The sequence below is a fragment of the Bacillus sp. EB106-02-03-XG38 genome (assembly GCF_058792175.1).
This window is the reverse complement of the sequence record NZ_JBYTED010000006.1, coordinates 57,672-288,357: the sequence shown is the minus strand read 5'-3', so window position 1 is coordinate 288,357 and position 230,686 is coordinate 57,672. Positions and strand designations below refer to the sequence as shown.

General features: G+C 36.2%; 216 protein-coding genes, 2 pseudogenes, 1 riboswitch and 1 other annotated feature (2 of these 220 only partly in view). Of the genes and pseudogenes, 25 read left to right on the top strand and 193 right to left on the bottom strand.

What is annotated here, in order from left to right:
- Positions 1–588 carry the 3' portion of a chitinase gene (locus AC3WTI_RS24195; protein WP_087958677.1) on the top strand. 495 nt of this gene lie to the left of the window's left edge, so 588 of the gene's 1,083 nt are visible here — the last part of the coding sequence; the start codon falls outside the window, past its left edge; it ends in the stop codon at positions 586–588.
- 120 nt (positions 589–708) lie between these two features.
- Here AC3WTI_RS24195 and AC3WTI_RS24190 read toward each other — a convergent pair whose 3' ends face one another.
- Positions 709–1,602: a metallophosphoesterase gene (locus tag AC3WTI_RS24190; RefSeq protein ID WP_087958676.1), complete on the bottom strand. Its 894-nt coding sequence runs from the start codon at positions 1,600–1,602 to the stop codon at positions 709–711.
- Between the two features lie 195 nt (positions 1,603–1,797).
- On the opposite strand from AC3WTI_RS24190, the gene AC3WTI_RS24185 reads away from it, so the two are divergent.
- Together AC3WTI_RS24185 and AC3WTI_RS24180 are read left to right on the top strand one after the other, a co-directional pair.
- Complete coding sequence (locus AC3WTI_RS24185) at positions 1,798–2,613, top strand: formate/nitrite transporter family protein (protein ID WP_087958675.1); 816 nt, start codon at positions 1,798–1,800, stop codon at positions 2,611–2,613.
- A 141-nt stretch (positions 2,614–2,754) separates the two neighbouring features.
- Positions 2,755–3,027, top strand: a complete 273-nt coding sequence (locus AC3WTI_RS24180; protein ID WP_001043904.1) for an HU family DNA-binding protein — start codon at positions 2,755–2,757, stop codon at positions 3,025–3,027.
- 20 nt (positions 3,028–3,047) lie between these two features.
- Here AC3WTI_RS24180 and AC3WTI_RS24175 read toward each other — a convergent pair whose 3' ends face one another.
- From AC3WTI_RS24175 to AC3WTI_RS24120, 12 genes and pseudogenes are all read right to left on the bottom strand, one after another.
- Positions 3,048–3,527: a GNAT family N-acetyltransferase gene (locus AC3WTI_RS24175; protein ID WP_097840559.1), complete on the bottom strand. Its 480-nt coding sequence runs from the start codon at positions 3,525–3,527 to the stop codon at positions 3,048–3,050.
- A 246-nt stretch (positions 3,528–3,773) separates the two neighbouring features.
- Positions 3,774–5,322 (bottom strand): annotated as a pseudogene (locus tag AC3WTI_RS24170) (IS200/IS605 family accessory protein TnpB-related protein).
- A gap of 265 nt (positions 5,323–5,587) precedes the next feature.
- Complete coding sequence (locus tag AC3WTI_RS24165; protein ID WP_097840511.1) at positions 5,588–8,008, bottom strand: heavy metal translocating P-type ATPase; 2,421 nt, start codon at positions 8,006–8,008, stop codon at positions 5,588–5,590.
- Positions 8,009–8,103: 95 nt separating this feature from the next.
- Positions 8,104–8,310: a copper chaperone CopZ gene (copZ, locus tag AC3WTI_RS24160; RefSeq protein WP_002014669.1), complete on the bottom strand. Its 207-nt coding sequence runs from the start codon at positions 8,308–8,310 to the stop codon at positions 8,104–8,106.
- A gap of 354 nt (positions 8,311–8,664) precedes the next feature.
- Complete coding sequence (locus AC3WTI_RS24155; protein ID WP_000349636.1) at positions 8,665–8,967, bottom strand: metal-sensing transcriptional repressor; 303 nt, start codon at positions 8,965–8,967, stop codon at positions 8,665–8,667.
- Between the two features lie 292 nt (positions 8,968–9,259).
- Positions 9,260–9,487: a hypothetical protein gene (locus tag AC3WTI_RS24150; protein ID WP_000849106.1), complete on the bottom strand. Its 228-nt coding sequence runs from the start codon at positions 9,485–9,487 to the stop codon at positions 9,260–9,262.
- 277 nt (positions 9,488–9,764) lie between these two features.
- Complete coding sequence (locus AC3WTI_RS24145; RefSeq protein WP_087958672.1) at positions 9,765–10,583, bottom strand: alpha/beta hydrolase; 819 nt, start codon at positions 10,581–10,583, stop codon at positions 9,765–9,767.
- 14 nt (positions 10,584–10,597) lie between these two features.
- Entirely contained in the window at positions 10,598–11,419 is an 822-nt protein-coding gene (locus AC3WTI_RS24140) for an ABC transporter ATP-binding protein (protein ID WP_046956533.1), read from the bottom strand.
- Positions 11,420–11,433: 14 nt separating this feature from the next.
- Complete coding sequence (locus tag AC3WTI_RS24135; RefSeq protein ID WP_087958671.1) at positions 11,434–12,456, bottom strand: FecCD family ABC transporter permease; 1,023 nt, start codon at positions 12,454–12,456, stop codon at positions 11,434–11,436.
- Positions 12,449–13,456, bottom strand: coding sequence for a FecCD family ABC transporter permease (locus AC3WTI_RS24130; RefSeq protein ID WP_087958670.1), 1,008 nt, complete (start codon positions 13,454–13,456; stop codon positions 12,449–12,451). The genes AC3WTI_RS24135 and AC3WTI_RS24130 overlap by 8 nt, the downstream gene beginning before the upstream one ends.
- 27 nt (positions 13,457–13,483) lie before the next feature.
- Positions 13,484–14,449: an iron-hydroxamate ABC transporter substrate-binding protein gene (locus AC3WTI_RS24125; protein ID WP_097840512.1), complete on the bottom strand. Its 966-nt coding sequence runs from the start codon at positions 14,447–14,449 to the stop codon at positions 13,484–13,486.
- A gap of 298 nt (positions 14,450–14,747) precedes the next feature.
- Positions 14,748–15,506, bottom strand: a complete 759-nt coding sequence (locus AC3WTI_RS24120; RefSeq protein ID WP_087958669.1) for an exodeoxyribonuclease III — start codon at positions 15,504–15,506, stop codon at positions 14,748–14,750.
- 154 nt (positions 15,507–15,660) lie between these two features.
- On the opposite strand from AC3WTI_RS24120, the gene AC3WTI_RS24115 reads away from it, so the two are divergent.
- The 3 genes from AC3WTI_RS24115 to AC3WTI_RS24105 are packed head-to-tail and all read left to right on the top strand — an operon-like array spanning position 15,661 to position 17,676.
- Positions 15,661–16,257 (top strand): bifunctional transcriptional activator/DNA repair enzyme AdaA, encoded by a 597-nt coding sequence (locus AC3WTI_RS24115; protein WP_097840513.1) that lies wholly within the window; start codon positions 15,661–15,663, stop codon positions 16,255–16,257.
- Positions 16,238–16,768 (top strand): methylated-DNA--[protein]-cysteine S-methyltransferase, encoded by a 531-nt coding sequence (locus AC3WTI_RS24110; RefSeq protein WP_087958667.1) that lies wholly within the window; start codon positions 16,238–16,240, stop codon positions 16,766–16,768. The genes AC3WTI_RS24115 and AC3WTI_RS24110 overlap by 20 nt, the downstream gene beginning before the upstream one ends.
- Positions 16,765–17,676 carry a DNA-3-methyladenine glycosylase family protein gene (locus AC3WTI_RS24105; RefSeq protein WP_087958666.1) on the top strand — a complete coding sequence of 304 codons (912 nt, stop codon included), beginning with the start codon at positions 16,765–16,767 and terminating at the stop codon, positions 17,674–17,676. The genes AC3WTI_RS24110 and AC3WTI_RS24105 overlap by 4 nt, the downstream gene beginning before the upstream one ends.
- 37 nt (positions 17,677–17,713) lie before the next feature.
- On the opposite strand, the gene pepT is transcribed toward AC3WTI_RS24105, so the two are convergent.
- The gene (gene pepT, locus AC3WTI_RS24100) at positions 17,714–18,946 is read right to left on the bottom strand and encodes a peptidase T (RefSeq protein WP_097840515.1); all 1,233 of its coding nucleotides are present in this window, start codon (positions 18,944–18,946) and stop codon (positions 17,714–17,716) included.
- A 192-nt stretch (positions 18,947–19,138) separates the two neighbouring features.
- Here pepT and AC3WTI_RS24095 point away from each other — a divergent pair, with 192 nt between their 5' ends.
- Positions 19,139–19,777 (top strand): YczE/YyaS/YitT family protein, encoded by a 639-nt coding sequence (locus AC3WTI_RS24095; RefSeq protein WP_492304467.1) that lies wholly within the window; start codon positions 19,139–19,141, stop codon positions 19,775–19,777.
- A 91-nt stretch (positions 19,778–19,868) separates the two neighbouring features.
- Here the strand turns inward: AC3WTI_RS24095 and AC3WTI_RS24090 are convergent, their stop codons facing one another.
- From AC3WTI_RS24090 to AC3WTI_RS24075, 4 genes and pseudogenes are all read right to left on the bottom strand, one after another.
- Positions 19,869–20,186 (bottom strand): hypothetical protein, encoded by a 318-nt coding sequence (locus AC3WTI_RS24090; RefSeq protein WP_087958663.1) that lies wholly within the window; start codon positions 20,184–20,186, stop codon positions 19,869–19,871.
- A 225-nt stretch (positions 20,187–20,411) separates the two neighbouring features.
- Positions 20,412–21,022 (bottom strand): annotated as a pseudogene (locus AC3WTI_RS24085) (histidine phosphatase family protein).
- A 30-nt stretch (positions 21,023–21,052) separates the two neighbouring features.
- Complete coding sequence (locus AC3WTI_RS24080) at positions 21,053–21,868, bottom strand: alpha/beta fold hydrolase (protein WP_097840516.1); 816 nt, start codon at positions 21,866–21,868, stop codon at positions 21,053–21,055.
- Positions 21,869–22,077: 209 nt separating this feature from the next.
- Positions 22,078–22,467, bottom strand: coding sequence for a VOC family protein (locus AC3WTI_RS24075; protein ID WP_097840517.1), 390 nt, complete (start codon positions 22,465–22,467; stop codon positions 22,078–22,080).
- Positions 22,468–22,889: 422 nt separating this feature from the next.
- On the opposite strand from AC3WTI_RS24075, the gene AC3WTI_RS24070 reads away from it, so the two are divergent.
- Entirely contained in the window at positions 22,890–25,610 is a 2,721-nt protein-coding gene (locus AC3WTI_RS24070; RefSeq protein ID WP_142286751.1) for a sensor domain-containing phosphodiesterase, read from the top strand.
- A gap of 100 nt (positions 25,611–25,710) precedes the next feature.
- Here AC3WTI_RS24070 and murG (AC3WTI_RS24065) read toward each other — a convergent pair whose 3' ends face one another.
- From murG (AC3WTI_RS24065) to AC3WTI_RS24050, 4 genes are read right to left on the bottom strand one after another with little or no spacing between them, the layout of a single operon-like run.
- Entirely contained in the window at positions 25,711–26,775 is a 1,065-nt protein-coding gene (murG, locus tag AC3WTI_RS24065; RefSeq protein ID WP_253621638.1) for an undecaprenyldiphospho-muramoylpentapeptide beta-N-acetylglucosaminyltransferase, read from the bottom strand.
- Positions 26,776–26,823: 48 nt separating this feature from the next.
- Complete coding sequence (locus AC3WTI_RS24060; RefSeq protein WP_097840519.1) at positions 26,824–27,144, bottom strand: DUF6572 domain-containing protein; 321 nt, start codon at positions 27,142–27,144, stop codon at positions 26,824–26,826.
- A gap of 25 nt (positions 27,145–27,169) precedes the next feature.
- Positions 27,170–28,081 carry an SDR family oxidoreductase gene (locus AC3WTI_RS24055; protein ID WP_097840520.1) on the bottom strand — a complete coding sequence of 304 codons (912 nt, stop codon included), beginning with the start codon at positions 28,079–28,081 and terminating at the stop codon, positions 27,170–27,172.
- The gene (locus tag AC3WTI_RS24050) at positions 28,078–29,064 is read right to left on the bottom strand and encodes a UDP-N-acetylglucosamine 4,6-dehydratase family protein (protein WP_087958655.1); all 987 of its coding nucleotides are present in this window, start codon (positions 29,062–29,064) and stop codon (positions 28,078–28,080) included. The genes AC3WTI_RS24055 and AC3WTI_RS24050 overlap by 4 nt, the downstream gene beginning before the upstream one ends.
- Before the next feature lie 310 nt (positions 29,065–29,374).
- Here AC3WTI_RS24050 and AC3WTI_RS24045 point away from each other — a divergent pair, with 310 nt between their 5' ends.
- Together AC3WTI_RS24045 and AC3WTI_RS24040 are read left to right on the top strand one after the other, a co-directional pair.
- Positions 29,375–30,553 (top strand): DUF2515 domain-containing protein, encoded by a 1,179-nt coding sequence (locus AC3WTI_RS24045; protein ID WP_087958654.1) that lies wholly within the window; start codon positions 29,375–29,377, stop codon positions 30,551–30,553.
- Positions 30,459–30,929, top strand: a complete 471-nt coding sequence (locus AC3WTI_RS24040; protein ID WP_097840521.1) for a CBO0543 family protein — start codon at positions 30,459–30,461, stop codon at positions 30,927–30,929. Before AC3WTI_RS24045 ends, AC3WTI_RS24040 begins: the two co-directional genes overlap by 95 nt.
- A 22-nt stretch (positions 30,930–30,951) precedes the next feature.
- On the opposite strand, the gene AC3WTI_RS24035 is transcribed toward AC3WTI_RS24040, so the two are convergent.
- The 10 genes from AC3WTI_RS24035 to AC3WTI_RS23990 all read right to left on the bottom strand — a co-directional run bounded on the left by AC3WTI_RS24035 (position 30,952) and on the right by AC3WTI_RS23990 (position 40,450).
- On the bottom strand, positions 30,952–31,377 hold the full coding sequence (locus tag AC3WTI_RS24035) for a YfmQ family protein (protein ID WP_097840522.1): 426 nt from the start codon (positions 31,375–31,377) through the stop codon (positions 30,952–30,954).
- A gap of 21 nt (positions 31,378–31,398) precedes the next feature.
- The gene (locus AC3WTI_RS24030) at positions 31,399–32,070 is read right to left on the bottom strand and encodes an LrgB family protein (protein ID WP_087958651.1); all 672 of its coding nucleotides are present in this window, start codon (positions 32,068–32,070) and stop codon (positions 31,399–31,401) included.
- Between the two features lie 23 nt (positions 32,071–32,093).
- Entirely contained in the window at positions 32,094–32,450 is a 357-nt protein-coding gene (locus AC3WTI_RS24025; protein ID WP_087958650.1) for a CidA/LrgA family holin-like protein, read from the bottom strand.
- A 33-nt stretch (positions 32,451–32,483) separates the two neighbouring features.
- Positions 32,484–33,917 (bottom strand): MocR-like pyridoxine biosynthesis transcription factor PdxR, encoded by a 1,434-nt coding sequence (gene pdxR / locus AC3WTI_RS24020; protein WP_097840523.1) that lies wholly within the window; start codon positions 33,915–33,917, stop codon positions 32,484–32,486.
- Between the two features lie 59 nt (positions 33,918–33,976).
- Positions 33,977–34,657, bottom strand: coding sequence for a bacillithiol biosynthesis deacetylase BshB2 (gene bshB2 / locus AC3WTI_RS24015; protein WP_097840560.1), 681 nt, complete (start codon positions 34,655–34,657; stop codon positions 33,977–33,979).
- 43 nt (positions 34,658–34,700) lie between these two features.
- Positions 34,701–34,892, bottom strand: a complete 192-nt coding sequence (locus AC3WTI_RS24010) for a hypothetical protein (RefSeq protein ID WP_000006467.1) — start codon at positions 34,890–34,892, stop codon at positions 34,701–34,703.
- Between the two features lie 213 nt (positions 34,893–35,105).
- A complete protein-coding gene (locus AC3WTI_RS24005) occupies positions 35,106–35,813 on the bottom strand; it encodes a GntR family transcriptional regulator (protein ID WP_048530422.1) in 708 nt (235 codons plus the stop codon).
- A 30-nt stretch (positions 35,814–35,843) separates the two neighbouring features.
- Positions 35,844–37,253, bottom strand: a complete 1,410-nt coding sequence (locus AC3WTI_RS24000) for a glycoside hydrolase family 1 protein (RefSeq protein ID WP_048530424.1) — start codon at positions 37,251–37,253, stop codon at positions 35,844–35,846.
- Between the two features lie 191 nt (positions 37,254–37,444).
- Entirely contained in the window at positions 37,445–38,431 is a 987-nt protein-coding gene (locus tag AC3WTI_RS23995; protein ID WP_087958648.1) for a phosphatidylinositol-specific phospholipase C, read from the bottom strand.
- A gap of 177 nt (positions 38,432–38,608) precedes the next feature.
- A complete protein-coding gene (locus tag AC3WTI_RS23990) occupies positions 38,609–40,450 on the bottom strand; it encodes a S8 family peptidase (protein ID WP_097840524.1) in 1,842 nt (613 codons plus the stop codon).
- 290 nt (positions 40,451–40,740) lie between these two features.
- Here AC3WTI_RS23990 and AC3WTI_RS23985 point away from each other — a divergent pair, with 290 nt between their 5' ends.
- From AC3WTI_RS23985 to AC3WTI_RS23975, 3 genes are all read left to right on the top strand, one after another.
- Positions 40,741–41,538, top strand: a complete 798-nt coding sequence (locus AC3WTI_RS23985) for a cell wall hydrolase (RefSeq protein WP_087958646.1) — start codon at positions 40,741–40,743, stop codon at positions 41,536–41,538.
- A 255-nt stretch (positions 41,539–41,793) separates the two neighbouring features.
- A complete protein-coding gene (locus AC3WTI_RS23980) occupies positions 41,794–43,131 on the top strand; it encodes an NAD(P)/FAD-dependent oxidoreductase (protein ID WP_087958645.1) in 1,338 nt (445 codons plus the stop codon).
- A 397-nt stretch (positions 43,132–43,528) separates the two neighbouring features.
- Positions 43,529–45,448, top strand: coding sequence for an LTA synthase family protein (locus AC3WTI_RS23975; protein ID WP_087958644.1), 1,920 nt, complete (start codon positions 43,529–43,531; stop codon positions 45,446–45,448).
- Positions 45,449–45,546: 98 nt separating this feature from the next.
- Here AC3WTI_RS23975 and AC3WTI_RS23970 read toward each other — a convergent pair whose 3' ends face one another.
- The gene (locus tag AC3WTI_RS23970; RefSeq protein ID WP_142286750.1) at positions 45,547–48,360 is read right to left on the bottom strand and encodes a dynamin family protein; all 2,814 of its coding nucleotides are present in this window, start codon (positions 48,358–48,360) and stop codon (positions 45,547–45,549) included.
- A 453-nt stretch (positions 48,361–48,813) separates the two neighbouring features.
- Between AC3WTI_RS23970 and AC3WTI_RS23965 the strand changes: the two genes are divergently transcribed.
- Positions 48,814–48,999, top strand: a complete 186-nt coding sequence (locus AC3WTI_RS23965; protein ID WP_000461128.1) for a hypothetical protein — start codon at positions 48,814–48,816, stop codon at positions 48,997–48,999.
- A gap of 347 nt (positions 49,000–49,346) precedes the next feature.
- Here AC3WTI_RS23965 and AC3WTI_RS23960 read toward each other — a convergent pair whose 3' ends face one another.
- From AC3WTI_RS23960 to AC3WTI_RS23520, 89 genes are all read right to left on the bottom strand, one after another.
- The gene (locus AC3WTI_RS23960) at positions 49,347–50,333 is read right to left on the bottom strand and encodes a choloylglycine hydrolase family protein (protein WP_087958642.1); all 987 of its coding nucleotides are present in this window, start codon (positions 50,331–50,333) and stop codon (positions 49,347–49,349) included.
- A gap of 245 nt (positions 50,334–50,578) precedes the next feature.
- The gene (gene mutL, locus AC3WTI_RS23955) at positions 50,579–52,522 is read right to left on the bottom strand and encodes a DNA mismatch repair endonuclease MutL (RefSeq protein ID WP_087958641.1); all 1,944 of its coding nucleotides are present in this window, start codon (positions 52,520–52,522) and stop codon (positions 50,579–50,581) included.
- 8 nt (positions 52,523–52,530) lie between these two features.
- Complete coding sequence (mutS, locus tag AC3WTI_RS23950) at positions 52,531–55,209, bottom strand: DNA mismatch repair protein MutS (RefSeq protein ID WP_087958640.1); 2,679 nt, start codon at positions 55,207–55,209, stop codon at positions 52,531–52,533.
- A gap of 181 nt (positions 55,210–55,390) precedes the next feature.
- A complete protein-coding gene (gene cotE / locus AC3WTI_RS23945; RefSeq protein ID WP_001288800.1) occupies positions 55,391–55,933 on the bottom strand; it encodes an outer spore coat protein CotE in 543 nt (180 codons plus the stop codon).
- 125 nt (positions 55,934–56,058) lie between these two features.
- A complete protein-coding gene (locus tag AC3WTI_RS23940) occupies positions 56,059–56,490 on the bottom strand; it encodes a YlbF/YmcA family competence regulator (protein WP_060631942.1) in 432 nt (143 codons plus the stop codon).
- A gap of 3 nt (positions 56,491–56,493) precedes the next feature.
- A complete protein-coding gene (gene miaB, locus AC3WTI_RS23935; protein WP_087958639.1) occupies positions 56,494–58,023 on the bottom strand; it encodes a tRNA (N6-isopentenyl adenosine(37)-C2)-methylthiotransferase MiaB in 1,530 nt (509 codons plus the stop codon).
- A gap of 418 nt (positions 58,024–58,441) precedes the next feature.
- A complete protein-coding gene (locus tag AC3WTI_RS23930) occupies positions 58,442–59,308 on the bottom strand; it encodes a 2-oxoacid:ferredoxin oxidoreductase subunit beta (protein WP_000190157.1) in 867 nt (288 codons plus the stop codon).
- Positions 59,295–61,052 carry a 2-oxoacid:acceptor oxidoreductase subunit alpha gene (locus tag AC3WTI_RS23925; RefSeq protein ID WP_087958638.1) on the bottom strand — a complete coding sequence of 586 codons (1,758 nt, stop codon included), beginning with the start codon at positions 61,050–61,052 and terminating at the stop codon, positions 59,295–59,297. Before AC3WTI_RS23925 ends, AC3WTI_RS23930 begins: the two co-directional genes overlap by 14 nt.
- A 226-nt stretch (positions 61,053–61,278) precedes the next feature.
- Positions 61,279–62,238: a dipeptidase gene (locus tag AC3WTI_RS23920; RefSeq protein ID WP_142286749.1), complete on the bottom strand. Its 960-nt coding sequence runs from the start codon at positions 62,236–62,238 to the stop codon at positions 61,279–61,281.
- A 22-nt stretch (positions 62,239–62,260) separates the two neighbouring features.
- Positions 62,261–62,521, bottom strand: a complete 261-nt coding sequence (gene spoVS, locus AC3WTI_RS23915; protein WP_000404341.1) for a stage V sporulation protein SpoVS — start codon at positions 62,519–62,521, stop codon at positions 62,261–62,263.
- A gap of 149 nt (positions 62,522–62,670) precedes the next feature.
- On the bottom strand, positions 62,671–63,465 hold the full coding sequence (locus AC3WTI_RS23910) for a TIGR00282 family metallophosphoesterase (RefSeq protein ID WP_048530450.1): 795 nt from the start codon (positions 63,463–63,465) through the stop codon (positions 62,671–62,673).
- Positions 63,466–63,629: 164 nt separating this feature from the next.
- The gene (gene rny / locus AC3WTI_RS23905; protein ID WP_000099355.1) at positions 63,630–65,195 is read right to left on the bottom strand and encodes a ribonuclease Y; all 1,566 of its coding nucleotides are present in this window, start codon (positions 65,193–65,195) and stop codon (positions 63,630–63,632) included.
- Between the two features lie 481 nt (positions 65,196–65,676).
- Positions 65,677–66,708, bottom strand: coding sequence for a recombinase RecA (gene recA / locus AC3WTI_RS23900; protein ID WP_087958636.1), 1,032 nt, complete (start codon positions 66,706–66,708; stop codon positions 65,677–65,679).
- A 143-nt stretch (positions 66,709–66,851) separates the two neighbouring features.
- Positions 66,852–68,090, bottom strand: coding sequence for a competence/damage-inducible protein CinA (gene cinA, locus AC3WTI_RS23895; RefSeq protein ID WP_087958635.1), 1,239 nt, complete (start codon positions 68,088–68,090; stop codon positions 66,852–66,854).
- A gap of 20 nt (positions 68,091–68,110) precedes the next feature.
- A complete protein-coding gene (gene pgsA / locus AC3WTI_RS23890) occupies positions 68,111–68,689 on the bottom strand; it encodes a CDP-diacylglycerol--glycerol-3-phosphate 3-phosphatidyltransferase (RefSeq protein ID WP_001052973.1) in 579 nt (192 codons plus the stop codon).
- Between the two features lie 63 nt (positions 68,690–68,752).
- Positions 68,753–69,664, bottom strand: coding sequence for a helix-turn-helix domain-containing protein (locus AC3WTI_RS23885; protein WP_087958634.1), 912 nt, complete (start codon positions 69,662–69,664; stop codon positions 68,753–68,755).
- A 21-nt stretch (positions 69,665–69,685) separates the two neighbouring features.
- A complete protein-coding gene (locus AC3WTI_RS23880) occupies positions 69,686–70,471 on the bottom strand; it encodes a DUF3388 domain-containing protein (protein WP_000574107.1) in 786 nt (261 codons plus the stop codon).
- A gap of 139 nt (positions 70,472–70,610) precedes the next feature.
- Positions 70,611–70,859, bottom strand: coding sequence for a DUF3243 domain-containing protein (locus tag AC3WTI_RS23875; protein ID WP_000114448.1), 249 nt, complete (start codon positions 70,857–70,859; stop codon positions 70,611–70,613).
- A 75-nt stretch (positions 70,860–70,934) separates the two neighbouring features.
- Positions 70,935–71,648 carry an elongation factor P 5-aminopentanone reductase gene (gene ymfI / locus AC3WTI_RS23870; RefSeq protein ID WP_087958633.1) on the bottom strand — a complete coding sequence of 238 codons (714 nt, stop codon included), beginning with the start codon at positions 71,646–71,648 and terminating at the stop codon, positions 70,935–70,937.
- A 103-nt stretch (positions 71,649–71,751) separates the two neighbouring features.
- Positions 71,752–73,038, bottom strand: a complete 1,287-nt coding sequence (gene yfmH / locus AC3WTI_RS23865; RefSeq protein WP_087958632.1) for an EF-P 5-aminopentanol modification-associated protein YfmH — start codon at positions 73,036–73,038, stop codon at positions 71,752–71,754.
- Positions 73,039–74,313: an EF-P 5-aminopentanol modification-associated protein YfmF gene (gene yfmF, locus AC3WTI_RS23860; RefSeq protein ID WP_087958631.1), complete on the bottom strand. Its 1,275-nt coding sequence runs from the start codon at positions 74,311–74,313 to the stop codon at positions 73,039–73,041. It lies immediately after the preceding gene.
- 198 nt (positions 74,314–74,511) lie between these two features.
- Entirely contained in the window at positions 74,512–75,471 is a 960-nt protein-coding gene (locus AC3WTI_RS23855; protein WP_000008843.1) for an ABC transporter permease, read from the bottom strand.
- The gene (locus AC3WTI_RS23850; RefSeq protein ID WP_087958630.1) at positions 75,472–76,530 is read right to left on the bottom strand and encodes an ABC transporter permease; all 1,059 of its coding nucleotides are present in this window, start codon (positions 76,528–76,530) and stop codon (positions 75,472–75,474) included.
- Complete coding sequence (locus tag AC3WTI_RS23845; RefSeq protein WP_097840525.1) at positions 76,523–78,055, bottom strand: ABC transporter ATP-binding protein; 1,533 nt, start codon at positions 78,053–78,055, stop codon at positions 76,523–76,525. The genes AC3WTI_RS23850 and AC3WTI_RS23845 overlap by 8 nt, the downstream gene beginning before the upstream one ends.
- 108 nt (positions 78,056–78,163) lie before the next feature.
- The gene (locus AC3WTI_RS23840) at positions 78,164–79,231 is read right to left on the bottom strand and encodes a BMP family lipoprotein (RefSeq protein WP_087958629.1); all 1,068 of its coding nucleotides are present in this window, start codon (positions 79,229–79,231) and stop codon (positions 78,164–78,166) included.
- A gap of 90 nt (positions 79,232–79,321) precedes the next feature.
- Positions 79,322–80,047 carry a GntR family transcriptional regulator gene (locus tag AC3WTI_RS23835; RefSeq protein ID WP_000114176.1) on the bottom strand — a complete coding sequence of 242 codons (726 nt, stop codon included), beginning with the start codon at positions 80,045–80,047 and terminating at the stop codon, positions 79,322–79,324.
- A gap of 232 nt (positions 80,048–80,279) precedes the next feature.
- Positions 80,280–80,381: riboswitch (purine riboswitch) on the bottom strand.
- 203 nt (positions 80,382–80,584) lie between these two features.
- Positions 80,585–82,966 carry a DNA translocase FtsK gene (locus AC3WTI_RS23830; protein ID WP_087958627.1) on the bottom strand — a complete coding sequence of 794 codons (2,382 nt, stop codon included), beginning with the start codon at positions 82,964–82,966 and terminating at the stop codon, positions 80,585–80,587.
- 210 nt (positions 82,967–83,176) lie between these two features.
- Positions 83,177–83,380, bottom strand: coding sequence for a YlzJ-like family protein (locus tag AC3WTI_RS23825; protein ID WP_087958626.1), 204 nt, complete (start codon positions 83,378–83,380; stop codon positions 83,177–83,179).
- Positions 83,377–84,126, bottom strand: a complete 750-nt coding sequence (gene tepA / locus AC3WTI_RS23820; protein WP_087958625.1) for a translocation-enhancing protein TepA — start codon at positions 84,124–84,126, stop codon at positions 83,377–83,379. Before tepA ends, AC3WTI_RS23825 begins: the two co-directional genes overlap by 4 nt.
- A gap of 104 nt (positions 84,127–84,230) precedes the next feature.
- Positions 84,231–85,901, bottom strand: a complete 1,671-nt coding sequence (locus AC3WTI_RS23815) for a ribonuclease J (RefSeq protein WP_000823086.1) — start codon at positions 85,899–85,901, stop codon at positions 84,231–84,233.
- A 686-nt stretch (positions 85,902–86,587) separates the two neighbouring features.
- Positions 86,588–87,466 carry a 4-hydroxy-tetrahydrodipicolinate synthase gene (gene dapA / locus AC3WTI_RS23810; RefSeq protein WP_000564777.1) on the bottom strand — a complete coding sequence of 293 codons (879 nt, stop codon included), beginning with the start codon at positions 87,464–87,466 and terminating at the stop codon, positions 86,588–86,590.
- An 11-nt stretch (positions 87,467–87,477) separates the two neighbouring features.
- A complete protein-coding gene (gene dapG, locus AC3WTI_RS23805) occupies positions 87,478–88,710 on the bottom strand; it encodes an aspartate kinase (RefSeq protein ID WP_087958624.1) in 1,233 nt (410 codons plus the stop codon).
- A 23-nt stretch (positions 88,711–88,733) separates the two neighbouring features.
- Complete coding sequence (gene asd, locus AC3WTI_RS23800; protein WP_061678191.1) at positions 88,734–89,780, bottom strand: aspartate-semialdehyde dehydrogenase; 1,047 nt, start codon at positions 89,778–89,780, stop codon at positions 88,734–88,736.
- A gap of 150 nt (positions 89,781–89,930) precedes the next feature.
- Positions 89,931–90,530: a dipicolinate synthase subunit B gene (gene dpaB, locus AC3WTI_RS23795; RefSeq protein WP_001049480.1), complete on the bottom strand. Its 600-nt coding sequence runs from the start codon at positions 90,528–90,530 to the stop codon at positions 89,931–89,933.
- On the bottom strand, positions 90,527–91,429 hold the full coding sequence (gene dpaA, locus AC3WTI_RS23790; protein ID WP_087958623.1) for a dipicolinic acid synthetase subunit A: 903 nt from the start codon (positions 91,427–91,429) through the stop codon (positions 90,527–90,529). Before dpaA ends, dpaB begins: the two co-directional genes overlap by 4 nt.
- A 232-nt stretch (positions 91,430–91,661) precedes the next feature.
- Complete coding sequence (locus tag AC3WTI_RS23785) at positions 91,662–91,907, bottom strand: YlmC/YmxH family sporulation protein (RefSeq protein ID WP_087958622.1); 246 nt, start codon at positions 91,905–91,907, stop codon at positions 91,662–91,664.
- A 130-nt stretch (positions 91,908–92,037) separates the two neighbouring features.
- Positions 92,038–93,279: a M16 family metallopeptidase gene (locus tag AC3WTI_RS23780; protein ID WP_000592989.1), complete on the bottom strand. Its 1,242-nt coding sequence runs from the start codon at positions 93,277–93,279 to the stop codon at positions 92,038–92,040.
- Positions 93,280–93,365: 86 nt separating this feature from the next.
- A complete protein-coding gene (locus AC3WTI_RS23775; RefSeq protein WP_087958621.1) occupies positions 93,366–94,265 on the bottom strand; it encodes a polysaccharide deacetylase family protein in 900 nt (299 codons plus the stop codon).
- Positions 94,266–94,416: 151 nt separating this feature from the next.
- A complete protein-coding gene (pnp, locus tag AC3WTI_RS23770) occupies positions 94,417–96,555 on the bottom strand; it encodes a polyribonucleotide nucleotidyltransferase (protein ID WP_048530482.1) in 2,139 nt (712 codons plus the stop codon).
- A gap of 160 nt (positions 96,556–96,715) precedes the next feature.
- Positions 96,716–96,985, bottom strand: coding sequence for a 30S ribosomal protein S15 (gene rpsO, locus AC3WTI_RS23765; RefSeq protein WP_001229392.1), 270 nt, complete (start codon positions 96,983–96,985; stop codon positions 96,716–96,718).
- Positions 96,986–97,085: 100 nt separating this feature from the next.
- Positions 97,086–98,057, bottom strand: coding sequence for a bifunctional riboflavin kinase/FAD synthetase (gene ribF / locus AC3WTI_RS23760; protein ID WP_087958620.1), 972 nt, complete (start codon positions 98,055–98,057; stop codon positions 97,086–97,088).
- Positions 98,058–98,100: 43 nt separating this feature from the next.
- Complete coding sequence (gene truB, locus AC3WTI_RS23755; protein ID WP_087958619.1) at positions 98,101–99,024, bottom strand: tRNA pseudouridine(55) synthase TruB; 924 nt, start codon at positions 99,022–99,024, stop codon at positions 98,101–98,103.
- An 85-nt stretch (positions 99,025–99,109) separates the two neighbouring features.
- Positions 99,110–99,466: a 30S ribosome-binding factor RbfA gene (gene rbfA, locus AC3WTI_RS23750; RefSeq protein ID WP_000776444.1), complete on the bottom strand. Its 357-nt coding sequence runs from the start codon at positions 99,464–99,466 to the stop codon at positions 99,110–99,112.
- A 15-nt stretch (positions 99,467–99,481) separates the two neighbouring features.
- Entirely contained in the window at positions 99,482–99,763 is a 282-nt protein-coding gene (locus AC3WTI_RS23745; RefSeq protein WP_071758788.1) for a DUF503 domain-containing protein, read from the bottom strand.
- Positions 99,760–101,820 (bottom strand): translation initiation factor IF-2, encoded by a 2,061-nt coding sequence (gene infB / locus AC3WTI_RS23740; protein WP_087958618.1) that lies wholly within the window; start codon positions 101,818–101,820, stop codon positions 99,760–99,762. The genes AC3WTI_RS23745 and infB overlap by 4 nt, the downstream gene beginning before the upstream one ends.
- 6 nt (positions 101,821–101,826) lie before the next feature.
- Positions 101,827–102,138 carry a YlxQ family RNA-binding protein gene (locus AC3WTI_RS23735; protein ID WP_001286518.1) on the bottom strand — a complete coding sequence of 104 codons (312 nt, stop codon included), beginning with the start codon at positions 102,136–102,138 and terminating at the stop codon, positions 101,827–101,829.
- Positions 102,139–102,411: an RNase P modulator RnpM gene (gene rnpM / locus AC3WTI_RS23730; RefSeq protein ID WP_000071128.1), complete on the bottom strand. Its 273-nt coding sequence runs from the start codon at positions 102,409–102,411 to the stop codon at positions 102,139–102,141.
- Between the two features lie 11 nt (positions 102,412–102,422).
- Positions 102,423–103,529: a transcription termination factor NusA gene (gene nusA, locus AC3WTI_RS23725; protein ID WP_000102596.1), complete on the bottom strand. Its 1,107-nt coding sequence runs from the start codon at positions 103,527–103,529 to the stop codon at positions 102,423–102,425.
- A 17-nt stretch (positions 103,530–103,546) separates the two neighbouring features.
- On the bottom strand, positions 103,547–104,017 hold the full coding sequence (rimP, locus tag AC3WTI_RS23720) for a ribosome maturation factor RimP (RefSeq protein ID WP_000359097.1): 471 nt from the start codon (positions 104,015–104,017) through the stop codon (positions 103,547–103,549).
- A 332-nt stretch (positions 104,018–104,349) separates the two neighbouring features.
- Positions 104,350–108,651: a PolC-type DNA polymerase III gene (locus AC3WTI_RS23715; protein ID WP_097840526.1), complete on the bottom strand. Its 4,302-nt coding sequence runs from the start codon at positions 108,649–108,651 to the stop codon at positions 104,350–104,352.
- Positions 108,652–108,775: 124 nt separating this feature from the next.
- Complete coding sequence (locus tag AC3WTI_RS23710; RefSeq protein ID WP_087958616.1) at positions 108,776–110,476, bottom strand: proline--tRNA ligase; 1,701 nt, start codon at positions 110,474–110,476, stop codon at positions 108,776–108,778.
- A gap of 109 nt (positions 110,477–110,585) precedes the next feature.
- The gene (rseP, locus tag AC3WTI_RS23705) at positions 110,586–111,842 is read right to left on the bottom strand and encodes an RIP metalloprotease RseP (protein WP_142305796.1); all 1,257 of its coding nucleotides are present in this window, start codon (positions 111,840–111,842) and stop codon (positions 110,586–110,588) included.
- A 16-nt stretch (positions 111,843–111,858) separates the two neighbouring features.
- Positions 111,859–113,001: a 1-deoxy-D-xylulose-5-phosphate reductoisomerase gene (dxr, locus tag AC3WTI_RS23700; RefSeq protein WP_097840528.1), complete on the bottom strand. Its 1,143-nt coding sequence runs from the start codon at positions 112,999–113,001 to the stop codon at positions 111,859–111,861.
- 23 nt (positions 113,002–113,024) lie between these two features.
- On the bottom strand, positions 113,025–113,816 hold the full coding sequence (gene cdsA / locus AC3WTI_RS23695; RefSeq protein ID WP_087958613.1) for a phosphatidate cytidylyltransferase: 792 nt from the start codon (positions 113,814–113,816) through the stop codon (positions 113,025–113,027).
- A 17-nt stretch (positions 113,817–113,833) separates the two neighbouring features.
- Positions 113,834–114,610 (bottom strand): undecaprenyl pyrophosphate synthase, encoded by a 777-nt coding sequence (gene uppS / locus AC3WTI_RS23690; RefSeq protein WP_097840529.1) that lies wholly within the window; start codon positions 114,608–114,610, stop codon positions 113,834–113,836.
- Positions 114,611–114,695: 85 nt separating this feature from the next.
- The gene (gene frr / locus AC3WTI_RS23685) at positions 114,696–115,253 is read right to left on the bottom strand and encodes a ribosome recycling factor (RefSeq protein ID WP_000531501.1); all 558 of its coding nucleotides are present in this window, start codon (positions 115,251–115,253) and stop codon (positions 114,696–114,698) included.
- A 2-nt stretch (positions 115,254–115,255) separates the two neighbouring features.
- Positions 115,256–115,978 (bottom strand): UMP kinase, encoded by a 723-nt coding sequence (gene pyrH / locus AC3WTI_RS23680; protein ID WP_000042663.1) that lies wholly within the window; start codon positions 115,976–115,978, stop codon positions 115,256–115,258.
- Between the two features lie 66 nt (positions 115,979–116,044).
- Positions 116,045–116,932 (bottom strand): translation elongation factor Ts, encoded by an 888-nt coding sequence (gene tsf / locus AC3WTI_RS23675; RefSeq protein ID WP_002194822.1) that lies wholly within the window; start codon positions 116,930–116,932, stop codon positions 116,045–116,047.
- Positions 116,933–117,035: 103 nt separating this feature from the next.
- Positions 117,036–117,737: a 30S ribosomal protein S2 gene (gene rpsB, locus AC3WTI_RS23670; protein ID WP_000111485.1), complete on the bottom strand. Its 702-nt coding sequence runs from the start codon at positions 117,735–117,737 to the stop codon at positions 117,036–117,038.
- Between the two features lie 350 nt (positions 117,738–118,087).
- Complete coding sequence (gene codY / locus AC3WTI_RS23665) at positions 118,088–118,867, bottom strand: GTP-sensing pleiotropic transcriptional regulator CodY (protein ID WP_000421288.1); 780 nt, start codon at positions 118,865–118,867, stop codon at positions 118,088–118,090.
- A gap of 77 nt (positions 118,868–118,944) precedes the next feature.
- Complete coding sequence (gene hslU / locus AC3WTI_RS23660) at positions 118,945–120,336, bottom strand: ATP-dependent protease ATPase subunit HslU (protein ID WP_087958611.1); 1,392 nt, start codon at positions 120,334–120,336, stop codon at positions 118,945–118,947.
- A 22-nt stretch (positions 120,337–120,358) separates the two neighbouring features.
- Positions 120,359–120,901 (bottom strand): ATP-dependent protease proteolytic subunit HslV, encoded by a 543-nt coding sequence (gene hslV, locus AC3WTI_RS23655; RefSeq protein ID WP_000526271.1) that lies wholly within the window; start codon positions 120,899–120,901, stop codon positions 120,359–120,361.
- A gap of 42 nt (positions 120,902–120,943) precedes the next feature.
- The gene (gene xerC / locus AC3WTI_RS23650) at positions 120,944–121,843 is read right to left on the bottom strand and encodes a tyrosine recombinase XerC (protein ID WP_029439591.1); all 900 of its coding nucleotides are present in this window, start codon (positions 121,841–121,843) and stop codon (positions 120,944–120,946) included.
- A 65-nt stretch (positions 121,844–121,908) separates the two neighbouring features.
- Positions 121,909–123,213 (bottom strand): FADH(2)-oxidizing methylenetetrahydrofolate--tRNA-(uracil(54)-C(5))-methyltransferase TrmFO, encoded by a 1,305-nt coding sequence (gene trmFO / locus AC3WTI_RS23645; RefSeq protein ID WP_071716250.1) that lies wholly within the window; start codon positions 123,211–123,213, stop codon positions 121,909–121,911.
- A 50-nt stretch (positions 123,214–123,263) separates the two neighbouring features.
- The gene (topA, locus tag AC3WTI_RS23640; RefSeq protein ID WP_097840530.1) at positions 123,264–125,342 is read right to left on the bottom strand and encodes a type I DNA topoisomerase; all 2,079 of its coding nucleotides are present in this window, start codon (positions 125,340–125,342) and stop codon (positions 123,264–123,266) included.
- Between the two features lie 144 nt (positions 125,343–125,486).
- Positions 125,487–126,356, bottom strand: coding sequence for a DNA-processing protein DprA (dprA, locus tag AC3WTI_RS23635; RefSeq protein ID WP_087958610.1), 870 nt, complete (start codon positions 126,354–126,356; stop codon positions 125,487–125,489).
- An 87-nt stretch (positions 126,357–126,443) separates the two neighbouring features.
- Positions 126,444–127,346 (bottom strand): succinate--CoA ligase subunit alpha, encoded by a 903-nt coding sequence (gene sucD / locus AC3WTI_RS23630; protein WP_000115178.1) that lies wholly within the window; start codon positions 127,344–127,346, stop codon positions 126,444–126,446.
- A gap of 19 nt (positions 127,347–127,365) precedes the next feature.
- On the bottom strand, positions 127,366–128,526 hold the full coding sequence (gene sucC / locus AC3WTI_RS23625) for an ADP-forming succinate--CoA ligase subunit beta (protein WP_001020785.1): 1,161 nt from the start codon (positions 128,524–128,526) through the stop codon (positions 127,366–127,368).
- A gap of 194 nt (positions 128,527–128,720) precedes the next feature.
- Positions 128,721–129,494: a ribonuclease HII gene (gene rnhB, locus AC3WTI_RS23620; RefSeq protein WP_087958609.1), complete on the bottom strand. Its 774-nt coding sequence runs from the start codon at positions 129,492–129,494 to the stop codon at positions 128,721–128,723.
- 52 nt (positions 129,495–129,546) lie between these two features.
- Positions 129,547–130,437 carry a ribosome biogenesis GTPase YlqF gene (gene ylqF / locus AC3WTI_RS23615; RefSeq protein ID WP_016086602.1) on the bottom strand — a complete coding sequence of 297 codons (891 nt, stop codon included), beginning with the start codon at positions 130,435–130,437 and terminating at the stop codon, positions 129,547–129,549.
- A 20-nt stretch (positions 130,438–130,457) separates the two neighbouring features.
- A complete protein-coding gene (gene lepB / locus AC3WTI_RS23610; protein ID WP_048530509.1) occupies positions 130,458–131,009 on the bottom strand; it encodes a signal peptidase I in 552 nt (183 codons plus the stop codon).
- Positions 131,010–131,112: 103 nt separating this feature from the next.
- Positions 131,113–131,457, bottom strand: a complete 345-nt coding sequence (gene rplS / locus AC3WTI_RS23605) for a 50S ribosomal protein L19 (protein WP_001186516.1) — start codon at positions 131,455–131,457, stop codon at positions 131,113–131,115.
- Between the two features lie 146 nt (positions 131,458–131,603).
- Positions 131,604–132,338 carry a tRNA (guanosine(37)-N1)-methyltransferase TrmD gene (trmD, locus tag AC3WTI_RS23600; RefSeq protein WP_087958607.1) on the bottom strand — a complete coding sequence of 245 codons (735 nt, stop codon included), beginning with the start codon at positions 132,336–132,338 and terminating at the stop codon, positions 131,604–131,606.
- Positions 132,338–132,853 carry a ribosome maturation factor RimM gene (gene rimM, locus AC3WTI_RS23595; protein ID WP_087958606.1) on the bottom strand — a complete coding sequence of 172 codons (516 nt, stop codon included), beginning with the start codon at positions 132,851–132,853 and terminating at the stop codon, positions 132,338–132,340. The genes trmD and rimM overlap by 1 nt, the downstream gene beginning before the upstream one ends.
- A 120-nt stretch (positions 132,854–132,973) precedes the next feature.
- The gene (locus tag AC3WTI_RS23590; protein WP_087958605.1) at positions 132,974–133,201 is read right to left on the bottom strand and encodes a KH domain-containing protein; all 228 of its coding nucleotides are present in this window, start codon (positions 133,199–133,201) and stop codon (positions 132,974–132,976) included.
- Between the two features lie 14 nt (positions 133,202–133,215).
- Positions 133,216–133,488: a 30S ribosomal protein S16 gene (gene rpsP, locus AC3WTI_RS23585; RefSeq protein WP_000268750.1), complete on the bottom strand. Its 273-nt coding sequence runs from the start codon at positions 133,486–133,488 to the stop codon at positions 133,216–133,218.
- A gap of 100 nt (positions 133,489–133,588) precedes the next feature.
- A complete protein-coding gene (gene ffh / locus AC3WTI_RS23580; protein ID WP_087958604.1) occupies positions 133,589–134,938 on the bottom strand; it encodes a signal recognition particle protein in 1,350 nt (449 codons plus the stop codon).
- A gap of 12 nt (positions 134,939–134,950) precedes the next feature.
- Positions 134,951–135,283 (bottom strand): putative DNA-binding protein, encoded by a 333-nt coding sequence (locus tag AC3WTI_RS23575; protein WP_000891064.1) that lies wholly within the window; start codon positions 135,281–135,283, stop codon positions 134,951–134,953.
- A gap of 133 nt (positions 135,284–135,416) precedes the next feature.
- A complete protein-coding gene (ftsY, locus tag AC3WTI_RS23570) occupies positions 135,417–136,406 on the bottom strand; it encodes a signal recognition particle-docking protein FtsY (RefSeq protein WP_087958603.1) in 990 nt (329 codons plus the stop codon).
- A 15-nt stretch (positions 136,407–136,421) separates the two neighbouring features.
- Entirely contained in the window at positions 136,422–139,991 is a 3,570-nt protein-coding gene (smc, locus tag AC3WTI_RS23565) for a chromosome segregation protein SMC (RefSeq protein ID WP_097840531.1), read from the bottom strand.
- Positions 139,992–140,138: 147 nt separating this feature from the next.
- Positions 140,139–140,876: a ribonuclease III gene (gene rncS / locus AC3WTI_RS23560; RefSeq protein WP_001146867.1), complete on the bottom strand. Its 738-nt coding sequence runs from the start codon at positions 140,874–140,876 to the stop codon at positions 140,139–140,141.
- A 58-nt stretch (positions 140,877–140,934) separates the two neighbouring features.
- The gene (acpP, locus tag AC3WTI_RS23555; protein ID WP_000786062.1) at positions 140,935–141,168 is read right to left on the bottom strand and encodes an acyl carrier protein; all 234 of its coding nucleotides are present in this window, start codon (positions 141,166–141,168) and stop codon (positions 140,935–140,937) included.
- Between the two features lie 69 nt (positions 141,169–141,237).
- A complete protein-coding gene (fabG, locus tag AC3WTI_RS23550) occupies positions 141,238–141,978 on the bottom strand; it encodes a 3-oxoacyl-[acyl-carrier-protein] reductase (protein ID WP_087958601.1) in 741 nt (246 codons plus the stop codon).
- Entirely contained in the window at positions 141,978–142,922 is a 945-nt protein-coding gene (gene fabD, locus AC3WTI_RS23545; RefSeq protein ID WP_087958600.1) for an ACP S-malonyltransferase, read from the bottom strand. Before fabD ends, fabG begins: the two co-directional genes overlap by 1 nt.
- A 14-nt stretch (positions 142,923–142,936) precedes the next feature.
- Positions 142,937–143,929 carry a phosphate acyltransferase PlsX gene (gene plsX / locus AC3WTI_RS23540; RefSeq protein ID WP_000684108.1) on the bottom strand — a complete coding sequence of 331 codons (993 nt, stop codon included), beginning with the start codon at positions 143,927–143,929 and terminating at the stop codon, positions 142,937–142,939.
- The gene (gene fapR / locus AC3WTI_RS23535) at positions 143,926–144,519 is read right to left on the bottom strand and encodes a transcription factor FapR (protein WP_097840532.1); all 594 of its coding nucleotides are present in this window, start codon (positions 144,517–144,519) and stop codon (positions 143,926–143,928) included. The genes plsX and fapR overlap by 4 nt, the downstream gene beginning before the upstream one ends.
- 88 nt (positions 144,520–144,607) lie before the next feature.
- Positions 144,608–146,656 (bottom strand): ATP-dependent DNA helicase RecG, encoded by a 2,049-nt coding sequence (gene recG / locus AC3WTI_RS23530; protein WP_097840533.1) that lies wholly within the window; start codon positions 146,654–146,656, stop codon positions 144,608–144,610.
- 289 nt (positions 146,657–146,945) lie between these two features.
- Positions 146,946–148,622: a DAK2 domain-containing protein gene (locus AC3WTI_RS23525; protein WP_087958597.1), complete on the bottom strand. Its 1,677-nt coding sequence runs from the start codon at positions 148,620–148,622 to the stop codon at positions 146,946–146,948.
- Between the two features lie 22 nt (positions 148,623–148,644).
- Positions 148,645–149,007: an Asp23/Gls24 family envelope stress response protein gene (locus AC3WTI_RS23520; RefSeq protein WP_000021109.1), complete on the bottom strand. Its 363-nt coding sequence runs from the start codon at positions 149,005–149,007 to the stop codon at positions 148,645–148,647.
- A gap of 376 nt (positions 149,008–149,383) precedes the next feature.
- Here AC3WTI_RS23520 and rpmB point away from each other — a divergent pair, with 376 nt between their 5' ends.
- Positions 149,384–149,572, top strand: a complete 189-nt coding sequence (gene rpmB, locus AC3WTI_RS23515) for a 50S ribosomal protein L28 (protein ID WP_000124776.1) — start codon at positions 149,384–149,386, stop codon at positions 149,570–149,572.
- A 73-nt stretch (positions 149,573–149,645) separates the two neighbouring features.
- Here the strand turns inward: rpmB and spoVM are convergent, their stop codons facing one another.
- The 17 genes from spoVM to AC3WTI_RS23430 form a co-directional block, all read right to left on the bottom strand.
- On the bottom strand, positions 149,646–149,726 hold the full coding sequence (gene spoVM, locus AC3WTI_RS23510) for a stage V sporulation protein SpoVM (protein WP_001213599.1): 81 nt from the start codon (positions 149,724–149,726) through the stop codon (positions 149,646–149,648).
- A 66-nt stretch (positions 149,727–149,792) separates the two neighbouring features.
- Positions 149,793–150,473: a thiamine diphosphokinase gene (locus AC3WTI_RS23505; RefSeq protein WP_142305797.1), complete on the bottom strand. Its 681-nt coding sequence runs from the start codon at positions 150,471–150,473 to the stop codon at positions 149,793–149,795.
- A 99-nt stretch (positions 150,474–150,572) separates the two neighbouring features.
- Positions 150,573–151,217, bottom strand: coding sequence for a ribulose-phosphate 3-epimerase (gene rpe / locus AC3WTI_RS23500; protein ID WP_087958595.1), 645 nt, complete (start codon positions 151,215–151,217; stop codon positions 150,573–150,575).
- A 2-nt stretch (positions 151,218–151,219) separates the two neighbouring features.
- On the bottom strand, positions 151,220–152,101 hold the full coding sequence (gene rsgA / locus AC3WTI_RS23495; RefSeq protein WP_097840535.1) for a ribosome small subunit-dependent GTPase A: 882 nt from the start codon (positions 152,099–152,101) through the stop codon (positions 151,220–151,222).
- A gap of 268 nt (positions 152,102–152,369) precedes the next feature.
- Positions 152,370–154,343 (bottom strand): serine/threonine protein kinase PrkC, encoded by a 1,974-nt coding sequence (gene prkC / locus AC3WTI_RS23490; protein WP_097840536.1) that lies wholly within the window; start codon positions 154,341–154,343, stop codon positions 152,370–152,372.
- An 8-nt stretch (positions 154,344–154,351) separates the two neighbouring features.
- Positions 154,352–155,104, bottom strand: coding sequence for a Stp1/IreP family PP2C-type Ser/Thr phosphatase (locus AC3WTI_RS23485; protein WP_087958592.1), 753 nt, complete (start codon positions 155,102–155,104; stop codon positions 154,352–154,354).
- A 4-nt stretch (positions 155,105–155,108) separates the two neighbouring features.
- Positions 155,109–156,197 carry a dual-specificity RNA methyltransferase RlmN gene (gene rlmN / locus AC3WTI_RS23480; protein ID WP_001978968.1) on the bottom strand — a complete coding sequence of 363 codons (1,089 nt, stop codon included), beginning with the start codon at positions 156,195–156,197 and terminating at the stop codon, positions 155,109–155,111.
- Between the two features lie 4 nt (positions 156,198–156,201).
- On the bottom strand, positions 156,202–157,536 hold the full coding sequence (gene rsmB, locus AC3WTI_RS23475) for a 16S rRNA (cytosine(967)-C(5))-methyltransferase RsmB (protein ID WP_087958591.1): 1,335 nt from the start codon (positions 157,534–157,536) through the stop codon (positions 156,202–156,204).
- Positions 157,533–158,477 carry a methionyl-tRNA formyltransferase gene (fmt, locus tag AC3WTI_RS23470; RefSeq protein ID WP_000598791.1) on the bottom strand — a complete coding sequence of 315 codons (945 nt, stop codon included), beginning with the start codon at positions 158,475–158,477 and terminating at the stop codon, positions 157,533–157,535. Before fmt ends, rsmB begins: the two co-directional genes overlap by 4 nt.
- A 23-nt stretch (positions 158,478–158,500) precedes the next feature.
- Positions 158,501–158,974 carry a peptide deformylase gene (def, locus tag AC3WTI_RS23465; protein ID WP_087958589.1) on the bottom strand — a complete coding sequence of 158 codons (474 nt, stop codon included), beginning with the start codon at positions 158,972–158,974 and terminating at the stop codon, positions 158,501–158,503.
- 11 nt (positions 158,975–158,985) lie between these two features.
- Positions 158,986–161,391 (bottom strand): primosomal protein N', encoded by a 2,406-nt coding sequence (gene priA / locus AC3WTI_RS23460; protein ID WP_098903921.1) that lies wholly within the window; start codon positions 161,389–161,391, stop codon positions 158,986–158,988.
- Complete coding sequence (coaBC, locus tag AC3WTI_RS23455) at positions 161,388–162,593, bottom strand: bifunctional phosphopantothenoylcysteine decarboxylase/phosphopantothenate--cysteine ligase CoaBC (protein ID WP_097840538.1); 1,206 nt, start codon at positions 162,591–162,593, stop codon at positions 161,388–161,390. Before coaBC ends, priA begins: the two co-directional genes overlap by 4 nt.
- 172 nt (positions 162,594–162,765) lie before the next feature.
- Complete coding sequence (gene rpoZ / locus AC3WTI_RS23450; protein WP_087958586.1) at positions 162,766–162,978, bottom strand: DNA-directed RNA polymerase subunit omega; 213 nt, start codon at positions 162,976–162,978, stop codon at positions 162,766–162,768.
- A gap of 2 nt (positions 162,979–162,980) precedes the next feature.
- Positions 162,981–163,598, bottom strand: coding sequence for a guanylate kinase (gene gmk / locus AC3WTI_RS23445; RefSeq protein ID WP_001257740.1), 618 nt, complete (start codon positions 163,596–163,598; stop codon positions 162,981–162,983).
- Positions 163,599–163,611: 13 nt separating this feature from the next.
- Positions 163,612–163,875, bottom strand: coding sequence for an extracellular matrix/biofilm regulator RemA (gene remA, locus AC3WTI_RS23440; protein WP_001251456.1), 264 nt, complete (start codon positions 163,873–163,875; stop codon positions 163,612–163,614).
- A gap of 67 nt (positions 163,876–163,942) precedes the next feature.
- Positions 163,943–164,818: a YicC/YloC family endoribonuclease gene (locus AC3WTI_RS23435; protein ID WP_087958585.1), complete on the bottom strand. Its 876-nt coding sequence runs from the start codon at positions 164,816–164,818 to the stop codon at positions 163,943–163,945.
- A gap of 99 nt (positions 164,819–164,917) precedes the next feature.
- Complete coding sequence (locus AC3WTI_RS23430; protein WP_087958584.1) at positions 164,918–167,641, bottom strand: calcium-translocating P-type ATPase, SERCA-type; 2,724 nt, start codon at positions 167,639–167,641, stop codon at positions 164,918–164,920.
- A 104-nt stretch (positions 167,642–167,745) separates the two neighbouring features.
- Between AC3WTI_RS23430 and AC3WTI_RS23425 the strand changes: the two genes are divergently transcribed.
- From AC3WTI_RS23425 to AC3WTI_RS23415, 3 genes are all read left to right on the top strand, one after another.
- The gene (locus tag AC3WTI_RS23425) at positions 167,746–169,455 is read left to right on the top strand and encodes an Rqc2 family fibronectin-binding protein (RefSeq protein WP_097840539.1); all 1,710 of its coding nucleotides are present in this window, start codon (positions 167,746–167,748) and stop codon (positions 169,453–169,455) included.
- A 266-nt stretch (positions 169,456–169,721) separates the two neighbouring features.
- Positions 169,722–170,792 (top strand): M24 family metallopeptidase, encoded by a 1,071-nt coding sequence (locus tag AC3WTI_RS23420; RefSeq protein ID WP_087958582.1) that lies wholly within the window; start codon positions 169,722–169,724, stop codon positions 170,790–170,792.
- Between the two features lie 83 nt (positions 170,793–170,875).
- Positions 170,876–171,400 (top strand): DinB family protein, encoded by a 525-nt coding sequence (locus AC3WTI_RS23415; protein ID WP_087958581.1) that lies wholly within the window; start codon positions 170,876–170,878, stop codon positions 171,398–171,400.
- Positions 171,401–171,489: 89 nt separating this feature from the next.
- On the opposite strand, the gene AC3WTI_RS23410 is transcribed toward AC3WTI_RS23415, so the two are convergent.
- The gene (locus AC3WTI_RS23410; protein WP_097840540.1) at positions 171,490–171,801 is read right to left on the bottom strand and encodes a YoqO family protein; all 312 of its coding nucleotides are present in this window, start codon (positions 171,799–171,801) and stop codon (positions 171,490–171,492) included.
- 15 nt (positions 171,802–171,816) lie between these two features.
- Positions 171,817–172,182, bottom strand: a complete 366-nt coding sequence (locus tag AC3WTI_RS23405) for a YoqO family protein (protein ID WP_097840541.1) — start codon at positions 172,180–172,182, stop codon at positions 171,817–171,819.
- 166 nt (positions 172,183–172,348) lie between these two features.
- Between AC3WTI_RS23405 and AC3WTI_RS23400 the strand changes: the two genes are divergently transcribed.
- Both AC3WTI_RS23400 and AC3WTI_RS23395 read left to right on the top strand, forming a co-directional pair.
- A complete protein-coding gene (locus AC3WTI_RS23400) occupies positions 172,349–173,734 on the top strand; it encodes a hypothetical protein (protein ID WP_097840542.1) in 1,386 nt (461 codons plus the stop codon).
- Between the two features lie 165 nt (positions 173,735–173,899).
- A complete protein-coding gene (locus AC3WTI_RS23395; protein WP_001003944.1) occupies positions 173,900–174,154 on the top strand; it encodes a YbeF family protein in 255 nt (84 codons plus the stop codon).
- 113 nt (positions 174,155–174,267) lie between these two features.
- Here AC3WTI_RS23395 and pyrE read toward each other — a convergent pair whose 3' ends face one another.
- The 39 genes from pyrE to panE all read right to left on the bottom strand — a co-directional run bounded on the left by pyrE (position 174,268) and on the right by panE (position 217,972).
- A complete protein-coding gene (gene pyrE, locus AC3WTI_RS23390) occupies positions 174,268–174,900 on the bottom strand; it encodes an orotate phosphoribosyltransferase (RefSeq protein WP_000711449.1) in 633 nt (210 codons plus the stop codon).
- Positions 174,897–175,613 (bottom strand): orotidine-5'-phosphate decarboxylase, encoded by a 717-nt coding sequence (gene pyrF / locus AC3WTI_RS23385; RefSeq protein ID WP_000083496.1) that lies wholly within the window; start codon positions 175,611–175,613, stop codon positions 174,897–174,899. Before pyrF ends, pyrE begins: the two co-directional genes overlap by 4 nt.
- Positions 175,598–176,527, bottom strand: a complete 930-nt coding sequence (gene pyrD, locus AC3WTI_RS23380; RefSeq protein ID WP_001081057.1) for a dihydroorotate oxidase B catalytic subunit — start codon at positions 176,525–176,527, stop codon at positions 175,598–175,600. The genes pyrF and pyrD overlap by 16 nt, the downstream gene beginning before the upstream one ends.
- Positions 176,524–177,303 carry a dihydroorotate oxidase B electron transfer subunit gene (gene pyrK, locus AC3WTI_RS23375; RefSeq protein ID WP_000983353.1) on the bottom strand — a complete coding sequence of 260 codons (780 nt, stop codon included), beginning with the start codon at positions 177,301–177,303 and terminating at the stop codon, positions 176,524–176,526. The genes pyrD and pyrK overlap by 4 nt, the downstream gene beginning before the upstream one ends.
- The gene (gene carB, locus AC3WTI_RS23370) at positions 177,300–180,518 is read right to left on the bottom strand and encodes a carbamoyl-phosphate synthase large subunit (RefSeq protein WP_087958577.1); all 3,219 of its coding nucleotides are present in this window, start codon (positions 180,516–180,518) and stop codon (positions 177,300–177,302) included. Before carB ends, pyrK begins: the two co-directional genes overlap by 4 nt.
- Positions 180,503–181,600, bottom strand: a complete 1,098-nt coding sequence (locus AC3WTI_RS23365) for a carbamoyl phosphate synthase small subunit (RefSeq protein ID WP_000828668.1) — start codon at positions 181,598–181,600, stop codon at positions 180,503–180,505. Before AC3WTI_RS23365 ends, carB begins: the two co-directional genes overlap by 16 nt.
- Entirely contained in the window at positions 181,597–182,883 is a 1,287-nt protein-coding gene (gene pyrC / locus AC3WTI_RS23360; RefSeq protein ID WP_087958576.1) for a dihydroorotase, read from the bottom strand. The genes AC3WTI_RS23365 and pyrC overlap by 4 nt, the downstream gene beginning before the upstream one ends.
- Positions 182,867–183,781, bottom strand: coding sequence for an aspartate carbamoyltransferase (pyrB, locus tag AC3WTI_RS23355; RefSeq protein WP_087958575.1), 915 nt, complete (start codon positions 183,779–183,781; stop codon positions 182,867–182,869). Before pyrB ends, pyrC begins: the two co-directional genes overlap by 17 nt.
- Positions 183,782–183,929: 148 nt before the next feature.
- Positions 183,930–185,213 (bottom strand): uracil permease, encoded by a 1,284-nt coding sequence (gene uraA, locus AC3WTI_RS23350; RefSeq protein WP_142286745.1) that lies wholly within the window; start codon positions 185,211–185,213, stop codon positions 183,930–183,932.
- A 146-nt stretch (positions 185,214–185,359) separates the two neighbouring features.
- A complete protein-coding gene (gene pyrR, locus AC3WTI_RS23345) occupies positions 185,360–185,902 on the bottom strand; it encodes a bifunctional pyrimidine operon transcriptional regulator/uracil phosphoribosyltransferase (protein ID WP_087958573.1) in 543 nt (180 codons plus the stop codon).
- Between the two features lie 202 nt (positions 185,903–186,104).
- On the bottom strand, positions 186,105–187,013 hold the full coding sequence (locus tag AC3WTI_RS23340; RefSeq protein ID WP_042514722.1) for an RluA family pseudouridine synthase: 909 nt from the start codon (positions 187,011–187,013) through the stop codon (positions 186,105–186,107).
- 4 nt (positions 187,014–187,017) lie between these two features.
- On the bottom strand, positions 187,018–187,476 hold the full coding sequence (lspA, locus tag AC3WTI_RS23335; protein ID WP_001980603.1) for a lipoprotein signal peptidase LspA: 459 nt from the start codon (positions 187,474–187,476) through the stop codon (positions 187,018–187,020).
- A gap of 124 nt (positions 187,477–187,600) precedes the next feature.
- A complete protein-coding gene (locus AC3WTI_RS23330) occupies positions 187,601–187,930 on the bottom strand; it encodes a TraR/DksA C4-type zinc finger protein (RefSeq protein WP_097840543.1) in 330 nt (109 codons plus the stop codon).
- Positions 187,931–188,086: 156 nt separating this feature from the next.
- A complete protein-coding gene (gene ileS2, locus AC3WTI_RS23325) occupies positions 188,087–190,852 on the bottom strand; it encodes an isoleucine--tRNA ligase (protein WP_087958572.1) in 2,766 nt (921 codons plus the stop codon).
- 71 nt (positions 190,853–190,923) lie between these two features.
- Positions 190,924–191,148 (bottom strand) — a binding site (T-box leader).
- A gap of 51 nt (positions 191,149–191,199) precedes the next feature.
- Positions 191,200–191,706, bottom strand: a complete 507-nt coding sequence (gene divIVA / locus AC3WTI_RS23320; RefSeq protein WP_001131611.1) for a septum site-determining protein DivIVA — start codon at positions 191,704–191,706, stop codon at positions 191,200–191,202.
- An 89-nt stretch (positions 191,707–191,795) separates the two neighbouring features.
- Entirely contained in the window at positions 191,796–192,563 is a 768-nt protein-coding gene (locus tag AC3WTI_RS23315) for a YlmH family RNA-binding protein (RefSeq protein ID WP_087958571.1), read from the bottom strand.
- A gap of 15 nt (positions 192,564–192,578) precedes the next feature.
- On the bottom strand, positions 192,579–192,842 hold the full coding sequence (locus AC3WTI_RS23310; protein WP_000259081.1) for a YggT family protein: 264 nt from the start codon (positions 192,840–192,842) through the stop codon (positions 192,579–192,581).
- A 6-nt stretch (positions 192,843–192,848) separates the two neighbouring features.
- Positions 192,849–193,319 carry a cell division protein SepF gene (locus AC3WTI_RS23305; RefSeq protein WP_000119136.1) on the bottom strand — a complete coding sequence of 157 codons (471 nt, stop codon included), beginning with the start codon at positions 193,317–193,319 and terminating at the stop codon, positions 192,849–192,851.
- Positions 193,320–193,338: 19 nt separating this feature from the next.
- Complete coding sequence (locus AC3WTI_RS23300; protein WP_087958570.1) at positions 193,339–194,013, bottom strand: YggS family pyridoxal phosphate-dependent enzyme; 675 nt, start codon at positions 194,011–194,013, stop codon at positions 193,339–193,341.
- Positions 194,010–194,828, bottom strand: coding sequence for a peptidoglycan editing factor PgeF (gene pgeF / locus AC3WTI_RS23295; protein WP_097840544.1), 819 nt, complete (start codon positions 194,826–194,828; stop codon positions 194,010–194,012). The genes AC3WTI_RS23300 and pgeF overlap by 4 nt, the downstream gene beginning before the upstream one ends.
- Positions 194,829–194,949: 121 nt before the next feature.
- On the bottom strand, positions 194,950–195,234 hold the full coding sequence (locus AC3WTI_RS23290; protein ID WP_087958568.1) for a YlmC/YmxH family sporulation protein: 285 nt from the start codon (positions 195,232–195,234) through the stop codon (positions 194,950–194,952).
- Positions 195,235–195,400: 166 nt separating this feature from the next.
- On the bottom strand, positions 195,401–196,180 hold the full coding sequence (sigG, locus tag AC3WTI_RS23285) for an RNA polymerase sporulation sigma factor SigG (protein WP_000197753.1): 780 nt from the start codon (positions 196,178–196,180) through the stop codon (positions 195,401–195,403).
- 157 nt (positions 196,181–196,337) lie between these two features.
- Positions 196,338–197,057, bottom strand: a complete 720-nt coding sequence (gene sigE / locus AC3WTI_RS23280; protein WP_000976948.1) for an RNA polymerase sporulation sigma factor SigE — start codon at positions 197,055–197,057, stop codon at positions 196,338–196,340.
- Between the two features lie 19 nt (positions 197,058–197,076).
- Positions 197,077–197,994, bottom strand: coding sequence for a sigma-E processing peptidase SpoIIGA (gene spoIIGA, locus AC3WTI_RS23275; RefSeq protein WP_048530602.1), 918 nt, complete (start codon positions 197,992–197,994; stop codon positions 197,077–197,079).
- Between the two features lie 413 nt (positions 197,995–198,407).
- The gene (gene ftsZ, locus AC3WTI_RS23270) at positions 198,408–199,562 is read right to left on the bottom strand and encodes a cell division protein FtsZ (RefSeq protein WP_000888987.1); all 1,155 of its coding nucleotides are present in this window, start codon (positions 199,560–199,562) and stop codon (positions 198,408–198,410) included.
- Positions 199,563–199,601: 39 nt separating this feature from the next.
- On the bottom strand, positions 199,602–200,909 hold the full coding sequence (gene ftsA / locus AC3WTI_RS23265) for a cell division protein FtsA (RefSeq protein ID WP_087958567.1): 1,308 nt from the start codon (positions 200,907–200,909) through the stop codon (positions 199,602–199,604).
- 400 nt (positions 200,910–201,309) lie between these two features.
- On the bottom strand, positions 201,310–202,080 hold the full coding sequence (gene divIB / locus AC3WTI_RS23260) for a cell division protein DivIB (RefSeq protein ID WP_000798231.1): 771 nt from the start codon (positions 202,078–202,080) through the stop codon (positions 201,310–201,312).
- Positions 202,081–202,178: 98 nt separating this feature from the next.
- Entirely contained in the window at positions 202,179–203,084 is a 906-nt protein-coding gene (gene murB, locus AC3WTI_RS23255) for a UDP-N-acetylmuramate dehydrogenase (RefSeq protein WP_087958566.1), read from the bottom strand.
- Positions 203,085–203,145: 61 nt separating this feature from the next.
- The gene (gene murG, locus AC3WTI_RS23250) at positions 203,146–204,240 is read right to left on the bottom strand and encodes an undecaprenyldiphospho-muramoylpentapeptide beta-N-acetylglucosaminyltransferase (RefSeq protein WP_087959020.1); all 1,095 of its coding nucleotides are present in this window, start codon (positions 204,238–204,240) and stop codon (positions 203,146–203,148) included.
- Between the two features lie 105 nt (positions 204,241–204,345).
- Positions 204,346–205,437 carry a stage V sporulation protein E gene (gene spoVE, locus AC3WTI_RS23245; RefSeq protein ID WP_048530607.1) on the bottom strand — a complete coding sequence of 364 codons (1,092 nt, stop codon included), beginning with the start codon at positions 205,435–205,437 and terminating at the stop codon, positions 204,346–204,348.
- A 90-nt stretch (positions 205,438–205,527) separates the two neighbouring features.
- Positions 205,528–206,880, bottom strand: coding sequence for a UDP-N-acetylmuramoyl-L-alanine--D-glutamate ligase (murD, locus tag AC3WTI_RS23240; RefSeq protein ID WP_097840546.1), 1,353 nt, complete (start codon positions 206,878–206,880; stop codon positions 205,528–205,530).
- Entirely contained in the window at positions 206,881–207,855 is a 975-nt protein-coding gene (gene mraY, locus AC3WTI_RS23235) for a phospho-N-acetylmuramoyl-pentapeptide-transferase (protein WP_062923009.1), read from the bottom strand.
- A 22-nt stretch (positions 207,856–207,877) separates the two neighbouring features.
- Positions 207,878–209,353, bottom strand: a complete 1,476-nt coding sequence (gene murE, locus AC3WTI_RS23230) for a UDP-N-acetylmuramoyl-L-alanyl-D-glutamate--2,6-diaminopimelate ligase (RefSeq protein WP_087958564.1) — start codon at positions 209,351–209,353, stop codon at positions 207,878–207,880.
- Between the two features lie 207 nt (positions 209,354–209,560).
- The gene (locus AC3WTI_RS23225; protein WP_048530613.1) at positions 209,561–211,477 is read right to left on the bottom strand and encodes a stage V sporulation protein D; all 1,917 of its coding nucleotides are present in this window, start codon (positions 211,475–211,477) and stop codon (positions 209,561–209,563) included.
- 54 nt (positions 211,478–211,531) lie between these two features.
- Positions 211,532–213,691 (bottom strand): penicillin-binding protein, encoded by a 2,160-nt coding sequence (locus AC3WTI_RS23220; protein WP_087958563.1) that lies wholly within the window; start codon positions 213,689–213,691, stop codon positions 211,532–211,534.
- 21 nt (positions 213,692–213,712) lie between these two features.
- Positions 213,713–214,075, bottom strand: a complete 363-nt coding sequence (ftsL, locus tag AC3WTI_RS23215) for a cell division protein FtsL (RefSeq protein WP_000067082.1) — start codon at positions 214,073–214,075, stop codon at positions 213,713–213,715.
- 15 nt (positions 214,076–214,090) lie between these two features.
- Positions 214,091–215,023 (bottom strand): 16S rRNA (cytosine(1402)-N(4))-methyltransferase RsmH, encoded by a 933-nt coding sequence (gene rsmH / locus AC3WTI_RS23210; RefSeq protein ID WP_087958562.1) that lies wholly within the window; start codon positions 215,021–215,023, stop codon positions 214,091–214,093.
- 368 nt (positions 215,024–215,391) lie between these two features.
- The gene (gene bshC / locus AC3WTI_RS23205) at positions 215,392–217,008 is read right to left on the bottom strand and encodes a bacillithiol biosynthesis cysteine-adding enzyme BshC (RefSeq protein WP_097840547.1); all 1,617 of its coding nucleotides are present in this window, start codon (positions 217,006–217,008) and stop codon (positions 215,392–215,394) included.
- 79 nt (positions 217,009–217,087) lie between these two features.
- Positions 217,088–217,972, bottom strand: a complete 885-nt coding sequence (gene panE / locus AC3WTI_RS23200) for a 2-dehydropantoate 2-reductase (RefSeq protein WP_179191992.1) — start codon at positions 217,970–217,972, stop codon at positions 217,088–217,090.
- 302 nt (positions 217,973–218,274) lie between these two features.
- Between panE and AC3WTI_RS23195 the strand changes: the two genes are divergently transcribed.
- Positions 218,275–218,748, top strand: a complete 474-nt coding sequence (locus AC3WTI_RS23195; RefSeq protein ID WP_048563207.1) for an N-acetyltransferase — start codon at positions 218,275–218,277, stop codon at positions 218,746–218,748.
- 34 nt (positions 218,749–218,782) lie between these two features.
- Here the strand turns inward: AC3WTI_RS23195 and AC3WTI_RS23190 are convergent, their stop codons facing one another.
- The 3 genes from AC3WTI_RS23190 to AC3WTI_RS23180 all read right to left on the bottom strand — a co-directional run bounded on the left by AC3WTI_RS23190 (position 218,783) and on the right by AC3WTI_RS23180 (position 220,154).
- The gene (locus AC3WTI_RS23190; protein ID WP_087958559.1) at positions 218,783–219,289 is read right to left on the bottom strand and encodes an RsfA family transcriptional regulator; all 507 of its coding nucleotides are present in this window, start codon (positions 219,287–219,289) and stop codon (positions 218,783–218,785) included.
- A 128-nt stretch (positions 219,290–219,417) separates the two neighbouring features.
- The gene (gene rpmF, locus AC3WTI_RS23185) at positions 219,418–219,591 is read right to left on the bottom strand and encodes a 50S ribosomal protein L32 (protein ID WP_001984764.1); all 174 of its coding nucleotides are present in this window, start codon (positions 219,589–219,591) and stop codon (positions 219,418–219,420) included.
- Positions 219,592–219,653: 62 nt separating this feature from the next.
- Entirely contained in the window at positions 219,654–220,154 is a 501-nt protein-coding gene (locus tag AC3WTI_RS23180) for a YceD family protein (protein WP_000872144.1), read from the bottom strand.
- A 153-nt stretch (positions 220,155–220,307) separates the two neighbouring features.
- Here AC3WTI_RS23180 and AC3WTI_RS23175 point away from each other — a divergent pair, with 153 nt between their 5' ends.
- Positions 220,308–221,549 carry a nucleotidyltransferase gene (locus AC3WTI_RS23175; RefSeq protein WP_179191993.1) on the top strand — a complete coding sequence of 414 codons (1,242 nt, stop codon included), beginning with the start codon at positions 220,308–220,310 and terminating at the stop codon, positions 221,547–221,549.
- A 25-nt stretch (positions 221,550–221,574) separates the two neighbouring features.
- Here AC3WTI_RS23175 and AC3WTI_RS23170 read toward each other — a convergent pair whose 3' ends face one another.
- Together AC3WTI_RS23170 and AC3WTI_RS23165 are read right to left on the bottom strand one after the other, a co-directional pair.
- Complete coding sequence (locus tag AC3WTI_RS23170) at positions 221,575–222,600, bottom strand: SepM family pheromone-processing serine protease (RefSeq protein WP_048530626.1); 1,026 nt, start codon at positions 222,598–222,600, stop codon at positions 221,575–221,577.
- Positions 222,593–223,384: a patatin-like phospholipase family protein gene (locus tag AC3WTI_RS23165; RefSeq protein ID WP_087988162.1), complete on the bottom strand. Its 792-nt coding sequence runs from the start codon at positions 223,382–223,384 to the stop codon at positions 222,593–222,595. Before AC3WTI_RS23165 ends, AC3WTI_RS23170 begins: the two co-directional genes overlap by 8 nt.
- 113 nt (positions 223,385–223,497) lie before the next feature.
- Between AC3WTI_RS23165 and ylbJ the strand changes: the two genes are divergently transcribed.
- Entirely contained in the window at positions 223,498–224,724 is a 1,227-nt protein-coding gene (gene ylbJ / locus AC3WTI_RS23160; RefSeq protein ID WP_087958556.1) for a sporulation integral membrane protein YlbJ, read from the top strand.
- Here ylbJ and coaD read toward each other — a convergent pair.
- Together coaD and rsmD are read right to left on the bottom strand one after the other, a co-directional pair.
- The gene (gene coaD, locus AC3WTI_RS23155; protein WP_087958555.1) at positions 224,716–225,207 is read right to left on the bottom strand and encodes a pantetheine-phosphate adenylyltransferase; all 492 of its coding nucleotides are present in this window, start codon (positions 225,205–225,207) and stop codon (positions 224,716–224,718) included. The two genes, ylbJ and coaD, sit on opposite strands and share 9 nt — an antisense overlap.
- Positions 225,204–225,770, bottom strand: coding sequence for a 16S rRNA (guanine(966)-N(2))-methyltransferase RsmD (rsmD, locus tag AC3WTI_RS23150; protein WP_087958554.1), 567 nt, complete (start codon positions 225,768–225,770; stop codon positions 225,204–225,206). Before rsmD ends, coaD begins: the two co-directional genes overlap by 4 nt.
- A gap of 502 nt (positions 225,771–226,272) precedes the next feature.
- Between rsmD and AC3WTI_RS23145 the strand changes: the two genes are divergently transcribed.
- A complete protein-coding gene (locus AC3WTI_RS23145; RefSeq protein ID WP_000616013.1) occupies positions 226,273–226,662 on the top strand; it encodes a DUF7147 family protein in 390 nt (129 codons plus the stop codon).
- 55 nt (positions 226,663–226,717) lie between these two features.
- Here the strand turns inward: AC3WTI_RS23145 and AC3WTI_RS23140 are convergent, their stop codons facing one another.
- The 6 genes from AC3WTI_RS23140 to AC3WTI_RS23115 form a co-directional block, all read right to left on the bottom strand.
- Positions 226,718–226,984 (bottom strand): YlbG family protein, encoded by a 267-nt coding sequence (locus AC3WTI_RS23140; protein ID WP_002080814.1) that lies wholly within the window; start codon positions 226,982–226,984, stop codon positions 226,718–226,720.
- A gap of 126 nt (positions 226,985–227,110) precedes the next feature.
- A complete protein-coding gene (locus AC3WTI_RS23135) occupies positions 227,111–227,560 on the bottom strand; it encodes a YlbF/YmcA family competence regulator (RefSeq protein WP_048530637.1) in 450 nt (149 codons plus the stop codon).
- A gap of 115 nt (positions 227,561–227,675) precedes the next feature.
- Positions 227,676–228,248: a histidine phosphatase family protein gene (locus tag AC3WTI_RS23130; RefSeq protein ID WP_071758840.1), complete on the bottom strand. Its 573-nt coding sequence runs from the start codon at positions 228,246–228,248 to the stop codon at positions 227,676–227,678.
- A gap of 82 nt (positions 228,249–228,330) precedes the next feature.
- Entirely contained in the window at positions 228,331–228,576 is a 246-nt protein-coding gene (locus AC3WTI_RS23125) for a YlbE-like family protein (RefSeq protein ID WP_001200991.1), read from the bottom strand.
- A gap of 11 nt (positions 228,577–228,587) precedes the next feature.
- A complete protein-coding gene (locus AC3WTI_RS23120; protein ID WP_087958553.1) occupies positions 228,588–229,037 on the bottom strand; it encodes a YlbD family protein in 450 nt (149 codons plus the stop codon).
- Between the two features lie 174 nt (positions 229,038–229,211).
- Positions 229,212–230,246, bottom strand: a complete 1,035-nt coding sequence (locus AC3WTI_RS23115; RefSeq protein WP_048530641.1) for a CAP domain-containing protein — start codon at positions 230,244–230,246, stop codon at positions 229,212–229,214.
- A gap of 207 nt (positions 230,247–230,453) precedes the next feature.
- Here AC3WTI_RS23115 and AC3WTI_RS23110 point away from each other — a divergent pair, with 207 nt between their 5' ends.
- Positions 230,454–230,686: the 5' portion of a YugN family protein gene (locus tag AC3WTI_RS23110; RefSeq protein ID WP_087958552.1), read on the top strand. It continues 133 nt past the right edge of the window; 233 of the gene's 366 nt are visible here — the first part of the coding sequence; it begins with the start codon at positions 230,454–230,456; its stop codon lies beyond the right edge, outside the window.

Genomic DNA, 230,686 nt, shown 5'->3' with positions numbered 1-230,686 from the left:
GTAAATCTTATTTCAGCTATTCGGACAATCTCAGATCATTATGGTCCAGATTTTCTATTAAGCATGGCTCCTGAAACAGCTTATGTTCAAGGCGGTTATAGTGCATATGGAAGCATATGGGGTGCATATTTACCAATTATTTACGGAGTGAAAGACAAACTAACATACATTCACGTTCAACACTACAACGCTGGTAGCGGAATTGGAATGGACGGTAATAACTACAGTCAAGGTACAGCAGACTACGAGGTCGCTATGGCAGATATGCTCTTACATGGTTTTCCTGTAGGTGGTAATGCAAATAACATTTTCCCAGCTCTTCGTTCGGATCAAGTCATGATTGGACTTCCTGCAGCACCAGCGGCCGCTCCAAGTGGCGGATATATTTCTCCAACTGAAATGAAAAAAGCTTTAGATTATATCATTAAAGGAATTCCTTTTGGAGGAAAGTATAAGCTTTCAAATCAGAGTGGCTACCCTGCATTCCGCGGCCTAATGTCTTGGTCTATTAATTGGGATGCAAAAAACAACTTTGAATTCTCTAATAACTATAGAACATATTTTGATGCGATTCCTTTGCAAAAATAATAAAAAACAACAGTGGGTTATTTAACCTATTGTTGTTTTTTATTCAGAGTGGTGGGAACCCCTAACGGCTTTCCAGCACTCTCACTTTCTTTGAAAGCCTTCCTCCTAATCTAAAGTAGTCTAATTACTATTTTGCTTCAATACAAATACTGAAAGTTCAGGTACACTCCAAAATCTAACAGGCATTCGGGTTGTCCCAATACCACGATTTACGTATAAATGTAACAGCTTATTCTTCCCCTCTAATTCATACATACCTTCCACATAGCTATCCGCTAATTTTGTAGTAATTAATGGACCTATAAAAGGAATTTGAACTTGTCCTCCGTGACTATGTCCTGATAATTGAAAATCAACTGGGTAACGAGCTACTTTGTCTACAACATCCGGCTCATGTACTAAGAGCATATTGAAATCTTGTTGTCTTATATGTTTTAAAGTCGAATCTATTTGTGGCTTCCCTAATAAAAAATCATCCAAACCTGATATTGTAATATACTTGCCGTTTTCCGCTTTAATTTTCTGCACTTCATTTACCAACACAGAGAAACCAGCTTCCTCCATATATTTTTTATAAAATAAACTACCTCCCCCGCCCCTATCATGATTCCCAAACACTGCAAATTTCCCTAAGGGGGCATGTATTTTCTGTAACATACCTTTCGCTTCTTCTCTTTCTGCCTTATACGATCCAAACTTATCTATTAAATCCCCTGTAAAAACTACTATATCTGGATGCAACGCATTCATTTTCTCCACCAAATTTTCTAGTTGTTTCAGTGTAAATTCTGGCCCTAAATGTACATCTGAGAATTGTAATATCTTTTTATTATTAAACTCTTTAGGAATTGTAGATGCTTCTATTTCATTCCACGTAACTGTTACTAGTTTTCGTTCAATTTCTGTCGCATAGAAATACAAACTTATTGAAATCATTACTATACTTATAAAACTGATTATGAATATTTTTATGATTGATGTTTTTTGTTCTTTTTTTACATGATGCGTATTCATGTTCTCACCTCTAGAAGTACTTTAAAGCCTTATTGTTACATTAATGTGACAACATGAACAATGTTAGTTATATCCAATTCCACTCTACTCACTTTGACAAATTTATACAGAAGTCATAACATATTTTTATAATACATAGATTCTTAAAAATGTTCTTTCTATTTATTCTATCATTTTATTAAGGAGAGGTTATTCATGTCTGTATTTACACCAGAAGAAATTTCGGAGCTTGCTGCGAATTCCGGAAGAAAAAAAGCTTATTTATCATTACTCCCTATGCTAATTCTCGGTTTTTTTGGTGGTGCTTTCATAGCATTAGGGTATTTACTCGATATCCATGTTATCGGAACAATGCCAAAGTCTTGGGGATCATTTACTAGTTTTCTAGGCGCTGCTGTATTCCCTATCGGTCTTATACTCGTTATTCTTGCAGGTGGTGAATTAGTAACTGGCAATATGATGACTGTTTCAATGGCGTGGCTTCACAAGAAAATCGATTTATTTCACTTCATTCGAAATTTAGTAATTGTTACGTTTAGCAACTTCATAGGTGCTATATTCGTGGCTTATTTTTTCGGTCATATCGTCGGATTAACAGAGGGCACTTTTTTAGCGAAAACAGTTGCTATTGCGCAAGCTAAACTTCAAGACACACCACTACAAGCCTTCATTTCTGCAATCGGATGTAATTGGCTCGTTTGTTTAGCTGTTTGGCTTAGTATGGGAAGTAAAGAATTTATCGGAAAGATTATCGGCATTTGGTTCCCAGTTATGACTTTTGTTGCGATTGGATTTCAGCATGTTGTAGCCAATATGTTTGTCATCCCAGCTGCAATTTTTGCTGGTCATTTAACTTGGATTGAATATTTTCCAAACTTCATTTTTGTTTTCTTTGGAAACTTAGTAGGAGGTATGTTATTTGTAGCATTACCTTATTTCATATCTTATAATAAAAAACTACCCTCCAATAAAGAGCAAACCGAATTAAAGAAAAGATCTGTATCCGCTTAAATGAACTGTCTATATAGTGACTCTAAAAAATATTACAAATTTCATTTTTTTTACGAATATATGTACGTACACTTGTTCTCGAATGTTTTATACGTTATAATAACAACTTAAATAGCATTATTTACATATGAGGTGAAAAACATGAACAAAACAGAATTAATTAAAAACGTAGCACAAAACGCTGAGATTTCTCAAAAAGAAGCTACTGTAGTTGTACAAACTGTAGTAGAATCAATCACTAACACTTTAGCTGCTGGTGAAAAAGTACAACTTATCGGATTCGGTACATTCGAAGTTCGCGAAAGAGCTGCTCGTACAGGCCGTAACCCACAAACTGGTGAAGAAATGCAAATCGCAGCTTCTAAAGTACCTGCTTTCAAAGCTGGTAAAGAACTTAAAGAAGCTGTAAAATAATGAAAAAATAGCCTTCTCGTTTATGAGAGGGCTATTTTTTTCATTACATAATTAGTAAAAATCTGACCGTTATGCTGTTTCTTTTGTTCCTTTATGCAAATAAAACCGTTACTTTCAAAGAAAGGTTTTGCTGTAATACTCGCTTCTGTATATATCTCCTTATGTCCCAAGTTCACTGCTTCTTTTTCTAACTTCTGTAGTATGTATGACGCTATCCTTTTCCCTTGATAATCTTTATGCGTAAATAGACGATCTACGTAATGCTCATCATTATAATCACCAAATCCCACTATCACACCGTTATAATCCGCTACATAACTAATATTCTTCTCTAAAGAATGTAACCAACTTTCTCTATCTAGTCGCTCTGGTGCCCATGCCTGTAGCTGTAACACGTTATAATCTTTTGCATTAATTGTATGAACTGTTTCATAGAACAACTGTAATACTTGTTCTAAATCCTCTTTATGGAATGTTCTAATGATCGTGTCTTTTAACATATATGAACCTGGTTTAAAATTCTTATAAAAATCTATAAATTGTTGGCGAACCAAGTCAAATGCCAACTACAGAAAAGGAATCTCACCTTTTTCCTGTCCGTAAGGGTTGTGACCTTTTCATCCACCTATTGTGAAAGAATGACGGCAGGTTCCTGTTAGGAACGATCTGTCCTTGCATACTACCATTCATCCAAGTCAGTAGTATGCAAGAGGTTATAAGAAATAAACCAGTACCCCCCTTCTCATTTAAATTTTAAATACGAATTGTTGATTGCTCATATAAACAGTTTTATGAAGAATGCTCCACAATTTCCAATTGTGATATTCTTTCCACGTTTGAATTGTTTGTAACCATTTTTTATATACTTTTTTCGTATTCTTTTTACTTTCTTCCATGGAAGCAACAAGAATACGCAGTTTTGTTATAATTTGGTTTTTTAATAATAATATAATCTCTTTTGGTAATTGTTCTTGCAATTCTAATCCACGTCTTGCGATCGTGAATGCGGCTGCTTCATGAACGCTAATACCGAAATTTTTACTGTATTTTAATTTTCCAATCACACTTGTATAAGCGGAGTTTACTGTTTTAACAGAAAATCCGTTACGAAGAGACATACGAATTAAACTGTTCAACATCTTTTTATACGTAAATTGATGGAAATTACGATTACTGTATTTATCAGTATCATGAGATTGTTGAAACTTTAAATCTTCTAAAACAATTCCACCTACATTGTTTGCCAATAACCATGTTTTAATTTGTTGTACAATTTGTCCAATTATCGTTGTGCGTTTGTTTGTTGAAAGCGTATTCATATTGTGTAGATAAAAAATTTTTGACCCTTTAAAATTACCTTGTTTTGTACATAAACTAACTGCAATGCGGTCCGGATTTACATCAATTCCTGCAATTACATCTGATTGTGGTATTTCCTTGAAATCTAGTACACGACCTATTTCTGTTTCATCAAACGTAATATTCAAATAAAATTCATTTTGTTTACGAATGATTTCTACACTATATTTTTGATGCTCTATAATCGGTTTTCCTTTTGAATTTACACCGATTTGCTTTCCCATAACGACATTTGTGATTTGATGATAAAAATGATATGGAATGATAATCGGAACTTTGATTCGTGGTTTTTTTGTTTTTCCATTTGTTCGTCCTAATGGATTTGCAATTTCTAACCATCCTTGCCCACAGTCATCAACTGTAATGCGCATGTTCAAATTCCCTTTTTTGCTTTTATCTCCACGAGAATATAATTGTCGTGTCCGCAAATCTTTCCATTCTTGATTGGATATCTTGTTTTTCATTCTTTCATAGAAATTTTTCCGCCCACCAAAAATAATAGGAGGTAATGTTTTATTTTTAATATGTTTTGCATACATTTCAATTTTTTGTTCTAATTTTTGTTTTCGTTTTTTTAAGCCAATTAAACAAGTTTCTAATGCAACTTGTTTAGGTCTTTTTTTGCCGCGTTCATAATCATCTATTTTTTGTAACGTCTTTTCTAACTTTTTTTTGATTGTTTTCTAGGTAAACAGGAAGAAGTTCTTTTTGAGAGAAAAGGATCGTTTGCGCTTGTAAAATCGCATCTTCACAAAAACGTTTATTTAACAAATATTTAGGTTGTAGTTTTTTTATCAATTCTTTCTCGTTTTCGCCCTCAATCAAACGATTAAAACTATATCGTTTTGCACTTTCGAACGTACGGATCAAAGTAATTAAATCTTCCGTTTGTTCTTTTGTAATAGAATTGATTTTACAAGTACGTGTTGTTTTCATCCTCCCCCCCCCTTTTCATCACCTGAAAATATTATATGTTGAATTCTGTAAAATATAAAACCTGTAATTGTAAATTTTGATAGTTTTTATAGATTCTTATTTACTGTTATTACCTCCTTACGAAACTATCATTTAACTTTTTTACCATCTAGTATTCAATATTTCTGCTTTATTATATCTTTTTTCTTTCTATATAAACAAAAAACAATACTTATTTCAAAGTATTGTTTTTGTTTAAAAGCCTATGCAATTACTCTATAGATTTTTATTTTTTTAATTTCACTCTTTGCAGTCGTAATGCATTTAATACAACGGATACAGAACTAAATGCCATCGCGGCTCCAGCAACCCAAGGTGCTAAGAAACCAAACGCTGCAATCGGGATGCCTAATCCATTATAAGCTAGTGCCCAGAATAAGTTTTGCTTAATATTTCTTATCGTCATCTTACTCATAAAGATTGCATCAGCAATACTATTCAAATCACCACGGATTAACGTAATATCTGCCGCTTCCATCGCTACATCCGTTCCGGTTCCAATTGCCATACCGATATCCGCCGTAGCCAGTGCAGGAGCATCATTTATTCCATCTCCAACCATTGCTACTTTTTTACCTTGCGCTTGCAGTTTTTTCACTTCTTCTGCTTTTCCTTCTGGTAATACTTCTGCAATTACGTGATCAATACCAACTTGCTTAGCGATTGCCTGAGCAGTTTGTGTATTATCTCCTGTAATCATAACAACGTCTAGACCCATTTTCTTAAGTCTTGCGATAGCTGCTTTTGAAGTATCTTTTACAGTATCCGCAACGGCAACTATTCCAGCATACTCCTTATCTATCGCTATTAACATTGCTGTTTTTCCTTCTCGTTCTAGCTCTTCCATCGATTTAGAAACTTCTTCAATATCAATATCGAATTTCTTCATTAATCGACGTGTACCAATTAATAATTGTTTCCCTTCTACGACTGATTCGATACCGAATCCTGGAATCGCTTCAAACGTTTCTGAACTTGGGATATCAATTTTCTTTTCTTTAATTCCTTCTACAATCGCTTCTGCAAGTGGATGTTCAGAATTTTTTTCTGCCGCACCTACTAAACGTAGTATTTCTTCTTCACGGAATCCATCTGCTACAATTACATCTGTTAACACCGGCTTCCCGTTTGTCACAGTACCTGTTTTATCTAAAATAACTGTATTTAATCGATGCGTTGCTTCTAAATGCTCCCCGCCCTTAAATAAAATACCATACTCTGCTGATCTTCCTGATCCCGCCATAATAGATGTAGGCGTTGCAAGACCTAATGCACATGGACAAGCGATAACAAGTACGGCTATCATTTTTTCAAGTGCTCCGCCAAAATCACCAGGTGTAACAAATAGCATCCACACTGCAAATGTGATAATTGCAATCACAACGACAACCGGCACGAAAATACCTGAAATTTGATCTGCTACCCTTTGAATAGGAGCTTTTGAACCTTGAGCCTCTTCTACTACTTTAATAATTTGAGCTAATGCAGTATCTCTTCCTACCTTAGTTGCTTTCACTTTTAAAAATCCATTTTTATTCATTGTAGAACCGATTACTACATCCCCAATTGTTTTATCAACTGGAATACTTTCACCTGTTAACATCGATTCATCTATCGCTGACTTTCCTTGTACAATTTCTCCATCTACTGGGATTTTTTCACCAGGCTTTACATAAACGATATCACCAGCTACCACTTCTTCAATTAAAATTTTTATTTCTGTTCCATCTCGTACAATAGTAGCGGTTTTCGCCTGTAATCCCATTAATTTTTTAATTGCTTCTGACGAGCGTCCTTTTGCTTTCGCTTCAAATAATTTACCTAAAATAATTAATGTAATAAGTACTGCACTCGTTTCAAAATACAAGTCTGTCATATGTTCCGAAGAACCAATCGACCTAATACTTAAATACACACTGTAGAAATACGCTGCAGACGTTCCAAGTGCCACGAGAACATCCATATTAGCGCTTTTATTTCGTAACGCTTTATAAGCACCAACATAAAACTGCCCACCAATGATAAACTGAACTGGCGTTGCAAGAGCGAGTTGTACCCAAGGGTTCATAAGCATATCAGGTAAATAAATAAACGATGTAAATGAGAAATGACTTACCATTGCCCAAAGTAACGGGAATGATAAAATAAACGAAATGATAAATTTCTTCTTTTGTCGCTCAATTTCTTGTAAACGATGATCCGATGATCCATCTTGTTCATCTGATTTCACTTCTAATTTATATCCTAATTTCGTAATTGCACTCTTCATTTCATTTACATTAATTTCATCAGGATTAAAATCTACTGTAGCTGACTCCAAAGCAAAATTTACTGTCGCTCCATTCACACCTTCTAACTTATTTAAACGCTTTTCCACTCTATTGGCACATGCTGCGCATGTCATCCCTGAAACAGTAAACTCAGCTTTATCACTGACAATTACATACCCTAACGATTCAATTTTTTGCTTAAACTGTTGCGGATTTGTTTTTTGGGGGTCATACATTATTTTTGTTTTTTCAAGTGCAAAATTTACATTTGCATCATGAACACCTTCTACTTTTTTTAGACCTTTTTCAATTCTATTTGCACATGCGGCACATGTCATTCCTGATATTTGAAGATTGGCCTCTTTTTGTTCATTCATGTCTCTCACCTCTATATACCCTTATGAGGTATAATTATTAGCAAAATAAATCGTACTTCCTATAAAGTACGATTTATTTCCATATCTAAAAATAATTATTGAACATCGTATCCTTGATCTTCAATTACAGCAACGATATCTTTTAGTGTTACAGCAGACGAGTCGATCGTAACTTCAACAGTTCCTTCTGCTAATTGAACCTTCACTTGTTCAACACCGTTTAGTTCTTTCACACTGCTTTCAATAGAATTTACACAATGTCCACAAGACATACCTTCAACTTTTAATGTTAACTGTTCCATTTAAAATCCTCCTCTTGTTTTTTCATTGTTTGTTAACTACAAATACATCTTACCATACCCCCCTAAGGTAATCAATGGTTTTGTATCATGATTTTTCAATTATTTTCTAAAAGTTTATTTTACACACACTTTTTCACATCAATACCCCGAAATCCTATATAAAGTGAAACTTTAATCAGTGGGGATTTTCTTCATCCCCCACTGATTATTAGCCTTCACCAATCGGACTTTTATGGGCAGTTGATCCCCACCTAACTTCTTTGCTTTCGCTGCATTTTAAGGTGGGGTCTTACTGCCCATTAAAGTCGGATAAAGGTAAACAAAAAAACAAGCCAGTGACACACTAGCTTGTTTTTACGCTTTTGAAAAACGTTCAAATACTGTCATTAATTCTTCAATTGCTTCGTCACCATTGCCATCTTTAATAGCACCTGAAACACAATGACTCGTATGGTTTTTTAATACACCCATTCCTACTTTTTTCATCGCTGCATTAATCGCTGAAATTTGCACTAAAATATCCACGCAATAACGATCATTTTCAATCATATTTTGAATACCGCGGACCTGTCCTTCAATTCTCTTTAATCTATTTATAATTTGTTCTTTTTCTTTTTCTGATCTATGTGTTACCGCTTCATGCTCTTTATGATCCATATTATCACCTTCTTAAAGTTTCTCTTCATCCAATAAAACAATTGCTTTTACGAGTATACCAATTATAGCATTAATTATCTATGTATGATACCCCATATGAGTATATTTCCGCCCTATGCTTATTCTTAACAATTTATTAGATTCCCAGCCTCAATTTTCATGATACCCTTTCCTTTTTTCAAAAAAACAATAATAAGCGGAGATTGTCCACCCCCACTTATTATTCATCCAAAAATACAAAAGTCTCAATTTATACACGTATAAATTGAGACTTTTTTCTTCCTATATATAATTACTGCTGATCACATACTTTTGTATCATTCACTACTGAAGTTCCTTCAACAGTTACCGTATGAAAACAGTCATTTACACGAACTGTCACAACATTATCTTGCCGATCAATAACGTGATATTCATTAAAATTTTTATTCAGAGCACTGCGAATTTGTTCTCCTTCATAAATTGGAATGCCATGTGATAAAACCCAAATAAGCCCAGCGATAGCAAGAATAGTTTTCATACGATCTACCTCCTTGAAAATATAGTGAACTTTTAATCCATGCTTTTGCAGCTCTACGAATCATGCTTGGAATGAACTAAGCCTTTTTGGAAATAAGTTCATTTCGTCTATTTTATGTTTATGCTAATTGTGACCGAATTGTGACAACTTTTTGTCTCTTTAGACGAAAAGTTGAAACAAAACTTTCAAAAAGGACAATTCTACTTGCACAAACAAAAGGCTATGGAGAATTTCCCCATAGCCTTTCGTTTTCATTTGATTAGACAATCAATTCAATTTATACGTGACTAATAAATCTTAATCCTTTACTTAAAGAAGTCGGCACAACTGATGCATGATTCTCTCCTTCAGCTTCATAAAACGTAAATCTAAACTGATTGTGTTTTACTTGGAGAAGGCGCTCTGACAATTCGGTTGCCCCTACAACCATATGCTCTCGTTCTAGTGATCCAACTGTAAGAAATACTCCTGTTTCAAAATTAGCACTGTTTAATTCATTTATAAGATTCTCTTCTTTTTCAAGCACAGATTGGTTATTCCACCAAATAGATGGACTACTAATAAAATAATTTTGAAAGGCATTTACGTTTGTAAATAGTATATGTAAAGCAAATAAACCACCTAGCGAATGCCCAAATAACGTTTGTTTTCCTTTATCAACTTCAAAATCATTTTCAATTTGAGGCTTCAGTTCTTCTTCTATAAAAGTAAAGAAGTTATGTGCTCCTCCTGTTTTAGGCCATGGTTTACCGTCTGGTTTTAAAGGAGCATCTTTTGACATTACGCTAGGCGTAAAATCATAGCATCTTTCCTCTCCTGAAAATGCCCCGTCAATACGATAACCAATACCTACTATAATGGCTGGTGAAACACCAGTTTTTTCTGCTCTAACTGATTGTATTTTAACCGCTTCATGGAATGTTTGAAAAAAGGCATTGCCATCTAATATGTATATAACAGGATATCCTGACTCTGGTGCTGGCTGCTTCGGCTTTGAAATATGAATTTGATATTCCTTACCTTCTAATTTTGAATACATGTTCCACTGCTCTGTATTAGATGTTATAATCTGCTGTTTTTCAATAGTAGTATTCATCTTATCCCCCCTCCTTAACTCGTTACATATATTTCTACTTTCTCTTCTTGAAGTGCAACGCTATCGTAGCCAAAACAAACTGGAGACCCATTATACGGATCAATCATGACACGTGCATCAATATGAAATACTTCTTTTAACACTTCATTTGTAATGATTTCTTCTGGGCTACCCGTTGTAACGATTTCCCCTTCCTTCATTGCAATAATCTCATCTGAAAACCTTGCTGCATGGTTAATATCGTGTAGTACCATTACGACCGTACAATTATGTTCTTTATTTAACTTCTCCACAATTTGTAATACATCTAATTGATGAGACATATCAAGATATGTCGTTGGTTCATCTAGTAGTAACACTTCTGTCTCTTGCGCTAAAGCCATTGCTAGCCATACCTTTTGTCTTTGCCCACCAGATAGATTTGCTATTTGTCTCGTTCGAAATTCAGAAGTTTTTGTAATATCTAATGCCCAATCAATCATCTCTTTATCTTTTGAAGTTAACTTATTTACGTTATTTCGATGTGGATAGCGTCCATAAGAAATTAATTCTTCTACTTTAAGCTCTCCTGGCGCAATTGGAGTTTGCGGTAGTAAAGCTAACTGCTTCGCAATTTCTTTCGTTGGAATTGTATTTAAATCCTGTCCTTGTAAATATACTTTACCGCTCTTTTGCTTTAAAATTCTTCCCATTGTTTTTAACAATGTCGATTTACCGCACCCGTTTGGTCCTATAATTGTCGTTACTTTTCCTTCTTGTATTTCCACATTTAAATCGCGAAACACTGTAAGCTTTTCATAGCTCGTTTCTAAATTTTTTGCACTTAAAATACTCACTTTTATTCCTCCTCTTACGCTTTCGCCTTATAAAGTAAATATAAGAAATACGGTACACCGACAATAGAAATAACGATTCCAACTGGTAACTCTACAGGTGTGAAAACTGTTTTTGCAATAAAATCTGAAACAATTACAAGGAACATTCCAATTACCCCGCACGTAGGAATAATATGCTTATGCTGAATACCGACAAGTCTTTTCGCTATATGCGGTGCCATTAGTCCAATGAAACCGATACTTCCTGAAACTGCAACACAAGCGCTCACAAGTCCGATACTACTTAGTAGTAAAATAGATTTCTCTCTTTCTACTGAAACTCCTAAACTTGTAATACTCGTTTCTTCCAATTGAAATAAATCTAATAAATAAGCTTTCTTTTGTATAAGCGGAATTAATATGATAAGCCACGGCAACATTGCAATAATATACTTCCAGTTTGCATTATATATACTTCCTGACACCCAAACTGCAGCCATCTCGAAATCAGTTGACTTCATTTTGAGTGATAGGTACATAGAAAATGCCCCAAATCCTGATCCAATCGCAATCCCTGTTAATAAAAGACGCTGTGAATCTAACTTACCGTTTTTCCAAGAAAACAGATAAATGATAATAGCTGCACCTAATCCGCCGACTAAACCAAACATTGGCATCATCATAATAGACATCCAGTCTGTGCTCTTTAATTGTCCTTGAAAGAAAAACATAAAGATGACGATTGCTGTTCCTGCTCCGGCATTTACTCCTAAAATACCTGGGTCTGCCAGTCCATTTCTCGTAATCCCTTGAATTACAGCACCTGCAACGCCTAGACCTAATCCTACTAATCCAGCAATTACAATGCGTGGAAGACGAAACTCAAAAATAACTAAATCATGATCTGGTACTGGATCTATTCTAAAGAGTGTTTTAAATACATCTGTAATCGTAATATCAAACGTACCATTCGTTAAACTAATATAAATAGCACATAGTATTAAAAATATAATAATCCCCATCGTCATTCCGAAACGTTGACTTGGACTTTTAAGCATGTCTCTCTCCTCCTCTTGTACGGATTAAATAAAGGAAGAAAGGAATTCCAATTAAGGAGGTAACGACTCCAATTGGTGTTTCAAATGGATAGTTTACAAATCTACTCAAAACGTCACATAATGCTAAGAAAACTCCACCAATAACGCCTGCACATGGCAATATCCACTTATAATCTACCCCAATTATAAATCGAGTAATGTGTGGGATAATTAAACCTACAAAACCAACTTTCCCTACTAAAGCAACTGCCGTTCCTGTTAAGAAAATAACTGATAAAATAGACATCGCTTTAACTAGTTTTGTACGCTGCCCTAAATTAATAGAAACTTCTTCGCCTAAAGAGAGAATGGTAATAGATTTTGATATTAACAATGCTAAAATTATTCCAATTATTCCAAACGGTATCGTGATTTTAATGATATTAGGGTCCACTTGGTCTAACTTTGCATTGAACCAAAAACTAACATTTTGAGAAATTTGGAAATACGAAGCCATCGCGGCCGATACACTGCTTAAAAATGTTCCAATAACTGTTCCGATAATCGCTAACCTAACTGGTGATAAGCCATTTTGAAGGAGCGAACCAAAACCAAATACGATACCGGCTCCTAGTGCAGAGCCAATCATTGAACATACAACCATACCAATTGATGACATTCCCGGAAGAAAAATCATACAAAGTGTAATAACAAAAGCTGCCCCATCCGTCACACCCATAATAGAAGGGGATGCAAGATAGTTTCTTGTCATCCCCTGCATAAGTGCTCCTGATATGGCTAGAAATGCTCCGACTAAAAGAGCTGCAACTACCCTTGGTAAACGTGAAGTAATAATAATATTATGATTTACATCACTTGAATCAAAATGAAATAATGCGTTCCACACTGTTTCAGCATCAATACTTTTGGCCCCATACAAAATAGAAAGTATAACTGTAAATAAGATGAGTATGGGTGCTATACATAATATAGTCACTGGTACTGCATTTGTTTTCTGCATATCATTCAACGCACCTTACTTATTGTATTATTTAGATAAATTTTTCACTGCTTCTTTTAAGAATGCTGTTTTACTCCAAGCAGTACCACCTTGTGCCATTGGGTCTACAACGTTTACAAATACTTTCTTTTCCTTCGCAGCATTCATACTTTGCCAAATTGGATTACTTTCAATTTCTTCTAATACTTTCGGATTTTTATTTTCAGTTGTCTCATATTGTAAGAAAATATAATCTGGGTTAAGTTCAGCAAGTTTTTCAAATGAAATTTTCTCTTGTGCTTTTACAGTTTTCAATTGTTCTGGAGCAGTTAGCCCAAGATCTTTATAAATTACAGGGTTGAAGTATACTCCTTCTGGATATAGGAATAATTCGTTTGCTCTTAGTCTAATAACAAGTACTTTTTTATCTTTTAACTTATCTCCTAGTTTTGCTTTTGCCTTTTCAGCGTCTGAATTGTAATCTTTAATAATTTTTTCTGCTTTATCTTTTTTACCAGTTAATTCTCCCATTAACTTTAAGTTATCTTCCCAATTTGTTGAAACGTGTGATACCGGGAATGTAGGAGCTACTTTCGTAAACTTTTCAGCTGTTTCTGCTGGGAATTTCGTACTTGATGTAATAACATCTGGTTTCAATTGAAGTAATGTTTCGAAATTTGGTTGCATTTTCTCACCAACAGATTTCGCACCTTCTAAATCTTTTTCAAGATACTTCGGTAATTTACCACCTACAGTAATGGCACCTACTGGTTTAATTCCAAGTACTGCCGCATCTTCCATTGACTCTAAACTAGCTGTTGCAATTTTATCTACTTTTGCTGGTACTGTATATTCTTTACCTAAATATGTAATTTTTCTTTTTTCGTCTATTTTCGTTTCTGTAGCTTTTGTCTGTTGCTTTTGCTCTCCTGAAGTCTTATCCGTACTATTACATGCTGCTAGTCCTACACTTAAAACTGTAACCATCCCTAATGTAAATAACTTCTTATTCATCTTTATATATCTCCTCTCGAATTTTCAAACAATATTCTTAATAAAATTTAACTATATGAAACTTGTCTTACATATATATTTCATTAGATTAATAATTCTATCCAGAACTCATTCTCGTTCACTTCCCCTAAGCTATAATTCTTTTACACCTCATCCTTTGATAACCTTTTTCATTGATAATGATTATCGTTACTAAGTATATATTTAATACGAAATAATTTCAAGAATGATTTGAAAAATTTTAACAAACTGAATCAAAAAAGAAGTACCTCCTATTATCAGGGAGATACTTCTTTTTTTAGAAATTTATATGTAATTCAACTGGGCAATGGTCTGATCCCATCACTTCACTATTAATTTTCGCCTCTGTTATTTTTTCTTTTATTCTTTCAGAAACAACAAAATAATCTAAACGCCATCCAATATTTTTTGCTCTCGCTCCCATACGATACGACCACCACGAATATGCACCTTCCTGATCAGGATACAGATAACGATATGTATCAACAAATCCTTCTTCTAAAATACGTGTGAATTTCTCTCGTTCCTCATCAGAGAATCCAGGGTTTTTACGATTACTTTTTGGATTTTTTAAATCGATTTCTTTATGAGCAACATTTAAATCTCCGCAAAAAACAACTGGCTTTTTTTCATCTAATTGCTTAATATAAGCCCTGAAATCATCTTCCCATTTCATTCTGTAATCTAATCGTTCTAATCCACGTTTTGAGTTTGGCGTATATAACGTGATCATATAAAAATCTTCGAATTCTAAAGTGATAACTCGTCCTTCTTGATCATGCTCTTCCATACCTAAACCGTATGTAACAGAAAGCGGTTCTTTTTTCGTGAAAATAGCTGTTCCTGAATAACCTTTTTTCATGGCATAATTCCAGTATGTATAATATCCCTCTGGATTTAAATCAATTTGTCCATCTTGTAATTTAATCTCTTGTAGACAAAATATATCAGCACTTGATTCCTCAAGATATTCTAAAAATCCACCTTTTGCGATAACAGCTCGCAAGCCATTTACATTCCATGAAATTAACTTCACTTATAGCCCTCCTCTTGATGTTTATTTCCAAATTTCATGCTATCACAAAATAGAAAAACAATCATATTTTCACCTTTGTAATCTTGCTCTTACATTTGTGAATACATACATACGCACTTTATTCAGGTTATACTAATTTCAGAGGTGATGTTCTTTGCACAATAAAGGAATTACGTTAACAAATGAGCATTGGCAAGCAATTATTCAGAATGATTCTTCCTATGATAGCAAATTCTTTTATGCCGTGAAATCAACCAGAATCTTTTGTAGACCGTCATGCAAATCAAGAATACCGAATAGAAACAATGTACGAATTTTTCATCATGCAGAGCAAGCATTAAGTGAAAACTTTCGCCCGTGCAAACGTTGTAAGCCAAATGGACTAACTTTACCTAATGAAGAGTGGGTAAAACAAATTAAAGATTATATTGAAAAACACTTCAATGAATTATTAACTCTCGACATACTTGCGGAAATGTGCCATGGTAGCCCCTTTCATTTACAACGCACTTTCAAAAAAACGATGGGAATAAGTCCAATAGAATATATACAACAGTTCAGGATTGTTAAAGCGACAGAACACCTTTTACAAACAAATCAATCCATTAAAGAAATTAGTACTGCTATCGGGCTAGAAAACCCCGAGTATTTTGCAACTTTATTTAAAAAGAAAACCGGATTTACTCCTACTGAGTATCGAAAAAAGAACGAAATGAAAGAGGGATACAATAATGAATTCCTGCAACAATAAATTTATGTATTGGACGCTACTTACACATAAGAATTGGCATTTTCATATCGCTGCAACTGAAAATGGACTATGTTTCATCGGCTCGCAAGACGACAACTTTGAAGAATTAAATATATGGGCTAGAAAAAAATTGCCACAACATATATTGATCTGTAATCCCGATTATCTACAAGCATATAAGAAAGAAATTATCGAGTATTTAGAGAGCAAGCGAGAGACTTTTACATTCTCTATCGATGCTTACGGTACTGACTTTCAATTAACTGTTTGGAATGCGGTACGTGAAATTCCTTATGGGAAGACATATTCTTATTCAGATATTGCTGAAACAATACAAAAACCTACTGCTGTGCGTGCCGTTGCTACCGCTATTGCTGCCAACCCTCTTCTCATTACAATTCCTTGCCATCGTGTTATAGGGAAGAATGGGAAACTAACCGGATTTAGAGGTGGATTAGAAATGAAAAAAGAGTTGCTTACATTAGAAAATTCGCAGGTAGAATGCATATGACAGCAAAATATACTAGCACATTAACTTTAGCAGTTCCAACAGAATTTAGTTTCCAAGAAAATGTACGCTATCTATCACGCTCTAACAATGAATGTATGTTTCACATTGAAAATAACAAAATTTACAAAGTTATCCCTGTTCAAGATGTAAATCCTTTAGTTGAAATTAGTATGAATACGGATGGATATATTCAAATACGTTTTTTAGAAGAATTATATACATCTAAAGAATCGATACACGAAGCTGTAGCTAACTATGTGATAGAGTGGTTTGATTTAACTACTAATTTAGCTCCCTTTTATACATTAGCTAAACATGATGCACTTCTTCAAAGAACAGTTGAACAATATTATGGCCTTCGTACTTTAGGTATTCCAGACTTATTTGAAGCACTTTCCTGGGGAATTATCGGCCAGCAAATTAACCTCACATATGCTTATACACTAAAAAGACGATTAGTCGAACACTACGGAAATTATGTAGAGTGGAATGATAGAAAACATTGGATATTCCCTTCTCCTGAAACGATTGCCAATTTACATGTAGAAGATCTCAAAAATTTAAAAATGACGACTAGAAAATGTGAATATTTAATCGGTATTGCAAAGCTTATTACAGAAGGAAAACTATCAAAAGAATCTTTACTGCAAATACAAGACGTGAAACAAGCTGAAAAAAGATTAACTGCTATACATGGTATAGGACCTTGGACTGCCAACTATGTTTTAATGCGCTGTTTACGATTTCCTTCCGCTTTTCCAATTGACGATGTTGGTTTGCACAATGCAATTAAATATGTAACAAGTTCCGAAAGTAAACCGACTAAACAGGAAATAAAAGATTTTGCGACAAATTGGACCAACTGGGAGTCTTACGCAACTTTTTATTTGTGGCGATTATTATACTAAAAAACCAAGTAGTACATTTGCACTACTTGGTTCTTTTTTAAGCTTGTTCTTCAAATCGTCTTGCAATCTCTATAATAACTTGAACAGCTTTTTCCATAACATCAACCGAAACATACTCAAATTTACCGTGATAGTTTTCACCACCTGTGAAAATATTCGGCGTTGGTAATCCCATATACGATAATTGTGATCCATCTGTTCCACCACGAATCGGATGAATGTTTGGTTCGATATTTAAACTTTTCATCGCTTCATATGCAATATCAACAATTTCTCTCACTGGTTCGATTTTTTCAAGCATGTTATAGTATTGATCATTCATTTCTAAAACGACTGCATCTTGTCCATACTTCTCTTGCATTTGCTTCACAATATTTTCAACGTTATGTTTGCGTGCTTCAAAATTTTCACGATCAAAATCTCGAATAATATAATACGCTTTATTTTGCTCAACATCACCATTTAATGAAAGTAAATGATAGAATCCTTCATAGCCCTCAGTATATTCCGGTGCCTCTTCTACTGGTAAATAGCTATTAAACTCCATCGCAAGTTTAGTTGCGTTACGCATTTTATTTTTCGCTGTTCCAGGATGCGTATTCGTTCCGTTAAACATTAATTTAGCGCCTGCAGCATTAAAACTTTCATACTCTAAACCACCTAATGGGCCTCCATCCATCGTATATGCACATGATGCACCAAATGCTTCTACATCAAAATGCGCTGGTCCACGACCAATTTCTTCATCCGGCGTAAATGCCACTCTAATTTTCCCGTGCTTAATTTGCGGATTATGTATTAAATAGTTCATTGCAACCATAATTTCTGTAAGACCAGCCTTATCATCTGCTCCTAAAAGTGTCGTACCATCCGTTGTAATAATCGTATGTCCTTTATATGATGGTAATTCTGGAAACTGTTCTGGCGTTAATACAACATTTAGCTCTTCATTTAACGTAATCGCATTGCCATCAAAATTTTCATGAATTTGTGGTTTTACGTTTTTCCCTGTGAAGTCTGTTGCCGTATCTAAATGTGCTAAAAAGCCGATTACAGGAACATCCTTATCCGTATTAGCAGGAAGTGTTGCCATTACATAACCGTTATCATCCATCGTTACTTCTGTTAACCCAATTTCTTTTAGCTCTTCCACTAATAACTTACCAAATTCAATTTGTCCAGGTGTTGTTGGTACTGTATGACTTTCTTCATTTGATTGCGTATCAATTTTTACATATCTCGTAAATCTTTCAATAAGTTCTTGTTTCAAACTCGCTCACTCCCTTTTATATTTCTTTCTCTATTATAATCCTTCAAACGAAATATTTTAACTTTTTTGACTGCGAATATATATTTCATTTGTATTTTTAAAATTTTAAATAACAGATAAAAAGTCGTAATATTTGTACATTAAAACTCTTACATGTAATATACATAATTATATAATATGGGAGGTTTTTAGATGAGGCTAACTCTCTTTCGCTATTTTCTTTTTTTCTTAGGATTAATTTTTTTCGGCCTTGGAAATGCTCTTGCAGTCAAAGTTAAATTTCTCGGTTTACATCCTTGGGAAGTTTTAAACATGGCTCTCTACCAACGGTTTGGATGGACCATTGGTACGTGGAGTGTTATATGTGGCCTATGTCTCGTTCTCATTTCTTTATTAGTAGATCGAAAGTATATAAATGTGGGTACATTTTTAAACGCACTACTTATCGGTCCCATTATGGACTTTTTCTTACAATCAAATATTCTTCCAAACGCTAGTAATTATTTATGGATAAACTTACTCATTTTATTTGCTGGTATTACAATTACAGGGATTGGGGGAGGAATGTACGTTGCGGCTGGGATTGGTGCTGGGCCTCGCGATGGATTCATGCTTACTATTTCCGACAAAACAGGACTGTCTATTAGCCGTGCGCGTATCATTGTAGAATGCGTTGTACTAATTATTGGATTTATGCTAGGAGGTCCTGTTTTCATCGTAACTTTTCTGTATACCTTTATTCAAAGTCCAATCTTTCAGCAATCATTTAAGATGTTTCAAACACTTTTACTTACTTTACATAGCAAAAAGAAAATTGGCGAACATATTTAAAGTACGGTTTAATACAAATCAATTCACCCTATTTACGATTCTCACCGCAAATAGGGTGTTTCTTTTTCATCTCACAATTTAAGAATATATACTACTCATTCACAATAAAAGTATATACATCGTCATAAATACAACCATTTACCCTAATAACATACTTTCCTGGTTTACTAAAAGTAACTGTATATTTATTTAGCTGAATTGCTTCTTTATCTCCAGAAAGAACATCAATGCTTCTGCCACTTAATACATATAATTCATTTAGATTCATCGATACATCAATTGTATTGAAATTCTCCTCTTTCACTTGCTGCGCTTCCGCAGCACTTACACTTGGTTCTAAAAACAGTAGTCCACTTAATCCAATCGTCCCCGCTAAAGCAACTCCCGCAAACTTTTTAATCTTTTTCATTACAATGACCTCCTTATAGATTTAGAGTAAAGGTAATGTCCCCCTTACACCACAAAGCCTATATGTAATAAAATGAAAAGTAAACGGGGACCGTAAGACAAAATTCTACATCTTTTTTGTCAATTGAATAGAAATCCAACGTTTGGAGTTTTGTCACATTTAAAATTGTTTCCTTAAACCAACTTCTAATCATATTATTCAGAAACTGAATAATTACTTATTGATTTAAGATTCTAAAAATAGTTGATAAAGGTTCTTTCTCTCTCCTATCCATAATCTTTCTACATTCATGAATTGCTCATCTTTAAATTCCAACTTATATATGTCAGGCTTTGATGTATGCATTAAAAATTCAAAACCATATTGTTTATCGAAATAGTTCATCATTAATGTCATGACAAGCCCATGTGTACCAACTACAATTTTTTGCCCCCGAAAATCCATTAATATTTCCTTTAATACTTTTACTACTCTCCTCTGACAATCGGCATATGACTCTCCTTCCGTTAGTGTAAAATCCTGATTTACGAACATCTTCTTTACAAGTGGATATACCTCTTTATCTGATATAATCTGATCCTCATTTGAAAACATACACTCTTTGAGATTTTCATATATACTACTATTTCTTTTTCATAGAAATCAGCTGCTTTTTCTATCGTTAACACAGCCCTCTTATACGGACTTGAAATGAAAGTATCGATTCCCTCTGTTTTTAATATGTCAGTTACTCTATGAGCATCTAAACTTCCCTTCTCAGTTAATCCACGCGTTCTTTCATTTCCTTCTAATTTTGGTGATTCCCCATGTCTAACCATATAGATATATGTACTCATAATTCCTCCTTGAAAATATTCATTCGTCTTTTATATACTTTGTTGATTTGTTCGTCTAATCCACTCGCCTACTAAACTCTCGAATACTTCAGGTTGTTCAATTTGTAAATTATGTCCTGCCATATCTAACACCGCTAATGTCGCTCTTGGATAATCATCAATAATTTCTATAATATCTTGATAACCTACCGATATATCTTGTCTGCCGGCTAATAAAAGAACGGGTTTCTTGTATTTCTTATGATGAAAATTCATAGTAAGAGAGTAATTCTGTTGCAACCTTTCAATAAATTCATAATTAGCAATATCTAGTCCCGGCTTAATCTCCTCTTTAAATCTCGTATATGTATATTCATTCGCGACTACTGCTAACTCGCAAAACTCTTCTCTATCAGTGGAAGTTAGTGTATTTAAAAACTCTTTATCTTGTACAATTACCTGTTTATTCGGGCAAGACCTTTTTTCTTGCTCCGCTACAACAACAGGACATACTAATAGTAATCCATTAACTCTTTCAAACAGCTTTGTGAGTATACCTCTAGCTAAATATCCACCATAGGACTCCCCTACTAATAAAAAGTTTTTAGTTGGAATGATTTCTTCAATACATGCAATTAACAGTTCTAACATATGATCTGAACCATTTATCCAATCTGGAGCATTCGATTTTCCCATTCCAGGTAAATCAATATATATTCTTTGGTGACCTTTATGTTTTTGAAATACTGATTCCATGCATCTCTTCATTAACCTATGATCAGGTGCACAGCCATGTATAATAATGACTGGCTTTCCTTCGCCAATGATTTCATAATATATTTCTGCATCCTTAATCCGGCATATCATAAAAAAAGCCCCCTAGTGTTCTCTTCATCTTTACAGACACTCCTCTCAAACCAATAGGAATATACGTTCTTATTTTATGATTTTTCGGAACATAATTTCAAATTTTATTTTTCAGATTATAAACAAAAGAGCTTTCCATGAGTGTATCCCCTCAAAAGAAAGCCCTCATACATATTTCCTCCTACTTGAACTTCAAGCATCATTACATATTATTCCTCTAATTTCATCAACACAATTCTCCAGCCATCTGGATCCTCTATCGTTATCCCCTTGTCTTTCCAGTATGGGTTTTCGGGTTTAACCTCATCATATCCCAATGCATGTAGCCTTTTACTCACCTTTTTCATTTCACTATCTTCAACCATATAAAATACGAGTAAATTATCTTTTGTCGGAGCTGGACAAGGACTCCCATCTATATGTCTTGTAAATTCTAAATGATACTCTTCCTCTGGGAGTCCAAACATGACCCCATCATAGCCTTCATGATTGTAGAATTCACTTATACGTTTTAAGCCTAATCCTTTTTCATAGAATTCTATAACCTTTTCAAATCGGTCAGTTGGACGTGCTATTCGAAACTTTACCCAATTCTTCATGCTCTTCCTCCCATACTAAAAATTTTATACATGCTTACGTATTATTGTATATACGCAACATCTTTTTGAAATCCCTCATTAGTATGAGAATAAATACATACAAAAGTTTAGTTCATACTTTATAACAAAAACATTTTATATAAAATTGAATGTATTATCTTTATGCAATTATGCATTTTTACTTGCGAACTATTAAAAAACCTATAGAATTCAAAAGATGACTAAATATACAATTCCAATTTAAAATCTTGATGAACTACACATTATTAAAAACAATACTTTTTTAATTTTAAGAAGTATTGTACTTTTCAACACTTTCCTTATAAACATGATTTTTATAAGGAAATCTGATACAATTCTTAAATAATATTATTATGTATAGATATTACGAATAAAGTGCATAATTAAAGAAGGTGATTTTATTGAAATTAAATAAAAATTTACAACTATGTATATTAATTGCGACATTGATATGCTATTCCATCTATTTTATATTTTTTTATCTGTTCCCTACTCATTTTTCAAATTCGGATGTACGCTTCGCTTCACTTATCGTTGAAGCCATTACATTTGTATCACTCATTTACTCTATATATTCTAAAAAAGTTAGTTCAAATCCGTTTTGGATATGTATCACAATAGCAATCGGTAGCTTTTTATTAGGGAAAATAGTATATACATATCAAGATAGCTTCTTCGAAATTCCAATACATCGTTTTACTATTTCTGATGTATTTTACATGTTTTTTCTACTCTTCTGTCTTATCGCTTTCTGCTATAAAATTTTAAAAGAATGTGATAAATGGGAAAAAGCGTTCTTTATTTGTGATATATGCATCGTACTTACTTCCATATTCACATTGGAATGGTATTTATTTAATCAACCAAATTTAAATATATTCTCTCTTTCACTAGGAGATGTTTTCCTTTCATTTCTATATCCAATTGCAGATTTATTATTTCTTCTACTAGGTGTTAGTCTTTTTTTCCGTCCAACAATTTTTAATTCCAAACGGAAAATTTACATCTTTATTTTTGTATTAATAAGTTCTGCAACTTTTAACTATATTTATTTTTACTTAAATAATCATTTATCAACTGAAACGATAACATTATTACGTCTTTTATATAGAATACCTATATTGTTTATTGCAATAGCTGGATCTATTTCAGGAGATCATAATAGCCATAAAAATTATTTTATTGTTAACCCTATAATAGGAAAAAAAGCTTTAGTTGTATTTCCCTATCTTGCTGTTGCAATACTAATCGGGTTTACATTAAAAGAACAAACAGCATCTTCAACTCTCATTACAGGAAATTGTATTACTTTTATTTTCGTACTCATTCGTCATTCTATTGTACGTATACAAAACAATTCCCTAACAAAACGTTTACAGGCATTTAATGCTCAACTAGAAGAAAAAGTTACTTTACGAACTTCTGATTTAGTTTATAAATCAGAGGCTCTATCTCAAAAACAACAAAAGTTCAGATCACTATATGAATATCATCCTGACCCTATTTTTACGATTGATTTACATGGAATCTTCTTAAATGTAAATAAAGCTGGGAGTATGTTACTGGGAGCACCAACGAATGAGTTACTCGGTGAAACTTGTTTTTCGATTATTTTAGAAGAAGATAAAGATAAACTAGCATCTGCATTAGAAAAAGTGAAACAACAAGAATCGGCATCCTTACAACTTAGCTCTCAATATAAAGATGGCTTTACTTATTTTTTATATGTTACCATCGTCCCTATTATGATAGACGGACAAATTTCAGGAAGCTATATTATGGTGAAAGATATTACTGCACTAAAAAAGCAGCAAGAAGAAATAAAATATTTAGCATTCCATGATACTGTAACGAAAATTGGGAATCGTGCCTTTTTCCATAAGAAATTAAAAAGAGTTATAAAAAATGCTAAAACTACAGACAGTGAGTTCGCATTATTATACTTAGATTTAGATCGCTTTAAAGCAATTAATGATACACTTGGACATTCGTCAGGAGATTACATATTAGAAGAAGTAGCAAAGCGATTCCAATCCTGTCTTCCATCGCATACTCATCTATCAAGAATCGGTGGTGATGAGTTTACTATCTTAATTGAAAATTATACTGACAAAGATTCCTTATTCGAGTTATGTAACCAATTATTTGAAAGCATAGAAAAACCGTTTGTCATACACGAGCATACATTAACTTTATCACTTAGTATCGGCATCGCTATTTATCCACATTCTGGAATCGATACCGCTACACTTCTAAAAAACGCTAATGTTGCCATGTATGATGCGAAAGCAAAAGAACTTAACTCTGTCTCTATTTATGATGATGTTATCGCTAAGAAAATTGAAAGACGATTACGATTAGAAAAAGATTTACCAAATGCAATACAAAATGAAGAATTGTTCCTATTGTATCAACCTCAAGTTGATAGTGAATCTAATAAAATTATCGGTGCAGAAGCTCTAATTAGGTGGAATCATCCTGAATTAGGCGTTATTTCTCCATACGAGTTTATTCCGATTGCAGAAGAAACACTACAAATTATTCCAATAGGAAAATGGACATTGCAGCAAGCCTGTGAGCAAATGAAACGTTGGCACGCACTCGGATATTCTCATTTAAAAATAGGCGTAAATTTATCTGCTAAAGAATTTGAACAAGAAGATTTTGTAAAGTCTATTTCCGCTACATTAGCACATACAGGCTTACCAGCTAGTTCTCTTGATCTTGAATTAACAGAACGAATTGCCATGATGGATGAGCGAGAAACATTGATAAAACTGCGCACACTAAAGAGTTTAGGCGTTCACATTTCAATCGACGACTTTGGTACAGGTTATTCATCACTAGCGTATTTACCCTTATATCCAATAGACACATTAAAAATTCCAAGAGAGTTTATTACAATGTCTGAAACGTGTGAAGATGGAATGGAAATTATTAAAACAATTATCACATTGGCACATACATTAGAAATGTCTGTCATTGCTGAAGGGGTAGAAACGAAAGAACACGTAACTTTCCTTCAGAAAAACAAATGTAAGTTTATTCAAGGTTACTATTATAGTAAACCTATTCATATTAATGCATTTACTGAGCTATTAAAAAGTGGGATTCACCCATAGTACATAGTTAATCGGGATAAGTAATAATGAATTTGAACAACTATAGTAAAAAGGAAAGAAGATACCTTCTTTCCTTTTGTTTTTTCTATTTAAATTTCTATTACTTCACCACTTCATTTATTATATCTATTAATTGATGAATCCCCTCATCATTTGTTTTCGTATAGCCATTCATGTTTTGAATGTATCTCTCCTTATTTGTATTCAACTTATTTACTGCATGTATGAATGCATTCGTACTTACTTTGTCTTGAAATATAACTTCTGCATATCCTTGTCGAGAAAAATATTCAGCATTTAAAACTTGATCTCCCCTACTGGAACTGTTAGTTAACGGGATAAGCAACATCGGTTTCTTCAAGAATAGTAATTCAGAAATAGCAGTAGAACCCGCTCTCGAAACTACAACACTCGCCATATTTAGTATATGCGGCAACTCTTCCCCTACATATTCAAATTGTATATAGCCCTCCATGCCAATAGATGAATCGACCTTACCTTTACCACACATATGAACAATATTAAAATTTAATAGTAATGCTTCCAAACTTCCCCTTACCATATCATTTATCCATTGAGCACCTTGACTCCCACCCATAATTAACAATACTGGTTTATCTTGCTGAAATTTACAATAGCTTCTTCCCCGCAATACGTTACCTCTCTCAATTTCTTCTCTTACAATTGGTCCTACATAAACCTTTTTCTCATTACTTACATTTTCTCCTGTCTGAGGAAATGTTGTGCATAGTTTTGTAGTAAATGGTAATACTATTTTATTTGCTAATCCTAACGTACTGTCCGGTTCACGTATTATTACGGGTACTTTATTCATCCACGCTCCTATTACTACAGGAACGGAAACAAATCCTCCTGCCGAAAAAATAACATCTGGTTTTATCCGTTTCATTAATTTATAACTTTGTATGCAACCTTTTATTATTTTAAAAGGATCTTTAAAGTTCTCCCAATCCCAATATCTCCTAAGCTTCCCCGTTGAAATACTATTGTATTTAACATTTTGAACTAATAGTTTTTCAATTCCATTTTGAGATCCAATATACTCAACTCCCCATCCTTTTTCCATGAATTTAGGAATCAATACCATATTAATCATTACATGTCCGGCTGTACCGCCCCCAGTAAAGAGAATCTTTTTATTCATAATTTATATCCACCTTTATCATTAAAAATCTTGTTTTATACTAATCTGTTAAATGTAAATAAACTTACTATTATTTATATAAACATTTAATTCAAATCCTATATCTTGCAAAAAGTCTTTAATGAGATCATAAAAATCATTTCCATACTCACTACATTCATACTGAGCAAAGACTTGGATTACAAGCCTAGTTCCCATATCTATTACTCGATTTTTCCTATCATCCTTTTTCCTTTCCACATAAGCCCGATATTTATTTATCGCCTCATAAATACGCAAAACATGCTCTTCTTCATTTTTCCAGTCCAGCATATCAACAATTAAAAGAACTAGCGTATTTTGATTATCTATTGTTTTATAGCCATTCATATATTTCTTACACCCTTTTTATTTTTCATTGAATGCAAATGTCACTACACTTCACATACTCAAGTACATCTTTTAATGATTGATGAAATTGAATTTCTGGGATCCACCCTAACCTTCTTATATCCTCTATTACTAAAATCTCCTTTGAGTCGCTCCCACTTTTCTCTGTTTCATCTATAAAAAAATTCAATCGTGTTAACTCCTTATATTGTTCTAGTACATCTAATAAAGATCGTTTCACTCCTGAACCAATATTATATTGTTTTCCATTTATTCCATCTCGTAATAACACATGATACGCTTTAACCGCATCACGTACATCTAAAAAATCCCTACTATCTTGTAAACTGCTTACTTCAATAACAGCTTTACTTCTACCTGATTCTATATCTATCATTTTTTTTGCGAGAATCGAACAAATGCCATTCGATATTCCTGGACCAATTAAATTCGTGGGCTTTGCAATGATAATATTTGAATTCATTAATTCACTCCACGCCTCTGCAATAATGACTTGCATCGTTTTACTTAAACTATATGGATTTGAAATTTTTATGTTGCTCATACAATCTGCTTGCAAAGCAGATCCTATAACCAATGTTCTACAATGAGGTGCTTCTTGCTTAATTGCTTCTAATAAATATAATGTCCCTATTACATTAACCTCTACATATTCAAGAGCAGCTGTCCAAGACTCTATGACCGAATTCCTTCCTGCTAAATGCAATACATAATCTGGCTTTATCTGTTTCATTACCCTCATTACTTCGCTCTTATTAGTTAAATTACAAGTAATACCATTCCCAATACTTTCTCTATGTGCACGATTTTGAAACATAGGAATTACATGAAAGCCCTGCTCTAAAAAATATTGGCAAGCATGGCGTCCTGTGAAACCATTTGCACCAGTTATTAAAAGGCTCGCATTTTTTTTCATCGTAAAAACCCTCCTTTTAATAACATTTGTTTCACCTCATGTTTTGCAAGTACGTCTTGTTGAGAACTAAAACTCTTCACATCCACAAGCGGATAGCTAGCATAATATTCTTGAAGCCCTTCTATAGGAATAGTCGGTAGTACCACAAAATAATTTTGATCAAAACTTATACTTGTTTTACTCTCTACCTCAGATAAAAGCATTTCACTTAATTTTTCACCCGGTCTTATCCCTACTTCTTTTACCTTCACGTTTTCCTTTTTCGAATCTTCAATTAACACTTCTGCTAAATCTGTTATTTTACATGCCGGCATTTTCATAACAAAGATTTCTCCACCTCTACCTTGATATACGGCTTTAAATAACAATTCAACAGCATCTTCAATCGTTAAGAAAAATCTAGTCATATTTGCATCGGTAATCCCTACTTGTGAAGATTTTTTAATTTGTTTTTTAAACAGTGGTACCACACTTCCGCTCGTCCCTAAAACATTTCCACCACGAATACAAATGAATTTTGTTTTCTTCGTTTGTACATTCGCATGAACCATTAACTTCTCACCAATTGCTTTTGTCATCCCATACGTATTTGATGGATCGGCTGCTTTATCCGTTGAAACATATATAACTTTCTCAACTTGCATCTGTATAGATGCTTCAATTACATTTTGTGTACCATGTATATTGGTTTTTATAGCTTCATAAGGATAATACTCACATACTGGAACATGTTTTAAAGCTGCAAGATGGAATACATAATGTACACCTTGGCAAGCATATGCTAATTGATCTTTATCACGAATATCTCCAATAATAAATTTTAATCTATCATCATTTATAAACTGTTGCTGCATTTCAAACTGAATCGTTTCATTTCTTGAAAAAACCCTAATTTCTTTCGGTGATTTTTCTAATAGTTGTTTTATAAGTTCATGTCCCCACGAACCTGTACCACCAGTAATTAAAATTATTTTATTTAGCATTTCTTTTCCTCCTACCACACATTTCAATTAAATTTGTATTCATAAAATTTATTGAATTATTTTCAATTGATTTAAATCATAATCATCGTTTGTTACATTTAATTGACAAAAATAAAAAACAGAAACTATTAAACATAGTTTCTGTTTTTTATTTCACCTTACAACAGTAAGATTTTTTTATACCTTTTGCATGCTAACTAAATTCTTGTAAAAAACACCGCTCATTTATTTCTTATATTCGTAATAAAATAAATAGAATGATTCATAGCCAGTAATCATGTTTAATTTTATGAAAAAGGGAGGGAATGGAATGTACCGAAGTAATTCAAATCATACATATAACGAACTTTCCAAAGCATTGCCTCTCTCCCTATTCGATGTAAAAAATGAATTGAAACAAAAAAGCAAGCTCATTCATTCTGGCACGATGTATAAGTTAACGAAAGAAGAGCAACTCATCATCAACAACATAAAAATACAAACTGAACAGCTAAATAAAAATAATGTGACAAGAACACGCGCATACTACCAATTTTACATTCAATATCCAGAAATACATTGGGCACTACTTGGGCATATGGTATCACGTAACGGCGGTTGGAATATGACTGATTTGAAGGGCGATTTATATACGAAAATTTTATCAGAGAAAGATCAAATCACATTTTTTTCTTTTTTAGAAAGAGGGAATTGGCTTATTTTCCAAGATGTATATCCTCAATTTCTGCTTTATGAACAAAGTGTAAAAAGAGCACAAAAGCTATTTCACCTTCTCCCTCACCTAAATGTTTCTACATTTATGGAAACGATGTGGAACGATTTTTGGAAAACAGGTAACAAAAAAACATTAGCCATTGCAACTATTATTAATGAACAAAACTACTTAGAAAAAAGAGTGATTCAAAATATACAATTTAAAAAGACTGTACTTAATAGTATTGGATTTAAACTCTTTGATTTCTTTCAATTTAATCATATTCTTTTCCCATTCTACGAAAATGATAAGAAACACAAAGTATTACTATTTGGTGATACAATGAAACATTTCACTTCCTTACACGAACGAATCTTAATTGGAAAAAGGTTGTATTCATTATTATTTCGAGACACACATGTTTTATCTCAAATAATAAACTGGGCTCAGCACCATCCGCATACAGGATCAAGGAAAGATTACTGGCCTCATTTATTTTCAAGTGTCAATGAATCTTTTTCCCGTGAGTTTTATAAGCGTCGAATAAAGAAATGCCAGTTGCGTAGTGGCGCTTATCGTATATACAGTCCTGCACTCATCTATGCATGGCGAGATATGAAGCATGAAGAAGTTGACAATGAAGATTGGTTTACGGACTGGCAAGTTGTAAATTACTTAGTAGATAAGGAGGAAAATATAAATGGACAAATTACAGAAGACTACTGTAAAACACTCGAAAAAATTGAACTCGCCATTCTTGCAAAGAAAAACGTCCTCCTTCGAGAAGAAGAATAACCTTTTCGCATTAGTTATTACAATCTTATTCTCTTCTATTATCGGAACTTGCTTAGATGCTTTCTTTGTTGCGAAACAAATATATTCCTTTCCAGTTAGACCATTCTCCTCTATATTTTCAGTTAACATCGTCTTTACTTTGTTTGTACTACCAATTTTAACAACCATTTTCATACAAATTTCAAAAACATTATCTGCAGTTTCTAGAATTTCATTTATTATTTTAATGGGTATTTGTGCTAGCATTTTTGAACAGGTTGCTGAAAGATTTGGTTTATTTATTCATAGCTTGGATTGGAATCATACATATTCTTTATTTGGCTATATGATTTTCTTTTCTTTCATTTGGAAAGTATATCTTTTCATACAAAAATAAAGAGACCATTATAGATCTCTTCTTAAGCATAATCTTTAGTTATTGCTAATGGTGCAAGATTTTGAAGGCTTTTTGAACGTAAACGGTAGGCAACGATTTTCTTCTTATATTGCTTAATTACATCCACATGTTCCTCGTGGCTATATACAGAAAACTGAATATCTTTATTCCCTCTCTTCGTGTTAATGACGATTGGTGTTCCTTCCCCTTGCGGCGGGAAATAATGTTTATCTAAAAATAAAGCCTCATTAAATTCATGAATAACTTGTAGTTTCATTTCTCCCTCTATATTCTTGCCATCTATCGATATAGAGGTATTCTCTTCCTCAAGTTTTTGATGTAATTCAAATCTACTAATAATTGATTCTACAACAGAAGTTGGCATACTAGAAACGAGTACTTTAAGAGCGCCAAAAATAAATAATGTAACTATAAACCATGTTGTCATTTTCATCACCTCCATTAGATTTTAAAATATAAATTTCGTTCCATACGGTATGAATATACTAATGAGTATTCCAGTTACAATCATCGTCACCGAACCGATTGTCGCCTCTTTCTCGCCTTCCTTCACGAGACGGCTCACACCGATAATATGTGATGCGCATCCCATCCCCACGCCTTTTCCAACCGTGCTTGTTATTCGGAAAAATTTAAGTACTGTCGGTCCGATCATAGCACCTGTTATTCCTGCAACAACTACAAAACTAGAAGTCATGGATGGAATACCGCCAATTTGATCCGCTAATGATATGGCGATAGGCATCGTCGCTAATTGCGGCAGTGTCGTTACTATGAGTTCCTTATCTATATTTAACATCCTGCCAATCACTACATTCATACTCGTTAAAACCACTATACCTACCGCTACACCGATAAGTATCGACAAAAAGTTTTTCATAAGTATGTTTCGTTCTTTAAATAAAGGTATCGCTAACGCTACAATTGCAGGACTCAATAAGCTGGAAAGAATATCTCCTCCATTTTCTCTATACCCATCATGAGAAATACCAAAAATCAAAAATAAACCAATCATACTCGCTGTAACTGTTAACACCGGTAACGTAAAAGGAAACGGGAATTTTTTATACAACTTTGTCGCCAATACGTACATTACTACAGTAATAATAATTAAGACCATTTGCACATTGCACCTTGTCGATTTTATTTTTTTGATGTTACTACTAATTGACTTATATACCCTGAAACAATTAAAGTTACTACCGTGCTTGCAACTACTAAAAGGAATATAATACTCCCCTTACTGAAAAGAAAAGACCCGTATTCCATCAAACCTGTTGTCGAAGGAATTAGAAATAACGGTAAAAAGACGATTAATTTTTCCGCACCTTCTTCAAACCACTTTAATGGTAAAAGACGAGTACAAAGTAGTAGAAATAACATTAACATCCCTATTAAACTTCCTGGCATCGATAAATGGAATACTCCTTGAATCCACGTACCAACTAAGCTAAATACATATAGCACGCCTACTTGAAGTAAAAGCGTCACGTACTTCATTTCTTTCCCTCATTTCAATATTACGCATCACTATTATGAAATCTCATTTAACGTTTCTGCAAACCTCATCATTCCTAGGTGAATTTGTTCGGCATTTACTCTCCCAAAAGTAAAACGAATATATTCACTTTTAGTACCTAAAACACTTCCTGGGACAAACGCTACACCATTTCGTATAGATTCGCCTAACAAATGATACTCATCAAATGTTCCTTGCACTTTGCACCATAAATGTATTCCACCCTCTGGAACAAAAAATTCAACCTGGTCCCCTAATATTTCTTCAAGCTTTCTAATTAACACATCTCTTCTTTCTTTCAATTGTCTACGGAGCATTGTAATATGTGCATGAAAATCTTCTGATTCTAAAAACTGATTTGCCACCCACTGCGTAAATACACTATGCCCAAAATCAACTTGCTGCTTCGCATCCGCTAAACGTTCTATTACACGCGTAGGACCAATTACCCAGCCAATACGTAATCCTGATGCAACAATTTTTGATAATGAACTTATATAAAGAACATTCCCGTTTTGATCCATTGATTTTAATGTTGGATTCACTTCTCCATTAAATGACGTTACACTATACGGATCATCTTCTACAATCGGTATCCCAAATTCAGAAGACAGTTCCAATATCTTTTTACGTCTTGCTAATGAAAGCACAGTTCCCGTTGGATTTTGATAATCTGGATTCAAAAACACCATGCGAATACGATGTTTTTTATGCAAATCAATTAAATCATTTGGATTCATTCCATGCTGATCAACAGGTAAATGGAATATTTTTAGGCCAGCAGATTTAAACATTGGCAGTGAAAAACAATAAGAAGGGTCCTCAATTGCAATCGCATCTCCTGGTTTTAATAAGCATTGAACGATAAGATTAAGTGCCTGTTGTGCGCCAGATGTAATAAGGATAGAATTCGAATCTGCTTCAATTTGTTTATATTGCTGAACATGTGCTGCAATTGTTTTTCTCAATATTTCATTCCCAAGTGGATGGTCATAACCAAGGTTTTCCATAAATGTTTTCTCCGACAAAATCGTTCGGAATCTATCACTCGGAATTAATTCTGGTGACAATTCACCACTCGCTAAATTAATTAAGTCGTCTTTTTGTGTTTCCGTTCTAATTTGTTGAACGAGTGGTACGTTAGGTAAGAACGATCCATCCTCAACGTACCTACCCCAGTTCGGTATTCGTTTATGTGAAACACCCCATATGTCTGTATTCACCCGTGTCCCGCTTCCTTTTTGCCGCTCTACTACTCCAAGTGATTTTAATTCTTCATATGCAGCTACTATCGTACTTCGGTTCACCTGTAACTCTTTTGCTAACATACGCTCAGAAGGTAACTTGCTATCAGAAGGAAACTCACCTGAGGAAATACCCCTTTCAATATAATCCGCTATTTGTTTATATACAGGCGTCTTATCTGCACGATTTGGTTTCCATTCCACCTTGTTGCCCCCTCTCAAAACGAACTATCCCTTATTTCAGTAATAATAGTATGAATCAGTCACATTTTCTTATCCTTAAATGGATATATCCAAAACGGTTCTCTTTCTAACCACTCGACTGTTTCCGGTACACCATCTTCATACTCTCTTTTTAGTTCCGTTACTTTCGTCGCAAATTGTGATGCATGTGCTTGCAATGCTTCTAGCTTTTTTGGAACATATTCTTTCACTTCATTTTTTAAATGTGGCGGACCTATTTCCGCTTCATGATTATTTGAAAAAGCTACCGCATAAAATGTTGGCCTTTTATTTTCAGGAATAGTGGCTAACGCCTCAGCCACCGCTTCTCCTGTTGCATCATGATCTGGATGAACTGCATATCCCGGATAAAAAGAAATAACCAACGACGGATTCAATTCTTCCACACATTTTTGTATTACACGTCTTAACTCTCCAGGAGTTTCAAATTCAAGAGTTTTATCACGATATCCCATCATACGTAAATCTTTAATACCTAAAATATTTGTAGCTCTCTTTAGTTCTTTCTCTCTTATAGCATATAATGATTCACGTGTTGCAAAAGGAGGATTTCCCATCGCCCTCCCCATTTCACCTAAGGTTAAGCAAACATAGGTAAGGGGAACATTTCGCTGCGCATAAGCTAAGATTGTACCTGCCACGCAATATGACTCATCATCTGGATGCGGAAAAACAATTAAAACGTGACGTTCATTTTTTATCAAAACAATACTCCTCCATCACTTTCGATATTAGTCTTTTCTATCAAATCACTACCGCATACCACGTTACTCCAACAAGTAGTACAAAAAGAAGGATAATATAAATAGTTGATAAGTTTTTCACATTTCTCTTTGTAGACTTTCCGTAATTCTCCTCCACATTTCGTGCAACTAGTACGGTCCCAAACAGCGATACAATTACAATAATAACGACTAGTGAAATTGCAAAGCTCATTGTATATTCACCTCTCTAAGGCCAGTCTATTTTAATTAAGAACTTCCCTTTTAAAACGTTAATAACATACTACCTTTCTTCTCTTATCATAATAGATGTTTGTAAAAAACGGACCAACCACTTTTATGTTTTTTTGCTCATCCACTTTAATAATAAAAAACAACTGATCACTTATGATCAGTTGTTTTTTCGCAGGTTTATTTAAGCTAATTTTCATTTGAAATTAATTCGATTTAAAAGTTTAGCCTTTTCATAATGAAACATCGATTGAGATAACTCGAAAATTGTTCCATTTACAAGATACACTGTATTTTCAATAAGAAGCGCCGGATCACCTTCATTTAATTCTAAAAGCTTTGCATTTTCTTTATTTACTTTTTCACAACTAATTACTTTATCGGCAAAACCTATGTTTAATCGTAAATCTTCAATAAAATAACTGTATACAGAGCTTAATGCTATTTCTTCATTCAAATATGGAATAATATCCTTTTTGAAATAACTTATTTCAATAGAGAACGGTTTTCCATCTACAATTCTTAAACGCTTCAAAAAATATATCCTAGTTCCGGCTTCACATTGCATCCGCTTTGCGATCTCTTCATCCGCATCTATTACTTCAAGCTTTAGCACTTTCGTTTCAATATTTTGCGAAACGAGATTTTTCGTTAATCCACGTAAACTTCCTAAATTAATATAATCTGTTACAGAAGTTTCGCGTAAAAACATACCACTACCTTGCACTTGAAAAATATAGCCTCTATTTACAAGCTGACTAATTACTTTACGTATCGTATTACGACTTACTTCAAATCGATTCATTAACGCTTCTTCTGTAGGTAGTTTTTTCGTTTCATTAAAAAGCCCGTCTCGAATATTTTGCTCTAACACATCTGCAATCTGTTTATACTTTGCACTCATACACTTTCTCCTAAAATACTCTTTTATCTATTATAACTCTTCTCCTCTCGTTTCGATCACATGTTTATACCAATGAAACGACAGTTTCTTCTTACGTTTTAAGTTATCATTATGATCGACAAAAATAAAGCCATATTGCTTTTTGTATCCATTTAACCAACTTAAAAGGTCAATCACTGACCATGCATAATAACCTTTTAAATTGACCCCCTCTTCAATTGCACGCTTTATTACTTTTAAATGCTCTTCAATAAATTTAATTCTCGAAACATCTACAATTTCTCCATCAATGATTGGATCTTCATCACCAAGTCCATTTTCCGTTACATACATCTTTATATCACCGTAACGCTCTTTCAACATATGCAATCCATCTAAGAAACCTTCGGGAGATATTTCCCATCCCCATTTCGTATATGTTTTATCATCCATTTTAACTGTTCGATAAAAACCATCAAAAGAAGGATTACCTGGAGCAAGTGTAGAGTTTTCTCGAGAATGCTCCCCGCCATTTATATCCATATCGTATCTTTCTACTCGTATTGGTTGATAATAATTTAATCCAATAAAATCATTCTTTTCAGCATTTTGTTTAATGATTTCTAATTCTTCAACCGTCCAATTAGGAGTCCATCCTTTTTTCTTTAATTGTTGTACAACATAAGACGGATACTCACCTTTTAAAACTGGATCATAATACCAATACGTTTCATATTCATTCGCATGCTTTGCTGCCAGTATATTTTCTTTTTGACCATCCACACTATAAGCAGGTAAGAAAACATGAGTAATACCAATTTCCCCATATTGTTTCAGCTGTTTGTACACCGCAACTGTTTTCGCATGCGCATAAAATACATAATGCGTCGCTTGAAAATACTTTGGAACATCATTTTGTATTCCTGGTGGATGTGCACCTTTTAAATAACCTAATCCACAAAACATTACTGTCTCATTAAAAGTAATCCAATGTTTAACTCTATCACCAAATGCCTTAAAACAAATTTCTGCGTATTTCACGAAAGCTTCTGCTGTTCGTTTATTCGTCCATCCACCATCTTTTTCTAACGCTAACGGTAAATCCCAATGATATAAAGTGACAAACGGTACGATCCCATATTTTAAACATTCATCAATTAAGTTGTTATAAAATTCGATTCCTTTTTCATTCACCTCTCCATCTCCAGTCGGCAATATTCTCGCCCAAGAAATAGAAAAACGGTACGATTCTAACCCCATTTCAGCCATTAAACAAACATCTTCCTTATATCGATGATAATGATCAACAGCTACATCACCATTTGTTCCATTGTATGTTTTGCCAGGAATTTTTGAAAACTCATCCCAATTCGTAACACCTTTTCCATCTTCATTCCATGCACCTTCTACTTGGTAAGAAGCTGAAGCAGCTCCGAATAAAAAATCATGTGAAAACTTCATAGTATATACCTCCATTTCATTACAACAAATAGAATTCATTCATATATATAAAATTTATAGGTACAAATTTTATATGTATGATTATATCGTATGTTTTTATTTTTTTCTATCACGAAAGTATGATATTCAATGTTGGTTTTTGGAAAACAAAAAGAAGCGACGTATGTTATCGCTTCTTACTCTCATCATCTTTATTCTTTTATTAATGACTTATTCGCTCTTATAACTTCTTGATACAATAATGGTGACCACTTTTCATTTATGTAGTCTTGCATTATCCAGCCTACTCTTACAGGACTCTTTTGTTTTATATAGTTTGCAATTTCAGGATTTATATAAGAGGCGTAGTAATATGGACTATTCCATGCTGTACCACCAGAAGACAAGCTTGTAAAATTAATATATAGATGATTTAAATCCTCACTATTGTTCATCGTGTCATTGATCGTATCTTTAATAGATTTTACTTTCTCATCATAACTCACTTTATATTTATCTTGCACTGTTACATTTACATTTTGATTTACAGTTGTCGTAAATGTCTCATTATCTGGCCAATAAAAATTATTATATCCTCCTGTTTCATTACTACTATACCTTTTTAACAGCACAATTTTCCCACGAGCATCTCCAAGTTTTATATTTCCTTCTGTTTTTAAAAAGATAGGATCAACAAAATAATTTTTTTCAAACGTATTACTAAAGGAACCTTCTGCTCCTTTCATATCCTCATACTCTTTTTTTAAAGACATAATAATCGTTTCACTTGGATTATCTTTTAAAAATTGTTTCGCTTCGCTTATGAATTCATGTAATGTTACATAAAGATATAATGGCCCATGATGAAGAACTATCGTATTATCATCTGTTAAACGTCCTCTTATATCAAAAATACGAGCTCCATGATCCATTTGGTAACGAAAATCATATTCTTGCGTCATTCCCCATACTTGCTTAATTGGATTTTGTAATTTGAACGTACCACTATCATGTGTTCCCGGAATTGAAATTCGTGCCAATGGGATGTTATCAGGTATAGGTTGCATCCATTTTGACCAATTTTCAAGCTCATTAACAGGGCTAGCTGCAAGGACTCGCTTATCATGTAAAGCAAATACAGATGTGCTAAATATCATAATACATATGAATAATTTCAAAATAAAATTATTATTGCTCACTACTATTCCTCCTTTTTCTGTTTTACATCAAACTTATTGAATATAATATAAGTTAGTTCATAAAAAATAAATAACATTTCATCAATATGAAATATTGCATAGAAGTAAAGTTAAAAAATCATTCACATATACTAAATTAGAAACATTTAAAGGAACTTCATCTGAAGTTCCTTTCGTTTATTTTATGTTCAATACATATGAACCATCTTTATTCTCATACTTATAGACATTTAAATAATATTTACCTGGCTTTGCATTATAAGTTCCTTTAACTACACCCCCTTCATTTTCACCATATGCTACATAGTTGTTTAAATCTGATTCATGGTGAAGTACCCATGTCATTCCAATGTTTTGTTCATTTAATAAAGAAATATTAATATTTTCTGGTGAGTCAATTTGGAAAGTAAATACATCCACCTTATCACGATTATCTAGTTTTCCTTTCATTGGTGTATGAAAGGAGACTTTATTTGCCTGTCTACGTTCATTATTTGGTTCATTTTCTGTTACTTGTAACTCATTCCCACCGTTCGTTTCTCTTCGTTCATACCCTAAATCTACTAGTATAGACTTCAAATCTGGTAAAACACCAATTTTATCTGAAGATGGATCTTTAGATTTCGTTCCAGTGTTACGGTTACTTAATATCGTTCTTAATTCACTTGGTCTATATGGTTGTCCTAAATTTTCTTTAGCAATGCTTTGTACTAAAGTCGCTGCTCCTGCGATAATGGGTGAAGCACTAGATGTTCCACTAAAGCTTGAAGTATAAAGATTTACAGCACTTCGACTTTGCTCGGCTGTAGTTGTATCTACATTTTCTCCCCAACCGTACACATCAATCCGACTTCCATAATTTGAAAACCACATACGCTCATGAGGGAAAGATGAAGAGCCCGCGCCTACCATAATTGCACCTGAATCTTTAAAATCTTTACTATTTCGATTTAAGACTTGTTTACCATTTCTATCTTTAAATTGATCTAAATCATTCCACCCATTTGCTCCAGCTTCTATAATGACAACACCTTTATCTGTACCAGCACGAATCGCATCAAAGATATCTGGTTGTATTTCAACAGGTAAATATTTATCACCATATCCATCAAAGGACGCTTGTGCCTCTAATAATAAAACATCCCCAGCTTCTAACTGATTTACAGCACTTAATATTGCATCAGCTGTATTATACTGTCCGTTATCTCTTATTTGAGAAATCACTTTCGCTTTCGCTTTTGGCGCAATCCCAATATTCCCAACCTCATTATCCTCAGAGGATACAATCCCTAGTACAGACGTTCCATGTCCAACATGCTGATCTATATTTCTTCCAGACATTAATTCAATATTTTGATGTACTAAATCCTCATGATTTAATAGCCATCCATATTCCATATCAACAAAGGTTATATCACTTCCATTACCACCTTGGACTCCCCAGGCAAAAGACGCATTAATACCGTATGGTGCCGCATCAAGGTAACCTTGTTTTTTATATCTAGGATTGCTATTAGGATTAAAAGATACACTTAATGGTTGTACTTCCGGTGGCGTTATTTTTTCTTGTTTCTTCACATACACATCTTCTATTAAAGATGATGTCTTTAACTTATCTACTAGTTCTTCTTCCTGCTCACCATCTTGAGTTTGAAGAATATAATAGTTTGATAAACTTGTAGATACATTATTAGGTGCTTTCACTTCAAGGTTTTGTATTTGTTCCGGACTTACAGATGTGAATAAACGATTAAATGTTACATCTGGATATTCTGCGAAAAAATCTTCTAGTACTTTATCGTTCATTTGAGATTGTATTTGTTTTTCAATACCATCTTCATATGGAAATTTCAAATCCGCTCTGAATTTTACAATGATTTGCTTATCTGTTTCTTGTTCTATCCCTAATTTACTCTGTTGTTCTATAGAATCAGCATTTACAATATTGACTGTTTCCCCTATTCCTAAAAATGTTGAAATGATTACAGCTGAAACAGATATTCTTTTAAATATACTCATTACATCACTCCTCTTATTAATAATATTTAATCATTATATTAATCTATAATGATTTTATTTATATAACATATTCCCTTTCTACTAAATAGATTATAGTAATCAGCAATATGAACTTCAATGTATTTTCATATGCAATATTTCATATTCGGACTCTACACCACATAAATAAGAAACTTATAATGATTATTTATTTCATATGTGCTAATATACTTACATTACAATATTATGCATAAACATTCTGAACTACATTACTTAACAGTTTGACCTTATTTTTCCTAGGAGGATTTACAATGAAATTATTAAAAATAAAACATATAATACCTTTATCTGCAGCTGCAATTACATTCGTATGTAATCAAGGCACAGCTGAAGCATCTACCATTCATACAGTAAAAAAGAATGATACACTTTGGGGCATTAGTAAACAATACGGAGTTTCAATCCACTCCATTAAACAGGCTAACAATAAAGGAAACGATCAAACTTTTATTGGTGAACAGTTACATATTCCAGGGTCCACGAATTCAAATGAAATCACCGTTCGTCAAAACGTCAACCCTGCGAAGATTTCTGGACAAATTATTTATCAAGTACAACAGGGAGATTCATTAGAAACGATAGCAAAGCGTTACAATGTTACCGTTCAATCTATAAAACAAATTAATAATACAATCGGAAACAAACTTTATACAGGACAACATTTAAAAATTAACTCAAGCATTTCAGAAAAAGAAAAAGACTTAATGGCACGCTTAGTTACCGCTGAAGCAGGTGGCGAATCCTATAAAGGTAAAGTAGCTGTAGCAAAAGTTATACTAAATCGTGTAAACGCAAAAGGGTTTCCAAATACAATAACAGGCGTTATTTATGAACCTATTAAATATGGATATGCATTTACTCCTGTTACAGATGGAAGAATTAATCATCCTGCAAGCCCAGAAGCAAAAATGGCAGTAGAAGAGGCTATCTCCACGAATGGAATACATTCTGATTGGCTTTATTTCTATAATCCAAAAACATCAACAGACAAATGGATTACGACACGTCAAACAGTAGCAGTAATTGGTAACCATGCGTTTGCTAAATAAGAGTTGCAATCATTAACAGACCTCTTTACTTAAAAGGTCTGTTTTTTTGTATGTAACAATTTATTTATCATATGACATAGTAATTTTTAAAAACTATTCTTTCAAACATTTGTATTTACTCCACCACTTTGAGAAATTAAAAAAGCATCAGGTTCAAAAACTCCCTCTTTATTAATAAAAGCTATTTCTTAACTTCATAATATTGTTATACACTAGAGAAATAAAAACAAACTATTCGTTAGCAGGTGAAAGAATATGTATGATGTTACAATTATCGGCGCTGGAGTAAGTAGCATTTTTATGGCTTATTCACTAGCTAAAAGGAACAAAAAGGTTTTAATTCTTGATAAAGGGAAAGCGCTAGAAGATCGTCATTGTCCTTTAGACGAAGGAAAAGCGTGTACTTGTACTACATGTGCTAAATATTTTGGGTTTGGTGGTTTAGGAAAATCTGAAGGGAAGTTTAATTATACAAACGGATTTGGTGGCGAACTTGAGCAAAAAGTCGGTAAAGAAGGCTTTATACAACTCATGGCTGAAGTAGATGAAATTCTATGTCAGTTCGGAGGAAGCTCTGTTTCAAAGTATTCTACAGAAAATCCAACTCTCAATAAGAGAGCTGAGTCGTGTGGTTTGCAAATGCTAACAACAGAAGTACGGCATCTTGGCACTACCCTATCAAGTGAGATTTTTCAGCAACTCTATGAATTTTTGCTTACGAAAATAAATATACAATTTCATATAGATGTGCAACATATTATGAAACAGAAAGATCATTTTACAATAGAGACAAATGAAGGAACAGTTCAATCTAAGCAACTAGTATTTGCAACTGGACGTTCCGGAGCGGATTGGCTAAAAGAAATGTGCACTTCTCTCAATATTTCTCAGGAACAAACTCGTGTAGATTTAGGTATTCGAGTAGAAATGAAAGAACACCAATTACGTTCTATATTAAAAGATACATTTGAGACTAAACTTTCTTATGAGCATGAACACTTTACAGCAACTACGTACTGTATGAATCCGAAAGGACGCATCATTAGAAAGTACGAAGAAGGTTTAGTTATGCCTGACGGTCAAAATTTTCGAGAGAAAGGAACTGGCACACCTAACTTAAATTTCACTTTATTCATCCCACGCTATTTTTCAACTCTCAAAGATGCAAACATATACGCAAGTTCAATCATTAAAAACATTAACCAAGGACGAGATCGGATTGTTATTCAGCGCTTAGAGGACTTACTAAATGAACAGCCTACAACAGAGAACCGCATGAAACATAACCGTATACACCCTACACTAGAAGGAGATTATGGCGATTTGCATACAGAAGTTCCTCCATTATATATTGAAGGGCTTAAAGAGTTTTTATTACGCTTAGAACAATTTATCCAAGAACCGATTGATAAAGATACTTTGTTATACGGAATTGACGGAAAGTTCTATGCTCCTACGATAAAAATCAATAACTATTTTGAAACAAGTTTGCATGGACTATTTTTAGTTGGAGATTGTTCCGGTGTCACTCATTCCTTATCTCAAGCTGCTGCAAGTGGGTTGTATGTTGGAAAATATTTATCTCACATTTAATTTACATAGTAATAGCTTACTATTTCCCCACAAAGAATCAGGGTTTTATGGGATACATATTTAACATAACTATTGACATTCAATTCTAACAAATTGAATGTCAATAGTTTTAAAAGGCTCTATTCATTTCCACTTTCATTTGTTCGATATTTTGTAACATCATCATAGTGTTTAATATGTTAGGATGTCTATAAGTATTTTTTACTACAACTATGACTTTTTCTATTCTGTTTCTAAAAAAATAGATTTATGCTTTAAAATTCCCCATTTTACGTATATGAATACTTCATATTATGACCTTTAGAAAGCATAAGCTGAATGGTTCATTACACTCCAATAGTTATGAAAATATAATATATAACATAAGTTAAATAAATTGTATAAAGAAGGTGTAAAAATGAAAAATAAAGTTAATTTACAAATGCAAAATATAAGCTTTGTTTTAATAATTGCTTTAGCAGTATGGCTAAAAACATATCTTATTACAAGATTCAGTTTTGATTTAAAAATTGAGTCTTCTACACAAGAGCTTATTTTATTTATTAGTCCTCTCGCTACCTCATTAGCTTTTGTCGGATTAGCATTATTTGCAACCGGTGAAAAGCGAAATTATATAGCGCTATGTATTAATTTCTTATTAACAATCGTACTCGTTGGGAATGTAATGTTCTATGATTTTTATAGTGATTTCGTAACGTTACCAGTACTTGGGCAAACATCAAACTTTGGTCAATTAGGCGGTAGTATTTTAGAAATATTGAACTATAAAATTATACTCGCTTTCGTAGACATTATTTTCTTCTTTATTTTGTTAAAGAAGAAGGCATTAGTCTTCCAAACAGGACGTGTAACTCATCCGGCACGCTTGTTATATTTTCTTTTAACGATTGGTGTGTTTTTTGCAAATCTACATCTTGCAGAAAAAGAACGACCTGAACTATTAACGAGATCATTTGACCGAGTCATGCTTGTCAAAAATTTAGGACTATACACTCATCAAGTATATGATTTAACACTGCAAGTAAAAGCAGAATCGCAAAAGGCACTTGCTGATAGTAGTAAGTTACAAGAAACTGAAAACTACGTAAAGGCAAACCAAAGTGAACCAAACCCTAATCTATTTGGTGCAGCAAAAGGAAAAAACGTAATTGTCGTTACTCTTGAATCCTTGCAAACCTTCTTAATAGGCGCATCAGTTAACGGTCAAGAAATTACACCGTTCTTGAATGAATTCATAAACGAAAGCTATTACTTCGATAACTTTTTCCACCAAACTGGGCAAGGAAAAACATCCGATTCTGAATTTCTAATCGATACGTCGTTGTATCCATTAAATCGAGGAGCTGTATTTTTCACGCACGGTAACAATGATTATACTGCGACTCCAGAGATTTTACGCCAGCAAGGCTATTTTACTTCTGTATTCCATGCGAATAACGCAACGTTTTGGAATCGTAATATCATGTACTCTGCTCTCGGTTATGATCGTTACTATAATGAACTTGATTACAAAATTACACCCGAAACACATTTAAATTGGGGATTAAAAGATATTGAATACTTCGATCAATCAGTAGATATATTAAAAACTGTTGACCAACCATTTTACGCTCGTTTCCTTACGTTAACAAACCATTATCCATTTACGTATGATGAAGATACAAAATTCATTGAACCATATAACTCTGGTAATGGCGTATTTGATCGTTATATTGTAACAGCACGTTACTTAGACGAATCCATTAAAAAATTTATTGAACGTTTAAAAGCCGAGGGAATGTATGATGATTCTATTATTGTATTGTATGGTGATCATTATGGCATTTCTGAAAAACATAATCGTGCAATGGCACAGTTTTTAGAAAAAGATCAGATAACAGAATTTGATACTTTAAATTTACAACGTACACCTTTATATATTCACATGCCTGGCCAAACAGAAGGTCAAACGATTTCAAAACCTACGGGACAAATTGATATGAAACCTACAATTCTAAATTTATTAGGGATTGATACTACGAACGATATCCGTTTTGGCCATGATATGTTTTCAGATGAATATACCGGTTTTGTCGTTCTACGTGATGGCAGCTTTATTACAGACAAGTATGCATACACAAACAACACTTTCTATGACCGAATAACTGGTGAAATTGTAGATTTACCAAAAAAAGAAGCACAAGCACTCATTAACCGTGCACAAAATGAATTACGAATGTCTGACAAAATTATTGAAGGCGATTTATTACGTTTCTCAGAAAGTAATAAAATAAAAACTGGCGAAGTACAAACTAAAATTAAAGAGACTGAAAAATAATGTAAATATGAAAAGGGAGCAACTCATTACAGTTGCTCCCTTTTACTCTCTTATAACATATGATGCAATGTCATATAGAAACCTCATATATTTTACTTTTATTCTACGCTTGTTTCTAAAGTTACATCTGTATAGGTATGATCATCACCAATATTTAAAATCACTTCACATTGACGTAATCTCAATTCAAAGAGCATGATAGAATCATGGTAGACTTCGGGATTTGATTTCATTTTATGTAACATCTCTTGTTTTTCTTGTATTTCTAAATGAGTGTTTTCTACAGCTTGTTTCAAGGAGTTAAATGGATTCCTAAAGAATATATGAATATCCCTCTCTTGTGTGTTTTCAAACAGCTCAAATTGCAAGAAAAATTTCTTCATAATAGAAGTTGTTACTTCTGTATAATCTTCATTTTCTACATACTGTTTATATTTGTTATATAGCATACCTTTGTTTTTAGGAAGAACTCCAAATAATTTACCGGCACTTTTCAGTAAAAATTGCGCTGGTGTAAATCGACGTAAAATATTTACTTCATCCATTTGTATTCTAGTCGTCATTCTGTCAGCATCTCTGCGCCAGTCATCAAGTACTTTAAAATCACATGCTAACTGTATTCGATTTTCTCCAAATAAAGAATTAAGTCCTTCACTCAGTTCTTCAAGATATGATTGACTTTGAAGGAGCTCATGATTAGAAGTTTCAATCCAATTTTGCATAGAAAGGGCAAGTTTAGGTAATACCGTTTGTTCTAAATATTTGTGTACTCTTTCATTCATTGCTTTATTTAGTTCCGTATCCATGTGACCGAAATCGCTTTCTTCACTAATTAAATCCGAACAACTCTGTAATATCTTCGGAATATTTTCAGTAAGGTCGTTCGTAATTTCCGTTTTCATTGTGCGATATGACTGTGTAATGAAATGAATTTTTTCCTTCTCAAAAGCAGTAAGATTATTCATGCTACCATTTAGTTTCACGAGCATATCTTCATTCCAATTAATCGCATCAACTAAATTATTTTCTTTCTCAACGCGTTTATCCAACAAATATGTAATTGTTTTTCGAATGAAAAATAGTAGCTTTTCAGTACGTTCTGCATCGATATTTTTATGATTAAAGTTAAAATGAATAAACTCAGTTAACTCATTTAATTGTTGACTACTTGTATATAGCGAAGAGTAAGGGAAAATTCTCGCTTGCGGGAAATATGTGTTTATTCTTGCTTGCGTATCATATAATACTCTTTTCACTTCTGCTTCACTGTATATGTTATCGATTTTATTTAATAAGAAATGAATTTGTAAATTTGGTGTATGTTCTTGAATGCTTAATAGAATGTCACGTTCTTTGTCAGTAAAAGGTGAATCCGCATTCAATACAAATAATAATTCGTCTACAGAGTTTAAATATTCGAATATCTCATCTCTAGTGTCATTATTCCTATTAAAGCCAGGTGTAACTACAAATGTAAGTTTATTTTCACTTAAAAATTTGCATGGTAATTTAAATTCAACACATGCTCTATCTCTATATGTTTGATGGTGTTGAGACATCATATTATAGTAATCAGAGACATCTTCCGTTGTTGTAATTGCAGAATCTGTTATGGCGTTAATTTCTGTATGAGCATCATTTTTTAAAACTACTACATTTGAAATTGATTTTTCTACTATATTTTCTCCTAATATAGAGTTAATAAATGTAGTTTTTCCGTTCCCTGAAGTTCCCGTTACTAAAATGCGATTTGTACTTAAATCTGCGAGCTCGCCAACTAACCATCTAAATCGGTGACCCATTTCTATATTATGCTCTTGTGCCCATTCTGTAATAGATTCAAAAAGATGTAAACTATACTCTAAGCCATTCACATGATTAATAGAATATAACAACAGGTTTTCCGCATGTTTTATATTTGCTGAATCTATTTTAGAAGGGAAAATCTCATCCCATGCCAATACAGCTGCTGATGGGAATACAGCATAAGATGGATTGACTACCTTTAACCAATTTGTTAACAAGTTTGGAATAATGTCGTGCAATTGTTTAAGCATATATTGACCTTGAATTAATTCAAAGTACGTTTCTTCGTAAAGAGAAGAAATTTTGTCCCATATATCGGACGAATGTATTTCAATATGTAAGAAAAATTCATTTATTGTGTTAAGCCATAATAAGTAATTTTGTTCATTTTTATAACTGTTCCAAAGTGATGAAACCATTTGCGTAAATTGTACTTGATCTACATTATTTAACGTAACTAATGCTTCATAGAAATAATCTGGTGCAATATGTTTCGTAAATCTTTTATCGATATATCCTTTTAAAACCTCAAACCACGGATAAGATTCTGTTCGAATTAACTCATTCACAGCAAGCTCTACTGCACTATCAAAATCTTGCTGCTCCTCATAAAAGGAACGGGCGATTTTTGTGACATTTGGATAATCCGGATTTAAAGAAACTGCTTCTTTAATAACAGCGAAAGCTGAGTCAACGTTATTTTGCTCTATGTAAAGAGAAAGTAATTGTAGTCTAATTTCCGTCATCAATATTATATTATCAGTAGTAATGGAAGTATAAACATTTTCAGCAACTTGTAATTGATTAAGCTCGAAATAAGCATCCGCAATATTTTTTTGTGCCCATGGTGCTAATTCATTATTAACTTTCTCCCATTTAAAAATAGCTGCTTCAAAATCTTGATGCTGATAATAAAACTCACCTTGTGCAAAACGAATGTAAGATCCCTCAGAAATCTCATTTCTTTCTTCGTTTAAATAAACTTCTCCAAGTACGTCAAGAGGTGGTTTTGTTTCATTCTCCATTAGGAATGTTTCATAATACATCTTTTTTATTAATTGTTTTTCTACTCTCATCTTTTCCCCCACTATATCTTGAAAATACATTTTTAAGATATGTCAATACTTTTTGTATGTATGCTTTTTATATTAACAAAGAATATCTTTTGGAAAATTTCATTTTTCTTTCATTTTTCAAGTTAGATTGAATTTTTATGAGAAAAGTTTCAGTTTTTTTTCAATTCCCTTTCAGTTTTGAAACAGCATTAAATGTTCCTAATAACCTAATAACACTATAATCTTCCGCATTACATTATCAAGAAAAACCTATATGAACCATATTATAAAAACAATTTATAACGAATATATATGCAAAATAATCTTCACGAATACATAAAAGAAATCATTATCATGTATTTCTCACATTGTTTTCCTTTGAAATATTTCAGTAAGTACGGAATTAAATTCCATTAACCTCTATAAATAACTAGTCCAAAAAAAATCTATATGCATATCATGTTATAGTAAAGAATTCAGGAAATCCTAAAAGGAGGCATTTTCATGTTTGAAGATAAATCTAAAATAAACTACCCATATGAATTTACTGAAACTACAACAATCCCGCTAAAAAATCCCATTAATAAAAACTTCAAAAACGGCTCTGGTACACATACTTTCCCAATTAAAAAACACTATAAAGAACAGGTGTTATATACGGAAAAAATTAATAATAATAAAAATAAATAACCTGATAAGCTCTTATAACAATTAATCAAATAAGAATCTATATTAGACCTTGCATAGTTATAGGTAATATATAAATCTTTCTTATACAACTCGTGTACTTTTAAAAAGTGCTGATATACAGCGCTTTTTTATACATAGATAATAGAAGAACAAAAAAGGCATGGATAGTTTCCATACCTTTTTTGTTCTTTACTATTTATAAATGGCGTATGTCCATGTTCATTTCATTCAATGGTACTTTAATGGGCCTTCTAGAAGTCATTGGATTGAATTTATACCTCTTCCAATCCCTATTATTGCTCTATTATATATTTTTTAAAATTTACCAAACGCTGTTTCAAAGCTACTTAGTTTTCATAAAATATTTTTTGTTTCCGCTGGAACGGATAGACTTTAATCTCATCTGTATCTAAATTTTCATGAAATAAATGAATGGCTATAATTTGTCTACAATTGTAAGTATGATAATAATATGTTCCGGACTCCATACACATTACGCTTGTATAAATTGTATTATCTAATGCACCTTCTTCTGTAATTACGCCACCTTTAGGAACCTCGCAATTTGATAAAATATGAAATAGGGCCGATACTCCCTCTTCTTCACTATCTATACCTTGAATGTTTTGTTTACCATATGCTGCCCGCACAAATCTTGATGGCGGGGTAAAATCCCCTGGAAGTCCCATTGAGCCTGAGCCCTGACCAAAAGCACTTAATGGTAAGTTACTCCACTCTGTTGGCGCGAATGGCTGCGATTTAAGGCCTATATATTGTCTTAAATTTTGCAAATGCCAATTAAACTCCGGACTATTCGTCATCACTCCTAGTGGGTTATCATACAACTTTAATCCTTCACTTGTCGGCTCCAGTACAATGCAATCTCCCCATTTATCCGCTAAAATCCAATGGAGTGGTGGCGTAAGTCCTAAATCCGGTAATGGTATATCCAAAAAAGTAAGGCTATCTACGGATTTCTTTAACTCTTTGACAGAATTGAATTGCGTGAGACTCCAAGTCACAAAATCAAATGGAGCCAAATTCGTTTTGTTGTCATCTATGCTTTGACTATAAGTAGCGAATCCTGGAAAATAGAGTGTTGCACATGTCATACCTGCTTCATTTACTCCGTCCGCCATAATGATCCTTCCTTGATGATTAATACCCATTCCGACCGTAGCATGTTTCGTATTAATGATTTCACCAGTTATATTATTCCACTGATAATGTCGAGGAATGATTATTACTTCTTGATTCATATCTAATGTGAAGTCCATCGTTCTTGCAAAAAGATGCTGACCGTTTTTTGTCTGTAATGTCAAACTTGTACACATATAGAACACCCCATTTTATGATTTTATCTACACTTTACATAATTCTGATAAATCTGTAAATTAAAACCCACTGTCCTTACAAAAAAATGAGAAATCACATATATATTACAAATAGGTTATCTCTAGTTTATAGTTGCAAAAGAATTATATGAATAAGGAGCGACTTGTTACTATCGCTCCTTTTTATTTCACTCTCTATTTTATTAAAATAACCAGGAACCATTTTTTCTCTATGAACAGTCTCCCTACATAACTCTCTTAAACATCTTCTCAAGCTCATAAGTAGAATGATGCACAAGAATTGGTCTTCCGTGCGGGCATGTGTATGGGTTTGTTGTTGTACGTAGCTCTTCCAGTAAAGCAAATATTTGATCGTTCGTTAAATATTGATTCGCTTTAATGGACGCTTTACAGCTCATCATGATGGCTGCTTCTTCACGTAGTTTTTTAATATCAACTTTTTTTAGTTTGACGACTTGTTCCATCATTTCGTCGATAATTTCTGTTTCTTGTCCTTTCGGGAACCACGTTGGATGTGAGCGGACGATAAAGGATTGATGACCGAATTGCTCTAAGAACAGTCCAACTTTTTTCAGTTCTTCTAGCTGCTCCTCGACACGTAAAAATTCAGTAAGAGATAAGTCAATACGGTACGGTACAAGTAGTTCTTGTACTTCTTGCGCTACCCTTCCTACTTTATCACGGAAGTATTCATAATTAATACGTTCCTGCGCAGCATGCTGGTCAATCATATATAAGCCTTTATCATTTTGAGCGAAAATATATGTTCCGTGCATTTGTCCGATTGGATAAAGTGGTGGTAAGTCATTACCGTTCATTTCAATCTCTTCTATTTCCTGAACCTCTTCTTCCAATTCCTCTAATTCAAAGCCTTCATCATTACTGTTCCACGATTTCTCTTCTCGAATCGATTCTTCTATTATCGGTTTACTAGATGGTTGCCAACTTTGTTCTTCTCTTACGAGCGACTGAGGTGGTTGCCATTCTTGCTTCGGCGGTTGCCACAGTTGTGCTGGCTGTTTCACAGCCAGTGGTTCTTCTCGTTTTTCATCCATGCCCGTCGGTAAAACGATTTCCGGCATAGATGGCTCTTTCGGCTTCGCATGCTCAAACTGGAATTGTTCTTGCACACTTTCATCTTTTTCTTTTTTCTTCGTTGTTACACCTGCATCTGGGATGAGCTGTATTTTTTTAAATGCTGCTTGCAATGTTTCTTCGATAAGCTTTAGCAATTCTTGTTCTTTACTAAAACGAACTTCTAATTTCGCAGGATGTACGTTAACGTCAACAAGCATTGGATCCATTTCAATCGATAAGAAGCCGATTGGATATCGTCCAACAGGCAATAATGTATGGTATCCTTGCTGAATAGCTTTCATTAATACGAAATTTCGAACGTAACGACCATTTACGATCGTTGACATATAATTACGAGATGCTCTCGTTACTTCTGGTAAAGTTACATAACCTTTAATTGTGAAATCTAAAGATTCAGCTTCAATTGGAATAAGCTTCTTCGCAACTTGAATGCTGTAAATCGATGCAAGTACTTGTCTTACATCACCATTTCCTGATGTGTGAAGCAATTTCTTTTCATTATGAAATAGCTTTAACGATACTTCTGGATGTGACATTGCGATACGATACACAATATCTGTAATATTCCCAAGTTCTGTATGAATCGTTTTCATATACTTAAGACGCGCTGGTGTATTAAAGAATAAGTTTTGTACTGTAATATCTGTTCCTTTTCGGCTTGCCGTTTTTTCCTGCTTTATAATGTCTCCACCTTTAATCATTAGGTGTGTACCAGGTGCATCACCTGTGCTCGTGATTAATTCTAATTCACTAACCGAGGCAATACTCGGCAATGCCTCACCGCGGAAACCGAGTGTTCTTATGCGAAACAGATCGTTTTCATCTTTAATCTTGCTCGTCGCATGTCGTTCAAAAGCGACGATACAATCTTCTTCTGCAATGCCGTCCCCATTATCAATGATGCGAATTTTCGATAAACCAGCTTCTTCTAAGTGGATTTCAATAGATGTACTATTCGCATCGATAGAATTTTCCACAAGTTCTTTTACGACTGAGGCAGGGCGCTCTACTACTTCCCCTGCCGCAATTAAGTTAGAGAGTTGATCATCTAGTTTGCGAATTTTACCCATCTACTTACTCATCCTTTCTTTAACTTTTTCTGCAAGCGATACAGTTCGTTCATCGCTTCTAAAGGTGTCATATCAAGTAAATCAATTTTTTTAATTTGCGTCAGTACTGCCGTTTCTTTTGCATCTAAAACTGGCTTGTCTTGTTTTTTCGAAGATTGTTCTCCGCCAAAGAATGATAGTTGTGATTCTTCTTCAGTCTCTGCTTTCGTCTCTTCTATTTCTACTGGTTCTTCTTTTACAACTACAGGCTCTGGAATAACTTCTTTCGCCTGCGCTTTCACTTCTACACGCTTTGGAATAATAATTTCTTCTTGTCCTTCTAGTTGCGCTAATACTTCTTTCGCACGAGTGATTAAGCTATCTGGGAGCTCTGCAAGTTGCGCAACGTGAATTCCGTAACTTTTATCAGCTGCACCGTCTTGAATTTTATGAAGGAATACTACTTTTCCGTTCTCTTCAATAGCTGAAACGTGTACATTCTTCAGTTGATCTAAACTTTCTTCTAGCACCGTCAATTCATGATAATGCGTAGAGAATAACGTTTTTGCCCCAATTTGGTCGTGAATATGTTCAATGATTGCTTGTGCAAGTGCCATACCATCATACGTAGATGTACCGCGTCCAATTTCATCGAATAAAATTAAACTTCTTTCTGATGCGTTTGCAATGGCATTTTTTGCTTCTAACATTTCAACCATAAATGTACTTTGACCTGAAATTAAATCATCCGCTGCACCAATTCTCGTAAAGATTTGATCAAATACAGGTAATACCGCTTCTGTTGCCGGTACGAAACAACCAATTTGCGACATAACAGTTACAAGTGCTAGTTGTCTCATATACGTACTTTTACCAGACATGTTCGGTCCTGTAATTAAAAAGACATCCATCTTCTCTGGCATAATACAGTCATTCGGTACATACAATTTCCCGTTCAATACTTTTTCAACGACAGGATGACGGCCATCTTTAATAAAGATTTCACGCTTCGTTGTTAGTACAGGTTTTACGAACTGTTCTTCTTCACTAACTGTCGCGAAACTTTGCAGTACGTCTAATTCACTAATTACTTTCGCTAAATGTTGTAATTTCGGAATAAATACTTTTACTTCTTCACGAAGCGCTGTAAATAAATCGTATTCTAGTTGTACAATTTTTTCTTCTGCTTCTAAGATTAATGTTTCTTTTTCTTTTAGTTCATCTGTAATGAAACGTTCCGCATTTGCAAGCGTTTGTTTACGCTCATAACGGCCTTCTGGTAATGCTGCAAGGTTCGCTTTCGTTACTTCAATGTAGTAACCGAAAATACGATTGTACCCGATTTTTAACGATTTAACTCCTGTAATATCGCGCTCTCGTTTTTCAAGCTCAGCAATCCACGTTTTTCCGTTTTTACTAACGTAACGATATTGATCAAGCTTGTCATTATAACCGTCTTTAATAATATCTCCATCTTTAATAGAAAGCGGTGGGTTTTCTTGAATACTTCTTCCTAGTAATTCTGTTAAGCTCTCGCATGGATCTGCACCTTGAATTAACCTTGCTGCATACGCGTTATCTAACAGACTAATCGCTTCCAAAATAGCTGGTACTTGAAGCAAAGATCGTCTTAACTGTAATAAGTCACGTGCATTCACATTACCAAATGCAACTTTCCCTGCCAAACGTTCTAAATCATATACTTCTTTTAACTTTTCTTTTAAATCTTCACGTAAGAAGTAATCATTTACAAACGTTTCAACCATTTCTAAACGCTCTTCAATTCTTTCTTTTTGTATAAGCGGACGTTCCATCCACTGTTTTAACATACGACCACCCATAGCCGTTTTCGTCTTATCTAATAGCCATAATAACGATCCTGTTTTTTCTTTCGTTCGAAGTGTTTCTGTCAGCTCTAAATTTCGCTTTGAATGCACGTCAATTTTCATAAACTGATTCGTATAATAAATTTCCACTGGCTGTAAATGATCTAATGACCGTTTTTGCGTTCTTATTACATAGTTAAATAAGCGTCCAACTGCTTTAATTAACTTTGCTTGTGAAACATTTTTCACAAGGTGTTCTAATCCTTCAGGAATTGCCGTTGCATCTTCATATGAAATCGTCATTTTTAACGTTTCAGTTAACTTGTTTAGTTCATCTTTAGAGAATGAAGAATCTACAACAATTTCTTTCGAACCAGTTGCATACACTTCTAATAAAATATCTTCTACTGAACCAGTCAATAACGTTACTGTATTTTGTCCAGTCGTTAAATCATTACAAGCTAAAGCATACGATCCATCTTCAAAATGTGTTAATGCTGCTAAGAAGTTATTTTCTTTCTCATCAATCGTACGCCCTTCCATCATCGTTCCGGGCGTAATGAGTTGCACGACTTCACGGCGCACTACACCTTTAGCTGTTTTCGGATCTTCTACTTGCTCACAAACCGCTACTTTATATCCTTTTTCAACAAGTTGTTCAATATAGTTTTTAGCCGCATGATGCGGTACACCGCACATCGGTATACGATCACTACTACCACCATCTCGGCTCGTTAATGTAATTTCAAGTTCATGAGCTGCTTTAACCGCATCTTCAAAGAACATTTCATAAAAATCACCTAATCGGAAAAATAAAAAGGCATCTTGATAGTCTGCCTTAACCTTTAAATATTGCTGTATCATAGGGGTATATTGCGTCATACTTTTCCTCCATAATTCTTACATAGTAATCAATTTATATATATGTCACATTTCACGGACATCCATATCTCCTATTTCAGGAGTCTTTCCTCATTATAGCACATTTCATAAGGAATCATGTTCATTCAAGCATCACTTATGTAAAGTAAAAAGCTAGGAAGAACTTCTCCCTAGCTTTCTATTACTCTTCTTCTGCATCAACGATAAAGTTCGGATCTAATTCTTCAAACTCATCATCATCGATTTGGAAATCTTCGTCTGATTCTACACAACCTTCAGGGTTTACACTTACACAAATTTTCGTTTCGCCAACTACTTCTGTTACAAATTCACGTTCTACAGTTACAACAATTTTATTACCATTTGGTGATACAAGAGCTTCTAAACAATTTGGTGGCTGAATGACACGAGCAATAATTTCTAAATCATCACCAGAAAAGTTTTTATCACGATACCCAATGCTTACTTCATCCGTGTAGTTCACACGCTCTGTTACAACTTCTGTCTTTGTATTGCCATCAAATGAATACCAAGTGTTCACATCATAGAAACCTTCAATTTCCACATGCTTTCCATTCTTTCTTGCTTCGTACGAGTGGTTAATTACCCAGCACCCTAAAATACTTGTTGGTTCATTATTCGATTCACATGTATGCGTTGACTTTGTATACTTACGTCCTTTTCCAACCACTGCTTTTGTAATAATCTCTCTAAATTCGGACATTCGTAACCCTCCTCAATCACTATTCACTTAATCATATGCGTGACAATAGCGGAATGTGTCATTCTTTTTTTGAGAAGAACTTACGTTTAATTCACTAAAAAAAGAGATGTCAATTCGACATCTCTTTAACAACCACAATTTCCTTTTTTACTTTCTACCGCTGCGCCCGTTTCGCCCTTCAATACATCGCCATTCGTTGAAATTAATATTTCATCTGTTACGTTGTTAGAAATCGTACTTGCAACTAGCTGTAGCAAGTCATTTACATATGTTTGTGAAGATTTAAATTCTTGTACAACCGGGATGCTATCTAACTTATCTTGCAATGCATCAATTTCAGCTTCTACTTTTTTCAAAGCTTCCCATTTTCCGTAATGCTGCAAGTTTACTGCTTGTTTTTGCAGTGCTTTAATTTCATCAATTGCGCGCTTTACATTTTCATTTTTATGAATTTGTGCCTCTGCTTTCTTAAAGAAATCAACTTCTTCTGTTTCAGAAATCATTTTTGCTAATTCTTTTGCTTGCTCAACAATTTCATCTTTCGTATATGCTTTCATCTATTATTCCACCTCAATCGGCTCTTCAACTAGTTCTCCGTTAAGAGACCAAGTTTTTGCGTCCGTTACTTTTACTTTCACAAGCTGACCAATTAAAGATTTTGGAGCAACGAAGTTTACAAGTTTATTCGTACGAGTATAACCTGCAAGTACTTCCGCGTTATTTTTACTTTCCCCATCAACTAATACTTCTACAATTTGACCTTTATAACCATCATTCTTTTCAATTGCCAATTTATTTACTAATGCATTTAAGCGTTGAAGACGTTCTTTCTTCACATCCATCGGTACATTATCTTTCATTTTTGCAGCTGGTGTACCTTCGCGCGGAGAATAAATAAAGGTAAAGGCAGTATCAAATCCTACTTCACGATATAACGACATCGTTTCTTCAAATTGCTCATCTGTTTCATTTGGGAAACCGACGATAATATCGGTTGTTAATACCGCGTTTGGAATTGCTTCTTTAATTTTTCTTACAAGCTCTAAATAATGCTCGCGCGAATATTTTCGCGCCATAATTTTTAACATCTCTGTGCTTCCAGATTGAACTGGTAAGTGAATATGTTCTACTAAGTTTCCACCTTTTCCAAGCACTTCAATTAAGTGATCATCGAAATCGCGCGGATGGCTCGTTGTAAAACGAATACGAGCTATATCAACTTTGCGGAGTTCGTCCATTAAGTCGCCAAGACCATATTCTATATCTTCAAAGTCTTTACCATATGCATTTACGTTCTGTCCAAGTAACGTAATTTCTTTATAACCATTTGCAGCTAAATGGCGAATCTCTTGGATAATATCTTCTGGACGTCTGCTTCGCTCTTTTCCGCGTGTATACGGTACGATACAATATGTACAGAACTTATCACAGCCATACATGATATTTACCCAAGCTTTAATATCACCACGGCGTACTTTCGGAAGGTTTTCAATTACGTCTCCTTCTTTTGACCAAACTTCAACTACCGTCTCCTTCGAGAACATTGCATCCTTTAGAATGTACGGTAATCTATGAATATTATGCGTTCCAAACACCATATCTACATGCTGATTTTTTTGCATAATTTTATTTACAACAGACTCCTCTTGAGACATACAACCACATACACCAATTAAAAGGTCCGGATTTCTTCGTTTTAGTGCCTTTAAATGACCTAGTTCACCGAACACTTTATTTTCAGCATTTTCACGAATGGCACAAGTATTTAATAATACTACATCTGCATCTTCAGTTGAAAAGGTTGGTTCATATCCAAGTGCAGTGAAAATACCAGCCATTACTTCTGTATCATGCTCATTCATTTGACAACCATATGTACGAATATAAAACTTTCTTCCTATACCAAAATTGCGAAACTCTTCAGGTAAGCCAAAATCCCGTTCAATTTTAACTTCTTCTTTCCCTCGTTTTTTCGCGTCTTTTAAGGAAGGTGGTTGGTATACACTTTCAAAGTATTTGCTATAATCTTTCTCTTCTTTTTTCGTAGAGGAATTTGCTTGCTGACTTGCTAATCGTTGTTGCTCGTTCATCGGTAATCTCCTTTCACCCTTAACTATACACACTCTATAGTCCATTTTAATGCGCTTAGACTCACCTCAAAAATGGTTAGATAGCTTGAGAGATAACTTGTCCTTTGAAACTTGAGTAACCAATCTAATCATTCATAAGAATGAAGTCTTCCCCACGCAAATAGACATTCCCTTTTATTTGTCCTACCCAAAAACATATTGCTTTATCTCTATAAACATTACCATAGTATGAAGCGTTTCGCCAATTTAAACAAGAAAGAGGCTCTGTCTGATTTTACATTTCATATGCAATGAACTCACCATTTTCATACAACGATTTACATATTATTTTACCATTCTGAATTTTCTAAGTAAATAAGACTATCCTATATTTTTCCCATTAAAAAAGGTTGCCACATGGCAACCTTTCCTTCTTACATTACATAAATTCAGCAACAAGTTCATCAAACATTTTCTGATCCATATTTAGATCAGATTGCACTAAAGGCTTCTCACTATAGCCTTTTACAAGTTCTTGATATGAAGGTTGCGCTGTATTTTGATAAATTAAACCTGTTACTAACCCGTTATTCTCCATTAATGTTTGCATAGCCATCATGCGATTAGACGAATCATATCCCTCTACTGTACTTAGTTTTGTTAAATTCTCTTTAAACCAATCGTAAGTATTTACTTTATTGTAAGTAACACATGGGCTGAACACGTTAATTAATGAAAATCCTTTATGGTTAATACCAGCTTCAATAATTTGTGTTAATTCTTTTAAATCACTTGAAAAGCTTTGCGCCACAAATGTTGCACCAGCTGTTAAAGCCATTTCCATAACATTTAGTGACGGTTCAATTGAACCTTGTGGTGTACTTTTCGTTTTAAATCCAGCTTCACTACGTGGTGAAGTTTGCCCTTTTGTTAATCCGTAAATTTGGTTATCCATTACGATATACGTAATGTCGATGTTACGACGAATAGAATGGATTGTATGTCCCATACCGATCGCAAATCCATCACCGTCACCACCTGATGCGATAACTGTTAAATCACGGTTTGCCATTTTTACACCTTGTGCAATTGGAAGGGCACGACCATGAATACTATGCACACCATATGAATTAATATAACCTGAAATACGACCTGAACAGCCGATACCAGAAATAACAGCAAGTTCATCTGGATTTAAGCCAACGTTAGCTGCCGCACGTTGAATTGCAGCTTGCACCGAGAAGTCTCCGCAACCTGGGCACCAGTTTGGTTTTACACTGTTACGAAAGTCCTTAAATGTTGCCATTTAATACAACCCCTTTTTTGCATTCGTTGTAAATCTCTTTCGGCAAGAATGGGTTTCCATCATATTTTAAAAGACTAGAAATTTTCTCACCGTTACCAAGATTCATTTTCATAATGTTAGCAAGCTGACCTGTTGCGTTGTTTTCTACCACTACAACACGCTTCGCATTTTTCACAAGTGGATCGATTTCAGCTGTTGGGAACGGGTGAATTAAACGCACATGAGCATGGTTTACTTTCATACCTTCTTGTTCTAATCGCTCCATTGCTTCCTCGATCGCACCACGAGTTGAGTTAAATCCAACAAGCAATACGTCTGCTTCTTCATGCTTAACATTTTTATAGACAGGGGTATTAAACTTCAAGTTCTCCATTTTGCGGAAACGTTTGTCCATTTGATCTTTACGGTTTATTGCTGATTCAGATGGTTTACCAGTTTCATCATGTTCTACACCTGTAACATGGTGAACACCATTTTTCATACCAGGTAAAACACGTGGTGAAACGCCATCTTCTGTTACTTCATAACGCTTGAAGTATGCTTTATTTTCACGTTCTGGTAATTCTGCTTCTAAATCAAGCTTACCACGACGAATTTCCACTTTATCTAACTTAAGTGGTTCTACCGTTTGTTTTCCTAAAGAAAGCTGTAAATCTGTTAAGAAAATAACAGGTACTTGATATTCTTCAGATAAGTTAAATGCTTCTACAATATCATAGAAAGCTTCTTCAACTGTACTTGGCGCCATTACGATTTTTGGAATCTCACCGTGCGTACCGTAAATCATCGCCATTAAATCCGACTGCTCTTGTTTCGTTGGTAATCCTGTACTTGGACCACCACGTTGTGTATCAACAATTACTAATGGTGTTTCTGTAATACCCGCTAAACCAATCGCTTCCATCATTAAAGATAGACCCGGACCAGCAGATGCAGTTAAAGTACGAACACCAGCATAGTTTGCACCGATTGCCATTGTACAAGCTGCGATTTCATCCTCAGTTTGGATTACTGTCCCGCCAACTTTCGGCAATTTTTTAATTAAGTATTCCATAATTTCAGATGCAGGTGTAATTGGATATGCAGACATAAAGCGAGCACCACCAGCTACCGCACCAAATGCGATTGCATCGTTTCCAATCATAAACATGCGTTTCTTACCATCAGCTTTTTCCAGCTGCATCATGTTCACTTTCTCACCTAGCAATTCTTTCATATATTGAGAGCCGCGCTTAATTGCGTCCATATTTTTTTGAACGACTTGCTCTCCTTTACGACCAAAGATCTCTTCAACAACATCTAAATAAGCTGTTTCATCTAATCCTAATACCGCACTTGATGCTCCCACAGCAACCATGTTTTTCATTAATGATGTACCTAATTCTGAAGCAATATCTGTAAACGGTATCACATATAGATTTACATCTGTATTATCAGGTATTGTTGGATTAAATTTCGCATCTGCAACTACAATTCCACCTGGACGTAGTTCGTGGAAGTTAAAATCAATTGTTTCTTGATCAAAAGCAATTAAAATATCTAAATCATCTGAGATCGCGCGTACTTCTGTTGTACTTACACGAATTTTATTATTTGTATGGCCGCCTTTAATACGTGATGAGAAGTGGCGGTAACCGTATAGGTAATATCCTAATCGGTTTAATGCAATACAGAAGATTTCTCCTGTACTTTCAATTCCTTCACCTTGTTGGCCTCCAACTTTCCATGAAAGTTGACTAATCATCTCCTACACCCCTTTTGGCTGCATTCATTGTAGTGTATTTTTTACAGTAATAGTTTAGCATTTTTTATGCAAATAAACTACAACGGACGCAAATTATGCCTCTTCTGATTTCCCTGAATCTTTAGTATAAAGCTATTTTGTTTTTCATTCTAGTATTAGGTCTTAAAAAAAGCAATAATATCAAATGAATTAATTCTAATTTTTCTGGATTTTTAAAACAAAAATCTTAAAAACTTATACGTTCAACAAAATTATCATATAAAAATCGCTCTACTGTAGATGCAGCATAGTGTTTACAAAGTTCATTCATTACATTTTCATACTCTCGATACGCTGATACATTTACAACCGTTTCTAATATCCCATCAAAATCGGAACCAAACCCTATATTGTTCTCTCCACCTAATGAACAAATATATTCAATATGCCTTACTATATCTGCTATATTCGCTTGTTTTTCACTTGTTAGAAACTGTGGTACGAAAGTGACACCGATTATACTATTTTGCTTTATAAGAGCTTTAAGTTGTTCATCGTTTAAATTACGTGGATGCTGACAAAGTTTCATGCAATTTGAGTGGGAGGCAATCGGATTTGTTGCAACTTCTATCACATCCCAAAAGCTTCTTTCATTCAGATGAGACACATCAGCCCATGCATGCAACGTATTAAGTTCTTGTACAACGTGTTTACCAAAAGTCGTTAAACCCGCCCCACGTGTCTCTAGGGCACCATCAGCTAGTAGATTGGCATAATTCCATGTTAATCCAAAGGAACGTACTCCTAGGCGATAAAACAACCGTAATTTCATTGCATCTTTCCCAAGTGCTTCGCATCCTTCTAGTGTTAATATCGCTCCAATCTCGTCCTGTTTTAACATGTTAATATCATCTTTTGTCTGAATTAACTTCATACCTGGTAGTGACAAAATTTCATTATAAAAAATATCTACCATTTGTAATGCTGCTTCAAACCGTTTTTCATACGCTACCGTTTCTGGCACATATATAGCAAAACATTGTATACTTCCTTTTCTTCTCTTTAACTGTTCAAATGTAATATGTAATTGCGGATCATTTTTAAAATCCCTTTTCCCCTGTGCACTCCATAACTGAAGGAGTACATCGCAATGAGCATCAAAAATTTTCATTTCCATTCCTCCATTATAAAAACAACCTGTTTGCATACTGCAAACAGGTTGTTTAAACTTAACGAGGTTCTACAATTAATTTTATCGCTGTACGTTCTTCCCCATCAATCATAATATCTGTAAACGCTGGGATACAAATCAGGTCCAAACCACTAGGCGCTACAAATCCTCTTGCAATTGCTACTGCCTTTACCGCTTGGTTCAATGCACCTGCACCAATGGCTTGAATTTCTGCTGTTCCGCGTTCGCGAATAACACCTGCAAGTGCACCAGCTACAGAATTAGGGACCGACGTTGCTTTAACTTTTAATATTTCCATTCCGCGTTTCCTCCTCGTTTCTCTAAAAAGTATTAGCAATTATTTCACTTTAACTTATATTCACGAGGAATGACGCGTATTCCTGCTAAATTTCTGTAATTTTTCTAAAAAATTAAAAAATAATAACTTATCTAAATTTTAGTCAAAAATTACTCGAAAAATGGTTGATCATCATTAATTAAGATACGCTGAATTTTCTTAGCTTTTCCTGTATTAGGATCCACATCAATTAGCACTGCACTTAATTGTGTTCTACCATTTGTTACTTCAAATCGTACTGGTAAGTTTGTTAAAAACTTCTTCAATACTGCTTCTCGGTCCATACCTAAAATTCCATCGTACGGTCCTGTCATACCAACATCTGTAATATATGCCGTTCCGCTTGGTAAAATACGATTATCTGCTGTAGGAACATGCGTATGTGTACCTACTACCGCTGTAGCACGACCATCTACATACCAACCTAACGCTTGTTTTTCACTTGTAGTTTCCGCATGGAAATCAACAAAGATAATATTCGTACGTTTTTTCGCAATGTCAATTAATTCGTCCACTTTACGGAATGGACAATCGATTGGAGGAAGGAATGTACGTCCTTGTAAGTTAATAACTGCAACTTCTGTTCCATTACAGTTCACAAAGATAAGCCCTTTTCCTGGAGTTCCTTCTGGGAAGTTAGCTGGCCTTGCAAGATATTTTGCATCATCAATAAATTCAAATACTTCACGGTTATCCCAAGCATGGTTTCCAAGTGTAACCGCTTGTGCCCCGCATTCTAAAAAGTTTCGGTATATTTTCTCTGTAATTCCACGTCCACCTGCTGCATTTTCTCCATTAATAATGGTTACTGTAGGTGTATATTTCTTCTTTAATGCCGGTACGTATTGTTGAATCATACCTCTACCAGGAGATCCTACTACATCCCCAACAAATAATATTCTCATATGTCTTACCCTTCCTATGTACTACATTTTTTATTACTATAGCTTCAAGTGATTTCCTTACAATATATTTATTATAAGTTTGTTTCACTTGTATACTAGATATAACTAATTTCCTTTATTTTAACCAATTCCAACACAAAAAAATAAAGTGGTGTTTCACCACTTTATTTTGCGTATTCCACTGCACGTGTTTCACGAATAACAGTTACTTTAATATGTCCTGGGTAATCCAGTTCATTTTCAATACGTTTTCGAATATCACGAGCTAAACGATGAGCTTCTAAATCATCGATTGTATCTGGTTTTACCAGAATACGAACTTCTCTTCCTGCTTGAATTGCGAATGATTTTTCTACGCCTTCATAAGACTCTGAAATCTCTTCTAACTTTTCAAGACGACGAATATAGTTCTCAAGTGTTTCACTACGAGCTCCAGGTCTTGCAGCTGATAATGCATCTGCTGCTGCAACTAAAACTGCAATGATAGAAGTTGGTTCTGTGTCCCCATGGTGAGATGCAATACTGTTTATAACTACAGGATGCTCTTTATATTTCGTTGCGAGTTCAACACCAATTTCAACGTGGCTACCTTCTACTTCATGGTCAATCGCTTTACCGATATCATGTAATAGACCCGCACGTCTTGCTAGTTTTTCGTCCTCACCAAGCTCTGCTGCCATAAGTCCAGTTAAATACGCAACTTCCATAGAGTGTTTTAAGACGTTTTGACCGTAACTTGTACGGTATTTCAAACGACCTAAAATTTTAATTAAATCTGGATGTAATCCGTGAACACCCACTTCAAACGTTGTTTGCTCTCCGACTTCGCGAATATACTCGTCCACTTCACGTCTTGATTTTTCGACCATCTCTTCAATACGCGCTGGGTGAATACGTCCGTCCTGTACTAGTTTATCAAGAGCGATACGAGCTGTTTCACGACGAATTGGGTCAAATCCAGAAAGGATAACTGCTTCTGGTGTATCATCGATAATTAGGTCAATACCTGTTAACGTTTCTAACGTACGGATATTTCGACCTTCACGTCCGATAATACGTCCCTTCATTTCGTCATTTGGAAGATTTACAACCGAAACGGTTGTTTCAGCAACATGATCAGCTGCACATCTCTGCATAGCAAGAGATAAAATCTCTTTTGCTTTCTTATCCGCTTCTTCTTTCGCACGAACTTCACTTTCTTTTACCATTACGGCAATTTCATGAGAAACTTCACTTTCTACTTTACCAAGAATAATTGCTTTCGCTTGTTCGCGTGTCAGATTGGAAATGCGCTCTAATTCTGTTTGTTGCTTTTGAACTAACTCTCCCACTTTGCTTTCCAACTCTTCAATCTGTTGTTGTCTCGCTACAAGAGAATCCTCTTTCTTTTCTAACTGTTGCTCGCGTTTATCGAGCGTTTCGTCTTTACGATCAAGGTTCTCTTCTTTTTGCATTAAACGATTTTCTTGTTTTTGTAATTCGCTTCTACGGTCACGAATTTCTAATTCAGCTTCTGTACGAAGTGTATGAATTTCATCCTTTGCTTCTAAAAGCGCTTCTTTCTTAAGTGCTTCAGCCTCACGATTCGCTTCATCTATAATACGTTTCGCTTCATTAGCTGCACCATTAATCTTCGCTTCAGCAATAGACTTTCGAACAAAAAAGCCAACAACTGCACCGACTGTTGCAAGCAAAATGGAGATGAGTATCCAAACTGCAGTACTACTCATGATTTCACCTCCCCTTGCTATGAATGAAAAAAGACTGTCGGCATGTACATTGAATACCAACATACAGCAAAGACCGTCGTCCCGCTTTTTTAAGGGACTTTCTTCATTTCACAATTAAAATGTCATATTATTATTTCGGCAAGATTTAAGTCTTACTCCGAATATTACTTCTCTTCTTGAGAAGAGTGTTTCGTATATAAGAAAAAATATACATTCTCATTGTATCTATCGCAATTTTCATTGTCAAGCGTTGTCTACTTTTACTTTCTTTACCTTCAGCCCTAATTCATATATGAATTTAAAAAGCAGATAGCATATTATCCTGGAAAACCTTAGTAAATTCCAGTTTGTTCATGTAAAACGTGCATATATCACTCTTTATACATAACCTTTTAGGTAGATTAAATATTTTATCTGCAACGATATACAACGCTTTCATAATGATACAAAAATAAAAGACACGAAGCCGTGTCTTTTATTTTTAATCAAGAAGATTTGAATCTTCCGTGCTTTCAGCACCAGAATCTTCACTAATTCCGTGATGGTCACGAACAAAGAAGGCAATTTCCTCTCTTAAATCCGTATTCTCTTTTAAGAACTGCTTAGAATTTTCACGACCTTGCCCTAAACGCTCTTCATTATAAGAGTACCAAGCACCACTCTTTTGAACGATATCAAGTTCAGAAGCCATATCTAAGATTTCACCTTCTCTTGAAATACCTTCTCCGTACATAATATCAACTTCAGCAACACGGAATGGTGGTGCTACTTTATTTTTAACTACTTTTACTTTTGTTTTATTACCAACGATGTCATTACCTTGCTTTAATTGCTCAGCACGACGCACTTCAAGACGAACAGTTGAATAGAATTTCAACGCACGACCACCTGGAGTTGTTTCTGGGTTCCCGAACATAACCCCAACTTTTTCACGAATTTGGTTAATAAAGATTGCGATTGTTTTTGATTTATTAATTGCACCTGAAAGTTTACGAAGTGCTTGAGACATTAAACGAGCTTGTAGACCTACGTGTGAGTCACCCATGTCTCCTTCGATCTCAGCTTTCGGTACAAGAGCTGCTACAGAGTCAATTACGATAATATCAACCGCGCCACTTCGTACAAGTGCTTCTGCGATTTCTAAACCTTGCTCCCCTGTATCAGGTTGTGATAATAGTAATTCATCGATATTAACACCTAATTTTTGTGCATATACAGGATCCATTGCGTGCTCCGCGTCAATGAACGCCGCTTGTCCACCTTGACGTTGTACTTCTGCAATTGCATGTAATGAAACTGTTGTTTTACCTGAACTTTCAGGTCCATAAATTTCGATAATACGGCCGCGTGGGTATCCGCCTACCCCTAATGCCACATCAAGTGCTAAAGAGCCACTAGAAACTGTAGAAACTCTACGCTCCGCTTGTTCTCCTAATTTCATAATTGAACCTTTACCGAATTGCTTCTCTATTTGTTTTAACGCCATATCTAACGCTGCTTGACGATCACTCATTCAAAATTCCTCCTTAACTGAATTGCTAATCTTATTATACCTATTTTCAATTCAATTTGCCAACAAAAATCGAACATTTATTCGATTTTTTTATTTTCCATTAAATAAAACCGCCTTTATCCGTGAAAAAAGCTAGAAGAGACTTATATCTCTTCTAGCTTTTTATACAAATGATAAAATCCATATTTTACTGAGCGTTCCCTAATTTGTTGACGACTTCCACTTAAATGAAGAGGGAAAACTACAGTTGGTTCATCTTTAATCGCCAGTCCAACAAATACTGTTCCCGGCTCTTTATGTTCTGAAGCATCTGGTCCTGCTACCCCAGTGAAACTAACTCCGATATCCGCTTTTAATAATCCTCTAACATTTTCAGCAAGATAACGAGCACATTCTTGACTAACGGCACCGTCAGTAGACAACACTTCCTCAGGTACATGTAGAACATGCTGCTTCACATCATTATGATAGCAAATGACACCGCCTTTAAATACAGAAGACACACCAGCACTTTCTGTTACTTGATTCCCGAAGAGACCACCCGTTAAACTTTCTGCACACGCTAAAGTTAATCCTTTTTTCTTCAATAACTCTATCGCCTTATTATGAAGAAACTCTTGGTCATATCCGTAGAAAAATTCTCCTACTCTTTCTAAAATCAAATCTTCCGTATGCTGAATGAGTTTCTGTGCTTTATGAACACTTTGATGCTTAGCAGTTAAACGTAATGTCACTTCTCCATCATTCGCAAGCGGAGCGATTGTCGGGTTCGTTTGTCCATCAATCAAATCTTGAACTTTCACTTCTAATTGAGATTCCCCAATCCCGAAGAAGCGAAGCACACGAGAATAAATGTTTTCTCCTGTTGTAAAGTTACGTAAAAAGGGCTCTACATAACTTACATACATCGGCTTCATTTCTTTCGGTGGTCCTGGTAATAAAATATAAACTTTTCCGTTCTTATTTAACCCCATACCAGGCGCCATGCCGTGATCATTCGAAAATACAGTTGCTCCATTTAAAACGAGCGCCTGCTTTTTGTTATTCTCCGTGAATTCGCGACCTGTACGCTTAAAGTAATCGCTTATTGATGCTAATGCCTTTTCATCATATACAAGCTCTTCCCCTAAGCTAGACGCTATTGTTTCCTTCGTCAAATCATCTTTTGTCGGTCCTAATCCACCTGTAAAAATAAGCATGTCCGCGCGCTCTTCTGCAACTTCAATCGCCTGCTGTAATCGAGTGTTATTATCCCCAACTACAGTATGGTAGTACACGTTAATCCCAATTGAAGCTAACTTTTCAGATAAAAACTGGGCGTTTGTATTTGCAATTTGTCCAAGTAACAATTCTGTTCCAACCGCAATAATTTCAGCATTCATCCCAATTCCCCCATAAACTTCTATTTTGAGTTTACAAAAGCAGCTCTATTTTTCCAGAAATAATCCCATCCTGAAATAACAGTAAAAATTAATGCAATCCATATAAAGATATCAGCAACTGGAATATGGATTAAATTTAAAGGTACATCGTGTAATAAGTATGCCGCAATCGCGATAATTTGTGTCCATGTCTTAATTTTCCCTAGTTGATTTGCCGCAACTACTTCTCCTGTTCCAGCAAGTACAAGACGTAAACCAGTTACCGCAAACTCACGGCTTATAATGATAATAACGATCCAAGCAGGTACGTATTGCATCTCAACTAATGTGATAAGTGCTGCTGAAACAAGTAATTTATCAGCTAACGGATCAAGAAACTTCCCTAAGTTTGTTACAAGGTTATACTTTCTTGCATAATGTCCATCAATCCAATCTGTAGCTGAAGCAACAATAAAGATAAGTGCCCCTACTAAATGTTGAATTGGTAAATCAACATCACCAATTGTGTATGAGCCCCAATCAAATGGCGCTAACATAATTACCATAAAAATTGGAATTAAGAAGATTCTAGATATTGTAATTTTATTTGGTAAATTCACAGCTATTCCTCCATCATATCAAAAACATTTGTTCATTGAAAAAAGTCATCGAAGCGATGACTGTTATTGTGCAGGTTGCTCTATCCCTTGGTTTTTTATCACCAATCTTTGGTGAAGTTCTTTTTCTGGATCCAATGGATAAGCGACCACTTGGCCATTCAGTTTAACTTCAACATTCGTTGCATTTCCAATATTAAGTCGCACTTCTTTTAATGTTGATACATCACGTTTTTCTATTTGGCCCTCTTGTACTGTAGCGTTTAGAATCACATTCCCAGCATCATCTTTAACATCTACATAACTCGCACCTTTACCCGATAATTCCAGTTCTAATGTTTTATTGTTATGAATTTCCAAAGTAGATACTTTACCAGTTGTACCAACTACTTTCACTTCTTGTTGTCCAGTTGGTTGCGCTGGTTGTTCTTCTTTCTTTGGCTCTTCTTTTTTTGGTTCTTCTTTTTTCGGCTCTTCCGCTTTCACATCATCTTTCTTCGTATCTAACGGAGAGTTTTCCGCTTTTTTCACTTCAATTTTCTCGCTTTGGGCATTCGGAACTTTCGCATCATCTTTTCCAGTTAACGCCTGGAAAACAAACCAAATTACCATTCCAAATGCAATTACTAACAGCGCAACTAAAATTTTCGGCATGTGATCTGCAATTGGCCATGATGAAGATTTTTGCATTGTTTCTTGCGTTTTTTGTCCTGTTGATACTTGTGGCACGTCGCGTTTTTCAGATTGTGGTATCGTACTCTGATATTCTACAAGCAATTCCTCTCCATTTAATCCAACCGCATCTGCGTATTGCTTAATGAATGCACGCGCATAAAAAGCTCCTGGCAATACATCATAATTGCCTTCCTCAATCGCTACTAAATGGCGCTTTTGAATTTTTGTAACCTCATGCAGCTGATCAATAGACAAGCCTTTCGTTCCTCTTGCTTCTTTCAGCTTTTGTCCTAATTCTGTCACTACTAACACCTCAATATTTCTTTAAAAGTCAAACATAGAGAAATTATTTTGCGTACCTTGCTCAATTTCATCTACTAAATTATATTGAATTTCTTCATCATAATCGTTACGTAACTCGATAATATAATCAAAATCATCTAATGTGTATTCTGACTGGCTCACAAATACATCAGGATGTTCCACAACTTTCGTTGCAGGCAACCTCATAATTTCACGAACGAGCTGCCAATGCCTTTCGTTAGCACGCTTTGTTGACACGATTCCATCTAAGATGAAAATATTGTCGTCGCTATACTCGTCTTCAATCAATTGACTACGAACCGTTTGCTTAATAAGAGTAGATGATACAAATAACCATCTTTTATTTGCGCAAACACTTGCGGCAACAATGGATTCTGTTTTTCCGACACGAGGCATTCCTCGTATTCCGATTAGTTTATGACCTTCTTTTTTCATTATTTCAGCCATAAAGTCTACAAGTAATCCTAATTCATCACGTACAAATCGAAATGTCTTCTTATCATCTGCATCTCGTTGTATGTACCTACCATGTCTAACCGCTAGCTTATCTCTTAGCTTTGGCGGACGATATTTCGTTACCGTTATGTTATCCATCGTATTTAAAATTGATTCAAGTCTAGAGATTTGCTCTTGATTATCACACATTAGGAGTAATCCACGCCTTGCATTATCTACACCATTAATTGTGACAATATTAATGCCGAGCATACCGATTAACGAAGAAACGTCACCAAGCAAGCCAGGTCGGTTTTTATGTATTTCATATTCAAAATACCATTCAATCATCCAAGATCACTCCCCTTGCTTACTTTACACCTACGTACTATATTATATGATTTCACCTTAATAGGGAAGCTAAATGTATAATCTATCCTGCGTTATTATTATACAAAAAAAATAGAGAGGAGAATCTCCTCTCTATTTTTTACTTATGTTGTACGAACTTCACCATTAAGTTTGCGATTGTATGTTGCTCTTGTTCATCAGCAACTTTCCAAAGCTCAGCCAACAATTTCTCTTGATCGTTGCGCGCTTCTACTTCATTTGCCAAATAATCACCAACACGAAATGCCATATCTGATACAGCACCACTATTAAGCCCTTTTCCTTCCGCTTGTTCTAAACGTTCTCCTAAAAAGCTTTTCCATTGATCAAAATTATCTAAAACTGACATGTGTAAGCACCTCACTACTTAGTAATAGAATCATGCTTAATTTGTACAGTTTTTTATTTTTTATGTAAGAAATTTTTAACAATGCCAACCGCCATTTACTCCGATAATTTGTCCCGTTATGTAAGATGCACCTGGTGATGCAAGAAATGATACTGTTTTCGCCACTTCTTCTGGTAATCCTAATCGTCCTAACGGAATCTCTTCAACAATTTCATTTTTATCCTCTTCTGAAAATACGTTTAACATTTCCGTTTCAATTGCACCTGGCGCCACCGCATTCACTCTTACTCCACTTAATGAAACTTCTTTCGCTAAAGCTTTCACATATGAATTTTGTGCACCTTTTACCATCGAGTAAAGTACTTCACATGATGCGCCAATTTGCCCCCATATAGAAGAAACAAGTACAATATTGCCGCTTCTCCGCTGAATCATAGATGGCAATGCCATTGATAATAATTTATAGATACTCTTCACTTGAAGTTCTATCATAGAATTCAATTCGTCGTTCGTTACATCTGTTACGAGTCCAAATATACTCTTCCCAGCTGCATATACGATAACATCAAGAGGCTGTTCAATTTGTTCCCACAATTGCTCTGCTCCATCAGCAGAAGCTAAATTAGCGTGAACAGGAATCACTTCACCCCATTCTTTCTGCAACTCATTCACTTTCTCTTCACCGTTATTATAATGAACATATACTGTATATCCATCTTGAATTAATTGTTTTGAAATAGCAGAGCCAATCCCTCCGCTCCCTCCAGTTACTAATGCATACTTTTTCATAAATTCCCTCTCTTATCTCTACAAACTCATTTTCATACAACTAAATAATACCCTCATCTTATCATTTCTCTATGATAAGATGAGGGTATTTTTATAAAACCTTTTATTTCTTCGGTAAAACCTGACAAACGCTCATTCTTTCTTCTGATAATAATGTTTTCGCTACTTCTTGTAAATCTTGAACAGTTAATCCTTCTAATACCGTTAATGCTTCAAACAGACTCGATTCATTAAATGCATATCGTGTAAACTGATTTGCAATATATTCCGGTGAATTCAATGAGCGTAAAAAGCCACCTATTTTCTTTTTCTTTACTCGTTCTAATGCCGCCTCATCTAATTGATCATAATTTGTATTTAATAATATACCTTTCAAGCGCTCTTCTAGCTCATCAGGTTGCTTCGTATCGCCGCCTACCATTGCAAAACCGAAGTTATTCTCTTCCGTATAATCATACGAGAACGAATCATCAATTAATCCTTCATTATATAAAGATTCGTAATGAACGGAGCTTTTTCCAAATAAATAATCTAAAAGTAACGTAAGCGCAATTTCTTGTTTTAAAAGAGCTTTTCCTTTTTCTTTTAAATTTGTCGCTTTAATACCCACTAAACATTTCGGTGTTTGTACAGGCATTGAAATAATTTTCTTTTTTTCATTTACCGCATCTGGTTCTTCTTCAAATGAACGTACAATTTCCGGCTGATTTTTATAGTCTTTTTTCGCTTGATTTTCACGCACTAAATCCATTGTTTTCTCTGGATCAATTGCGCCCACAACAAATAGTAACATATTGCTCGGATGATAAAACGTTTCATAACACTCGTATAATAGGTCTTTCGTAATTTTACTAATAGACTCGATTGTCCCTGCAATATCAATTTTAATTGGATGTTTTACAAATAAGCTATCAATTAACCCAAAGTATAAGCGCCAATCCGGATTATCTTGATACATTTGAATTTCTTGCCCGATAATCCCCTTCTCTTTCTCAACTGTTTTTTCAGAGAAGTACGGTTCTTGTACGAAGTTTAACAATGTATTTAAATTTTGTTCTACATTTGATGTACATGAAAAAAGATAAGCTGTTCTTGTAAAAGATGTGAAAGCATTTGCCGATGCTCCTTGTTTACTAAACAATTGGAAAGCATCGTGATCTTCTTTTTCAAATAATTTATGCTCAAGAAAATGAGCAATGCCATCTGGCACACGAATCATTTCTTCTTTACCTAGTGGTACGAATGTATTATCCATAGAACCATATTTTGTCGTAAACGTTGCAAATGTTTTATTAAAACCTTGCTTCGGTAAAATATATACATCTAATCCATTAGGAAGTTTTTCATAATAGAGTGTCTCTTTTAATTGCTCATAAACAATTTTCTCCATTTATTCTCCCTCCGTTCCTTGTAAAAAGTAAATTGTATCTAGTTCAATGTTTTTAGCAACTTTCACAATTTCTTCTTTCGTCACACTTTCAATACCTGTAAGCCATTCTTCCACCGGACGCGTACGGTCTGAAATAATGCCATGATACAGCATTTCTACAAATCCACGCGGTGTATCAATCGCCTCTAATATTTGATTTTGAATAACACTTTTCGTTTGGTGCATCTCTTCTTCAGAAAAATCACCATTTTGCATCGCTAACATTTGTTCTTTAATAATCTCAACAGCTTTTTCATAATTTTTCGCTTCGATTCCTGACATGACAAACAATAAACCTTTATGACTTTCAAAACGGGATGCCGCATAGTACGCTAAACTATTTTTTTCACGAACGTTCACGAATAACTTCGAATGAGAAAATCCTCCAAACAGTCCATTGAACAATTGCAATGCAAAATAATCTTCGTCTTTATACGTAATAAACGTACGATAGCCGATGTGTAATTTACTTTGTTTTAATTCTTGTTTTTCAACAACTTCTTTTTCTTCATTATTTCTCTTATGAAGAAGTACATTTCTTTCCCTTGCAGGACGTGCTGAAATAGAAAAATACTTACTTACAAGATCAACTGCGTTTTCTGAAATATCACCAATAATGTATAGATCCATTTCATCTTCTGCTAACACTTTTTGATAATATTGATACAAACTTTCATTTGTAATAGAAGAAACACTCTCTTTTTTCCCATTTGCACTTAAACGATACGGTTCTACTTTGCACATTTCTTCAACTAAACGCTCATTTGCATAGCGCATTTTATCATCATACGTAGCTTCAATTCGTTGCAAGAGCGCTCTCTTTTCACTTTCTACGATAGAAGGTAGAAAACCATTCCCCTCTGTCGCTGGATGCAAAACGATATCCGATAACATAGAAAGTGCTTTTTCAAATAACGGTGGTGCATCATGTAAATATACTTCATTTGCAATGTCTACATAAATAGAGATAATATGGTCTTCTCCTTTTTTACTTACATCTACTGCCAAAGAAGATCCATACAATTCTTCTAAATATTGACGAAGACGAATTACAGAAGGAAGCTTTTCTGTCGCACTTTGCAATACGTATGGCAATAGGGCACGCTCTGTCACCGTCTCCTCATTTAAAGGTGCCTTAAAACGAAATACAAAAGTATTTGTTTTATATTTATCAGTTGGAATAATATGTACTCGCAAACCACCTAACTCATGTAACTGTTGTTCCATTAGTTTCATTTATAGCCCTCCTTTACGTATGTAGGAATATTCCTCTTCAATATACAGTTTTTAGAAATAAAAAATCAACTTTTCTTCCTCACTATACTTACATTAACCTCTTTCTAAAAACTTGAATATGTAAGGAACATAGTAAAATTCCGTATTAAATATAGTCTATGTAAAAAAGCCCGCACTAATGTGCGAGCTTTTTTATACTTATCGTTTTCCTTTTTCATAAGGAGTTCCTAATGCTTTCGGAGCTTCAGAACGACCTACAAAACCAACAAGCGCTAATATTGTAAATACATACGGTAATATCGTTAAGAATACACTTGGAATTTCCTTTAGTACCGGAATTGTACCACCAGTTATTCCTAATGATTGAGCAAATCCGAAGAACAGAGCCGCTCCAAGAGCACCGAGTGGATTCCATTTACCGAAAATCATAGCTGCTAGCGCTAAGAAACCTTGTCCCGTAATTGTAGCACCTGAGAAGTTACCAGAGATCGACATAGCGAAGACCGCTCCACCAACTCCTGCAAACATTCCAGATATAGCTACTGCAATATAACGCATTTTATATACATTAATACCCATCGTATCTGCTGCCATTGGATGTTCACCAACCGCACGAAGACGAAGACCGAACGGCGTTTTATAAATGACATACCAAACGACAAACGCCAAAATAATAGCAATATATGATGTTAACGGTACATTTGAGAAAAAGATTTTTCCAATTACCGGAATATCCGAAAGACCCGGAACATCGATTTTTTCAATGCGGTATTGAATGAAATCAGTTTGTCCTTTGCCAAAGATTTTCTTAATCGCAAATACTGTTAAACCAAGAGCTAAAAAGTTAATCGCTACCCCGCTCACCACTTGATCTGCACGGAATGTAATAGATGCTACCGCGTGAAGAAGTGCAAATAAGCCACTACCAATCGCTGCGAATAATAGTGCGATCCAAGGTGTCATCGATCCCCACGTATCACCCATTAATAACGTTGTAACAATTCCGATAAATGCACCGAATAACATTAAACCTTCTAACGCTATATTTACAACTCCAGAACGTTCACTAAACACTCCACCTAACGCCGTAAAAATAAGTGGCGCTGCCGTATATAACGTACCCGTCACAAGAATGGCTAAAATATCTAAAAAGCTCATTTATTTCCCCTCCTTGCTCATGCGTGTAAGTGCCCAGCGTAAAACATAACTGCACGCAACAAAGAAAATAATACATGCAATAATAACGTTAATTAACTCAGAAGGTACATCTGCTTCAAAATTCATTTGTGGAGCTGCACTTTTTAAACCACCGAACAGTAAAGCTGCTAATAATATACCAAATGGATTATTTCCTCCTAGAAGCGCTACCGCGATCCCATCAAATCCGATACCAGTAAACGACGACATCGCCGTCATACTTTGGAATGTCCCTAGTCCTTCCATAGCTCCACCAATTCCGGCAAAAGCACCTGCAATTGTCATTGATAATACAACATTACGCGATACTTTCATCCCTGCATATTGAGAAGCATTTTGGTTAAAACCAACCGATTTTAATTCATATCCTAACGTTGTTCTATCTAATAAGAACCACATTACAATTGCAACGATAATAGCTACAACAATTCCCCAATGTAAACGAGATCCATCTGTCAATGAAGATAACCAGTCAGAAGCTAACGAAGCACTTGCTTGTACATCATAAGACTTCTCATTACCTTCATGAATAAAACGCTTAATAAGATCATACGTAACATAAAGTGCAATGTAGTTCATCATAATTGTAACAATTACTTCATTTACTTTAAGCTTTCCTTTTAAATATCCAGGTATAAAACCCCATAAACCGCCGGCGATTGCTGCCACTAAAATAGATAACGGAATATGCAAAATTGCTGGTAACGACACTGCATATCCAAACCAAACAGCAGCAAGCCACCCAACTAATAACTGTCCTTCCACCCCAATATTGAAAAGACCTGTACGAAATGCAAATGCTACTGAAAGGCCAGCTAGTACAAGCGGAATCATTGTACGCAACGTCTCACCGATAGCTTGTGGATTACCAACCATCCCTTCCCAAAGTGCGGCATATCCAACAATTGGATCATATCCACTAACCAACATTACAATGGCACCAACAAGTAAACCGAAAACTACGGATAACACAGGTACTAAAATATTAATTGTTCGTTCCGTTAAAAATTTTTTAGTCATTTGTGTTCACCTTCTCTTTCCCTGTCCCGCCGGCCATCAATAACCCAAGCTGTTGTTCATTCGTTTCTTTCGCATCAACAATTGCCACGATTTTCCCTTCATATATAACAGCAACTCGATCACTTACATTTAAAATTTCATCCAGCTCTAAAGATAAAAGTAATACTGCCTTACCGTTATCTCTCTGCTCGATTAATTTTTTATGAATAAATTCAATCGCACCTACATCTAAACCACGTGTTGGCTGCGCTGCAATTAATAAGTCTGGATTACGATCTACTTCACGTGCAATAATTGCCTTTTGTTGGTTTCCACCAGATAGAGCACGAGCTAACGTGTGTTCCCCAGGTGTACGTACATCAAACTGTTCAATAAGCGCTTTTGCTTTTTCTGTAATCTTACTAAAATTTAAAATCCCTTTCTTTGAAAATGGATTTTTATAGTATGTTTGTAAAACAATATTGTCCCGAACAGAAAAATCGAGAACAAGTCCGTGTTTATGACGGTCTTCAGGAATATGACCAATCCCCTCTTCTGTTATTCTTCGAACTGGCCAATTCGTTATTTCTTTTCCTTTAATTGCAATAGAACCTGACTCAACTTTTCGTAAACCAGTAATCGCCTCTATTAATTCACTTTGACCATTTCCATCAATTCCTGCAATCCCAACGATTTCTCCTGCACGAACAGTTAAGTCAAGGCCTTTTACAGCAGGTAACTTGCGCGTATCATGAACAATTAGGTTTGCAATAGATAGTACTTCTTCCATTGGTTTAGCTTCTATTTTTGCTGTTTTAAAATTCACTTGACGTCCGACCATTAACTCTGCAAGTTTATGCTCATCCGTTTCCGCTACATCAACAGTACCAATCCCCTTACCTTTACGAATAATTGTACAACGATCGCAAACTTCCATAATTTCTTTTAACTTATGTGTAATAAGAATGATAGATTTCCCCTCTTGCACAAGCTTTTTCATAATTTGAATCAACTCATGAATTTCTTGAGGAGTTAACACCGCAGTTGGCTCATCAAATATTAAAATCTCAGCACCACGATAAAGAGTCTTTAATATTTCAACCCTTTGCTGCATCCCAACAGAAATATCTTCAATTTTCGCATGCGGATCAACAGCTAAACCGTACTGTTCAGATAATTGCTTAATTTCTTTTGCAGCTTCTTCAACAGCAATTTTTCCATTTTTCTTTGGTTCATTTCCGAGAATAATATTCTCTGTAACTGTAAAATTATGAACAAGCATAAAATGCTGATGGACCATCCCAATACCAAGGTCATTTGCTATATTCGGATTCGTAATTTTAACAGGGTTTCCTTTGATTTTAATTTCTCCCTGTTCTGGTTGATACAAACCGAACAGCACATTCATCAGCGTTGATTTCCCTGCACCATTTTCTCCAAGTAAAGCATGTATTTCTCCCTGTTTTACTTGCAGCGTAATATCATCATTCGCTACAATGCCTGGGAATACTTTTGTAATATTGTTCATCTCAATTACGTATTCCATTTTGTTCCTCCTTTTAGCAGGGAACACTCCCTAATTACACTCTATTAAAAGTATTTTTATATATGCAAAGGTTAGTTCTACGAACTAACCTTTGCTATTTCTCTATTATTATTTCTTTAGAGAAGCTTCATATGTTTTATATTCTTCGTCTGTTGCAGGTACTTTAATTTCACCAGCAGTAATTTTCTTCTCAAAATCTTCTATTTTAGTTAAAATTTCCGGGTTTACTTTTTTCACATTATCAGTTGTTTTCGCAATACCAACACCGTCATCTTTTAAGCCAAACTCTTCTACTTTACCGCCTTTTAGCTTACCATCTTTCGCTTCTTGTGCTACTTTTGCTACTGCAACATCAACACGTTTTACCATCGAAGTTAAAGTTACGTTTTCAGGCATACCTTCTTGATTTTGGTCACGGTCAACACCGATTACCCAAACGTTTTCACCTTTTTTCTTACGGTTTTTCGCTTCTGTGAATACACCGTTACCAGTTGCACCTGAAGCATGATAAATTACGTCAACTCCACCACCGTACATTGCTGAAGCTAATACAGATCCTTTTTCTGGTTTATCAAATGCATCAGCATATTGTGACACGATTTCGATATTTGGATTTACTGCTTTTGCACCAGCTTTGAAACCTGATTCAAATTTTGTAATTAATGGGCTTTTTACACCACCAACAAACCCAACTTTATTTGATTTTGTCGTCATTGCTGCTACAGCACCAACTAAGAATGAACCTTCATGGTCTTTAAATGTAATACTTGTTACGTTTGGCTTCTTTACAACTGTATCTACAATCGCAAATTGTTCTTTCGGATACTGATCAGCTACTTTTTCGATTGATTTTTCCATTAAGTATCCAATACCAAATGTTGTGTTATAATGATCTTTCGCAAATTTCGTTAAATTCGGGATATAATCCGCATCTTTACTAGATTGAAGATAACGATATCCTTCATTTTTCTTTAAGTCATTATCTTTACCGAACTTCGTTAAACCTTCCCAAGCTGATTGGTTAAATGATTTGTCATCAACGCCCCCAACATCTGTAACCATACCAACTTTAAACTCTTTTTTGTCGCTACTCGCTTTATCCGAGTTACCACATGCACCTAAAACCGCACTTGCTGCTAATGTTAATGATAATAAAAGACCTGTTTTTTTCTTCATACTAGAAACCCCTCCTGAAATGAATTGTCTATTTTTTTATACGCTGCTGTCCCTAACTTCTTGCTGTCACCTCCCTAAAATGGAACTCACCTACATACGTTTTCTTAATACGTGGAAGCTAAACTTATCAGCTCTAAAGTAATTGATAGAATATAAGATTGGCTCATCATTTTGATCATAGTGCATTTGTTTTAATACTAGCAGTGCTGTTTCTGGTTCACATTCTAAAATCGGTGAAATTTTCGGATGATAGCCAATTGGCTCAATATGAGCAACCGCGTATGTGATACGTTTATGCGTATTGTTATGTATCACCGTTAGCAATGATTCTTCATTGTATCCCGATAAATCCGGCAATATTTCTTTTGCAAGTTTATCGATACAATATACAACAGGCTCCCCATCTGCTGTACGCACACGCTCGATCATCACTGCATTAAAACCATCTTCACTATTAAACTTCTCTTTTTCCTCTTCTGTTAAACTTGTTGTAGATGATGATAGAAAGATAGTTCCTGGTGTTTTCCCCACACTAGAAATCATATCTGTAATACTAGAAAGTTGTTCAATCCCCGAAGAAAATAACGGCTTAGCATTTACAAATGTTCCTACACCATGTCTACGAATGACAACATTTTCTTCTTCTAAAATACGCAGTGCTTCCCTTAAAGTCGCTCTACTTACGCCAAGTTCTTTCGCTAAATCAAACTCTGATGGTAACTTTTGTCTTTCTTTGTAAGCTCCATCTTTAATTTTTTCTTTGATGTGATCAATCACCCGTAAATATAGGTGACGACTATCGGATTTTACTGACATAAGACTCCCCCGCATTTCAATTATTCGACCTCTGATGTAAGACTTCTTTTCTCTTTTTTCAACTTACAACATAATAAAAATTACTAAACACTAAAATAAGCGCAATTGTCGAATAAATATTAATAATTTTTTAAGATGAAATTTTCACTCTTTACTGCATAAAAAAAACTTTGCACCATAAACATTCCTCATTTCGAGAAAAAGTTCGGCACAAAGATCTCTTACATCCTTTGTTACACACTTTTCCCCTCATAGTCCAGCAATTCATGGTTGCCAGGTAGAAACTTATGGACCTTATCTCCAAGATTATATGAGGCAGTGATTCTTTTCGAAGTAATCTTACCACTTGCTCCCATACGTGTCAACAAAATTTAACATTTTTCTACATTAAATATCGAACGTTCACAAAAAACCACACCAAAGTATTCGTATTCTAAAGAACCACTTTAAATGTAAGCCCTTTCTTTACCTCTGAACATAGTATATAACAAAACCAGCATATAAAAAAGCCTAATTGTAAAAACAATTAGGCTTTTTTTATGAACTTTTTTCTTGTACATCATTAATGAGCACTTCTCGTGGTTTACTACCTTCATACGGACCTACTACACCATTCATTTCCATTGCATCAATTAAACGAGCAGCTCGCGTATATCCAACTCTAAACCTACGTTGCAACATAGAAACAGATGCCGTTTGCATTTCCACTACGAGCTGAACTGCTTCATCATATAATTCATCTTCTACTTCCTGCTTCGTATCAGGAACATCTTGCGGAATCATATCTTCTTGATATTGCGCTTTTTGCTGACCAATAACATATTCTACAACTCTCTCAACTTCATCATCTGATAAAAACGCACCTTGTACACGTACAGGCTTCGATGCACCAATTGGTATAAACAGCATATCTCCACGACCTAGTAATTTCTCTGCACCACCGCCGTCAAGAATTGTACGAGAATCTGTTTGAGAAGATACAGCGAATGCAATACGTGATGGAATATTCGCTTTAATAACTCCCGTAATGACATCAACTGATGGACGCTGCGTTGCAATAATTAAATGAATACCAGCCGCACGAGCCATTTGTGCTAGACGCATAATTGCATCCTCTACATCTGATGAAGCAACCATCATTAAATCTGCTAACTCGTCCACAATCACGACAATATAAGGTAATTCCGGTTGTTTCGCTTCTGATTGACTATTATGTTCTTTTATATAGTCATTATATCCTTCAATATTACGCGTGCCACTATGAGCAAACAACTCATAACGACGTTCCATCTCACTCACGACTTTTTTCAATGCTTGCGATGCCTTTTTCGGATCCGTTACAACTGGTGTTAATAAGTGAGGAACACCGTTATATACATTTAACTCTACCATTTTCGGATCAATCATCATTAATTTTACTTCATGTGGTTTTGCACGCATTAAAATACTAACAATAATACCGTTAATACATACACTTTTCCCGCTACCCGTCGCACCAGCTACTAGTAAATGGGGCATTTTATTTAAACGGGCTAATACAGCTTCACCTGTAATATCTCGTCCAAGACCAATTAACAACTTCTCTTCTGGATGATTATTAGCCTTAGAATCAAGAACTTCTCTAAGCGTTACCATAGAAACTTCTGAGTTCGGAACTTCAATCCCTACAGCTGATTTCCCGGGAATTGGTGCCTCGATACGAATGTCTTTCGCAGCTAAAGCAAGTGCTAAATCATCACTTAAACTAACGATTTTGCTTACCTTTACTCCCATATCAGGATACACTTCATATTTTGTAACTGCAGGACCTCTATGTACTTTTGTTACTTTCGCTTTCACTCCAAAGCTTTGGAAAGTACGCTCCAATTTACGAGCATTCTCATAAATTTCCGCATTTTCATTTGTAACTTGCTTATTCTTTGGAAATTTCAATATATCAAGTGCAGGGAGCTTGTAATCTTTATTTTCTACATTTGAAAATTGCATAGGAGGTGCTTGTGTTTCCCCTTCTAGCGATTCAACGATTTTTTCTCCACGCTTTTTCTTCGGCTCTTCAATTGGCGGAGCCTCTTCGATAAATGGTGAAGTGATTAACTCTTCTTCCTCTACTTCAATTCGTTTATTCTCTTCTTCATTTACAGGATAATTCTCAGTGAAATTCGAAATAATGGGAGGATCAATTGAGATTTCTTCCATCGGCTCAATAATCTCTTCTTGTTCTGCAGCACGTTTGCTCCTTGTGCTTCTCGTTGTTTTTTTCTTTTCTGTTTGTTCAGCCGTTCTTTTCGCTCTCCAATCTTTATAGTCCCCTTGCATCACTTGAAATTGACTTCTAAGGATTCTACCAACTGGAGCTAACACTTCTCCAATATGCTTATTTGTTATACAAAGTATACCGAGAATAACTAAAATAATACCAATAATATAAGCTCCTACTTCATCAAATAAGAAATAACAAGTCGCGAACATAAGCGCACCAAACATGCCACCACCTAAATGAACACTATCTGGCCCTTTTTTCATTTCAAGAAAGAAATTATCTTTCGTACTCACAATAACAGAAGTATTTTGCACTGCTCCATCTTTCGTAAGTAGGTTAAATAATGTAATATGACTAAACATTAATATCGCCAATACTATTAAATAAAAACCGATTAACCGTTTATTTAAAAGGTTCGGCCATCCACGTTTGATAACAAACGAAACCGATAAAGCTATTACACCCAACACACCAATTATGTACCACTCACCAAAGAAGAAGCGAAAAAATAACACAAACGATTTCCCTACAACGCCTAGCTGTAAAATCGTAATGATTGAAAGTGCAAAAAGAGTTAAACCGACGATTTCATAATACAAGGTTGGCTTTATCGTACGTCTTGCCTTTGCCTTTGTCCCTCTTTGCTTTTGTTTTGCCATTTCTTCACCTCGTGTTCTACATATACGTAAAGCCTCCTAAAAACTCTACTTATATGTCTGTTTTCTCTATTTTTTCAGGTCTCTATATCTTCTATTTTTACACTTCTTGTAAAATGTTAAATAAACAGAAGAAAGCAGCCCTCTCATGGCTGCTCAACCGTCTTGTTTTTTATATTATACCATAGCTTCTAAACAAAATCCTTCTTTTTACTAAAAGGTTATTTTCTGACCAGGCTCAAACTCTAAGTAGTGAAACGGATCCGTACTTAACACACGTACAATCGAATAATACCCATGTTCTTCTTCTGAAACCATTAATTCAACACCATTTATATTTACAATTTTTTGACTTTCACATTGAGAATAATCGGGTGGATACACGAGTTGCTCTGGCATAATTGTATATAAAATCATTGTAACATTGTCCCTTCTGTACTATCATCTCCGCGAGCATCTATTAATTCATTCAGTTTTCGAATCGCATTTCCGATACCACCGACATCATCTATAAGACCATACTTCACTGCATCTCCACCAATTACATTCGTACCAATATCTCGCGTTAAATTTCCTTTCGCAAACATAAGCTCTTTAAAACGATCTTCCGTGACTTTCGAATGCTTCGTCACAAATCGAATGACTCTTTCTTGCATTTTATCTAAATACTCAAATGTTTGCGGCACACCTATAACAAGACCTGTTAGGCGAATAGGATGGATTGTCATCGTCGCAGTTTCCGCAATAAATGAATAATCCGTAGAAACAGCAATTGGCACACCGATAGAATGTCCTCCGCCCAGAACAAGTGATACAGTCGGCTTTGAAAGTGAAGCGACCATTTCAGAAATAGCTAGCCCGGCTTCGACGTCACCTCCGACAGTATTTAATATTAAAAGTAAACCTTCTATTTTCGGATTTTGTTCAATTGCAACAATTTGTGGAATGATATGCTCATATTTTGTTGTTTTATTTTGCGGCGGCAATTGGACATGACCTTCCACCTGTCCAATAATTGTTAAACAATGAATACGCGATTCATTCATTTGTGGTACATTCGTTTGTCCAAGCTGTTGAATTTTTTCTACTATTGAAGCTTCTTTTCCAGCTTCTTTCGGCTCAGCCTCTTTCTCTTCATTTGTATAACGATCACGTTCTGTCATATCGCATCCCCTTTCACTCGTATATCACTATTATTTCTTAAGTTATAAATTTCATTCGATAGAGTTAAAAAAGAAAAAAAGATCACCCGTAAAGGTGACCTTTTTTAAACTTCCATAATAATCGGTAAAATCATAGGTTTTCTCTTTGTCTCTTCGTACAAGAACTGTCCTAATAATTCACGAATATTTTGTTTTAGCATAGACCATTCAATTGAATATTCTTTAATTGATTGCTCAACAATCATACGTACAATCTCTGTAGAGCGGTCAATTAACGCTTCTGATTCACGTACATACACAAAACCACGTGAAATAATTTCTGGACCAGAAACAATTTTCTTTTCATCCTTACCAAGTGTTACAACAACTACTAATATTCCATCTTGAGATAACATTTTTCTATCGCGAAGAACGATATTACCAACGTCACCTACACCTAATCCATCAATTAATACATTCCCAGCTTGGACTTTACCAACTAAGTTCGCTTCATCGTCACCAAAACCGATTACATCGCCTTTTTCTACGATAAAGATATTTTCTCTTGCAATACCTACATCTTCAGCTAAGTATGCATGCGCTTTTTGCATACGGAACTCACCATGTACGGGTACAAAATATTTTGGTTTCATTAAATTTAACATTAATTTTAATTCTTCTTGGCTACCGTGACCTGAAACGTGAACTTTTCTTTCACCGTAATAAACAACTTCAGCCCCTGCTCTAAATAACAAATCGATAATTTTTGATACAGATATTTCATTACCCGGAATTGGAGAAGCCGCAATAATAACCGTATCACCTTTACGAATTGAAATTTGTTTATGAGCTTGCTTCGCCATTCTAGAAAGTGCCGCCATCGGTTCCCCTTGGCTACCTGTCGTTAAAATAGCTACCTTTTTCTCTGGGAAATTGTCTACTTCTTGTAGTGAAATAACCATACCTTCTGGAACATCTAAATAACCAAGACGTCTTGCGATATCTACTACTTTCACCATACTACGTCCTACAACCGCTACTTTTCGTCCTGTTTCAGCAGCTGCATCAAATACTTGTTGAATACGATGTACATTCGATGCAAATGAAGCAACGATAATACGTCCTTCTGCGCCGTAGAACACTTTAGAAATTTCTACACCAACTTCTTTTTCAGAACCTGTATAGCCTGGACGCTCAGCATTTGTACTATCAGATAACAAGCATAGTACGCCTTCATTTCCGATTTGAGCCATTTTTCCAAGATCTGCCCCGCTATTTCCAATTGGAGTTTGATCGAATTTAAAGTCTCCTGTATATACAATCGCACCTTTTGATGTATGGAAACAAACACCAACAGAATCTGGAATACTATGTGTCGTTCCAAAGAATGACACCGTTGTAGTATTAAACTCTACTGTTGAATTTGAATCGATTGTTTTTAAGTCTACACGGCCTAACATACCCGCTTCGCCAAGTTTTTCTTGTATAAGTCCTACTGTTAATTTCGTTGCATACACTGGAATAGATAATTTACGAAGTACGTAAACAATACCACCAATATGATCTTCATGACCGTGAGTAATAAATAAACCTTTTACTCGCTCTTGGTTTTCCACTAAATATGTAATATCAGGAATAACGATATCAATTCCAAACATTTCATCTCCCGGGAACATTAACCCTGCATCTACAATAAAGATTTCAGAATCAATTTCAACACAGTACATGTTTTTCCCGATTTCACCTACTCCACCAAGAGCAAATACTTTAACAGACTCATTCTCTTTTCTCTTCATGTTGTTGCCTGGTTTAAAAATCTTTCAAACACTGATTTCACTAAAATTGCAGAGACACCAGGGGAAACTCTACAACCACCATATATTCACCGTCCAAGACGAATGTCCTTACCGTTATGCGATATCATGTCCTTGTTTATTTTTTAAACCAGGTTTCACCTCTCTTTCATTATATAAATCAAATATCTTATTCGATATGATATGAAAATGTAATCAAATTATAATTTTTACCAATTTTGCTAAGCATACCCGTACTAAGCTACTTAGCCATATTATACCTGATACAAGAAATAGAACACAAGTTAAATCGTGCGAAAGAATAGGTAAAAGAACGGAATTATAGCAAAAGTATCGAGCGTATTTCCTTTATATTCACTTCGATTTTACACTCCATATTATTTTGAAGAAATAGGCATACATACGCTAAATTCATTTCATAATATGGATTTTCAAGACTTATTTTTCTAGAATTGAACAAAAACACTTACAAAATGGAGTTTTTTTAAGAATTACTTCAAATCTGAGGGGATTTCTCTAAAAAACCGAAACGGTGGTTTATTACGTATTTACAAATGTTTATTCTATAATCACTTTGTTTTTAATTCATTTCAAGGGTACGATATTTTCTTATACATGTTGCAATACATAATAAAAAATGACCTAGTTCTAAACTAGGTCATTTTTTATTAACGAGGGATAGATTGCATAACAGATTGTAGCGTTACTCTTTCTTCTTCTGTTAATGGAAGAAGTGGTAAACGTACAGAACCTACATCTAATCCAACCATTTGTAACGCTGTTTTTACTGGCGTTGGGCTTGGTGCCATAAATAATGAATCCGTTACTCTTACAAGTAATTGATGTAATTTTTGCGCCTTCTTAAATTCACCAGCTTGGAATGCTGCAATCATTTCTTGCATTTCATTTCCGATAACATGAGATGCTACAGAAACGATACCTTTCGCTCCAACTGCCATAGCTGGTAACGTTAAACCATCATCACCGCTGTATACTGCAAAGTCGTCCGCTGTTTTTTCAATGATTTCTGTCATTGTTAACACATCGCCGCCTGCATCTTTAATCGCAACAATGTTTTCTATTTCTGATAAACGAACAACTGTATCAACGGAGATTTGTACAATAGATCGTCCCGGAACGTTATATAGCATAACCGGAAGTGGCGTGCTTTCAGCAATTGCTTTAAAGTGCTGATACATTCCTTCTTGACTCGGTTTGTTATAATACGGTGCTACTAGCATTACTGCATCAACACCAACTTCTGTTGCCTTTTTAGTTAAGTCAATAGAAGCATGCGTATTATTGCTACCTGTTCCAGCGATTACGGGCACCCTTTTATCGACAACAGATACGACATGGCGATATAACGCTACTTTTTCTTCTGAAGTTAATGTAGGAGATTCTCCTGTCGTTCCTCCTACCACGATTGCTGTTGTACCGTTATCTATTAAATAATTTACCAATTTCGTTGTCTTTGCAAAATCGATATTTCCGTTTTTATCAAACGGAGTTACCATCGCGGTTGCAATTGTCCCAAAATCTATCATGGTCTCACTCCTTATTGTTCCAGTTGCTTTTCTTTTGAAAGCTCAAACGCACTATGTAATGCATTTACAGCCTCCACTAAATCCGTTTCTTTTACAAGAACCCAAATTGTCGTATGGCTATCTGCCGATTGCAGAATTTGAATACCTTTTTCAGCTAAAGCTGTAACGATTTTCGCAGTAACCCCAGGGTATCCTGCCATTCCAGCTCCTACAATAGATACTTTTGCACAATGTGCTGTCACAATTGGCTCGTATCCAAGGTTTTGTAATAATTCAACTGCACGATTTGATACATTATCACTTACCGTATAAGCTACCCCAGTAGGTGAAATGTTAATTAAATCGACACTGATTCCTTCATTCGCCATTTCTTTAAACACATGTTGCTGCAAATCATATGCTGTTTCTTTTGCAAGCACTTTAATTTGCGTCACATTTGATACATGTGCAATACCTGTAACAGGACGTTCTTCTACATCACGGCCTTTTGTCGCACCGTCAGATGCCGAAATAAGTGTACCTTCACTATCAGAATACGTAGAACGTACACGAAGAGGTACTTTCGCATGCATCGCAATTTCAACTGCACGTGGATGAACGACTTTTGCACCTTGGTAAGCCATGTTACAAATTTCGTTATACGTTACAGTTTGAAGGTGACGTGCATCTTTTACAATGCGAGGATCCGCAGTCATAACACCTTCTACATCTGTGAAGATATCGATAAATTCAGCATGAAGCGCAACACCTAACGCTGAAGCTGAAGTATCGCTACCTCCGCGTCCAAGTGTTGTCGTATCACCTTTTTTTGTTTGTCCTTGGAATCCTGTAACGACGATTACATCTACATTTTCTAACTCTTCATGTATACGATCGCAATTCATTTCAATAATCTTAGCATTTGTAAAATCATCATTTGTTACAAAACCAGCTTGTGCACCATTTAATGCCGCTGCTTTTATACCGCTCTCATTTAACATGTTAGAGAAAACGATTGCTGAGATTAATTCTCCGCATGATAATAATAAATCTTGCTCACGATTAGAAATGTGAGATTCCTCTTGATTTACAAGACTTAACAAAGTATCAGTTGCATATGGTTCACCTTTACGGCCCATAGCAGATACGACAGTAACTACTTTATAACCCGCATCTAGCGATTTTTTTATATGATGAAGCGCATGTTTACGTCCATTTTCATCACGTACAGATGTGCCACCAAATTTTTGAACAATAATTTTCATATTTTGCACCTTCTCTTAGCCGTTTACACTAATTGTAATTTTACTAAGCGCTCTGCAATTTGAACAGAATTCCATGCAGCGCCTTTTAATAAGTTATCAGATACGACCCAAAGATGGAATCCTTTATCGTTATTTAAATCTTTACGGATTCTTCCAACGAATACTTCGTTTTTACCTACTGCAGTAGCTGGCATTGGATATAACTGCTCCTCTGGGTTATCTTGCAGAACGATGCCTTCCGCATTTGCAAGTAAGTTTTTGAACTCTTCTACTGTTACGCCTTCTTTTTCTACTTCGATGTAAACAGACTCTGAGTGACCTGATACAACTGGTAAACGTACACATGTTGCCGCTACTTCTAATTCGGGCATATGCATAATTTTTTTCGTTTCATTAATCATTTTCATTTCTTCAAACGTAAATCCATTATCTTGGAACTTATCAATCTGTGGAATCGCGTTGAAAGCAATTTGGAAATGTTTCTTATCACCTGATACAGGTAAAACATTTGCCTTCACTTCTTCGCCATTTAAGATTGCTTGTGATTGTTCATGAAGTTCTTCAATCGCTGCCGCACCAGCACCTGATACAGCTTGATATGTGGAAACGATTACTCGTTTTAAACCATATTGCTGACGAACTGGCTCAAGAGCTACTACCATTTGAATTGTAGAACAGTTTGGATTTGCAATAATACCATTATGTTCTTTTAAGTCGTTTTCATTTACTTCAGGTACAACAAGTGGCACGTTTTCTGTCATACGGAATGCACTTGTATTATCAACAACAATCGCACCGCGCTTTGCTGCTTCTGGCGCTAATTGTTTTGATACAGATCCACCAGCACTAAATAGTGCGATATCTACTCCTTCAAAACTTTCAGGAGTTGCCTCTTGAACTGTAAATTCTTCGCCTTTAAATACAAGTTTCTTACCTGCAGATCGTTTAGATGAAAGTAACGTTAATTTCCCGATTGGAAATTCTCGTTTCTCTAAAGTATTTAACATTTGTTCACCAACTGCGCCGGTTGCTCCAACTACAGCGACATGAAAAGTTTTTTGCTTTTCCATCACTATGCCCCTTTCTAGATACCAATCCTTCTATAACTTAGAATCAGAAGGAGTATACAATACCCCTTCTAATCTTAATAACGTTAATTTTATCATATTCTACAGTAAGAATGATGGTTTCATCAAAAATTGTCCGTTTTTTTTCGTTTTTTAATTCATATATCTGAATTTTTCTACGACAACCGGTTGCAATTGCTTCCCTTGCAGCGCTTCTAATACTGTATCTTCCAGCAGCTCCATGCGAGCTACCATTGAGTTCGGTTTTTTCTCTGGTGCATCTTGGCCGAATGGCACGAAGTAGATGTTTTTTGTCGCCATTAGGCGCATGAGATTTACTCCATTAAGCCCTAAAGCATCATTCGTCGAAACAGCCAATACGACAGGCTTACCATTTCTTAACGTCGCTTTCGCTGCCATTAATACTGGAGAGTCTGTCATTGCATTTGCAAATTTACTCATGGAATTCCCTGTTAGTGGTGCAATTACCATACAATCTAGTGGAATTTTAGGTCCTAGTGGTTCTGCGCCAACAATTGAATTAATTGCTTTAAATCCTGTTACTTCTTCAATCTTTTTAATCCACTCTGCTCCTTCTCCAAATCTCGTATTTGTTGATTGAACAGTGTAAGAAACAACGGGGCGTACTTCTGCTCCCTCAGCAATTAACTTTTCTAAATGAGGCATTACTTCTTCGTACGTACAATGTGAGCCAGTAAAACCAAACCCTATTCTTTTCCCCTTTAAATTCATTCCCCATTCTCCTTTCTTGCGATTACGTCTTCTGCCAGTAACTGAGAAAGAACATTCGCTAAAATTTGTCCTGCTGTTTTTGGAGCAACAATACCTGGTAGACCAGGTGCTAATAGCGCTTTGACTCCTCTTTTTTCCGCATATCTAAAGTCGGTACCACCTGGTTTAGAGGCTAAATCAATTACTAACGTATGAGCCGGCATTTTTGAAATGACATTCGCTGTCACAACGAGATGCGGAATTGTATTAATGACAATATCGATATCCCCTACTTCTTGCTCAATGTTCTGCATATGAAAAGGAGTAAACATCATTTCTGTAATACGCGCAATATGTTCCGATCGTCTTGCTCCAACTTTGACATGGGCTCCTAATGATTGAAATGCTCTGGCAACACTCATCCCTGTTCTACCAAATCCTAAAACCATTACATTAGAACCATGAATCGTATAGTCGGTATGTTGAATTACCATCATTAATGTACCTTCTACAGTTGGAATAGAATTGTAGATTGCCACATCATCACGATCAAATAATTTAATAAGTTTGCGGTTTGTAGTAGATACGAGATTTTCCAAGTAAGGCGTACCAATACCTGAATATATAGTAAAATGTTCTGGTGTCTTTTCAATTTGTTCTTTCGTTATAGAAACTTTTTCGTTTGAAAAAATAGTATCTACTTCTCCCTTGGCATTTGTACCTGCAACTGGCAAAATAATTGCATCTACAGAAGTGAAATCTAAATTTTGTATACTTTCTTTTGCTGCCCCTGTGAAGCCATGATCTAACTGATCAAACCCTATCAATGAAAGTTTCGCATCCAATTCAACTAGTTTGCGAATTACTTCTAGCTGTCTTGCATCTCCTCCTATGACAGCAATATGCATCTCAGTCAACATTCCCTAATTCACCTTCTTTTTCTGTCATTTATAAGAAAAGTGCCTACTTTTTCTTTTTCCTCCACATCATATGTAATGTACGAGTTTTAGGTGATTGAAAAACAAAAAGCACGTATGATTTATCCAGCTCTTTGTATGCAGTAATACCCTAAAGTGAAATCTCCATTAAAATAAACTAATACTCAAAAGGGAATGTACAAAAAAAGATGACCAAAATGGCCATCTTTCACTTCTAATTGGAACGATCTGTAATATCACAAAGGATCATATCATGCCCCACTTTTTTAATTTGGTTCCACCCTACTCTTATTTCTTGTGGTTCCTTTTTAAAACCTCCCCATTTCCCAGCAGGTATGATAAGAGCATCTATTTGACCATCCTTCTCATCAATTTCTAAATCCACATAACCTAGAACCCCCATCTTTTCTGCTCTTTCTAAATTTACAATCTCTTTTCCACTTAATTCACTTAATCGCATATACTCTCCCCCTACCGAATTGATGAATGTAAGTTATCTATAATTAGTACCTATTCTGTATATCGCAAAAAAATAACCGTATCTCATTTAAAAGAGATACGGTTATTTTTACATACTTCATATTAAGTAATTATAGTTTTATTCCTTTTGGAAGTTTTCCATCTGGACTAATTAAGGCTGCAGAGAATTCATCTGTAAACATGTTACGAATTAACCCATCTACATTTTCTTTTGTTACAGTGTTTACACTTTCGATAATCTCATCAAGTGAACGATGCTTGCGAAGTAGCAATTCATTTTTACCATTACGGCTCATACGACTATTTGTACTTTCTAAACTTAACATTAAGTTTCCTTTTAATTGCTCTTTACTATTAATTAGCTCTTTTTCTGTAATACCTGTATTTTTCAATGTTTCTAATGTTTCTTGCATTGTTTCATACAGTGTATCTAATTGTTGACTACCTGTTCCACCATACAGTGTTAACATACCTGTATCTTCATAAGAAGAATGGTAAGAAAATACTGAGTACGCTAACCCGCGTTGCTCACGTACTTCTTGGAATAAACGGCTACTCATACTACCGCCTAAAACGTTATTTAATACGATTAAGTTATAAATATCTTCGTGTCCCATTTGTAAGCCTTTATATCCTAAACATAAATGAGCTTGTTCTGTTTCCTTTTTACGTGCTACCTTATTAAAATGGAAAATTGGGCTATGTACTTGTTCACGGTTTGTTGTTCCTTCATAACTACCGAAATATTGCTCTACCGTTTGTAAGAAGGCTTCATCAATATTTCCTGCAACTGAAACAACTACATTTTCAGGTGTGTAATGATCCTTAATATATTGGCGTAGCGTATCACCTGTAAACGTATCAAGTGTTTCTTCTGTTCCTAAAATAGGATAGCCAAGCGGATGCGTTTCATATGTTGCTTTCGTTAACATATCATGCACAATATCATCTGGCGCATCTTCGTACATTTTAATTTCTTCACATACGACATTCTTCTCTTTTTTCAATTCTTCTTCATCAAATGTTGAATTAAAGAACATGTCTGCTAATACATCTAAAGCATATTTAGCATGCTCATCTAGCACTTTTGCATAGTAACAAGTGTATTCTTTTGAAGTAAAAGCATTCACTTGCCCACCAATGCTATCAAATGATTCTGCAATTTCGCGTGCACTACGTGTTTCTGTTCCTTTAAAGAACATATGCTCTAAAAAGTGAGAAATTCCGTTATTTTTTTCATTTTCATTTCTTGATCCCGCATGGATCCAAATACCAATCGCAACTGATCTTACAGTTGGTATATTCTCCATAACTATTCTTACACCATTTTTACAAGTATATTTTTTAATCAAAAACTTTCCTCCTACTGCCAGTTTCTCTAAATAAGTGCTATTATTTAATGATAACAAGTTTAAGGATGAATGTCATGCAAATGTATTTAATCCACACGTTTTTCGTCCAGTAATTCTGTTATATTCCCTACTTTATACCCTAGTTCCTTCAATTTTGTAATCATTGTATCTAATGCTTCTGCCGTTGACGAAGTAGGATGCATTAATACGATAGCACCTGGATGTATTTTTCTCATTACTCTCTGCAGTAGTACATCTGGTTCAGGTCGCTTCCAATCGATTGTATCAACAGTCCACATAATCGTTCCCATTTGGAAATCATCAGCGATTTTCACGACTTCATCCCGAAAACTTCCACTCGGCGGGGCAAACCATCTCACCTTTTGATTCGTAGCAGCTTCAATCATTCGATTTGTTTTTTGTAACTGCTCTCGTATTTCATCAGACGATAGCGTTTTCATATTAGGGTGCGTATAAGAATGATTTCCGACTTCTTGATTTGCATCGACAATCATTTTTGCAAATCGTAAATTTTCTTTCACCCAACGTCCTTCTAAAAAGAAAGTCGCCTTCACATCATGCTTTTTCAATATTTCTAATATACGAGGCAAATACTCGTTTCCCCATGCCACATTTATTGTTAATCCCACCATCTTTTTATTCGGATGCCCCCTATAAATTGGAGCGGGTGATAAATCTTCTAAGTGGACACTCGGTGAGACTTCCTTGAATTCAAGATGTTTTTGATCAAATTCCTTTCGCTTCTTCATATTGTTATAGGATGCTTCAATATCAACTTGTCTTCCATTATATCCTGGTGTTGCTTTCCATATCTTATCAATCATCGCATTTTGAGGTGCAATCTCATATTGTTTTGCATGCTTTTGAATTTCTTCATATAAGTTATCCTGTGCAAAAACGGAATAAGAGCCTACACTGACATATAATAAGAATATACATATGTATGCCAATATACGAGCTTTCATATAAACCCTCCCATTAACTATATAAAAACCATTTTTCTTCTTATCTTTGTTAATTTGAGCGTTATAATGAAAACTATACCTATGCTGACATAAAAATATATATAAATCATATTTTTACATAACAAAAAAAGCCAGTTAAACTGGCTTTTGCTTATTGCTGCTCTTGTTTGTTTTCTTCTTTAGCAGCTTCTTTTTCTTGCTCTTCTTTTAGCAATACTTTTCTAGATAGATTCACACGACCTTGCTTGTCAATCTCGATAACTTTAACCGTAATTACGTCACCGATTTTTACAACGTCTTCTACTTTACCTACACGCTCAAGTGCAAGTTCAGAAATGTGAACTAATCCATCTTTACCGCTGAATAATTCAACGAAAGCACCGAATTTCTCAACACGTTTCACTTTTCCTTCGTAGATTTCACCTACTTGTACTTCGCGAACGATATCTTCGATAATTTTCTTAGCTTTGTCGTTCATTTCTTGGTTTATTGAAGAAATGAATACTGTGCCATCTTGCTCGATGTCAATTTTAACACCAGTTTCTTCAATAATTTTATTGATTTGTTTACCGCTCGGTCCGATAACGTCACGGATTTTATCTGGATTAATTGTCATTGTAATAATCTTTGGAGCGTACGCTGATAATTCAGTGCGTGGCTCTGCAATAACAGATAACATATGATTTAGAATGTGCACACGACCAACTTTCGCTTGTTGTAATGCCTCTTCTAAAATTTCACGAGATAGACCATCGATTTTAATGTCCATTTGTAGTGCAGTTACACCTTGTGCTGTACCTGCTACTTTAAAGTCCATATCACCTAAATGATCTTCCATACCTTGAATATCAGATAAAATTGTGTAATGCTCACCAGTTTTAACTAGACCCATTGCAATACCTGCAACTGGAGCTTTAAGTGGAACACCAGCATCCATCATTGCTAAAGTACTACCACAAATACTTGCTTGTGAAGTAGAACCATTTGATTCTAAAACTTCAGATACAAGACGTACTGTGTATGGGAAATCTTTTTCAGATGGGATTACAGGCTCAAGAGCACGTTCTCCTAGTGCACCGTGACCGATTTCACGACGACCTGGTCCACGCATTGGTCTAGTTTCCCCAACACTAAATGATGGGAAATTGTAATGGTGCATAAAGCGTTTTGATTCTTCTACACCAAGACCATCTAAAATTTGCACATCGCCTAATGCACCTAATGTACAAATACTTAATGCTTGTGTTTGTCCACGTGTGAATAAACCAGAACCGTGTGTACGAGATAAAATGCCAACCTCTGATGCTAATGGACGGATTTCGTCACCTTTACGGCCATCTGGGCGGATTTTTTCAACTGTAATGAGACGACGTACTTCTTCTTTTACAATTTTATATAAAATCTCATTTACTTGTCCTAATGTATCAGCGTCAGCTTCCTCAGCTTCGTAATGCTCAATTACACGCTTTTTCACTTCGTTAATTGCATCTTCACGTGCATGTTTCTCATGTACTTGAATTGCAGAATGCATATCCTTTTCAGCCATTTCACGTACAGCTTGGTTAAGATCAGCGTCAACTTCATAAAGTTTCACTTCTGATTTTTCTTTACCTACAGCTTGTACAATCTCTTCTTGGAATGCAATTAGACGTTTAATTTCGTCATGACCAAACATAATTGCTTCTAACATTGTTTCCTCAGGCACTTGATCTGCTCCTGCTTCAACCATGTTAATTGCATCTTTCGTACCAGCTACAACAAGGTGAATATCACTTTGTTCTTGCTGTTCTACTGTTGGGTTGATAACGAATTCGCCGTTAATACGACCAACTGTTGCACCCGCGATTGGACCTTCAAATGGAATATCTGAAATCGATAACGCTAATGAAGAACCAAGCATAGCTGCCATTTCAGAAGAACAATCTTGATCAACGCTCATTACGATGCTGACAACTTGTACTTCGTTACGGAAACCATCTGCGAAAAGTGGACGAATTGGACGGTCGATTAAACGACTTGCCAAAATTGCTTTTTCACTTGGACGACCTTCACGTTTAATGAAACCGCCAGGAATTTTTCCGACTGCATATAAACGCTCTTCATAGTTTACTGTAAGTGGGAAGAAATCTACATTTTTTGCTTCTTTTGATGCAGTTGCTGTAGATAGAACCGCTGTATCGCCATATCTTACTAATACTGCTCCGTTCGCTTGCTTTGCAAGCTGACCTGTTTCAACTGTTAGCTGGCGACCAGCTAAATCTATCGAGAAGACTTGCTTTTCTTGACTCATTTAAGTACCCCTCTCAATTTAAAGTATTCAATTCTTCTATGTAAATGGATAGTATATCACAATATTCTACCTCTAGTATTACCGAAAATTCAGTAAGATATAAAGAGTAGAAGATATATTTTTACCTAACAAAAAAGCGGGAATATTCCCGCTTCTTTGACTATCGACGTAAGCCAAGCTTTGTGATTAATTCACGGTAACGTGTGATATCGCTATTACGAAGGTAAGTTAGTAAGTTACGACGTTTACCAACCATCTTTAATAGACCACGACGTGAATGATGATCTTTCTTGTGAGTACGTAAGTGCTCGTTTAGAGTGTTAATTTGCTCCGTTAGGACAGCAATTTGAACCTCTGGAGAACCAGTATCAGTCTCATGAGTTCTAAATTGTGCAATGATTTCATTTTTACGCTCTTGTGTTAAAGCCATCCTATTTCACCTCCTATTAATTAAACCCCCGATTACCTAGCAAGCGTCGGTGAGTCGCAATGCCAAGCAATGGTTGTCATAAAGTACATAACATAGAATACTACTTTTCATTTGAAAAAGCAAGTATATTCTTTTCGTTCGCAAAATATTCTTGTGCTGTTTTCTTATCTTTTGCAATTTGTTCAACTAACTCGTCGATGCCATTGAATTTCTTCTCTTCTCTTATACGCATATGCCACTCTACTGTAACATTTTGATCATATATGTCTTTGTTAAATTCAAATAAGTGCACTTCAATAGAAAGTTGACGCTCATCTTCTTTAAAAGTTGGTTTATATCCAATATTACATACACCATCGTACCATTCATCGTGAACTTTTAATCTCACTGCATAAACACCTACAGGTGGTAATAGATACTCCTCACTTAAACCTACATTCGCTGTCGGGAAACCAATTTGACGTCCACGTTTATCACCGTGTACAACCGTTCCCCCTACTGTATATGCTCTACCTAAAATAGATGGAATTTGTTCCATTTCGCCATTTCGAATTAACTTTCGTAATGCTGTAGAACTTACTTTCTCGTCTTGAAATTCAACTTTTTCAATCACAGTCTGTGTAAACTCCCCTCTTGCATGAAATGGTAAAGTCTCCATCTTTCCTTTTCCTAAACGTCCATATGAATAATCAAACCCTGCTACTACATGCTTTACATTTAAACCAATAATATAATCATCAACAAATTGTTGTGGTAATAAACCTGCAAATGATTCATCAAATTTAACAACATATAATATATCGATTCCTAAGTCCTCGACTATGTTTTTTTTATCACACATCGGTGTAATATACTCGGCATGCGCTTCTTTTTTACCTAAAACAACAGATGGATGTGGATAAAATGTCATCACTGCACTTTTATATCCTCGTTCATCCGCTATTTGTTTCGCAGTTCGAATCACACATTGATGTCCTAAATGAATGCCATCAAAAAATCCTAATGCCATTACAGTAGGTGGTAATTCTAATTTATTTTGTTCATGTGGATGAGTTAAATGAATAAGTTTCACGCTTGAATTCACCTTTTTCTGTAATAATCCTTCCAATAATTCATTATAGCTTTAGTTCTTGATTATTCACAAGTACTTTCATCGGCTTTAGCATACCAGGATGTTTTGGATGGTGCTCATAAATTGCAAGGCAGCGATCGTTTTTATCAAATACTGTTATAAATGGCGCCGTTATTTGCAATTCATTTTTTAAGAACATACCATTCTTTATTTTTTCTGCCTGCTTTTCATCTACAACCATTTTCGGGAACTTACTTAACGCTTCATCAATTGATATGAAGATAGACTCTACTGTTCCATTTTGCACGTTTTCTTCAATTTCTTCAAATGATATGCAATCTTCTAATAAAAATTCACCAGAAGCCGTTCTTACAAGGTGAGACATATGTGATGGAAAACCAAGCTTTTCACCGATCATTACCGCTAATGTTCTTACATATGTTCCTTTACTACACGTTACACGGAAACGGAATGAAATATTTTCGCTTTCAAATACTTCACGGTCATCTAGTAATACAAATTCATGAATTGTAATTGTACGCACTGGACGTTCAACCTCTTGTCCGGCTCTTGCGTATTCATATAATTTTTTCCCGTTAACTTTTACAGCCGAAAACATCGGAGGCATTTGCTCAATCGTACCTGTTAATGCCGCAAGCGCCTCTTCCACTTCCTTACGAGTAATAACACGATCTACATGTTTCGTTTCCACAACTTCACCAGAAGCATCTTCAGTTGTTGTTGAAAACCCTAATGTTACTTCACCTTCATATGTTTTCGTTTCGCTTGTTAAAAATTGTGCAATCTTCGTTGCTCGTCCCACACAAATAGGTAATACTCCTGTTACATCCGGATCTAATGTTCCTGTATGACCAATTCGTTTCTCACGCAATATCTTTCTTAATTTAAATACACAATCGTGTGATGTCATGCCTTTTGGCTTATGTAATAATACTACACCTTCCATATATGTTCACCTCATCATAATTCTTTCATAGTAATTATCCAAAATTTATTTGCATTGAAAAAATGGATAGACAAATGTCTATCCATTATTCTTCACGTTTATCGTCTTTATTAATTTGATGTAAAAGTGTATCAATTCGATGACCATATCCGATAGACTCATCAAACTCAAAGGAAATTTCCGGCGTTTTACGAAGACGAATACGTTGGCCAATTTCTGAACGAATGAAGCCTTTTGCCTTCGCTAAACCTTTTAATGTACTTTCTTTCTGTTCTTCATCACCTAAAACAGAAATATACACTGTAGCAATTTGTAAATCTCCACTCACTTGTACATCTGTTACAGTAACAAATCCGACACGTGGATCTTTAATTTTACGACTGATAATGTCGCCTAATTCTTTTTTCATTTGCTCGCCTACACGGTTTGCACGTAATTTCATAACTCTTCACCTCATTCAATACCATTCCAATTGTGTTATCGTACGTTCAATTTCAGGAAATGAATCGATGTACTCAAGTACACGATTCATTTCTTTTTCACAAATAACACGACTGGAGGATACAGAAACAATTGCAATTTCTGTACGTTGCCATACATCTTGATGCCCTACTTCTGAAACAGCTACGTTATAACGCTGTTTCACACGAGTTAGCACCCGTTGCAAAATTGCTCGTTTCTCTTTTAAAGAATGCACATCGTAAATCATACACTCGAATGAGAGTGAAGCGATAATCATCGCTTCACTTCTTCCATAATGTACGCTTCAATGATGTCCCCTTCTTTAAGATCATTATATCGTTCAATTGTAATACCACACTCATAGTTTTGTGCAACTTCTTTTACGTCGTCTTTGAAACGTTTTAACGTATCAAGTTGTCCTTCGAAGATTACTACGCCATCACGGATAATACGCACGCCACTATCACGTGTAATTTTACCGTCTGTTACGTAACAACCTGCGATTGTTCCAACTTTTGTTACTTTAAACGTTTGACGTACTTCTGCTTGACCGATTACTTTTTCTTCGAATTCTGGATCCAACATACCTTGCATTGCTGATTCGATTTCTTCGATTACTTTATAAATAATACGGTGTAAACGAACATCAACGTTCTCTAATTCAGCTGTACGCTTCGCATTCACATCTGGGCGTACGTTAAATCCAATTACAATTGCATTAGATGCAGAAGCTAAAATGATATCAGATTCTGTGATCGCACCTACGCCTGTATGGATAATTTTAACTTTAACACCTTCAACATCAATTTTACGAAGTGATGCTGCCATTGCTTCTACAGAACCTTGTACGTCTGCTTTCACAATTAAGTTAATTTCTTTTACATCGCCCTCTTGGATTTGTTGGAATAAATCTTCAAGGCTTAATTTAGATTTCTCACCACGTTGAGCTAGTAACGCTTCTTGTGCACGTGATTCACCGATTTGACGAGCTTTCTTCTCATCAGCGAATGCCATGAAACGATCTCCCGCTTGTGGTACTTCGTTTAAACCTGTAATTTCAACAGGAGTTGATGGACCAGCAACTTTTACACGACGACCAATATCACTTACCATTGCACGAACACGTCCGAATGAAGTACCAACAACGATTGGATCTCCAACTCGAAGTGTACCGTTTTGAACAAGTAATGTCGCGATAGTTCCTTTACCTTTATCAAGCTGTGCTTCAATTACAGTACCAGTTGCATAGCGGTTTGGATTTGCTTTATATTCTTCTACTTCACTTACAAGAAGAATCATTTCTAGTAAGTTGTCAATACCTTCGCCTTGAATCGCAGAGATTGGTACGAAGATAGTATCTCCACCCCATGCTTCCGGAACTAATTCATATTCTGTTAGTTCTTGCATTACGCGATCAGGATTCGCAGCTGGTTTATCCATTTTATTCACAGCAACAATAATTGGTACTCCTGCTGCTTTCGCATGGCTAATTGCTTCAACCGTTTGTGGCATAACACCGTCATCAGCTGCAACAACAAGGATTGTAATATCGGTTACTTGCGCACCACGAGCACGCATCGTTGTAAATGCCGCGTGACCAGGTGTATCTAAGAATGTAATCTTCTTGTCATTTACTTCAACTTGGTATGCACCAATATGTTGAGTAATTCCACCTGCTTCGCCAGCAGTTACTTTTGAATTACGGATAGAGTCAAGTAAAGTTGTTTTACCATGGTCAACGTGTCCCATGATTGTAACTACAGCTGGACGCTCTTTTAAGTTCTCTTCATCATCTTGCTCATCGATGAATGTTTCAAACTCAGTCTCGCTCACAATTACTTCTTCTTCTACTTCAATACCATAATCAGTAGCAATTAATTCAATTGTATCTTTATCTAAGTCTTGGTTAATTGTTGCCATAATTCCAAGCATGAAGAGCTTCTTAATAATTTCAGACGGCTCTTTGCTTAATTTCTTAGCAAGTTCACCAACTGTAAGACTTCCAGAGAAAGTAATTTTATCTGGTGTTTCTACAGTTTGTGTTTGTTGTCTTCCAGCAAAGTTATCTTGACGTTTGTCTTCGTTTCCTTTGCCTTTTTTCTTTTTCTTATTGCTGTTCTTTTTACTACGAACAACTTTTTCTTCTACTTCAAACTCATCTGCAACAGAAGGTTTTTCAGCTTGATACTCATTATCTAATTTGTTTACTACTTCATCGTCTAACATTGTCATATGATTCGAAACCTCGATATTCATTTCTTTTAGTTTTGTCATAAGATCTTTACTTGAGATATTATGTTGTTTTGCATATTCATGCACTCGAATTTTACTCATTTACCTTCACCCCCGGTAATTTGTATCGAGCATGCTACGCAGCTTTTTCGCAAAGCCTTCATCTAACACAGCTACAACGACTCGCTCATCTCTCCCAATCGCATGCCCTAATTGTTGTCGATTTTCGACCTTTCTCATTGGTACGTTGTAATACGTCGTTTTATCCGTAATACGCTTTGCAGTATTTGCTGACGCGTCCTCAGATAGCAAAACAAGTTTTGCCTTGCCACTTCGTACTTCTTTTAAAACGAGTTCTTCACCCGAAATAATTTTTCGAGCCCGGTTTGCTAGTCCTAAAAACGATTTCCAATCGGACACTTATTTCGACTCCTTCTCAACAAGCTCAAGAAGCTCTTCATAAAGAGAACTGTCGATTTTCGCTTTTAGATGATGTTCCAATACATTTTTCTTTTGAGCTTGAAGAATGCTTTCTTTATCTTTTGATAAATAAGCACCTCGTCCTGATTTCTTTCCAGTTAAATCAATAGACACTTCTCCCTCTTTGGAACGAACAATGCGAACGAGCTCTCGTTTTGATTTCATTTCTTGCGTTGCAACACATTTTCGTAACGGAACTTTTCGATTGCTCATACTCATCACCTCTATTCGATTTCGTCTTCAACTGAATCGAATCCGAATGCGATTACGCTATCTTCTTCTGTTACAATACCAAGTTGTTTCGCATCAGACTCACTCTTAATATCAATTTTCCAACCTGTTAATTTAGCTGCTAAACGTGCATTTTGTCCACGTTTACCAATAGCTAATGACAGTTGGTGGTCTGGAACAACAACAGTTGTTGCTTTTTCCTCTTCATCTACAAGTACTTTAACAACTTGTGATGGGCTTAAAGCATTAGCAACATATTCTACTGGATCATTTGACCAGCGAACGATGTCAATCTTTTCGCCTTTTAGTTCGTCTACAATGCGTTGTACACGTTGTCCTTTCGGTCCTACACAAGAACCTACTGGATCAACATCAATGTTCTCTGCATGTACAGAGATTTTAGAACGATCGCCTGCTTCACGTGCTACAGAACGAATTTCAACAGTTCCATCATAAATTTCAGGAACTTCCATTTCGAATAAACGTTTTAAAAGACCAGGATGTGTACGTGATACGTAAATTTGTGGTCCTTTTGTTGTTTTTTCTACTTTCGTAATGAATACGCGAATACGATCATGCGGTTTGTACTGTTCGTTCGGCATTTGCTCACTTACAGGTAATAAAGCTTCTACTTTCCCTAAGCTTACATAGATGAAACGAGCATCTTGACGTTGTACGATACCAACCATGATATCTTCTTCACGGTCACTAAACTCAGAATAAATAACACCACGCTCTGCTTCACGCACTCGTTGTGTTACAACTTGTTTTGCAGTTTGTGCTGCAATACGGCCGAAATCTTTTGGCGTTACTTCAATTTCTAGTACGTCACCATCTTGATAGTTCGGATTAATTTGTCTTGCTTCTTCAACAGAAATTTCAAGACGTGGATCAAACACATTATCAACAACGTCTTTACGTGCTAAAACTTGGATTGTTCCCACTTCTGGGTTAAAGCTCACACGAACGTTTTGTGCTTGGTTAAAATTGCGTTTATAAGCAGAGATTAACGCTGCTTCAATCGCATCAATAATAATATCTTTGCTAATTCCTTTTTCTGACTCTAATACGAGCAAGGCATCTAACAACTCAGTGCTCATGAAGATCCCCCTTCTAACTAAAACGTAACAGCAAGTCGCGCATTTGCAACTTTATCCATTGGAATTTGGATTTCTTTTTTACGTGTTTTAATTGTTAATAATAGTGTAATTGTAGTACCATCGTAGGAAAGCATTTTTCCTTCAAACATCTTTTCGCCATCAATCGGCTCATATGTTTTAATTGCCACTTGTTTTCCTACCGCTTGCTGGAAGTCTTTCTCTTTCTTTAATGGGCGTTCTGCTCCAGGAGATGACACATCCAAAAAGTAAAGATGAGGAATTGGATCCTCTTTATCTAAAGCTTCGCTTAAACGTTCACTCACCGCACCGCATTCTTCAATGTCGACTCCCTTTTCAGAATCGATGAATACGCGTAAGAACCAGTCTTGTCCTTCTTTCACATACTCTACATCTACAAGTTCAAGATTTAACTCTTCAACGATTGGCTGCGCAAATGCTTCTACAACTTCTGTGACTTTCTTATCCATAAACAGCCTCCTTCCTGCCGCCATGTACCATTTACAAGAAAAGACTCCGTCCATAGAACGGTCTATCTTATTCTTTCTCGTTAGCTAACAAAAGCCCCTGCCGTTAAGCAGGGAATATCTGTCTTAGTATTACCAAATTTAAGAAGTAAAACTTGTAACAAAATATGTATATACGACAGAAATTTCTTACCTTTCCACATCAATAAAATGTAGATAGTAACACGAAAGAGTGGGTTTCCCCACTCTTTTTTTCACACAATATACATGACATGGTTATCTCGGTTAATAGTATACCATAGCAAATATTGATTTGCAAAGACTTTTCCTACCTACTAGAACAGTGATAACTGGTTTTGATCAGGTAAATCTCCTAGACAACCTTGACTATCTAAATACTCAATAATTGTTTTTGAAACCTTACTGCGCTGCTGCAGATCTTCTTTTGATAAGAAATCTCCATTTTTGCGTGCTTCTACAATACTTAAAGCTGCGTTTGTACCTAGACCAGGCACTGCATTAAATGGAGGAATTAAAGTATCCCCATCAATAATAAAGTCTGTCGCATGTGAGCGATATAAATCAACTTTTTGGAATGAGTATCCACGCTCACACATTTCAAGTGTCATTTCTAGTACCGTTAATAAACTCTTCTCTTTCGGCGCTGCATCCAAACCTTTTTGCGCAATTTCATCAATTCTTGCACGTATAGATGCTGAACCTTTCGCCATTGCCTCTACGTCGAAGTCATCTGCACGAACCGTAAAGTATGCGGCATAGAATAGAAGCGCGAAATGTACTTTAAAGTATGCAATACGCACGGCCATAAGTACGTACGCAGCCGCATGGGCTTTAGGGAACATGTATTTAATCTTCTTACATGAATCAATATACCAACCAGGTACATTATTAGTTTTCATGTCCTCTTCCCATTCTTCTGGTACACCTTTACCTTTACGAACCGACTCCATGATTTTGAAAGCTAATGATGGGTCTAAACCTTGATAGATTAAATATACCATGATGTCATCACGACAACCGATAACTTCACTTAGCGTGCATGTACCGTTATAAATTAACTCGTTTGCATTACCAAGCCATACGTCCGTACCATGCGATAGTCCAGAAATTTGGACTAACTCTGAGAATGTCGTCGGTTTCGTCTCTTCTAACATCTGCCTTACGAATTTCGTACCAAACTCTGGTATACCAAGCGTACCTGTTTTACAGTTAATTTGTTCTTCCGTTACCCCTAATGATTCTGGACCTGAGAAAATTTTCATTACTTCTGGATCGTCCGTTGGGATTGTTTTCGGATCAATACCACTTAAATCTTGTAACATACGAATAACAGTCGGATCATCGTGTCCTAGTATATCGAGTTTCAATAAATTATCATGAATTGAGTGGAAATCAAAGTGTGTCGTTCGCCACTCAGCCCCTATTGAATCTGCCGGAAACTGTATTGGTGAGAAATCAAAGATGTCCATATAATCTGGCACAACGATAATACCACCTGGATGCTGTCCGGTTGTACGTTTTACACCGGTACATCCTGCTACTAAACGGTCAATCTCTGCATTTCGAATCGTTAAGTTATGATCATTTGCATAACCTTTTACATATCCATAAGCAGTTTTTTCCGCAACTGTACCAATCGTTCCTGCACGATATACGTAATCCTCACCGAACAGTACTTTCGTATAGTTATGGGCACGTGGTTGATATTCCCCGGAGAAATTCAAATCGATATCGGGTACTTTATCTCCTTTAAATCCAAGGAACGTTTCGAACGGAATATCATGTCCATCTTTTACGTATGGAACATTACATGTAGGACAATCTTTATCTGGTAAGTCAAAACCAGAACCTACAGAACCATCATTAAAGAATTCTGATTGCTTACACTTTGGACATACATAGTGTGGTGGTAATGGATTTACTTCTGTAATTTCCATCATCGTTGCTACGAATGATGAACCTACCGATCCACGCGAACCTACTAAATATCCATCTACTAACGATTTTTTTACAAGTTTATGTGAAATTAAATAAATTACGGCGAATCCATGCCCAATAATACTTTTTAACTCTTTTTCTAAACGCGCTTCTACAATTTCAGGTAACTCTTCACCATAAATGCTACGCGCCATTTCATAGCTCATATCACGCGTTTCATCATCTGCACCTTCAATTTTCGGAGTATATAAATCATCTTTTACTGGATGAACATCGCCAATTAATGATGCAACCTTTTGTGTATTCGTTACGACAATTTCTTTCGCTACGTCTTCACCTAAGAATGAGAAACACTCTAACATTTCATCTGTGGTACGGAAATGTACAGGTGGTAATGAATGTCGATTTAACGGATTGGCTCCGCCCTGCGAACTAACTAAAATTTTACGATACATTGCATCTTCTGGATCTAAGTAATGCACGTTTCCGGTAGCGACAACGGGTTTATCTAACGTCTCACCTAGTTTAACTAAGTTAGAAATAATTGTTTTTAATTGCCCTTCATCTCGAACGAGTTCACGCTCTACTAAATGACGTAACACGTCTGGCGGCATGACTTCAATGTAATCATAGAACTGCGCAATTTCTTCTACCTCTTCTGGTGCTTTTTGCATCATTGCCTCAAACACTTCACCTTTATCACAAGCCGTTCCTACTAAAATTCCTTCACGGTATTTTTTTAATAGTGACCTCGGTACTCGTGGTACACGGTAAAAGTAATTTAAGTGAGAGTATGAAACAAGTTTATATAAATTTTTCAATCCAACATCTGATGTAGCAAGTAATGTCATATGACTTGGACGCCCGCGCTTATAAGCATCCCCTTGCCCCATACTATCATTTAATTGATCGTGATATTCAAATCCTTTTTCAATCACATCTTTTAACATTTTCACAAGTAAATATCCCGTTGCTTCTGTATCATAAATCGCACGGTGATGTTGCGTTAATTCAATATCAAGCTTTTTACACATCGTATTTAATCGATGGTTTTTCATTTCTGGGAATAAGAATCGTGCAAGTTCTAACGTATCTATTACTGGATTTTTCGTTTTTTCTAAACCAGCTTTTTTAAATCCTACGTTAATAAAGCCCATATCGAAACTTGCGTTATGAGCAACTAGTGTATGGTCGCCCATCCATTCCTCAAACTTTTTAAACACCTCGTCCACTTCTGGTGCATCAGTTAACATATCATCTGTAATACCTGTTAATTCAATAATCGTTGCCGATAATGGTTGATGCGGATTTGCAAAAGATTCAAAGCGGTCAATAATTTCGCCACCTTGTACTTTTACAGCAGCTAACTCAATAACAGTGTCATACACAGCAGATAAGCCTGTTGTCTCAACGTCAAAGACAACATATGTTTCATCTGCAAGTAGTCGATGTGCTTCGTTATATGCAATCGGTACACCATCATTAACTAAATTTGCCTCGACACCGTATATGACTTTAATCCCAGCCTTTTTACCTGCAGAATATGCTTCTGGGAAAGACTGTGCAACAGCATGGTCTGTTACCGCAATAGCCTCATGCCCCCATTTACCCGCTTGAGCCACAAGTCTAGAAACAGGAGTAACTGCGTCCATTTGGCTCATCGGTGTATGAAGATGCAACTCTACACGCTTTTCACCTTCTGGTGCTTTATCTTTACGAGACGGTCCTGTTATTTCATTAATATCATTTGCGATCATTACTAAATCTCGAACAAATGTATCATTTTGAACAGAACCACGCGCTTTTACCCACATTCCTTTTTTCAAGGACTGCAGCATTGGAATATCTTCTTTGTCACGCGAGAACATTTTGATCATAATAGAATCTGTATAATCCGTTATTTTTAAAGTTAATAACGTACGTCCGCTACGAAGCTCTTTCGTTTCTACGTGGAAGACATATCCTTGAACCGTTTTTCTTCTTTCTTCATCTTGAATTTCTCGCATCGGTGTAATCTCTTCGTCCGGCTTAATAAGATACCCAAGTGTAATCGGTCCTTCATGCACGACGCTACTTTCTTCAGCTTGCTTCTTCGCCATTTCTTCCATAGCTTGTATAACACGTTCACGGTCCTCTTGCTGCGTTTGCTCACGGAACTTTTGCATTTCTTCCGTATTTTGCTGTATATGTGTGTCTAACTGGAAACGCGGGAATCCAAAGGCTTCGTATTGATCCCCTACTGGTTTCGCAACGTTTTTCTTTAAAGCAGTAGATTCCAAATCATTATTCACATTTATAAGCAACTTCACGCCATTCACCTGCGGAAGCTGCTTCTTTAAGTAAGCAAACATAGGTGAAAATGTAATTCGCTCCGTACAAAGTGGCCAATACGCCCTCACTTCTTCTTCTGTAAATTGTTTGTTCTCTGTTTCTAATGCAAATGTTGTTCTTGCAATATGAGAAAATGATTGCTTAAGCTTTGTTTCTAGCAATTCATATAATTCTGTAGGCAAAATACGTGGCACTTGTAAATTAAAATGCCAACTTTTATTTGCTTTATCAATAACGAGCCTTTCAATACCACCGCCTTGTAAATATTGATTTATTAGGTCGTCTGGTATTTGCAACTGCTGGAGCAAAATTTGAAATCGCTCTTGTTGTTCATTTGTTAAAGACATAAGCACTCTCCTTCCATTTGCTATTATAAATTGAAACGTACTACAAAGAAAGATTTCTCCCTTCTTCTTTTACAAAATACGTTTACAAAGAAAGAGAAGGTACCCCATTACGAGGTACCTCTTCTTATTTTAAAATATTAGCAATATATGTTTGAAGTTCTTCTACTTTCACTTCTTCAGACTCGCCTGTAGCGCGTACTTTCACTTCTACAATACCTTCGTCTGCTTTTTTACCAACTGTCACGCGAACCGGAAGGCCGAATAAATCTGCATCTGCAAATTTAACACCTGCACGTTCTGCACGATCGTCTAGTAATACTTCATATCCTTGCTCTTGTAATGAGTTGTAGATGTTTTCACCCGTTTCACGTTGTGCATCGGATTTCATATTTACTGGAATTACATGCACATGGAAAGGTGCAACAGCTTTTGGCCAAACTAAACCATTCTCATCATTAAACTGCTCTGCAATTGCTGCCACTGTACGAGATACCCCGATACCGTAACAACCCATAATAAGTGGTTGTGTTTTTCCGTTTTCATCTAGGAATGTTGCGTTCATTGCTTCACTATAACGAGTTCCTAATTTGAATACATGACCAACTTCAATTCCGCGTGCAAAAAGAATTGTTCCGTTTCCATCTGGAGATTGGTCTCCTTCTTGAATGAAACGTAAATCTGTATACTGACTTACTTTAAAGTCACGTTCTGGATTTACATTTACATAATGGAATCCTTCTTCATTCGCTCCTGAACATCCGTTAACAATTGATGCTACAGCATGGTCAGCGATAATTTCGATATCACCTGTTACACCAATCGGTCCTAATGAACCAACTTCACAATTTAATAGTTCTTTTACTTCTTCATGAGAAGCAAGCTCAACAACTGAAGCGCCGTATACATTTTTCACTTTGACATCGTTTACTTCATGATCACCACGAACAAGTACAACTACTAATTTCTCATCTACTTTAAATACCATAGACTTAATGCACTTGTCAGCTTCAATGTTTAAGAATGCAGATACTTCTTCAATTGCTTTTTGGTCTGGTGTTGCTACTTTTTCAAGTTCTTTTTCTGCTTCGTCACTCTTTGTATACGCAGCTACAACAGGAGCCATTTCGATATTTGCTGCATAATCAGATGTATCAGAGTATGCAATTGTATCTTCACCAACATCAGATAATACCATAAATTCATGTGTATCTTTTCCGCCCATTGCACCAGAATCAGCAATAACCGCACGGAAATTCAAACCACAACGAGCAAAAATGTTAGAGTATGCTTTGTATAAGCGATCGTACACTTCATCTAAGCTCTCTTGTGTAGCATGGAAAGAGTATGCATCTTTCATTAGAAACTCTCTTCCGCGTAATAAACCGAAACGAGGTCTTTGTTCGTCACGGAATTTTGTTTGAATTTGGTATAATGTTAACGGTAATTTTTTATATGATTTCACTTCATCACGTACAAGATCCGTAATTACTTCCTCGTGTGTCGCTCCTAATGCGAATTCACGAGCGTTACGATCTTTCATACGCATTAATTCAGATCCGTAAGAATACCAACGGCCTGATTCTTGCCATAATTCTGCAGCTTGCATCGCTGGCATTAATAATTCTACAGCACCTGCGCGCTCCATTTCTTCTCGAACGATACGTTCTACTTTGTGTAGTACTTTTAAACCAAATGGTAGAAAACTATAAATACCAGAAGCATTTTGACGCATAAAACCTGCACGAAGTAATAACTGATGACTCTTAATCTCCGCATCAGCTGGAACTTCACGTAATGTAGGACTGAATACCATACTTTGTTTCATCTATTCGCACCTCTTCATTTTACTCTTACACGCAGTAAAACCCCTCACCTCGAGTTAGGTGAGGGATTTTATTCTACGAGCTCTATTTCATTATAAGTTTCACTTTATTTTACAAGAAAAACTTACGAATGTCATTCCAAGTTACAACTAACATAAGTAACATTAATAATGCAAAACCAATAAAGTGAACCATTCCTTCTTTTTGACGGTCAATTGGTTTCCCTCGTAATGCTTCAATTAAGAAGAAGAACAAACGTCCGCCGTCTAAAGCTGGAACTGGTAGTAGATTAAATAAACCAAGGTTAATACTTAATACTGCTGCTAAACTTAATACACGCGTAAATCCATAATCTACAACTTGATCTGTTAGATTATAAATTCCTACTGGACCTGACAACTCATTAATAGAGAATTGACCAGTTACTAATTTCACAAGAGACTCAAAAATTAGTTTCGTCCATTGGTATGTTTGTTCAAAACCTGATTTAATAGAACCCATTACCGTTTTCTCTACTGGAGAGTAAACACCAATTCTACCAACCTCTTCTTTACCTTCTTTATCAAGCGTTGGCGTTACCTTCACATTAAACTGTTCACTTTCACGCTTTACTTGTAACGTAATTTCCTTATTCGGGTTTTCACGTACAATGGTAACAACATCTTTCCATGTACTTGTGTTTTTCCCATCAATTGCTTGAATTGTATCATTTTCTTTTAATCCAGCTTGCTCTGCTGCACTATTCTCCATTACTTTTCCGACCATTGGCTTGTCAACAGGTACACCTTGTACAAATCCAAGAATCACAAAAATAACAAATGCTAAAATAAAGTTCATTGCAGGACCTGCAAAGATTGTTAAGGCACGTTGACCTAATTTCTTAGAGCCAAACTGCCTATTATACGGAGCAATTTGAATTTCTTCACCAGCAGTAATAATACGAGCCTTTTCATTCACTCGGAATGTTTGAAGCTCTTCCTCGTACTCTTCGTAGCCCGAAATTTTTAAATTATGTTCTAAATCAGCTTGTTCCACTTCAATAACGCGAACATTTGGATACTTTTCATATCCATCAAAAACTAATTTGGCAACTTCATCTTTTTCATTTAATACAAGGCCAACCTTTTTCCCAGGCTTTAACTCAACTGTATCTGCATCCTCGCCAGCCATTCTTACATAGCCACCAAGGGGCAGTAATCGAATCGTATACACCGTTTCATTCTTTTCAAATGAGAATATTTTCGGACCAAAACCAATCGCAAACTCCCGGCATAAAATACCTGCTCTTTTTGCGAAATATAGATGTCCTAGCTCATGGAAAAATACGAGTGCACCGAAAATTAATATAAAGGCAATCGCTGTATTCAATTCCATACCACCTTTGCTAAATTTGTTCCATCACAAACCGTCTTGTGGCTGCATCAATTTCCAGAATTTCCTCTAAGCTCGGACGTGCAATGACATTGTGATGGTTCATTGCTTTTTCAATGAGGTCTTCAACTGTTAAGAAACCAATTCTCTTTTGTAAAAAAGCTTCAACAGCTACTTCATTCGCTGCATTCATTACAGCTGGCATACTTCCGCCTGCTTTTCCAGCTTCATACGCAAAGCGCAAGCAACGGAAACGTTCTTGGTTCATTTTCTCAAAATGCAATGTACCCATTTCCCATAAATTTAACTGCTTTGTGTCTGAAAGAGGTAATCGATCAGGATATGTAAGTGCGTATTGAATTGGTACTCGCATATCAGGTGAGCCAAGCTGTGCCATCACACTACGATCTTCAAATTCAACCATAGAATGAATAATACTTTCTTTATGTAAAACAACATCGATTTGCTCATAAGGGATACCAAAAAGCCAATGTGCTTCAATTACTTCTAGCCCCTTATTCATCATTGTAGCAGAATCAATTGTAATTTTCGAACCCATTGACCAGTTTGGATGTCGAAGCGCATCTTCTACGGTCACATGATGCAATTCATCTCTCGTTTTATCACGGAAACTTCCTCCAGAAGCCGTAATAATTAGTCGAGAAATTCTTTTTTCATTTTCACCATTCAAGCATTGAAAAATAGCTGAATGTTCACTGTCTACTGGAAGTAACGAAACATTATGTTTTCGCGCTGCTTCCATTACAAGATGCCCTGCAGTTACTAACGTTTCTTTGTTTGCAATTCCAATTGTTTTTTTCGCCTCAATTGCACGAAGTGTTGGTAACAACCCTACGCTACCTACAACAGCATTTACTACAATCTCCGCATCTGGATGTAATGCTACTTCTAAAAGCCCTTCACTACCATATACAACTTTTGTATTACCAGAAACAGCTTGTAGTTTTAAAACATCTTCCTCTCTTTGCACAGAGACGATTTGCGGAGAAAATTCTTGAATTACCTTTACTGCGTAGTCAATATTTTTCCCTACAGAAAAAGCAACGAGACGGAATTGGTCTGGGTGCGAGCGTAATACATCTAATGTTTGTGTACCAATTGATCCGCTTGCACCTAATAAACTAATGTTTTTCATGACTCCAACCCCTCGTTCATTCATTAATTGTATTGTAATAAGAAGTAGAGAATTGGTAAAACGAATAACCAACTATCTGTTCGATCTAATATACCACCATGTCCAGGTAAAATTGTACCTGAATCCTTTACGCCATAATGACGTTTAAATGCAGATTGTACTAAATCACCAATTTGTCCAAAAATAGAAATGATAATTGTCAACACAATTAAAATCCCTACATTAGCCTCAACTGGGAAGAACATATTGTAAACAAGTGCTACAACAATCCCACAAACGATACCGCCTAATGAACCTTCAATCGTTTTATTTGGACTAATTTCTGGCCATAATTTTCTTTTTCCTAATGCTTTCCCTACGAAATATGCGCCTGAATCAGTAGCCCATATAACAAATAATGCGCAAAACACATATTTAATTCCTAAAATTCTCGTTTCATTCAAATATAGGAATCCCATTGCAACATATGTTGTTGCCATTAGTAAAAAGGAAGCATGGTCAAAAGTAAATGTATTCTTAGAAAGGACTGTATATGATAAAAGTAATAAAACAATCACAAATGTGATTTCTAATTTACCTAATCCAATCCAAGTAAACAGTTGTGATGCACTACTTGGAATTAAAATAACCCATAATAATACTGCAGCTAAAACTGTTGGTACTGAAATAAGCGTAAGCTTATTCATACGAATTAATTCATATAAACCTATAGAAGCAAGTGCATACACTAAAACCGTAAAAGGCACGCCACCGTAAATTACGATGGGAATGAATAGCGCGGCAGCAACCACTCCAGTAATAATTCTCTGTTTCACTACCAAACCCTCTCTTTCTACACGCCTCCGAATCTGCGCCCTCTATGTTGAAATTCTGTAATCGCATTTAGCAAATGTTCCTCGGTAAAATCTGGCCAATACACATCTGTAAACCAAAATTCCGAATATGCAATTTGCCATAACATGAAATTACTAATACGTAGCTCTCCGCTCGTACGGATTAACAACTCTGGGTCAGGTAAAGAACTCGTCATTAAGTAGGAAGAAAGCATTTCTTCACTTACATCTTCAACACGAATTTTCCCTTCCTCACTATCTTTCACCATATGTTGCACAGCAGAAACGATTTCATCTCGACTTCCATAGTTTAACGCGAAATTCAGAATTAATCCCGTATTCTCTTTCGTATCTTCCATGGCCTTCTCCATCGCTCTGCGTGTATGCGTAGGGAGACGATCTTGTTGCCCTATTACTCGGACTTGTACGTTCTCTTCAATCAATTCTGGTAAAAATGTACCTAAAAATTCTTCCGGAAGCCTCATTAAATAATCAACTTCCTTTTTCGGTCTTTTCCAGTTCTCAGTTGAAAAAGCATAAAGAGTTAATACTTTCACATTAAGTTTGCTTGCAAATTTTGTAATTTTCTTTACAACTTGCATGCCTTCATGATGTCCCGCAATACGAGGCATCGCTCTCCTCTTTGCCCATCTTCCATTACCATCCATAATGATAGCAATATGTTCTGGGATGTATCCTTTTTTCACTTCTTCAACGAGATGATCAAACGATGTGTCCTTTTTACCTTTAAAAAAAGGAAAGTTTTTAAACATCATTCATACCCTCCAGCAAGCAGACGTATGCCTAAAAGTGTAAAAAGACCCCCTTAAGAAGAGGGTCATATTTGCGAAAGTATCGCTATTACACTTCCATGATTTCTTTTTCTTTGTTTTTTGCGATTTCGTCAACTTTTGCAATATATTTATCTGTTTCTTTTTGGATATCTTCAGTATATCCTCTTAAATCATCTTCTGTAATCTCGCCAGCTTTTTCAAGCTTCTTAAGATCATCGTTACCGTCACGACGTACGTTACGAACAGCAACTTTTGCTTCTTCAGCATATTTTTTCACAACTTTAACAAGATCACGACGACGCTCTTCAGTTAATGCAGGGAATGCAATACGAATTACAGTTCCGTCATTAGAAGGGTTTAAGCCTAAATCTGCTTTTAAAATTGCTTTTTCGATATCACCGATAGAAGTTTTATCATAAGGTTGAATTACAAGTAAACGTGCTTCTGGAACTGTAATGTTCGCTAATTGCACAACTGGTGTTGGTGCACCATAGTAATCAACTTGTACTTTATCTAATACTGACGCATTTGCACGGCCAGCACGAACTGTTGCTAATTCACGAGAATAAGCAGCAACTGCTTTTTCCATTTTTTCATTTGAAGACTTCAATACTTGTTGTCCCATATTTATTTCCCCCTTACAACTGTTCCGATATTTTCGCCTAAAACGGCACGTTTAATATTACCTTTTTCCATAACTGAGAATACAATTAATGGAATGTCATTATCCATACATAGAGAAGAAGCTGTAGAATCCATTACACCTAAACCTTCTTTTAATACATCCAAGTAAGTAAGCGTTTCGTATTTCGTAGCTGTTGGATCAATAGATGGGTCCGCATTGTATACGCCATCTACATTATTTTTCGCCATTAAAATTACGTCTGCTTCAATTTCTGCCGCACGTAATGCTGCTGTTGTATCTGTAGAGAAGTATGGATTACCTGTACCTGCTGCAAAGATTACAACACGTTTCTTCTCTAAGTGACGAACTGCTTTACGACGAATGTAAGGCTCTGCCACTTGACGCATTTCGATTGAAGTTTGTACGCGAGTTTGAATTCCGATGTTCTCTAAGCTATCTTGAAGAGCTAATGAATTCATAACTGTCGCTAACATGCCCATGTAATCTGCTCCTGCACGATCCATGCCCATCTCACTTCCAATTTTCCCACGCCAAATGTTACCGCCACCAACAACAACAGCAACCTCTACATCAAGTTCTGCAATTTCTTTCACTTGTTCCGCAACTGATTTAATAACAGCTGGGTTAATTCCAAATCCTTGCTCGCCAGCTAAAGCTTCTCCACTCAGCTTTAAAACGACACGATTATATTTCGGTTTACTCATAATGAACCTCCAATTGCTTACATCTTTATTTTAAAAAAGGGAACACAATGTGTTCCCTAATCTGTATTAGTTACTACCTTTTACTTGGTTCATTACTTCTTCAGCAAAGTTGTCTTCGCGTTTTTCGATTCCTTCACCAACAGCGTAGCGAACGAATCCTTTTAATGTTCCGCCTTTAGACTCAACGAACTGACGAACTTTCATATCAGGGTTTTTAACGAATGCTTGGTCAAGTAAGCAAATTTCTTCGAAGAATTTGCCAAGACGGCCTTCAACCATTTTTGCAACGATTTTTTCAGGCTTGCCTTCGTTTAATGCTTGTTGTGTTAATACTTGACGCTCATGCTCAACTTCTTCAGCTGTTACAGCATCGCGGTCGATGTATTTAGGGTTAACTGCAGCGATGTGCATTGCAACATCTTTAGCAGCTGCTTCATCAGTAGAACCTTCAAGAACTGTTAGAACACCAATGCGTCCACCCATGTGTAGGTAAGCACCGAATGCATCTGCATCAGTTTTTGTTACGATTTCGAAACGACGAAGTGTAAGTTTTTCACCAATTTTAGCGATTGCTTCGTTGATGTGCTCTTCTACTTTTTTGCCGTTTTCCATTGTTTGAGCCATAGCTTCTTCAACGTTAGCTGGTTTGTTAGCTAATAAGTGAGCAGCTAATTCTTTAATTAATGTTTGGAAACCTTCGTTTTTCGCAACGAAATCAGTTTCAGAGTTTAATTCTAAGATTAAACCGTCGTTACCGTTTGTTTCGATGAAAGTTAAACCTTCAGCAGCGATGCGGTCTGCTTTTTTAGCAGCTTTCGCGATACCTTTTTCACGTAAGAAGTCAATTGCCTTCTCCATGTCGCCATTAGTTTCTGTTAAAGCTTTTTTGCAGTCCATCATACCTGCGCCAGTTTTTTCACGTAATTCTTTTACCATTTGTGCAGTGATTGCCATAGTTTTCATCCTCCTAAAATATGTATTTATACCTTTAATAAAGGTGTTTATACCTTAAAAAAGGTGATAAAAGGCCGAACCCCTTATCACCTTTCCAACTTTGTTACGCAGTAACAGTTTCTTCACCTTGTTTTGCTTCAAGGATCGCGTCTGCCATTTTAGATGTAAGAAGTTTTACAGCACGAATTGCATCATCGTTTGCTGGGATAACGTGATCGATTTCGTCTGGATCACAGTTTGTATCAACGATACCGATGATTGGAATGTGTAATTTGCGTGCTTCAGCAACTGCAATACGCTCTTTACGAGGGTCTACTACGAATAATGCACTTGGAAGACCTTTCATATCTTTAATACCGCCTAAGAATTTCTCAAGACGCTCTAACTCTTTTTTAAGTTGAACAACTTCTTTCTTAGGAAGTACTTCGAAAGTACCATCTTCTTGCATTCTTTCGATGTCTTTAAGACGCTTGATACGCTTTTGGATTGTTTGGAAGTTTGTTAAAGTTCCACCTAACCAACGTTGGTTAACGAAGTACATACCAGCACGAGTTGCTTCTTCTTTAATAGCTTCTTGTGCTTGTTTTTTAGTACCTACGAATAAGATGTCTCCGCCTTCAGCAGCGATGTCGCGCATCGTTCTGTAAGCTTCCTCAACTTTTTTCACAGTTTTTTGTAAGTCGATGATGTAGATACCGTTACGCTCTGTGAAAATGTAACGCTTCATTTTTGGGTTCCAACGACGAGTTTGATGTCCGAAATGAACACCAGCTTCAAGCAATTGCTTCATAGAAATTACTGACATAATATAGTTCCTCCTAAATGGTTTTTGATATCCTCCGTTTACTTCATCTCTAAGCGAAACTACAAACGTAGCACCAACACTTAAATCAGTAAACGTGTGTACTTTGTACTGACACCACTGCTTACTATATCATACTGAAATATTACAAGCAAGTCGAAAATGCGAACAATGTAAAACTTTCTTTGCTCATACTCGAATTCTAGTATTACCAACCTGTATTTCTTTTAAGCAAAAAAGCGAAATTCAATTCATAGCTTTTCCAAAAAATACGATTATGACGCTATTTACAAACAACATCAATCTTTTATACACAAAAAACTCCCCTCAAAAAATGAGGAGAGTTTTATAAATTAGTTTGTTTTTAATTTAGCAAGTTCATGTAAGAATTTGTCGTTTAATACTTTAATGTATGTTCCTTTCATACCTAAAGAACGCGACTCAATTACACCAGCACTCTCTAATTTACGAAGTGCATTTACGATTACAGAACGAGTGATTCCTACGCGGTCAGCGATTTTACTTGCAACAAGTAAACCTTCTGTTCCATTTAACTCTTCGAAGATGTGCTCGATTGCTTCTAACTCACTGTAAGATAATGAGCTGATCGCCATTTGAACAACAGCTTTACTACGTGCTTCTTCTTCGATTTCTTCTGCTTTTTCACGTAAAATTTCCATACCTACAACAGTCGAGCTGTACTCAGCAAGAATTAAATCATCGTCTAAGAACTCTTGACCAAGACGAGCTAACACTAGTGTACCTAGACGCTCACCGCCACCAACGATTGGTACGATTGTAGTTAAACCTTGACCGAATAATTCTTTATTTTCTACTGGGAATGCTGTGTAAGCACTGTTTACATCTAAGTTTGAAGATGTTTCTGTAATGTTGAATAAGCTTTGTGTGTACTCTTCTGGGAATTGACGCTCTGCAAGCATTTGTTTCATACGCTCATTCTCAATTTGTTGGTGAATTGCATAACCTAGTAATTTACCACGACGGCTTACTACGAATACGTTCGCTTCGATTACTTCACACATTGTGTCAGACATTTCTCTAAAGTTTACAGGCTTTCCTGCTGCGCTCTGTAATAACGCATTTAATTTTCTTGTTTTTGCTAATAATTCCATTTCAAAAGTTCCTCCTACATGTTACTCACATATTTTTTCATCACTTGGAAACTAGGGCGAGTCACCTGATGACACTATTACAAAATAAACTGGCTCACATCTTTATTTTTAGCAATCGTTGCTAATTTCTCCTCAACGTATTGAGGTGTTATCGTTATTTTCTCTAACGTAATTTCAGATGCTTCAAACGATAAATCTTCAAGGAGCTTCTCCATAATCGTATGAAGTCTTCTTGCTCCAATGTTATCTGTATCCTGATTAACTTGATAAGCAATCTCAGCAATCTTACGAATAGCTTCGTCTGAAAATTCAATTTCTATACCTTCAGTCGCTAATAAAGCCATATATTGTTTAATTAACGCATTGTCAGGCTCGATTAATATTTTAACAAAATCATCAGTCGATAATTTTGTTAATTCTACTCGAATCGGAAATCTCCCTTGTAATTCCGGAATTAAATCCGACGGTTTAGACATATGAAACGCTCCAGCTGCAACGAATAAAATATAATCCGTTTTTACTGATCCGTATTTTGTCGCAACATTCGATCCTTCTACAATCGGCAGAATGTCACGTTGCACACCTTCACGTGATACATCTACGCTATTCGACTGCTTACCAGCAATTTTGTCAATTTCATCGATAAAAATAATCCCGAGCTGTTCAGCACGATAAACAGCCTCTTGTGTAACTTCATCCATATCAATTAAGCGCTGTGCTTCCTCATTTGTCAAGAGTTTTCTTGCTTCTTTTACAGAAAGTTTACGTTTTTTTGTTTTTTTCGGCATAAAACTTCCTAACGCATCTTGGAAATTCATTCCCATTTGTTCCATGCCAGTTCCTTGTAACATATCGAACATAGAAGACTGTTGCTCAGTCACCTCAATCGATACAATTTCATCTTCAAGAAGTCCTGCAGCAAGCTTTCTTTCTACATCTTGACGTTTCTTTTCGATTTCCACATCTTCTTCTGCATCAGATGTTTGATTCGAATTTTGAGCACCACCAAATAACATTTCTAATGGGTTTTTAAATCCAGATTGTTTCTCTGGACTTGGTACTAAAATTTCAACAAGTCGTTGATTCGCTTGTTCTTCTGCTTTGTCTTGCACTTTAACTACCATTTCTTCTTTCACGATGCGAACTGACGTTTCCACAAGGTCACGTACCATCGATTCTACATCTCTACCTACATATCCAACTTCTGTAAATTTCGTAGCTTCAACCTTAATAAAAGGTGCTCCAACGAGTTTCGCCATTCGTCGTGCTACCTCTGTTTTACCAACACCTGTCGGTCCAATCATTAAAATATTTTTAGGCGCAATTTCATCACGTAGATTTTCAGCTAATTTACTTCGGCGGTATCGATTTCTTAAAGCTACAGCAACCGCTTTCTTTGCATCTTTTTGACCGATAATGTATTGATCTAATTTTTCCACAATTTGACGCGGAGTAAAATGTAAATGCATATAAAATGCCTCCCTTACGATTCTACAATTCTTCCACAATTATATTGTGGTTTGTATAAACACAAATATCGCCAGCAATGTCTAAACTCGCTTTCGCAATTTGCTTCGCTGTTAAATGTTCACTTGCATATTGCTTTAAAGCACGACCTGCAGAAAGCGCATAATTTCCACCAGATCCAATTGCTAAAATACCATCATCCGGTTCAATCACTTCTCCTGTACCTGAAACAAGGAGCATCGTTGTTTTATCCATGACAATGAGCATCGCTTCTAGCTGACGTAACATTTTGTCGCCACGCCATTGTTTTGCCATCTCAACTGCAGCACGCTGTAAGTTCCCATTGTACTCTTCTAACTTCCCTTCAAACATTTCAAAAAGAGTAAATGCGTCAGCAACCGAACCCGCAAAACCAGCTAAAACTTTCCCTTGGAAAAGTTTACGAACTTTACGAGCTGTATGTTTCATTACAACAGCATTTCCCATTGTCACTTGGCCATCTCCAGCCATTGCACATTCTCCATTATGATGAACTGCAAATATCGTTGTAGCGTGGAAATTTCCCATAGAAAAAACTCCTTTATATGTTTTTATAGCTTTAAAAGCAATTTATGCCCGTGGGTGATGCTTCATGTAGACAGAACGCAATCTTTCTTTAGAGACATGCGTATAAATTTGTGTCGTCGACAAATTCTCATGACCGAGTAACTCCTGTACAGTACGTAAATCTGCCCCTTCATCTAACATATGTGTAGCAAATGTATGCCTTAACATATGGGGACTTATCCGCATTGTCAGTGAAGCCTTCTTAATGAGTTCGTTTAATACATAGCGTACTCCTCGACTCGTTAGCGGCGTGCCTTTCGCATTTAAAAATACCATATGAGAGTGTTCTTCAGTTTTGTGAGCTAACTGTTTTCTCCCGTTCTCTATATAAGTAATTAAAGCATCTTGTGCGTAGCTTCCGAACGGAATATACCTTTGTTTTTTTCCTTTTCCCATAACTAAAATTGTTCCCACCGCGAAGTCAATATCGGTAAGTTGTAAATTGACACATTCACTCACACGGATCCCAGTCGCATACATCAACTCTAATAAAGCTTGATTCCTTTGACCTAGGGGTGTTTCTGTGTCAGAAACTTCAAATAATTCCTCTAATTCTTCAGCATATAAAAACTTTGGGATTGACAATTCTTTTTTGGGGAGTGACGCAAGTGCAAACGGATTATCTTTCCGATAACCTTCACGCATCAAAAAACGATATAAACTTCGTAAGCTTGATACTTTTCTTGCGACAGATTTACGGGCTAACTTTTCATCGTGCAACGTAGTTAAGTACAAACGAACATCCGCGTATGTAATATCTAAAAAAGAGGATATGCCTTCTCGCTCCATAAATTGCACAAAATGTTCTAAATCATTTTGATAACTTGCAATTGTATATTTTGAATAATTTCTTTCAATTTGTAAATATCCAACGAATAATTGTAACAATTTCTTCACATTCACACAATTCACCTCAATAAAGGCTACTAAATCGTATCACAACTTAGTAGCCTTTGCAAGAAATTTAACTAAATATTTACAAAATTTTGAATTGTTTCTAAAGCGCGTGTTGCATAGGCTTCATTACGTTCTGCTTTTTTCTTAATTTTCTTCTCTAGTGGTGCAAACAATCCGAAGTTTGCATTCATTGGTTGGAAGTTTTTCGCGTTTGTCGCAGTAATATAATTTGCCATACTTCCCATTGCAGTTACAGGCGGTAATACAACCGGCTCTTCGCCTTTTACAAGTCGAGCAGCGTTAATACCTGCTAGCAATCCTGAAGCCGCCGATTCAACATATCCCTCAACTCCAGTCATTTGACCAGCGAAGAATAAATCATCACGTTGTTTATATTGGTATGTTGGACGAAGTAAGTTAGGTGAATTAATAAACGTATTACGATGCATTACACCATAACGTACAATCTCTGCGTTTTCCAGTCCTGGAATCAACTGTAACACTTCTTTTTGTGGTCCCCATTTTAAATGCGTTTGGAAACCTACGATATTGTATAACGTTCCCGCTGCATCGTCTTGACGTAACTGAACAACAGCATATGGTGTTTTCCCAGTTTTCGGATCTTCTAACCCAACAGGCTTCATTGGTCCAAATACTAGTGTCTGTCTTCCTCTACTTGCCATAACCTCTACCGGCATACAACCTTCAAAGAAAATCTCTTTTTCAAATTCTTTTAAAGGTACTGTTTCAGCAGCGATTAAAGCCTCATAAAAACGGTCAAATTCCTCTTCCGTCATTGGGCAGTTTAAATATGCCGCTTCACCTTTATCGTAACGAGACTTTAAATACACTTTATTCATATCAATGCTGTCTTTCTCAACAATTGGTGCTGCAGCATCATAGAAATAAAAATAGTCTTCACCTGTTAATTCTTTTAATTGCGCCGAAAGATCAGGAGACGTAAGTGGGCCTGTCGCGATAACAGTAGGACCTTCTGGAATTTCAGTGATTTCTTCATTCATCACAGTTACGTTCGGATGGTTCTTCACATATTCCGTTACTTTTGCCGCAAATTCATGACGATCTACAGCTAAAGCTCCTCCAGCTGGTACAGAGCACTCATCAGCTGCACGAATAATAACAGAATCCATTAAGCGCATTTCTTCTTTAATAACACCTACAGCATTTGTTAATGTGTTTGCACGAAGCGAGTTACTACATACTAGCTCTGCAAATTTATCTGTGTGATGAGCTGGTGTTTGTCTTACCGGTCTCATTTCATATAATCTTACTTGGACACCACGTTTTGCAATTTGGTAAGCTGCTTCACTTCCTGCAAGACCTGCGCCAATGACGTTTACTACTTGTGTTGTCATATATTTATCACCTTTCCTTTTCTTCCCGAAAAAAATGTGAGCAGTTACGCTCACATTTGTTGTTCTTCTTCATAATCACACGAAATACATTGTACTTGCACGCCTTTTTTCAACTTCTTCTCTACTAGCATACCTTCGCACTTTGGACATTTGCGGCCAATCGGCTTATCCCAAGATACAAAGTCACACTCTGGATACGTACCGCAACCATAGAAAAGACGTTTCTTTTTATTACTACGACGTTCGATAATTTGACCTTTATCACATTTCGGACAAGTAACACCGATTTCTTTCACAATCGGTTTTGTATTACGACAATCTGGGAAATTCGAACAAGCCATAAATTTCCCGTATTTACCCATTTTAAAGACCATTGGGTGCTCACATAATTCACAGTCTTCCCCAGCTGGTTCATCTTTAATTTCCACTTCACGCATTTCTTTTTCCGCTTTTTCTAAACGCGGTTCAAAGCCTACGTAGAAATCATCAACAATTTTTACCCAATTCGCATTTCCTTCTTCTACTTCATCGAGGCTTTGCTCCATGTTAGCAGTAAATTCAATGTTAATAATTTCTGGGAAAAACTCTAAAATAAGTTCAATTACTATTTCACCAAGTTCAGTTGGAACAAAGCGTTTATTATCCAAACCTACGTATCCACGTTTTTGAATCGTTTCAAGTGTCGGTACGTAAGTCGATGGTCTTCCAATTCCAAGCTCTTCAAGTGTTCTTACTAAACGAGCCTCTGTATAGCGCGGCGGCGGTTGTGTAAAGTGTTGCTTCGGTTCTAAATCCTTCGAAAATACTGTTTCCCCTACCTCTAAAGGTGGTAACATCTTATCTTTTTCTTCAGCACCGTCATCTTTCGACTCTACATACACTTTCATAAATCCTGGGAACTTTACAACTGATCCACTTGCACGGAACTGAACATTGTTATTAATGAGTCTCGCTGTCACAGTATCCATTATAGCAGACGCCATTTGACTTGCAACAAATCGCTCCCAAATCAATTTATATAATCGAAGTTGATCACGACTTAAGAAACTCTTTAGTTCCTCTGGCTTTCTCATTACCGAAGTAGGACGAATTGCCTCATGCGCATCTTGCGCGTTCGATTTTTTCGTTTCTTTCTTCTTTTCTGTTCCTATGTATTCCGTACCAAACGCCTCTGTAATGAAAGTACGCGCCTCTGTTTGAGCTGTTTCTGATATACGTGTTGAATCAGTTCTCATATACGTAATAAGACCGACCGTTCCTTGTTTTCCAAGATCAATTCCTTCATACAATTGCTGCGCAAGCATCATCGTTTTCTTTGCTCGCATGTTTAACTTACGCGCTGCCTCTTGTTGCAAGGAAGATGTTGTAAACGGTAATGCAGGATTACGTTTTCGCTCTTTACGCGCTACATTTTCAACTGAGAATGCATTATCTTTCATCTGTTCAATTATTTCATTCACTTGCGTTTCATTCGTTAATTGAATTTTTTCACCATCTACACCGTAAAAGCTTGCTTCAAATGTGTCTTTCCCTTTCACAAATTCTGTCTTAATTGTCCAGAATTCTTCAGGCTCAAAACTTTGAATTTCTCTTTCACGTTCGATAATTAAACGAACTGCTACAGATTGTACGCGACCTGCACTTAATCCTTTTTTTACTTTCTTCCATAATAAAGGACTAATATTGTAACCAACAAGACGATCTAGTATACGTCTTGCTTGTTGTGCATCTACTAAATCCATATTAATTGCACGAGGATGTTTAAATGATTCTTTGATTGCATCTTTTGTAATCTCATTAAACACAACTCGACAATCTGATTCTACGTCCACATTTAACGTATTGGCTAAATGCCAAGCAATTGCTTCTCCTTCGCGATCTGGATCGGCCGCGAGATAGACTTTCTTTGCTTTTTTTGCCGCTGATTTTAAATCTTTTAAGACGGGACCTTTACCACGAATGGTAATATACTTCGGGGTGAAGTTATTCTTTACTTCTATCCCCATTTGGCTTTTAGGTAAATCGCGAACGTGTCCCATAGACGCGACAACTTTGTATTTTTTCCCTAAATATTTCTCAATGGTCTTCGCCTTAGAAGGCGACTCCACGATTACGAGGTAATCTGACATGCTAGTGCCTCCTTAAGAGGTGGATTCAAGTCTTCATTAATCTTATTGATTTCTCTTGTTTTTGTCAATCAAGAATGAATATACCATACAGTGCCTATCTACCATTTGTCAATAATTGTTTAATAAAAACATAAAAATATAAGGTTAATTTAAAATCTCTTCTAGTATATCTTCTGCATTTCTTACTAGTTTCGCTCCTTGTTGAATTAGATGATTTGTTCCTGATGCACTATCTATAAATATAGGTCCAGGAAGTGCAAATACCTCTCTATTTTGCTCTAAAGCAAGGTCCGCGGTAATCAGTGTTCCACTTCTCGATTTCGCTTCTACAACTAAAACACCTTTACTTATACCACTAATAATCCGATTCCTTTTTGGAAAATACCATTTTTTCGGTGCATAGTGCGGAGGATACTCTGTTAATAACAATATATATTCATTCCATGCTTCATATAAATATCGATTCTCTTTTGGATATATATACGATAATCCGTGTCCTAGTATCGCAATAGTCGGGCAATGCTGTCTTACTGTAATTTCATGAGACATCGTATCTATTCCTCTTGCAAAACCACTTACAATAAGCCATTCCTTTTCTAATAATGGGTGTAAAATAAATTGTAAACTTTCATGTCCATATAAAGTCGGTTCTCTCGTTCCCACAACCGCTAATTTATTAGATTTATTAAGAAAACCCTTCTCTCCTTTTCCATATATTACAAAAGGGGGATCTTGTATTTCACGTAATAATGGGGGATACTCCTCATCCCATATAGTCATGTAAAAGATTCGATTTTTCTCTAAATAAGATATATATTGCGGGAGATTTGAACTCTGAAGAAATTTTACTAATTCTGAAGATTTTTTCGAGGATATTCCGGTGTAGCATTCCATTTGTTTTGCATTAAAAGTGTATATTCCCTTCAATTCTGGATCGACATATAATAGCTTCTCAATCGCTTTCCAATGATCCGCTAATAAGTAGTGAAGATGCAATAATCGTTCTCTTTTCATTATAATTCTCCTTACCCATAATTTTTATTATGTAAACAAGAAGTGTGTAAAAAGACACCCTCAAACAAGAAGGTGCCTTTCAAAAGATTAGTAGTTTTTACAAGTCTCAAATAGACCTTTTTCTTTTAAGACAGAGATTAGTGTTTCACCCATAACTGCTGGAGTTTCCGCTACTTTAATACCACAAGCTTCCATCGTTTTAATCTTTTCTGCAGCAGTTCCTTTACCGCCAGAAATGATTGCACCAGCATGGCCCATACGCTTACCAGCAGGCGCTGTTTGGCCGCCAATGAAGCCTACAACAGGTTTTGTCATATTAGCTTTCACCCATTCAGCTGCCTCTTCTTCCGCTGTACCACCGATTTCACCAATCATAATTACAGCATGTGTTTCTTCATCTTCATTAAATGCTTTTAACGCATCAATAAAGTCTGTACCGTTAACAGGGTCCCCGCCGATACCTACAGCCGTAGATTGACCAATACCTTCTTGTGTTAACTGGTGTACAGCCTCATACGTTAATGTACCAGAGCGAGATACGATACCTACATGACCTTTTTTATGAATGTATCCTGGCATAATACCGATTTTACATTCATCAGGTGTGATAACACCTGGGCAGTTTGGTCCAAGTAAACGTGTATGTTTACCAGCCATATATCTCTTTACGTTTACCATATCTAATACAGGAATCCCTTCAGTAATACATACTACTAAATCAATTTCTGCATCAACTGCTTCCATAATTGCATCAGCCGCAAAAGCGGGTGGAACGTATACAACTGAAGCGTTTGCGCCTGTTGCTTTCACTGCATCTTCTACAGTGTCAAATACTGGTACACCTTCAATATCAGTGCCACCTTTACCTGGCGTTACACCACCGACAATTTTCGTACCGTATTCAATCATTTGTTTTGTATGGAATAACCCTTGAGAACCTGTAATACCTTGAACAATAACTTTTGTATCTTTATTAACTAATACGCTCATTTTTCTCCCCCGCTTTCTATTAGCCCACTAGTGAAACAATTTTTTGTGCACCGTCTGCCATAGATTCTGCTGCAACAATATTTAAACCAGACTCATTTAAAATTTTCTTACCTAACTCTACGTTTGTACCTTCAAGACGTACAACTAAAGGTAATTCAAGACCTACTTGTTTCGTTGCTTCAATAACACCTTCTGCGATAACATCACACTTCATAATGCCACCAAAAATGTTAACGAAGATACCTTTTACATTTTTGTCAGAAAGGATAATTTTGAATGCTTCTGTAACTTTTTCAGCTGTTGCACCGCCACCAACATCTAAGAAGTTAGCTGGGTCACCATGGTAATGTTTAATAATATCCATTGTAGCCATTGCTAAACCTGCACCATTAACCATACAACCGATATTTCCATCTAAAGGAATGTAGTTTAAGTCATATTTAGAAGCTTCAATCTCTTTTGCATCTTCTTCATCAAGATCGCGAAGTTCTAAAATATCTTTATGGCGATATAACGCATTAGAATCAAAGTTTAATTTCGCATCTAATGCCATAACTTTACCGTCACCTGTTGTTACAAGTGGATTAATCTCTGCGATAGAGCAATCTTTTTCGATAAATGCACGGTATAAGCCCATCATAAACTTCACAGCTTGTCCTACAAGCTCTTTTGGAATATTGATGTTAAATGCGATTCGGCGCGCTTGGAAGCCTTGTAAGCCTACTGCTGGATCGATATATTCTTTAAAGATTTTTTCAGGTGTTTTTTCTGCTACTTCTTCAATTTCTGTTCCGCCTTCTTCAGACGCCATTAAAACAACTTGAGAAGTTGCACGGTCTAATACAAGACCTACATAATATTCTTTTTTAATATCGCAACCTTCTTCGATAAGTAAGCGTTTTACTTCCTTACCTTCAGGACCTGTTTGATGTGTCACAAGTGTAGTTCCTAAAATGCTCTCTGCATATGTACGAACTTCATCTAAATTTTTTGCAACTTTTACTCCGCCAGCTTTGCCGCGTCCACCAGCGTGAATTTGTGCTTTTACTACACATACATCCGTTCCTAATTCTTTTGCTGCTTCTACAGCTTCTTCTACTGTAAATGCAACCTTCCCATTCGGAACGCTAACCCCATAGCTTCTAAGGACTGCCTTACCTTGGTACTCATGGATATTCATGGTCCCATCCTCCCCTGTTTTCCTGTTTTACTCGAAAAGTTTTTTAATGTTTAAAAAACATTACATTGCCATTGTATAAGATGATTGGCACGCTGTCTACAATAAAGTGTCAGAAAACTGAAATCGCTTTATTCTTTTTTGAAAATAGTAATGTTCATATACCAAAATAAAAAAATAAGCTGCATATTCGCAGCTTATTCTTGAATCATATCTTTAATTGGCGCAAACGATTTTCGATGTTCTTCTAATATTCCATGCGCTTCAATCGCTTCTAAATGTTGTTTTGTGCCATATCCCATATGTTGTTCAAATCCATATGTAGGATACTTTTCTCCAAGCTCTTTCATCATACGATCTCTCGTTACTTTCGCAATAATGGATGCAGCTGAAATAGAAATGCTTTTCGCATCACCTTTAATGATAGATGTTTGCGGAATTGGTGTAGGGAGTTTCATCGCATCAATTAATAAATATTCTGGTGTACAAGATAAATTCGCAACAGCATCTAACATCGCTTGTTTCGTCGCTTGATAAATGTTTATCTCATCAATCACTTGCGGTGATACAATTCCAACTCCAATGGCAATTGCTTGTGCTTTAATCTCATCATAAAAACGCTCTCGCTTCGCCTCACTCAGCTTTTTCGAATCATTTAACCCTGGAATATAAAAATCTTCCGGAAGGACAACAGCTGCCGTCACAACAGGCCCAGCTAGCGGTCCACGACCTACTTCATCTATACCTGCGATATATGTGAGACCTTTTTCACGTAACGCATTTTCATACTTAGACATTTCTAAAAATTTTTCTTTTTCCTTTTGCGCTAACTCTTTTTGTTTATACCACTTCAAAATGAGCTTTTGCACCCCTTTTCGCTCATCTTTCATTAAACTTCGAAAACGGTCGTCCTCTTCACTTATAATTTCTTGCAGTAAATGTTCCGCTTCTTGAATAGTCACTTTTTGCATTCATGCCACTCCCTTTTATATACAAAAAAGAAAAGACGTACAAACGCACGTCTTATACTTCTTCTACTTTTTCTGCATCTTCTGTTTGCTCTGCAAACTCTTCTGGTGTTTCAAACGTCATTTTTCCAAGTTTTCCACCACGAAGCTCACGAAGTACAAGTTCAGATGTTTTATCATAATCAATCATTCCGCCGCCCATTAAACAGCCTCTATTTTTTCCAATTGCATCGAATAACTCCACAATATCTTCCGGAATCTCATTTAAATTATATCGCTCTTTCAAACGTTCTGGATAATGTTTCTCCATAAAACGTAGTGCGTAAACAGCAACATCTTGCAAATTTAAAATTGAATCTTTAATTGCGCCTGTTGTCGCTAATCGAAGACCCACTAATTGATCTTCAAATTTAGGCCATAAAATACCAGGTGTATCTAACAGTTCCATTTCTTTCCCAACTTTAATCCATTGTTGAGCTGTTGTCACACCAGGACGATCTCCTGTTTTAGCAATATTTTTCTTTGCTAATTTATTAATTAATGTAGATTTACCAACATTCGGTATACCTACGATTAATGCACGAATCGCTCTCGGTCTAATACCTTTTGCAACCATTTTATCAAATTTCTCTTTCACTAACACTTTACAAGCCGCCGCAATTTCCTTCATACCTTGTCCGGCTTGTGCGTTAATTGAAATTGCCATATGGCCTTTTTCTTTAAAATATGCGATCCATTGCTTTGTTAAACGATCATCTGCCATATCTGCTTTATTTAAAACAACAAGCCTCGGCTTATGTGTAATAATCTCATCAATCATAGGATTTCGAGAAGATAAAGGTAATCGAGCATCTACAAGCTCAATTACAACATCAATTAACTTTAATTTTTCTGTTACTTGGCGTCTAGCCTTTGCCATATGTCCCGGGAACCATTGAATTACCATGTTGCCACCTTCTTTTTCTTTTATTTCACAATACGAGCGTCTTTTAACGGCCAATATAGTATATTTGCTTTTCCGATTACTTGGTCCATTGAAATTGTACCAATCGAACGGCTATCTTTACTAAAACGACGATTATCACCTAAAACAAATAACTGACCTTCTGGAACAGTTTTCTTCCCTGTCATTTCTTCAAGAGTAAAATCATATGTAAGCGGCCCATCAGCAAGTTGCTTTTTCTGCTTGTCTAAATACGGCTCCTCATAAGCCTTTCCGTTTACATACAGTTTATCATTACGATACTCTATTTCATCGCCTGGAAGGCCGATAATACGCTTAATATAATCCTTATCTTCCGTTGCTCGGAATACAATAATATCAAATCGTTTCGGGTCTCCTATGTGATAACCAATTTTATTGACAATCATTCGATCGCGATCATGTAAAGTAGATGCCATCGATACTCCATCTACGAGAATTGGCGCAAAGAAAAACTGTCTAATAACACCTGCTAATACAACAGCAATCAAAATTGCCTTGATCCATTCCCAAAGTGAACTCTTTTCTTTCTTCATGCTTTTCTCCTCCACACGATTATGTAAGCTGCTCGTATTATATCAAAATTTTATATAGATTGGAAAAAGGGAGCTTGTGCATTTACAAGCTCCCATACATGTCTTATCGAATTTCTTTAATACGTGCTTTTTTACCGCGAAGGTTACGTAAGTAGTATAACTTAGCACGACGTACTTTACCACGGCGAAGTACTTCGATTTTCGCGATTCTTGGCGTGTGAACTGGGAATGTACGCTCAACACCTACACCGTAAGAAATCTTACGAACTGTGAATGTTTCACTGATTCCGCCACCACGACGTTTAATTACAACACCTTCGAAAAGCTGAATTCTTTCACGAGTTCCCTCAACTACTTTTACGTGTACACGTAAAGTGTCTCCAGGACGGAATGAAGGAAGGTCAGTTTTTAATTGGCCTTTTGTAATTTCTGCGATTAATTGTTGCATATTAAATTCTCTCCTTTAAACAGATGCTCTTATAAAGTCTTAATAAATTACAGCGGAACATCGTTAATACGGCCACTGATTTCAGCAGCACAAGTGTTATAATAGCATATTGCTAGGACTGTTGCAATAGAAAATATATCAAGCCCTTATTTGCCTTCTTTAATCTGTTCTAGCCATTTCTTTTCTTGCTTAGACAATTCTCGTTCTTCCAGTAAATCCGGTCTACGCGTGTACGTACGACGTAGTGATTCTTTATGGCGCCATTCATCAATATTTTTATGATTTCCTGACATTAATACATCCGGTACCTTCATTCCACGAAAATCAGCTGGACGTGTATAATGAGGGTGCTCTAATAAACCTGTACTAAACGAATCCTCGACTTGTGAAGCATGATTTCCTAGTACCCCTGGCAAGAGACGTACGACACTATCAGTGATAACCATAGAGGCTAACTCTCCACCCGTTAATACGTAGTCGCCGATAGAAATTTCATCTGTTACGAGATGTTCACGAATTCGTTCATCGTACCCTTCATAATGACCACATACAAAAATAACATGCTCTTCTTCAGCAAGCTCTTCTGCCTTCTTCTGCGTAAAACGCTCTCCTTGTGGACACATTAAGACAACTCTCGGTTTACGTTCTGTTTCCTTCGTTAACTCTTCCACTGCATCAAAGATAGGCTGAGGGGTTAGTACCATCCCAGCACCACCACCATACGGATAATCATCTACGCTATTATGCTTACTCGTTGTATAGTCGCGGAAATTAACAACACGAAGCTCTACCGCTTCTTTTTCTTGTGCTTTCTTTAAAATTGAAGATCCAAACACACCTGTAAACATATCTGGAAACAATGTTAAAATGTCAATCTTCATTATAGCAGCCCTTCCATTACATGAATGGTTACTAATTTATTCTCAATATTAACTTGAAGTACAACATCATCAATATAAGGAATTAACAGATCTTGACCTTTTGGACGTTTAATTACCCAAACATCATTGGCACCAGGAGATAAAATTTCTTTTATCGTTCCTAACGCTTCTCCTTCTTCCGTTACAACGCTGCATCCAATAATTTCATGGTAGTAGTATTCGCCTTCAGCTAGTTCGCCTAACTGCTCTTCTGGTACTTTTATTAAAGAACCTTTGAACTTCTCTACTTCATCTACATTGTTGTATCCTTCAAGTGTTAATAAATCAAATGTCTTATGTTTGCGATGAGATGTTACCTTTACCGGAAGATAATCTGTACCTTTCTCATTGCTTATGTATAACGTGTTTCCTACTTTATATCGCTCTTCTGGAAAATCAGTACGAGAAATAACACGAATTTCTCCTCTTACGCCATGAGTATTTACAATTTTCCCTACGTTAAACCATTTTGTCATAAATAGTATGTCACCCCTGGTTTCTATATAAATTAAGCATCTCCATTTCACATATGGAACATGCAACTTCTCTTTAAATGTTAAAAAAGGGAGAGGAATAACTCCTCGCCCTTTTTACGTTTATTGAATTTCCAGTGTTACTTTTTCATCATTATGATGTCCCACTGAATACAAGAGCATTCGAATTGCTTTCGCAACTTTCCCTTGCTTTCCAATGACTTTTCCAACATCCTCAGGATGTACAGTTAATCGATACTTGATCTCTCCGTTGTAAAGTTCCTGTGTAACATTTACATCTTCAGGATGATCGACAAGAGGCTTGACAATCGTCTCGACTAACTTCTTCATAGTCATTGCCTCAATTACTTACCTTGTTTAGATAAGTGGAATTTCTCCATGATACCTTGGTTAGAGAATAAGTTACGAACTGTATCAGATGGTTTAGCACCATTTCCTAACCATTTTAATGCTGCTTCTTCGTTGATCTTAACTTCAGCTGGTTGAGCAACCGGATTGTAAGTACCGATTTCCTCAATGAAACGTCCGTCACGAGGAGAACGAGAATCTGCAACAACTACACGATAGAAAGGAGTTTTTTTAGCTCCCATACGTTTTAAACGAATTTTAACTGCCATTTATAAAGCACCTCCGAATTTATTTCACACAGATAATTATATTAGCAAAAAGACTATTGCTTTGTAAAGTATTTTTTCTTAACAGAGCCATCTTTTTTCCTTACATGAATGGAAACTTCAATCCACCTAGTCCTTTTTTCTTACCTTTTTGCATTCCAGTCATCGTTTTCATCATCTTTTTCATATCATCAAATTGCTTGATTAAACGATTGATTTCTTGTACGGTTGTACCGCTACCTTTGGCAATGCGCTTTTTGCGACTAGCATTGATTATTTCCGGTTGTTCTCGCTCTAATTTAGTCATAGAACGAATAATTGCCTCAATATGCCCAATTTGTTTTTCATCAACTTGCGCATTTTTCAGCCCTTTAATTTTATTTGCACCAGGAAGCATTCCTAACAATTCATCAAGCGGTCCAAGTTGACGCACTTGTCCAAGTTGTTCTAGGAAATCGTCAAGCGTAAACGAAAGCGTACGCATTTTTTGCTCAAGTTCTTTTGCTTTCTCTTCATCAACTGTAGCTTGCGCTTTTTCAATTAATGTTAAGACGTCTCCCATCCCTAAAATACGGGATGCCATACGTTCTGGATGGAACGCTTCAAGTGCATCTAGTTTTTCACCCATACCAGCAAATTTAATTGGTGTATTTGTAACAGCTTTAATAGATAATGCCGCACCACCGCGCGTGTCACCATCTAATTTCGTTAATACAACCCCAGTTAAACCTAACTGTTCATGGAAACTTTGTGCAACATTTACCGCGTCTTGTCCCGTCATCGCATCGACAACAAGGAAAATTTCATCCGGTTTCGCAATTTCTTTCACTTTCGCTAATTCATCCATTAGTTCTTCATCAATATGCAGGCGACCTGCTGTATCGATTAAAACATAATCGTGATGATCTTCTTTTGCTTTTGCAATCGCTTGTTTCGCAATTTCAACAGGACTTACTTGATCTCCTAAAGAGAATACAGGCATGTCCAATTGCTTCCCTAATGTTTCAAGCTGTTTAATCGCTGCAGGACGGTAAATATCCGCTGCAACAAGCATTGGTTTACGATTATGCTTTTTACGAAGCAAATTCGCAAGCTTACCTGTCGTCGTTGTTTTACCTGCACCTTGCAGACCAACCATCATAATAACAGTCGGTGGCTTATTAGCAACAGCAATTTTGCTTTGCTCTCCGCCCATAAGTTCTGTAAGTTCTTCCTGTACAACTTTAATTACTTGTTGTCCAGGTGTCAAACTTTTCATTACATCTTGTCCGACAGCACGTTCAGACACACGCTTTACAAAATCTTTTACTACTTTAAAGTTAACGTCTGCTTCTAAAAGAGCTAGACGAACTTCTCTCATCATTTCTTTCACATCGGCTTCAGAAACTTTTCCTTTGCCGCGGATTTTTTGCATCGTCTGTTGAAGTCGGTCGGCTAATCCTTCAAATGCCATATTGCCGCCCTCCTAATCTAATTTTTCGATAGCTTCAACAACTTGTTTCATTTCTTTATTCACATGCTCTTCTTCGCTGATTAGCTGTTTTAGCTTTGCAACAAGTCGCTGTCGCTCTTGAAACTTTTGAAGTAATACTAATTTTTCTTCATATTCTTCAAGCATCGCTTCAGTCCGTTTAATGTTATCATACACGGCTTGGCGACTTACATCAAATTCTTCCGCAATTTCACCAAGAGATAAATCATCTAGATAATAAAGCGACATATAACTTCTTTGTTTTTGCGTTAACAACGATTGATAAAAATCAAATAAATAGTTCATTCTCGTTGTTTTTTCGAGCATGTTGGATCATCCTTTGTTAAGTGATTTCCCTTTACATGAATTAGTTTACATGGAGTACAAAAGAGTGTCAAGTTTTTTTCTTAACATCACATATTTTTATAGAAAAAGAAGCGGAAAATACCGCTTCTTTCACTTATACTTCTTCTGTTTCTACTAAGTTCGCAAATAAACCATACACATATTGTTCTGGATCGAACTGTTGCAGATCATCCATTTGCTCTCCTAATCCAACAAATTTCACTGGTACATCCATTTCGTTACGAATCGCTACTACAATACCACCTTTAGCAGTTCCATCTAACTTCGTTAAAACAATACCAGTAACATTCGTTGCTTCACGGAATGTTTTCGCTTGACTTAAACCGTTTTGTCCTGTTGTAGCATCAATAACAAGTAATACTTCATGAGGAGCCCCTGGTACTTCACGCTCAATTACACGCTTTACTTTCTCTAACTCTTTCATTAAGTTCACTTTATTTTGTAAACGTCCTGCTGTATCACATAGTAATACGTCTACGTTACGTGCTTTTGCAGCTTGTACAGCATCATACATAACTGCTGCTGGATCAGACCCTGATCCTTGTTTAATCACGTCTACACCAACGCGATCGCCCCATACTTCTAATTGTTCAATCGCTCCAGCACGGAACGTATCTCCTGCTGCTAATAAGACAGACTTACCTTCTGATTTAAACTTATGAGCCATCTTACCAATTGTCGTCGTTTTACCTACACCATTAACACCAACAAATAAAACAACTGTCAAGCCATCTTTTTGCATATTAATTTCATTAGTAAAATCGCTGTCGCCTTTATAAATTTCTATTAGTTTTTCTGAGATAACAGCTTGTACTTCTCTTGGATCTTGAATGTTACGGCGTTGCACTTCTTCTTTCAATTGATCGATTAATTCCATCACTGTTGAAACGCCAACATCCGCGCCGATTAAAATTTCTTCTAGTTCTTCGAAGAAATCTTCATCTACTTTACGGTAACGAAAGACTAAATCATTTACTTTATCCGCAAATGAATTTCTCGTTTTTTCTAATCCTTGTTTAAACTTCTCTGTTACCGTATCTGTTTGTTTTGAAATTTTTTCTTTTAGTTTTTTAAAAAAGCTCATACTGTCCCATCCTTCCTATTTGCTTGCAACTAGTTCTTCTCCATCATCTAAACGAACCGAGACAAGTTTAGATACCCCTGACTCTTGCATCGTTACGCCGTACAATACGTCAGACTCTTCCATTGTACCTTTTCTATGTGTAATTACAATAAACTGTGTCTCATCACTAAATTTCTTTAAATACTGGGCAAAACGGGCAACATTTGCCTCGTCAAGAGCAGCCTCTACCTCATCTAGTACACAGAATGGGACTGGGCGCACTTTTAAAATACCAAATAAAAGCGCAATTGCTGTTAAAGCACGCTCTCCCCCTGAAAGTAAACCTAAATTTTGCAGTTTCTTTCCTGGCGGTTGTGCTACGATATCAATACCCGTATTTAATAAGTCCTCTGGATTTGTCATGACTAAATCCGCTCTACCGCCTCCGAATAATTCAGAGAATACCGATTGAAACTCCATTCGAATTCCTTCAAACGTTGTAGAGAAGCGTTTTTTCATTTCTTCATCCATTTCAGTAATCAGTTGGTGCAATGTCGTTTTCGCTTCTTCTAGGTCTTCTTTTTGCTCTAGTAAGAACGTATGACGCTCTGCTACACGCTCATACTCTTCAATTGCGCCTAGATTTACTGTGCCTAGCTCTTCGATGGATAGTTTAATTAGTTTCACCTTTTTACGCGCATCCTCGGCAGGCATCACCATTGTATACTTCAGTTTTGCCGCTTCAAATGAAATTGTATATGTTTCACGTAAATGTTGTAATCTATTTTCTAACTCTACATCAAGTCGGTTAATTTTTACTTCTTGATCTTTCAACATTTCAAGAATATATTTATGTTTACCTGTCGTTTCTTTCAAATTACGCTCTAAATGTTCTACTCTCTCTTGTAACGATACACGTTGTTCTCGACGAGAGCGAATTAACTCTGAAGTTTGATTACGATCATATGCTTTCTTCTCAATCATATTCGTAATTTGCTCTTCACCACTTGAATTCGATGTCATTTCTTGTTTTAAGAATGCTAAATCCTCTTTTGTTTTGAGAAGCGTTGCATCCGTTTCTTCTTTTTCCTTCGTCAATCGTTCTACTTTTTCTTTTTGATTAGATAAGCGTTGTTGCTTTTCAGCTGCCAACACTTTTAACTCAGTCATTTCTTTTTGAACTTTTTCTTTTGAAGAATGCTGCTCGCTTTTTTGTTTTGTTAAAGCTGCAATTTTGCCATCTAATTCCGTAATCTCAGCTTGAAGAGTCGCTAAAATCTTTTCTAATTCTTCTTTACGCCCTTGCATTTTCACTTGATCTTGCAAGAACCCTTCAATCTCTAAATCATAAATAGATAAACGATCATTAATACGATGTTCTTCTAATTCCAAGCGGCTAATTTCTTCTCTTAATTTCTGTTCATCTACACGCTCTACCTCTACACTTTGTCTTAGTTCGCGTATTTGCACTTCTTTTTCTTGAATTTCTTGCTTTACTGCTTTAACAAAGTTTTCTAACTTCGTCGTTTTTTCTTCCATATCATTTAACTTATTCGTCCACTCTTCTAACTCACGTTGACGCCCTAATAAAGAAGATTTCGCCTGTTTTACTGCTCCACCTGTCATAGAACCGCCAGGGTTTACTACATCACCTTCGATTGTCACAATGCGATAACGGTATTGTAGTTGTTTCGCCAACTCATTTGCCCCGCGTAAATCTTTTGCAACAATAACAGTACCTAATAAATTCGAAACTACATTTTCATATTTATTGTTATATTGCACAAGTTCTGCTGCTACACCTACAAACGATGGATGTTGATTTACAATACGCAATTGCTCAAATGATAACGATCTACCTTTAATAACAGCTTGTGGTAAAAACGTTGCTCGTCCATGTTTATTTTGTTTTAAAAATGCAATTGCATTACGAGCATTCTCTTCTTTTTGTACGACAATATGTTGCATCGCTGCACCTAGAGCAATTTCCATTGCAACTTCATATTCTTTCGGTACCGTTAGCAGTTCTGCAACAGCACCCTCGATACCTTGCAACCTATTTTCTCTAGCTTTTAATACTTCACGTACCCCTTGATAGAAACCAGAGTAATCTTCTTGCATCTCTTCTAGCATTTCTTTTCGAGAACGTGCCTGTTGTACAAATTGATACGCTTGATACAGTTTTGTTTCGTTTTCACTATACTGCGTCTTGCATTTCCCAAGTGCTGCTTCTGTCTTTTGTATATGCGAAAGGATTCCAGCTACTTTTTCTTTCACTTGTTCATAACTTTCCACAAGTTTCGTCTTTTTCGCTGTAATTTCCATACGCATTTCTACATATTTCGCATTTTCTTCATCGAGGCGTTCATTTTTAGAGTTTTGTTGTTTAGATTGTTCTTCAATCATAGATAATTCATTACGATGACTAGCTTGTTGATTTAAAAGTTCAATATAGTCACCTTTTAAATTCTCAATTTGTTCCTCTAAATTGTCAGCAAACGTTGCAAGCAATTGCTCATTATCATGCAATTTCGTTTCCAACTCTTTTACTTGATTTACAAACTGCATCAACACTTCTGTACTTGATTCTATTTCACCATCATAACTTGTAGCTTTCGCTGTTAATTCAACAATTAACTGTTCGAGTTGCGCACAATGCGTCGTTGCATTTTGCTTTCTCTCTTTTAATAGTTCACGCTGCCCTTCTAACTTTTCTAGTTCTTTACTAGAAAGAAGAAGTACTTCTTGCAAGGAATCTACAGACTCATCTACTGCTTGCAATTGACCTCGTAATTCCTCTAGCTCTTCTTCATCTTTTTGTAAATGCGTTGACATTTTCGCTTCTTCGTCTTTATTATGCCCAAACTGATTTCGAAGCGCTTCCCATTTCTCATGTAATTCTTCAATTTCATGTACAATAAGCGCCGCTTCTACTTTCTCTAACTCTTCTTTCTTCTCCAGATAATCTTTCGCAATAGAAGCTTGTCTTTCTAAAGGCTCTACTTGACTACTTAATTCGTGAATTATATCTTGTACACGATTTAAGTTTTCTTGTGTGTCTGCTAATTTCCCTTCAGCTTTCTTTTTACGAAGTTTGTATTTCAGCACTCCTGCCGCTTCCTCAAATACACCACGACGTTCTTCCGATTTACTACTTAAAATCTCTTCAACTTTCCCCTGGCTAATAATCGAGAAAGCTTCTCTTCCCATACCAGAGTCCATAAATAAATCGATAATATCTTTCAATCTACATGATTGTTTATTAATATAAAAATCACTATCACCAGAACGAGATACACGACGCGTTACACACACCTCATTATATTCAATCGGCAAACGTTGATCTTCATTATTTAAAGTTATCGTTACTTCAGCAACATTAACTGCTCTCCTCGTATCACTACCTGCAAAAATAATATCTTCCATCTTTGCACCACGTAATGATTTTGCCGATTGTTCACCAAGTACCCAGCGAATGGCATCAGTAATATTACTTTTCCCGCTTCCATTAGGTCCTACTACAGACGTTACACCTGGGACGAAATCAACAGATACACGCTCAGCAAAAGACTTAAATCCTGCTATTTCTAATCTTTTTAAAAACACGAAAGGCCTTCCTCCTATTCTCCGTTGCCATAAATGTTGTTTATACAAAAACAAACTATTATACGGATTTCCTTTCCTTTCATTTACAAACGAAAGGAAAGTTTCATTCTATGCACAAGGAATCCCCCTCATTCAAAGGGGGATTCCTTATAGTTGTTCTTTTAACTTTTTCAACGCTTCTGCAGCAGCTTGTTGCTCTGCTTCTTTTTTCGACTTGCCACTACCAAGACCTAAAGCCACGTTATTTAACGTAACACGTGACACAAATTCTCGATTGTGAGCTGGTCCTTTTTCTTGCAAAATTTGATACTCAATATTGCCACTACCATCACGCTGAATCAACTCTTGTAATTGACTCTTATAATCCATCACATGAGAAAAAGCACCTTCATTAATTTTAGGGTATACAATTTCTTTTAAGAAGCCCCATACTGTTTCTAACCCTTGATCAAGATAAAGGGCACCAATAAACGCTTCAAAGACATCCGCTAATAAAGCTGGTCGTTCACGTCCACCTGTCATTTCCTCACCTTTCCCTAATAAAACAAGGCTACCAAATGACAACTCGTTTGCAAAACGAACAAGAGATGGTTCACATACAATAGCTGCTCGTAGTTTTGTTAACTCTCCTTCGCTCATTGTCGGATATTTTTGAAACAGATACTGCGACACAGTAAGTTCCAATACTGCATCTCCAAGAAATTCGAGACGCTCATTGTCTTCATGTGGTTTTTTTCGATGCTCATTCACATACGATGAATGCGTAAATGCTTGAATCAATAATTTTTCATCTGAAAACGTAATACCTATCTCTTCTTGAAATACTTTAAACGCTTCACGATATTTTGTTTCGTATTTTTTTTCTCTATGTTTTCGGTACGGCATAGGTCCCTCCAGATATAAGCCGAGAAGCCCCGCTAAAAAACGGGACTTCACTTAAGCATTATAGATGACTCTCTATGTAAGTCACAGCATCGCCAACAGTAGCAATCTTTTCAGCATCTTCATCAGAAATTTCCATTTCGAATTCATCTTCCAATTGCATTACAAGTTCTACTACATCTAGGGAGTCTGCACCTAAATCTTCTTTAAAGCTCGCAGCTGGTACTACTTCAGTTTCTTCTACACCTAAACGATCAACGATGATTTTTGTTACACGCTCTAAAACATCTGCCATTCCATTCACCTCCCCTCAAATATTATATTAAATATTAGCCAAAAAAACTAGTTGAAATCAATTCTTTTATTACATTACCATACCGCCATCAACATTTAACGTTTGACCTGTAATATATTTGCTTTGATCAGAAGCAAAAAACGTTACAGCATTCGCGATATCTTGCGCTTCACCAAACTGAGCTGCAGGAATTAATTTTAACATTTCAGCTTTTATATTTTCATCTAATACGTCTGTCATATCTGTCGCAATAAATCCAGGAGCAATTGCATTTACAGTAATATTACGGCTCGCTAACTCTTTTGCTGATGTTTTTGTTAATCCAATTACACCTGCTTTAGCAGCAACATAGTTTGCTTGTCCTGGATTACCCGTTACCCCAACAACAGAAGCGATATTAACAATACGTCCATGACGTTGACGCATCATATATCGAGATACTGCCTTCGTACATAAGAATACACCTTTTAAGTTTGTATTAATAACTGTATCCCATTCTTCTTCTTTCATACGCATTAATACATTATCTTTTGTTACACCTGCATTATTTACAAGAATATCAACTTGTCCAAATGTATCTACAGTTTGTTTCACCATATTTGTAACGTCTTCAGCATTTGCAACATCTGCTCTTACTGCAATTGCATCCGAACCTAATTTCTTGATTTCATCAACTACTTCATTTGCCTTTTGCTCATTACCTGCATAATTTACTACAACATTTGCCCCTTGTTTCGCTAAATCAATCGCAATCGCACGACCAATTCCACGTGAAGCACCCGTTACTAATGCTACTTTCCCTTTTAACATCAGTTTTCTCCTCTCAAATTTGAAATGGTATCTTTCAATGTTTCTTCATCGTATATCGCATATGCTTTCACTGATGAATCAATCGACTTCATAAGTCCAGCAAGTACTTTCCCAGGTCCAATCTCAATAAATGTATCTACCCCTTGATTCACCATATATTCAATAGATGGGTACCATAAGACAGGCGAATAGAGCTGCTCGATTAACTTTTCTTGAATATGTGCACCACTTGTAATAACGTCCGCTGTTACATTTGCAATAACCGGAATATTCGTATCTTGAATTGTAATTTCATTTAAGACACTTTGGAATTTCTCCGCCGCTGGCTTCATAAGCGAAGAATGGAACGGTCCACTTACCTTGAGCGGAACAGCTCTCTTTGCACCATTTTCTTTCGCTCTTTGAGAAGCAATCTCGACTCCTTGCTTTGTTCCAGAAATCACAATTTGCTTCGTACTATTCATATTAGCAATTTGTACTGCATATCCTTCACTTGTTACTTCTTCTGTAACTTGTTTCAGCATATGTGGATCAGCACCTAAAATAGCCGCCATTGCACCTTCTCCGCCAGGAACAGCTTCTTCCATATATTCCCCACGTTTCCTTACAGCATATACAGCATCTTCAAAAGTTATTGCACCCGCTGCCACAAGAGCGCTATATTCACCTAAACTATGTCCTGCGACAAAGTCTGGTGTAATATCATACTCTTTCAAAGCTGTCAAAATAGCAAAACTCGTTGTTAATAAGGCAGGCTGCGCATTTGTCGTTAACGTAAGCTTTTCCTGCGGTCCTTCAAAAATCACTTCCGAAAGTGAATCTTGCAACACCTCATCTGCTTTTGCAAATACATTTGCAACCTCTTTATTATTCTCTGCTAACTGTTTACCCATTCCAACTGCCTGTGAACCTTGGCCCGGAAAAAGAAATGCTAGTTTTCCCATTTCAAATCCTCCTCTTATTGGAGTGGCTCTTTCTCCATTACGCTTGAAATAGTAGGAATAACTTCTTTCGCTACCATTTCTCTCGTTTGACGAATCGCACTAAATATCGATTGATCATTGGAAGAACCGTGAGCCTTAATGACAGGAGCTTTCAATCCAAATAATGCCGCCCCTCCATACTCCGAATAATCCATTTTATCTTTTAATACCATAAGTTTTGGTTTTAATACCGCTGCTGCTAATTTGCTCGTAAACGAACTCATTAACTGCTCTTTTAACATAGAGAATAATGCAAGCGCTGTTCCTTCTAATGATTTCAGCGCTACATTGCCTGTAAAACCATCACATACAACAACATCTGCTACACCTTGTAATAAATCTCTTGATTCAACGTTCCCAACAAAATTAATCGGGGCATCCTTAAGCATTGCAAAGACTTGTTTTGAAAGTTCATTCCCTTTGCCGTCCTCTGTTCCAACGTTTAAAAGTCCAACACGAGGATTTTTAATTCCTCTTACTTTCTCTGCGTATACAGATCCCATTACTGCATATTGATATAAATGAATTGGTTTTGCATCAACGTTCGCTCCAACATCTAACATAACAAAACCTTCTCCATCAACAGTTGGCATTGTAGGGGATAAAGCTGGTCGCTCAATTCCTTCCATACGACCTACAACAAACAATCCAGCCGCCATTAAAGCTCCTGTACTACCAGCTGATATACAAGCATCCGCTACACCGTCTTTCACTTGCTGCGCCGCTAGTACCATTGAAGCTTGTTTTTTTCGACGAACCGCTCTTACTGGTTCATCTGTCGATTCGATTTTTTCATCTGTATGAAGTATTGTAATTCGCTCTTCACTCGTTAAGTATTGACGAATTTCCTCTTCTTTCCCTACTAACGTAATATGTAAATCAGAATATTCCTTAATAGCTTTCATTGCTCCTAGTACGACAGCCTTCGGAGCATGATCGCCGCCCATTGCATCTATTGCGATTTTCATAAGTTGTTACCTTCCTCACTATAATTACTAGATCGATACATTTCAAAAGTGCCTGTAAAAACAAGTTCTTCTCCAACAAAGCTTCGCACTTTGACAACCGTCCGTCCTTTATCATTCTCTACATCTTCAACGCGCGCTTTCGCAACGACACGCTCCCCTAATTTTACAGGACGAATGTATCGAATGGTAGACTTTGCAGTTAAAGCTAATTCTTCATCAATAACCGCAACAGCTAGTGAGTTTGCTTGTGCAAACAAATGATGCCCACGAGCAATTTGATTTCTTTTAAATACGTGTTCTACCTTCACTTCAAAGATAGAAATCGCATGTCTATCTAATTCTATATCGATAATTTCTCCGACAACCTCTTCTAACGGTAAAGATTTCACATCTTCTTCATGTTGCTTTGTAGCTACATGTTTAATTCTTTCTCTTAATTCAGGAATAGATAATTCCATACGATCAAGACGTACAGTTTGTATACTCACTTGAAATGTTTCTGCTAAATCTTCATCCGTAATAAAAGGATTCGTTTCTATAGTTTGTTGTAATAATTCTTGTCTTTCTTTTTTACTTCTTCTTTTTTTCATACCGCACCATCCATTTTTATGACTAGGTACTAACAGTAGTATATAATCATTAAAAGTAGAATGCAACAAAAACTTTCGTTGCCTCCCTTTAATCGAGCTTCTCTCCCTGGAACACACCCGTTCCGTCTAGATACGTACGCAGCGAAGCATATTGATCATTATGCCAAAACGCTTCTGAATCTACTAGTAACGCCGCATCTTGTCTAGCTGTTTCTAACGCTCGATAATCATGTACCATATCAGCAACCTTAAATTCTGGTAAACCACTTTGCTTACTTCCAAAGAAATCTCCAGGACCTCTTAACTCTAAATCTTTTTCTGACAATACAAATCCATCATTCGTTTCGGTCATAATACGCATTCGCTCTTTTCCCGTTTCCGATTTTGGATCCGCGATTAATAAGCAATACGACTGTTCACTACCACGACCAACACGCCCTCTCAGCTGATGAAGCTGCGATAAACCGAAACGCTCCGCATCATAAATAACCATTACAGTCGCATTCGGTACGTTCACACCTACTTCAACAACTGTTGTCGATACAAGAATTTGCACTTTATTTTCACTAAATTGTCCCATTATCTCTTCTTTTTCTTGAGATGATAATCTCCCATGCATTAATCCAACTTGACATTTCCCTTGATAATGATGAGTCAGCATGCTATGTAAGTCGATTGCATTTTGCACATCAAGTTTCTCTGATTCTTCAATAAGGGGACAAATAACATATGCTTGTCTTCCTTTTTTTATCTCCTTCTCCACAAAACCGAGAACTCGATCTAACATATCATGTTTTGCCCAGTATGTTTCAATTACCTTTCTACCAGCTGGCATCTCATCGATTATAGAAACATCCATCTCTCCAAATGCAGTAATTGCTAGCGTACGTGGAATTGGTGTTGCTGTCATAAATAATACGTCTGGACTTTCACCTTTTTCCCTTAAAACTCGTCGCTGCGCTACACCAAATCGATGTTGTTCATCAGTAATAACGAGACCTAACCTATGAAAGATAACTTCATCTTGAATTAAAGCATGTGTTCCAACAAGGACATCTATTTCTCCTTGTTCTAATTTCGCCAAAATCTCTCGACGTCTCGCGCCTTTAACTGAACTTGTTAATAATTCAACTTTCATACCAAAGTGCGAGAACGTCTCTGCAAGCGATTGATAATGTTGTTCTGCTAAAATTTCTGTAGGAACCATTAAAGCACCTTGATAATGTGCTAATTTCGCTGCATAAAGACCAATTGCTGCAACCACCGTTTTACCAGAACCTACATCACCTTGTAACAAACGATTCATTCGATAAGGAGATGTCATATCTTTCATAATTTCATCCACAACACGGCGTTGCGCGCCAGTTAACGGAAACGGAAGTGCATCGATAAACTCTTGCAATTTTGCTAAAGGAATTTCTTTTTTCATCCCCTTCGAATTTTCCCTCTCCATTTTCCGTAATGTTTGCATTTTCAACTGAAATAAGAAAAATTCCTCATATACAAAACGGCGACGCGCTTGTTTTAAATCTTCCTGCCCTGCCGGGAAATGCAACGCCTTGAGCGCTTCATAACGTGGCAGTAATTTATATCGACTTAACAATCCATCAGGCAACACTTCGACTATAGAGTCTCCATACTCCTTTAACGCTTGTGCGATAAAGCGGCGCATCTGTTTTACTGTAAGTTTCCCCTTCACTGAGTATACAGGTTCAACTTCTTGTTGACGTACAACAGGTCCAAAATGAAGCTCAGATACCGCAATCGTTTGACGGTGCTGATCCCATTTACCTGTTATCGTTACCGTTTCATCTAAAGTTAACTTCTGCTTATAATACGGTCTATTAAAACATACAGCTGTAATTAAATAGCGACCGACGAGGACACGAACCGTAAGTCGCGACTTTTTCTTCCCATAATATTGCAGTAAAGGAGCACTATGAACTTTCCCCTCAACTGTTACACGTTCATCATGCTTGACTTCAGCAAGATCTTTCATCGCATAATCTTCATAACGGTACGGAAAATGTTCTAATAGATGAGAAACTGTATAAATTCCCATCTCGTGTAGTAATTCAGATGTTTCTCCTCCGATTCCCTTTACATCCGTAACAGGAACTTGTACAACTTCATTCAAAATTCTCACGCTCCGTCACATTATTTTCTTCGATACTTTATCAATTAACACGATTGACATCTGTAATCGCTCTCTTTCACCTTATATATTCTATCATAGGCATTCTAAGAGAAACTACTCAAATACCTCATAAGCAACACGAAAGAAAAGAGCCTCACTATTAGCAGCAAGGCTCTTTTTTATCTTCAATATGCTAGCCTTTTGAATAAAAACTAGTAATAAACTTCATATTACTACTTCTTATCCATTAGCAAGTAATTAATCCATTTATTTTCAAAACGAATTTTTCTTATTCTACAGAGAAGATGAAAGAATATACCGGTTGGTTTCCAGCATGTACTTCTACTTCTGCATCTTCAAATTTCTCTTCTACAAATTCAACTAACTCAGCTACTTCTTCATCAGTTGCATCTTCACCTTGTAGAATCGTCACGATTTCAGAATCTTCATCAATAAGTGCTTCTAGTAATTGCTTTGCAGCTCCTACTTTGTCTGCATTTGTTGATACGATTTTTCCATCTGCAATACACATGAAGTCATCTTTTTGAATTGCTACACCATCAATTTCCGTATCACGTACAGCATACGTAATTTGACCAGTTTTCACATGAGATAAAGCTTCTTTCATGTTTTCTTCATTTTCTTCTAACGTTCCAACTGGATTAAATGCTAACATTGCAGCCATACCTTGAGGAACTGTTTTTGAACGAACTACAATCACTTCTTGATCCACAACTGACGCTGCTTGTTCTGCGGCCATCACGATATTTCCGTTATTCGGTAAAATAATGATTTTTTCAGCGTTCGCTTCTTCAATCGCCTTCACAATATCCTCCGTACTTGGATTCATCGTTTGGCCACCTTCGATAACTTTCGTCGCGCCAATGCTCTCAAATAGAGTTTTAATACCAGATCCCATAGCTACAGTTACGATACCATATGGTTGCTTCTCTTTTGACTGGCTAATTGGCTCAGGCATCATAGCAGGCTCATCTAATAAAGCAGTATGCTGTTCACGCATATTCTCTACTTTAATCTTGATTAAACTACCGTAACGTTGTCCGTAGTTCATAGCGTCTCCAGGATGCTCTGCATGGATATGAACTTTTACAATTTCATCATCAGATACAACTAATAGAGAATCACCATACACACTAATATCTTCACGGAATTTTTGTTCAGAGAAATTATGCTCTTTCACTTTTTCAGCCTCTAATTTCACCATGAACTCCGTACAATATCCATACTTAATATCTTCTGTACTCAATTGGCTTTGTACACTACGGTGATGTTCTGCTCGTACCATCTCATTCATAGATGGTTGGGCAGGTGCATCAGAAGAAATCGTTTCTCCTTTTAAGTCAGCTAAAAATCCTTCGTATACTACTACAAGACCTTTACCACCGCTATCTACAACGCCAACTTGTTTTAATACAGGTAATAAATCTGGCGTACGATTTAACGATGCATTCGCTTCTTTCACAACGTCTTCCATAAACAAAACAAAGTCGCGCTGTTTTTTCGCAACTGTTACTGCATATTTACCCGTTTCTCTTGCAACCGTTAAAATCGTTCCTTCAATCGGTTTCATAACCGCTTTGTAAGCCGCCTCTACTCCAGCTTCTAAAGCTGCAGCAAAATCAACTGTTGTTAATTCTTCTTTTTGTTCAATGGATTTTGAGAAACCACGGAATAACTGAGATAAAATAACTCCAGAGTTACCACGAGCTCCCATTAATAATCCTTTGGCTAAACTTACGCCGACTTTACCAGCATGTTGTGAAGGATTTGCTTTCACTTCACGTGCGCCTGAAGTCATAGATAAGTTCATGTTTGTACCGGTATCGCCATCTGGAACTGGAAATACGTTTAATGCATCAACAAGCTGAACATTATTTGTTAAATTATTCGCTCCTTGAATGATCATTTGTGATAAACGTTTTCCATCAATTTTTTGAATTGACACAGATTTTCCTCCTTAATGCACATTACAAGTTTATTACTTTAACTCCTTGTACGTAGATGTTTACAGAATCTACTGCTAGTCCTACAGTTTGATCTAATGTATATTTCACTTTCGTCTGCACGTTATGTGCTACTTCTGAAATTTTCGTACCATAGCTCACAATAATATACATATCAATATGTACTTCATCTTCATCTTTACGAACGATAACACCTCTAGTGAAGTTTTCTTTTCGTAAAATGTCTGTTAATCCATCTTTTAACTGATTTTTTGATGCCATACCTACGATACCGTAGCAATCTACCGCGGCACCTCCAGCAATTGTTGCAATTACATCTGTACTAATATCAATTTGACCGTACTTCGTTTTAATTTCAATTGACATCTCGTTTTCCCCCTTCATAAATGGTGAAAGTGAGTTAGACTACTTTAGTTACTATCATATAATCTTTTTAAAGAAAATTCCATCGTTCTTTCTTTTCACTCTCATATTTTATGTTTTAAATCACATTTTTTATGATGAGCAAAATAGTCCATTGTTATTATACAACATGTATCACTATAATATGTCAAGCAATTTTTCTTGATTTCAACTTTTCTTCATTGACATATAGTGTCAAGTAATTTTTCTTGATTTCTTTTTTCTACAGTGTTGCATTCTCTTTTTAGTTGTGTTAAATTATAGTAGTGTTTTTAGCATCGCATAAAAGACTAACATTGAAAAATTACGTATGGTAAGGTATCAAGGGAGGGAAATATAAATGGCTCGTGTTTGTGCTATTACTGGAAGAAAAGCTCGTTCTGGTAACTCTCGTTCTCACGCAATGAACGCTACAAAACGTAAGTGGGGCGCTAACCTTCAAAAAGTTCGCGTACGCATCGACGGAAAAGTTCAACGTGTTTACGTTTCTGCTAGAGCATTAAAATCTGGCAAAATCGAACGTGTTTAATAATAAAAAAAAGAGCCGCTAGGCTCTTTTTTTACTATACCAATGAAAAAAGCACCGGTAATAGGTGCTTTTTTTAATCTTTTTTGAAGGTATTTAACATGGCACGAACAATTCCACCAAGAAATTTAGGTAACTTAATTGTATAAAATCTCATGGTTTCCCTCCTAATCCCCATTACTCCACTTGTTCACTATATGATGTAAGGAGCAAAATTGTTTCTTTAATCAGTGCTTCTTATCACCATTAATATGCCAGAAGTAAATGAAAAAGTACCTTTTTCCTTAACGAGTTCGTTACTAATACAAAGTGTCGATCCCCACTCTATTGTTTTGTTAGTTAGCGGATACTTAAAACCAAGTAATGTAATCCCTTCCACTATTTCAGTAACTGGCACGAAAGATACATAAGGGAAATTTTTATTTTCTTCAATTATATGTGTACCCACTTTTTTTACGCTTATTTCATTTTTATTGTCGACAATGCACATTTCTATCTCGACTTCTAATCCTTTTAAAAGCATCTGTATATTTGCTAAACCGTGATCTAACCTTCCGCCGGTAGCACCAAAAATACGAATCAATGTCGGATTTTGTTCTAACGCCCAGTTAATCGCAATTTCTAAATCCGTTTGATCTTTTTCACGAGGAACAATATGTAAGTCATTTGTTTGCTGCCCCATCCATACTAATTCCTCTTCAGTAACCGAGTCGTAATCTCCAAACGCAACAGTTGGAGTAATTCCGCCTTTTAATAAACGATATACTCCTCTATCAACTGCCGCCCACACTACTTTCTCATTTTCATATCGAGAAAAATCTGCACAATATTCCGCAGGACCTCCCGCTAAAATATGAATAATCATGTTTCCTTCCCCTTCTATTGTAAAAAGGCAATCTGCCATTCGGTAGATTGCCTTTTTACATATTTTTTCTCTATCCTTAATAAATAGTGAAAACTTACTACACTAGAAGATTCACTGGGATAAAGACTCGCTCATTCATTATCCACGAATGACACGAATTGCTTCACCGCGGTCTTTTTGATTGTATACTGCTGATCCAGCTACAAGTACATTTGCTCCTGCTTCCACACAAAGTCTTGCTGTTTCAGCGTTTACACCACCATCAACTTCAATTTCTACGTCTAGATTGCGCTCTTTAACCATTTCTGCAACTTGTTTAATTTTCGGCAATACAGAATGAATAAATTTCTGTCCGCCAAATCCAGGGTTTACTGTCATAAGTAATACCATATCGATATCCTCTAATACATGCTCAATCGTTGAAACTGGCGTATGCGGATTTAATACAACTCCCGCTTTAATGCCATGAGATTTAATTAACTGAATTGTACGATGCAGATGAGGGCACGCCTCTACATGAACAGTAATAATATCTGCTCCCGCTTTTGCGAAAGTTGGAATATAGTTATCAGGATTTTCAATCATTAAATGTACATCTAACGGTAACGATGTAATCGGGCGGATCGCCTCTACAATTAATGGTCCAATCGTAATATTTGGTACGAAATGTCCATCCATTACATCGACGTGAATGTAATCCGCTCCGCCTTTTTCTACATCTTTAATCTCTTCCCCTAATTTTGAAAAATCTGCTGATAAAATCGATGGTGCAATTTTAATCATAACTAATACCTCGGCTTTCTCTCTCTAATTTCTTCTACGAATTGTTTGTAATTCTTATAACGATATTCTGTAATCTTCCCTTCTTCAACCGCTGCCTTCACAGCACATTTCGGTTCAGAAAGATGTGTACACCCTCTAAATTTACAGTATTGGCTCGCTTCTTTCAACTCTGGAAAACAATATGTAAGATCTTCTACTTCAATATCTATGAAATCAAGTGAACTAAAACCAGGTGTATCTGCAACTAGTCCACTTCCAATCGCAATTAATTCCACGTGTCTTGTCGTATGTTTTCCGCGTCCTAAATGCGAGGAAATATCATTCGTTTTCAGTTCTAATTCTGGACGTAAAACGTTCAGCATAGAAGATTTCCCAACACCAGATTGTCCTGCAACGACAGAAACACAACCTTCTAAGAATGGCTTTAAAATATCAATACTTTCCGAAGTGTTGATAGAAGTAAATAATACATCATATCCCATCTCACGATAGTCACTTGCATAAGATTCGACAGTCGCTCTCATTTTTTCATCCACTAAATCCATCTTACTAATGCAAATAATCGGCTTAATATTATGATATTCAATCAGCACTAAAAATCGATCTAATAGTCCCGGATTAAAATCTGGTTCTACTGCAGAAAAAACGAGAATTGCTTGATCAACATTAGCAATAGGAGGTCTAACAAGTTCATTTTTTCGATCAAATACTTCAAGCACGTATCCTTCACTTGGATTATCTGCTTGAAAGACAACTTGGTCTCCTACCAATGGTGTAATTTTATTTTTTCTAAACACACCACGCCCGCGACATTGTGTAACCCCTTCTTCATGCTGCACATAATAAAACCCACTTAGAGCTTTTACAATTTTTCCTTCTGGCATATAATTCTCCTTTATTTTATATAAAGTGAAGCTGTAATTCATATTGAATGGATTAAAATCCTTTACATAATGATTTCAAAATCCGTCATATACAAAAGTTAATATAGTTAATCTACCATCAAATTTAAAATATTATTTATAACAGTATCACTTTTATAGCTTTTTGAATCATATATTTTTGCCTGTTATACAGTCCACTATTTGTAGAGAGCATAACAGGCAAGAGTCATACATTCCATCTTCTTCAAAAAGAAAATAGAATTCATTATTATTGAGTTGGATATGGTACTTCTTTATCGATAATCGTTACACCATCTCGTACAATTTTATAATGTCCTTTTGTACCTTCTTGAATTATAAATTCTAAAGAAATAGTTGCCGACTCTGAAATTGTTCTAGTTTCAATTGGTCTATCCATTTTTTGTTGCATGTCTTCTTTATAAATTTCTATCGTTTGCGGTTTTTTCTCACCTATTATAGAAGACTCATAAGGAATAGAAATATTATCCACTTTCACTGTTTTCGTTACTTTCGGCTTAGGGCCCTCTGAGATGATAATCGTCACTTTATCTCCTTCTTTTAACGGTGTTCCTGGTTTTGGAGATTGGGAAATTACAAGTCCTTTATCAACAGTATCGGAATACTCTCGTTTTATATCTGGCGTTAGTTTTCTCTCATTCAAATAACCATTTATGCTATTTTCAGTCCATCCTGAAAAATCACCTGGTCTAATTTGATATGGACCCTTACTTACCCAAATTTTTAAATCTTGTTCCGCTTCCACTACCATTTGATCCGGCGTTGGAATTTGCTCAACGATTTCACCTTTTGGCCTATCATTTTCAATATAATTTATTGTAACTTGTTTATATTTTTCTTCTAATTCATTCCTTATACTCTCAAAATCTTTTCCTGTGAGATCACTCATCTTATTTTTCTTTTTCCCACCCGATTGATAGATAGTAATTTTAGAGTTCTCTTTCACGACTCTTCCGGCCGCAGGATCCGTTTTTAGAACACCACCGACCTCTACATCATCTGTATATACAATATTAGGTTCCGTAACCTCAAAACCCTTTTCAACTAATGTATTTACTGCAGTCGTATATTTCATACCAGCCACATCAGGGACTTTTACATCTTTTGGAATAAAGAACCCTGGAATAACAGTAAGCGCTAATGTTATTCCAATCGCTAAAAGTAAAAATGTTGTAATTAAAATTTTGAGCCATTTATTACTTCGTTTTTTCTTCTTATTTAATTCTACTTCTTCTTTTCTTTTCTGTTCATCCACTTTACTTCCTTTTAAAACAATTGTTTCATCAGTTATATTTTCGAATAATTGTTCTTGTTGAATAATCGGAATCGCTTTCGTCGCTTCCATATCTTCCGGTATGTAAAATGGCTGCTCATTTATCCTCTCTGGATAAAGCGCAGTTTCAATATCTCGTTTCATCGCATTGGCAGATTGGTATCGATGAAATGGATCTTTCGCGGTTGCCTTCAATATAATATTTTCAACACTTTGGGGAATATGTTCATTCCATCTTCTCGGAGACGGAATTTCACTTTGTAAATGTTTTAAAGCTATAGCAACAGCAGATTCGCCAGAAAATGGTTGTCTTCCTGTTAACAACTCAAACATAACAATCCCTAGGGAATAAATATCTGATTGTTTATTTGCTATCCCGCCGCGTGCTTGTTCTGGTGATAAATAATGCACCGAACCGAGTACTGAATTTGTATGTGTAATTGTTGTTGCACTTGTAGCTGTCGCAATTCCAAAATCTGTTACTTTTATTACTCCATCAGCTCGAATTAAAATATTGTGCGGTTTAATATCGCGGTGCACAATTTCAAAATGATGGGCGTGCGCCATGGCGGATGTTAACTGCTCCATAATATCAAGAGCTTCTCCTATCGGTAACATCCCTCGCTCAATTATGTATTGCTTCAATGTTTGTCCTGGTACATACTCCATTACAAGATAATATATACCATCTTCTTCTCCGACATCATACATATTCACAATATTTGGATGCGACAACGTTGTAACAGACTGCGCTTCTCGATGGAAACGTTTAATAAACTCTTCGTTATTTGAATAGTCGAGTCTTAATATTTTCACCGCTACATCTCGGCCTAGTATATCATCATGAGCTAAATACACATTGGCCATTCCACCGCCACCAATCATTTTCAGTAGCTTATAACGGTCATTTAAGCGTTTTCCAATCAGCACGTTGCACTTCACCTACTTTCGTTTGTCGAACCCGCATAATCAATAAGAACAAGGGTGATATTATCTTCCCCGCCACGATCATTCGCCAATTGAATGAGACGTTGCCCCTTAGTTTCTAGCTGTTCATTTAACTGTAAAACTTGTTGCATATCAGCAGTAGAAACTTTATTAGATAATCCATCAGAGCAAAGAAGTAACTGATCATCTTCCTCAAGTATCAATGTTTTCACATCTAATCCGACTGTTTCTTCTGTTCCTAATGCTCTTAACAAAACATTCTTTTTCGGGTGATATTCTGCGTCTTCTTTTGAAATCTCACCATGTCTCACAAGTTCATTGACAAGTGAATGATCTTCCGTTACAAGCGAGATTTTCCCCTCTGATACCATATAACAACGACTATCCCCTATATGACCTATCGTCACAAAGTTTGGTGTACAAATCGCTATTATAAGTGTTGTTCCCATGCCGTTACATTCTACATGTTGCTTAGAGTATTCATATATACGCTCATTAATAATCCCAACACTAGTATGTAACCACTCTTCTAATTTTTTTGGCTCATTCATATTATGTGTTTGCTTCCAATAATCATGAAATAATTGAATGGTCATCGAGCTAGCAACATCACCAGCTCGATGACCTCCCATTCCATCTGCTACTACCGCTAAAATATTTCCATCTAAATTGTGAAAAACTCCTGCACTATCTTCATTATGTTGACGAACTTTTCCTTTATCTGATAGAAACACGGCTTTCATCTCGTCACCTCGTCTCTTCTTTGCGCTCCTTCGCACGCAACTGACCGCAGGCTGCATCAATATCATGACCTTGTTCACGGCGAATCGTTACATTTACTCCACGATCTTTTAACGTCTTTTCAAATAAGAAAATTTGTTCACGTGGCGTACGTACATAATCACGTTCTGGTACATAGTTTACCGGAATTAAGTTCACATGACATTTTACACCTTTTAAGAGCGCAGCAAGCTCTTCAGCGTGCTCAACTTGGTCATTTTCTCCTCCAAATAGTCCATATTCAAAAGTAATACGACGCCCTGTTCTATTTACATAGTATTTAATAGCTTCCATTAAATCAGGAAGCTTATAAGCACGGTTAATCGGCATTAATTTTGAACGTAATTCTGAGTTTGGAGCATGCAGTGAAATCGCAAAATTAATTTGTAAGTCTTCTTCAGCGAACTTATAAATTTTCGGGATAATTCCACTTGTCGAAACTGTCATATGTCTCGCACCAATATGAAGTCCTTTTTCATGGTTAATAATACGTAAGAATCCCATTAAATTATCGTAGTTATCAAATGGCTCTCCAATTCCCATAACAACAAGAGAACTTACACGCTCTTCTGATTCATCAAGTGCACGCTGAACTTCTACTACTTGTGCTACAATTTCTCCAGCTTCTAGGTTTCGTTTTAAACCACCAAGCGTTGAAGCACAGAATGTACATCCAATACGACAACCTACTTGCGTTGTTACACAAATTGAATTTCCATATTCATGTCGCATTAGTACCGTTTCAATAGAGTATCCATCATATAGCTGGAATAAGAATTTAATTGTTCCATCTGAAGACGTTTGTTTTACTAACGTGTTTAAAGTAGTAATATCAAAGGAATTCGACAATTTATCACGCAATCCTTTAGAAAGGTTTGACATATCCTCATAATTTTTTACACGTTTTTTATATAGCCAGTCAAAAATTTGTCCAGCACGGAACTTTGGCTCTCCTTGCTCTTTTAACCAATCTTGCATTTCATGAAGTTGTAAAGAGTAAATTGATGGTTTTTTCGTTTCTAAATTTTTCTTTTGTTTTCTCACAGTCGTTTCCACGATGCTACACCTTCTTCCTTAAACAAGCAATATAAAAGCCATCTGTTGCAAAATAATGCGGTAAAATTTGTACTTGACCTTCATCAATATACGGACTTAGCTTTTCTGGCATACGCTCTTTTATCGTAGTATCCCACTCAAATTCAGGATGCTCTTGTAAAAATCGCTCTATTACTTGTTCATTTTCTATTTTCTCAATTGTGCACGTACTATAAACAAGGCGACCACCTTGTTTTAATAACGGTGCGATTTTTTCTAGTATTGCAAGTTGAATCGTCGATAATCTTTCACTATCGCCTTTATCTTTACCTAACTTAATATCAGGCTTACGTCTAATTACACCAAACCCTGAGCACGGGGCATCTACTAATATTTTATCAAACGTTTCATTTGCAAAGTGCTCTTGCACTTTTCTAGCATCTAATGCCTTTGTTTCAACGTTTTCTAGACCAAGTCGCTCTGCTTGTTGTTTAATTAAACGTACTTTGTGTGCATGTAAATCAAGGGACATGACTTGACCAGTTCCTTTTAATCGCTCTGCAATATGCGTTGTTTTTCCGCCTGGAGCAGCACAACTATCCAGAACTACGTCTCCCTCATCCGGTTCTAGAGCGCGTGCTACCAGCATAGAACTCTCATCTTGAATAGAAAGAAAACCTTTTTTAAACGCATCTGTATGCGCTACATTCCCTCTTTCAATTTGAATTGCATCATCTGATAAATCGCCACGCTTCGCTTCTATACCTTCACTAGCCAATAATTTAATTGCTTCTTCTACTGTTATTTTATCAACATTTACACGCGCTGTTGGTACAGGCGGTAACATGTTCACTTCACACATTTTCTCAGCAGTTTCTAAACCATATACTGAAGTCCACTCTTGGACAAGCCAAATTGGATGACTTGTTGCAATTGCCAAACGTTCTACGGGATCTTTGATTTCATCTACAGAAGGTACACCTTCTCTTTGAATCGAACGTAATACACCGTTCACCATACCAGCAATACCTTTATGCCCGCGACGCTTTGCAATCTCAACCGCTTCATGAATAACGGCTCTTTCGGGCACTCGGTCTAAATAAATCATTTGATATAAAGATAAGCGAAGCAATACTCTTACCCACGCCTCAACCTTCTTTTTTAAAAAAGGCTGTAAATAATAATCTAATGTGTCACGACGTTGAATCGTTCCATATACAATTTCAGTTAATAAACCAATATCTTTTCTATCAATTGTACTTTTTTCAATTAGATTATTTAAAAGTAAGTTACTGTATGCACCACTTTTTTCTACTTGAATTAAACCATCAAGAGCTAATTCACGAACATTTTGTCTCATGCATTTTCTCCTAACTTCGTTCCAATTTCAGGTTTTGTGCCACGTAAAAATTGCGAACAACTCATACGCTTTTTACCAGAAGGTTGCAATTCAGTAACTTTAACACCTGTTTCATTACCTGTTGCTACAACAAAACCATCTTCTTCGATCGCAACAATCGTACCTGCTTCAGCTGATTTCGTTACAGGTACTTTTTCTCCCCACCATACTTTAACAACTTGTCCTGCTAAAGTTGTATAAGCAACTGGCCATGGATTCAATCCGCGAATGTGATTGTATACTTCTTCACCTGTTTTTGTCCAATCAATTTTCTCTTGCTCACGTTTTATATTATATGCAAACGTTACTTCTTCTTCATTTTGTTTAATTGGTTCTAACTTACCTTGAATTAGTAAAGGTACTGTTTTAGATAAAAGATGTGCCCCTGCTTCGCTTAACTTATCAAATAACGAGCCTGTCGTTTCACGCTCTTCAATTTCTACTTCCACTTGCGTTAAGATATCACCAGCATCCAATTTCTCTACCATATACATAATTGTAATACCTGTTTTTTCTTTACCTTCCATAATTGCATAATGGATCGGTGCACCACCACGAAGTTCAGGAAGTAAAGAAGCGTGGACGTTAATACATCCATACTTCGGTGCCTCTAAAATTTCATTTGGTACAATCTGACCGAACGCAGCTGTTACAATTAAATCTGGCTCTAATGCCAATACTTTTTCATATTCGTCTTTTTCACGAATTCTTAACGGCTGTAACACTGGAATACCATGTTTTTCTGCTTCCACTTTAACAGGTGTAGGTGTTAATACCTTTTTTCTACCTACCGGACGATCTGGTTGCGTCACAACACCTATTACATCATAGCCATCTTCGATAAGACGACGAAGCACCGGCACTGAAAAGTCCGGTGTTCCCATAAATACTACTTTTATCATTTAAAAACCGCTCCTTTTAATACCTATTCTAATTCGTTTTCCTCATAATATCTCGTCACTTTCGATGTAAATAACACACCGTGTAAATGATCGATTTCATGTTGAATTGCACGCGCTAAAAATCCTTCTGCTTCTAGTAAAAATACTTTACCTCGGCGATTTTGCGCACGTACTTTAATATAATCCGCACGTTCCACTTCACCATAAAGTCCCGGGAAGCTTAAACAGCCTTCGGGACCTACTTGTTCACCACGTTTTTCTAGTATCGATGGATTGATTAACTCGATTTTCCCACTATCATCATCACCGATATCAACTACCGCCACTTGCAAGCTTACACCTACTTGAGGTGCAGCTAAACCGACTCCGTCCGCAATTAACATTGTTTCATGCATATCTTTCAACAATTTCACTAACTTTTTATCAAAGTTAATTACTCTTTCACACGGTGTTTCTAACACTTCATTTGGATGCTTTACTATTTCTAAAACTGCCATATTTCCCTCCGCTACATTAACATTGTTGGATTAAAATCAATTGAGATTTGTAGCTCTTTTTGCATTTCTGCTTGATAATGTTTATTTACCATTTTGAGCACGTTCTTTAAGTTTGGTTCCCGTTTGTATTTTATCATGCATTGATAACGATATCTATCTTTTATCCTTGGAATTGCTGAAGCAACTGGTCCTAACACCATTGTTTGCTTTGAGCAGTGCGACCGTAAATGACCGACAATTTTTTCCGTGACTTGTACTGCCTTTAATAATTCCGGGTGAGATACCGTTACAAGTACAACATAGTAATAAGGTGGATATTGCCTTGTTCGTCTCATTTGCATTTCTTGGTCAAAAAACACATTATATTGTTGGTTCTTTGCTAACTCTATACTGTAATGTTCTGGCGTATATGTTTGAATTATAACTTCCCCTGGTAATTCATGCCTGCCTGCTCGTCCGCTTACTTGCGTCAATAGCTGATAAGTCTTTTCACTCGCTCGAAAATCAGGTAAATGAAGCATTGTATCTGCAGTTAAAACCCCGACAAGCGTTACTTTAGGAAAATCTAATCCTTTCGCAATCATTTGGGTTCCAAGTAATATATCTGCTTTTTCTTCCCCGAATGCCTTTAATAATTTTTCATGCATCCCTTTACGACTTGTTGTATCTACATCCATTCGAATGACTCGTGCCTCTGGAAATAGTTTTGTAATTTCTTCTTCTACCTTTTGTGTACCTGTACCAAAGAAACGAATATATGTACTTTGACATGCAGGACACGCAGTCGGCATATTTTCTTCGTAGCTGCAATAATGACATTTTAAACGATGGTTCATTTTATGATATGTCAGCGAGATATCACAATGTGGACATTGTACAACATACCCACAATCACGACACATAACAAATGTAGAATGACCTCTTCTATTTAAAAAGAGCACCATTTGTTCTTTCTTTTCTAACCGATCTGCTATTTTTTCATGCAGTGCCTTTGAAAACATAGAACGATTCCCGTCACGAAGTTCTTCACGCATATCAACAATCTCTACTGTCGGTAAAGCTTGTTCATTCATACGCTTTTCCATCGTCAGTAATCCATACACACCTTTTTTCGCTCTTGCAAACGATTCAAGTGTCGGTGTTGCACTACCAAGAACGATAGGACATTTATGATATTGCCCCCTCCACACAGCTACATCCCTTGCATGATATCTCGGATTATCTTCTTGCTTATAGCTCGATTCATGTTCCTCATCGATAATAATAATCCCTAAATTTTCAAAAGGAGCAAATACAGCTGAACGTGCACCAACTACGACTTTTACTTCTTTTCTTAAAATCTTACGCCATTCATCATATTTTTCTCCAACAGACAGCGCACTATGAAGAACTGCAACTTGCGAGCCAAATCTACCTTTAAAACGATCTACCATCTGAGGCGTTAGCGCAATTTCAGGAACAAGTACAATAGCTTCTTTTCCTTTCTTGAGCACCTCTGCTATAGATTGTAAGTACACTTCTGTTTTTCCACTTCCTGTAACACCATATAGTAAAAATGGATTGTAAGTTTCATTTGTAATTGATGATAAAATTGGTGCAATAACTCGCTTTTGTTCCTCCGTAAGCGGGAATGGTTTCGTTTGTTCGAAATCATCATCGTCATACGGATTCCGATATACTTCCACATATTTTTCTGAAATTAGCCCCTTTTTAACAAGTGCTTTAATCGGAGCATCAGTTATTTGCAACTCTTCTGTTATCACTTTCAACGGCACACTTTTATAATTTTCCACAAAATAATAGAGTACATCTTGTTGTTTTTTACTTTTCAGTTCAAATGCTGCTAATTCTAATTTATCTTCTGGCAACTCCGGTTGCACAACTCTTTGTTTCTTCTTTTGCACTTTATCTTTTACTTGATAAACAACTTCAATCGTACCATGTTTAATTTCTTGTTGAATCGTACGATATAGATGTGGCTGCGTCTCAATCGCTTCCCAATCTATCGCTTCTTTGTCCTGAAATAAAAACAGTAGTTCAGGTGCTACTTCTTCTTGCTTGCGAAGTTGTAGACGCTTTTTATACGTTGCTTTTATCGCCGTTGGAAGCATGACTTGAAAAGCTGAAATCATATAACATAACGTTTCGCTCGTAAGCCAATACCCAAGCTTTAATAACTCCTCGTTTATAACCGGTGTTACATCTAATATTTCATGGATTGCCTTTAACTTTTTACTTTCTACTTCAGCCGAATCTTTGATCCCAATAATAAAACCTTGCAATTTCCTTGGACCAAATGGAACTACTACACGCATGCCTGTCTGGACAATATCTTCCCACTTTTTAGGGATAATATAATCAAATGGTCGATCTGTCTGACGTGCGGGTACATCAACAATTACACTTGCAAATTTCATAGACGATCATCTTCTAACATCATTTCAATTTGCTTTAATATTTCACGAGCAACCTCTTTCTTCGTTAAAAGTGGCAACTCTATAGCTTCTCCATCTTTTTTATACATTGTTACAATGTTGGTATCTGTACCAAATCCAGCTCCTTGCGCCTTTACATCATTTGCAACAATCATATTCGCATTTTTCTCACGTAATTTTTTCGTTGCATATTCCTCTACGTTTGTCGTTTCAGCTGCAAAACCGATAAGTAACTGTTTGTCCTTCATCTCACCTAACGTTTTTAAAATATCTACTGTTCTCTCGAGTTCAATTACAGCATCACCATTTTTCTTTTTCATTTTATTATCATGTACATATTTCGGGCGATAATCTGCAACTGCTGCTGTTTTAATAACAACATCTACGTTTGGATAATGTTGCAGAACTGCCTCTAACATATGTTGTGCAGATTCCACTTGCACTGTAGTTACATGTAATGGTGGATTTAACGCTGTCGGTCCCGAAACGAGTATGACATCAGCCCCTAAGTTCGCTGCCACTTCCGCGATCGCATATCCCATTTTTCCCGAAGAAAAATTGGTCATAAAACGTACTGGATCAATCTTTTCACGAGTTGGACCAGCCGTTATTAATATTCTTTTTCCTTGCAATGGCTTTTGTTCTGAAAAAGCCTCTTCTAACCGTGCAATGATCGCTTCAGGTTCTTCTAATCTTCCCTTCGCTACATAACCACACGCTAAAAAACCTTCTCCAGGCTCAATAAATGTATATCCTAACGTTTTTAGCGTCATCATATTTTTTTGAACAATTTTATTTTCATACATATGCACATTCATAGCAGGTGCAATCCACACTGGAGCTGTAGTAGCTAACAAAGTAGTTGTAATCATATCATCTGCAATACCGTTAGCTAACTTTCCAATACAATTGGCTGTAGCAGGTGCAACAAGTACAACGTCTGCCCAATCTGCTAAATCGATATGAGCAATAACAGCTGAATCTTTCTCATCGAATGTATCCGTATATACATCATGGCGAGAAAGCGCTTGGAATGTAAGAGGTGTAACAAACTTCATTGCCGACTCACTCATCATCACTTTTACAATGGCCCCAGCTTGTGTCAATTTACTCGTTAACGCAGCCGCTTTAAAGACCGCAATGCCTCCTGTTACACATAGAAGTATCTTTTTCCCTTTTAGCATATGGCTCGTCCTCTTTCTTTTTCAAACTTATCATACTGAAACAATATTCTCAGCTCATCAGTACCAATATTTCTTCCCTACCGTAAAAAAATAACAACCTACTTGTAAATAGGTTGTTACCGTTACATAGAAAATTATAAAGTCTATGTTTTGAATTGTCGAAGACAAAGTCTTAGTCAGTTACTTTGTCTTCACTTGGTACGTAGCTTAACACTTCTACATCGATTTCTTCCAATGCTTTACCTACACATTTATGAGAAACAGGTTGTTCGATAACACAGTTATTAGCAAGTTGCATTTCACGCGCACGTTTTGCAGCTACTGTTACAAGTGTATATTTAGAATCGATTTTTGTTAATAATGAATCAATTGATGGATTTAACATAATTATAGACCCTCCGTCATTTCTTTATAATATTTTGCTACTCTTTCGCGGCGGCAATGTTCGCCAACCACAATTGCTTTAATTCTTTCACAAGCTAATTCAACTTGATCGTTTTCTACAACGTAGTCGTAAGCGTCCATCATTTCAATTTCTTCTTTCGCTACCGTTAAACGATTTTCAATAACATCTTCAGTTTCTGTACCACGACCGACAATTCGGTTCTTTAGTTCAGATAAACTTGGAGGTGCTAAGAAAATGAATACACCTTCCGGGAAAGCTTTCTTAACTTGAATTGCTCCTTGCACTTCAATTTCTAAGAATACATCTTTTCCTTCTTGTAATGTTTTTTCAACATAGTCAATCGGTGTTCCGTAATAATTACCTACGAACTCAGCCCACTCAAGTAATTTTTCATTACGAATCATTTCCTCAAACTCTTCTCTCTCTTTAAAGAAATAATCTACACCATCCACTTCACCTTCACGTGGCTTACGTGTCGTTACTGAAATGGAGTACTGAAAACGTGTATCCTCATGACTAAACAGCTCTTTTCGAACCGTTCCTTTACCAACCCCAGAAGGTCCTGAAAGAACGATGAGCAATCCTCTTCTACTTCTCATAAATATGTAAAACCTACCCTTCCTCACTTAAATCTTCTTTATTATTCAAACGATGTGCAATCGTCTCTGGCTGAATTGGACTTAATACTACATGCCCATCATCCATAACAATAACCGCCCTTGTTTTTCTCCCATACGTAGCATCAAGCAAAGCATTATGTTCGCGTGCTTCCTGTACTGTTCGTTTAATAGGAGCTGACTCCGGACTTACAATAGCAATAATTCGATGAGCAGATACAATATTTCCGTATCCAATATTTAAAAACCGCATGGCCATAGTTTGCGCCTCCTAGTAAGTCTATCCGATTTCTCCACCACGTATAACTTTATATATTTTTTGAAAGCTACTCAATATTTTGTACTTGTTCACGAATTTTTTCAAGGTTATTTTTCATTTCTACAACATATTTTGAAATTGTTAAGTCATTTGCCTTAGAACCAATCGTATTAATTTCTCTATGCATCTCTTGCACGATGAAATCCATTTTTCTTCCAACAGGTTCTTCAATCTGCAGTGTTTCACGAAATTGCTCTAAATGACTTTGCAAACGAACTAACTCTTCGTGAATATCACAACGCTCAGTAAAGATTGCAACTTCTGTTAACAATCTTTGTTCATCTAACTCTTGATTATGTAATTCTTTTAAGCGATTTTCTAATCGTTCACGATATTTTTGTGTAACAATTGGTGCATGCGGAATAATTGCATTTACACAATTGTGAATCTCTTGTAAACGATACGCTATATCTTTATGTAATCGTTCTCCTTCGCCATCTCTCATCGTTTTTAACATATGAGCAGCTTGGCGAACAGCCTCATATAAACTGTTCTCAAATTGTTCATTTACATTTTCTACTTCTTCAATCGCTGTTACTTCTGGCATTGCCATTAATTGCTGAAGTGTAATAGAATCTTGTAATTGAAATTTTCCTTTTATATCTTTCATAATCGATTGGTACTGCTCAAGAAGCGACCAATTCACACTTAATTTTCTTTCGACAAGCCCTTCACCCGTTATACTAATAGACACTTCAATGCGTCCACGTCGAACTTGTTCTGCAATTATTTTACGAATTTTGTCTTCAAATACCATCATCTGCTTCGGAAGGCGAATACTCATCTCTAGAAAACGGTGGTTCACCGATTTCATTTCTACTGTAATTTGAAAAGTATCAGTTTCTACTTTCGACCTTCCAAATCCTGTCATACTACAAATCATTTTTATCACATCCAAGCCATGAAATAACTCAATGAAAAAGGTAATAGAGACAAGGCTCTACTACCTTCTGTAAATTATATCACATTTTCATATCATTGACTATTTCAAGTTTAATCCCTTCTTATATAATACTGGCTTTTCCTTCTTCCCCTTTTTCCCCGTTAACAAAGAACCTACTAGTAAGAAGGTCGGAATTGATGATAAACCGCCAATTAACAACCAATCTCTTGCTTGTATTGGCATCGTACTAAAGATCGGTTGTAGCGGTGGATAATATATAACCACTAGCATGAGTAGTAATGAAATGATAACCGCTCCAACCAAATACACATTTCCAAACGGATTACGATGGAAAACAGAATGCTCACTTCGACAATCAAATACATGAATAAGCTGAGCAAGTACCAGCGTCGCAAACGCTACAGTTTGTGCATATTTCAGTTCATTTGGATGTTGATTATATGCAATTATAAACGCTACTAAAGTCACTGCTCCTATTAGAAAACCACGACTTATAATTTTCCAGGCAAGCCCTCTAGCAAATACCCCTTCTTTCGGATGACGCGGCGTTCTCTTCATCACGTCTCCCTCAGCCTTATCTAAACCTAATGCCATCGCCGGTAAACCATCCGTAACTAAGTTCACCCATAAAATTTGAATTGGAACCATCGGCAGCGGTAATGCAAGTAACATTGCAAATAACATGACTAAAATTTCTCCTACGTTCGATGCTAATAAATAACGAATAAACTTACGTATGTTCTCGTATATATTTCTACCTTCTTTAATTGCTGATTTAATCGTAGCAAAATTGTCGTCCAGCAATACAAGAGAAGAAGCTTCTTTCGCAACGTCTGTCCCCGTAATTCCCATCGCTATCCCAATATCCGCTGTTTTTATAGCTGGAGCATCGTTCACACCATCGCCTGTCATCGCTACTATATGCCCTTTATTTTGCAGCGCTTTAACAATTTTCAATTTATGTTCTGGTGATACACGAGCAAATACATACGTATCTTCTACAACATTTTCTAATTCTTCTACATCCATATTTGCAAGTTCTACTCCTTCAACAACACGTCCACCTGGTGGTAAAACCCCTAATTGTTCGGCAATCGCCATTGCAGTCACTTTATGGTCCCCTGTAATCATAACTGTTCGGATACCTGCTTCTCTGCACTCTTTTACAGCCTGCTCTACCTCTGGTCTTGGGGGATCAATCATTCCTTGTATCCCGACCAACATAAAATCTTTTTCAACGTCTCTTTCATGTTCAATAGAGTCTGTTATTTTTAATGGCTTAAAGGCAACTGCAATTGTTCGAAGCGCTTGACTACCTAAGCTATGAATAGCCGCCTGCACTTCTTTTCTATACAACTCACTTAACGGTTGTTGCTTATCCCCCCACAAAATTGTTTGGCTCATTTGCAAGAGGACATCTGGTGCTCCCTTCGTAACAAGAAACTTTTTCCCTTCTCTATCTCGCACAATAACACTCATCATTTTTCGAGTTGAATCAAATGGAAACTCACGAATAATTTCAAATTTCCCTTTCAGTGCCTCACGCGTTATCCCCGCTTTCATTGCTGCAGCTACAAGCGCTCCTTCAGTTGGATCTCCATCTAATACATATGCCTTTTTCTTTTGAATAATATTTGCGTTATTACATAGTGAACCAAATGTAAGTAGTTGATAAAGCGATTTCGTCTTAGCTGGATTAATTTCTTTTTCACCTTTCACAAAAGAGCCATTAGGTTCATACCCTTGACCTGTTACTTTCCACAACTCTCCACCTGACCACATATGTGTTACCATCATTTTGTTTTGCGTCATCGTTCCTGTTTTATCAGAGCATATAACGGAAGCACAACCTAACGTTTCTACCGCTGGCAACTTCCTTACAATTGCTCTCTTTTTAATCATACGCTGTACACCAAGCGATAAAGCTACTGTAACGATTGCTGGTAATCCTTCTGGAATAGCAGCAACAGCTAGCGACACGCCAGCTAAAAACATATGATATACTTCATTCCCTTGATACACACCAGCTAATACAACAAGCGCTGTCAAAACAAGTGCCACTATAATTAATATTTTTCCAAGTTGCTCTAACCTTCTTTGCAGTGGTGTTTCCATTTGCTCTGCATTTTGTAACATATTTGCAATTTGACCCATCGCTGTATTCATACCCGTTGCTACAACGACTCCTGTTCCAGCTCCTCGTGTAATCATGGTACCCATAAAAGCCATATTTTTTTGATCACCAATTGAAACATCTTGCCCTTGCAATGCTTCTACTTTTTTCTGCACCGGTACTGACTCTCCTGTCAAAGCTGATTCTTCGATATATAAACTCGATGCCTCAACAAGACGTACATCAGCACCAATTCGATCGCCACTAGAAAATTTAATAACATCACCTAAAACGAGTGCTTTAGACGGTGCCTTTACCCACTTTCCATTCCGCATTACAGTAACTTGCGGGGCGGCTAGCTCTTTTAAAGCTTCCAATGACTTTTCTGCCTTTCTTTCTTGGAAAAAGCCGAGAATACCATTGATAATAACAATTGCAACAATTGCAATCGAATCAATGTATTCCCCTAAAAAAGCTGAAACGATTGTTGCACCAAACAAAACAAGTACCATGAAATCTTTAAATTGCGCTAAAAAGACCATTAGTGCAGAAGGCCTTTTCGCTTCATCTAATTCATTTGTACCAAATTTCTTTATTCGCCCTTCTGCTTCTTTCTCTGTCAGTCCAACCTTCACATTCGTATTTGTTCTTTCTTCCACTTCATGTGCGCGCATTCCATACCAGTTCATCCTGCCATCGACCTCCTGATTCCAGACATACTCTATTCAAAGCTTATTCAGCCTCGTCCAAAAAAATGCTATAATTAACTTTTAGTTAGAAAGGAGTGTTTTTTATGGCATTCGATGGATTATTTACAAGAGCAATTACACATGAAATTGCAAATTCTCTTTACACGGGGAGAATTTCAAAAATATATCAACCTTCAAAATATGAGATTTTATTACATATTCGAGCAAACGGAAAAAATCAAAAACTGATTCTTTCCGCTCATCCGACATATGCACGTTTACACTTAACAAATCAAAATTACGATTCACCTGCACTTCCGCCAATGTTTTGCATGCTTCTTCGTAAGCATTTAGAAGGTGGATTCATTGAAAAAATTGAACAAATTGATTTAGAGCGTATTATTCAAATTACTGTGCGAAGCAGAAATGAAATTGGTGATGAATCACTAAAAACATTAGTGATTGAAATAATGGGACGACACAGTAACATCATTTTAGTAGACACAAAAACAAACAATATTTTAGATAGCTTAAAACACGTTTCTTTAGCCGTAAACCGACATCGAACGGTATACGCTGGAGCTGAATATGTTGCACCACCAGCACAACATAAAATTAATCCACTTCAGATTGAAACAAATGAGGAATTTATTAGACCACTAGACTTTCTATCTGGAAACATGGATAAACAGCTTGTCGGCACCTTTACGGGAATATCACCATTATTCGCGAAGGAAGTAGTGAAAAAAGCAGGTATGGTAAATGAAAAAGCATTAGCTGATGCATTTTTCTCCATACAACGACCATTACTAACTCATACATATTCACCAACGATGACTACTTCAAATGGGAAAGAATTCTTCTACCTTTTCCCTCTTGCACACTTGCAAGGAGCAGACAAGACGTTCTCATCTGTTAGTGAATTGCTAGACCGTTTCTTTTTCGGAAAAGCAGAGCGCGACCGTGTAAAACAACAAGCTTATGATTTAGAGCGCTTTATGCAAAACGAAAAAAATAAAAATGAGAAAAAACTCATTAAACTAGAAAAAACATTACAAGATGCTGGAAAAGCAGATAAATATCAACTATTTGGCGAACTACTTACAGCCAATATGTACGCTTTGAAAAAAGGTGATAAAGATATTGAAGTCGTTAACTATTACGATGAAAATGGCGGAACTGTAAAGATCGCATTAGATCCTTTAAAAACGCCTTCTGACAATGCGCAACGCTATTTTCAAAAGTATCAAAAGGCGAAAAATTCAGTTGTTGTTGTAGAAGAACAAATCGAAAAAACAAATGAAGAAATTCTTTATTTTGATAGCTTACTTCAACAAATGGAAGCTGCTTCTTCAAAAGATATAGAAGAAATTCGTGAGGAATTAGCTGAAGAAGGTTATATGCGCAATCGTAAAACGAAAAACGCAAAGAAAAAGCCTACTAAACCAGTATTAGATAAATATGTAGCAAGTGATGGCACAGAGATTTTCGTTGGAAAAAACAATAAACAAAATGATTACTTAACAACGAAATTTGCCCGCCGTGATGAAATTTGGTTACACACGAAAGACATACCTGGTTCTCACGTTGTCATTCGTTCTTTAGAACCGGCTGAAGAAACTTTACTAGAAGCTGCCAAAATTGCTGCCTACTACAGTAAAGCAAAAGAGTCTAGCTCTGTACCTGTTGATTTCACCAAAATACGCCATGTCAAAAAACCGAGTGGTGCAAAACTTGGTTTTGTTACGTACGACAATCAGCAAACTGTTTATGTAACACCCGATGCTGATACAGTAATGAAATTAAAAGCGTAAATAAAAAAATGCGTTGCTTATAAGCAACGCATTTTTTATATGTTTTCAATTTAGTTGCTATATCCATTCCATATTGTCAAAAAAATTGACAGTTTCATTTCACATTTGTATAAAATTTTTTACAACATGTAAATAACGTACAAGTGCAACTCCAATCAATATTTTTATCTCCCCTAAAATATATGTTGCCCCTACCATACTTTCTTCAAATATACATCTTGGCACACTATTTGCTTTATTCAATACTGTGAATAGGGGGAATTAACATGACTTTAAAAATTAATAAAATCCAAAATCAACTACAAAACTATGAAATCGACGGATTGCTTATTACAAAAAAAGAAAACCGCCAATATGCAACTGGCTTTACAGGTAGCGCTGGCGTCGTCTTACTCTCTGCGGATAAAGCTGTTTTTATAACTGATTTTCGCTATGTTGATCAAGCGAAATCACAAATAAAAGGTGCTGAAATTATTATGCATGAAGGAAATTTAGAAAAAGAAATTGCAAATCAAGTATTGAAATTAAACATTCAAAAACTCGGAATTGAAGAAAACAACATGACATTGCAACAATATAAGAACTTACAAAAATACGTACATGTAGAAATGGTTCAAGTGTGCGAAATCATCGAAAATATTCGTATCATTAAAGACACGCCTGAAATAGAAACAATGAAAATCGCAGCTAATATTGCTGACGAAGCATTTCACCACATCCTTACGTTTCTAAAACCAGGAATAAGTGAAAATGATGTACGAGATGAATTAGAATTTTTCATGCGAAAAAAAGGGGCTACATCCTCTTCATTCCAAATCATTGTAGCTTCTGGCGTTCGTTCTTCTCTTCCTCATGGAGTTGCATCAAATAAAATAATCGAACGAGGCGACGTCGTTACATTAGATTTCGGTGCACTTTACGATGGATATTGTTCTGATATAACTCGTACTGTAGCAATCGGGGAACCATCAGAAGAATTCAAAAAAATATACAATGTTGTACGAGAAGCGTTAAAACGTGGAACGGAAGCAATTAAACCTGGGGAAACGGCGAAAAGTATCGATGATATAACGAGAGATTACATTACTGAGCATGGATACGGCCAATATTTTGGACACTCTACTGGTCATGGTCTTGGGTTAGAAATACATGAACCTCTTCGCTTATCCCAAGAAAGTAAGGCTACTTTAGAAGAAGGTATGGTTGTTACAGTTGAACCTGGTATTTACATTCCGAACTGGGGCGGTTGTAGAATTGAAGACGATATCGTCATTACAAAAGATGGATATGAAGTGATTACAAAATCAAATCGAGAACTAATTGTTATTCCTTGTTGAAATCACGACCTTTTTTAAAGGAGTTTTTCGTTGCACATAGAATCCTTTCTCTGGAGTCATCGTTTAAAGAGGGGGAATTTAAATTGAATTTTGTAATTGATAAGATAGATGGTTTACAGCCTGAATTTTCAAAACTTGTTTCCATGATGAATTACGCTCGCTATACAACAATGCAAGCGGTGGAAGGTTTAACAATTGAAGAACTTGATTATTTATATGATGAAGATGCAAATTCAATTGGCATGTTATTGTATCATATGGCCGCTATTGAATTTTACTACCAGATTCATACTTTTGAAGACCGTGAACCAACGGAATCTGAATTAGAGCGGTGGTTACCTGCTATTGAGTTAGGAGATCTTGGACGCGAGAAAATAAAAGGAAACACTATTGAATTTTACATAAACACATTACAAGAAGTACGTTCCAAGACGATTGAGACTTTTCAATCGTTACCTGATGAATGGCTATTTAAAACGACAGATTTTTGGTATGACAAACCAGCAAACAACTATTTTAAGTGGTTTCACGTATTTGAAGATGAGATTAACCATCGCGGACAAATTCGTTTAGTTAAAAAGATGCAAAAAGCTCATTCAGTAAAATGAGAAAATGCCACCGAATAAGGTGGCATTTTCTTTTATTCATTAACGAATAACTTTTCGTTTATTTTTTTAGCGATTACCGCTACCGACACTCATATACATATTAAATATAGCAATTTCGCAATAAATAACCACCCTTGAAACATTACAATTCCGTCTATGATCTCATTCCCTTTCAATAATAAAAACGGAATTGTGCTAATGATAATGACAAACTCAATGCTGAAAACAATTTTCTTCTTTCGGCTATATGCTTTCCATTCATTCCAGCGATACATAGGTGCAAAAATCAATACTCCTATACATAATATAATCGGTATCCATTCACTTTTAAGAAATTGCCCTGAAATAACTGATAATAGTAAACAAACAAGCGTGCCATAATACCCTATTTTCTCTCTCATTCATACTCCCCCATTCTACTTCTCCTTTAATATGTAGCTTGCTATGCTTATAACAATTTTTAGAAAAATAACAACGACAATTACAAGATAAAGACCTTTTGCAGACGACATCCATTCTTGAAAAATAGACATTTTCTCCATTCGTTTCTGCCCTTCTATTAAAATAACCCCTATAAAAAATGAGCAAACAACAATGGTACCTATCATAATTCCGATACTTTTCTTACTATTTTGTTTCATATCTTCCCAGTTATATAGCAGTACAAAAACAAATCCGAAAACAGGTATGATACTAATCCATTCATTGTTTGTAAATAGATTTAAAATGATTAATAGACCACAAGAGAGGATGAATCCCCAAAATCCAATTTTTTTGCGCATAAGCCCTCCTTCAATTCCATTTTTAGGATTAATTGTATTGTAACATCCATTTATCATTCTTACCCTTACAGTACATGAAATTTCACTTTTTTCTGTTTCCTATACTCACATACTTTCACTGCTTTCATACAATAAACTACACGAACGCCTAAAGGATGTGAATGTTATGGGAGTTGAATTAACGCTGTTACATGCTCTCTATATTCTTTGTTTACTCACTATTATTACCTTTTTTATTCTCCGGAAAGATACGACGATTATTTGTATCGTTTTTATTTTTTTATTAGCATTAACTGCAACAAGTTCTATCCCTCTTGCCATTAGCGGTATTTTTCAGAGTTTCATTTATGCTATTACTGAACTATTACCAACTATATTAATCATCTCCATTATCGTATCAATGAGCAATCTACTCGTTCATACTGGTATAAATGACACGATGATTTCACCGTTTACAAAGATGATTCGTACCCCTACCCTCGCCTATTGGATTATCGGCCTTTTAATGATGACAATTTCTTTCTTCTTTTGGCCTTCTCCAGCTGTCGCTTTAATGGGAGCTATTTTATTACCCGTCGCTGTACGCGTCGGCCTTCCGCCAATTGGAGTTGCCATTGCTATGAACTTATTCGGGCACGGCATCGCCTTATCAGGTGACTTCGTTATTCAAGGTGCACCGAAATTGACTGCGGATGCTGCTGGTCTTCCTGTTTCCAGCGTTGTTTCCGCCAGTGTTCCGCTCGTAATTGTTATGGGCATTGTGACAACTTCCGTCGCATTTTTCTTCTTACGAAAAGAATTTCATACAGACTTATCGATGCAAGAATCTATTCCATCAACCGCGTCTTCTAAATCGCTCACTTCATTATCTTCTCGGACAAAAAAATGGCTCGCTATTTGCATCCCGATCGTATATGCCATCGATATCCTTTGCATGATTCAATTTAAACTACAAGGAAGCGATGCAACTGCACTGATCGGCGGGACGACTGTTATTATGATTATCATCATTTCTCTCATCGCCTACAAAGGAAATGGACTAAATAAAACGACCGATTATTTTATAGAAGGGCTCCAGTTTGGATTTAAAATCTTCGGTCCAGTTATCCCAATTGCTGCACTCTTTTATTTAGGAGATAGCGGTTTTGTAAAAATTATTGGAGACTATTTACCGAAAGGTTCACACGGAATCATTAACGACTTAGGAATCGCTTTGTCTCAAACAGTTCCTTTAAATCAATATGTATCAGCGGGAACATTAACTATCGTTGGTGTCATAACAGGATTAGATGGATCTGGTTTTTCCGGTATATCGCTTGCTGGCTCAATCGCCAATCTTTTTGGAACAGCGCTTGGACATGGAACAGCTACATTAACAGCACTCGGGCAAATTGCTGCCATATGGACCGGAGGAGGAACTTTAATTCCTTGGGCACTTATTCCTGCCGCTGCCATTTGTAAAGTGGATCCATTTGAACTCGCACGCCGAAACTTTTTACCAGTTGTAATTGGCTTAATTGTCACCACGATCGTTGCGATGTTTATTCTATAGCGTAAGCAAGTTTTCTCTTGCTTACGCTTTTTACTTTGAAATCCAGCATTTATTACTGACTTTCAAAAGGAATTATTTACATGTTAGCGAAGTTATATTAAGAGAGTATTTTAAAAAAACGTTTACGAGAAACAGATTACTTCCATTAGAAAAGGGGACATAACTATGAATGAATTGATTTTCGTCTTATTAATTTGTCCGTTACTTATCTTTATCGTTTCTGTTATTGGAACACGTCGAACGAAAACGTATTACGTAATGCCGATTGTAACGTTTGCTAGTTTTTTAATAATAGGTGTTATCGCCTTTACTCCAAAATTCTTCTTTTGGGTTGGCATGTATAGCATCTTCTCATTTATTGTTTCTTATATGACTTTATTGTTTGTGAGAGGATATGAAGTTGCGGAAAACGCTAAGTAGTTGTTAGCAAGGAGATTATCATATGATTTTCTTTGATATTGATGGAACTTTACTTGAAGCTTTAACAATAATATAAAAAACGACCGCGTTCCCCCACGGTCGTTTTTTTCGTGTTACGCTGTGATCCAAGCTTCGTTAGCTGGATTTTTACGCCACTCTTGTAATTTTTTCGTTTCAGCTTGTCCGATCATACCTTTTTCTGCCGCTACTTCAGTTAATGCACTGTAGTCGCTTAAAGAGTATGATGCTACGTTAGCTGCTTCTAGCTTTTCTTTTCCTGCTTCAAGCTCGTATGTGAAGATTGATACGATTCCTAATACTTCACAGCCAGCTTCGCGAAGTGCTTCTACACATGTAATTGCACTACCGCCAGTTGAAATTAGGTCCTCTACTACTACTACCTTTTGACCTTTTTCAGCTTTTCCTTCGATTTGGTTCCCTTTACCGTGACCTTTTGCTTTACTACGTACGTAGCACATTGGTAAATCCATACGATCACTTACCCATGCAGCGTGCGCAATACCAGCAGTTGCTGTTCCTGCAATAACTTCTACAGTTGGGAAGTGCTCTTTAATTAACTCTTCTAATCCAGCTGCAATCGCTTGACGTACTTTTGGATAAGATAAAGTTAAACGGTTATCACAATAAATTGGTGATTTCATACCTGAAGACCAAGTGAATGGATCGTTCGGTTGTAAAAATACTGCTCCAATTTCTAATAAATGCGATGCGATTTCTTTTTTCATACTGTTACACCTTCCCACTGTTGTTTTACTGTTTTATAAGCTTCAAGCGGATTTTCTGCTTTTGTAATACTACGTCCAACTACGATATAGCTTGAGCCAAGTTCCCTCGCACGTTTCGGTGTTGCTACGCGCACCTGGTCATTTACATCATCGCTTGCAAGACGAATCCCCGGTGTTACTGTTACAAATTCATTTCCGCATACTTCACGTAATTTTGGAACTTCAAGTGTTGAACAAACAACGCCATCAAGTCCACTTTCTTTCGTTAGTTTTGCATAATGAGCAACCGCTTCTTCTAACGTTTTCTCAATGCCAATCTCTTTTTTCATCATAGCTTCCGAAGTGCTTGTTAGTTGTGTAACTGCAATACAAATCGGTCTCTCTTTTCCTTCCTGCTTACCTTCCTCTAATCCCTCAATCGCAGCTTTCATCATACTGCTTCCCCCAGCAGCATGAACATTTACCATGTCAACATCTAGACTAGCTAGGCTACGCATAGCGCTTTTTACTGTATTCGGAATATCATGAAGTTTTAAATCTAGAAAGATCTTATGTCCTTTTTCTTTTAAGTACGTAATAATCGCAGGACCTTCTTTATAAAATAACTCCATACCAACTTTGACAAATAGCTCTTCCCCTTCAAAGTGGCGCAAGAATTGTTCTACATCTTGTTTCCCTGGAAAATCTAGTGCAACGATTAACGACTGTGACATGTTTGCTTCCAGCTCCTTCCTTGGCATTCCGAAATGTGATCAAATCCTAATTCATCTAGTAATGCTGGTAACTCTTCAATAATTGTCGGACATACGAACGGATCAATAAAGTTCGCTGTACCTACTGCAACTGCGCTTGCGCCAGCATAGAAGAATTCAATTACATCTTCCGCTGTCTCAATACCACCCATTCCGATAATCGGAATGTTTACCGCTTGGCTTACTTCATGTACCATACGAATTGCTACTGGCTTAATCGCAGGACCTGATAATCCACCTGTACGGTTTGCTAAAATTGGTTTAGCTGTTTTTAAATCTAGACGCATACCAAGCAATGTATTAATCATCGTTAAACCATCTGCACCTGCATTTTCAATCGCTTTTGCAATTTCCACAATGTTTGCCACGTTCGGTGACAACTTCACGTATACAGGTACTTCAGAAACCTCTTTTACTCGCTTCGTTAAATCAGCAGCAATTTCAGGATTTGTACCAAAGGCGATACCACCTGTTTTTACGTTCGGACAAGAAATATTTAATTCTAGTGCATGGACATTAGGCGCTTTAGAAATTTCTTTTGCAACCGCTACGTAATCCTCAGCTTGTGAGCCTGCAACGTTCGCAATGATTGGAAGATCAAATTGTTCTAACCATGGTAATTCAGAATTCATTACTTTTTCTAACCCTGGGTTTTGAAGTCCGATTGCATTTAACATACCGCCCGGTGTTTCAGCAACACGAGGCGTTGGATTTCCATAACGTGGTTGTTCTGTCGTCGCTTTAATCATGATTGATCCTAGTACACTTAAATCGTAAAACTGTGCATATTCACGACCAAATCCAAAGCATCCAGATGCCGGTATAATTGGATTTTTTAATGATAATCCTGGTAATTCAACTTGCAATCTGTTCATAGTACAACCTCCCCGATTGGAAATACTGGTCCGTCGCTACACACCTTCTTGTAAGAATGTCCACTTGGATCTTCTTGTAAGTGGCATACACATGCGAAACAAGCTCCAATACCACAGCCCATACGTTCTTCTAAAGAAATATAAGCTTTTTTCTCTTTGTAACGTCCTTCTAATGCACGAAGCATCGCTAACGGACCACATGAATAAAGAATATCAAAGTCAATTCCGTAATTATCAATTACATCTGTGACAAATCCTTTTGTACCGTGTGTACCGTCTACTGTCGCAACGTAAGTATCACCAAGTTCTGCAAATTTTTCTTCATAGAAAACTACATCTTTCGTTTGAAAACCTAGGATGTGAATTACGCGTACTCCTTTTGCAACAAGGCGCTGTGATAATTCATAAAGTGGTGGTACACCAATTCCCCCGCCTACTAGTAAAGCTGTTTGACCAGCTTCTGCTTCTTCTACAGGAAAACCGTGTCCTAATGGTCCTAGTACGTCTACCAATTCACCTTGTTTTCTAGTTGCTAATGTTTTTGTCCCTTGTCCTTCCGCACGGTATAGCATTGTAAATTCGTTCTTCTCTTGATCTACATTACAAATACTAATCGGGCGGCGCAGAAGGGGCGCAATGCCCTCTGCTACCTTAATGTGTACAAACTGCCCTGGTTCGTTCATTTGCTGTACTAACGTTCCTTGAAGCACTAATTCGTAAATGTTTTTTGCGATTTCTTTTTGATTAACGACGATCATATTTTGCTTTTGCATCATGCATGTACCACCTCGTGACGCTTTGTTTGCGTAATTTCTTTCATTGAATGAGCTGAGAATGTCATAGATTCTAATACTCGTAAGATTGCTCTCGTTGTATCAAGTGATGTTAAGCAAGCTACACCATTTTCTACTGATTCACGGCGAATGCGGAAACCATCACGCGCTGGTTGTTTACCTTTTGTTAGCGTATTGATTACAAACTGTGCTTTTCCTTGACGGATAATATCTAGTAAGTTGTAGTCTTCAGAATCAATTTTGTTTACAACTTGTACTGGGATATTTTGCTCTGCTAACGATTGTGCTGTTCCAGCTGTTGCTAATAAGTTATAACCGATTTCGTGGAAACGTTTTGCAATTTCCATTGCCTCTTCTTTATCTTTATCTGCTACAGTAATGATTACTGATCCGTGCGTTGGGATGTTAATTCCAGAAGCAACTAATCCTTTGTATAATGCTTTTTCAAGCGTTAAGTCTTTACCCATTACTTCCCCTGTTGATTTCATTTCAGGTCCTAATGTTGTATCAACTGAGCGTAGTTTCGCGAATGAGAATACCGGAGCTTTTACATATACTTCTTTTTCTTCTGGGTGATAACCAGTTCCGTATCCTTGCGCTACTAGGTCTTGCCCTAAAATAACTTTCGTTGCAACGTTCGCCATTGGTACACCTGTAATTTTACTTAAGAATGGTACTGTACGGCTCGCACGTGGGTTTACTTCGATTACATACACTTGATCTTCGAATACTACAAACTGGATATTTAGTAATCCAACAATGTTTAATCCTTTTCCAAGTGCAATTGTATGTTCAATAATTTGTTCTTTTAATTTGTCAGATAAGCTTTGTGGTGGGTATACTCCAATTGAGTCACCAGAGTGAACTCCAGCACGTTCAATATGTTCCATAATACCTGGAATGAATACATTCTCACCGTCTGAAATTGCATCTACTTCAATTTCTTTACCAACCATATAACGGTCGATTAATACCGGGTGATCAGCGTGAACTTTAACTGCATTTTTCATGTAGTGCAACAGTTCTTCTTGACGATATACGATTTCCATCGCGCGTCCACCTAGTACGTAAGATGGTCTTACTAATACTGGGTAACCAATTTTGTCAGCGATTGCTACTGCTTGCTCTACAGTCGTTGCTGTTTTACCGACTGGTTGCGGGATACCAAGCTGTGTTAGCGCTGCTTCAAACTTATCACGATCTTCTGCGCGATCTAAATCTTCAAGTGATGTTCCTAAGATTTTCACACCGTGAGCTTCTAATTTAGCAGCTAAGTTAATTGCCGTTTGTCCACCGAACTGAACGATAACACCTTCTGGTTTTTCTAAATCGATAATGTGCATTACATCTTCAATCGTTAATGGTTCAAAGTATAATTTGTCAGAAATACTGAAGTCTGTTGAAACTGTTTCTGGGTTGTTATTAACAATGATTGCCTCATATCCAGCTTCTTTAATTGCCCATACTGAGTGAACTGTTGCATAGTCAAACTCAACACCTTGACCGATACGGATCGGACCAGACCCTAGAACTACTACACTCTTACGATCTGTTCTAACCGATTCATTCTCGTCACCATATGTGCTGTAGTAGTATGGTGTTGCAGATTCAAACTCTGCCGCACAAGTATCTACCATTTTATAAACCGGAGTTATATTGCTTTCTTTACGCATATCGTAAATTTCACGCTCTGTTTTCTTCCAAGCATTAGCGATGTAATGGTCACTGAAGCCCATTTCTTTCGCAGTTTGTAGTACTTCCATATTTCCTACATTCGCTTTTACTTCGCGTTCCATGTTTACGATATTTTCTACTTTTTGTAAGAAGAAGAAGTCCATTTCACACCAATCGTTGATTTCTTCTTTCGTTACACCTTGACGAATTGCTTCTGCTACGATAAACAGTCGCTCATCATCAGCTTTTACAATGCGTTTTTTCATTGTTTCTTTATCAAGTTCTTTTAAGTGGTCTAATTCTAGGTGATAAATACCAAGCTCTAAAGAACGAACCGCTTTTAATAATGATTCTTCTAAGTTACGTCCGATTGACATAACTTCACCAGTTGCTTTCATTTGCGTTCCAAGTGTTCTGTTCGCTGATTCAAACTTATCAAATGGCCAGCGGGGAATTTTTGAAACAACATAGTCTAATGCTGGTTCGAAACAAGCATATGTTTTTTGTGTTACTGGATTTATAATTTCATCTAACGTTAAACCGACTGCAATTTTTGCCGCTAGCTTTGCAATTGGATATCCAGTTGCTTTAGATGCTAGTGCAGATGAACGACTTACACGTGGGTTTACTTCAATTACATAGTATTGGAAGCTATGTGGATCAAGTGCCAGCTGAACGTTACATCCACCTTCAATTCCTAATGCACGAATAATTCGTAATGAAGTGTTACGTAACATTTGGTATTCACGGTCACTTAATGTTTGGCTTGGTGCTACAACGATAGAATCACCTGTGTGAACTCCAACTGGATCGATATTTTCCATGTTACATACTACAATCGCGTTATCATTTGAATCACGCATTACTTCATATTCAATTTCCTTACAACCAGCAATACTTTTCTCTAATAAACATTGTGTTACCGGACTATGTTTTAATCCACCTGATACGATTTCAATTAGTTCTTCTTCATTACTACAGATTCCGCCACCTGTTCCACCCATTGTAAATGCTGGGCGAACAATAACTGGATATCCAATTTCTTTTACAAATTCATGTGCTTCTTCTAGCGTATGAATAATTGTACTAGATGGAATTGGTTCATTTAATTCCTGCATTAATGTACGGAATAAATCACGATCTTCTGCTTGCTCAATTGCTGATAATTTTGTTCCTAAAATTTCAACTCCACACTCTTCAAGTATGCCTGATTTCGCAAGTTCAACAGCCATGTTTAAACCTGTTTGACCACCTAATGTTGGTAAGATTGCATCTGGACGTTCTTTACGAATGATACGGCTTACGAATTCTAGTGTTAATGGTTCTATATATACTTTATCTGCTGTTGCAGTATCTGTCATAATTGTTGCTGGGTTAGAGTTAACAAGGATTACTTTGTAACCTTCTTCTCTAAGAGATTGACAAGCTTGTGTACCAGAGTAGTCAAACTCCGCTGCTTGCCCAATTACAATTGGTCCCGATCCGATTACTAAAATTGTGTTAATGTCTAGGCGTTTTGGCATAACTCTTCCCCTTCTTTCTTGAAGTTTTCAATCATTGCTAAGAAATCTTCGAATAAATCGTTTGCATCTTCTGGTCCTGCTGAAGCTTCTGGATGATATTGTACTGTAAATGCTGGGAACTTCGTATGACGAAGACCTTCTACTGTTCCATCATTTAAAGCGACATGTGTAATTTCAAGTTCTGTATTTTTAACTGACTCTTCTTCTACTGCGTAACCATGGTTTTGAGATGTAATTGCTACTTTTCCAGTTGCAAGATGTTTTACTGGATGGTTTAAACCACGGTGACCGAATTTCAATTTACTTGTATTCGCACCAGATGCTAGCGCGAACAATTGATGTCCTAGGCAAATTCCGAATAAAGGAACTTTACCGATAATGTCTTTTAACATTTCAATTGCTTCTGGTACATCTTTTGGATCCCCAGGTCCGTTACTTAACATAATTCCATCTGGGCTAAGTCGTAAAATCTCTTCTGCTGTTGTGTTGTAAGGAACTACAATTACATCACAGTCACGTTTATTTAATTCTCGTAAAATACCATGTTTCATACCGAAGTCTACAAGTACAACGCGATGTCCGCGGCCTGGGCTTGGGTATGGGTCTTTCGTTGATACACGTTTTACATGATCTGTAAATACTGTCGCTTTTAATTGGCTCACGATATATTCTACATCTGCATCCATGTTACAAAGACGTCCGCGTAATGTACCGTATTGACGAATTTTTCTTGTTAATTTTCTCGTATCAATCCCTGCTAATCCTGGGATGTTTCTTTCTTTTAAGTAGTCATTTAACGAAATTTCATTACGGAAGTTTGATGGGTGATCACAAATTTCGTTTACGATTAAACCATTTACAGAAGGGTGAATCGATTCAAAATCGTCACGGTTGATGCCGTAGTTTCCGATTAATGGGTACGTGAATGTTACGATTTGACCGCAATATGATGGATCAGATAATGTTTCTTGATATCCAGTCATTCCTGTTGTAAATACAACCTCACCTGACTTTTCGATTTCTCCTCCGAAACCTTTTCCAATTAATACTGTTCCATCTTCTAAGATAAGTTGTCTTTTCATACTAATGCACTCTCCTTTTGCCATGCGATCTTACCACCAACGATTGTCATTACCGGCCATCCTTGGCACTTCCAACCTGCGAATGGTGTATTTTTTCCTTTTGATAAGAATGTTGTTGGATCAATCTCTTCTTCTTGTTCTAAATCAATGATTGTAATATCAGCTGTTCTACCTTCTTTCAGGCGACCTGCCTCTAAGCCGAATGTATCAGCTGGCTTTTCTGTTAAGAATTGAATTAATTGTTCTAATGTAATAATTCCTTTTTTCACAAGGTTTGTGTATAAAAGCGGGAATGCTGTTTCAAAACCAGTAATTCCGAATGGTGCTCTTTCAATTCCTTGTTCCTTCTCTTCCGCTGTATGCGGTGCATGATCAGTTGCAATCATATCGATTGTTCCATCTAGTAAACCTTCAATTAGTGCTGCGTGATCTTCTTTTCCACGAAGCGGTGGGTTCATTTTAAAGTTAGGATCAGCTGATGGGATATCATCTTCACATAACACTAAGTGATGAGGTGTTACTTCTGCTGTTACTTTAATTCCAGCACGCTTTGCATCACGAATTACGCGTACAGAGCCTTTCGTACTTACGTGGCATACGTGATAGTGACAATCTGCCGCTTCAGCAAGCAATATATCCCTTGCAATATGTACAGATTCACATACTGATGGGATACCGTTTAATCCGTGTTTCTCAGAAAACTTCCCTTCATGTACACAACCTTTATTAATAAGAGTATTCTCTTCACAGTGTGCAACTACTGCCATATTTAATTTCGCTGCACGCTTCATAGCTGCTAACATCATGCTAGCATCTTGTACGCCTACACCGTCATCAGTGAAAGCAAATGCTCCAAGTTCTTTTAATGTTTCGAAATCTGTCATTTCAGAACCCGCTTGGCGTACTGTAATTGCTCCGTATGGTAGTACGTTAACATGCGCTTTCTCTTTAATACGATTTTGCAAGTCTTCCATATGTTCTCTGCAATCTGGTACTGGGCGTGTATTTGGCATTGCACAAATTGTAGTGAATCCACCTTTTGCCGCTGCTAGTGTACCCGTTTCAATTGTTTCTTTATGTTCACCACCTGGTTCACGAAGATGTACGTGTACATCTACTAATCCAGGTGCGATTAACTTTCCGTTCACATCGATTACTTCAGCATTATCTGCCGTAATATTTTCTGCTACCTTAGCGATTTTACCGTCTTGTACGAGAAGATCTGTTGCTACGATTTTTCCTTCTTCATTCATATAACGACCATTTTTAAACAAGTAATTCATGTTTCATTCCTCCTAATACATTTGGTAAGGCGCGTTTTAGTACAGCCATTCTTACGTAAACTCCATTTTCCATTTGTTTAAATATGCGTGAACGCTCACACTCAACAAGTTCACTTGCAATTTCAACATCACGGTTTACAGGAGCTGGATGCATAATAATGCTTCCTTCTTTCATACGCTTTTCTCTTTCCACTGTTAATCCGTGTTTCTCATGATACTCTTTCATAATGTCTGTTTCATAATGATCATGACGCTCATGTTGTACACGAAGTAACATCATTACATCCACTTCTGGAACAAGTTCATCTAATGGTTTATATGTTCCAAATGTGCTATCTTCATCTTTCCACTCTTCTGGGCTTGCAAAGTAAATTGTTGCACCCAGTTTCGTTAATGCTTCTGCATTCGAACGCGCTACTCGGCTATGACGAACATCTCCTACTATCGCAATCTTTAATCCTTCAAATCTTCCAAACTCTTGTTTAATTGTAAGGAGATCGAGTAGGCACTGCGTTGGGTGGTTTCCACATCCATCTCCAGCATTTAAGATTGGGATACTTACCTGATCTTTTAGTTCATCGAAGTAGCGATCTTGCTCATGGCGGACGATTACCGCTTTTGTTCCGATTGATTCTAATGTTCTTATCGTATCGTATAATGTTTCTCCTTTTTGTACGCTAGATGCATCAGCTGAAAAGTTTAAAACATCAAGTCCTAATCTCTTCTCAGCAACCTCAAAGCTAAATCTCGTTCTCGTACTATTCTCAAAGAACAAGTTCGCAACAAAAGTTTGCTCTGTCGTTTTGCTTTCTTTTCCATTCGCAAAATCTTCTGCGTCTTTTAGGATTTCTGAAATTTCTACTTCCGATAATTCACTCATCGTTAACAAATGGCTCATCGTCATCCCTCATCTTTCTGATTTTTATGTTACCACTTTTGTATTTTTATAACAACCTCTGCATAAAAATACCCTAGTCATGTGAGACTAGGGTGCAAGAAAGAAGCCACCCTTTCCGGTCTCACAGGACTGAATTAAAAGGTTATTATTATGATGCAATCTGTTTAGTTTGCTTTATTTGTTTCGTTTCTGGTAGTAGTAGATTTAATAGTACACCTACAATTGCTGCTAGTGCCATTCCTTCTACTTGGAACGATTCTCCTACGTGAAGTACCGCTCCACCAATACCGATTACTAGTATTACTGATGCAATCATTAAGTTTCGTTTGTCACTTAGGTCTGTTTTATCATCTACCATCATTCGTAATCCGCTTGATGCGATTACACCGAATAGTAGGATTGATACACCACCCATAACCGGTGTTGGGATCGAATGAATCAGTGCAGAAATCTTACCGATAAACCCGAACATGATTGCGAACACTGCTGAACCGATGAATAAGTATACACTGTATGCTCTCGTAATTGCTAGCACACCGATGTTTTCACCATACGTTGTATTCGGCGGTCCACCGATTAGTGACGCGATTAATGTCGCTACTCCATCACCGAAGATTGAACGGTGTAAACCTGGTTTTTCAATTAAATCTCTTTTAATAACATTTCCAAGTACAATTTGATGTCCGATATGCTCTGAAATTGTTACTAGTGCAACTGGTACCATCAGGAGTACAATCTTCCACGAAAACTCCGGCGTATATGTTACAAATGGTACTGTGAAATCTGGTATAACAAACCATTTTGCCTCAGCTACCGGCTTTAAGTCTACTAGCCCTTGGAAGTAAGCAAAGATATATCCGCCGATAATCCCTAGTAACACTGGTATGATACTGAAAAACCCTCTTCCGAATATAGAGCAGATAATTGTAATTGCTAACGTTACTAACGCTACTGAAAAGTGAGTAAAGCTATATTTGCCATCCGCACCGTTCATCGCCATGTTAACTGCTGTATGTGCTAAAGCTAGACCGATTACCATTACTACTGGACCAACTACGATTGGCGGAAGTAATTTCATAATCCACTCTGATCCTGACTTCTTAATTCCGAGTGAGATTAAGATGTACACAAGTCCTGCTAGCAAACCACCGAGCATTGCTGCTCCAGGTCCACCTGCTGTTTTCGCTGTTATTATCGGTGCGATAAAGGCGAATGATGACCCTAGATAGGCAGGTACTTGACCTTTCGTTATAAGAAGAAACGCTAGCGTTCCTAATCCACTTGATATTAATGCTACTGACGGATTCAATCCTGTTAAAAACGGAACAAGCACTGTTGATCCAAACATCGCGAACAAATGTTGTATACTTAAAAATAACCATTTTCCCGGTTTCGGTACTTCATTAACGTCTAACACTGGCTTTTGTTCCATTGTTACATCCTCCTTCAGCTTACTTCTTTGCAATAAAAAAACTCTTTGTGCCTGTGCACAAAGAGTCCTACACTTTCGTATGCCAAATTTGACATATGAAAGCCAAGACCCTTTGGCAGCCTCACAGGACTACATTTAAAAGGGCTTTACTTATCGTATATGCTTACTCGATCTTGTTGATCTGTCTCTTGCAAATCAACTTCGATACGCTCTTCACTTGATGTTGGAATGTTCTTTCCTACATAATCAGCGCGAATTGGTAGTTCACGATGACCTCTATCAACAAGAACCGCTAGTTGGATTTGTGATGGTCTACCTAAATCCATAAGAGCATCCATTGCTGCTCGAACTGTTCTTCCTGTATATAATACATCATCTACAAGGATAACTTTTTTCTTCGTAATATCTACAGGGATATCAGAACCTTTTACAAGTGGTTCTTCATTTTTCGATTGTAGTGTTAGATCATCACGATATAACGTAATATCTAGCTCTCCAACTTTCATTTCTTTTCCTTCAATTTGACCAATTCGTTCTGCCAAACGTTGTGCAATAAAAATTCCACGAGTTTTAATTCCGACAAGAACACAATTATCGACACCTTTATTTCGTTCCACGATTTCATGACTAATTCGTGTTAAAGCGCGACGAATCATTTGGTCATCTAAAACAACTGCTTTCTCTTGCATGCTCTACACCTCCAAGCTTTTTTCTTGCGTGAGAGTAATGGTATAAAAAAAGTCCTCTCAGCGTGTGCGAGAGGACTTTTGAAAAAGGGTACAGCATACCCTATGTATTTCAAACCGTTACCTTCTCAACCTCACGGGGCTGTGTTAAAGGATCATTATTTAACTGTTGTCAGTATCTCAGTTTTTTTATGATTTGTCAATACTACTTTCGTAAAATATTTAATGCATCTTCAAACACTTCTGGAATCGGCGCCTCAAACTGAATATACTCACCCGTGCGAGGATGGTCGAATCCTAAAATACCTGCATGAAGTGCTTGTCCATTCATGTCTAATGTTTTCTTTGGTCCATACTTTGGATCTCCTGCAAGTGGATAGCCAATATATTTCATATGAACACGAATTTGGTGTGTACGTCCTGTTTCTAAGCGACATTCTACAAGTGTGAAATCTTTGAATCGCTCTAACACTTGGAAATGCGTAACAGCATGCTTCCCATTCTCATCAACCGTCATACTTTGACGCTCTTTTTTATCACGAGCAATCGGAGCATCAATTGTTCCCTTATCGTGCGGAATAACACCGTGTACAATCGCTTTGTAACGTCTTGTTACTGTTCTTGCTACAAGTTGATTTACAAGTGATTCGTGTGCCATATCATTTTTAGCGACCATTAATAGGCCTGATGTATCTTTATCAATACGATGCACGATACCTGGACGCATTACACCGTTAATGCCTGATAAGTCTGTACAGTGGTGCATAAGACCGTTCACAAGCGTACCACTTGTATGACCTGGTGCTGGATGTACAACCATACCACGCGGCTTATTAACAACGAGTACATCTGCATCTTCATAATAAATTTCTAAGTTCATATCTTCTGCTTGAATATCTAACTCTTCCGGATCAGGAATCGTTACTGTGATTTCATCATTTTCTTTCACTTTATAATTTACTTTTACTGATTTCCCATTAACTGTTACAACATCATCTTTAATCCATTGTTGTACTTGTGAACGTGACCATTCACCGTTTATTTCTGCAACGAATTTATCAATTCGCTCGCTTTTTTGTTCTTCTGCAACTGTTACTTGTACTACTTCACTCATTCAATTACTCCTTCGTTTTCTTGCCTTCTAATAATGTTTGAATAATAATTAATACAACACCAATACATAATGCTGAATCAGCTATATTGAATACTGGATAGTTGTACGAAAAAATATACACGTGAATGAAATCCACTACTTCTTGTCTAAATACACGATCAATAAAGTTACCAATTGCTCCGCCTAAAATTAGACCCAATGAAATTCCTAGAAGCTTATCTGTTTTTGCGTATTTTTTCATATACATTACGATAAATACTACAAAGACAACTGTAATAATGTAGAAAAACCACATTTTATTTTCTAAAATGCCCCAGGCAGCTCCTCTATTTCGATGTGATGTTATGTATAATACATTATCGATAATCGGAATGCTCGTACCCAATTCCATGTTCTTTACAATTAGCCATTTCGATATTTGATCGATGGCAATGACAAATAACGCTATTACATAATATATCATTTTCATTTCCCCCACAAAGACAGTGTACCTCAAAATTTTAGCATAGCTGCAACCTTTTCACAATGAACCTTTATAGAAGAATAAAATAAATTAAAAAAAGGTAATATAATATCGTTGTGCACATTCATACATTTACTTTTTCATAAAAAAATTCATGTATAGTACGGGCAGTTGGCATCGTTTTCATTTGTTTTACCGAAATTACTCTCCCTGTTTCTTCACAAATACCATACATATCTATTTCCATTTTGAATAATGCACGTTCTACATCTTTTAAATCCTCTTTTATATCATGTAATAACAGTTTTTTCTTTATCTCTTCCTTAATTTCATATCCAAGCTCTTCGCTAAACTCTGTATCATATTTGTGCATGACCTCTTTAGCTAGCCTCTCCTGTATCTCTTTTCGCATCAATTGCAATTCTTCTTTGATTTCCATATACATTTCATTCACGTGTACATTCCTCCCAGCTGCAATGTACGATTAGTGTGTCCGAAATTTCTATGCTTACCTCACACACATTTTTCCTTCATAGGAAAGAGAGTGAAAGTTATTTTAACATATCGTCAATAAAAAAACTGACTGCACGTAAGTGCAGTCAGTTTTTTATTATTTTACGTAGTTTTCTTTAACAACTGTTGCACAACGCTCACATAATGTTTCATGTTCAGCATCTTTACCAATTGTTTCTGAAACTACCCAACAACGTTCACATGTTTCACCAGTTGCTTGAGCAACAACAACCGCTGTATGCTCATACTTCGGTGCATCCGCTGGCGCTTCTTCCATCATGCCACCAAGTTTGTACTCAGAAACGATGAATAATTGCTTTAAGTCTTCATTAATAGACTCTAACATAGCTTTCATTTCTGCAGTTGGATATAGTGTAATGCTTGCATTTAATGACTTACCGATTACTTTTTCATTACGAGCTACTTCTAACGCTTTTAATACGTCATCACGTAATGTCATAAATGCATCCCATTTTGTTTTTAATGCTTCCGCATCATCTAATTGTACAACTTCTGGCATATCAGTTAATTGTACACTTTCTTCTGTTACACCTGGAATGTATGGCCATACTTCATCAGCTGTATGCGGTAAGATTGGTGTTACAAGTTTCGTCAATGCAACAAGAACATCATATAATACAGTTTGAATTGCACGACGATCTTCATGGTTTGCACCTTCAATGTATAAAATGTCTTTTGCAAAGTCTAAGTAGAATGAACTTAAATCAATTGTACAGAAGTTATGAATTGCATGATATACAGCAGCGAAGTCGTATGTCTCATATGCTTCTTTTACTTTTGTAATTAAGTCATTTAATTTCACTAACATGTAACGATCTACTTCACGAAGTTCAGCTACAGCTACTGTATTTTCACTTGGCTTAAAGTCGTCTAAGTTTCCTAATAAGAAACGGAATGTGTTACGGATTTTACGATATACTTCTGCTACTTGTTTTAAAATATCATCTGAAATACGCACGTCAGATTGATAGTCAACAGAAGATACCCATAAGCGTAAAATATCTCCGCCTAATTGATCCATAATTTTCTTCGGTACGACGATGTTTCCAATCGACTTACTCATTTTACGTCCTTCACCATCTAATACGAAACCATGGCTTAGTACGCCTTTATATGGAGCTTTACCTGTTACAGCAACTGCTGTTGATAATGAAGAGTTAAACCAACCACGATATTGGTCAGATCCTTCTAAATATAAATCAGCTGGACGTTGTAAATCATCGCGCTCTTCTAATACCGCTTGGTGAGAAGAACCTGAGTCGAACCATACATCCATGATATCTGTTTCTTTACGGAATTCACCATTTGGACTACCTGTATGTGTAAATCCTTCTGGTAATAGGTCTTTCGCTTCACGCTCAAACCATACGTTAGAACCGTGCTCACGGAATAAGTCTGCTACGTGGTTAATTGTTTCATCTGTAATAATTGGATCGCCATTCTCTGCATAGAATACAGGGATTGGCACACCCCATGCACGCTGACGAGAAATACACCAGTCACCACGGTCACGAACCATATTATGAAGGCGAGTCTCTCCCCATGCTGGTACCCATTTTGTTTCCGCAACAGCTTCTAATAATTCTTTACGGAACGCTTCAATAGATGCAAACCACTGTGCTGTCGCACGGAAAATAATTGGTTTTTTCGTTCTCCAATCATGTGGGTATGAATGCGTAATGAATGTTAGTTTCAGTAACGCGCCTACTTCTTCTAATTTTTCTGTAATTGGCTTGTTAGCTTTATCATAGAATAAGCCTTCAAATCCAGGTGCTTCATTTGTTAATACACCTTTATCATCAACTGGACAAAGTACTTCTAATCCATACTTTTTACCAACAACGAAGTCATCTTCCCCGTGTCCTGGTGCTGTATGAACACAACCTGTACCTGCATCTGTTGTTACGTGATCTCCTAGCATAACTAATGAATCACGATCGTAGAATGGATGTTTTGCAACTGTATACTCAAGTTCGCTACCTTTTACTGTTTTCACAACTTCAGTATTTTCCCACTCTAACGTTTTTGCAACTGTCTCAAATAGTTCAGAAGCAATAATATATTTTTCATCATTTACTTTTACAATAGCGTAATCAAGTTCTGGGTGAACAGAAATACCTAAGTTTGCAGGTAACGTCCAAGGTGTTGTTGTCCAGATAATGAATTTCTCATCACCTTCTAATACGTTCTTTCCGTCTTTTACAGGGAATGCTACGTAAATAGATGCTGATTTTTTATCTTGATATTCAATTTCAGCTTCTGCTAAAGCTGATTCACTCGTCGGAGACCAATAAACTGGTTTTTGTCCTTTATAGATATAACCTTTTTTCGCCATATCACCAAACACTTTAATTTGTTGTGCTTCATAAGCTGGCTCTAAAGTGATGTATGGGTTATCCCAATCTGCACGTACACCTAAACGCTTAAATTGTTCACGTTGACGTTCTACTTGTTCATATGCATACTCTGCACATAACTTACGGAACTCGGCAACTGTCATTTCTTTACGCTTTACACCTTTATTTGTTAAAGCTTGCTCAATTGGTAAACCGTGTGTATCCCAGCCTGGCACATATGGTGCACAGTAACCAGTCATTGATTTATAACGAACGATAAAGTCTTTTAACACTTTATTTAATGCATGTCCCATATGAATGTCACCATTCGCATATGGAGGTCCATCATGCAGTACAAATAAAGGACGACCTTTCGTATGTTCTTGTACCTTTTCATAAATATTCATTTCAGCCCACTGTTCTTGCATCGCAGGCTCACGTTTTGGTAAATTCCCACGCATTGGGAACTCTGTTTTTGGCATTAGTAATGTATTTTTGTACTCCATGCTCAATTCCTCCTTACATGTATAAAAGAAATACTTAAAAAACGGAATAAAAAAGAGACCTTCTCATCCCAAAAAGGGACGAGAAAGTCTCCCGCGGTACCACCCTAGTAGATCCTATACGTATGTATACAATCCTCTTTATATTCTTAACGCGAATATACGCCTACGCTTACTCTATTTGTTCAGCGCGGAACTCCAGGGTGATATTCCCATTATCTCCTTATCCTGAGCTTACACCATCCTCAGTTCGCTATATAAGGCATGAAAAAGGTACTTATCCCTATCTTCGTTTTTCTTAATAAATATGTTGTTTAAAATTATATGTAATAATGAGAAAAACGTCAAGCTTACACTGTTTCTTCTTTTTTCAACAGCTCGTCTACTTCGTCTTCTAACTCAATTAGTTTATCCCAATCATCGTTGTTTAACATTTCAAGCTGCGTTTCTAGTAACATACGGAAACGAGTGCGGAATACTTTCGCTTGTTTCTTTAGCTCTTCAATATCAAAAGCAACTTTTCTTGATTTTACTAACGCTTCGTTAATAATACGGTCTGCATTCTTTTCAGCTTCACGTACGATTAATTTTGCTTCTTTTTGCGCATTACGTTTTACTTCTTCCGCTGCTTCTTGTGCAACGACGATAGATTTGTTTAACGTATCTTCAATATTAGAGAAATGATCTAACTTTCCTTCTAATTGCGCAACTTTTTCTTCTAAAGCTTTTTTCTCACGAATGACTAATTCATAATCTTTGATAATTTGATCAAGAAACTCATTTACTTGATCTTCATCATAGCCACGGAATCCGCGACCAAATTCTTTGTTATGAATGTCTAATGGTGTTAACGGCACAACGCCACCTCCAAGTAGTTATCTAAATTTCCTCTTTCAATTATATCTTTTCTTCGACAAAATAGGAGGATTTCCTTCTAAAAAACCAATCATTTTAGTATACCATACAAAATTCTCCATTTGTCGCGCTTTGTTCTACCTTCTACAGAAAACAATTTACTTCGTCCATATCCTCTCACTGAAAAAACATCTCCTGGATAACATTCGTAAGAGGTTTGCTCCACTGTTTTCCAATTGACTTTTACTAAACCATTTTTTATGAAAGGTTGTACTTTTTGTCTGGATATATGTAACATTTCTGCTAATATAACATCTAAACGAAGCGAAGAAACCGTTCCAGATTTCTCTCCCCACGTTTCTTGCATCTGTAGAATTTTTTCTCCTTGCACTGGTGATAAGGAAACCTTCACTTTCCCTATCGATTGTAAGTTCATCTCAATATAAGATACAACTTCTTTCGCAACTACAATTTGGGCACGATCTTCTTGAAGCAAAATATCACCACATTTTTCTCTCGTTAAACCGAGAGACATAAATGTACCTAATATTTGCCTATGCTCTAGCGTATAAAACTTAGAAGGATAGTCAATTTCCAATACTTCTACTTGAAATTCCTCTTCATTCACTACTAGATAGTCCGGATAAATGAGTGCTCTTTTACGCTCTGCATGAGGCGTTGCACCATCAAACTGTACAGCAACATCCCCTTGTCCTATTACCATAGTGACAATTTGTTGTTGTCTTGGATCAAGGAAGTCTGTTAACTTCACTTGATGGTACTCCGCTACTCGCTTCCACTCTAACACTTTATCCACAAAGACCTCTTCATCGGGTCTGAAATGTTCGTAGATGCTCATGTATTTAACCTCTTACTATAAGAAATAGCGGAATATACTTACTAAACCATTCGTAGCAAGCTTTAACGCAAAAATCGCAACGAGTGGAGAGATATCAATCATACCAAGCGGCGGAATAAATCTGCGAAATGGTTCTAAATACGGTTCACAAATACGAGCAAGAATTTCTCCAAAAGTTGATTCCTTTGCACCAGGGAACCACGATAGAAGAATATAAATAATAAGTGCCCACGAGTAAATCTCGATAGCAGTAATTAAAACGTTTAAAACTGTTACCATGGCGTATTACCACCTCTTTATATTTGTGTCTTCTTCTTCACCGAACAACTCTGAAATTGCACCAACAATATCTACATTTTCAGGCGTACACATAAATGTTTTCGGTCCTATTTTTTGAATGTCCCCGCCTATAGCGTATACAGTACCACTTAAAAAGTCAACGATACGTACAGCTTGATCAGTAGACATTCGTTGTAAATTAATTACAACAGCTCGTCTACCTTTTAAATGGTCCGCAATTCCTTGCGCTTCCGAATATGTGCGTGGTTCTAATAAAACAACTTTTGAAGATTGCTTTGCCGTTTCAATGCTCACAACATTTTGTTTCGGTTGTGCTTTTGGAAACGTAACATCTTGTTGTTCTGGCGGATCTTGCTGCTTCTTCATGTCTGTTTGCTCCTTTTCATAACTATATTGAGCTGCTTCTTTTTCTTCTGGTGTATCAAAAAAGAAGTATTTTACTTTTGACCAACTCATAATAAGATTCTCCTTCCTTTTACGCTTTTCCTACTAAAATCGTCCCCAAACGAATATATGTAGCGCCTTCTTCAATTGCAATCGTGTAATCATTAGACATTCCCATTGATAATTCTTTACATGGCGCATGCAATAATTCCAGCTCCTGCACCTCTGTTTGTAGCATACGTAACTCCTTAAAACAGCGTCTAATTTCTCCCTCTTCTTCTGTAAACGGAGCCATTGTCATCAGTCCCACGACTTCAATCTTATCCAATTCTTGCAAACTTTGAATAAAAGGAATGGTTTCTTCTATTGCCAATCCTTGCTTTGATTCTTCAGATGATGTTTTCACTTGAATAAAACATTTCACTTTCTTATTCGCACGTTTTTGAATTTCTTTTGCAAGTGAAAGACGATCTAACGAATGTAAGTAATCAATTTCATTAATGATTTCTTTTACTTTTCTCGTTTGTAATGATCCAATAAAATGCCAATTCACTTTTGAACCGAAATGTTCGTACTTCTGTAAGAAACCTTCATTTCTATTTTCACCTAAATCGATAATTCCAGCTTCAATTACTTCGTTTGTTTTTTCAATTCCTACCGTTTTTGTAACCGCAACGAGTTTAATATCTTGCAACGAACGTCCCGCTCGTGAACAAGATTCTTTAATAACTTCGTTTACAGTTGTTAAATTTTTTTGTACTGTCACTTGCTTCCTTCCTCCTTAAAACCTATGAAACTCAACATTCTTCCTGTCTTACCTTGATCACGGCGATGAGAGAAAAATAGTTGCTCTTCACAGCTTGTACAAAGAGATGACATTACAATATTCTCTTCTTTTATACCTGCTTGTACACATAATATACGATTAATTTCTTTTAAATTAATTGCGTACTGCCCATCAGAAATTTTTTTATAAGGGACAGAACCGTTTACTACTTGCTCTGCTGCTGTTAACACTCGATCATCAACAACGTAACAACAAGATCCAATTGCTGGTCCGATTGCAACATGAATTTCGTCGCTTGAAATGCCTTCTGCATTCCATTTTTGAATCATTTCCTTTGCAATCTCTTTTACAGTCCCTTTCCATCCAGCATGCGCAAGTCCTATCATACCATGTGATGGCGCATAAAAATAGAGTGGAACACAATCCGCGTAACAAGATGTTAGAAGAACATCATTATTAGTCGTATAAATGCCATCTGTTTTTGAAATGCCGTCTTCATATGAATAGACGCCACTTCCTTTTTCTTGTTGTCCTACTTTTTCAACATGATGATCATGAACTTGTTCAGAGCAAATCCAGTTTTCTAATGGTTTTTGTAACTTATTTGCTAAAATGCGTCTGTTTTCATGAACGTTCTCCACGATATCATTCACATGTAATCCTAAATTCATCGCATGAAAGGAGCCCGTACTTATCCCACCATCTTTTGTCGTAAATCCAGCAGTAATGTTTCCAAGTTCTTTCCACGCTTGTAAATACAGTATACCGTCCACATATTTAAATGGTTCTCTCATAACAAAGCGACCCCTTTTTAATTAAAATAGCATAAAAAAGCATGGTACTTCCTGTCTATTTTACCATACTTTTATTTTTTCATAATCCTAACAGAAAAAAAAGAGGAATTTGTAATATTCTTTATGAAATTGTCGGTGTTTGTATTGATTCTGTTACAGAATTAACAGTATTTACTCTAACAAGTATGACATCTTCCCCAATTTTCACAATTTCTTTCCAAGGAATTACAATTTCTACATCTTTCCCAAAGATCCCTAACATGCGTGCCTGTTTGGAAATAATAATAGACCCGATCCTCCCTGTATCCATATCAATTTCAATATCTCCAATATTCCCAAGTCGTTTTCCATCTGAAACATTTATTATATCTTTCATCTGCAATTCCGAAATTCGTATCACTTTCATCCTCTCCCTTATATGTGACGAATTGAAAAAAGCTGTTTCTTAAATTAACAGGAAGTACCCTCTTATCAACCCCATATTATTTTCATTATATGAACACCCTTTCCCTACTATGAGCAAAAACAAACTATGTTACATATAAAAAGGTTTCACCATAAATGGTGAAACCTTATCCTTGAATCGTCTTATTCATTTGTTTAATAGCCGATTTCTCTAAACGTGACACTTGAGCTTGAGAAATCCCGATTTCTTCTGCAACTTCCATTTGTGTTTTTCCTTGGAAGAAACGTTTTCGAATAATCATTTTCTCACGATCATTTAAACGCTTCATTCCTTCTTTTAGTGCTAACTCTTCAACCCACTGCTCGTCCTTTTGTTTTTCATCACTTAACTGATCCATAACAAAGATAGGATCTCCCCCATCGTTATAAATCGGCTCAAATAATGAAACTGGATCTTGAATCGCATCTAACGCGAAAACAATTTCTTCATGAGTTACTTCTAGCACTTTTGCAATATCCATCGCTGTTGGTTCTTTTGAATTTTCTGCAATCAACTTTTCTCTTACCTGTAACGCTTTATACGCAATATCTCGTAATGAGCGAGATACGCGAATCGGATTATTATCACGCAAATATCTGCGTATTTCCCCAATAATCATCGGCACAGCATACGTTGAAAATTTTACATTTTGGCCTAAATCAAAGTTATCAATGGATTTCATAAGTCCGATACAACCAACTTGAAATAAATCGTCAACATATTCTCCTCTGTTATTAAATCTTTGGATGACGCTCAGTACAAGACGTAAGTTTCCATTCACTAATTTCTCTCTTGCGCTTATCTCTCCACTTTGCATTTCACGAAATAATTTACGCATTTCATCATTTTTTAGTACGGGAAGTTTAGCTGTATCAACACCGCAAATTTCTACTTTGTTTCTCGTCAAAGTGTTCCCTCCTATCGGGAGTTGCTGTACAGTGTAAAGTATTTCCTTTGAAGGGGATTTTATGCATGTGGTTTTTTCTTCATTTTTCATTTTAGTTGCCTTTCCTCATACAACTAAATAGAATAAGACCAGCCGTTATATAGGCTGATCTTATTCTTTACACCATTTTATTAAATTCTTTTCGTAATCTTTTTATGATTCTTTTTTCTAAACGCGAAATGTATGACTGTGAAATCCCAAGCATATCCGCCACATCTTTTTGCGTCTTTTCTTCTCCTCCAGCCAGCCCGAAGCGAAGTTCCATAATTTGTTTTTCACGATCATTTAATTGATGTAATGCTTTCATTAGAAGATGACGATCAACAGTAGCCTCTAAATCTTTTGTAATAATGTCATCGTCTGTACCTAATACATCTGATAACAAAAGTTCATTCCCGTCCCAATCGATATTAAGTGGTTCATCAAAAGAAACTTCTGAACGATTTTTATTATTCCGGCGCAAATGCATTAAAATTTCATTTTCTATACAACGCGAGGCATATGTTGCTAATTTTATTTTCTTTTCCGGATTAAATGTATTCACCGCTTTAATAAGGCCGATTGTTCCAATACTAATCAAATCTTCAATATTTATCCCTGTATTTTCAAACTTTCTTGCTATATATACGACTAGCCGTAAGTTGCGTTCAATCAGTAACGATCTTGCTGCCTGATCTCCTTTTGGTAATTTATTCAAAAGAACTTCCTCTTCTTCTTTCGTTAACGGTGGTGGCAACGCTTCACTTCCACCAATGTAATAAATTTCATCGGTCTTAATTCCTAATTTCAGCAATACTTTATACCAAAGGTATACTAAATAAAATTTTAATTTCATCATATTATCCCGCCTCCCATTATTAAGCAATTACCATTTTTTGAGAAATTAACATTTTCGGATGCACAATACATTGATACTCTCCATTGGTTGACAACTGTTGTGTATTTAACCCAATCAATACTTTGCTGACTACAATAGAACTACCTTCATGATCAATGTGTACACTGTCCGGCTTAACGGCCCATAAAAATTGACTCTCTACTCCTACTGCTCGGAAAGGAATTAAGCGTAATTTTGTCGCCCACCCAGAATCATTTTCTGGTATTTGAGGAATCTCTGTTTTGGAATAAACTTGTTCTGTTAACCAAGCTGGCAAGCAATGTTCTAATGATGAAATATGCATTATCATAACAGGTGTTTTTGTTAACGGATCGTAAAGTTGGTTCCCACTATCAATCAAACCTGTGAGTTCTAGTTCCTCTTCAGCTAATTGAATTTTCAATTTCACAATTTGATCATAGTGTATTTTTGTAACCTCTACGCTTTCAATACGCTTTTTAGAAAAATAATAGATTACTGGAAAACCAAAAACCACAAACAACCAGCTAATTGGATCACCGTAAGAAATAGATTGAGATTGAACCAATCCATTTACCATTTCATTCGTTTGCAAAAAGAAATGAGTGCCAATTAACCCTCCGCCAACCATAAAAGTTACAAAATAAAAAGTAAAAACAGTTTGTGCATAATTTCTAAACGTTGTAAATCCAAATGCTGTATACACAATAAGTAACGAGTACAGTAGTTTCATAATTGGATGTGTCATCATAGAAGCAAAAGGAGTAAAGGCAAAAATAACAATAGTTGACCCTATAAATGCCCCTAACACAAGCCTCCATCTTTTGATCTTCTTTTTTAACACGGTGGCTGTTAATAAAAGTAAAAGAAAATCAATGCAGGCGTTTAACAACCAAACAACGTCGGCGTAAACAACCAAACAATTCACCTCTTTTTTTAAGTTGAGACTAGTATAATGCATATCCAATAGGAAAGTGTGTCAATTTGCGGAGGTGTTTTTTTGTTATTTTGTGCTTTCTAGACATAATCTGTCGGTAAAAATTAAAAGTATATGTTTCATAGAATACTATGCTTTTTTACTTACATAAAAAAGTGAAATGTATAAAGTGAAACTTTAATCAGTGGGGGTTTTCTTCATCCCACACTGATTATTAGCCCTCACCAATCGGACTTTTATGGGCAGTTAATCCCCCACCTAAATTCTTTGCTTTCGCTGAATTTTGAGGTGGGGGTCTTACTGCTCATTAAAGTGGGATAAAATAAAAAAAGACCTGCTTAGCAGATCTTTCTCCTGTATAAAACAAAAAAAGGAGCCTGAAAGCTCCTTTTCTTTTATCGTCTACGACGGTTACGTAAAAATGCTGGAATATCAATATCGTCTGAATCTGAATGACGCTCATGTACAACCGGCTCTTCACGCTTCATTTCACGTTTTACTTCACGTTGTTTTGGAGGTTGAGCTACTGGCTGTTGCTGTTGTTGCGTGTGGTTCACATTCGGACGAATGATTGGTTTTGGTGGTTGAGTTGCAATGCTATCATCAAAACCAGTTGCAATTACAGTTACAACGATATCATCTTTTAACCCTTCGTTAATAACAGAACCGAAAATCATATTTACTTCTGGATCTGAAGCTGAAGCTACAATGTCTGCCGCTTCTTGTACTTCGTATAAGCTTAAGTTAGCTCCACCCGTAATGTTCATGATAACACCTTGAGCTCCATCAATAGATGTTTCTAATAATGGACTAGAAATCGCTTTTTTCGCAGCTTCAGCAGCACGATTTTCTCCATTACCAGAACCAATACCCATTAAAGCAGAACCTCTATTAGACATAATTGTTTTTACGTCTGCGAAGTCTAAGTTAATTAAACCTGGTGTTGCAATTAAATCAGAAATACCTTGTACACCTTGACGTAATACGTTATCTGCTTCACGGAATGCTTCTAACATCGGCGTGTTTTTATCAACAATCTCTAATAAGCGATCGTTTGGAATTACAATAAGCGTATCTACATTTTCTTTAAATGCAGCAATACCAGATGCCGCTTGTGTTGCACGCTTACGTCCTTCAAATGTAAATGGACGTGTTACAACACCAACTGTTAATGCACCTAATTCTTTTGCAACTTGAGCAACAACTGGAGCCGCACCAGTTCCAGTTCCGCCGCCCATACCAGCAGTTACGAATACCATATCAGCACCACGAAGTGCTTCTTGGATCTGTTCTTTGCTTTCTTCTGCAGCTTTTTTCCCTACTTCAGGGTTTGCACCTGCACCAAGTCCACGTGTTAATTTTCCACCAATTTGCATTTTTGTTTCAGCTTTTGATAGATTTAATGCTTGCGCATCAGTATTTACAGCGATAAAGTCTACACCTTGTACACCGTGTTCAATCATACGGTTTACAGCATTGTTTCCGCCACCGCCGACACCGATAACTTTTATATTCGCTAATTGATCTTGAGTAGTATCAAACTCTAACATGTCGAAATCCCCCTAGAACCTCATTTTTCGTGTCCAATTTTAATCCCATAAATAACGGAATACACGTTTTACTTTTGACATCATACGGTCATCATTTTGATTATTATTGTTTTGATTACGAGTTTTTTGTTTCGCAGGTTGCTGTTGTACCGGCGTTGGAGCTGGTGCTGGTACTGGTTCAAAATGCTCTTGCTTTTCCTGCACATTTTTTCCACGTAATTTAGCTTTTTGATAAGAATGTTTAATTAATCCCACTCCACTTGTATATTGTGGCTCACGCACACCAATATAATCAGGAGTTGCTATACGAACATTTTCATGTAAAATATCATATGCAAGATCAAGAACACCTGGCATAGAAGCAATTCCACCAGTTAGTACATAACCAGAAGCTACTTGCTTTAATCCTAACTTACGCACTTCATCTTGAACAAACATTAAAATTTCCTCTACACGAGCCTCTATTATATCCGATAATTCCAATTGAGAATATTGTTCTGTTTGATCACTTCCCATAATAGGAACCGTAAACATCTCTTCTTCAGATGCTGTATCATAAAAAGCATGTCCATATTTCAACTTAATTTGATCTGCATTTTCTGTTGAAGTTTTCAACCCAATTGCAATATCCTTCGTTATATGGTCTCCACCTAATGGTAATACACTCGTCGCTTGTAACTCTCCATCTTTAAAAATAGATAAAGTTGTAGATCCTCCCCCCATATCAACAAGGGCTACTCCTCTATTTTTTTCATCTGAAGATATAGCAACTGTAGCAGCTGCTAAAGGCTGAAGGCAAATATCAACTATTTCAAGACCTGCTTTTTCTACACAACGAAGTAGGTTATGTAGTAAAGTTCTCGAGCCTGTAATAAGTGTACCTTCCATTTCTAATCTTACACCGATCATCCCTCGTGGATCGTTAATCTCGTCAAGACCGTCTACAATGAACTGTCGAGGTACCACATCAATAAACTCACGTTCTGGAGCAATTGACACAACTTGTGCTGCATCTAGAACGCGTAAGACATCTTCATTCCCGATTTCACGATCTTCATTTGAAACAGCGACTACTCCGTGACAAGGAAGTAGCTGTACCTGGTTTGCATTGACACCTACTACAACTTGCTCAATGTGGATTCCCACCATGCGCTCAGCTTGTTCAATTGCTTTTTTAATTGATCGAACAGTCTCATCTATATCAACTATCGATCCTTTCTTCAAACCATTTGATTTTACATTTCCAACACCAATTATGTTTAAGCTGTCATTAACCATTTCACCAATGATGACTTTAACATTGGATGTACCGATGTCAAGACTAACATATATTTCATTGCTGTTCATTCTTTGGCACCTCCTTCTTTATTTATACCATACAACTCAATATATGGAACAACAATCGCAACTTTACTATTTATAAGAAAAATATTCAACGTCTTTATACGTTTCCCTTTTTTAACCCTATATTTTTCTTATTTTTATTTAACATTCATTTAAGAATATCGCAGTAAACTATGAATAACTGCTTATCTTGAAATAATTCTATTTCAATTGTAAAGATTACCGCCAAGTATAAGTCTACACTAAGATGTACTCATAGAAAAGTGAAACTTGTACCAATCCTAGTATGAATCTAAGAATTTTTACATATTTTTCATCAAATGAACCATTCTTATAAATTCCTATGCTCCAAGTAGAACGTTCGTTTCGTTTTTTCTACAATAACGTAGTGAAAACTATCGTTCTATTCTTTTTTTTCTTCCGCTCCTATTTCTTTCGTATATGCCCCTACTTCTAAGTCAATTAATACCTTTTTACCCGGCTCAATTGTTTTTAATATAAGTGGATAAGCTTCCATACGTTTTGCGAAATTTTGAATTGTAGTGCTCACTTCATACCCTTCATTCATATATAAAGTAAGGTGGTCCTCATTCGCATTTGTCGGCGAATAACGAATTTCAGAAATAGACCTTAAAATAGTTGGTGTTAATTTTTCAAGCTCAGCAATTAACTCCTTCATTTTCTCCTCTTTAAAAGGTTCAAAAATTGGCGCTGCAACAGGGAGTTTTCCGTTCGGAAGTACATCAAGTGTTTTCCCATTTTCTAATAACGGTTGTAATTTCCCATCTTTGTTTATATAACCAATCGTTAAATATTCTTCAATATGAACATCAATTTTATTTGGAAAACGTTTTTTTACATTTACTGCTTTAATTTCTTTTCGTTTCGTTAAGTTTTCTTCTGCTTTATGTGCTGTCACTCGGAAATAACTTGTATCATATGTCACACCTGATTCCTTCATTACTTGTTCATCTGTCATATAATGATTTCCAAACACACTTATCTTTTTTATATTGCTAAGCGGAGACCGAAAATAAATCAAAAAGAGCACTAATAAAAATAAAATTGATATGTATAAAATCAACCGATGATTAACATTTTTCTTGTTTTTTTTCTGTTGATTTTTTAACTTTGGTACACGATCCTGTAGTTTAATCACTTTACTATTTTTCATGTACGATCCCCCTACGTAACATAAAGAACGGCATGTTCCTCATGCCGTTCTTATCTTCTTATTATAACATAAATGATAATGAGCGGAACGAATAACCGTTATCTTCCAATGATTTCTACTTCTGTATGCATTTCTACGCCAAATTTATCCTTGATTGTTTGTTTTATGAATGCAATTAAAGATAAGACATCTTGCGCACTGGCTCCCCCAGTATTAATAATAAAATTCCCATGCATTTCAGAAATTCGAGCTCCACCTAATTGATAACCACGAAGCCCCGCTTTTTCTATTAAATCTCCTGCAAAGTATGGAATTGGATTTCGGAACACACTTCCTGCACAAGGATGATTCCATGGCTGTGTTTCACGGCGGTAATCTTTATTCTTTTGCATGACACTTACAATTCTTTCACGCTCTCCTATCTGTAATTGAAACTCAGCTTCCAAAACAATACCAGGTCGTTTCGTTTGCAATACAGATGTACGGTAGGAAAATTCCATTTCTTCATGCGTTAACCAGTCAATTGTTCCATCTTCAAACAAAATAAGAACTTTTGATACTATATTTGATATATCCGATTTATGTGCTCCTGCATTCATATACACTGCACCACCAACACTTCCTGGAATACCACTTGCAAACTCCAGACCGGCTAATCCTTGACGACTAAGTAAAGTTGATAATTTAATAAGGGGATACCCACCACCAACTCTTACTTTGTATTTTTCGACTTCTAAGTGGTCTAATCCTTCTCCTAAACGAATAACGACACCTTCTATACCTAAATCAGATACAAGAAGATTCGAACCGCGACCAATTACAGTCCACTTTGTTTTATACTTTTTTACTAACTGCAACGTTTTTTTAATACCGGCAACATGCTTTGGCACAATTAAAATATCAGCTGGTCCACCTATTTTCATAGTCGTATAACGAGCTAACGGTTCATCCACTAACACGCGACCAACATTTGCTTCTATAAGCTCATTTACTAATTGCTCCATAAACAATCTCCCCCATACTAAGTATCCTTATTACAGTAGTATGCAGGGCTTTCACCTAACGTTATTTTTTTACAAGCTTATTCATTACTTCATACAGCTTATTTGCTGCATCAGGAATACCTAATTGCCCAGCAGCAAGCTTCATATTTTGTAATGTTTGTGTATCTAATAAAATCTCATCAATGTCACGAATAAGTGTTTCTGCTGTTAAATCTTTTTCAAGCAACATTTTTGCTGCTCCTTTATCGACAACAGAACGTGCATTTTTTTCCTGATGGTTATTTGTTACGTAAGGACTTGGAATTAATACACTCGGCTTACCTAACGCTGTTAATTCTGCAAGTGTTGTTGCCCCAGCTCTTGAAACAACAAGATCTACACCTGTAAGTACTTCTGGCATATTATGAATGAAAGGTTTAATAATAACATTACTCGGATTCCCTTTTTGCTTTACTGCTTCCATCACTTTGTCGTAATGAACTTCACCTGTTACATACAATATTTCGTAACTTTTATTTCCAAACTGCTCAATTGCCTCTACGAAAGCATCGTTAATCGGTCTAGCGCCACGGCTTCCACCAAAAATAAGTACGGATTTTTTAGGAAGAGATAAACCTACTGAACGTTTTCCTTTCATTCCATTTTGATCCATTACTTCTGATGCTCGTGGATTTCCTGTCATGACCACTTTTGATTGTGGAAAATGCTCTACAGCTGCATCAAAACAAACCGCAACTTTATCAACATAGCGGCTTAAAAACTTATTCGTTACACCAGGTACACTATTTTGTTCATGTACAATAGTTGGAATACCTAATTTTGCCGCAGCATATACAACAGGTCCACATACATATCCACCCGTTCCAATTACAATATCCGGATTAAAACGACGAATATATCGTTTACTATCTTGTACACCTTTTAGGAAACGCATCACTGTTTTCACGTTATCTAACGATATTTTACGCTTAAATCCACTTATAACAATAGATTGAAACGGTATACCTGCTTTTGGCACGATTGTGCTCTCTAATCCATTCTCCGTTCCAATATATAAAAACCTTGCTTCCGGATTTAATTTTTTTATTTCTCTTATTAAAGCAAGAGCCGGATAAATATGACCTCCAGTGCCCCCACCACTTACTAATACACGCACTACTAACTCCTCCGCTTCTCTGTTTCTAATTTCAGTCGTATTCATTTCTATATACATATTGTTTCTTCGCACACATACGAAAAACCCTGTCTTATAAAACAGGGTTTAGTAGCGAGAATGGCGACTTATATTTAATAATACACCTACTGCCATTAACATTAATGTCAAACTTGATCCACCATAACTTAAAAACGGCAAAGTAATACCCGTAACAGGCATCAATCCTGTTACAACACCAACATTAATCATTACTTGAATCGCAATCATCGCCACAATACCTACTGCTAAAAACGTACCATATAAATCTGGCGCTCCTAAAGCTATACGAATCCCACGCCATAATAATAGACTAAATAATAATAACACAAATGAACCACCAATAAAACCTAATTCCTCGGATAAGATTGCAAATATAAAGTCTGTTTGCGGTTCAGGTAAATAAAGAAACTTTTGTCTACTTTGTCCAAGTCCAAGCCCGAATAATCCACCCGGTCCAATTGCGAGTAACGATTGAATAATTTGAAATCCACTCCCAAGCGGATCTGACCACGGATCTAAATATGATGTTATACGTTTCATTCGATACGGTGCTGATGCAATTAACCCTACAAATCCTGCTACACCAATCAAACCAAACATTGCAAAGTGAAAGACCCTTGCTCCGGAGATAAATATCATAATGATACATGTCCCAACCATTACCGTTCCTGTACCAAGATCTGGTTGTAACATAATCATTCCGAAAGCAAGAAATACAAAACTTAGAGCTGGTAGTAAACCACGTTTAAAAGAAGTAATTAATTTTTGTCGTTCCGCTAAAAATTTTGCTAAGAAAATAATCATCGCAAACTTCATAAATTCTGACGGTTGAATGGAAAATGCTCCGATTCCAATCCAACTTCGCGCTCCACCTCGAACAAGTCCTACTCCAGGAATAAGAACGAGAATAAGAAGAATAAAGCAAACTAGCAAAATTACTTTTGAGTACGTACGCCACACCCAATAATCAATTTTCATAATAAAAAACATAGCCACTACACCAAGACCTGCAAATAGCAATTGCCTTTTTGCAAAAAAGAATGAGTCCCCCATTTTATAAGAGGCCCAAACCGCACTTGCACTATACACCATAACCATTCCGATTGTTAACAACGCAAGTGTAACGATGATGAGAATAAAATCAGGCGTTTTCTTCATTACCCATAAACACCACCTCTTTAGGCAGAAACTTTTGCCCTATGTAACAAAACATCAGTAGGTGTTAGCCTACTGATGTTTTGATTTACTTTATATAAGTTTATGCACAGCTTGTATAAAAATGTCTCCTCTTTCTTCAAATGTTTTAAATTGATCCCAGCTTGCACATGCTGGAGAAAGAAGAATTACATCACCATCTGTAGAATGAGCGTAAGCTTTCACTACCGCTTCCTCTAAAGTATCGACACTTTCAATTGTATCTAATCCCGCTTTTTCTGCAGCTCTTACTAATTTGGGAGCTGTTTGTCCAAATGTTACAATTGCTTTTACATTTTTGAAATATGGAATTAAATCATCAAATTCATTTCCACGATCCAGGCCACCTGCTAATAACACAATCGGTTGTGTAAACGCAGATAAAGCTTTCTCAGTCGCTAACATATTCGTTGCTTTGGAGTCATTATAAACCTTACGGTTGTTAATAGTTGTTACATATTCTAGACGATGTTTAACACCTGTAAATCGTTTTAACACCGCCGTAATCGCTTCATTAGAAACACCCAATAATTTCGCGATACTCATCGCTGCTAAAATATTTTCCAAATTATGTTGACCAGGTAAAACGATATCGCCTACTTCAACAACTTTTTCACCTTTAAAATAAAGAGCATTATCTTTTATACACGCGCCATCTTCAATTTCTTTCGTTGTTGAAAATAGTACTTTTTGCCCTTTACTATAAGCTGATAAAGTCATCACATCTGTATCATCTGCATTTATTACACTATAGTCATTTTCTGTTTGGTTTTTAAAAATATTTGCTTTCGCTAAACCATATTCTTTCTTCGTCCCATGATAATCTAAGTGGGCCTCAAATAAATTTAAAAACGCAGCAATTTTAGGTTGGAACAATTCTACTCCCATCAATTGGAACGATGAAAGTTCTGTAACTACAACTTCATTTTCTTTTGCATCCTGTGCTACTTCACACGCTACAGTTCCAATGTTTCCTGCAATTACAGGATGCTTTTGTCCTTCTTTTAGCATTTCAAATGTAAGCATTGTCGTCGTCGTTTTACCATTAGACCCTGTAATCCCAACAAATGGCGCTTCCGAAATACGATATGCTAATTCAACTTCCGTAACAATCGGAATTTGTTTTTCTTTCGCAGCAACTAATATTGGATTAGAATACGGGATTCCTGGATTTTTTACTACAAGAGAAATATTTCTCTCTAATAATTCTAAAGGATGACCACCACATACAACGTCCATTCCTTTTGCTTGTAATTTTGCAGCAAGTACATTATCTGCTAAAGGCTTTCCGTCATTCACAATAACATTTGCCCCTAATTTTTGTAACAACGTAGCTGCTGCATAACCACTTTTTGCAATGCCTAATACAAGAATATTTTTATTTTGAAATTCAGTTACAGTTTTCAATTACATCCACACCCCGATATAAATTCCTAACACAGCTAATAAAAATCCTACAGACCAAAACGTCACAACAACACGCCATTCTGACCAACCACATAATTCATAATGATGGTGTAATGGACTCATTTTAAAGACACGTTTTCCTGTTGTTTTAAATGAAATAACTTGAATAATAACAGATAAAGTTTCCATTACGAATACTCCGCCAATGATTACAAGTAGCAATTCTTGCTTTAATAAAATTGCTACAGCTGCAATGGCTCCACCTAAAGCTAAAGAACCTGTGTCTCCCATAAATACTTTCGCTGGATTCGCATTGAATACTAAAAATCCAAGTACAGCTCCTACAACCGCCATACAGAATATCGCTACTCCAAATTGCTCTTGTGCTACAGCAATAATACTAAACGCTCCAAATGCAATAGCAGCTGTTCCTGATAATAAACCATCTAAACCGTCAGTTAAGTTAACTGCATTCGATCCACCAATAAGCATAAATAGTACAAGTACAAAATATGCCCAACCTAATTCAAACTTAACATCTGTTCCCGGAATCATGATGTATGTGTGGAACGCTTGCCCTTTTCCAATTAAAAAGAACGCAATAGCAATAACAAGCTGACCTACTAATTTTTGTTTTGATGTTAAACCAAGATTTCTCTTCTTAACTACCTTTATGTAGTCATCTAAAAATCCAATCAATCCGTAACCAAACGTCACTAATAGTAATAATGAAACCTCTGCACCTAAATGTTTAAACTTAATCGCCATAATAAGTGAAGTTACCATCATAGATACGTATATGACGATACCGCCCATTGTCGGTGTCCCTGATTTTTTTTGATGTGACTTTGGTCCCTCATCACGAATACTCTGTCCGAACTTTAATTTTCTTAAAAATGGAATAAACAATGGCGAAAGGGCAACAGAAATTAAGAATGCTACCCCAGCCGTTACTAATAAACCTTGCTCAAGCACATGTAGTCCTCCTCTCACGTTGTTACTCTTCGTTGTTTAAACGCTCTGTAATTGCTTCTTTAGCGACTTCACGATCGTCAAAATGATGAACGTCTTTACCAATAATTTGATACGTTTCATGACCCTTACCAGCAACAATGATGATATCTTCAGCTTTCGCGTTAGCAATTGCATGATATATCGCTTTTTTTCTATCAATAATTACTTCATAATTATTCCCATTTGCGCCCTGTACCATATCATCTAATATAGCTCCTGGTTCTTCACTTCTTGGATTATCTGACGTATAAATTGCGTGAGTTGCATATTTTGTTGCGACACTTGCCATGATCGGTCTCTTCGTTCGATCTCTATCGCCGCCACAACCGACGATACAATATACATCACCTTTTGCAAATTGCTTTGCTGTTTTCAATACATTCTCTAAACTATCTGGTGTATGAGCATAATCAACAATAACTGTATAATTCTGTCCACCATCAACCACTTCAAAACGTCCTGGAACTCCAGCTAATTTCTTTATCACATCAAGGATTGTTTCTAAACTTACACCAGAAACAAGTCCTGCCGCTGTTGCCGCTAGTACGTTATATACATTAAATTTCCCAATCAATTTCATCGTAACATTTACACTTTCATACGGTGTTACAAGCGTAAATGTAGTTCCACCACTCGTCATAACGATATCTTTGGCCATAATATCACTTGTTGTATCAATTCCATATGTTACAACAGTTGCTGCAGTACTTCTCATATATTCCTCTGTTACAGCATCATCGTTATTCAGTACCGCGTACTTTTCACGATTATGATTATAACTATTGCCAAGTTGTGCAAATAACAACCCTTTTGCATGTTTATATTCTTCCATCGTTTTATGATAGTCTAAATGATCTTGTGTTAAATTTGTAAACACTGCTACATCGTAATCACATCCGTGTACACGACCAAGATCTAAAGCATGTGACGAAACTTCCATTACTGTGCTATCCACACCATGTTCAACCATTTTTGAAAATGTTTGTTGAAGTGTTAGTGCATCTGGCGTTGTATTTTTCACCTCAAATGTTTCATCACCGATTTTCATATTAATCGTTCCAATTAGCCCCGTTTTATGACCATGTGCGCGCATAATCTCATCCATAATATGCGATGTTGTTGTCTTTCCATTTGTACCTGTAATTCCGATTAAATGTAACTTGTGTGTTGGTTGACCATAAAAATAATCAGCTAAAACCGCTAACGAACGAAAAGTGTTTTTCACAAGTACAACTGGAACGTCAACATCAATTGGTCTTTCCGCAACAATAGCAGCCGCTCCTTGTGCCGCTGCTTGCTTAGCAAAATCATGGCTATCAACCGTATACCCTTTCATACATACAAATAAGCTTCCTTCTTTCACTTTACGTGAATCAGCTTCTATAGATGTGATTTCTGGATTTTCTTTTGGAACAACTGGAAAATCATGCAAACATGATACAAGTGTATGCAACTTCATTTCACTAAACCCTCTCTACATTGTGTATTTATCTCTTTTTTAATAAGCAACACGTTACCTCCTAATTATGTAAAATAGGAGGTAAGTGCTACTGTGTCTAATAAATAGACTTATTTATAATTGAAACTCTTACGGTCTCAAATTAAGTAACTCTTCTATAGAGAACTCACTTCCACCAATTGTACCATAAAACGTACTAGGTTACCTTTAATTCCCGAAGTAAATTCTAATTTTTGAGCCTTCTTTCACTTTAGCTCCTGCTTCTGGGGACTGTTTAATGACTTTCTCTCCGTCTCCACTTATATCAAGCTTCAAATCGACGAGTTGCGTCTGTAAGTCTTTCTTTTTCATACCAATTAAATTCGGAACTTCCACAGTTGGTATATCGCCCCATTTATATTCTCTCTCAACTTGTTCTGTTCTCGGTTTCACTCCCATAACAGGAAGTGCATCCCGAAGAATATTCCCAACAATTGGAGCTGCTACTACTCCACCAAATTGCGTTACACCTTTCGGATTATCAACAGCAACATAAACAACAATTTCCGGATCATCTGCTGGAGCAAAACCGATAAAAGATACAATATAATTATTCTCTAAATATTTACCATCTTTCACTTTTTGAGCCGTACCTGTTTTTCCACCTACACGATACCCATCAATGAAAGCACCTTTACCAGATCCTTTTGCTACAACATTTTCTAAAGCATACCGAACTTTTTCTGAAGTTTCCTTGGAAATAACTTTTCTTTTTTCTACAGGTGTCTTTTTGCTTACAACTTGATTGTTTTTCGGATCAATAAATTCTTTAGCTATATACGGTTGATACAAAGTTCCACCATTTACAGCCGCTGCTACTGCCGCTACTTGTTGGATTGGCGTAACAGAAACACCTTGACCGAATGAAGTTGTTGCTTGCTCAACTGGACCGACTTTATCTAAATTAAATAAAATCCCACTACCTTCACCTTGCAGATCAATTCCAGTCTTCTGTCCAAAGCCAAAATTACGAATGTATTTAAACAATCGGTCTTTACCAAGGCGATCACCCAGTTCAATAAATCCTGGGTTACAAGAGTTTTGAACTACTTCTAAAAACGTTTGGCTACCATGGCCTCCTGCTTTCCAGCATTTCAATCTTGCTCCACCAACTTCAGCTGCTCCATCATCATAAAACGTATCTTTCTCTAAGTCTACTAAATTTTCATTCAAAGCTGCAGCTAATGTAATAATCTTAAATGTTGAACCAGGCTCATACGTACTCCATACTGGTAAATTTCTATTGTACACTTCTGGAGAAACGCTTTGGAAATCTGCCGGATCAAAACTCGGCCGACTCGACATACCTAAAATTTCACCATTTTTCGGATTCATCGCAATCGCAATCATACCATCTGGATTATATGTCGACTCTGCAATATTCATTTCTCTTTCCATAATTCTATTAATACGTGCATCAATTGTTAAACCTAAATTCAAACCAGCTTCTGGTTTTTTGAAGTCATCACCAACATTAGGCATCCTTTGTCCTTTTGCATCTGCAAAAAAACGCACATGGCCTTCATCACCATTTAGCTCTTTATCATAATATTTTTCTAGCCCCATAAGACCTTGGTTATCACTACCAGCAAACCCTAATACGTGCGATAAAAAGTTACCAAATGGATAGTACCTGATAGAGTCTTCTGCGATATAAACACCTTTCAAGCTTAATCCTCGTACCTCTTTCGCTTTATCATGCGATATTTTCCTTCCGCCTTTATCTAACCTTACAATTGATTCTTTTTTTGTAATTCTCTTGTAAATCTCATCTTTTTCCACACCTAATACTGCAGCTAACTTCTCTGCAGTCTCTGCTGGTTTTTCAATTTGCCTCGGTACAACAAAGACAGTTGGAGCACTTTTATTCGTAGCAAGTTCCACACCATTTCGGTCTAAAATCTTCCCACGTTCAGGTTCAAAAGTAATATTACGACTCCATGAATCTTTCGCACGATCCGTTAACATATTCCCAAGAAAAAATTGCACATATCCAAGACGAATATCGATGATAGTGAAAATAAGTATACCTGATATGAGTATAAAAATAAGTCTTTTTCTAACTGTTACATTTGATACACGCATATTGGAACAAGCCTCCCTTACGCCTAGCTTGTTCCAATATATGCTTGTACTTATTTAATTAGAACTTGGCTTTTCTGCTTCTTGTTGTGGTTCAAGTGGCGGTACAAGTGTTACACCTAACTCTGTACCAGGTTGCAACAACGTTCCTTCTGGCACACTTTGTTCAGTTACGTATCCTGTACCATTAGGTTTTAGGTTAAGCTTTAATGTTTTTGCTAAATTCATAACATCGCGAAGCGCCCAGCCTTGTATATTTGGCATTGTAGGTTTATCCCCCACTAAGAAGACTCGGTCACCCTTCAATGTTTGTTCTGTCGCTTTCGGTACTTGTTGCTGTACTTTCCCTTCACCTAATACGATTGGACGAAGTTTTGCTTTATCAATAGCTTTTTTCGCTTCTTCCATCGTTTTTTCGGTTACATCTGGAACAGCAGTTTGCTGCTCTTTCACATATTTCTTCGGATCTTTCACTTCATTAGGTTTAATCTTTAAATACTCTAAACTATTCTTCGTTACATATTTAAAAATATCAGCTAAAGGTTGTGCGCCACTCTCATCATCTTTCAACTTCGGTTTTTTAACAGCTACATATACAACAAGTTGTGGGTCATCCATAGGTGCCATACCTAAGAAAGAGAATATGTAATTCTCTCTTCCTGTCATATAGCCACCTTTTCCATCCGGAATTTGCGCTGTTCCTGTTTTACCACCAACTGAATATCCATCGACTTTATAAGCAGTTCCCGTTCCTTTGGGCGATGTAACAACACGTTCTAATAACTGTCTTACTTGCGCCGCTGTTGCTTTCGTAACAGGTTTCCCTACTTCTTCTGGCTTATGTTCTAATTTTACTTCGCCTGTTATTGGATCTACAATTTTATCAATTGTATAAGGCTTCATCATTTTCCCATCATTTGCAATAGCTGTTGCAGCTTGCACAAGCTGGATTGGCGTTACAGTAGAACCTTGTCCAAAAGCTGTTGTTACTTGCTGTATTTGCTGATCGAATATAATTGTATTTGACCCTTCACCAGGTAAATCAATGTTCGTTTTTTCATCTAATCCAAAACTATGAATATATTTTCGGAAACGTTCTGGGCCAAGTTTTTGATCCCCTAAAATCGCAAACGCTACGTTGGAAGAACGCTCTACCCCTTCATCGAACGTGATAGATCCCCATCCAGCACCGCCGTTATGATCTTTTATTTTTCGGTTTCCGACTTGATAAGTACCAGACTGATAATAATCTTGTCCCTTATACACACCTTCATTAATAGCTGCTGCTAGCGTGAATATTTTCATTGTTGATCCAGGTTCAAATGCATTTGCAATTGCGTCATTATAAAAATACTTATTATTCTCTTGATTCGGATCATAACTAGGCTTACTAGACATCCCTAATATTTTCCCTGTTTTTGGATCTGCAACAATTGCTATTAAACTTTCTGGTTCATAATGTTTACTCGCTTCTTTCATCGCGTCTTCTAAATAACTTTGAATACGCTGGTCAAGCGTTAAATATACATTATCTCCATTTTTAGGTGCCTCTACATTCACTTTCCCACCATCAAGAGACACACCTTTACGGTCACCTGTATAAGCTACTTTTCCGTTAGAAGCTCCTAAATACTTATCTAAACTCTTTTCTAAACCAAATTGCCCTTTAGCAATCCCCTTATCATCAGGTCTCGCATGACCTACGACATAAGATGCGAAATCACCGTTTGGATATACCCTTGCATTTTCTGTAATAAAAGATATTCCAGGCAACTTTAATGCTTCTATTTGATCTTTCTGTTCTTTCGTCAAGCCCCTACCTAATTTCCCGAATTCTACTTGACTTCTGCCTTCTTTATTTAACGTAGCTAAAATCTTCTTTTCATCTGTTCCGAGTACTCCCGCAATTTTCTTTGCGGTATCCTCTTTATTCTCAACCTGATTCGCACCTTTTAATTCCGCTACAAGCTTATAAGAGTTTGCATCTTGCGCTAATACATGGCCGTTTTGATCATAAATCGTCCCGCGATTCGCTTCCAGAACTCCTGTTTTACCATGTTTTTGCTGAGCGAGTTTATCCAAATCTTGATTATGCACTGTTCCTGTTGCTTGTATGTAAAAAAATCGGGCTAATAACAGCAAAAAGAGCAGGAGGAATAAAATCATAAAATACCCTGCTCCCTTATTGGTATGAAATTTAGTCATAGTTCTCTTCATTTTCCCTTCACACCTATTGCCTTATTTGAGGCCTTTCACATTATTCGCATTAATTTCTAGCCCGTGTTTTTTCGCAACTTCAGAGATGCGTTCATAACGACTTAACTTCTCTACTTCAGCTTGTAATTCTTGATTTTCTTTTTGCTGCTGTACAATTTTTTGTTCTATCGTCGCAGCTTCTACATTAACTTGATAAAGACCTGCTTTATTTCCAATAAACGCTACACAGGCATACAATAAAAAGCCAATAAACGCTACATACAACAGTTTTTCGATTCTTGTAATCTTCGCTTTAGCTTTTGGCTGAACCATCTGCTGTGGGGGCGTTTGAATCTGAACCTCTTCTTGCGCTTGTTGTTTGTACTTTACAGCTAAGTTACTCATACCTCTCTCCCCTTTTTATCTTTTTTCAGCGATTCTCAATTTCGCAGAACGCGCTCGATTATTTTCTTCTAACTCAATATCAGAAGGTAAAATCGGTTTTCTCGTAATAAGCTTTAGTTTCGGCTTAAATTCATCAGGAATAATCGGTAATCCTGGTGGTAATTGTGGCGTTGTACTATTTCGCTTAAACGTCGTTTTACAAATACGGTCTTCTAAAGAATGGAATGTTATAACACTAACTCTTCCGCCTGGCTTGACCATCTCAATTGCAGATTCCAGCGCTTCTTCAAATACTTTCAATTCATCATTTACTGCAATACGGATTGCTTGGAACACTCGCTTTGCAGGGTGTCCACCCGTTCTACGAGCAGGAGCTGGGATACCCTCTTTAATTAGCTCTACTAATTCTGCTGTCGTTTCAATAGCTTTATTCTCACGATACGCTTCAATTTTTCTTGCTATTTGTTTTGAAAATTTCTCTTCACCATACTGGAAGAAAATTCTTACAAGTTGTTCATATGACCAGCTATTTACAACATCATATGCTGTTAACGAGGCATCCTGATCCATTCGCATATCTAACGGTGCATCATGATGATAACTAAAACCACGCTCTGGTGTATCTAATTGTGGGGATGAAACACCTAAATCAAATAAAATACCGTCTACTTCTGTTATACCTAATTCCTGTAGTTTTTCAGATAAATATCGGAAATTACTCTTTACTGTTATGAATTGCTCACCGTATGAAGAGAATTTTTCTTTCGCATTTTGAATCGCTACCTCATCTTGATCAAACGCGATTAATCTTCCGCCTTCAGTTAGTTGGGATAATAAATAAGAACTATGTCCTCCTCCCCCCAGTGTACAATCTACATATGTACCATCTGGCTTTATATCTAAGCCGTCTACTGTTTCCTTCAAAAGCACTGTTACGTGTTTAAACATTGTTGCACCTACTCTTTTTCCAATTAATTATGTTGAATGTATCTCCTCCTCTAAACGCATAATTCACGATTAGAAAACGAAATACTATGAAAGAACGACTCATTTAACTTGCCTACAAAGGCAGCATACTATACAAATCGCTATTTTCTTTTATTATATACTAAATTTTATCATCTTTTGCGGGAATTTAAATAAAAAACTGTCGAAAATGATAATAATACGTTTACATTTTGTGCTATTTTGTCATATATTTAAGTATCCTGCATAATTACGATATTCACCATTTTTAAATTAATAATTCAGAAAAATTTCACTTCACAGTAAATTCAACGAGATAAAAATAAAATCCTGCTCCTAAGAGCAAGATTCTATAGTTTTATAACATGATGTTTTCCGTTCCAAGAAAATGATGTTTCCATTACACGATCAACGAAATCTAAACCGTACTGATTTAAATAGTAACATACATTCCACACACGCTCTTGCGGCGCTCCTGATGGGCGGAGTGCAAATTGTATGCGACGGAATTTATTTAATTGCACTTCATGTTTTTTCTCAACATTTCTTTTCAACATTCTTTCCAGCAGTTCAATTTGTTCATTAATTTTGAATTCATTTTTCCCTGCAAATGCACTTAAGCCAGGATCTATTTTCTTCACAAATTGTTGTAATGAAGTATGAATATCAATTATTTCTTTTTTCGCCTCTACAAATCGGTCATCTATCGGTTCCTCTATTTGATTAGACAACCAATTATCACGCAACTTATCTACGTTATTTAAAAACGGATCACTCTCTTGCAATTGTAAATCATGCAAATCTGTCGCAATATCCCTCTCTATATAAGTGATTGTAATACGCGGAACGACAGGCGGCATTCGGAAACCGATCGTATGGAAGACTTGTTGCAATTCACTCCAGTAAGCTAATTCTCCTGGACCTCCAATAAAAGCCAATGTAGGAAATACATACTCTTGCATAAGAGGGCGCGTTACAACATTATTACTAAAGCGCTCTGGGCTCCTTTCCATCTCATCAATCAATTCCTCATATGAAAAGGAATACGCTCCATCCTTCCCAACAAACTTGCCTTGATTGTCTTCAAGCAACACTCGCTCATTATCAATTTCCATGAATATATGTACTGCATTAGACTTCGTTTCAATAATTGGTTTATACCCTAATTCTTTAATTACTTCCCGTTGGTTATGAAGCCCCTCTTGTACGTCTTTATACTTTCCTACAATTTGTTTAAAAAACGGAACTTCTAATTTCCTTAATTCAGGATGATGCGAATCGACAAGAATTAAACCAGAATTCACGAACATTTTCATAATAAGATGACCAAAGAAATCTACATACGTATTTGATTTCTCCAAAGAATCATCAATAAATTGAAGTACATCCTTTGTAAAATTCGTTTCAGGGTATGTTTTAAAAATTTCTTCAATCCACTTTCTACAGTCTTCCAAAGAAAGCTCAGACTCTGAAGCACTCGCCTTTTTTGGATTACGATCATGAAAAATAGTTTTTTTTATTTTTTTATTCTTCGTTACAAAAGTATGATTAATTTCATCCATATCATGGTCTTCACCAGCAATCCAGAAAACAGGAACGACTTTAACACCTAAACTTTCTTCCTTTTCCTTCGCAAGCTGTAAAACTGAAATAATTTTATGAATCGTGTAAAGCGGCCCTGTTAATAACCCAGCTTGTTGCCCAGCTATTACAACATATGTATTTTCATCTCCAAGCGATTTTACATTTTGAATTGTAGTTTCTCCCGCTTGTAATTTTGTATTATATTCTAATAAATGCGCTACTAAATCTTGGCGGAAAAATTCCCTCTCACGCAAATCTTGTACACGCTGTTTAAAAGCATCTTCTGTTAACATATAATCAAAACACGACTGTATCTCTTTTTTACCGTTCATATAGTCCGCTACAACACCTTGTTGCGGAACAGAGATTTCTTTTATCTCCATATAATTCTTCCTTTCGTATCCTGTTCTCTCACCAATCCACATTGTAGTCAATGTTGCACGTAAAAGCAAAGAATTACACTTATACTTTTACTTCTAATCCTTTTATTGCATCAAATAAAAATTGAAGTGTCGGAACGGATCTTCGCTGTTTCTCGGCTTCTTCTAATACATACCCAACAATCGCACCAATTTCCGTTTGTCTATTCGCTCTTACATCTGCCAGCATAGATGATGTATTACGAGACGTTCTTTCACATACGTGACATACCAGTTCCCATACTATTTCTTTTTCTTCTTTAACAAGAAAAGCGACTTCATGAAATACTTGCTCCATCATCTGATAAAAAAATGGATTCGTAATCAAATCTCCGTTCTTGACTTGTAATAATGCTGTTAATGGATTGATACATACATTAACAACTAATTTTTTGTGCATAACACCCTTCCAATCCTCTTCTATTTGAATTGGAAAATGGGAAAAAGGAAAGCAGTTAAACATTTTTTCAAAATGTTTAGACCGACCGTGCACAATTCCAAACTTTGTTACACCTATCCCAGTATGATAAACGGTATGTATTCCTTCTTTTTTTGCACCATGCTCTACAATTCCAACTGCAATATTTTCATTCTCTATTTTCTGCATAGCATGAAGATGTGACATTCCGTTTTGCAAAAAGATTAATGAGGATTTCCCTTGCACAAAAGGTAGTATGTCAGTTATATGATATTGTTTAACAGCAATAAATATATAGTCTAGCTGCTGGTCTAACATACTTTCTATTGGTAAAACTGGCGGGAATACCGTTTCGCGTTTCCCCTCCCTAATACAAGTTACACCCGTTATATTCAATTCGTCAGCCTGCTTAGCTGTCCTTGTAAACAACGTAACATCTTGATTACTTTTTTGTAAATAAAACGCATATAATAGACCGATAGCTCCTGGTCCCACAACTCCGATTTTCATTATCACACAAGGAACTCATTCGAACACGATACATAAGTCCCTTTTTCCCCTCCCCTTTTTATCCCGCAAACACCCAATTGATACGGGATCATAATTAACTAAAGATGAACAAATGCCACCTCTTCTTCCAATATGTATATACTACTTATTAATATGCTCCTACTCTTAGTTTAGCAAATCCTCAAAAAAATAATAAAAGAAATATACTATCATCTTCATAAAAATAAAAAAATGAGTTATAATATTATTATAAATATTTTTACTTTTCTGCATTCAACGAGACAAGAAAAGGATGTGATGTTATGGGATTCCCAAAAGTTGAGCGCTTGCTCATCAATTATAAAACATTAGACGAGTTTAAAAAATTTAAAGGTTGCGGAGCTCAAGAACTATCCATGTTAGAAGAATTACAAGCGAACATTATTGAAAACGATAGTGAATCTCCATTTTACGGTATTTATTACGGCGGATCACTCATTGCACGTATGAGTCTATACATGAAAAGGAACGGTGGGGAACCATTCGAAATTACAGGTACTTACCTAGAACTCTATAAACTTGAAGTGCTACCAACTTTCCAAAAACAAGGATTCGGAGAAATGCTTGTAAATTATGCGAAAGGGTTGCAGTTTCCAATTAAAACGATCGCACGTATCCATTCAGCTGGTTTTTGGGATAAATTAAATTTCCAGCCTGTATCAGTACCTGATGGTGATTTTTACGTTTGGAACCCAGAAACAAATTTGAATGCGGTTACAAACGAAGAGTCTGCATAAGAAATAAAAAAACAGCTACATAGCAGCTGTTTTTTTATTTCTTTAACTTCTCTAATTTCCCATTCGAACGAGCACTATTTCTTTCTGCTACCATTACACTTCTTTTTTGATCGATATAATCAAGCAATGTTCTATATTCTTCCTCATATACTGATAATCGTTCCAAAAGACTCTCTTTCTCTGTTTGTAACGATTCAATTTGCTGTTGCAACACCATTAAAGAGTTTTCATCTTTATAATTTTGCAAGAAATCAATAACATCATTCAATGTAATTGACGTAGGCTCTAATACCTTCGTCTCTTTCACTTCATAATTTTCCACTTTACGCAGTTGCTTCGCTTCTTCAATACGTTCTTTGTATTGCTTTCTAACGTAAGAATTCCATCTAAAACCACATGCTGCTGGTGTTCGTGATAAATGTCTTCCCACTTCTTTAAAGGCAGATAATTGCGTTCCGCCTTCTCGAATATGCCGGAGTACTACTTCTGCCAGAAGCAAATCTTCATCATCAGTCCAAGCATCTTGTCTTGTTGTCGCCATCTCTCTAGTCCTCCCTATGCATTTTTTATTAAACATATGCAGTTACTAGAAAAGATAGAATACATCAAATGAAGAATAAGACAAAAAAAATAAACGTAGAAGATATCTTCTACGTTTATTTCCCGCAATTACTTGCTGATTACTTCTTTACCTTTGTAAGTACCGCATGCTTTACATACACGGTGAGCTAATTTCGCTTCACCACAGCTTGGGCACTCTACCATACCAGGTACTGATAATTTGAAATGCGTACGACGCTTTCTTTTTACTGTTTTAGAAGTTCTTCTAAAAGGTACAGCCATTCTTCCCACCTCCTTAAAAGAAATAGTTATTTTCATATGAAGGCCTGAACCAGTCTTCCGAGTTATTTGTCAAAAAACTTTGCAAGTCCTGCTAATCTTGGATCAACAGTCTTTTCTTTGTTTTCTTCCGAAATCACTTGCCAGTCTTGACCTTGCATCGGTGCTCCACCAGAAACATCATCACTGAAAATTTGCATTGGAATCTCCAAAAGTATATTTTCCTTGATTACGGGCAGTAAGTCAAGTACTTCTCCTTCTAAACAATGAATTTCAGCTTCAGTTTCAAATTCTTCTTGTGAAGTTTGGAACACCTCAGTTGTTTTAATGTCAAATGGTAATGTCACATCTACTAAAGAGCGAGAACATGGTAAAACCATGCTTCCAGTTATATGTAGATGGAACGTAAACTTACCGGAGCCAAAATCAACTCTTCCTGTTACATGAACAGGATTAATTTCACGAATATCTTTCTCGACCTCTTTTAGCTCACTTACATCTACCATCTCATCCAATGTCAATCCTTTATTTCTCAATTTATTCAATTGATGGATGGACCATTTCATATCATATCACCTCAAGGCAACAAACAAAATTATAGCTAGCCATTTTATATTTGTCAATGTTTTTTCTTTACACTATAATGAAGTCATCATAGTAAATATTATATAGAGTATCACGTTTTTCAAAAAGATGCTACATCGAAAGGAGAGATTACCATAAAAGCCAGCGGTATTGTCGTTGAATATAACCCTTTTCATAACGGTCATGATTATCATGTGCAACAAACAAAAAAGTTAACACACGCTGATATTACAATAGCTGTTATGAGTGGCCCTTTTTTACAACGTGGTGAGCCGGCACTCGTATCTAAATGGTATCGCACCAAAATGGCCTTAGCATGCGGTGTAGACCTCGTTGTAGAGCTTCCCTATGCCTTTTCAACACAAAAGGCTGAAACCTTTGCAAATGGCGCTATATCGATTTTAAGCGCACTACACGCTTCTGAAATTTGTTTTGGTAGTGAAGATGGACAAATCGAAAGTTTTTATAACACCATCTCTGTACAAAAAAATGAAGAAGAGACTTATAATCGTCTTGTAAAGCAATTTATGAACGCAGGTAATAGTTACGCAAAAGCTACATCTGAAGCTTTCCTACACATTTTACCTTCTGAAAAAAACATAGACATGTCACAACCGAATAACATTTTAGGCTTCCAATACATGAAAGCAATTTTGACGCAAAATAGTCCTATGCAAGCACAAACAATCAAAAGATTTGCATCTCATTATCATGATGAAACTTTTAACGACCAACATATTGCAAGCGCAACAAGTATTCGCAAACAACTTTTTAGCGAAAATAGTTCCTTTACAGACATTGAGCCTTTTATCCCAAAAGCGACTGCTTCTCTTTTAGCAAGTTACAAACAAAACTACGGGACATTACATAATTGGGAACAATACTTTTCATTTTTTAAGTACAAACTTATGACGATGTCTCCAGACGACTTACGACATATATATGAAATTGAAGAAGGTTTAGAGCATCGTATTTTATCAAAAATACAAACCAGTTCCTCCTTCCATTCATTCATGGAAGCATTAAAAACGAAACGCTATACGTGGACTAGATTACAAAGAGCTTGTACACACATTTTAACGAATACAACAAAAGAAGAAATACATAACGCAAATATAGAGCAGCATGCACCGTACATCCGTCTACTAGGCATGTCACGAAAAGGACAAAATTACCTTTCAAAAAACAAGAAAAAAATAGAGCTTCCAATTCTTACCCATACAAAAACATTTGACCATCCTACTTTACATATAGAGCGAAAAGCCAATTCTGTATATTACTCCATCATGCAAGAACCGTTACGAACACAACTACTAAAACAAGATGCAACACATCATCCAATTCGTTATGATGAAACAACCTCAAAATTCCTATAAAAAAACCTCTCTTTTCCAGAGAGGTTTATTTTTTCTCGCCCATTTTTTCCAAATACATTAATGCATCTTCCAGCGTATCAACTGGCACAACTTTCATTTTTGTTTTAATATCTTTAGCAGCCTCAAGTGCATCTTTATAATTCGATTTCTCAGCACCTTTTTCATTTGGTGCAAAGAACACTTCAGCACCAGCATCACTTGCAGCGACCACTTTTTGCTGAATACCGCCAATCGGGCCAATTTCTCCCTTTTCATTAATCGTACCTGTTCCAGCTATTTCATGACCTCTTGTTAAATCCTCTTCCACCAGTTGATTATATATTTCTAATGTAAACATTAGACCTGCCGATGGTCCGCCTATTTCATGAGAATCAATTTTCACTTTCGGATCTACCACTAATTCTCTTTCCGTAACGATAGAAACCCCTATCCCAACACGCCCATTTCCATTCGGAATGGTCTTTACATTTAAGTTTTCTTTTAACTGTTTCCCATTCCTCTTGTACTCAATACTTACTGTATCTCCTTCTTTTTTCCCTGTCATATATTCAATAAATTGCTCCGTCTTTTCAAATGTTTTTCCGTCGACAGCTATGATAACATCGCCAAGTTTAAGCTTGCCTTCTGACGGCATCCCTTTTGCTACGCCTGCAACCAATACACCTTTATTTTCAAAAGAAACCGTACGATTTGCACGTTTGTAAGCATTATAGATCGCTGCATTTTGCGAATCTTTCATCGCATAATTTTGGCGAAATTGATATTCTTCATCACTTTCACCTTTTTGCAATATTTCTTCCGCTTTTGAAATATGTGTATATTTATTAAACTGCGCCGCTATTAAATTCACCACATTTGCTGGGCCCATCGAAACAGTAACAAGCATAAAGTCACCAGATTCTTTCGTTCCCCCTTCAACTTGAACGTAAGGCTCTAACTTGGCAGCCATTCCTGGTTTTGTTATATAATACGGTAAACGCACGTAAACAAGTAACATCGCCAGTATAACCCCTATTAAAATTGCATATATAAACCGAAAACGCTTAAACATTATGTTTCTCCTTCCACTGCTCAATTAATAAATGAATATTTGCAACATGTTTTTCCGCTTCTACTTCTCCAACTCGAATAATGTCTTCAATGTTTGTAAAAGCACGGGAACTAAATTGTTCTACAGCTGGTCGCATCATTAAATCCGATGCAATTTGCCTGTTCATTACAAGCTCATGTTGCATAATTTCAATACTCTGCATAATCACATCATAAATAGACGTAACCTCACCATTTACTTTAATCGGGGATACATCAACAGCAATGACAATATCGGCACCTAACTCTTTCACAACCGATACTGGAATACGATCAATCACTCCACCATCCACCAATAATCTACCTTCTATTTTCTCTGGTACAAACACTCCAGGTACAGATATGCTAGCTCTCACCGCCTCTGCAACGGGACCGCTTGTAAAAACTACTTTTTCCCCCTTCAAGATGTCAGTAGCCACAACAGCCGTCGGAATATCTAACTCTTCTAAATTTTTATTATATGTAAACATTTTAATCATATCTTTGACACGTTTTCCAGCAATAAATCCCATTTTCGGAACCGTAAAGTCTAAATAATATTTCCTTTTAAAAACATTTGCCAGTTTATATAGCCTTTCAACGTTAGAGCTAGCTGCATAAAATGTGCCTACTAGAGCCCCCATACTACTTCCTGCAATCATATGAATCGGTATATTATTTTCCCTTAAAACTTTTATAACACCAATATGAGCAAAACCTTTTGCACCCCCAGATCCAAGTGCTAAACCAATTTTCGGTTCTTTCATTTTTCTCACCCTTTAATTTTTTTCATTCCTTTTTCATACTTATGGTCTAAATTCACTACGTATCCACGTATACTGAAATGAACGTTTTTTGGGACAAAGGGGGATTTACTTACATGTATGAAAAATGGAAAACGGCTTTCCTTACCATATCAACACTGTTTTTAACCTTTTCTCTTGTACTTCACCCCCAAGCTGCTTTGCAAGCTTCCATTCGAGGGTTAAATATATGGTGGGAAGTTGTATTCCCTTCACTTTTACCGTTTTTCATCATTGCCGAACTTCTCATTAGTATAGGTGTTGTAAAATTTATAGGCGTGATATTAGAACCACTCATGCGGCCACTTTTCCGCGTGCCAGGAATAGGCGGATTTGTTTGGGCAATGGGAATGGCCTCAGGATTCCCCGCTGGTGCCAAATTAAGCGCTAGACTGCGTAAAAGCAATCAACTAACACAAATCGAAGCAGAGCGCCTCGTATCTTTTACAAACTCATCCAATCCACTTTTTATTTTTGGAGCTGTTTCTATCGGTTTTTTCAATAATCCGAAATTAGGAATCGTATTAGCTGCTGCACATTATTTAAGTAACTTTTTCGTCGGGTTACTGATGCGATTTTACGGCAATAACAACATTTCCATGCATGATAAACATACTACTAAAAAACGCCATTTTCAAAACCCATTTTCAATCCTACACGAAACACGTATGCAAGAAAAAAGACCAATAGGAAAATTACTTGGGGATGCTATCGTTTCTTCTATTCAAACACTACTTATGATTGGTGGATTTATTATTTTATTCTCTGTTTTAAATAAAATGATTACTGTATTTCATATTACAGCAGCTCTTTCTTTTATTATGCAACATATTTTATCATTCTTCCAACTAACTACCGAATTTAGTATTCCGATATTATCAGGCATTTTCGAAATGACACTCGGGAGCCAAATGATTAGTCAAATAAATGAAACACCCCTCCTGCAGCAGGCGATGGTAACAAGCTTTATTTTAGCATTTAGTGGCCTTTCTATTCAGGCACAAGTTGCTAGCATATTAGCTGAAACAGACATACGATTTAAACCTTATTTTTTCGCACGAATTATTCAAAGTATTCTTGCTCCTATTTTCACCTTTATATTTTGGAAACCATTTTATGAGAAAGTAAGCTCTTTTTCACCTATGCAAAAAGATATTCCCGTATTTTTTTCCAATTCTTCTATACCGCATGAAATTTGGACATCTTTTATACACTACGGACCGATATTTACTTTATTTTGTTTATATGTATATGTGATTTTATTATTTTTTCGTAGCAACAAAGAAAAACCCCGTTCACTTTAACGGGGTTTGAAACTTTTCTTTTAATGCACGTTCTACAATGGGAGGTACAAGATCAACTACACTTCCGCCATATCTCGCAACTTCTTTCACAATGCTCGAGCTTAAAAATGAATATTGGTTATTTGTCATAATAAAAAAGGTTTCAATGTTTTCATCTAATTTTCGATTCATAGAAGTAATTTGCATCTCATATTCAAAATCAGAAACCGCTCGTAACCCACGTAAAATTGCATTTGCATTTCGCATTTTCGCATACTCCACTAATAGCCCACTATGTGAATCTACTTTTACATTCGGAATTTCCTTTGTTGCTTCTCGAATTAAGTCTAAACGCTCTTCAACTGAAAAGAACGGTTTTTTTGACGAGTTGTTTAAAACTACTACGTATACTTCGTCAAATACTTTTGCTCCCCTTTTAATAATATCCAGATGCCCAAGGGTAATTGGATCAAAACTTCCCGAAGAAATAGCTATACTAGTCATTCTGTCCCCTCACCTTCATACTTATAGATCGATATTGCTGTAATACCGTAGTTCTCAGCTCGCACTTTTACAAGTCTTCCTATAGAATCAGGTAAAACTACATCATTACCATGCTCTGACATAATTAATCCATCTCTATGTAGCAATCCATGTTGATCCATCACACTAATTAAAGATACAATTTTTTGATCTTTATATGGTGGATCAATTAATATAAGATCAAATGATATTTCACGTTTTATAAGAGCCTTTACCGCACGTTCTGCATCATTTCGATATACTTCAGCTTGTTCCTGTATTCTACAACTTTCTAAATTTTGATGAATTACCTTTATCGCTTTATTATCTCGATCAACAAAGATTGCTTTATCAATCCCTCTACTTATAGCCTCAATTCCAAGACCACCACTACCGCCAAATAAATCAAGCGCGATACCACCATCAAAATAAGGGCCTATCATATTAAAAATCGATTCTTTTACTTTATCTGTCGTTGGACGTGTTGTATTACCTGGCACCGCTTTAAGTGGGTGTCCTTTACATTTTCCTGAAACTACTCTCATCTGTTGTCACTACCTTTATTTCAATCTATCGAGCAATTATAGAAAACCCTTCTCCATTCGGTAACCGCTACCAAACTATACGATTCCATTCATCTTTCAACGAACACTAGAAGAACTTAGTTTAAAATAACTGCTCTGCATTTTTATGTATTCATCTCACTATTCGCTAACACGAACTATTCGTTCACTTTATCTTTTTTATCCTATCATAAAATAAAAAAAAGAAAAATAAAAAGCCCAACATAAAATTTAATTTCATGATGTATATCTTCATTTAGATTGGACATAAATAATTATAACAACATCACCTTCGATGTTGTTGCCAACCGCGGAGAAGACTTACGTTTCCCCATAAGTTCTTCCTCCGGTTTCTCCTCTCCCTTTGCCTTCTTACTAGTACATGCTAGTATAAGAAGGGCCCTGCTTTGCAGGGTTTTTTTTCGTTGTCTACTTTTCATTTAAAAAGTGAGATGGTACAGTAAAAGAAAGAGGAGGAAAAAATATGATTCAACGCTTTATAGAACTTGGAGAAGGCTACTCTGACTTATATGAATTACTTGAAATTGCCAAAGCAAACCAAGAACGTATAACACATATGTTACAGTTTGAAACGATTAAAAATGAAAAAAAAGTGTGCTCACTTGTTGTAATATTAAAACCAACTACTACTGGTGACTTCCAGCCATTATACATATGTCGTGAAGGCATTCCTGTACTTGAAAATAAAAAAAGTAAACGTGTCCTATTATTTGAAGAAACGGCAGAACAACTAGGAAAAAAAGTGACTACCTTTACAGTAAAACCATCCACAACTTTTCCAGAAAAAGAACTGTTTTTCAATCATTTAATTGGTATTTTACGAATGAATAATTTCATTCCTCCAATGAAATAACACTTTATTTTAAGTGAAAAAATCCCCCGCTAAAATTAGCAGGGGATTTTTTCTATTAACTATAATCGTATTCTTTTGCCCGATCAGGACGAGAATTTTCAAATTCCGTTTTTAAATACGGGCGGTACGACTGTTCTATCTTTTTCACAAAAGGAAGTTTGTTCAACTTTTGCATCATATGCTCAATTTGTTCCATATCACAATATACTACTGCATATTTTAAGCGTTTTGATATGTAATGTATGTTACCATATTTCCTTAAAATCTTGGCATGTTTCAATGAATGTAAATAAACAATCATACTTTGTCGTTGCCCGAACATAATCTTCTCCATCTTCTCCTTTTAAAAACATATATTTTATATTTTATGAAAACCAATCAGAAATTTATGACATTACAGGACAAACTCTGTATACGTTTTCTTCTATCTTCTAAAAAACGGGGTGATTTACCCCGTTTTACAGCCGCAACCCCCACCAGTACCACAACCGCCACCACAGCCACCAGCATCAAAAAATGGATTTCCTGTTGGAACTTTGATGGAAGAGGACACCTCAGAACCGATTGCTACACTAACTTCATCTAACAACTTTTGTAAAGCCGTTTCTACTCGTTTAAAAGCTGCAATCTTATCATGTAAGTCTACAGAACGTTTTAACTCCCTCATTTTCGTCGAAACGAAAGTATAGTCAGGATGGTATTTACCGAAACGTTGCACTTCCTCATATCGTTCTTTCATCGCTGTAAATTGCTGAATCAACGCCTGAACTTCCATATCTTCATGCAATTCTTTATAACACTTACGATAATCTTCTGCTATATCTGAACAGATAATCGCTTTTGCAAGCTGCTCTGCCTTATCTAATATTAATACGCTTTCCAGCGTCGCTACAATCATGAGTGACACCTCCGAGTATTCATCATACCACATTTAGAATAGAACTACTAATTGAAGTGTCTCACTAAACAGAAAGATATCATTCTAACTATTTTTATATAATGTCCACACAAATTTATACATTAATATGTTCTGCAATATTATATTTAAGAACATCCCATTTCCCACTGTTTTCGTTCACATAGCTAATACATGCATTTTTTAACGGTGTCTTAAACGAAATATCTTCCGGGGCAATTGCATGTAGAATTGCTTTTATCGCATGTGAATGGGCTACAATGATAATACGTTTGCCAGAATGAGCCTCTGCAACATCTTTTACAGCAGCAAAACAACGCGCTACAATCTCTTCATCTTGCTCCATACCTTCTACTTCCCCTGCTGCAATTAATTCCCTAACAGTCGCAACCGGCTTCCCAGAAGCTTCACCAAAATTACGTTCAACAAATCGCTCATCTAATAAAATTGATTGTAATCCAGTTGCCCCTGCAATTTCCTTAGCTGTTTCGTGCGCTCTAATTAACGGGCTACTAATAATTACATCCCATGCCTCCGCTTGCAAAGCAGCTGCACTTTGACTCGCTTGCTTCTTCCCCACTTCATTCAGCGGAATATCTTCACGTCCTTGAATGATCTCTTGAAAATTCCAATCAGTTTGTCCATGTCGTACTAAACAAATTTCCGTCATGCTCATGCTGCAACTCCTTTTTAAATAATCCGCTTCTATTGTATCAAAAGTTCCGCATGACGGACATAGTTTTCCCTTCCAATTATGTTGTATTTTGCTGCTTCATATACTGAAACATATCGATCATAATGGAGGCAACTGCTAATTGATTTTGGAATTTCTCAACTTTATCTGGTATCGTTTTTTTGAAATGTTGCATAGCCGCTAACTCAAACGCCTCTTTTTCTTCAGGGTTTCTTGTTAGTTTTCTATACCAGTACGGTTGCTCCCTAATATAGCGAGATAAATCCTCATCAGCCTTTATAAACTCCATAATTTCTGCTCTCATCCGCTTTCCCCCTAATCCTTCTGAAAGAAAAATGGATTATTTTCGGAAGTACTCTCTTCTTGCTGCGCGGGCTTCCCTTGAAATTGTTGAAAAGCTTGTTGCACACTACCGATAGCACTCGTTACATTGGCTAAATGATGTTGCATTTGTTCCACGTCTAGCTTTTTAAAGAAAGACAGCATTTGTCCCATCACATCAGCAGTTTTTTCTTCTTCAGTTCGAGTATCTTTTTCTTTTCTTTTTTCTTTTTTCTTTTCTTTTACTGAAGAAAAAGCAGGTGCTCCATCCGGTCTAAAAGTTGCCCATATCGGATCCTCTTCACCAAGTAAATACCATTCTTCATAAAACTGTTGCCAAGTTTTATGACCACTTCTAACTTCATGAACCATTTTAGGGTGATGGTTTACAAACTCTTTAAACTGTTGAACCGATGGATGTAACGGTCCTTTTGTTGTCGGCATAATCCTCACCTCTTCATGTATATCTACTATATAATAAGAAAAAAAAGGCGCATGGTTCGCCTATTTTTAGACGATTCATGCACCTTTTTTCTACTAATTGCATGCGGTAACATTCCCACCTACAATACGGGTAACTAGCCGAGCGTTGTACATCCCTCTAGTTTAAACTCCACTTTATTTTCGAATAAAGTTTTGTGTGTAAAATTTATCGTATACCCCGACACCTAACCCTGTGAATTGTTCATTTAACAAATTCTTTCTATGACCTTCACTATTTAACCAACCTTGCACCGCCGCAATTCCATCACTATGTTGCGCAGCTATATTCTCACCAGCAAGTTGAAACCCTACTTTTCCGCGCTGTAGACGATCTCCTAGCGTACCTAGTGTAGGTGAATCGTGTGAAAAGTAATTATTATCCTTCATGTCTTTACTATGACCAATAGCCACATCTGCCGTTTGTTGATCCCATGTTAACAACGGCAATTTATGACGACTTCGAATAATATTTGTTAAATCAAAAATTTGTTGCATATTTCCATTCTCTATTTGTTTCATTTTCTCTGGGGTTAATGGTTGTTCTGCTAGTAATTCACCTGAATAAACAAGCTGATACGGTCTTTGTCGTAATAACGTTTCGTCATCCATATACCGAACACCAACAAGCTCATGTGTAAAATGATCAAAATATAATTGTGCCCAGCCATCTTCTACAGGTATTAATGGTTGTTCCATCACTTCAGTATCAGATAACTCAAATTGATAACTATTCTTCCCTCTTTTTAACGAAATCTCATGAGAGAGCGGATTCTTTTTATATACATCTTCATATTTTTCATTTATATAATAAGGCGGTACTTTAACCTCTTCACCAGCAACATACGCCGTTACAACTTTGCGTTCAGCAACCCCAAATTGAACATACTGAGCTAAATCTTGGCTGTACACCCACCATTCGTATCCGTAAGCAGACGGCTCTATTCGAGAAGGTTCTCCCCATTTTGCTAATAAATTTTCAGAGTCCCCGCCAATCATATTTAAAACCGTATTTGAAGAGTCTTCATTTACTTGCTTTTTCTTTTTCACAATTTTATTTTCTTGCTTTGATTGAGATGGGGTTAATATATATTGTGAAACGAGTAATTTCCCGTATAAATCAACAGCTAAAATTAAAACTGTAATGATTACGATACGCAATAATTTCTTCAATCGATATACCTCCTGCACAAAACATAAAATTGAGATATACACAAATCCTTTTCTTTCCTTTTTTTGTGTGTACCGTACTCTTTTCACTATATCATATTTTCGCAAAAAAAGTCTGGATTATCCCTTTTCTCTCAATATGAATTGCACTTTCTTATTATTCATACTATTATAAAAATAATAACGTAACATTAAACAAGGAGGTATTATATGCAATTTACAAATACGAAATTTAATGGGGCAGTCGTTGACTTAACACTATTAACAGAGATTATGGAGAAAAACCATTTTGTACTTGCTGGACAATGGGATTATGAACGAGTTACATACGATTATAAATTCGAAATATTAAACGATGTTTATTATTTACGCGTACAAGGTTTAGCTGTTGAGGGTGACGTTGGTAGTAGACACGCTGAAATAAAGCTACTTCCTCCCTTATT

Coding starts and splice junctions, on each gene's coding strand:
- AC3WTI_RS24190 (WP_087958676.1), bottom strand. CDS start 1,602: ATGAATACGCATCATGTAAAAAAAGAACAAAAAACATCAATCATAAAA.
- AC3WTI_RS24185 (WP_087958675.1), top strand. CDS start 1,798: ATGTCTGTATTTACACCAGAAGAAATTTCGGAGCTTGCTGCGAATTCC.
- AC3WTI_RS24180 (WP_001043904.1), top strand. CDS start 2,755: ATGAACAAAACAGAATTAATTAAAAACGTAGCACAAAACGCTGAGATT.
- AC3WTI_RS24175 (WP_097840559.1), bottom strand. CDS start 3,527: ATGTTAAAAGACACGATCATTAGAACATTCCATAAAGAGGATTTAGAA.
- AC3WTI_RS24165 (WP_097840511.1), bottom strand. CDS start 8,008: ATGAATGAACAAAAAGAGGCCAATCTTCAAATATCAGGAATGACATGT.
- copZ (WP_002014669.1), bottom strand. CDS start 8,310: ATGGAACAGTTAACATTAAAAGTTGAAGGTATGTCTTGTGGACATTGT.
- AC3WTI_RS24155 (WP_000349636.1), bottom strand. CDS start 8,967: ATGGATCATAAAGAGCATGAAGCGGTAACACATAGATCAGAAAAAGAA.
- AC3WTI_RS24150 (WP_000849106.1), bottom strand. CDS start 9,487: ATGAAAACTATTCTTGCTATCGCTGGGCTTATTTGGGTTTTATCACAT.
- AC3WTI_RS24145 (WP_087958672.1), bottom strand. CDS start 10,583: ATGAATACTACTATTGAAAAACAGCAGATTATAACATCTAATACAGAG.
- AC3WTI_RS24135 (WP_087958671.1), bottom strand. CDS start 12,456: ATGCTTAAAAGTCCAAGTCAACGTTTCGGAATGACGATGGGGATTATT.
- AC3WTI_RS24130 (WP_087958670.1), bottom strand. CDS start 13,456: ATGCAGAAAACAAATGCAGTACCAGTGACTATATTATGTATAGCACCC.
- AC3WTI_RS24125 (WP_097840512.1), bottom strand. CDS start 14,449: ATGAATAAGAAGTTATTTACATTAGGGATGGTTACAGTTTTAAGTGTA.
- AC3WTI_RS24110 (WP_087958667.1), top strand. CDS start 16,238: ATGAATTCCTGCAACAATAAATTTATGTATTGGACGCTACTTACACAT.
- AC3WTI_RS24105 (WP_087958666.1), top strand. CDS start 16,765: ATGACAGCAAAATATACTAGCACATTAACTTTAGCAGTTCCAACAGAA.
- AC3WTI_RS24095 (WP_492304467.1), top strand. CDS start 19,139: ATGAGGCTAACTCTCTTTCGCTATTTTCTTTTTTTCTTAGGATTAATT.
- AC3WTI_RS24090 (WP_087958663.1), bottom strand. CDS start 20,186: ATGAAAAAGATTAAAAAGTTTGCGGGAGTTGCTTTAGCGGGGACGATT.
- AC3WTI_RS24080 (WP_097840516.1), bottom strand. CDS start 21,868: ATGATATGCCGGATTAAGGATGCAGAAATATATTATGAAATCATTGGC.
- AC3WTI_RS24075 (WP_097840517.1), bottom strand. CDS start 22,467: ATGAAGAATTGGGTAAAGTTTCGAATAGCACGTCCAACTGACCGATTT.
- murG (WP_253621638.1), bottom strand. CDS start 26,775: ATGAATAAAAAGATTCTCTTTACTGGGGGCGGTACAGCCGGACATGTA.
- AC3WTI_RS24060 (WP_097840519.1), bottom strand. CDS start 27,144: ATGAATGGCTATAAAACAATAGATAATCAAAATACGCTAGTTCTTTTA.
- AC3WTI_RS24055 (WP_097840520.1), bottom strand. CDS start 28,081: ATGAAAAAAAATGCGAGCCTTTTAATAACTGGTGCAAATGGTTTCACA.
- AC3WTI_RS24050 (WP_087958655.1), bottom strand. CDS start 29,064: ATGCTAAATAAAATAATTTTAATTACTGGTGGTACAGGTTCGTGGGGA.
- AC3WTI_RS24045 (WP_087958654.1), top strand. CDS start 29,375: ATGTACCGAAGTAATTCAAATCATACATATAACGAACTTTCCAAAGCA.
- AC3WTI_RS24040 (WP_097840521.1), top strand. CDS start 30,459: ATGGACAAATTACAGAAGACTACTGTAAAACACTCGAAAAAATTGAAC.
- AC3WTI_RS24035 (WP_097840522.1), bottom strand. CDS start 31,377: ATGACAACATGGTTTATAGTTACATTATTTATTTTTGGCGCTCTTAAA.
- AC3WTI_RS24030 (WP_087958651.1), bottom strand. CDS start 32,070: ATGGTCTTAATTATTATTACTGTAGTAATGTACGTATTGGCGACAAAG.
- AC3WTI_RS24025 (WP_087958650.1), bottom strand. CDS start 32,450: ATGAAGTACGTGACGCTTTTACTTCAAGTAGGCGTGCTATATGTATTT.
- AC3WTI_RS24010 (WP_000006467.1), bottom strand. CDS start 34,892: ATGAGCTTTGCAATTTCACTAGTCGTTATTATTGTAATTGTATCGCTG.
- AC3WTI_RS24005 (WP_048530422.1), bottom strand. CDS start 35,813: ATGAGTGCAAAGTATAAACAGATTGCAGATGTGTTAGAGCAAAATATT.
- AC3WTI_RS24000 (WP_048530424.1), bottom strand. CDS start 37,253: ATGAAGTTTTCACATGATTTTTTATTCGGAGCTGCTTCAGCTTCTTAC.
- AC3WTI_RS23990 (WP_097840524.1), bottom strand. CDS start 40,450: ATGAGTATATTTAAAAGAATATCTGTTTCAGCTGTAATCATTTCAACA.
- AC3WTI_RS23985 (WP_087958646.1), top strand. CDS start 40,741: ATGAAATTATTAAAAATAAAACATATAATACCTTTATCTGCAGCTGCA.
- AC3WTI_RS23980 (WP_087958645.1), top strand. CDS start 41,794: ATGTATGATGTTACAATTATCGGCGCTGGAGTAAGTAGCATTTTTATG.
- AC3WTI_RS23975 (WP_087958644.1), top strand. CDS start 43,529: ATGAAAAATAAAGTTAATTTACAAATGCAAAATATAAGCTTTGTTTTA.
- AC3WTI_RS23970 (WP_142286750.1), bottom strand. CDS start 48,360: ATGTATTTTCAAGATATAGTGGGGGAAAAGATGAGAGTAGAAAAACAA.
- AC3WTI_RS23965 (WP_000461128.1), top strand. CDS start 48,814: ATGTTTGAAGATAAATCTAAAATAAACTACCCATATGAATTTACTGAA.
- AC3WTI_RS23960 (WP_087958642.1), bottom strand. CDS start 50,333: ATGTGTACAAGTTTGACATTACAGACAAAAAACGGTCAGCATCTTTTT.
- mutL (WP_087958641.1), bottom strand. CDS start 52,522: ATGGGTAAAATTCGCAAACTAGATGATCAACTCTCTAACTTAATTGCG.
- mutS (WP_087958640.1), bottom strand. CDS start 55,209: ATGACGCAATATACCCCTATGATACAGCAATATTTAAAGGTTAAGGCA.
- cotE (WP_001288800.1), bottom strand. CDS start 55,933: ATGTCCGAATTTAGAGAGATTATTACAAAAGCAGTGGTTGGAAAAGGA.
- AC3WTI_RS23940 (WP_060631942.1), bottom strand. CDS start 56,490: ATGAAAGCATATACGAAAGATGAAATTGTTGAGCAAGCAAAAGAATTA.
- miaB (WP_087958639.1), bottom strand. CDS start 58,023: ATGAACGAGCAACAACGATTAGCAAGTCAGCAAGCAAATTCCTCTACG.
- AC3WTI_RS23930 (WP_000190157.1), bottom strand. CDS start 59,308: ATGGCAACATTTAAGGACTTTCGTAACAGTGTAAAACCAAACTGGTGC.
- AC3WTI_RS23925 (WP_087958638.1), bottom strand. CDS start 61,052: ATGATTAGTCAACTTTCATGGAAAGTTGGAGGCCAACAAGGTGAAGGA.
- AC3WTI_RS23920 (WP_142286749.1), bottom strand. CDS start 62,238: ATGCAAACAGGTTGTTTTTATAATGGAGGAATGGAAATGAAAATTTTT.
- spoVS (WP_000404341.1), bottom strand. CDS start 62,521: ATGGAAATATTAAAAGTTAAAGCAACGTCGGTCCCTAATTCTGTAGCT.
- AC3WTI_RS23910 (WP_048530450.1), bottom strand. CDS start 63,465: ATGAGAATATTATTTGTTGGGGATGTAGTAGGATCTCCTGGTAGAGGT.
- rny (WP_000099355.1), bottom strand. CDS start 65,195: ATGAGTAGTACTGCAGTTTGGATACTCATCTCCATTTTGCTTGCAACA.
- recA (WP_087958636.1), bottom strand. CDS start 66,708: ATGAGTGATCGTCAAGCAGCGTTAGATATGGCGTTAAAACAAATAGAG.
- cinA (WP_087958635.1), bottom strand. CDS start 68,090: ATGAATGCTGAAATTATTGCGGTTGGAACAGAATTGTTACTTGGACAA.
- AC3WTI_RS23880 (WP_000574107.1), bottom strand. CDS start 70,471: ATGATTGAATGGTATTTTGAATATGAAATACATAAAAACCGACCTGGC.
- AC3WTI_RS23875 (WP_000114448.1), bottom strand. CDS start 70,859: ATGTCAGTTTTAGATAATTTTGATCAATGGAAAAGCTTTTTAGGAGAA.
- ymfI (WP_087958633.1), bottom strand. CDS start 71,648: ATGAAAAAGTATGCATTAGTAACTGGAGGGAGCGGAGGGATTGGCTCT.
- yfmH (WP_087958632.1), bottom strand. CDS start 73,038: ATGGAGAAAATTGTTTATGAGCAATTAAAAGAGACACTCTATTATGAA.
- yfmF (WP_087958631.1), bottom strand. CDS start 74,313: ATGAAACTAATGGAACAACAGTTACATGAGTTAGGTGGTTTGCGAGTA.
- AC3WTI_RS23855 (WP_000008843.1), bottom strand. CDS start 75,471: ATGAGCTTTTTAGATATTTTAGCCATTCTTGTGACGGGTACGTTATAT.
- AC3WTI_RS23850 (WP_087958630.1), bottom strand. CDS start 76,530: ATGACTAAAAAATTTTTAACGGAACGAACAATTAATATTTTAGTACCT.
- AC3WTI_RS23845 (WP_097840525.1), bottom strand. CDS start 78,055: ATGGAATACGTAATTGAGATGAACAATATTACAAAAGTATTCCCAGGC.
- AC3WTI_RS23840 (WP_087958629.1), bottom strand. CDS start 79,231: ATGAAGAAAAAAACAGGTCTTTTATTATCATTAACATTAGCAGCAAGT.
- AC3WTI_RS23835 (WP_000114176.1), bottom strand. CDS start 80,047: ATGTCAGTAAAATCCGATAGTCGTCACCTATATTTACGGGTGATTGAT.
- AC3WTI_RS23830 (WP_087958627.1), bottom strand. CDS start 82,966: ATGGCAAAACAAAAGCAAAGAGGGACAAAGGCAAAGGCAAGACGTACG.
- AC3WTI_RS23825 (WP_087958626.1), bottom strand. CDS start 83,380: ATGATTTTATATACAATTATGCCAGAGCAACTCGTGTATCCACCCGAT.
- tepA (WP_087958625.1), bottom strand. CDS start 84,126: ATGACAGAACGTGATCGTTATACAAATGAAGAGAAAGAGGCTGAGCCG.
- AC3WTI_RS23815 (WP_000823086.1), bottom strand. CDS start 85,901: ATGAAGAGAAAAGAGAATGAGTCTGTTAAAGTATTTGCTCTTGGTGGA.
- dapA (WP_000564777.1), bottom strand. CDS start 87,466: ATGATAGATTTTGGGACAATTGCAACCGCGATGGTAACTCCGTTTGAT.
- dapG (WP_087958624.1), bottom strand. CDS start 88,710: ATGAAAATTATTGTTCAAAAATTTGGTGGCACATCTGTACGTGATGAA.
- asd (WP_061678191.1), bottom strand. CDS start 89,780: ATGGAAAAGCAAAAAACTTTTCATGTCGCTGTAGTTGGAGCAACCGGC.
- dpaB (WP_001049480.1), bottom strand. CDS start 90,530: ATGAATTTAAAGGGGAAAAGAATAGGGTTTGGTTTTACTGGCTCACAT.
- dpaA (WP_087958623.1), bottom strand. CDS start 91,429: ATGTTGACTGAGATGCATATTGCTGTCATAGGAGGAGATGCAAGACAG.
- AC3WTI_RS23785 (WP_087958622.1), bottom strand. CDS start 91,907: ATGCGATTAAGTGAATTAAGTGGAAAAGAGATTGTAAATTTAGAAAGA.
- AC3WTI_RS23775 (WP_087958621.1), bottom strand. CDS start 94,265: ATGAAAGCTCGTATATTGGCATACATATGTATATTCTTATTATATGTC.
- pnp (WP_048530482.1), bottom strand. CDS start 96,555: ATGAGTCAAGAAAAGCAAGTCTTCTCGATAGATTTAGCTGGTCGCCAG.
- rpsO (WP_001229392.1), bottom strand. CDS start 96,985: ATGGCTTTAACACAAGAGCGTAAAAATGAAATCATTGCACAATTTAGA.
- truB (WP_087958619.1), bottom strand. CDS start 99,024: ATGGAAGGTGTAGTATTATTACATAAGCCAAAAGGCATGACATCACAC.
- rbfA (WP_000776444.1), bottom strand. CDS start 99,466: ATGAAATTACGTGCAAACCGTGTAGGCGAGCAAATGAAAAAAGAATTA.
- AC3WTI_RS23745 (WP_071758788.1), bottom strand. CDS start 99,763: ATGATTATCGCTTCACTCTCATTCGAGTGTATGATTTACGATGTGCAT.
- infB (WP_087958618.1), bottom strand. CDS start 101,820: ATGAGTAAAATTCGAGTGCATGAATATGCAAAACAACATAATATCTCA.
- rnpM (WP_000071128.1), bottom strand. CDS start 102,411: ATGAGCAATCGAAAAGTTCCGTTACGAAAATGTGTTGCAACGCAAGAA.
- nusA (WP_000102596.1), bottom strand. CDS start 103,529: ATGAGCACTGAGTTGTTAGATGCCTTGCTCGTATTAGAGTCAGAAAAA.
- rimP (WP_000359097.1), bottom strand. CDS start 104,017: ATGGATAAGAAAGTCACAGAAGTTGTAGAAGCATTTGCGCAGCCAATC.
- AC3WTI_RS23715 (WP_097840526.1), bottom strand. CDS start 108,651: ATGTCTTTAACAAATGAACAACAAGAGCGATTTCAAATTTTGCTCCAG.
- AC3WTI_RS23710 (WP_087958616.1), bottom strand. CDS start 110,476: ATGAAACAAAGTATGGTATTCAGTCCTACATTACGTGAAGTTCCAGCT.
- dxr (WP_097840528.1), bottom strand. CDS start 113,001: ATGAAAAACATTAGTTTATTAGGTGCAAGCGGATCAATTGGTACACAA.
- uppS (WP_097840529.1), bottom strand. CDS start 114,610: ATGATGTTTAAAAACTTTCCTTTTTTTAAAGGTAAAAAGGACACATCG.
- frr (WP_000531501.1), bottom strand. CDS start 115,253: ATGGGACAACAAGTATTGAAGTCTTCAAATGAAAAAATGGAAAAAGCA.
- pyrH (WP_000042663.1), bottom strand. CDS start 115,978: ATGAGTAAACCGAAATATAATCGTGTCGTTTTAAAGCTGAGTGGAGAA.
- tsf (WP_002194822.1), bottom strand. CDS start 116,932: ATGGCAATCACTGCACAAATGGTAAAAGAATTACGTGAAAAAACTGGC.
- rpsB (WP_000111485.1), bottom strand. CDS start 117,737: ATGTCAGTAATTTCTATGAAGCAATTGCTTGAAGCTGGTGTTCATTTC.
- codY (WP_000421288.1), bottom strand. CDS start 118,867: ATGGAATTATTAGCAAAAACAAGAAAATTAAATGCGTTATTACAGAGC.
- hslU (WP_087958611.1), bottom strand. CDS start 120,336: ATGCATTTACATTTTACTCCGCGTCAAATTGTGGAAAAATTAGATCAA.
- hslV (WP_000526271.1), bottom strand. CDS start 120,901: ATGGGAAATTTCCACGCTACAACGATATTTGCAGTTCATCATAATGGA.
- trmFO (WP_071716250.1), bottom strand. CDS start 123,213: ATGACAACACAAGTAGTAAACGTCATTGGCGCAGGTCTTGCAGGAAGT.
- topA (WP_097840530.1), bottom strand. CDS start 125,342: ATGTCAGATTACCTCGTAATCGTGGAGTCGCCTTCTAAGGCGAAGACC.
- dprA (WP_087958610.1), bottom strand. CDS start 126,356: ATGAAAAGAGAACGATTATTGCATCTTCACTACTTATTAGCGGATCAT.
- sucD (WP_000115178.1), bottom strand. CDS start 127,346: ATGAGCGTATTAGTTAATAAAGATACAAAAGTTATTGTTCAAGGTATT.
- sucC (WP_001020785.1), bottom strand. CDS start 128,526: ATGAATATCCATGAGTACCAAGGTAAGGCAGTCCTTAGAAGCTATGGG.
- rnhB (WP_087958609.1), bottom strand. CDS start 129,494: ATGCAAAAAGTGACTATTCAAGAAGCGGAACATTTACTGCAAGAAATT.
- ylqF (WP_016086602.1), bottom strand. CDS start 130,437: ATGGTAATTCAATGGTTCCCGGGACATATGGCAAAGGCTAGACGCCAA.
- lepB (WP_048530509.1), bottom strand. CDS start 131,009: ATGAAGAAAGAAAAGAGTTCACTTTGGGAATGGATCAAGGCAATTTTG.
- rplS (WP_001186516.1), bottom strand. CDS start 131,457: ATGCAACAATTAATCGCAGAAATTACAAAAGGCCAATTAAAAACTGAC.
- trmD (WP_087958607.1), bottom strand. CDS start 132,338: ATGAAGATTGACATTTTAACATTGTTTCCAGATATGTTTACAGGTGTG.
- rimM (WP_087958606.1), bottom strand. CDS start 132,853: ATGACAAAATGGTTTAACGTAGGGAAAATTGTAAATACTCATGGCGTA.
- AC3WTI_RS23590 (WP_087958605.1), bottom strand. CDS start 133,201: ATGAAGAAGTTAGTCGAGACGATTGTCAAGCCTCTTGTCGATCATCCT.
- rpsP (WP_000268750.1), bottom strand. CDS start 133,488: ATGGCAGTTAAAATTCGTTTAAAACGTATGGGAGCTAAAAAAACTCCT.
- ffh (WP_087958604.1), bottom strand. CDS start 134,938: ATGGCATTTGAAGGATTAGCCGACCGACTTCAACAGACGATGCAAAAA.
- AC3WTI_RS23575 (WP_000891064.1), bottom strand. CDS start 135,283: ATGCTCGAAAAAACAACGAGAATGAACTATTTATTTGATTTTTATCAA.
- ftsY (WP_087958603.1), bottom strand. CDS start 136,406: ATGAGCTTTTTTAAAAAACTAAAAGAAAAAATTTCAAAACAAACAGAT.
- rncS (WP_001146867.1), bottom strand. CDS start 140,876: ATGCCGTACCGAAAACATAGAGAAAAAAAATACGAAACAAAATATCGT.
- acpP (WP_000786062.1), bottom strand. CDS start 141,168: ATGGCAGATGTTTTAGAGCGTGTAACAAAAATCATCGTTGATCGTTTA.
- fabG (WP_087958601.1), bottom strand. CDS start 141,978: ATGTTAAAAGGGAAAGTAGCATTAGTAACGGGTGCTTCACGTGGAATT.
- fabD (WP_087958600.1), bottom strand. CDS start 142,922: ATGGGAAAACTAGCATTTCTTTTTCCGGGCCAAGGTTCACAGGCAGTT.
- plsX (WP_000684108.1), bottom strand. CDS start 143,929: ATGAAAATCGCAATAGATGCAATGGGCGGCGATCATGCTCCGAAGGCT.
- fapR (WP_097840532.1), bottom strand. CDS start 144,519: ATGAAAAAAAGAAGAAGTAAAAAAGAAAGACAAGAATTATTACAACAA.
- AC3WTI_RS23520 (WP_000021109.1), bottom strand. CDS start 149,007: ATGTCAATTGAAATTAAAACGAAGTACGGTCAAATTGATATTAGTACA.
- rpmB (WP_000124776.1), top strand. CDS start 149,384: ATGGCTCGTGTTTGTGCTATTACTGGAAGAAAAGCTCGTTCTGGTAAC.
- spoVM (WP_001213599.1), bottom strand. CDS start 149,726: ATGAGATTTTATACAATTAAGTTACCTAAATTTCTTGGTGGAATTGTT.
- AC3WTI_RS23505 (WP_142305797.1), bottom strand. CDS start 150,473: ATGGCAGATTGCCTTTTTACAATAGAAGGGGAAGGAAACATGATTATT.
- rpe (WP_087958595.1), bottom strand. CDS start 151,217: ATGATTAAAATTGCACCATCGATTTTATCAGCAGATTTTTCAAAATTA.
- rsgA (WP_097840535.1), bottom strand. CDS start 152,101: ATGCCAGAAGGAAAAATTGTAAAAGCTCTAAGTGGGTTTTATTATGTG.
- AC3WTI_RS23485 (WP_087958592.1), bottom strand. CDS start 155,104: ATGAAAGCCGTGTTTCTATCAGATAAAGGAAAAGTTCGTCAACATAAT.
- rsmB (WP_087958591.1), bottom strand. CDS start 157,536: ATGAGACAAAATGTTCGTGAATTAGCTCTTGATGGTTTAATTCAAGTA.
- fmt (WP_000598791.1), bottom strand. CDS start 158,477: ATGATAAAAGTAGTATTTATGGGAACACCGGACTTTTCAGTGCCGGTG.
- def (WP_087958589.1), bottom strand. CDS start 158,974: ATGGCAGTTTTAGAAATAGTAAAGCATCCAAATGAAGTGTTAGAAACA.
- priA (WP_098903921.1), bottom strand. CDS start 161,391: ATGAAATTTGCAAGTGTAATTGTTGATGTACCCGCACGTCAGACAGAT.
- coaBC (WP_097840538.1), bottom strand. CDS start 162,593: ATGCTAAAAGGGAAAAAGATACTTCTATGTGTAACAGGAGGCATTGCG.
- rpoZ (WP_087958586.1), bottom strand. CDS start 162,978: ATGTTAAATCCATCAATTGATTCATTATTAACAAAAATCGATTCTAAA.
- gmk (WP_001257740.1), bottom strand. CDS start 163,598: ATGAGAAGTAGAAGAGGATTGCTCATCGTTCTTTCAGGACCTTCTGGG.
- remA (WP_001251456.1), bottom strand. CDS start 163,875: ATGGCCATGCGGTTTTTAAATATTGGATACGGAAATATTGTATCTGCT.
- AC3WTI_RS23435 (WP_087958585.1), bottom strand. CDS start 164,818: ATGATTTGTAGTATGACAGGATTTGGAAGGTCGAAAGTAGAAACTGAT.
- AC3WTI_RS23430 (WP_087958584.1), bottom strand. CDS start 167,641: ATGAACTGGTATGGAATGCGCGCACATGAAGTGGAAGAAAGAACAAAT.
- AC3WTI_RS23425 (WP_097840539.1), top strand. CDS start 167,746: ATGGCATTCGATGGATTATTTACAAGAGCAATTACACATGAAATTGCA.
- AC3WTI_RS23420 (WP_087958582.1), top strand. CDS start 169,722: ATGACTTTAAAAATTAATAAAATCCAAAATCAACTACAAAACTATGAA.
- AC3WTI_RS23410 (WP_097840540.1), bottom strand. CDS start 171,801: ATGAGAGAGAAAATAGGGTATTATGGCACGCTTGTTTGTTTACTATTA.
- AC3WTI_RS23405 (WP_097840541.1), bottom strand. CDS start 172,182: ATGCGCAAAAAAATTGGATTTTGGGGATTCATCCTCTCTTGTGGTCTA.
- AC3WTI_RS23400 (WP_097840542.1), top strand. CDS start 172,349: ATGGGAGTTGAATTAACGCTGTTACATGCTCTCTATATTCTTTGTTTA.
- AC3WTI_RS23395 (WP_001003944.1), top strand. CDS start 173,900: ATGAATGAATTGATTTTCGTCTTATTAATTTGTCCGTTACTTATCTTT.
- pyrE (WP_000711449.1), bottom strand. CDS start 174,900: ATGAAAAAAGAAATCGCATCGCATTTATTAGAAATTGGAGCAGTATTT.
- pyrF (WP_000083496.1), bottom strand. CDS start 175,613: ATGTCACAGTCGTTAATCGTTGCACTAGATTTTCCAGGGAAACAAGAT.
- pyrD (WP_001081057.1), bottom strand. CDS start 176,527: ATGAACAGATTGCAAGTTGAATTACCAGGATTATCATTAAAAAATCCA.
- pyrK (WP_000983353.1), bottom strand. CDS start 177,303: ATGATGCAAAAGCAAAATATGATCGTCGTTAATCAAAAAGAAATCGCA.
- carB (WP_087958577.1), bottom strand. CDS start 180,518: ATGCCAAAACGCCTAGACATTAACACAATTTTAGTAATCGGATCGGGA.
- AC3WTI_RS23365 (WP_000828668.1), bottom strand. CDS start 181,600: ATGAAAAGACAACTTATCTTAGAAGATGGAACAGTATTAATTGGAAAA.
- pyrC (WP_087958576.1), bottom strand. CDS start 182,883: ATGAATTACTTGTTTAAAAATGGTCGTTATATGAATGAAGAAGGAAAA.
- pyrB (WP_087958575.1), bottom strand. CDS start 183,781: ATGAGCCATTTGTTAACGATGAGTGAATTATCGGAAGTAGAAATTTCA.
- uraA (WP_142286745.1), bottom strand. CDS start 185,213: ATGGAACAAAAGCCAGTGTTAGACGTTAATGAAGTACCGAAACCGGGA.
- pyrR (WP_087958573.1), bottom strand. CDS start 185,902: ATGCAAGAGAAAGCAGTTGTTTTAGATGACCAAATGATTCGTCGCGCT.
- AC3WTI_RS23340 (WP_042514722.1), bottom strand. CDS start 187,013: ATGAGTGAAGTAGTACAAGTAACAGTTGCAGAAGAACAAAAAAGCGAG.
- lspA (WP_001980603.1), bottom strand. CDS start 187,476: ATGATATATTATGTAATAGCGTTATTTGTCATTGCCATCGATCAAATA.
- ileS2 (WP_087958572.1), bottom strand. CDS start 190,852: ATGGAGTACAAAAATACATTACTAATGCCAAAAACAGAGTTCCCAATG.
- AC3WTI_RS23315 (WP_087958571.1), bottom strand. CDS start 192,563: ATGAGCATCTACGAACATTTCAGACCCGATGAAGAGGTCTTTGTGGAT.
- AC3WTI_RS23310 (WP_000259081.1), bottom strand. CDS start 192,842: ATGGTAACAGTTTTAAACGTTTTAATTACTGCTATCGAGATTTACTCG.
- AC3WTI_RS23305 (WP_000119136.1), bottom strand. CDS start 193,319: ATGAGTTGGTCAAAAGTAAAATACTTCTTTTTTGATACACCAGAAGAA.
- pgeF (WP_097840544.1), bottom strand. CDS start 194,828: ATGAGAGAACCATTTAAATATGTGGACGGTATACTGTATTTACAAGCG.
- AC3WTI_RS23290 (WP_087958568.1), bottom strand. CDS start 195,234: ATGAAAGTGATACGAATTTCGGAATTGCAGATGAAAGATATAATAAAT.
- sigE (WP_000976948.1), bottom strand. CDS start 197,057: ATGATGAAATTAAAATTTTATTTAGTATACCTTTGGTATAAAGTATTG.
- ftsZ (WP_000888987.1), bottom strand. CDS start 199,562: ATGTTAGAGTTTGATACTACTCAAGATCAATTAGCGAATATAAAAGTT.
- ftsA (WP_087958567.1), bottom strand. CDS start 200,909: ATGAACAGCAATGAAATATATGTTAGTCTTGACATCGGTACATCCAAT.
- divIB (WP_000798231.1), bottom strand. CDS start 202,080: ATGAAAAATAGTAAAGTGATTAAACTACAGGATCGTGTACCAAAGTTA.
- murB (WP_087958566.1), bottom strand. CDS start 203,084: ATGGAGCAATTAGTAAATGAGCTTATAGAAGCAAATGTTGGTCGCGTG.
- spoVE (WP_048530607.1), bottom strand. CDS start 205,437: ATGAAGAAAACGCCTGATTTTATTCTCATCATCGTTACACTTGCGTTG.
- murE (WP_087958564.1), bottom strand. CDS start 209,353: ATGAAGTTGCATACACTTGTATCATGTTTGCATGATTTTCCAGTTGTT.
- AC3WTI_RS23225 (WP_048530613.1), bottom strand. CDS start 211,477: ATGCGTGTATCAAATGTAACAGTTAGAAAAAGACTTATTTTTATACTC.
- AC3WTI_RS23220 (WP_087958563.1), bottom strand. CDS start 213,691: ATGAAGAGAACTATGACTAAATTTCATACCAATAAGGGAGCAGGGTAT.
- ftsL (WP_000067082.1), bottom strand. CDS start 214,075: ATGAGTAACTTAGCTGTAAAGTACAAACAACAAGCGCAAGAAGAGGTT.
- rsmH (WP_087958562.1), bottom strand. CDS start 215,023: ATGTTTAAACACGTAACAGTGCTTTTGAAGGAAACAGTAGACGGCTTA.
- bshC (WP_097840547.1), bottom strand. CDS start 217,008: ATGGAGATAAAAGAAATCTCTGTTCCGCAACAAGGTGTTGTAGCGGAC.
- panE (WP_179191992.1), bottom strand. CDS start 217,972: ATGAAAATCGGAGTTGTGGGACCAGGAGCTATCGGTCTATTATATGCG.
- AC3WTI_RS23195 (WP_048563207.1), top strand. CDS start 218,275: ATGGGATTCCCAAAAGTTGAGCGCTTGCTCATCAATTATAAAACATTA.
- AC3WTI_RS23190 (WP_087958559.1), bottom strand. CDS start 219,289: ATGGCGACAACAAGACAAGATGCTTGGACTGATGATGAAGATTTGCTT.
- rpmF (WP_001984764.1), bottom strand. CDS start 219,591: ATGGCTGTACCTTTTAGAAGAACTTCTAAAACAGTAAAAAGAAAGCGT.
- AC3WTI_RS23180 (WP_000872144.1), bottom strand. CDS start 220,154: ATGAAATGGTCCATCCATCAATTGAATAAATTGAGAAATAAAGGATTG.
- AC3WTI_RS23170 (WP_048530626.1), bottom strand. CDS start 222,600: ATGTTTAAGCGTTTTCGGTTTATATATGCAATTTTAATAGGGGTTATA.
- AC3WTI_RS23165 (WP_087988162.1), bottom strand. CDS start 223,384: ATGAAAGAACCGAAAATTGGTTTAGCACTTGGATCTGGGGGTGCAAAA.
- ylbJ (WP_087958556.1), top strand. CDS start 223,498: ATGTATGAAAAATGGAAAACGGCTTTCCTTACCATATCAACACTGTTT.
- coaD (WP_087958555.1), bottom strand. CDS start 225,207: ATGACTAGTATAGCTATTTCTTCGGGAAGTTTTGATCCAATTACCCTT.
- rsmD (WP_087958554.1), bottom strand. CDS start 225,770: ATGAGAGTAGTTTCAGGAAAATGTAAAGGACACCCACTTAAAGCGGTG.
- AC3WTI_RS23145 (WP_000616013.1), top strand. CDS start 226,273: ATGATTCAACGCTTTATAGAACTTGGAGAAGGCTACTCTGACTTATAT.
- AC3WTI_RS23140 (WP_002080814.1), bottom strand. CDS start 226,984: ATGTTCGGGCAACGACAAAGTATGATTGTTTATTTACATTCATTGAAA.
- AC3WTI_RS23135 (WP_048530637.1), bottom strand. CDS start 227,560: ATGATTGTAGCGACGCTGGAAAGCGTATTAATATTAGATAAGGCAGAG.
- AC3WTI_RS23130 (WP_071758840.1), bottom strand. CDS start 228,248: ATGACGGAAATTTGTTTAGTACGACATGGACAAACTGATTGGAATTTT.
- AC3WTI_RS23125 (WP_001200991.1), bottom strand. CDS start 228,576: ATGAGAGCAGAAATTATGGAGTTTATAAAGGCTGATGAGGATTTATCT.
- AC3WTI_RS23120 (WP_087958553.1), bottom strand. CDS start 229,037: ATGCCGACAACAAAAGGACCGTTACATCCATCGGTTCAACAGTTTAAA.